Genomic DNA, 221,686 nt, shown 5'->3' with positions numbered 1-221,686 from the left:
GGCCAGGCTGGCTAAAACCATTGCCGATCTGCCTATAAGTGATGCGCCCTTTACGAGGTCGGTTTCGTCAATCAACGCATTCCATCGCTCATCGCTAGGGTCTCCTACTGTGGCCCCCTCCATGGAACCGGTCGTGTCGTAGCTCATGCTTCCTCCTGAAAAATCCGTTTCGCACTTCACCGGGAAAAGGGCAGCCGCAATCGCCATGCTCCCTTGTCAGCAGCCCATGATATGACCGGGATCGTGACAAAGCCCCACCGCCCCAAGTCCTCTGAGCCCCATCGCACCGTGACATCAACTTCCGTCCCAATCTCGGCATCATTCCTGCGAAAACGAAGCTACGCTACACGGTCTACTGGCGGGGCCGGCTGAACGTCCACCCATTGAAATGGACAACGCACTCATTGCCCCCAGGAAAATGATGAAACGGCCCTCATGGCTTGTCGCTCTGCGGGTTGAGGGGAAGTACATCGGGCTAGACGCTGGCAAGGACATAACAAAGCGGCGCCATCCACAGCGCCAGGTTGATCGTCCATTGCAGCGCTCTTTCGCGAGCGCTTCCCAGCTTTCGCTGCTGGAGCACGAATGTCAACGCAGTGGAATGCAGCAACAGGGCGCAGGCAGGAAAGACCAGCAGGTAGGCGATCAGCCCAGGCGCATTCATATTGGGATAGCTATGGCTGTCGAGCGATCGCCAGTACGCCACCAGGAAAGCGCTCGCGACCGCGAGGCTGAGTCCCAGGCTGATGCGGCTATACCACTTCATCGAGACCCTCCCGACGCGCCTTCCGGACCTACGCCGATCGCTCCGGAAAACGGCCCGATCCGCCTCGCCTCACCCTGCTTCAGTCAGAGCGGCTCAGGGCTTCCGGGGTTCGTTGCCGAGCAGACGATCGAGTTCGCCCATGACGCGATCGCTCTTGGCCTCTTCGAGCTTGCGCCGGGCCTCGGCGAGATTGGCCTGGGCGCGCTCCATCTCGACCATGCCGACGGCGGTGATCACCGCCTGCAATGGCACGCCCCTGCCGGTGGAGCGCATGCCATTGCGTTCGCGCTCCTGCGGCGCGCAGATGAACTGGAGGACAGCCTCATGGCTTTCGTTGGGCAGCGGGGTCCAGCCCTTGGCGAAGGTGAACTGGAGGTTCGTGGGTTGCCCGTTGTTGGAGAAGGTCTTGGCGTTGACCACCTTCACCTCTCGCGTATCGCAGCGGTACTGGTGCGCGCTGAGCAGATGGAAGGAGTCGAACAGCATGGCGATCTGCACCTGCCAGGCGTTTTCGATACCCGGCACGGGTGCCAGCGAATCGGCATCGGCCAGGAACACGTCAAGCTCGGCAGGGTCGTCGCCCTTGTGTACCACCCACCAGTCTTCGGCCCAGGCATGGCCGGATGCGGCCAGCAGCGCGGCGCACAGCCAAGTCGCGGCACTGCGGGAAACCTTGCGATATACGTTCATGTCACCTTCCTTGTGGGGAAATGCTTCCCTGCCGATCGTGGATAGGGGCGGCACCCGGCGCCCCCCTGAGCGAACACCCGCTATTTCAATGACAGCGGCACGCCCCAGACCGGGTCTTCCATGCCCTGCTTGCGCAGCGGCGTGATCTGCAGGGGCTGGAGCCTGGACAGCAGTTGCCGGTGCTTGTCGCTCAGGGCCCGCTGGGCGATCAGGGACTGGCTGAAGTCCATCGGCGCCGGCCAGGTGTAGACGGTCAGGTTTTCCAATGGGCATTCGATCTTCTTCGGATCGATCGCCCGGCACTTCGACTGCTGGTACTTGTAGCCGGGGGTCTTCAGGTGCATGCGCGGGGCCAGCAGCAATTGCCCGCCCTGCACGGTGAAGCTGGCCAGCGCCTTGTCGACCGGCAGGCGCGCCTGGACCTTGATCGAGGGCACTTCGCGGGAATCGGTCTGCTGGTAATAGCCGGCCTGGGAGCCCTGGGTCGTCTGCGTGTATTGCTGCTCGCCCCAGCTCACGCAGGCGCCCGAGGCCACATGCACGGCGGTGCAGACCTTCTCGGTCTTGATCTCGCTGCCATAGGTGGCATCTTTCCAGACTTCTTCCCGGTAGTACTCGCGATACAGCTCGGGGGACAGGTACGCGGTGCCGTTGGCGCCATGGCCCGAACCGGGCGGACCGCTGCGGGCGCCGACCTGGTCGAGCAAGCCATGGATCTGGTAGTCGTCGCCGCCGGTCAGCAGGTACTTGCCGGGCGGCAGGATATGCACCTCGAAGGCCTTGAACAGATAGGTCTCGTCGGGCTTCCGCTGCAGCGCGTTGGTCTGGAACTTGCGGCCGAAGGTCACCTTCGGGTCCTTCTCGTACTCCCAGATCGCCGTTGGCGTCCACTGGGTCATGGTCAGGGCATCGCTCAGGGACTTGTGCGGCATCACGTCGGCCACCAGTACCACGGCCATGTTCCCCTTCAGCGCCTGGTCCACCAGGTCCAGCATCTGCGCGTTGCGCGGATCGTCCATGCTGCCATAGGCGCCCGAATCGAGTTCCGACACGCAACCGGAAAGGCAAAGCAGCAAGGCGGCGGAAAGGGCAAAACGCGGGCGGGGCAGTCTCATGCATCGATCCTTGATAGAGGCTGGTGCGGGTCGTCGGACGGCCCATCTTACTGGCCCCAGCCTGGATCGCAATATTTCAAATGGACTAGAACCCGCAAAGACGCGCCAACAGGGCCAGGAGCTGCCACAGCCCGCCGGCCCTCGTTGGTTCTACGCCTACGCAGACCTCCAGGCGTTGGGATCGGCGTTGTCTGGCAGGCCAGGCTCGGGAAACGTGCACATCCGGAAGAGTGGTAATCCCGCGCGCATTGAGGCCACGCCAGTCTCTTCGGAGAGTATCCAGATGTACCAGGTGTAAGCACTATATTACGGAGGTTTTGTCAGTGACTGAAAAACGGTCGCAGCCTACCCTTACCGCTGCAGTTTTTAATGGGCCGAGCAAGCTAGACCTCCTGCCCGTCCGGTAGATGCGATTCAGCAATCGCTCCGCTTGATTTCTAGTCAGTGGGCAGCTAAATCCATGCTCTGACCCGATAATACCCGGTAGCGAATCGAGTCGTGGCACTATTGTCGATTCCTCCGAAATATCCCGTGCCCCATACTGCCGCTCCAGTTCCAAGCCGAATATTCAAGCTACCCACTTCAACCTGAGCCCCACTGCCTTTATGCCCTCCATCATTGAAATAACTGGGCATGACAATGTTCCATGTTGATGGACTCGATGACCTTGCAAACTCAACGACCACCCGACGCGGCGACCTCTGGAGTCCATGACTCAGGGTATACAAACTATTTGAAGAAACAGAAAACCAGTCTGACTCAAAATCCGGGACTCCTCCCAGATACACTTCAAACTGATAAGCTCCCGACGTCGTAGAAGACGTCTCCCTGAATAGATTACCCAGTATTCTTCGACCTCCCAAAACGACTTGACTAGTATAACCGGAGGCGGCTGGCGCACTATACACAGGAACACGCTCCGTCCAGCCGGAGGAGCCTGCTACGGCTTTCGCCAGCAGGATTGTTCTGTAATAACAAAAATGAGTCGTTCTGTTCGTGTACAAAAGAACTACATGTGGTGTACCTCCCTCAGAGTAAATATAGGAGAGAGAAGGGGCTACGAGAATATCGGTAGAGTCACCATTTTGTGCAGTCACATTACCCTGATCAGTCCATGTGCCGCCGTCGTCCAGACTTATAAACTGACGTAACGCTCCTCCGGCACCAGATCCTACTCTGGCTACAGCCAGAATTACGCCATCTCCCACAGGAAGGTAAGAAGTCTCATTGTATGGTGTGTTCCCGCTGTAGACCGTGCTTCCTTCGCCCCAAGTTTCTCCGCCATCAGAAGACTCTAGCCATTTCAGCTCATAATTGACTCCCGTCGCCGCGTAAAGAGGAATCACATAGCGTGCCCCTACTTGAAAACTTTTTCCATGAGCAAAATTATAATCCGCCCCACCTCTAGCCAATGTGAATTTATGTACCCATGCCACACCTGAATCATCAGATACATAGACCTTCACCTCTCCTGTTTCATAAACCGTCGAGGCCGCGACGATCCTTCCGCTAGGCATCGTCCCACCAGCTACATCTCGAAAATCCTGTCCTCCCGCCTGGGCAACTATGGTAGGCGCACTCCAAATACCACCCTCCAGTTTACTGAAAACAACACGCCCATCACTACCACCTACATGCTCTGTTGCCCGCCTATATATTAGGTACAAACTTCCATCTGACAATATATCCATTTGACCAAAATGATCATAATATGATTCATACAGAGCCTTTCCCACCAGCCGATGCGGAATATCAAAATAAGTATTCATCCTTCACTCCTTCGGTCAAATTAGGCCAACACACTCGCCCCACTCAACAGCTCTACCCTACAAACCTTGACTACCCGGCCAGCTATAAAATTCTTCAAAAATAAATATTGAAAAAAATTTCTGATGAAAAACTCATGAATGAATACAGGTGCCGGACCGACGGCAGACTTATAATCATCTCGGCATCCCACCAGCCCCGGCTCTTGCACGCATTCACACTAGCACGCTCATCCCGCCCCTCCTCCACCTCCATCCCTGATAAAATCCCTCGCCCTGCTCCGCTCTCCCTAACGAAGTCCCGATGCGCCCAGAACCGACCACCACACCCGCCACCCTCTCCCGCCGCTTCTCCGTTGCGCCGATGATGGACTGGACCGATCGCCACTGCCGCTTCTTCCTGCGCCAGTTGTCCCGTCACACCTTGCTCTACACCGAGATGGTCACCACCGGCGCGTTGCTGCACGGCGATCGCCAGCGCTTCCTCCGCTACGACGAATGCGAGCACCCACTGGCGCTGCAACTGGGCGGCAGTGTGCCGGCGGAACTGGCGGCCTGCGCGCGGCTGGCGGAAGAGGCCGGCTACGACGAGGTCAACCTCAACGTCGGCTGCCCCAGCGACCGGGTCCAGCACAACATGATCGGCGCCTGCCTGATGGGGCATCCGGCGCTGGTGGCGGACTGCGTGAAGGCAATGCTGGATGCGGTGGAGATAGCGGTGACGGTGAAGCACCGCATCGGTATCAACGGGCGCGACAGCTATGCCGAGCTCTGCGATTTCGTCGGCCAGGTACGCGAGGCCGGCTGCCGGAGCTTCACCGTGCATGCGCGGATCGCCATCCTCGAAGGGCTCTCGCCCAAGGAGAACCGCGAGGTGCCGCCGCTGCGCTACGAGGTCGCGGCGCAATTGAAGAAGGACTTCCCGGACCTGGAGATCGTCCTCAACGGCGGCATCAAGACCCTCGAGGCCTGCCGCGAGCACCTGCAGACCTTCGACGGCGTGATGCTCGGTCGCGAGGCCTACCACAACCCCTACCTGCTGGCCGCGGTGGACAGCCAGTTGTTCGGCAGCGAAGCGCCGCCGCTCAGTCGCAGCGAGGCCTTGCTCCGTCTGCGTCCGTACATCGAGCGACACCAGGCCGAAGGCGGCGCGATGCATCACGTGACCCGCCATATCCTCGGCCTGGCCCAGGGCTTCCCCGGCTCCCGGCGATTCCGCCAGTTGCTCTCGGTGGACGTGCACAAGGCCGCCGATCCGCTGCGGGTTTTCGACCAGGCGCTGGAACTTCTGGCGGGGCGATAGCTCCCATTGAGCCGCGCCTGCGGCTCGGGTAAGGTCGGGGGATTCTTCTTCCCAAGAACCCACCTGACAAGACCTCGCCATGACTTCGAAGCTGGAACAACTCAAGCAATACACCACGGTGGTCGCCGACACCGGCGACTTCGATGCCATTGCCCGCCTGAAGCCGGTGGACGCCACCACCAACCCGTCGCTGCTGCTCAAGGCTGCTGCCCTGCCGCGCTACGCCGAGCACCTTCGACAGGCTACCGCGGGTAGCGGCGGCGACGCCGGACTGGCTTGCGACCGCTTCGCCGTGGCAGTCGGCAAGGACATCCTCGGAGTCATTCCCGGACGTATTTCCACCGAAGTCGACGCGCGCCTGTCGTTCGACAGCGAGGCCACCCTCGCCCGCGCCCACCGCCTGATCGAGCTGTACGACGAACAGGGCATCGACCGCGAGCGGGTGCTGATCAAGATCGCCTCCACCTGGGAAGGAATCCGCGCCGCCGAGATTCTGGAACGCGAGGGCATCCAGACCAACCTGACCCTGCTGTTCTCCTTCGCCCAGGCGGTGGCCTGCGCCGACGCCGGGGTGTTCCTCATCTCGCCGTTCGTCGGGCGCATCTACGACTGGTACAAGAAGAGCGAGAATCGCGACTACGCCGGCGCCGAGGATCCCGGCGTGCAGTCGGTCTCGCGCATCTATCGCTACTACAAGGCCAACGGCTACAAGACGGTGGTGATGGGCGCCAGCTTCCGCAATCTCGGCCAGATCGAGCAACTGGCCGGCTGCGACCGCCTGACCATCAGTCCCGACCTGCTGCAACAACTGGCTGACGCCCAGGGCGAGCTGCCGCGCCTGCTGCTGCCGGGCGAAGGCGAGCCGCGCCAGGTGCTCGACGAGAGCGCTTTCCGTTGGCAGATGAACGAGGACGCCATGGCCACCGAAAAGCTGGCCGAAGGCATCCGCCTGTTCGCACGCGACCAGGAAAAGCTCGAATACCAGTTGGCGACCCGCCACTGATCGCCGCTGCCGGCGGGACGCGCATGCAGGGCGTCCCGTTCCGGCGCAGCGGAGGATTCAGCAGGAATTCGGGAAGGGATCGACCGGTTAATGGCGCTCCAGGGCGCTGACCAGGTCGTGGAAGGCTTCGCGGTTGGATTCGTTGAGGCCCATCAGGATGCGGTGCGCCTCCAGGACCTTGTCGCGCACCACATCTTCCGACTGGTCCTGCGGCGGCAGGTCGGACAGGCATTCCGGGCACGGAATCGGACGATCGACGATATTGAACACCTGATCGAAGCCCATCGACTGCAACAGACGGGTAATGTCCGGATTGGTGGTCACCAGCGTGGGCAACAGGCCGATTTTCTGCCGCGACAGGATGGACAGCTTGGCCAGCAGGCCGAGCGTGGTGCTATCGATGCTCTGGGTTTCCGTAAGATCGATGATGATCGCCGAAAAATTCAGCGCAGCGAAGATCTTTTCGATGGTGGAATCCAGGGCCGAGCACAGGGTGAGGCGGACCTCACCGACGAATTTCAGAACGAAGGAGCCGTTCTGTTCGGCAAACTGGATTTTACCGGTACTCATGCAAGGTTCCTGCTCAACACCAGCAAGGCGATATCATCCGGCATCTCCGCCAGGTTGGCCAGCCCGAAGACCTGGCGCAGCCCGTCGAGGGTGCCTCCGGCGGCTGCCACCTGTTCCGGTAGCGAAGCCTCTTTCTCCTTCAGCGTAGCTCCTGGCAGCACATCGAGGATGCCATCGGAAAACAGCGACAGGCTGAAGGAAGGCGGCAACTCCATGACCCGGTCGTCATAGGTCGCATCGTCGAACAGGCCCACCGGCAGGCCACGGCCCTCCAGGTAGCTCGCCTGCCCTTCGACGAACAACACAGGAAGCGGCAGGTGGCCGCCGATGCTGTAGGTCAGGCTGTTCTTCTCCAGGTCGATGACCCCGCCGAGCATGGTCACGTGCTTGCCCAACTTGGTGTTGATCAGGCCGCGGTTGATGTGCGCCAGCACCTCGGACGGCTTGAACTCCGGGAGCGTGCCGTTGCGCCTCGACTCATAGAGCAGGCGCGTGGTCATGAACTTCAGCAGCACCGTGACGAAGGCCGAGGAAGCGCCATGGCCGGAAACGTCGGCCAGGTAGAACGCCACGCGTCGCTCGTCGACCCGGAAGTAGTCGACGAAGTCGCCGGAGAGATACAGCGACGGAATGATCCGGTGGGAAAACTCCAGCCCCTCGATGCTCCACGGCGTCACCGGAAGCATGTTCATCTGCACCTGGCGGCCGGCGTTCTGGTCTTCCTGGAGCAGGTTCAGGCTGGCCTGCAATTCGCGGTTGGCGGCTTCCAGCTTGTCGCGGTAGCGCTGGTTCTCGACCCGCAGGTAGGCGCGATCCAGGGCCCGGCGCACCGAATGCTCGAGCACCGCGAGGTCTTCCAGGGGCTTGATCAGGTAGTCGGCGGCGCCCAGGCGCAAGGCTTCCACCGCATCGCTCATCACGCCGGCTCCGGAAAGTACGATGATCGGCGTTTCCGAAGCGGTCTGGCGGATGCGGCGGATCAGTTCGAGGCCGTCGATCTGCGGCATGCGCAAATCGCAAATGACCAGGTCCGGCTGTTCGCTTTCGAAGATCTGCAGGCCCTGCAGACCGTTGAGGGCCTGCAACACCTTGAAGTTGCTGTCTTCCAAGTAGGCGGCGAGGCTTTCGCGCACCACCTCGTCGTCATCGATGATCAGCAGCGTGGCACTGACTTTATGCATGGGTCATCCAGGCAAACGGCGCCGGAAACAGTGGGTCCTAGGCGCTTATTGTAAGTGACAACAGCGCGGCTACGGGGTTCGACAAGGCGCAGACGGTACTCCCATCCGTTGAGCAGTTCAAGCCGTTGACCTTTGCCGGAAAATCCGCCTTTGTCCGTCCGATCCCGTCCGCACGGTATAAACTTTGACGATAATCGCCAGGATTGCCAGTCGCCCTCCCATCGCCCCGACCATGAGGATCAGCCCATGCAGCCCATCGAGCACAACTACAGCGAGAAGCGCGACTTCATCCGCATGAAGCTCGACACCCCGGTCACCATCCGCTGCGAAGGCCGCGAGTCGGTGGCCCTGTGCCGGGACCTGTCCGCCAGCGGGCTGCTGCTGGAAGCGCAAAGCGAACTGGCTCCGGGCGACCACCTGCGGGTGAGCATCCCGTCCACCCACGAGACGCTCACCGGCCTGGAACTGGAAGCCCGCGTGGTGCGCTGCGAACGCCTCGGCCCGGGTCGGCATAGCCTGGGGCTGAGCATCGTCGCGATCCACTGAAACGACGAAAGGCGACCCAAGGGCCGCCTTTCCAGGTGTCGCACGAAGCGGGTCGACTTAGAAGTCGTCCTCCACCTCGCCGTCCTTGACCTTGAACTCGCGGTTCTGCAGGTAGGCGTTGCGGATGAAGATGTACTTGTCGCCGCTGATCAGTTTTTCCGACTTCAGCAGGTTGGCACGGGTGTCGACGGTATTGATGCCGAACATCACGTTGCGCGCGCGTACGTCGTCCATGTAGTGGTAGGGACTGACATAGATGTCCGGGATCTTCGCCGGGGCATCGCGCAGCGTGCTCGGGCCGAGGAACGGCAGCATCACGTACGGGCCGCTGCCGACGCCCCAATAACCCAGGGTCTGGCCGAAGTCCTCATCGTTGCGCTGCAGGCCCATCGGGGTCGCCACGTCGATCAAGCCGGCCAGGCCGAAGGTGCTGTTGAACAGCAGGCGGCTGGTGTCCACGCCGGCATTGTGGAACTTGGCCTGCAACAGGTTGTTGGCCAGGTTCTTCACGTCGCCGAGGTTGTTGAAGAAGTTGTGCACGCCGTCCTGAACGAAGTTCGGGGTGACCTTCTGGTAACCCTGGGCCAGCGGTTTCAGCGCATAGGTGTCCAGGGTGTCGTTGAAGGTGAAGATGGGACGGTTGATGCTTTCCCAAGGGTCTTCTTCACTGGCCGCCAGGGACAGCGTGGGTGCCAATGCGAGGCTGGCGCAAGCCAGGATTCGGGCACTACGTTCGATCCAGTTCACGCCGCGGGCGCGCATTGCTGTATCTCCTTTGCATGACTAGTCTTGGCCGCCAGCGCGGCTTCAGCGTGCGCGCAGTATATAGGCTCGCATCGATTTTGAGACTAGAAGAGTTACGAGATGGCTGACAGACAATTGCTACACACGGCCCATATCCCGGTGCGCTGGGGCGACATGGACAGCTACGGGCACGTCAACAACACCCTTTATTTCCAGTACCTGGAAGAGGCCCGGGTGGCCTGGTTCGAAACCCTCGGCATCGACCTGGAAGGCGCTGCCGAGGGGCCGGTCGTGCTGCAAAGCCTGCACACCTACCTGAAGCCGGTGGTGCATCCGGCCACCGTGGTGGTGGAACTGTACGCCGGCAAGCTGGGCACCAGCAGCCTGGTACTGGAACATCGCCTGCGCACCCTGGAAGATCCGCAAGGCACCTATGGCGAAGGCCACTGCAAGCTGGTCTGGGTGCGCCACGCGGAAAACCGTTCGACGCCCGTGCCGGACAGCATACGCGCCGCGATCGCCTGACTCAGGCGCCCGGATAGGCCGCGTCGAGCACGATCTCCAGAGCGTCCGGGCGCCAGAACTCCTGGTCGAACTCGACCACCCTCTGCCCCTCCGCGTAACTCAGTCGCTCCAGGTACAGCGCCGGCGAACCCGGCGCCAGTTGCAGCGGCTCGGCCTGGGCCGCGTTCAGCGCGGTCGGGTGCATCGCCAGTTGGCAGCGCGTCGGCTGCAGGCCGAAACGCTCGCGCAGCAGGCTCATCAGCGAAGTATCGAGGTCGTGGTCCAGCAGGCCTGGGCACCACCCGGCATCCAGGGCGATCAGTTCGATCAGCACCGGACGCTCGTCCACCCAGCGGCGCCGTTGCAGGAAATACACCGGCGCGCTGTCCTCCAGCCCCATCCGCTTGGCCAGCCAGGCGCCGGCTGCTCGCCGCTCGGCGTGCAACGTCTCGGTACGCGGCTGGCGTCCCTGGGCGCTGACGTATTCCATGAAGCCGGTGGTACGGGTCGGGTTGTAGCGGATCCGCGGCGGCGCGACGAACCAGCCGCGGCGGTTCTCGCGATAGACCAGGCCTTCGGTTTCCAGTTGCTGCAGGGCTTCGCGAAGGGTGATGCGGGTACACAGGAAGCGCTCGGCCAACTCCCGCTCGGAGGGAAGTTTCACCTGCAGCACGCCCTGGGCGATATCCGCGGCGAGCTGGTCGCGGATGCGCAGGTACTGACGAGATTGATCGACCGGCATGACGGCCTCGCTGATTCAGACCGGCCGATTATAACGGCAGCCCGTCGGCCTATCGCCACTGCCACGAAAACGTCACGGCGGCGTCACAAAACCCCTCTAGGCTGGCCTAGACCATTCGCCAGACGCCTTTCGCATGCCCAGCTCCGACCAACTCCCGCGCTTCACCGCCCTGCTCTTCGGACTCTCCGGCGGCCTGGTGGATTTCGGCGCCCGGACCCTGTCCCTGGCGCTGCTGAGCAGCCATCCGCATAGCCCTGCCGAACACCTCCGCGACGCCAGTCTGCTGCCCTTCGCCGAGGCACAAAGCTTCCTGTTGCGGCGCAAGCCGAACAAGAGCGAGCGCCAGCGCCTGGAGCAGGCCCTCGACGAAGCCGCCGGGGAACAGGCCGAAGCCATCGCCGGTGCCGTGGCCCTGTTGGAGAGCCTGGACGAACAACGGATTCCCTACGCCTGGCAGGACGAGCTACCGGAATCGGTCTGCCAGCGCCTTGCCGCGCCGCTCGGCCGAGCGAACGCCCTGATCCCCCTCGCCGGCGCGCGCCCCTGGCCGGCCCCCGATGGCTGCTGGCAGGCCCTCGCCCGGCTGGGCATCGAGCGCCTCGACGGCTGCGTGCTGGTCAGCGCCCAACCGCGTCAACTCCAGGCCGGACTCAATGCCGGGCTATGGACCATCGGCCTGGCCGCCAGCGGGCCGTCGTGCGGCCTCTCGCCGGCCGACTGGGACGCTCTCGGACACACCGAGCGCGACCGCTTGCGCGCCGACGCCACCCTGGAACTGTACCGCCTGGGCGTGCATTCCGTGATCGATCACCTGGGCGAGCTGCAACCCTGCCTGCACGACCTCGCCGTCCGCCGCCTGAAAGGAGAAAAACCATGAGCCGCGCCCGTCACCGCTTTCTCGACGAACTGGCCGAACGCTTCGCCAGCCATGGCGCCGAGCCCTATGGCGAGGCAGTCAGCCAGGCCGAGCACGCGCTGCAGTGTGCGACCCTGGCCGAGCGCGCCGGCTGCTCGGACAGCCTTGTAGTCGCCGCCCTGCTGCACGATATCGGCCACCTCTACGAAGACCCGGCGCAGATCGACGAGGAGGACCTGCGCCACGAGGAATTCGGCGCACGCCTGCTGCGCGAGCTGTTCCCAGAGTCGGTCTGGCAGCCGGTGCGCCTGCACGTATCGGCCAAGCGCTTCCTCTGCGCGGTGGACCCGAGCTACCACGCCAGCCTGTCGCCGGCCTCCCGGCACAGCCTGGTGCTGCAAGGCGGGCCGTTCGACGAGCGTGCCGCCGCGGCCTACATCAAGGCGCCCTATGCCCAGGACGGCCTGACCCTGCGCCGCCTCGACGACCTGGCCAAGGACCCGGCCATGCGCACCCCCGAACTGACGCACTTCTTCCCGCTGCTGGAACGCCTGCTGCGGATTGATCCGGATCGCGCACATCTGCGCCCGACAGGTTAATCTGTTCGGCATGGACGGACCTTTCGGCGCCCGCCGGAGGTCCACCGAAGACTTGTACGTCGAGGGAAATACCATGCCGAAAGAGAGTCTGCTGCGCGAACTGTCCGCCCTGCGCGAGCAACTGGAGCAACAACCGCCGCTGAACGAAGAGCAGCGCGCCGAACTGGAACTCCTGATCAGGGACATCGAACTGAAACTGGCCAACGAGGACGCCCTCAACGAAGGCAGCCTGGTCGATGGGGTCAACCTCGCCGTCGAGCGCTTCGAGGTCAGCCACCCGACCCTCGCCGGCACGCTCCGCTCCATCGTGCAGAGCCTGGCCAACATGGGTATCTGAACGACTTGCCAAAATGAAAAGCCCCGGCATGGCCGGGGCTTTTTCGTATCCGCGTGTTGCGAGGCGTTACTGGCGCACCAGGCGTCGGTTGTCCGGTGCGACCTCCGCCAGGCTGCGGTAGGGATTGATATCCAGGCCGCCACGGCGTACGTAGCGCGCGTAGACGCTGAGCGCCTGCGGCTGCAACAGGCGCTGCAGGTCGAGGAAGATGCGTTCGACGCACTGTTCGTGGAAGTCCTGGTGCTGGCGGAAGGAAACCAGGTAGGCCAGCAGGCTGGCCGGGTCCAGCGCCGGGCCCCGGTAGTCGACCACCAGGGTGCCCCAGTCGGGCTGGCCGGTGACCGGGCAGTTGGACTTGAGCAGGTGGCTGTAGAGCTGCTCCTCGACGATCCGCCCGGCGTCGCAGCGCAGCAGTTCCGGGCGCGGCTGCTCGTAGCCGTCGACGGCGATGTCCAGCTCGTCGATGCAGCGCCCCGGCAGACGCCCGATGCCCTCCTCGGCAACTTCGTCGAGGCTGCGCAGGCGCACGCCCACGGGCGCCCCGACAGCGGCCGAGAGGTCTTTCTCCAATACCGCGCGAAGCGCCTCGCGACTATCGAAGGCGGACTGGTTGAGGGAATTGAGGTAAAGCTTGAACGACTTCGACTCGATGATGTTCGGCGAGTCCGCCGGGATCGAGAACTCGCCGATCGCCACCACCGGCTTGCCGGCCGGGGTCAGCCAGGACAGCTCGTAGCAGTTCCAGATATCCACGCCGCGATAAGGCAGGGTCTCGGCGCTCAGGCCAAGCTCGGCCCATTTCGCCGTGCGTGAAATGGGAAACAGCAGCGACGGCGTGTAGCTGGAGACGTATTCGCTGGTCTTGCCCAGCGGCGAATGTTCGGCGGGATGCTGCATGAGGGAAACCTGCTGGATGAATCGCGCAGGGCCCTTCCCCGCGCGCCGCGCCGCACTGGCGGGCGGCGGCAAGTGTATACGGATCGGCCGGCATCTTCACGCCGGCCGTCCGCCGGCTCAGGGCTGCACGGTCAGTTGACCGACCATCCCGGCCTGGTAGTGGCCGGGGATGTTGCAGGCGAACTCCAGCCGGGTGGCTTTGGCGAAGGTCCAGGTCAGCTCGGCGCTCTTGCCCGGCTCGACCAGCACGCTGTTGGGGTCGTCGTGCTTCATCATCCGGCCATGGTCCATGTCGGCCATGCCGTGGCCCATCTGACTATGGTCCATCGACGCCATGCCGGTCGGGGTGAGCATCCCGGACTGCTGCATCTCCAGCATCTCCTTCTGGTGCTCGGCATGCATCGCCGCGTCTCCCAGGTTGAACTCGTGCAACAGCTTGCCTTCGTTCTTCAGCACGAAGCGGACCGTCTCGCCGGCCTTGACCTCGATCGCCCGCGGCTTGAAGTACATATCGCCGAGCACCACCTCGATGCTGCGGCTGGCCTGCGCGGCCTGGGCCGGCTTGCCGAAGGTCTGGCCGTGGGCCGGCGAAGCCTGGGCGCTGGCACCGAAAAGCACGCCGAGGACGATCAGGGAAGCGGGAAGCAGGCGGCGCGGAAACATACGGGGAATCTCCATCGGGTTGATGTCGCCTATCCTGTGTCGCTGCGCCTGCCGGCTGGCTGTCGGGAGCATTACATCTTTGTCAGCTTGCCGCCGTTGCGGACCGCGAAGGCTAAGATCGCCCAGCGCCACCGACGGGCATAAAAAACCCGCCGACCGGAAACCAGGGAACCGGTGGCGGGTGAAGACGGGATCGGAGCCCTCCGTCATCCCGTGTGGAGCCGGGGGTGGAAGAACTGGCGATCAGCAGTTTTCCTTGTCCTTCTTCGTCGCTTCGGCCTGCTTCGCCAGTTTCTCCTGGTGCGCGGCACGAGCCTTGGCGGCCTGGGCCTGCATGCGCTCGAAGACGATGTCGCCGCCGCTGTCGGCCATGGCCGGAACGGTCGGGGCGAGGACCAGCAGGAAAGCGAGGGTGGAGGCAGTGAAGGTACGCATGGGAAGTCTCCTCGAATGAGTTCCCCTGTAGTCTGCGCGGGGGCCACTGTCGCCCCCGTTACCCACTGATTACGATGCTGTCAGAAACAGGTCGGCATGGCCGGCAAATGTAACGAGGGATGAACATGAAACTGCTGATCGTCGAAGACGAACCGCGCATCGGCCAGTACCTGCGCCAGGGGCTCGCCGAGGCAGGCTTCGCCGTCGACCTGAGCGACGATGGCAACGAGGGCGAGCAACTGGCCCTGGGCGGCGACTACGACCTGCTGATCCTCGACGTCATGCTGCCCGGCCGTGACGGCTGGCAGATCCTGCGCAGCGTGCGCGACGCCGGGATGACCATACCGGTGCTGTTCCTGACCGCCCGCGATGCCGTAGAGGACCGCGTGCGCGGCCTCGAACAAGGCGCCGACGATTACCTGGTGAAGCCGTTCGCCTTCGTGGAACTGCTCGCCCGGGTGCGCACCCTGCTGCGCCGGGGCAGCCAGCAGTTGCAGGAGACCACCCTGCAACTGGCCGACCTCGAACTCGATTTGCTGCGCCGCCGGGTGCAACGCCAGGGCAAGCGGATCGACCTCACCGCCAAGGAGTTCGCCCTGCTCGAACTGCTGCTGCGGCGCAGCGGCGAGGTGCTGCCCAAGTCGCTGATCGCCTCGCAGGTCTGGGACATGAACTTCGACAGCGATACCAACGTCATCGAGGTGGCCATCCGCCGCCTGCGCGCCAAGGTCGACGACGACTACCCGCAGCGCCTGATCCATACCGTGCGCGGCATGGGCTACGTTCTCGAAGAGCGCGACGAATGAGCGCCGGGTTCGGCTCGCGGATGTCCCTCGGCGTCCGCCTGAGCCTGCTGTTCGCCGCCTGCACGGCGGCGGTCTCGCTGATCGCCGGATTGATCTTCAGCAGGGCCATCGACGAGCATTTCGTCGAGCTCGACCATATGGCGATGTCCGCCAAGCTCGCGGTGTTTCGCGATGAGCTGCGCGGCCTCGGCTCGGAACAACAGATGCGCCGCCGCGAAGCGGAACTGCTGCGCGAACTGGCACGCCATCCCGACCTCGGCCTGCGTCTGAACGGCCCGGATGGCAACCTCTGGTTCGAGCGCCTGCCGCAGCCTGCGCATCCCGGTCTGCCCGCCAACCGCGAACTCGGCGCCCCGCTGGAGCCCGGCAACGACGCTTCGCCGCGACTTACCGTGATCCTCGACATCAGTCATCACCAGCACTTCCTGCAACGCATGCGCCAGTTGATCTGGCTGACCATGAGCCTGTCGGCGCTGGCCACGGCGCTGCTCGGCGCCTGGGCCACCGGCGCCAGCCTGGCGCCGCTGCGACGGATGCGCGAAGTCGCCGCGCGGGTTTCCGCCAACTCCCTCACCACCCGCCTCGACGCCAGCCGGATGCCAGAGGAGCTGCGCGGACTGGCCGGCGAGCTGAACGCCATGCTGGCGCGCCTGGAAGAAGCCTTCCAGCGCCTCTCGGCGTTCTCCGCCGACATCGCCCACGAGTTGCGCACCCCGCTCACCAGTCTGCTGACCCAGACCCAGGTGGTATTGTCCCGCCCACGCTCGCTGGAGGATTATCGCGAGGCCCTGCACGGCAACCTCGAGGAGCTGGAACGGCTCACCGCGATGGTCAACGACATGCTGTTGCTGGCCAAGGCCGACCACGGCCTGCTGGCGCCCAGCCGCCAGGCCCTGGACCTGGGCGCGGAAGTCGACTCGCTGCTGGAGTTCTACCAGCCGCTGGCGGAAGACCGCGACATCCGCCTGCTGCGCGAAGGCAGCCTGAGCCTGCCCGGCGACCGCGGCATGCTGCGGCGGGTGCTGGCCAACCTGCTGGACAACGCCCTGCGCTTCACCGCCGATGGCGGCGAGATACGTATCCGTCTCGGCGACCGACGCCTGAGCGTGGAGAACCAGGGTCCGGCGATTCCTCCCGAGCGCTTGCCGCGCCTGTTCGACCGGTTCTATCGTGCCGATCCGGCGCGCCGCGAAGGCCAGGGTGAACACGCCGGGCTCGGCCTGGCGATCTGCCGCTCCATCGTCCAGGCCCACGGCGGCGAGATCCGCTGCGAGTCTGCCGACGGCTGGACCCGTTTCGTCATCGATTTCGCTCGCCCGCGCCGATGAAACGCGAAGCCCCCATGACGGGGGCTTCTGTTTCATGCCTTCGAGCGTTTCATTGGCGCATGCCACGCCCGCTCACCAGCAGCCTTACGCAGCCGAGATAGAGCACCGCGGTGGCCAGCAGCATGAAGCCGATGGCCACGCCGATGCGAATGTCGGAGACGCCGAGGATGCCGTAGCGGAAGGCGTTGACCATGTGCAGGATCGGGTTGGCCAGCGACACGGTCTGCCAGAACGGCGGCAGCAGGTTGATCGAGTAGAACACCCCGCCCAGGTAGGTCAGCGGCGTCAGCACGAAGGTCGGGATGATCGAGATGTCGTCGAAGTTGCGCGCGAACACCGCGTTGATGAAACCGCCCAGGGAGAAGATGGTCGCGGTCAGTACCACTACCAGTACCGTGATGCCCAGGTGGTGCACCTGCAGCTTGGTGAAGAACAGCGACAGCATGGTCACGATCACCCCCACCGCCAGGCCGCGCAGTACGCCGCCGATGGTGTAGCCGAGGAGGATGGTGTGCGGCGATACCGGCGACACCAGCAGCTCCTCCACCGAGCGCTGGAACTTGCTGCCGAAGAAGCTCGACACCACGTTGCCGTAGGCGTTGGTGATCACCGACATCATGATCAGGCCGGGCACGATGTATTCCATGTAGGTGAAGCCGCCCATATCGCCGATCTGCCGGCCGATCAAATTGCCGAAGATCACGAAGTACAGGACCATGGTGATCGCCGGCGGCAGCAGGGTCTGCGGCCAGATCCGGGTGAAGCGGCGCACCTCGCGGTAGACGATGGTGTTCAGGGCGACCAGGTTGGCGCTCAGCTCGCTGCTCATCGGGCGATCCTCGTCAGGTTCTTCTCCACCAGCGACACGAACAGCTCCTCCAGGCGATTGGTCTTGTTGCGCAGGCTCAGTACCTCGATGCCTTGTGCGCCCAACTGGGCGAACAGATCGTTGATGCCCTGGCTTTTCTCCACCTGCACTTCGAGGGTGTGATCGTCCACCAGCCGCGTCGGGTAGCCGTCGAGAGTCGGCGGCAGGGCCTGGACGTTCTTCAGGTCGAGCAGGAAGGTTTCCGAATGCAGGGTCATCAGCAGGTCACGCATGCTGGTGTTCTGCACGATCTCGCCGTGGTCGATGATGGCGATGTTGCGGCAGAGCTGCTCCGCCTCTTCCAGGTAGTGGGTGGTGAGGATGATGCTGATGCCTTCCTGGTTGAGTTCGGTGAGGAAGCTCCACATCGAACGACGCAGCTCGATGTCGACCCCGGCGGTGGGCTCGTCGAGGATCAGCAGGCGCGGCTGGTGGACCAGTGCGCGGGCGATCATCAGGCGCCGCTTCATGCCGCCGGAGAGCATCCGCGAGGCTTCGTTGCGCTTGTCCCACAGCCCCAGCTGGGTCAGGTAGCGCTCGGCGCGCTCCTTGGCGATCTTCGCCGGGATGCCGTAGTAGCCGGCCTGGGTCACGACGATGTCGAAGACCTTCTCGAACTGGTTGAAGTTGAACTCCTGCGGCACCACGCCAAGGCAACGCTTGAGGCCGGCCGGGTCCTTGTCGAGGTCGTGGCCGAACACCGAGACCGAACCGCTGGTCTTGTTCACCAGGGTCGAGAGAATCCCGATGGTGGTGGACTTGCCCGCGCCGTTGGGGCCGAGCAAGGCGAAGAAATCACCTTCGGCGACGTCCAGGTCGATGCCCTTGAGGGCCTGGAAACCGTTGCCGTAGGTTTTCGTCAATTGACGGATGGACAGGGCGGAACTCATTAGGCTTCCCGTGTCGGAAGGTGAAGAGGAAGAGCTAGATAAGGCTACGGGTAACAAAATGCAACAGTAGCCGGCTCAGGTCAGTTCGGTCATTACCGCGGTGCGGAACGCCGGGCGCTCGCGCAAGCGCAGGTACCAGGCCTCGAGGTGGGGCAGCGGCGGGCGCTCGATGGGCATCTCGAACCAGGCGTAGATGAAACAGCCCAGGGGAATGTCACCCATGCCGAAGCGTTCGCCGGACAGCCAGGGTTGGCCGGCCAGGGTCTGGTCCGGCACCCGCAGCAACTCGCCGCAGGTCTGCAACGCCTTTGCGATCAGGGCCTCGTCGCGTTGCTCCGGCGACGTACGCAGCGTTCCCCAGAACAGGTCGCGGAACGGCCCGGCGAGAGTCGAGGTGGTCCAGTCCATCCACTTGTCGGCGTCGGCGCGGCGCACCGGGTCCTGCGGATAGAGGTCGCCCGGCGCATAGCGGGCGGCCAGGTAGCGGACGATGGCGTTGGACTCCCAGAGGACGAAGCCGTCGTCCTCGATCACCGGCACCCGACCGTTCGGATTCATCGCACGGAACGCCGGCTCATCCACCAGGCCGAACGCCCCGCCGGCATCCACCGTCCGGTACTCCAGGCCAGCCTCCTCGGCGCACCACAGCGCCTTGCGCACATTGCTCGAGTTCTTCCGGCCCCAGATGGTCAACATACTCTGCGTTCCCTCTTCGGTTGATGCGGCGGATGGGTCGCCGGAGCGCCCGGACGACATGCCGCACCCTACCGAGGATGGACCGAAGAAGGAAGACGCGCCGGCTGATGGTGACTATCGACGCCCTTCATCTTGCCCGGCCTCGGCCTGGAAATCGCCGTCCAGGGCCAGCGGGCGGCCGGAGAACAGGTGCGGATAGTGCTGCTGCAAGTGGGAGAAGAACAGTTCCTCCGGCAGGTCGGCGAACTGGCCGTGATCGGCCAGGTACTCCATGTAGCGCTCGCCCTGGCGGTTGAATGGATGGAAGACGCTGTCGGCGACGCCGTCGAACTCCAGCGGAGCGACGTCGAAGGCGCGGCACAAGGCACGGTTGAACGCCGGGGTGGCCTTCACCCAGCGGCCCTCGAGGTACAGTTCGGTATAGCCGTGCATGGCGAACACCTCGCTGCGCAGCGCCTCCAGCAGGCGCGGCGTGGCCAGGTGGTTGCGCACGTCGGCCAGGCCGATCCGCGCCGGAATCCGGCAATGCCGAGCGCAGGCGGCGAGCAGGATGGCCTTGGGCACGCAATAGGACTCGCCCTGCTGCAGCGCGTGGCTGGCCTTCAGGGTCTGCGGATCGCGGCTGAACACGTAGGGGTTGTAGCGCACCCCGTCGCGTACCGCGTAGTACAGCGCGACCGCCTGGTCACGCGGTTTCGCCGAATTCCCCCGGGATTTTTCCGCGAACTCCACCACCACCGGGTGGTCACTATCCACGAAGCGGCCGGATTGTAGGTAGGACTGCATGGCGGGCTCCCGGCGGGCAATTTGTCCCAGTCTAAACGGGAAGTTTTCGCCTATAACGTGACAAACCGGCCAAGCTGACCGGCCCTGCCGCCAAACGGCGGCAAACGGGCTAAGCTCGAGACGCCGCCTGGCGTCTTCATGGAGGATTCCGCATGTTGTTGCTCTGGTTAGTCGTACTGGTACTCGGTGTCGCTTACCTCGCCCATCGGCGTACCCCACCCGCTCCCGCGCTCGGCATCAGCGCCGCCTACCTGATCCTGATGGGCGTGTTCAGCCACGCGCCCGGCTGGCTGCTGCTGGTCTTCTGGCTGCTCTGGCTGGCGGTGGCGCTTCCCCTCGCCCTGCCTGACCTGCGCCGGCGCGTGCTCAGCGGTCCGCTGTTCGCCTGGTTCCAGAAAGTCCTGCCGCCGATGTCCGACACCGAGCGCGAGGCCATCGAGGCGGGCACCGTGTGGTGGGATGGCGAATTGTTCAGCGGCCGCCCGGACTGGCAGAAACTGCTCGACTACCCCAAGGCGCAACTCACCGAAGAAGAGCAGGCCTTCGTCGACGGCCCGACCGAAGAACTCTGCGCCATGGTCAGCGACTGGGACATCGGCCAGCGCATGGACCTGCCGGAAGAAGCCTGGGCCTTCATCAAGCAGCACGGCTTCTTCGGCCTGATCATTCCCAAGGAGTACGGCGGCAAGGGCTTCTCCGCCTTCGCCCACTCGCAGGTAGTGATGAAGCTCGCCACCCGTAGCGGCGACCTGGCCTCGACGGTGATGGTGCCGAACTCCCTCGGCCCGGCCGAGCTGCTGCTCCACTACGGCACCGACGAGCAGCGCCAGCGCTACCTGCCGAGCCTGGCCAAGGGCGACGACATCCCCTGCTTCGCCCTCACCGGCCCCTACGCGGGCTCCGATGCCGGCGGCATGACCGACGTCGGCATCGTCTGCAAGGGCGAATGGGAAGGTCGCGAGGTGCTCGGCCTGCGCCTGACCTGGGAAAAGCGCTACATCACCCTCGGCCCGGTGGCCACCCTCCTCGGCCTGGCCTTCAAGTGCCACGACCCGGACCATCTGCTGGGCGACGAGGAGGACCTGGGCATCACCCTGGCGCTGATTCCCACCGACACCCCCGGGGTCGAGATCGGCCGCCGCCACGTGCCGCTGGGCGCCGCCTTCATGAACGGTCCGAACTCCGGCAAGGACGTGTTCGTGCCGCTGGAGTACATCATCGGCGGGCAGGAAATGATCGGCAAAGGCTGGATGATGCTAATGAACTGCCTGTCGGTCGGACGCTCCATCTCGCTGCCGGCGGTGGGCACCAGCGCTGGCAAGGCCAGCAGCTACGTCAGCGGTCGCTACGCTCAGGTCCGCGAGCAGTTCAACGTGCCGATCGCCGCCTTCGAAGGCATCCAGGAGGCGCTCGCCCGCATCGGCGGCAACGCCTGGCTAATGGACAGCGCGCGAATCCTCACCGCCAACGCGGTGGACCTCGGCGAGAAGCCCTCGGTGCTTTCGGCGATCCTCAAGTACCACCTCACCGAGCGCGGCCGCGAGTGCATCGCCCATGCCATGGACATCCATGGCGGCAAGGGCATCATCATGGGCCCGAACAACTACCTGGGTCGTTCCTGGCAGGGCGCGCCGATCTTCATCACGGTGGAAGGCGCGAACATCCTCTCGCGCAACCTGATGATCTTCGGCCAGGGCGCGATCCGTTGCCATCCGTACGTGCTCAAGGAAATGGAACTGGCCCAGCGCGAGGACAAGGACCAGGCCGCCCGCGAGTTCGACGCGCTGCTGGTGAAGCACATCGGCTTCGCCGTCGGCAACGCCGCCAGCAGCTTCCTCCTCAGTCTCAGCTGCGGCCACCTCGGCAACGCGCCCGGCGACCGCATCAGCCGTCCCTACTTCCGCGCGCTGAACCGCCTGGCGGCGTCCTTCGCCCTGCTCGCCGACTTCAGCATGATGCTGCTGGGCGGCGAACTGAAGCGCAAGGAACGCCTCTCCGCGCGTCTCGGCGATGTCCTCAGCTATCTCTACCTGGGCTCGGCGGCGCTCAAGCGCTACCACGACCTGGGTAACCCGGACTACCTGCATCCGCTGCTGCGCTGGGCCATGGAGGAAAACCTCGGCAAGGCCGAGGCGGCGCTGGAGGACCTGCTGAACAACTTCCCCAGCCGCTTCTTCGGCTGCGCGCTGAAGGTCCTGGTACTGCCGTTCGGCCGCCGGCACAAAGGGCCGGGCGACGAACTGGACGCCGAGATCGCGGAAATCCTCGGCCGTCCGGACGACGACCCGGCGTTGCAGGCGATCCTCGCCGGCGCGTTCCTGCCGAAGGACCCGCAGGACCCGGTCGGTGCCCTCGCCCACGCCTTCGACGCGGTACGCGAAAGCGCCGCGCTGGAGAAAACCCTGCACAAGGCGATCAAGGAAGGCAGGGTCCAGCCGCAAGCGGGGCAGAACCCGATCGATGCCGGCGCCGCCGCCGGCGTGCTGAGCGCCGAGCAGGCGCAGGCCCTGCACCAGGCCGAAGCGGCACGGCGCAAGGTGATCGACGTCGACGACTTCGCCAAGGAGGAACTGCAACTGGCCGACGGCAGGATCCGCTGACACTCCGCGGCAAAGCGACGGTCGCAACCGACAAAGGCGCCTTCCGGCGCCTTTGTCGTCTTCACCCACCCAAACCCGGGCGATTGGCTAGAATCGACGGGCACATCCCTGACGTACGGGAGGCCATCATGCTCAAGCTACTTGCCACCGGCCTGGCAGCCTCGTTTCTCCTCCTGCCCCCGGCGCAGGCCGCACCGCCTGCGCCCTATGGCGTGCAGCCGCACCAGCAGGCGGTGCAGCGCGCTGGCGAACAGCGCCAACGCCAGCTCCAGGAACAGCGCCAGCGCTTCGACGAACAACGCCTGCAATTGCAGCAGGATCAACTGCAACGCCAGCAGCAGAACCTGCAGCGGCAACGGCAGCAGCGACAGATGCAGGACAACCTGATCCGCCAGCAGCAACTGGACCAGCAGCGCTGGCGCCTGGAGCAGGACCAGCGGCGCCTCGACAGCGAACGCCGGCAACTGGAAAACCGCCGGCGCCAGAGCCAGTCCCCGGCGATCCGCTGAAACTGGCCGGCGCCGCGAAACCCTTTATACTGCCCAGCTTTTTTCCAGAGGACCCGTCATGGCCAACTCCTACCTCGAGCACCACCTCGCCCTGCTCCAGCACCTGCGCAACATCCTCGGCGCCCTGGGCGAGGCCGAGCAGGTGCCGGAAGAAAACCACGGGCTGTTCCTCGAGCGTTTCGACGAGCTGATGGACGAACTGCCGCGCGACCCGGAAGGCGCCCAATACCTCGGCCAGGACCTGATTTCCCAGGTCTTCCACCGCTATCCGCAGATCGCCCACCTGGTACCTCGCGACCTGCTGTGGTTCTTCGGCGGCGATTGCCTGCACTTCATGCCGGACGAAGAGATCGACCTGTTCCAGCGCCTCGACGAGCGCCGCTACGAAGCCGAAGAGCGCGGCGAAACGTTCGACTGGAACCGCGAAAAGCAGTTGCTCGCGCTGCCCGAGGACAGCCCGCGGCACTGAGCCCGCCACGGCCACCGGCCGTCCCGCCCCGACCGCCATCCGTGCGCTCGGGGCCGCCTCCCGCCAGCCCAAACCTCGCTACCCTTTCCGAATAAAAAACGGACCGCCCGCCCGATTGCCGGAGCGCGCCGAGTCCGTACCTAGCAGTTCTGCCGGGTAGCCGGAGCTTCACACCCCTTCGCCGCACACGTCCCCACTGATTGCTCTGCAGCGAGCATGTCGTACCTCGCCGGAGCTGCCGATCAATCTGGCGAAGGCGCAGGCATGCACTCGAACGAGTCAACGGAAGACCGCTGTTCACGCCACTACACCCTGCTGCAACGGTGCCCGCTGCTGCACGGGCTGCCCGATCTGCTGCGGCACGTGGCGACCCATGCGTCGGAGCGCCGGTTGCGCGACAAGGACGTCCTGTTCCTCAAGCACGACCCTGAAGACTTCATCGGCCTGGTCCTCGGCGGACACCTCTATACCGTGCTCTACGGGCCGGACGGGCGGGAGCTGATCGTCAATGATATCCGTCCTGGCGAAGTGATCGGGGAAACCGCGCTGATCCAGCCGAACCGCCGCGAGACCTCTGCCTACGCCTCCGGCGCGGCGTCGGTGCTGATCCTCCACCGACGTCACTTCGCCCCGTTGATCGCCGACACGGAATTCCTCAACCGCGCGCTGGCCCTCCTCTGTTCGCGCCTGCGCGAAGCCTCCGGTTTCGTCGAGAGGGTCTGCCTGCATCGCCTGGAGTCGCGCCTGGCGCGCCATCTCCTGGCCAGCCTGGCGAGCGAACAACCCGAGGGAGCCTGCGCGACGCTACCGACCAACCAGAGCATCCTAGCAGCGATGCTCAACGCCAGCCGGCCGAAGCTCAACGCGCAACTGCAAATATGGAAACGCGAAGGGCTGATCAGCTGCCGCAACGACCGGATCCTGATCAACGACCTCGGTCGCCTGCGACGCAAGGCCGAACTACCAGCCGCGCCCCTGTCACCCAGGTAACAGCCTCGCCCACCGCCCGCCTCACAGACTGCTCGCCGACACGAGCAACCAGGGAGGTAGCGGTTATGGATCGTCCGAATCAGCCAGGCGGCAACGAAACCGGTTCCGATCGCCTGTTCGAGGAAAGCTGGCGTGCCGCGCAGGCTGGCCTGCGCAAACGCGCACAACGCCTTGCGCGCGGCAACAGCCATCGGGCCGAAGAATGGCTGTCGAGCACCGCGGTCAAGGCGCTGCTGTTCCTGCGCCAGTCACCGGAGCGGGTACGCGACCCCCAGGGCTTCCTGTTCCTGGTCCTGGAACACGTCTACCTGGACAGCGCGCGCCACCAGATCCGCGAGGACCGCCTCATCGACCGCGGCATCGACCTGCACGATGGCCAGTTGGAGCGCTTCGCCGCCGTCGGCTCGCCGCTGGAACGCCTGGAGCAGCTGGAACGTCTCGACCAGGTGGACAAGGCCCTGGCCTCGCTGTCGCGCCAACAGCAGCAGCTCTTCGAACTGCGCTTCATCGAGGAACTGCCCTATGCCGACATCGCCAGCCAGCTCGGCATAGCCCCGCCGCTGGTGCGCAAGCGCGTGCAGTTGCTGCGCTCGCGGCTGAGCGCCGACTTTTTCGCCGGCGACGTTTCACAAGACAGACGCAGCCGCGTTCATTCCTGACAAACGAGTCGAGGCCCGTGCGACCGGCCCCCTGCCCGACAAGCACCTGCCCATTCAAGGAGAGTCCCATGGCTGACCCCACGGCTGTGAATGCCCAGATCACCGATGCCGTCACCCAGACCAACGTCAAGGTGGTCGCCGAAGCCCCGGCCCAGGCCATCGCCGCGCTCTACCAGATCGCCAGCCATTCCGCCGGCCTGTCCCTGCAGAACGCAGTCTACAGCCAGCAGGCCCTGAACCAGATCTCCACCGCGGTGGTTTCCAAGGCGGTGTCGATGATCATGGCGATAGAAGACAAGAAAGGTATCTGACCCGCCCCTTGATCCCAGGAGTGCCCAGACATGTTCGGCTTCGGCAAGAAATCCGCGCCCGCGCCCGCGCCATCCGGCGACAGCGAGCAAGCCGCCGCCCCCGGCGAGGCCGGCCGGCAGACGCCAGCCAGCGGCGGCAGGGCGTCCGCCAACGGCGACGTGAAGCTGCCGTCGCGCCCTTCGCCGCTGGCCGGCATGAGCGAGCGCCTGCTCAAGCAGACCGAGGCGCCGCCGCCGGACACCAGCGCCCTGAACAGTCAAGTCGTGCAGGCGGTGCAGATGAGCAACAGCGAAACCGCCGGCTATGCGCCGTCGCAGATCGCCATCGCGCCGAACATGATGATCAGCCAGGCCTCCGGGCTGGTGGCGCAATCCGCCGCCAGCTACTTCGACGGAGTCAGCAAGATCGCCCTGGCCAGCCAGGCGATCCTGCTCCGGCAGATGACCCAGAACATCGCCGAAAACAAGCTGGCCCAGGCTGCCGAGGACGCGCTCGGCGCCCTTGCCACCGACCTGCTGATGGGCGCTGCCGCCGCGGTAGCCGCGGCGGCCGGGGCGATCGAGGCGGAATCGGCCAGCTTCGCCATCGACAAGATCGACCAGAGCATCGCCAAGTACAGCGAGACCCTCGCCAGTCGCGGCGGCAAGGACACCCAATCGTAGCCACCACCGGCGGGGCCGGCGGCGTCCGGCCCTGGCACAGGAGAGCCGTCATGGCCTATTTCAAGCTGGAAGAACCGGTCAGGTTCCATCGCTATCCCTTCGACTTCCATAGTCACTTCGCCGGCATCCTGCCGGTGGAAAGCAACAGCCGCTGGACGCGCGACCGCCGGGTCTTCCGCGTCGGCGAGCGGCAGGTGAGCCTGGAGAAAGGCCAGGAGCTTTCCCTGATCGGGCTGCTGATGAGTGCCCGCGGCGTCGCTCCGGAGGTCGACGGCAAGGCGCTGGAGGAGGCTCGCCAGGCCGCGCACTATGAACTGTTCGAACTGGCTCTGCAGCGGATGGTCAGGCGCAATCCGTTCGCCGCGACCGACCGTCAGGGCTACCTGCGCGGCGAATGCGCGGCGGAGAACATCTATCTCGCCTGCCTCATCCTGGCACAACGTTTTGGCCGGACCTCGCCGCCAGCGGCCATCGACCAGCCGGCGATCTACCTCGGCACCCTGGAACTGCTCGGTGCGAGCGCGGTTCGCGACAGCGAGACGGACCAGTTCGTCCGCTACTTCAACCGCAAGATCTGGAGCGGCAACAAGTACACGCCGTTCGACGACGCCTACTGGGCCCGCGGCGCCATCCGCGATCGCCATCCGGGCGAATTCGCCTGCCTGACGCTGGGGTTCCTCCTCCACGAAGGAATCAGCCATACCCAGACGGCGACGGGGGAAGACGAGGTGGCCGTCCTCGATTCCCTGTTCGAACAATTCAACGCCTCCGAGAAGACCGCCTACCGCCTGCTCGCCCACACCGCGCATGGCTATGCCAGCGAAGCCGCCTTCGATGCCGAGCTGCACAGGATCCTCCGTCATTTCGAAATACAGCAGGGGCAGCCACCGCAGGCCCGGCTGGTCGGCATCGACCTGCTCGGCATGGAGACCGCTACCGGCCTGTACCGACAGTTCTTCGACTTCCTCCTCGGACAGGCCGCGGTGTTTCGCCGCTACCTGGACGGCAAGCCGGAAACCCGCAAGGTGGTCCTGCACATCCATTGTGGAGAGGGGACCGGGGTGTCCGACGACAACCGGTCGCTGTGCGGTTACTTCCTGCGCAACGCCAACGCGCTGGACGATTTCTACGCAGCGCTCTCCGCCTATGCCTGGAAGTGCTATGGCAACACCATCGGCCAGGGCAAGGCGCGGCTACGCGAACGGGAGAACCTGCAGGACCGTGACAAGGCGCCCAGCGCCCTCGCCGGCCTTTTCGACGAACTGTTTTTCGGCAACAGCCTGACCTCCTCCGGCCTGCGGCTACGCCGCTTCGACATCACCAGCGGGACTACCCAGGCCCTGGTCGCCTACTACGCCCGCACCAACGTCGTGAACCTCTGCCAGGCGCTGGCCAGCCGCGACGCCGACGGCAACAGCTACTACCGCCGCCTGCTGGAGAGCGATCTGTTCAGCCTGCGCATCGGCCATGCCTACTACTACCGCAACTATCTGGCCAGCAAGTTCCCCGAGCTGTGCTTCGACACCAACCTGGGAAGCAATTTCATTACCGGCGCCTCCGGCCTCTTCGACTCGCTGCAGGAATACCGCCTGAACCGTGGCCTGCGCCATCTCGACGGATACGTCGGCACCGACCAGCTCAAGGAACTCAGCCTGGCCATCGCCTACCAGGGCGAACAGCGCCTGGACCCACAACAGATGCAGTACGTCCATGCCCTGGCGGAAAGCCAGAGCGGCTTCGACGAACTGGGCGGACATCTCCCGGGTACACCCGGCTGGGCGAAACCTGCGCTGGAACAGTTCTTCGCAAGTCAGTGCGCGCTCTACCGCTCCGAGGAGGATCGCTACTTCCAGTTCGAAGCCTACCGGCGCCTCTTCGCCCAGGTCCTCAACTGGCGCTCCTATCTGCTGGGCGCCGACGGCCAGGGTGTCGAGCACTCCAACGTACAGGACGAAGCGATCCGCATGGCGCTCCTGCTCAACTATGCCGCCGCGGACCGCCACGGCCGGGTACCGGTCGCTTCGCTGGAGAATGCCCAACGCCTGCTGGTGCAACTGGGCAGCGCCTACTGGGAGGAAACCATCGGCGCCGTCGACCTGGCCGGCGCGCCCCATCGGGACCGAGAGCTGCAGCGCTTCGAAGGGTTCGCCGCCCCCGCCTCGGTCGTGCGCATCTCCACCCGCAGCAGTTGAGGAGCGACCGATGAGCGCCTACGCACGCTACATCAGACGCCGCGCGCTCGCCGCCGCGGACCGCCCGGCGCAGCGTTCGCCGGACGCCAGCGAGGAGACACGGGACCAACCGCCCCCCAGCAGGCCGGCGAGCGGAAAGCGCCTGCTGGAAATATCGGACAGCGATGCGGCCAAGCTCTTGGCCGTGCTGAAACTGCTCGGATGAGCACCCACCCCAGGAGAAGCGTCATGAAGGAAGAACTCGAAACCCTCGTCACCCAGGTCAAGGCACTCCTCACCGAATGCCTGCAAGGCTGGCTCCAGGCCCTGTCCCAGGGAGACAGCGTGGACGACCCGGCCAGCCTTGGACAGTTGGCGGTGCAGTTGAGCACCGCCTACAGCACCCTGCAGGCCGCTGCCGCCGCCTACCCCGGCGATACCGGCGGCAGCGCGCAGGCCCCCTCGGCGGACGGCACGCAGCAGTACTGAAGCCTCGCCACGACACCCCGCGCACCGCGCGTCTATCGCAGAGGAGTCCGCGCATGTCGATCTCGGAAGAATTGGGAAGGAATCTGGTCCAGTTGGCGCAACGCTGGCTGAAACGCCCCCTCACCAGCGAAGAACACGAGCAGTTGAGACAGTTCCAGCTCGGCCTCGGCAACGACGCCAGCAGCGATCCGGCCGTGCACGCGCGACAGCAGGCCGAACAGGTGATCGAGAACGGCCGGCAGCGTTCCGAAGGCTCCATCCGCCAGATCCTGCAGAACGTCCAGCAGGCCTCGACCCAGGCCCTCCGCGCCCAGGACAGCGGCGAGCAGGCGATTCTTGAGGCGGTCAATGCCGCCGGCAGCCTGGCCGAACTGCGTCCCAGCCACCTGCAGAGCGGCCAGGCAAGCGCCAACCAGTTGGTGATGTCGCAGATTGCCGACCGCCTGGCCAACCTAGTGAAGAGCGAGGTACGCCTGTGCTTCGAGCAGAACTTCGGCTCGCTCAAGCAGCAACTGGAGAACGCTATCGCCATCTTCAACCAGAGCAACCACAACACGTCCGCACCGCCGCCGGACAAGCCCGACCCGCCCGCCGCATGAGACCGCACCGACAAGCGCCCCGCCTCGCGGGGCGCTTGCATTTTCGCCGCCCGCCAGGCCTGGCGCCGACGGATTCACAACTCCCTGGCTGGAGCGTTCATCAAGACAGCACGACATGAGCCGTGCCGTTCACTCACAGGGAGTCACATCATGAGTTTTCCGACCGCAGTCAACGACCAGATTACCGATGCCGTCACCCAGTCCAACGTCAAGGTCGTCGGTGAGGCGCCAGCCATGGCGCTGGGCACCATCTACCAGACCATGGCCCACTCCACCGGGATTCTCTTCGAGAACGCGGTGAGCGCCCAGCAACAGCAGAACGCCCTGGCCCTGGCCGCCTCCAACATGGGCGTGATGCAGATCTACAGCCTCGACACCGCCGCCGATGCCGGAGCCACCGAGAAAGTCGGCCAGTTGGGCGTGGCCGACAACCTCACCAGCCTGCTGACCGTACTGAAATCCTTCACCTGAGCCTGACCCGCCGGGTCCAAGCAGTCGCCGTACATCCTTCGCAATGATTCAGGAGAATCACCATGAGCTTCCCAACCGCAGTAAACAACCAGATCACCGATGCCGTCACCCAGTCCAACGTCAAGGTGATCGGTGAAGCCCCGGCCATGGCGCTGGGCTCGATCTTCCAGACCATGGCCCACTCCACCGGCATCCTGTTCGAGAATTCGGTAGCTGCCCAGCAACAGCAGAACGCCCTTGCCCTGGCCGCTTCCAACATGGGCGTGATGCAGATCTACAGTCTGGATACCAGCGCCGCCGGCGGCGCCACCGAGAAGATCGGCCAGCTGGGCGTGGCCGACAACCTCACCAGCCTGCTGACGGTGCTCAAAGCGCTGCCCTGATCGCCGCCGTCGCTCCACCAGAGAAGGCCACTCCACGAGTGGCCTTTTTCGTCTCGACGATCGAGCGAGCAGATGCGGCGGGACAGCGGCCTGCCGAGGGGAACATGGGGGGAATCGGGAAAAGCACCAGGGCGGTGCGGATCGCAGAAACGAAAAAAGGGCCCGAAGGCCCTTTTCTCTTCGACCCAGGCCGAAACCTGGATCATGTTTGGAGCGGGAAACGAGTCATGCACTAGAGCGCTAAGTCTCTGTTTCCCAATCACTTTCTCCACTGTGGTGATCAGCGAAGAACTCAATTATAGCCTTGTTTTTCGCCCTCGGCAACAAAGTTCATCCAACCACTTCCACCAGCGTCCAAGGATGATCCATCCACCCGTCGTTACGCCTGATGCGTCCAGCTGCTGAGCGGGTTCGCTATCGAACTCCAACTTGCGACGATCATGACTTGCGCTCGCTCCGCAGGCAGCGCGGGGTGGTGTCGCGTGGACTACCTGGCACCTGGACGGCTGTAGGACACAACCGCCGGCATCGGAACACCGCAAGTACTCATCTTTACATCGCTGCGGCTAACTTCGCCGGAGCGCAACGCGGCGCCAGTGTAGTGGCAGCCAGCCTCAACGAAGGCGTGCAGCAATCCGGTTCATCTGCTCGATCTCCGCGCGCTGGCCATCGGAAATCGCTTGGCATAGGTTGACGAGTTCCGGATCTGAGAGCTGCGCCTCGCGGCACATGAGGATCGCTCCCGAATGGTGCGGGACCATAGACGCGATGAACTGTCGATCGCCGATTCCGGTTTGAGCACGGGTAGCGGCAAAAGAACCGAGTGTGAGAACGGCAAACAAGCCGTACAGCACGAGATTGAGCCGCCGGTTTGGAAACATGCCGGGCATTGTCGCTAGCATGAAGATGCCCATTGGCGCCCACATAGTGACCGCCATGTAGAGCATGTTGAGATTGTTTCTGAAGTCCCTGGCGCCGTCGATCATGCTGAACATTACGAAGTACATGACGACGAGGCCCAACACCATGTTCACCCAGAACTTGGCGTATGGTCGGCCGTGCTTACCCATCTGACCGGATGTGTGATGTTGATGTTCATGGGAATGTTCAGCCATCTCCGTCTCCTATGTGCTGGGGCAACCTGGCAGGGTCACTGGTACTGCGGCAGATACTTTGTCGATATATCAGCATGTGGAGCGATGCATCACTAACCGCTGATTTCCAGTCCCCAACTGGACGTAGGGGCGTCGAACGCTTCAACTCGCTGGTCTTGAACCGTCTGGATATCAGACCATACCAAATCGGTCTTGATGGGCTTTGCGCCACCTATGACGCTGGTACCGTGAGCGCCAATATCGAGCTTGCGTCCTCATCGCTCGATGGGCCGGCAACTGATCGATTCTTGCATATCAAGCAAGACAAGGCCACCTGCGGCGGACGCCAATGGCCTCCTCCGCCTTCGCTTAGGGCATCGCCTCAAGCGTCCGTCGCAGGCCATAACGACACAACAGCCCTTGGGCAAGAAAGGAGCCGGTGATGTAGCGCACCCGAAAGGAGACGAAGACATGCACAAGGACATTTCAACATCAAAGGTGTTCTATCGTCCCATCGAGGCGGCCATCCGATGGGCTGGGTTGCTGCGGTATCTCCCGATGATCCTGGCCACGATCGCGTCACCGCGTGTCCTGCCTCGGTCGCTGAACTGCCCTCGATGGAATGAGTGCCGGCTGCACTCGGAACGTATCTATGACGGCATCCTCAACGGAGAGCTGCCCTACGGCAAGAACGGGATCACGCTCAATGATCCGAACCTGCTCAATTCTCTGGATCTGACTGTTCGCCATGTCGATCTAAAACGCTGGATGCGCACCCACTATCCCGAGCACCGGCCAGGATTTCTGTTCAGCCGTGGCGAACGCATGGCGCATCCTTTCATCACCATGGAAACAGGACAGGCGATCCTCGTGGAGCGGCTGGCCCTTCAGGCCGCGCTTGAACAAGCCCGACGTGAGATGCGAGAACTGCAGGAGCAGCACGACACGCTACTCAAGCAATCCTCGGTGCTGTTGGCATCCAAGCAATGCGAGATCAGCGAACGGGCGGAAACGACCTATCTCAACATCATTGGAGGGATGTTGACGCTGATGCTGAGCCAGTCGCCTTCAGGCGTGCCCTATTCCAGCTTCAAAACGCAGGAGGCCCTTGTCTCTGCATTGGTCGCCCACTACGGCGGCACCATGGGCATCACTGAGCGCACCTTAAACGGAAAGTTCGCCAACGCTAAGAGGTACGTTCGTAGCGCAAGCGCATGAGGTTATCCAGCTTGTATGTGCAATCGCGGAGATTGCATTTGCAATGTCTTTCCGCAGCCAGGTCTATTGAATAGAGGTCACGCCAACAAACGCCACCGAGCGTTCAGGAGTGACCGCCATGTCGCAGACCCCTGTACTCCCGCCGAACGAGCGCCGCATCCTGCGGCTCGATGAAGTCGAAGCGAAGTCCGGCTTCAAACGCGCCCACATCTACAACCTGATGAAGAAGCGCCAGTTCCCTCAGGCGCTGCGCCTGGGCGTGCGCGCTGTCGGCTGGGATTCGATCGAAATCGACCAGTGGATCGCCGAGCGCCTCAACCACCGGACCTGACCCGCTCTCCCGCGGACTTCCCATTCCCAGCCGGAGAGCGCCATGCAGGTCGTGTCCATCATTTCAACGAAGGGCGGCGTCGGCAAGACCACGACGGCCGCCAACCTGGGCGGGCTCGCCGCGGACGCGGGCCTGCGCGTGCTGCTGCTCGATCTCGACGTGCAGCCCACCTTGTCCTCCTACTACGAACTGACCCAGCGCGCGCCGGGCGGCATCTATGAGCTGTTGGCCTTCAACGAGCGCGACCTTGGCCAGCTCGTGTCCCGCACGATCATCGCGGGCCTGGACCTGGTGCTGTCCGACGACCACCGGGGCGAGCTGAACACGTTGTTGCTGCATGCGCCGGATGGCCGCCTGCGGTTGCGGCATCTGCTGCCAGCACTTGCTCCCCTCTACGACCTGGTGCTGATCGACACCCAGGGCGCGCGTTCCGTGCTGCTGGAGATGGCGGTGCTCGCCTCCGATCTCGCGCTGTCGCCCGTCACGCCGGAGATCCTCGCGGCACGCGAGCTGCGGCGCGGCACCATGCAGTTGCTCGAAGACATTGCGCCGTACCGGCACCTGGGCATCGAACCGCCGCCGCTGCACTTGCTCATCAACCGCGTCCACCCGGTGTCCGCCAACGCACGGCTGATCCAGCAGGCCTTGCGCGACCTGTTCCAGGACAGCGCCGGCATCCGCGTGCTCGCCACCGACGTGCCGGCCATAGAAGCGTATCCACGTGCCGCAACGCGCGGCCTGCCGGTGCATCGGGTCGAGCACCGCCAGCCGCCCGGCAGAGTCGCCCCTGCCGCGCTCGACACGATGCGCGCGCTCGCCAGCGAGTTGTTCCCGCAATGGCAGGACCGACTGGCTCAAGTATCCGGCCGCCCGCAGCGACCTCTTGATCCTGGGAGGCCCCATGGCGAACGCACATGAGCTGGCCCGCGGCCACAAGCGGCTGCGCGCCCTGATCGAGTTCGCGGTCGGTGAGGGCTGGCACGTCAAGCGCACGCCGGGCGGGCACCTCAAGTTCACCAAGGCCGGCTGCGCGGCGATCTACACGAGTTCGACAGCGAGTGACCACCGGGCCGAATTGAACGCCCGTGCGCAGATCCGCCGCGCCGAGCGAGAGGCCCGCATGGCGCCGGCCGGCGGTCGTGGGGACTGCGAGGGGTGCGGCCATGGCTGACATGACCTCGCAGGACATGGCAGGCAAGCTGCTCGCGGCCGGCTTCGAGCGCAGCGGCCCAGCGGCTACGGCCTTGAGCGACCCGATCGCGGACACGCCCATGGTCGTGACGCTGGACCAGTTGCGGCCCTACGACCATGACCCGCGCATGAAGCGCAACCCGGCTTACGAGGAAATCAAGGCATCCATCCGCGAGCGCGGCCTGGACGCGGCGCCGGCCATCACGCGCAGGCCCGGCGAGGACCACTACATCATCCGCAACGGCGGCAACACGCGACTGGCGATCCTGCGCGAACTCTGGTCGGAGACCAAGGAAGAACGCTTCTTCCGCATATCGTGCCTGTTCCGACCATGGCCGGAGCGCGGTGAAATCGTCGCGCTGACCGGGCATCTTGCCGAGAACGAACTGCGCGGCGGCCTCACGTTCATCGAGCGCGCGCTCGGCGTCGAGAAAGCACGGGAGTTCTACGAGCAGGAGAGCGGCGCCGCCCTGAGCCAGTCGGAACTGGCCCGCCGCCTGGCGGCCGATGGCTTCCCCGTCCAGCGGTCGCACATCACCCGCATGGCCGACGCGGTGCGCTACCTGCTGCCCGCCATTCCCACTGTGCTCTATGGCGGCCTGGGGCGCCACCAGGTCGAGCGGCTGTCGGTCATGCGCACGGCCTGCAAACGCACCTGGGAGCACTACGCCAAGGACCGTTCGCTGCCGCTGGACTTCGACAGTTTCTTTCAGGAGGTGCTGGCGCAGTTCGACACGCAGGGCGACGAGTTCGCGCCGCAGCGCGTGCAAGACGAGCTGATCGGCCAGATGTCCGAGCTGCTGGGCATCGGCTACGACGTGCTGGCGCTGGACCTGACCGAATCGGAAAGCCGCCACCGGGCGCTGGTCAGTGACCCGACGCCACCTGCGGCGCAGCCGGCGTTGCCTTCGCCCACCGCCGGCACGCCGACTCCGCCGGGCGCAGCATCGTCCATCGCCACGCCTGCAGCGGCGGCCGGTCCTCCACCCGCCAGCCCTCCGGCGTCCGAGCCCACCTTGCGCCACGACGACACGGCGGTTGGCGAAGCGGCCACGGGAAGCCAGCCGGCCGCACCGGGCGATCTGCTTCGCGAGCACATCGTCTCGCCAGCACCGACGACAGAACGGCTCCAATCGATCCAGCGCATGGTCGCCGACCAGTTGGGCGATGCGCTGCCGCCCGACTTCTCGGCGAGCGTGCTGCAGTCCATCCCGGTGCAAGCCGGCGGACTCTATCCGATCTCCGACGTCTGGTACATCGACGCCGGCCTGGACACGCCCGATCGGCTGCGCATCCACATCGCGCAGTTCGCGCGCGAGATCGCCGGGGAGGCAGGCCTGGACGAGTGCATCGAGGATCGCGCCGATGGCATCGGGTTTGCGTGCCGCGCCCGCGGCCAAGCCCCGTCGCCGCTCGGCCGCGCGGTGCTGACGCTGCTCACTTCCCTGACGGGTCAGCCCGTCGCCGAAGCGGGCCTGGACGGCGCGCAGCTCGCCGCCGACCTGCCGACCCTGTTGCACGGCCAGAGCCAAGGCCATGGCAGCGGCGCAAGGCGCTTGAGCGACACGGCGTTGGTCAAGCTCTTTCGGCTGCTGCGCCTCGCCCGGCGTCTGCTGGACCTGGAAGCCGGCACCACGGCGCCCGGGACGTGAGCGAGGGAGGCCGCATGTCCACATCGCATCCGCTCAACCAGGCCGTGATTGCCCAGGCGCTGTATGACCTTCGCAACGGCCAACTGCGCCGCTGCAAGGCCATGGGCTTCGGCGAGGCCGAGCTGGATGCGCTCAAGCACCCCGCGCTGATCAGCGTGCTGGCCAACGCCAGCGTCTCGTGGTGCTCGGTCACGGTCAACCGCGAAGTGCTGCAGCGCCTGCTCAACCAGGCACAGGACGTGGAGAAGGAAATCGCCACGGTCGATCGCATGCTGCGGCTGGGGGCCAGCACGGAGATGGTCAGCCGCTTCTATGGCCTGACCCATCAGGAAGTCGCCCTGCGGCGGGAGATCCTCGGCCTGCCCAAGCGCAAGGGGCGCCACCCCGTCCTGGACGAGACCCAGGACACCGAACTGTGGCGGCAATGGAAAGCCGTGACCAGCAGCAGGAACGTCGATCTGGAGGACGAGACCTCGATTCTCGATGCGGCCATGGACCTGGCCGAGGGCATGTCGCTGCCGCTCTCGGTGGTCTGGGCCGCGATCAGGAACTGGGTCGATCAGGGATTGGGCTAGGCCATGGCCGTGGACGACACCGCCCCACGAGCCCAGCGCCCTGGCCCCATCGCACTCGCCGACCTGTTCGACGCTGCGCTGAAGGACCTCGCGCCCAAGTCCAGCTCTGGCGCTCCCGCGTCCCTGCCTGCTCCAACGCCCACGCCTCCTACGTCCGGCGACGCCTTCCTGTTCAGTGGCAATCGGCACGAGAGCGTGCCGCGGCGGCTGTTCCTCGACCGCCGCCTGACACCGCTGGAGCGCAACGCCTGGCAGGTGTTCCGATTGATGCTCAACGACGATGGCGTCACGGCATTTCCCACCTATGAGCAGTTGCGCCCCTGGCTGGCGTCGATGCCCTGCGCAGGCCAGGCCTCCCATGAGACCGTGGCGCGGGCGCTGACGCTGCTGCGCCTGACGCGCTGGCTGAGCCTCGTGCGACGACGGCGCGACCCCAAGACCGGTCGCATCCTCGGCAACCTCTACGTCCTGCACGACGAACCGCTGACGCCGTTCGAGGCGATGCAACTCGACGCCGACTACCTGGCCCTGGTCAGCCAGTCGCTGGGGCATTCGGCCAAGGCCGTCCAGGTGGTGGGACTCAACACCCTCCAGGAGATCGCGGACGACCCGATGCTGTCCGGACGCACCTTGCCGTCGCGGCTGCAAGTGCTCGCCGAGCGCCTGGCCGACCAGGGCATCACCGCCTCCGAAAGTTATCCACAGGAGGATGCGGTCCACGATTCCGAAGAAGGGCCCGCGAGCCTTCTTCGGAATGGCGATCGCCCATCTTCGGAATCCGAAGCAGGGCCGAAACCCGCGCCAGACGGCGCTCTTCGGAATTCGAAGCAGGACCGTACAGTACGTAGTAGTCGTATTGATGAAGTACGTACTACCGCGCAGGCGCGTGCGCTGGGCGACCTGCAATGGCCCAAGCGCTTCGCGGAACTGAAGGCGGAACAGCAGGCCGGAGCCAAGATGGCGTTGCAGCAGGTGGACGCTGCCCTGCGGCAGGCCGTGCTGGACGAATGGGCCGCACGGTGCGGCAAGCATGGCATCCGCAACCCCGCCGGTTATCTGTTCGGCATCATCCAGCGCGCCATGCGCGGCGAGTTCAATGCCTGGGCCAAGCAGACCGGCCCGGCACCGCCAACACCATCGGCGGCGCGAGCGCCACCAACCGAGCCGCCGCGCAACGTCGTGCCGCCCGAGGTGGCCCGGCAGCACATCGAGCGCCTGCGCGATCTGCTGCGCAAATCCTGAGCACAGGGCTTGTCAAAGCCGTGAAGTAGATCTCCATGGCGGTCGGCAGAAACGGTCCCCTGGGGACGGCTGTGCGGTGAAGCGCCGGGCGACGGCGCGACATGCTGCGCAAAACCTGAGTAGAGCGCATGCAAGACCATGAAGCAGACCTCCATGGCGCTCAACGGAACGGTCCCCTGGGGACGGCTGCGCGGCGAAGGATCGTGTCGAACGGCAGCGCGACGTGCGGTGCAGCACGCATACCGTCAACAACCGAGGACGGGAACGCCGATGTGAGTGCCCATCTGCGGAGCGGTCCCCAGGGGACCGTTGCGCGCTGCGCCGCCAGCGCGCACAGAACCGGGGGTCGGCTCATTTCGGTTTGTTGACTGACTGCCTTCCGCTGCATGCGGATGCTGGCGGCTCCCTGTCCACCAGCGAGCGATCACCATGGCAACCAGCAACGAACCATTGCAACTCAACCTCGGCTCCCTGCGCAGCGCGATGTCGCTGACGCTGCACACCCACCACGCCTCGCGCATCTGGCATGGCCGCGCCGCCGCCGAGGGGCGACCCGGCATCGTCGGCCTGAACGGCTACATCGCCGTGATGAACAAGATGAAGCGCGGCTCGGAGCAGGACGACCCGTACAGCGACTGGTGGATGTTGCGCATCGAGGAAAAGCTCGACCAGACCAGGACCACGTTGCAATCGCTGCGCGAGCAGGTTGACCAGGCACTGGCCGGCGTGCCTGCGGCGTTGAGCCTGGGTGAGAACCTCAACGTGCAGCCGGTGAAGCTCCCCTTGTTCGTGAACGCGCAGCTCGGCTTTGCCGCCGTCTATCTGCTGGCCGACTACGACGACATCGCCCGCAAGCTGATCCTCGCCCACCACACCGCGCTGATCGATCGCTCGACGTTGGAGCGCTGGCTCAACGAAGGTGCCCACGCGCTGCGCAGCCTGTTCAGCCTGGCCCAGCAATACCGCTACTCGGGCTGCACCCGCGACGACTTCGCGGCCAAGAACGCCGCAGCTCGGGCAGCATTGGAGAAGTTCGGCGAACTGCCGCAGGACGTGCTCGAAGGCATGCGCCGCTCGAAGTTTGCGCCGCCCGTCGTGCGCCGTGGTCTGCAACAGCGTGGTGATAGCGCTGCCGCAGCCGCATCTCCCACCGACGAAGGCGCTGCCGCCGATTCGGCCGAGGCCAAGTCCACAGCCGCCGGCGAGGACGAACCGGCATGAGCGACCCGAACCGCGAACCGCGCTACTTCCGTCGTCTGGAACAGCCAGCCTTCATGCGGCTGGAACACGCGGCCTCTCTAAAAGGCCTTTTAAAGCCTTTTAAAGGTAAAGGGGACTTCGAGGCCTGGGCCAGCCAGTGCTTCGCCATGCGCGACGAGTTGATTGCCCTGGCGCAGCGACAGGTGCTGCCACAGGCGTGCGGGCATCCCTTCCACCTGCTTCCCGTCGAGCTGGCCCAGCAGACCACTGGCGCAGGCACGACCTTTCTTCGCTGGCGCAAGCACGATCGATCGGCCATGGGCGTGGCGTTGTGGCAGGAGCTGATGGCGAGCCCCAGCACGCCGGTCAACCTGCTGCACGACCTGCACGAGATCGAACTGCAGCGCGTCATGCTGAACATGCAGATCAGCCTGCTGCACACCCTGGGCAGGCAAGCACAGGAATGCGCCAGCAAGGCCGCGCAGGCGGACAACACCTACCTGCGCCGGCTCGCGTCCGTTCCTGCCGCAGTGCGCGATCGGTGATTGCGCCTGCCATCCGAGCACGCGCCCGAGCCCAACGAGGCACGGGTATTTCAACCACCACGGAGATTCCAACATGAGCACACAATTCATCGGCGAGGGCAACATCGGATCGCCTCCCGAGTACCGCGAATTCCCCAATGGCAACGACGATCCTCGCCGGTTGCTCCGGCTGAACGTGTACTTCGACAACCCCGTCCCCACCAAGGGCGGCGAGTTCGAGGACCGCGGCGGCTTCTGGGCGCCGGTGGAACTCTGGCACCACGACGCCGACCGCTGGCAGCAGCTCTACCAGAAGGGCATGCGGGTGCTGGTCGTCGGCCGCATGGAGCGCGACCCCTGGACGGACAACGAAGATCAGCCGCGTGAGACTTGGCAGGTCAACGCGCGCAGTGTCGGCATCCTGCCGTACCGCATCGAGTCTGTGGCCCTCAGCCCGAAGCCACAGGAGGCAGAGCCGAAGCCCCAGGCCACCCAGGAATCGACGGCGCCGAAAGAGACCAAGCGCAGGAAGTGATCGGGCATGGAGGGCGGCTGCCGCAGTGCTTCGCCGCCCTCCATGCGCTGCGAATTATCCCCAGGGGATAGCTCCACCAACGTCCACCGAGTTCCACGCGCGCTCCCGGAAATCGCGGCTCTCGGCCCGCACACTTCCGGCCACGCACCTTCCCCGCACTCGCCATTTCATCGGCGTGAAAGCGGTCGCTGCCGCATGCGGCTTGTTTGCTGCTGCCAGGGGCTGCGCTCGGCATCCTCGATCCCAGCAACTCCATGAACAACAGGAATCGGGATGGACGGATATGCGGCTGTTCTTGTGCGAGAAGCCCTCCCAGGGCAAAGACATTGGCCGGATTCTCGGCGCCACGCAGCGCGGTGAAGGCTGCCTCAACGGTTCCGGCGTCACGGTCACCTGGTGCATCGGCCATCTCGTGGAGGCGGCGCCGCCCGAGGCCTACGACGAGCAGCTCAAACGATGGTCCGTTGAGCAGTTGCCCATCATTCCCCAGCACTGGCGGGTCGAGGTCAAACCGAAGACCGCCACGCAATTCAAGGTCGTCAAGGCGCTCTTGGCGAAGGCGACTCACCTGGTTATCGCCACCGATGCCGACCGCGAGGGCGAATTGATCGCCCGCGAGATCGTGGAGCTTTGCGGCTACCGCGGCCCCATCGAACGCCTGTGGCTGTCGGCGCTCAACGATGCGTCCATTCGGGCGGCACTGGGCAAGCTGCGGCCTTCGGCCGAGACGCTTTCGATGTACCACTCGGCGCTGGCGCGCTCCCGTGCGGATTGGCTCGTGGGCATGAACCTGAGCCGGCTGTTCACGGTGCTGGGGCGACAGGCGGGTTACGACGGCGTGCTGTCGGTCGGCCGCGTACAGACCCCGACGCTCAAGCTCGTTGTGGACCGCGACCGCGAGATCGCGCGCTTCGTGTCCGTACCATACTGGGCCATCGCCGTGTCCCTGTTCGCAGGCGGTTCGACTTTCGCCGCGCAATGGGTTCCACCCGATGCGTGCACCGACGACGCAGGCCGCTGCCTGCGGCAGCCGGTCGCACAGCAGACCATGCAGCAGATCCGCGCTGCGGGCAGTGCCCACGTCGTGTCGGTGGAGACTGAGCGTGTCCGCGAAGGCCCGCCGCTGCCGTTCGACCTGGGCACCTTGCAGGAAGTGTGTTCCAAGCAGCTTGGGCTGGACGTGCAGGAAACCTTGGAGATTGCCCAAGCCCTGTACGAGACGCACAAGGCCACGACGTACCCCCGCTCGGACTCCGGCTACCTGCCCGAGAGCATGTTTGCCGAAGTGCCCACCGTTCTCGACAGCCTGCTCAAGACCGATCCCTCGCTGCGCTCGATCATGGGCCAGCTCGACCGCTCGCAGCGCTCGCGCGCCTGGAACGATGGCAAGGTCACGGCGCACCACGGCATCATCCCGACGCTCGAACCGGCGAAGCTCTCCGCCATGAGCGAGAAGGAACTGGCCGTGTACAGGCTCATCCGGTCGCATTACCTGGCGCAGTTCCTCCCTCACCACGAGTTCGACCGCACTGTGGCCAAGTTTTCGTGCGGGGGGCAGAACCTGGCGGCCACGGGCAAGCAGGTTGTCATCCCGGGTTGGCGCCAGGTGCTCGCCGAGCCGCAGGCCGAAGACGGTGATGGCGAGGGCGATACTGCGGTCCGCGCCCAGGTGCTGCCCGCGCTGCCGAAACTGTATGAGGGCCTGGCATGCCAGGTGGCCGACGTCGATCTCAAGGCACTCAAGACGCTGCCGCCCAAACCGTACACGCAAGGCGAGTTGGTCAAGTCCATGAAAGGCGTCGCCAAGCTGGTGTCCGATCCCCGCCTGAAGCAGAAGCTCAAGGATACGGTTGGCATCGGCACCGAAGCGACGCGGGCCAACATCATCGGCGGCCTGATCGCTCGCGGCTACCTCGTGAAGAAGGGGCGCGCCATCCGCGCCTCGGATGCGGCTTTCACTTTGATCGATGCCGTGCCTGCGGCGATTGCCGACCCTGGCACCACCGCCGTCTGGGAACAGGCGCTCGACATGATCGAGGCCGGACAGCTCACCCTGGACGTGTTCATCGGCAAGCAGGCCGCGTGGATTTCGCAGTTGATTGCGCAGTACGGCAGCGCCTCCCTGTCCATCAAGGTTCCCCAAGGGCCGGCATGCCCGCAGTGCGGCGCACCCACGCGCCAGCGCAGCGGCAAGAGCGGCCCGTTCTGGTCGTGCAGCCGCTACCCGGACTGCAAAGGCACGCTGCCAGTCGAATCCGGCAGCTCCAAGCGCGGCGCCTCGCGCCCGCGCCGTAGCGGCCGCAAAGGCTCCTGACCGCCCCCGTTCCCCGTGAGCCGTGCCCGCCTTCGGCGGCGTGGCCCCTGTCCCGCACTCCGCCGCATGCCCTGCGGGACGCCCAGCGCGCAACGCCTTCTTGATCCGTGTGCGCGTCCCGCCCAGCCGTCCCCGGCCGCGGGACCTGAAGGTAGCTTCTCTGCGAGCCGCACCACGCGCGTTCTGTTGATCTGCGTTTCTTCCGCCCTCTGCGAAGGGTCTCCCGGTGGCTTGCCAGGCTGCACGAGCCACCGGGAGACCCTTCGTGGTCAGCGGTAATCGGTGCCGGTGCCCGCCGGTGCAAAAACGGGCTCCCTTTGTGCGCGGATGTGCGCCAGACGATGCCGGCCCCAGCCACGACATGGGCCGGGTGTGATTGCTTGATGAGCAGACGGTTCTAGCGACGACCGGGCCTGCCAATCAGCCCACGGGTGGTTCCTCTTTTCTCCCGAGCCGAAGGCCGTTGGGCCTTCGGCGCCATTCTCCTGCCCATCAACGTCCCGGCCCGGCCATTGGCCTGGGCCACACGAACAGGAGAGACGACATGCACCCTCAACCTTGCGCACCGCTGCTGTACGGCAGACGGAGGTCGAGAACGGCATGCCCGCCTATCGCGCGGCCATCGCCAATGGTACGCTCGGCTGCAGCCGAGGCCGTAGCCCAAAGGCTGGACTACCTCTTTTGCAGAGGTAAACCTCGGGATGAACTGGGCGAAAACATGCCTTATGTGCCCGCCTTACGGCGAGCTGTTTCCGATGCTTCGCGCAGGATTTCCCGCCCCCCATTCGCTGCGATTGCGGCCACGATGACGCCCAGCACCAGATCCGGGATGTTCGACCCGAACCCCATCACCAGCACCCCGGACAGCACAATCGCACCATTGACGATGGAGTCGTTGCTGGTAAAGATCGCTGACGCCTTGAAGTTCACATCTTCCCCGCGATGGCGGCGCAGTAGTCTGAGGCACACTAGGTTCAAAGCCGCGTTCAGCGCGGCCATGGCCATCATGGCTGGGCCGACAGGCTCTTCCCCTCCAGCGAAGCGGCGTAGGACTTCCAACAGCAGCAGCGCGGCCAGGCCGATTAGCAAGAAACCCGACAAGCGGGCCGCGCCCACCTTGACCGTTGCCGCACGACCGACGGCATACAGGCTAACCGCATAGACCGACGCATCGGCGAGGTTGTCCAACCCGGCGCCCATCAGCGCCGTAGAGCCAGCCCAGATGCCAAGGGCAATGCCGGCGGCGGACTGCGTCAGGTTGATCAGCAACACAGTCAGAAGAATCTTTCGGTCCTTCGCATCGCTCGCATCTAGGCGGCCCAACTCGTCGTTTTCGTGATTTCTGTGGTTTTCAGCCATGCATTGTTCCTTCCAAATCGATGGATGCTGAAGCCTGTAGCGGCTGGAGAGTCAAGGCGCAGATGCAACGAACTTGCCACAGGGTCTTCCCGGACGCCCTTGACTCTACCGTAGCTAGAAGGTTTTCCAATCCAGTCAGAGCTTTAGGACAGAACAGATGAGCACCAATGCGCCCCCTTCATTGCGACTGTCATCCGGTATGGCTGCTATCCACTGATCCGTGGCGCCACTGCGGTTGTGCTCTTCGGCGAGCTCGCGACCGGCCGGCCGTCTTTTCCGACGGAGCTACTCACAGTGATCGTCGCGCTCGCTTGTGCCGCCTTGCTAGAGGGCGGGCGGCCTTTCCACTCCCCGTTGAGCCAGTAGCGGCGTTCCAAGCTGTGGTTGGCCGTCGGCGCATGGCTCGGCTTCTTGGTCGTGCATCTGGCCTTCCAGCACTCCAATCTGGGATACCGGGTCGGGCCGTTGGGATTGTTGATCGGGGTGGCTGAAGCCCATCGCTGGCATCACAAGCGTGAGCACGAAGACGCCCAAGTCAACTACGGCGATTTCTGGATGCCCGGGGGCCACTTGTTCAGCGCTTTCCGGTCGCAAAAGCACACGCTGGGCGCCAAAGAGTGACACTCAAGAAAGATGGACTTTCCAATGGACTACGGCCCGCAGCTTGTCTATCCCTTCCGGAGCCGGCCAGCAGCGGCAAACGCTTGCGCTGCTGGCTATACGATCTTGCCCACGTCGCATTCTTGCGCGAGTCGGGCCTTGCGGCTTCTTGCGAAGCGATCGCGAGTTGCGTGGCGTGCCCATGAGTCGGGCCGCGTCGTGGCGCACTGCTACCTTGGCCTGCACCTGCACCTGCGCAGCCACGCCGCGATGCTCGGTCTGGCCTGGAGAACCCGTAAGGTGGCGGAGATTGCGGCGCGCAGGTCGTCCGGCTCGCGCTGGCTCCTGTGGGCCACGCCCTCGGTCGCACGCCGTCTCAAAACGTCAGAATCGCGCGCTTTCGCATGATGGAGCGCGGCACGTGGCTCTCAGAACTGGACCCGATCACTTCCAGCACCGATGACACGCTCGAGCTTCAGGCGGGCTCGGCCAAGCTGTTGAGAATGCCGCACTCGCGCGAGGTTCGGGCGCTATCGCAGGAGCGTCGCAGATCCATTAACTCGCGCTCCAAGGCGCGCAATTCCTTCATCTTGGTCCGCACTTGCGCGATATGAGCGTCGACCAGCGCGTTCACCTCGCCGCAGCCCAACTCTGGCCGATCCCGTAAGTTCAGCAGTTGACGGATCTCATCCAGCGTCATGTCCTTCGCCCGGCAGCGGCGGATGAACAGCAAGCGCTGCAAATGGACTTCGTCATAGAGCCTGAAGTTGCCCTCGCTACGTGCAGGCTCGGGCAGCAAGCCTTCTGACTCGTAAAAGCGCACGGTCTGCACCAAGCAATCTGCCTTCTTGCCCAGTTCACCGATCCGCATCATGGTTGCTTCCTATAAAAAACTTGACTCTATATCTACTAGAGGTTTTCTAATGATGGCATCCGGGGAAAACCTTGTCAATGAAGAGCGATCTATGAACAAAGAACCTTCCAGCCCATGCGCCTGCTCCGGCGGCAATGGCCAACAGACGGCGTGCGCCAGTGAGCAGGCCAGCACTGAAACCACCGTTTTCCACGTGAGCAACATGGATTGCCGCAATGAGGAAGCACTGGTGCGGCGAACGCTGGAGGGCATGCCCGGTGTCGAGCGGCTCCTGTTCGATCTTCCGCAGCGTTTGTTGACCATTTCGCACCGCGAAGTCTCGGCCGATGCCTTGGAGCAAGCGCTGAATTCGGTGGGCATGAAGGCTCAGGCTGTCCGAGACGCCGCCGTGTCGACCACCTACCGCATCGAGAACATGGACTGCCCGAGCGAGGAGAAACTCATCCGCTCGCACCTCGGGGCAGTCGAGGGAATTCAGGACCTCGACTTCGACCTCGCTGAGCGCACCCTGTCGGTGAAACACCTCGCTCAGGCACGCGCGCAGATGGAGCAGGTCCTGGCCTCGATCGGCATGCGCGCCAAGGAGCAGACCTTCGGCCACACGGGGCCGATCGAAGCCGCGGCTGTGATCCCATCCTCGGCCCTGCAGCAGCAACCAACCGCTGCCGTTTCCGCGCCGCCGATCGGCGAGCGGGTGACGTACCGGATCGAGAACATGGATTGCCCGACGGAAGAAGCGCTGATCCGCGACCGGCTGGGCAAGCTGCCGGGTGTGACCGCGCTCGACTTCAATCTGATGCAGCGTGTGCTGGGAGTCCAGCACACGCTGGCGACCTCAGCGCCGATCGAGAAGGCGCTTGCTTCCATTGGAATGCAGGCTGCGCGGCAGGACATGCAGACAGCCACCACGGTACTTCGCATCGCGAAGATGGACTGTCCGACCGAGGAAAGTCTGATCCGCGGCAAGCTGCAAGGCATGCCGGGCGTGCAGGGAATGGATTTCAACCTGATGCAGCGCACGCTCACGGTTCGGCACACACCCGACGCGATCAAGCCGGCAGTCGAAGCCATCGAATCGCTGGGCATGGAAGCCGAGGTCCAGAGGACTGATGAGCCGCGCGATGCCCCGGTGGCCGCGCACAAGACCAATTGGTGGCCGATGGCGGTTTCGGGCGTTGCGGCGGTGGCCGCCGAAGGCGTGTACTGGGTCAACGACGGCAATCATTGGGCCGTGATCGTGCTGGCACTGGTTTCGATCTTCACCGGCGGCCTCAGCACCTACAAGAAGGGCTGGATCGCGCTGAAGAACCTCAACCTGAACATGAACGCCCTGATGGCCATCGCGGTCACCGGCGGCATGGCGATCGGCCACTGGCCGGAGGCCGCCATGGTCATGTTCCTGTTCGCGTTGGCGGAAGTGATCGAGGCGAAGTCGCTGGACCGCGCCCGCAACGCCATTCGGGGGCTGATGGACTTGGCGCCCGAGACCGCGACCGTGCGGCAGGCCGATGGCTCATGGACAGAGCTGCCGGCCAAGGAGGTCGCAAAGGGCGCGGTGGTCCGCGTGCGTCCTGGCGAGCGCATCGCACTGGACGGCCTGATCACCTCGGGTCGATCGGCCATCAACCAGGCGCCCATCACCGGCGAGAGCCTGCCCGTCGAGAAGGCCGAAGGTGACCAGGTCTTCGCCGGAACCATCAATGAGACCGGCTCTTTCGAATACAAGGTGACCGCAGGCGCCAGCGACTCGACGCTCGCGCGCATCATCCATGCCGTGGAGTCCGCGCAGGGCAGCCGTGCGCCCACGCAGCGCTTCGTCGACCAGTTCGCCCGCGTCTACACGCCGGCGGTGTTCGCGGTGTCCGTGCTGGTTGCCGTCGTGCCGCCGCTCGCCTTCGGCGGCGCATGGTTTGACTGGGTCTACAAGGCCCTGGTACTGCTGGTGATCGCCTGCCCCTGCGCTCTGGTCATCTCCACGCCGGTCACCATCGTCAGCGGCTTGGCCGCTGCCGCCCGACGCGGCATCCTGATCAAGGGTGGCGTCTACCTGGAGGGCGGGCGCAAGCTCAAGGCGTTGGCCCTGGACAAGACCGGCACACTCACACATGGCAAGCCCGAGCAGACCGACTTCGTGCCGCTGATCGGCGAGGCGCAGGAAGTTGCCGCCTGGGCCGCAAGCCTCGCGGCACGCTCGGACCATCCTGTGTCTCAGGCCATCGCCCGCAAGGCGAACCGTGACGGCATCGCGCTGCACGAGGTCGACGACTTCGCGGCGCTGCCTGGCCGCGGCGTGCGCGGCCGCGTCGCCGGGCGCATGTTGCACATGGGCAACCACAGGCTCGCCCAGGAGCTGGGCCTGAGCGAAGCGACGCTCCAGGCTCGGCTGGAGACCCTGGAGCGCCAAGGCAAGACAGCGATCCTGCTGATGGACGATGCGACCGTGCTCGGCATTTTTGCAGTGGCCGACACCGTGAAGGAAACCAGCCGTGAGGCGGTGGCCGACCTGCAGGCGCTGGGTGTGCGCACGCTGATGCTGACGGGGGACAACCAGCACACGGCCGCGGCCATCGCTGCCCAGGTCGGAATCTCTGAAGCCCGTGGTGACCAACTGCCCGAAGACAAGCTCAAGACCATCGAAAGCCTGGTCGGCGGCGAGGGCCAGGTGGGCATGGTGGGCGACGGCATCAACGATTCGCCCGCGCTCGCCCGTGCCGACATCGGCTTCGCCATGGGCGCGGCCGGCACCGACACCGCGATCGAAACAGCCGACGTCGCCCTGATGGACGACGACCTGCGCAAGATCCCCGCCTTCATCCGGCTGTCGCGTAGCACTGCGGCGATCCTCACGCAGAACATCGTTCTGGCCCTTGGCATCAAGGCGGTGTTCCTTGCGTTGACGTTCACAGGGCATGCCACCATGTGGATGGCTGTGTTCGCTGACATGGGGGCAAGTCTTTTGGTTGTCGTCAATGGGCTGCGCCTCCTGAAGTTCAAGGCGGCATGAACAATGGATGAACCATCTCTTCGCAAGACGCAGTGGTACTCACTCGCGATCGTTATATTCGCCGGCGATCAGGCAGCTAAGAGCTACATTGACGCGACAACTCCCTTGGGTTGGTCGCACGAGGTGGCGTCATTCTTCAACCTAGTTCACGCTCTCAATCCCGGCGCGGCGTTCAGCTTCCTTGCTGGCGCGGGCGGCTGGCAGCGGTGGTTTTTTCTGGCGATCGCGTTCGCAATATCGGCATGGCTCGCATGGCTGCTCTCCCGGCCGCTGCGCAAAACGGAAGGCCTTTCGTACAGCCTCATTCTGGGCGGCGCATTGGGCAACGCGTTCGACCGCGCCACGCGCGGGCACGTTATCGACTACATCGACTTTCACCTGCACGGCTGGCACTGGCCCGCCTTCAACATCGCTGACATGGCCATCGTGGGCGGGGCGATCGCGCTGGTGGCCCAGTCGTTCATGAGCGTGGAGAACCCGGCCGCCACAAAGGAGTCCCAGTGACATTGGGACGATCCGGAAATTCGCAATGCACACGGTGCAGGACACCAATCTGAAGAGAACGGCCCCCAGCATGAGCGGCCGCGGCTTGGCCCTCATGCTAGCGCCCACCGCCGCTTTTGCTGCAACGCCCTGTTGCGATGGCGGCGATTGCTGCAACGACGTCGCAATGCCTTGCTGTGAATAAACAGCACGCAAGCCAGTTGACCTGGCAATTATGAAAGTCCATCACGGCGATGCTGGCCTTTTTCGTTCCAATGAGCCGTCACGGAGAGGTGATGATGAAGCTATGCCGGGATCCTGCAAGCTTTAGGACGGTCTTCTTTACCGCATAGCGATATGCTGATGTCACCCGTTCGCCTCGCCTGGCAAGTACAAGTAGTTCGTCGCGGTTTTCTGGCCGTGTCCGCCCGCTTCGCTGGCCCTTTTGCCCCAAACAAGCGCAATCATGCCTGCGTTACCACCAAAGTTCGCCCCCGCCAGTTGCTGTTCCTAAAGGGCATCAAGCTCAACGCCATCGCCGACCGGCCAGCGTATTTCGCATCGCTGCGTGCCCGTCGGGGCCAGCCCATCGTCATCCTCGCAGAGCTGGGACCGGACGAGGCATTCGCCCTGTGGAAGCAGCATGTACTGGGCGACAGGCCTCGCTGACCCAGTTTCGCCTCATCCTCCTGACAGCCCCGCACTTATTGCGGGGCTTTCTTTTTTCCGCGTTCGCCAATCGGGGCTGTTGCAAATGCCGATTTCCGGCTGACGCGGCTCGCCTCGCGCATGAAGCTGCCCGCATGTGTCGCTGATTCGTCAGCACCATGCCAGCAGCCAGAGTTTCCAGGCTGCCGCGGATTCTTTCCGCGCTACCCGCCAGTCCGCCATCGCATCGAGTCTGCGGACGCGCGTCACCCGTGACGCCGATGCTTTTTTCTCAACCGCGTGCGGGAGCTGCCATCCCGTGAGGGACGAGGCCCCGCTTTTTCCAAGGAGCCCGTCCATGTCCCAGCAAGCCTCTTTCGGCCAGTTGGCCTTGATCCATTGCGGCAAGTTCCTGCCGCTCGAAATCCTGCATAGCGCCGCCGGCCACTACATCGGCACGCGCGATACAGAAGGTCCCGTTTCGCGGGAATCCTGCCAGTACTTCCGCAGCTATGCCGCGGCTCAACGTGCCCTCGAAAGAGGCGGCTGGTCCCAGCTCGCCACACCCTGATCCAACTGGAGGAACCACGTCATGAACCAGCTTTTGCCCCAGGAAGTCGTCGATCAGATCATGCGGGAAGAGCAGCATTTCGCCGCCGCGCCCCAAGCCTTCTTCGAGGTCTGGAAGCGCGGCGTCGAGATCGCAGGCCCGCAATGGTTTGGCGACGGCACGCGCGAAGGCCTGAACCAGGCAAAGAGCAAGTGGGATCTGCGTCCCGACATGCTGCGTGCCAACGACGCACTCGGCGTCCTGAGCAGCGGGGAACGCATGTTCCTGTCCGCCATGTTCAGCTTCTACAACGCGCGCGAGGGCGGTGCCATGCTCAAGCGCTGCCACTTCCAAGGACTGTCGGACTTCGATGGTCTCGATCTGCAACGTCGCCAGGTGATCGCCGACCTGCTGCTGAACTACAGCGGTTGGTGAGCCGGTCCCTGGCACACCTTCATCACTGCGTTCACGGGACCCCATGAGGGACATGCGCCTCGTTCGAGGCCATGTCCCTCGCGTTTTCTCCCCGCCCAGCGCCATCCGGCATCAGGCGGTTTCCCCTGCGGATGCCATCGTCCGCAAGGGCTGGCTCCGTTCATTCATCGAAAGGAGCCTTCATGGCCAACAACTACTACGAAGCCACCGGCGTTCTCGTGCTCGACCGTGTGACGCCCGTCATCCAGGCGCTGTTCGGCGCCTTCGCGCTGGACGAGAGCCACCCCGGCAACGGGCAGGCCTACATCGCCCAGATCGCCGAGACCACCAATCCGCAATGGCCGGACGTGCTCGATGGCCTGGAAGACCTGGCCACGCAACTCGGTATTCCGATGCCGGACGACGAAGGGCTGTCGATCCCGCCGCTGCTCGAACTGCTCGCCGTGCACTTCCGTGCCGATGAGGACGAAGAGCTGGGGAACTTGATCGACCGTCATTCGTTCGAGGACACCGCCGATCTCGACGCATTGTTTCTGATCGCCACCCGGTTCGATGACGGGCACCACCTGACCGCCATCCAGTTCGAGGGCTGCTGGTACTGCAGCAAGCCGCGGCTGTTCGAGTTCGGCGGCAACGGCTGCTACCTGAGCCGCGAGGTCCGCTTCATCAGCTCCTCCTCCCAGGCCCTCCAGCTCGGCGACCAATTGCGCAAGACCATTGTGGCCGCCGACATCGAAGAGGCTTCGGCCCTGATCGCGCTGGAGACCATCAATCTGCTGGCGGGCGTCAGCGACGAGCCATTCCGCATGAATTTGCGCCGGCGCGTCGCCGAGCGATTGGCCCAAACGCCAACGATCAGCGTCACCTGACGCTGTTTCCTTTCTTTCCACCCACCGGGGTCAATTCCCGGTGGCGGGGATTTGCTCCATCATTATTCTGTTGGAGAAATCCCATGTCCCAGAATCCCAATCCCTTTCTACGCGGCTACTGGAATCTGAAAATCGTCCGCACGCTGTCCATCAGCTACGAGGACGGAAGCCCGCATGTTTGGCGAAACATCCACCCGAGCCAGCAGCACCTCTGCGACGCGGCGCTGGTTTCTTCTCCTTGCATCATCACCAGCGACTTCGCGGTGGTCAGGACTGGCACCGAACCTGTCGGCGCCGCACTGATCGCCGAATGCGACGCGGCTGAAGGGGGCAGCGGCGAAGGCATGGTGGGTGCCGTGGTGTACGCGATCCACGGCGACGACTTCGACGGCCGCCCCGTCCACATTGGCGACACCTATTCGGCCGAGGCCGCACGGGAAGTCGTGCAGCGGTTGAGCTTCGAGACCGGCTACTACAGCCGGTGCTGGGAAATCAGCAGCGCGCACATCAGCCGCGAAACCGGCCAGTACCTGGCCAACCTGGCTGACCTCGCGACGCCGGAGGCCTTTTTGTTCATCGCGTTCCGGATTCCCTACAGCCCGGCGATCGGCGTCAAGCTGATCTCCACGCCCTGGACGGACCAGCACCTGCAGGACGTCGAGGGGATCGCCGCCGAGCAGCTTCGGCAGGAGCACCGCAGCAAGGGCATGCCGGACGAGCTGGCACAGATCCTTGAACTGGCCGGCCAGGCCGACGTGCGCATCCTCATCCTCGATGCCGACGCACCCGTGTTGCCGGGCCTATCGCTGGCCGGCGAATAGCTGCCACACACATCCCCGGCCTTCCTTGTCCTCACCGCATGCCGGCCCGGTCTCCCGCCAGAGAGCCGGGCCGGCGCACTTTCACAGGAGCGATCCCATGTTCCCCGACCTCATCACACCCGCATCCGACTTCGAGCACCAACTCGGAGCCTGCGTCAACGCCATGAGCCAGGAAGATGCCATCGGCCAGATCCTGGTATTCGAGCGCATGAGCGGCACGCTGCACATGCGCCATATCGCCAGCGCCGACCTGGTGGACACCGACGTGGACGACTACGAAATGGTCGTCTTCGACGGTGGCAACACAAGCGGCGACACGTGGAAACACGTGTTCTTTCCGCGTCAGCGCGAGCACTACTTCGTGTACCAAGCCTGATTCCTCCAGCCCCTTTCGAGGGGCTTTTTCTTGCCCGCAGCACAGGAAAACGGTTGTGGTGCGGTGCCGTTTCCTGCGGGCAGGCAGACCGCCCCAGGGCCATGCTTGCCCCATGTTCGTCGGCGTTGCCGGCACATGCCCAGGCAGTCGAGACCTTCGAGGCTGCAAGCGCGGGAAACCGTGCTGGTCGTTTCTTCCTACGGACCTACCGCGTCCATCCACGCCACCCACAAGGGACCTCTCCCTTGCGGGCGGGGAATCCCTTGTTTTTCCTCAAGGAGTTTCCCCATGGATCGTTCCCTCATCAAATCCATGATGCCTTCGCTGGTCGCAGGCCATGTGCCCCGCAACGTGCGGTCGTTCAAGTACCGCGTGTTCGATGATCAGCCGCTGTCCTCAACGCTGGGCTTCGCCATCGACCCCCAACCCTTCGACGGCAAGGTGGTCGCCGCGACCGACGATGCCATCGTCGTCAAGCTCAAGCCTTCCGAGTTCGCGGTGCTCGATCCCAGCCTGGTGACCACGGTTCCTGCCGAAGGCGCCAAGGTGCATGTCCAACCCTATGCCCGTCGTCGCTTCGACGGACTGCGCGCGGACACGCCGGAGGTCATCACCGAGGAGACTTCGGACGGCACGCCGTACACCATCACGAGGCACATCCTCGGCTCGGCGCCGGCCAAGCTGCCCATTCCCACGCCGCAGTGCATGGAGTTGGGCCAGCTCATCGAGCAGTTGGAGGAGATGCCGGCCCCCGATCGCTTCCGGCGCATCACCCACATGCTGGTGGATGCCGGTGCCCGCGACTTCACCTGGGTCGATCCCACGCCCTCCAAGATCATCGAGACCCCGCCGGCGATCAGCTTCACGGTCTCGACCGCGAAGTTCGAGGGCCGGGTGACGATCCTCTACGACCGCGGCGGAGACACCTACGTGGTGGAACTGCACCGTCAGAACGGTGAATCGGTCGAACTGGTCGATCGGCACGACGAGGTGTATTTCGACATGCTCGGCGAAGTGCTGGAGAGGCTCATCGACGACGGGCGCTGGCGCCAGATCGACGTGAGCATCCTCGACGCGAAAGCGGCCCGCAAGCGCCAGGCCGTCCCGGCATGACGCCCCGCAGCGAAACCGGGCGGTCCTGCGGCTGACCCGAGGCATCCGCCACGGCGTTCCAGCCGTTCCGGCCGCGTGCACTACAGGCCCTTCATCCCATCGGATGGAGGCCTTTCTCATTCTTCCACACAGGAGATTTCATCCATGTCACTGCGATTCAAAGGCGCTGACCTGCGCCCCGTGCTGACCGAAGCCATCGCCAATCAGGGGTCGTCTCAGAAAACGGAAAAAAATCGTACGCTAAGAGCCGAAGTGGGCCCTTTAGCAGCAATGCAAAGCTGCGATCAACGGGCAGGAAACATTGCCATGGTGCGCGTTGCACTCTCTCACTAGCGTCGACAGGGCCTCTTCCATCCGCGTGAGGTCCGCCATGCGTGCGCGCACATCGGCCAGCCGGTGAGCAGCCAGTTAGGCCGCCTCGCTGCAATGGGTGCCGTCCTCCAGTTTCAGGAGCTGGCCGACTTCATCCAGGCTGAATCCCAGGCGCTGGGCTGACTTCACGAACTTCACCCGCGCCACGTCCGCCTGCCCGTAGCGGCGGATGCGACCGTAGGGCCGCTCCGGCTGGGGTAGCAAGCCCTTGAGCTGATAGAAGCGGATCGTCTCCACGTTGACCCGGGCTGCCTTGGCGAAGGCCCCGATGGTCAGATTCTCTTGAGCGTTCTCCATGGCGCTTGACTCCGTAGTTGACTACGGAAGTAACGTTACAGCATCAAGCGAAGTCCCGGAAGGAGAACCTTATGTCGGAACCCAAGAACGGCTGCGGCGCACTGGCGACCGGCGGCGTCGCGGCCGTCCTCGCCTCGGCCTGCTGCCTCGGCCCCCTTGTCCTGGTCGCGCTCGGCTTCTCTGGCGCGTGGATCGGCAACCTGACCGTGCTGGAGCCGTATCGGCCGATCTTCATCGGCGCAGCGCTCATCGCGCTGTTCTTCGCCTGGCGCAGCATCTTCCGACCAGCCCATGCCTGCAAGCCCGGCGACGTTTGCGCCGTGCCCCAAGTGCGGACTGCCTACAAGGTGATCTTCTGGATCGTGGCCGCCCTGGTTCTGGTTGCCCTCGCGTTTCCCTACGTCCTGCCGCTGTTCTACTGAAAGGAGATCACCATGAAGAAACTCACCACCCTCACCACCCTCATCGCCCTGGCCGCCGCTCTAAGCGCGCCCGCCTGGGCTGCCACCAAGACCGTCACCCTGTCGGTGCCCGGCATGACCTGCGCCGCGTGCCCGATCACGGTCAAGACGGCTCTGTCCAAGGTCGCCGGCGTCGAGAAGGCCGAAGTCAGCTTCGAGAAGCGGGAGGCCGTCGTCACCTTCGACGAGGCCAAGACCAATGCCGACGCCTTGACCAAGGCCACCGCAAACGCGGGTTACCCGTCCAGCGTCAAGCAGTGAGGGCGTAATCATGGCCGAGGCGATCACCCTCCACATCGAAGGCATGACCTGCACGTCGTGCGCCGAGCACGTCCAGCAGGCTTTGACGAACGTGCCCGGCGTGCGCGCGGCCTCGGTGTCCTATCCGCAGCGGCAGGCCGAAATCGAGGCGGATGCAGGCGTGAGCGTGGCCCCGCTGGTTGCCGCAGTGGCCACGCTCGGCTATCGCGCACGGCTTACCGACACGCCGAACAAGCCTGCCGGCCTGCTAGACAAGGCGCTGGGCTGGCTCGGTGGCGAAACGAAGCATGTTGGCGGTGAACAAGCGCTGCACGTGGCTGTGATAGGCAGCGGCGGCGCGGCGATGGCGGCTGCCTTGAAGGCCGTGGAGCAAGGCGCCCGCGTCACGCTGATCGAGCGCGGCACCATCGGCGGCACCTGCGTCAATGTCGGCTGCGTGCCGTCCAAGATCATGATCCGCGCCGCGCACATCGTCCACCTGCGCCGCGAAAGCCCGTTCGATGCTGGCCTGCCGGCCGCAGCGCCCGCTGTACTGCGCGAGCGGCTGCTGGCCCAGCAACAAGGCCGCGTCGAGGAGCTGCGCCATGCCAAGTACGAAGGCATCCTGGCAAGCACTCCGGCCATCACCGTGCTGCGCGGCGAGGCCCGGTTCAGGGACACGCGCACGCTGACCGTGGCGACCGCTGACGGCGGCACGCACGAGGTGAACTTCGACCGCTGCCTGATTGCCACCGGCGCGAGCCCGGCGCTTCCGCCAATCCCGGGCCTTGCGGACACACCCCACTGGACCTCCACCGAGGCGCTGGAAAGCAGCTCGCTCCCCGAGCGGCTGGCCGTGATTGGTTCCTCCGTGGTGGCGGTCGAGTTGGCGCAAGCCTTCGCCCGGCTGGGCAGCCAGGTCACGATCCTGGCGCGCAGCACGCTGTTCTTCCGAGAAGACCCGGCCATCGGGGAAGCCGTAACAGACGCCTTCCGCGCCGAGGGCATCGAGGTGCTGGACCACACCCAGGCGAGCCACGTTGCCTATGCGGGCGGGGAATTCGTGCTCACCACCGGGCAGGGGGAAGTGCGCGCCGACAAGCTGCTGGTCGCCACCGGTCGCGCGCCGAACACGCGCAGCCTGAACCTTGAAGCGGCAGGCGTCGAAGTCAATGCGCAGGGAGCCATCGTCATCGACCGCGCCATGCGCACGAGCGCACCGCACATCTTTGCTGCCGGCGACTGCACCGACCAGCCGCAGTTCGTCTATGTGGCGGCGGCGGCCGGCACGCGCGCCGCGATCAACATGACCGGCGGCGACGCGGCGCTGGACCTGACGGCGATGCCGGCGGTGGTGTTCACCGATCCGCAGGTGGCGACCGTGGGCTACAGCGAGGCGGAAGCGCACCACGACGGCATCGAGACCGACAGCCGGCTGCTGACGCTCGACAACGTGCCGAGGGCGCTCGCCAACTTCGACACGCGCGGCTTCATCAAGCTGGTGGCGGAAGCTGGCTCAGGGCGGCTGATCGGCGTACAGGCGGTCGCGCCGGAAGCGGGCGAACTGATCCAGACGGCCGCGCTGGCGATCCGCCACCGGATGACCGTGCAGGAGCTGGCCGACCAGTTGTTCCCCTACCTGACCATGGTCGAGGGACTGAAGCTCGCGGCGCAGACCTTCAACAAGGACGTGAAGCAACTGTCCTGTTGCGCCGGATGAGGAAAAGGGAGGTGTTCGATGAACGCCTACAGCCGCGCCAACCGCCGCATCTACGCGGCCTTGTCCGATCCCCTGTCGGCCACCCACCGGCACCGCCTCGACGATCTGCTCAAGCGCCACGACAACGGCAAGACGACCTGGCTGGCCTGGCTGCGCCAGTCGCCCGTCAAGCCGAACTCCCGCCACATACTCGAACACATCGAGCGCCTCAAAGCCTGGCAGGCGCTCGACCTGCCTTCCGGCATCGAGCGGTCGGTGCACCAGAACCGCCTGCTCAAGATCGCCCGCGAAGGCGGCCAGATGACGCCCGCCGATCTGGCCAAGTTCGAGGCACAGCGCCGCTACGCGACCCTGGTGCGCTCGCCATCGAGGGCATGGCCACCGTCACCGACGAAATCATCGACCTGCACGACCGCATCCTGGGCAAGCTGTTCAACGCTGCCAAGCACAAGCATCAGCAGCAGTTCCAGGCGTCCGGCAAGGCGATCAACGCCAAGGTGCGGCTGGCCACCTCGATCAAGCAGGGCACGGTGACGGCCTCGCTGATGCTCAGGAAACTCGGCAGCTACCCGCGCCAGAACGGCCTGGCCGTGGCGCTGCGCGAGCTGGGCCGCATCGAGCGAACGCTGTTCATCCTGGACTGGCTGCAAAGCGTCGAGCTGCGCCGCCGCGTGCATGCCGGACTGAACAAGGGCGAAGCCCGCAACGCGCTAGCCCGCGCCGTGTTCTTCAACCGGCTGGGCGAAATCCGCGACCGCAGTTTCGAGCAGCAGCGCTACCGGGCCAGCGGCCTCAACCTGGTGACGGCGGCCATAGTGTTGTGGAACACGGTCTATCTGGAACGGGCCTCAAACGCCTTACGCGGTCACGGCCAGACTGTCGATGACGCCCTGTTGCAGTACCTGTCGCCGCTGGGCTGGGAGCACATCAACCTGACCGGCGATTACCTCTGGCGCAGCAGCGCCAAGATCGGCGCGGGCAAGTTCAGGCCGCTACGACCGCTGCAACCGGCTTAGCGTACGATTTTTTCCGTTTTCTGAGACGTCCCCAATCAGTGCCGCATTGTCCTGGTCAAGGATCAGGGCGTGTACTTCCTCGCCGAGCGTGGGGAGCGTCGCCCGGATGGGCGCCAGGCACTGCTCGCCTACGCCGTCGGATGCAACCCGGACACCGACCCGTTCGATGACTGGTGGCACCTCGCCGGCCGCGAGCTGGGCGGCGATGACTTCGCGGAGTATTTCGACCCGAAGGACGGCCTGTTCACGCGCCTCCAGCACTCGGCGGACGATCTCGTGCTTTCCGCCACCGCCACGCACCTGTCCTTAGCAGTGGTGCCTCCCGCCTGACGCGGCAACCGCCTCGCAGCCCCCGCATCGGGGGCCTTCTTTTGTTCGCACCGCCGCCATCGCCGCGCGTGCGCGTTTGTCTCCAGCCGCCGAGGCACGCCCCGCCGGCCACAACGCCGGCATGCCACCGGAGACAACCGCATGAACACGCCATCGACCTCGCCGAGGCTGCACCTCCTACCGGTGTCGCTGCGCACGGCCAATGCATTCGTTCTGTCGCACCATCGCCACCACCGCCCGGTCCAGGGCGCGAAGTTCGCCCTGGCCGTCACGCTGAGCGACAGCGACCTGATCCACGGCGTGGCCATTGTCGGCCGCCCGGTCGCGCGGCACCTGGACGCTGGAAGTCACGCGGCTGTGCACCGACGGCACACCCAGCGCCTGCAGCAAGCTCTACGGCGCGGCCTGGCAGGCGGCAAGGGCGCTGGGCTACATACGCCTGCTCACCTACACCATGCCCGACGAAGGTGGCGCCAGCCTGCGCGCCGCCGGCTGGCGGCTGATCGGCGCGCGCGGTGGCGGCGCCTGGAGCCGTCCCGGCCGTCCGCGCGCCGATACCCCCGAGCACCTGCGCGGCGCCAAGTGCCTGTGACAGGCGCCGGGTGGCGCGGACAAAGGGAAGCGCCCGGGTGCCGATTGATTGCTGCCGCGCGCGCGAGGCCCCGCCATGCTGGCCCCATGCCTGCTGACGTCGTCAGCGACATGCCAGGCAACCATCGGTCTTCGAGGTTGCGGCGCAGTTCCCACTGCGTGACCGAGCCAGCTCGCACCGCATCCTTCCGCGAGCGGCCACCAGCCTCTGGTGGCGGATGCTTTCGCCTTATCAACCCACCGCGGGGTCACGCACCTTCCCCGCATGCGTGGGCCGGTGTGTCTCCGCTTTTCCCAATGGAGATTCACCATGAACACCACGTCCAACGAGAAATCGTATTTCGACCTCCACACATCGGGCATCGGCTACATCCAGCGTGTCCGTGAAGTGCCCGTCAGGGGCGGCCGCCGTGCGCAGCCCTTCCTGGCATGCACCATCGCCGCATTGGTCGGCCCCGCCAGGGACCCCAGCTACCGCTACTTCGATGTCAAGGTCTCGGGTGCCGAGGCCAAGAAGCTCGTTCAGCGCTACATCGGCGTTGACGATTCCAAGCAGCGCCCGCTGGTGCGCTTTCGCCTCGGTGACCTGTGGGGCGATGCGTACATCCGCGACAAGGGCGAAAACCAGGGCAAGGCCGCCGCGTCCCTCAAGGCGCGACTGCTCAAGGCCGAGCCGATCGAGCGGGCCGAACTGGCTTCAATCGAGCAGCACGAGCTGATTACCCGTGGCATCGGCTACCTCAACCGTCCGAAGGACGTCACCCCCAAGGATGGCGATCCGTTCCTGTCATGCTCCATCGCCGCATTGGCCGGACCTGTCGATGAACCGGAATATCGGTACTTCGACACGATCGTCGCCACCCTCGGGGCCGAGCATCTGGTTCGCCGATGCGTGCAGGCCATCGAAGGGGATCGCAAGGTGCTGATCGCCTTCCGTCTCAACGACATGAAGATCGATCCGTACATCCGTACCAAGGGCGAGCACGCTGGGGCACCGGCCGCAAGCCTGGAGTCGACGCTGATCCACATCGGTCTGATCAAGATCGATGGCACCCAGGTCTATCCGATGAGCCAGGCGCAAGCCGAGGCGCCAACGGTGGAGGACGCACCCGCGCCCGAAGCCGACAACGCCATCGACACTGCCGCCGACGCCGTTTCCGACCTACCCGTCGAGTCCGCCGAGCGCGAGCCCGAGGGTGAAGTCGAGGAGCAGGAGCCGGCCTTGGTCGCTTCGTTTTGATCCGGCATGGCCCCTCATGGGGCCTTGTCGCTTCTCCTCCCTAGCATCCGCCGCGTCCCCAAGACGCCAAAGGTGCTTGCGTCTTTTCATCCCCCGAGTCCCGCGTGGTCACACGACCGCGCGGTTACCGCATTTCTCAAAGGAGATCAGCCATGTCTCTGGCATCCCGTTTTGCTCCGCAATCCCCGATCCTGCGCTCTGATCGCCCACTCTCGGACGACCGCATTCGTGCCGTCGTTCCGTCGATCTTCGCCGACGCTCCACATGGGAGCCGGTCCGATCGGTATGCCTACATACCGACCTCGACCGTGCTGACCAAGCTGCGCCAGGAGGGCTTCGAGCCCTTCATGGTGTGTCAGACGCGCGTGCGCAACGAGGATCGGCGCGAGTACACGAAGCACCTCATCCGACTTCGCCATGCAAGCCAGATCAACGGCGACGAGGCGAACGAGATCATCCTGCTCAACAGCCATGACGGCACGAGCAGCTATCAGATGCTCGCCGGCATGTTCCGGTTCGTCTGCCACAACGGCCTGGTTTGCGGTGACACCACCGCAGACATCCGCGTTCCTCACAAGGGCGACGTGGCAAGCCAGGTGATCGAAGGTGCCTACGAGGTTCTCGAAGGCTTCGAGCGCGTGCAGGACGCGCGCGATGCGATGCGCACCATCACCCTCGATGAGGGCGAAGCGGAAATCTTTGCGAATTCCGCGCTCGCACTCAAGTACGACGACCCGGCCAAGTCCACCCCTGTCACGGAGAGCCAACTTCTGGCGCCCAGGCGCTGGGACGACCGCAAGAACGACCTGTGGGCCGTCTTCAACCGCGTCCAGGAGAACCTAGTCAAAGGGGGCCTGAACGGACGCTCGGCCAATGGCCGCAATCAACGCACCCGTCCGGTGCAAGGAATCGACCAGAACCTGCGCCTGAACCGGGCGTTGTGGCTGCTGGCCGAAGGCATGCGCCAGCTCAAGGCGTGATGCCAAGCGGACCTCGCCCAGCTCGGGTGAGGTCCATTTCCTCTCATCCACCGGGCGCCGTCGGCGGCCCGCTATTCGTCATCAGGAGAACCAACATGGCAACCACATCGGCGCCCGAGCAATCGGTATCGCCCATCATTGTTCCGGGCCAGCTCACGCTGCGCACCATACGCGGCAAGAACGGCCCGTTCACCGTCGGCCGCCTTGTCACCCCCATCGGCAAGTTCGCGGTCAAGGATGCGGAGCTGGAGCAGTACCCCGAAGGAAAATACGACGGGGAATTCATCATCCGCTACATCTTCCCGAAGTCCTATCCGGTCGGCGACGGCATGCGGTTCGAGATCCGCGCCAACCTGGACGGAATGACGCTCAACGGAATCGACAAACTGAGCCGCGACGAAGCCCGAAGCTTCGCCACCCAGGACGTCGATCCACTCGATGAAGAGCTGGGGACGCAGCCTGCAGCAACGCCGGCCAAGTCTGCCAAGGCCTCCACGCCCGCCAAGCACGCACCCGTGCAGGCGTCGGCGGATCCTCTGGTCGATACCACGCCCTTCGGTGTGGATGCGCCGACGCCCGCTGCGGCGGCTGCCCCCGGCAGCACCGAAGATGGCGACGCCGCTCTGTTCGGTCTGCTGTGGCCGCTGGGCGAGTCCGTGAAATTGGATTCGACCATCGACCGCCGCGCCCTGCGCGCGCAGATCGCCCGCCTGGGCGAACTGGGTTTTGCGTTGGACTTCAAGACGCAGGAGTGGAGCCGTCAGGCCGAACTGCAACCTGCGTGATCGCAGACGCCGCATCCGCGGTGTTCTTCATCCACCCGCCGGGGTTCCTTCCCCCTGCGGGGGAGGCCTCGGCCATTTTCTGGAGGTCTCCATCATGTCCACCATCGCTTTCGATGTACCCCGTTCCGCGCTGGATGAATCCGCATGGCGAGCTGTTTGCAAGACAGCCGCCGAGCACGCCCAGCGTGGTTGCGGCCTGTCCTGGGATCATTGGGTCACGCTTTTCAGTTCGGAGATCGACGCGCAAGCTAGTCGGTTGCCGGAAAGCCAGCGAGCTCAGGCCCTGGAAATCGCAGCCCACGAATGGGACTACGCAACACCCGCCGAGCGGCAGGAAGCCCAGGACTGGAATGCGGAGCATGGCTATTGCTCGCATGGGATCGAGTTCGGCTACTGCCCGGCCGGTTGTGATCGCGACGATGACGACTGGGACTAAGGGCAAAGCATAGGTTCCTTCGCCGCACCTGCGGCTTTTCATCACCCGCCGGGAGGCCCTCCCCGTGGGGAGGCCTCCGGCTCTACTTTTCCAGGAGGCCTCTCATGGGCTGGTATTTCTCACCCCAATCGCGGTCTGAACTGATCGCGGAACTGATCGCACCGCAAGAGACCGAGCGCGCCAGCGTCAAGGTCATCGCCCACGCGCTGCGCGGCAACGTCCTCTGGTCTGTCGCGGAAGTGACGGCCAAGGTCGAAGGCGTACATCGTGATCTCGCGCCGGGCCAATCCCTGCGCTACATCCGCTGCGATCTGCTTGAACGCAGCGGCGGCCAGTGGGGTTACAAGCCGCTGGACGAGTCCATGCACCCGTACTACTACTCGTGCCCGCTGTCCTATCTGGACCTTGCACCGGAGCAGTCTGCCGAATGGCGTGCAGGCGTTCGCGCCTACCACGCTCGGCGACGCACACCCACGGCTGTCACGGCACCCGCCGCAACGCTGATGGTCTGAGCCAGGAGGAACCGACATGGACCTGATCCTCGCTGCGCTCTCCCCCTCGCTGCTGGCGCTCGTTGAAGGGAGTTTGTCCAACGACGAAGTGTCCTCCGACGAGGAGATGCTGGCGTACTTCATCGACAACGGCCTCACCGAGAAACAGGCGCGGCAGGCACTGACCTACCGCGACCAGTACCTCAACAACATCTACCTGGACGGCTTCACGCCGATCACCGCGGTGGACGAGGTGCTTCACTTCAACCCGCACACCCGGCAGTTCGAGCCGGACTGAGCGGTTTTCTTCCACCCCCAGGGGCAGCACTTGCCCCAGCGGGCGGTGCTGTTCCCGTTCATCCGAGGACACCACCATGCCCGCACACACTTCTTCCACCACGCTGTACCGCATCGACGAATGCCCGGATGTGATGGCCGACGCCTGCGTCGGCGACGACCAGGGCAACCTGATCTTCCTGTCGATCTGGGCGCGGGACACCGCCGTCCAGCAGTTCCTCGCTCGCCTGACCCTTGGGCGCGACGAGCAGGGACTGGACCAGTTTCACGTCATCACCGACCAGGGCGGCAGCGTCCCGGTGTTCATCGGCAACGTCGATCGCCTGGAAAAGCGCATCACGCGCGCCTACCGGCGAACGCTGTTCGGTTCGCTGTCCAACGTGTGGCTGTTCGACCGGCGCTGCGTCAAGCCCGACAAGGCCAACGCCAGCGCGCTGGCATTGCTGCCACGCGACAGCGCCCACAGGCTTGACCGCCTGTGGACGCTGGTGCGGGACACGTGCCCGTTGCCGCTGCTCGACCACTGGCGCGAGACCGTGCTGGAACTGCTGCAAAGCCGCGAGATGCTGGGCCGCCTTCCGTTCGCCCTCGGGCCGCTGGAAGGCCATCGGCTCGCCATCGACGTGCCGACGCTGACCCTGGCGCTGGGCTCCCTGATCCGCAGTGACGTGCTCACCGCCTATCCATACCCGGCCAAGATCTGGACGCCGGAAGTGGTAGCGGCCTGACCCACCCTCGGAGGCACGCCTTGGTGTGCTTCCGTCTTTCATCCCCGCCAACCAGGAGACTTCCATGGCCCTCATGTTCCCGCGGCTTGCCCGCAATTTCGTGAAGAACGGGTATTTCCCGACTGATGAACCCACGCTCGAAAGAGCCCTCAACGCACTGATGCCCAGCGACGGGCCGATGTGCATCCTCGATCCCTGCGCCGGCGAAGGCGTAGCGATCGCCGAAGCCGCCCACGCCCTCGGGCGCGAGCAGGCCAAGGCGTTCGCCGTTGAGTTCGACGCGGAGCGGGCACGCCATGCCCGCGGCCTGGTCGATCACTGCCTGCACGCGGACCTGATGGACACGATGGTCTCCAAGCAGTCGTTCGGACTGCTCTGGCTCAACCCGCCGTATGGCGACCTGTCCAAGGACGTCAACGGCAACATCGGCTATCAGGGCCAGGGTCGTGCCCGCCTCGAAAAACTGTTCTACCAGCGCAGTTTGTCGTTGCTGCAATACGGCGGCGTGCTGGTCTTCATCGTCCCCGGCTACGTGCTCGACGCGGAGCTGGTCGGCTGGCTGACGCGCCACTACACCGACCTGCGCATCTACCGAGCGGTGGAGACGCAGTTCAAGCAAGTTGTGATCTTCGGCCGGCGGGTGCGCCAGCGCGAGCAGGCCTCGGATGGCGTCAAGGCCGTGCGCAATCTGCTGCTGCAGGTTGGGCAAGGCGAGATCGAAGCTGACGAACTGCCGAGCGAATGGCCGTTCCTGCCGTACATCGTCCCCGCCAGTCCGGCCGAGCCGGAGCATTTCTTCCGCGTGACGATGGAGCCCGAGCAGTTCGCCGACGAGGTTGGCAGGCTGCAAGGCCTCTGGCCGTCGCAGGACACGCACCTGGGGGCCGCGCAGCAGTCGCTGCGTCCACCGGCGCGGGCCTTGTCCCACTGGCATCTCGCCCTGGCTCTGGCCGCAGGCGCGATCTCGGGGGTTGTGCGCTCCAAGACGGGGCGCGTGCTCGTCGTCAAAGGTGACACCCACAAGGACAAGACGCTCCAGCGGGAATTCACCGAACGCGAAGACGGCTCCATCGCCGAGACCCGCATCCTCACCGACAAGTTCGTACCTGTCATCCGCGCGTGGGACATGACGCCTGGCTCCCCGACACGGGGCGACGTCTTGACCATTCGTTAATCCACCGGACGCGCTGCTGTCCTGCTGTACCACATCGAAGGAGAAACACCATGTTCCCAAATCCGTTCAAGCGGCCCGCGCCGCAGAAGCAACCGTTGTTCGCACCGGGCTCGCTGAAGTTGAGCGAGAAGGTGCATTGGTTGGCCCGCAAAGGCCTGATCGACCCCTTGACCTATGTCCAGCGCCATGTGCGCGGTGACTGGGGCGAGATCGACAAGGCCACCCGCAAGGCCAACGACGTCGCACTCCAACAGGACAACCTGATGATCTCCTACTACCGGATCACGCCGGAGCTGGTTCTGATCGTCAAGACCAGCGAAGACCACCAGACCACGGTTGTCCAGCTTCCCGAAGAGCGCGACATGATCTGAAGTCACCCATCGTCATCCCAGTCACCTGACGGAGCCACTTCACTCCGCCAGGGGTGTCGTGGCTCAATGAATCCATCAAGGAGGAATCCATGGCATCCCGACACATCGAAACCTACTGCCAGGACCTGCTGTTTCCGGTAGGTGCACTCATCCTCAGCGAAGGTATCGACCGCCTGGTCCGCGCCGGTCGTCTTGACCCGATTCCGTACTTCCGTCGCCATGTCCGTGGCGACTGGGGGGACGTCAGCGACGGGCAATGGCAAGCCAACGGCATCGCACTTCAATCGGGTGCTTTGCTGGAATCGCACTACGTGATTCATCGTGCGCTGCGCATTCGCATCGTCACCGATGCGAAACGCCATCTCACATCCATCGTGCTGCCGTCCGAAGACTAAGCACATTTCACCAGCAGGCCGCCAGCGCCTGCGTTTTCCATCCACCGTCGGCCGTGTGCCGATTGATCTTCCCACCCTGGGGCAGGCCATTGCCCCTTTGGGGGTGGTGCATGCCCCATTTTCTTTGGAGCATCACCATGTCCCTCGATCTCGAAAACACTACCGCCGAAGCCACGCCCGTACAGGGCGAACTGCTCGACGCGGAATCCAACCCTCTGACCCTGAGCCTTCAGGATTTTGTCGGCGAGTTCGGCGACGAACTGCTCGACGCCCTCAACAGCGCCAATCCGCCGGTCTATACCGGCCAGCCGCAGGCGCATCGTCAACTCGTCGTCGCCAGCCTCAAACGCAAGCTATTCCAAGCCCAAGCCGAAGTCGTCCATGCCGCCGCCGAGCTGCTGATCGACCGTGGCGAACACGCCGCGATCGTCAACGGCGAGATGGGTTGCGGCAAAACGACCGTTGGTATCGCCACAGCCGCCGTGCTCAACGCCGAAGGCTATCGCCGTACCCTGGTTCTTTCTCCACCGCACCTGGTCTACAAGTGGCGGCGCGAGATCCAGGAGACGGTGGCAGGCGCCAAGGTCTGGGTGCTCAACGGCCCGGACACGCTGGTCAAGCTCATCAAGCTGCGCGAGCAGTTGGGTGTGCAGCCCACGGGCCAGGAGTTCTTTGTCCTGGGGCGCGTCAGGATGCGGATGGGATTCCACTGGAAGCCTGTCTTCACCACGCGGCGCACCCGCCATGGCGACGTGGCAGCGTGCCCTGACTGCGGCACGGTCATCACCGACCTCGACGGCGAGCCGGTCAACCCGGTCGCGCTCGAAGCCGAGGAGTACCGCAGGAAGTGCAGCCATTGCGCCGCGCCCCTGTGGACATTGATCCGCCCGCGCAGCCTGTCCGGCAGCGACCAGTCCTCGGCCGTGCTGAAAGCGTTGAAGCGCATCCCGACGATCGGGGAAGTCACCGCGCAGAAGCTGATGCAGAAGTTCGGCGACGGGTTCCTGGCGTCGATGCTGGGCGACAACATCCATGAGTTCATCAACCTCATGGACGGCAACGGCGAGCTGGTGTTTTCCGACCGTCAAGCCACGCGCATGGAACGTGCGATGGCCAACATGGAGTTCGGTTTTGGCGAGGGCGGCTATCAACCGTCCGAGTTCATCAAGCGCGTGCGACGTGAAGTCGTCTGAGTAATTGTTCCAACGGGGGCAATCCCGGCGAGGAACCTGGTGTTCCGTCATCAGTAGCCTACCGGCACATGCAGGACTGATAACGGTCTTGTGTGAAGCTGCCGGGACAATGTAGCTGGGCCTTCGGGCCGCGCCAACGCCGTGAGGCAAGGCGTTATCTGCGAGCATCAATGCGGGTACGGCGCTAGGCTGGGTGGTATGACCAACGAAAGTGAACTGCTGTTAAACACCGTTATGAATGACAAGCCAAAGATGCTGACAGGCTTGAACCAAAAGGTATGCGGTCGGTTGCCCTTTATCCGTTTTGGGGGCACACGGACATCATGACCGCCGGTGGAAAGGCAGGGTCTAACCCATCTCGTTACTCAGGTAAAACACGGTAAGCCCGTATCGCTGCCCCTCGGGGCAGGCAGACCGTAAGGAATGCTGTTGGTGGTGCGGGTAAAGGAATGTGGAGAAAGCGAATGCCGCCCTGTAATGGGGCGGATAGGGGTTGAGCCGCAAGGCAACATCATCCCACGCGAAAGCGGGCAGACTTCCACTTGGTCTTTCTCTACGAGAGAGTTTGTCTAACCTTCTTCAAGAGGGAATTGCAGATGACTACGCAAGAAATTGCTTGCGCGGGTGCGCCCTCACACGAATCGGTCAACTGGCACAGCATCGACTGGGCCAGGTGTCACCGTGAAGTGCGAAGGCTCCAAGCGCGTATCGTAAAGGCGACTCGGGAAGGGAAACACGGCAAGGTGAAAGCCTTGCAATGGATTCTGACCCACTCGTTCAGCGGCAAAGCATTGGCCGTCAGACGAGTCACCGAGAACCAAGGCAAGAAGACGCCGGGCGTGGATGGCATCACGTGGTCCACCCCGGAAGCCAAGTCTCAAGCCATGTTGTCAATCAAGCGGCGCGGGTATCGTCCCCAACCGCTGAAGCGTGTCTATATTCCCAAAACCAATGGGAAGATGCGGCCGCTGGGTATCCCGACCATGAAAGACAGGGCGATGCAGGCGCTATACCTGCTGGCTCTCGAACCCGTGGCCGAGACCACAGCGGACGGACGCTCGTTTGGGTTCCGACCCGAAAGGTCTACGGCGGACGCCATCGAACAGTGCTTCACGACGCTGTCCAAGAAGGTGGCTCCGCAATGGATTCTCGAAGGCGACATCAAAGGCTGCTTCGACAACATCAGCCATGACTGGCTTATGGGTCATGTACCGACGGATCGCGAGATTCTGAGGAAGTGGCTCAAGGCTGGATACATGGAAGATCGGCAACTTTTTCCAACCGAAGCCGGTACCCCGCAAGGGGCATCATCTCGCCAACCCTGGCGAATCTCGTCCTCGACGGACTGGAAGCCAAACTGGATGCCGCGTTCGGAAGAAAGCGGTACGCCAACGGTGTACAGACCCGTTTGATGGTCAACTATGTGCGGTATGCGGACGACTTCATTGTGACGGGACGCTCGAAAGAGCTACTGGAGCAGGAGGTCATGCCGATCATCAAGGACTTCATGCAGGAACGGGGGCTCACGCTCTCACCCGAGAAGACCAAGATCACGCACATCGACGACGGCTTCGACTTCCTCGGACAAAACGTGCGCAAGTACAACGGCAAGCTGTTGATCAAGCCGTCGAAAGCGAACGTGGCGACCTTCTTGGAGAAAGTGCGCTCGGCGGTCAAAGGCAACAAGGCGCTGGATCAGCCTCGGCTGATTCGGATGCTCAACCCAATGATCCGCGGCTGGGCGAATTATCACCAGCACGTCGTATCCAAAGCGACGTTCGCGCGTGTCGATCACGAGATTTGGCGTGTGTTGTGGCAGTGGGCCGTTCGTCGGCATCCGCAGAAGAGCAGCGTCTGGATCAAACAGCGCTACTTCCATTCCGTCGGCACCCGTAACTGGGTGTTTGCGGCGGCGACAGGCGAAAGGTTCCCTGACGGGAATCCGATCCTGACGTCACTGCGGAAAGCAACGGATACGCCCATTCGGCGACACCGGCCAATCAAGTTGGAGGCCAACCCTTCGACCCGATGTGGGAAACGTACTTTGAGGAGCGTATGAGCCTCAAGATGCAGAACTCGCTGAGGGGCAGGAAGAAGCTCATCAACCTCTGGTTGGATCAGGATCGTCGTTGTCCAATCTGCGGCGAATTGATCACGCAGGAGTCGGGGTGGCATGTCCATCACATCATCCGGCGGGTCGATGGCGGAAAGGACGGGAGTACCAACCTCGTGATGGTGCATCCGAACTGTCATAACCAGATCCACGTCAATGGTCTCAAGGTGGTGAAGCCGGCTCGCGAAAGCGGGCTTTGAAAGGCTTGAGCCGTATGAGGGGAAACTCTCACGTACGGTTCTTAGGGGGGGATGGGCCAGCAATGGCTTGTCCCTACCCGACTACCTGCCGCAAGGCACGTTCGACCTGCTCATCGCCGACGAGGCCCACGAGTACAAGAACGGCGGCAGCGCCCAGGGCCAGGCCATGGGCGTGCTGGCGGCGAAGGCTCGCAAGACCTTACTGCTGACCGGCACGTTGATGGGCGGCTACGGCGACGATCTGTTCCACCTGCTGTTCCGAGCCCTTCCCGGGCGGATGATCGAAGACGGCTATCGCCCGACCACGAGCGGCAGCATGACCTCGGCCGCGATGGCGTTCATGCGCGATCACGGTGTCCTGAAGGACATTTATTCCGAGAGCACCGGGACGGCGCACAAGACCGCGAAAGGCACGAAAGTCAGTGTCAGAACGGTCAAAGCTCCGGGCTTCGGCCCCAAGGGCGTGCTGCGCTGCATCCTGCCGTTCACGATCTTCCTCAAACTCAGAGACATCGGCGGCAACGTCCTGCCACCGTATGACGAGGAGTTCCGTGAAGTCGCGATGGACACGGCGCAAGCCGCGGCCTACCGCGATCTGGCGGGTCGGCTGACCGCGGAGCTGAAACAGGCTCTGGCGCGACGCGATACAACCTTGCTGGGTGTGGTCCTCAACGTGCTGCTGGCCTGGCCGGACTGCTGCTTCCGGTCGGAGACCGTGGTGCATCCGCGCACACGCAATACCTTGGCGTTCGTCCCGGCTCAGTTCAACGAGTTCGAGATCAGCCCCAAGGAGCGTGAGCTGATCGACATCTGCAGGGAAGAGAAAGCACAGGGCCGCAAGGTTCTGGCCTACACGGTCTATACCGGCACGCGCGACACGACTAGCCGGTTGAAGGTATTGCTGGAGCAGGAAGGCTTCAAAGTGGCGGTACTGCGCGCAAGCGTGGATGCCAGCCGCCGCGAGGACTGGATCGCCGAGCAGTTGGACCGTGGCATCGACGTGCTCATCACCAATCCCGAGCTTGTCAAGACGGGATTGGACCTGTTGGAGTTTCCGACGATCGTGTTCATGCAGTCGGGCTACAACGTGTATTCGCTCCAGCAGGCGGCACGCCGCTCTTGGCGTATCGGGCAGAAGCTGTCCGTGCGCGTGATCTACCTGGGCTACGCCGGCTCCTCGCAGATGACCTGCCTGGAGCTGATGGCCAAGAAGATCATGGTCTCGCAGTCCACTTCGGGCGATGTACCCGAATCGGGGCTCGATGTCCTGAACCAGGATGGTGATTCCGTCGAGGTCGCATTGGCCCGGCAATTGGTAACTGCGTGATCTGCTGTCTGCCGGCATCCTTTCGGGGGTGCCGGCATTTTTCTAGGAAATTGCTGCTCGGAGGATTCGATCACCGCCCCGGTCCCAGCGCGGGGAAGGCTAAACTGATCAGACAATACCGAGATTCAAGGAGGCACTATGGCTATGGTGATCGAAGCAGCATATGCAGATGGTACTGGTGCAGCCAACGCACTGCATATGTCTCAGGCGCAGTGGGAAGAGTTGCAACGGGCGTACTGCGTCGGTGATCTGCTGATGCCTTGCTGCAACGCTCCAGCGATTCCCAAGGTTAGTGCTAATGGGTACCCCTTCTTCGCGCATCTAGGAGGTGCGTGCAGTACTTCCGAAGAAAGCCAATGGCACCTGGCGGCCAAGATACTTGTGCGCAGCGTGCTTGAAGATCTTGGATTCCGTGCCTCGGTTGAAATGCCGGGTTCGGGTGATGCAGGTCGCTGGCAGGCTGATGTCTGGGGTGAGCGCAATGGGGTTAGGTTGGCTGTCGAGATCCAAAGATCGTATCAGTCGCTCCGTGACTACCGTAAACGCCAAGAGCGGTACCGCGAGGCGGGCATCAAGTCTCTTTGGTTGCTGCGGCAGGAGCGATATAGCACTCTCACCAAGAGCATGGGAAAGGAGCGTCTGCGCACCGAGTTTGGGGGCAAGTTCCCTTCGGCCGGCCACTTCGGCCCGTGCCTTTCTGACCTGCCGGTCGCGATGCTTGAGCTAGATCCGGCCCCAACGGTCAAGGGTGCCGGATTCTTCAACGCAACCCTTCCAAACATACTTGAAGCAGTGCTTAGTGAGCGCTTTCTTTGCATCAACGGTCTATGGTGTATCGATAACCTAGACTCGATGAATAACGCCGCCAGACTCGCGCGCGAGCGTTTCGCAGCCAATCGCTTGGCTGCAAAGATGTAGCTCGACTGTGGTGTTGCTCGACATGCGCCGACGCAGCACCGACACTCCAGATTCCCGGGTTCACACTCAAATGCCAGCGGCACGCATTCGCGCCTCCAGCTCATCAAGGAATGGCGAGCGCCCAAAGCGCATAGGGCCATAGCGGCCATCAACGAAGCCCGAATACAGCATGTGGACCTCGTCGCGAGCACGTGTGAGTCCCACATAGAAGAGCCGGCGACTTTCGCGCAACTTCTCTGGAGTTTCATTGCGCCACGGCAGATTTCCGAGGTCGAGTCCAACCATGATGACGACGTCGTACTCACAGCCCTTTGCGGAATGCAGTGTCAGCAGATTCAGGTGATCGGGCGAACCGTCCCGACCGCCCAAACTCGTGATGTCTAGCGAAGCCAGTGCACCGCCTTCAGCGAGCGCTGCCGTCATGCGATCCAGTTGCTCCTTCTGATCAGCGAGCGCCAATTCAGCCGCCAGCAGATGATCCACTACACCGTTGCGCAGCGAAGCAACAAATTCTCGCGCAGGTTGCTGGTCAGCACGCAGCTCCCATAGCAAGGCGGTTAGCTCTTGCTCTTCGCGCTTGGCCTGTGAATCGTCCAAGCTCGCCCGATGAAATGCGCGATAGCGGTCGAGTAGTCCACGCAATTGTGGGCGTCCAACACGCCAGCCACCCGCGCACCACGCCGCACAATCTTCTACCCAACTTGTTAGGGCAACCTTGCGGTAAGGTGCTGCGGTATCCACACGGATGTGATCGAGACCACCGGTTGCCACAGCTTCAGCCACGATATCGCCTGCGCGATAGTCTTTGTATAGGATCGCGATATCGCCCAGTGTTCGTCCCGGCTTGGAGGCTAAGGCCGCCGGAATGATCTGCGCGACGGCGTGCGCAGCCTGGTCCGCCATACCACCCGGGCGCAGGACAAATTCGATGGTCGTTTGTCGCGCAGGATCGCTCGCTTGATAGCCTCGGGCTTCTCCAAGCGCCATCTCTGACGCAGTCACGATCCCTGCACCAGAACGGTAATTTAATTGAAGCTGGACAGGCTCAATGTCTCTGCGAGCCGCCAATTCCATGAGCAACGCGCCATCAGCTCCCGTAAATCCATATATCGACTGATCCGCATCCCCGACAGCGAAAAGTCGGACACCCCCGTCGAAGGCAAGGCGTTTGACGATGCGATGCAGTGCCACGCCTAAATCCTGGTACTCATCCACCGCGAGCACGGGGAATTTTGCCTGAACCAGAGGTAGTACCCAGTCGTGCTCGGCGATCAAACGCTGGCCGAAGACAACCATGTCATCGTAGTCAATCAGCCCCTCGTCGCGCAGAGCGGCCTCGTAGGCCTCGGCCCAGGCAGCGAGTTCCTCCTCGCTACGCCAAGCGACGCTATTTCGATTGAGCACGGAACGGCGATGCCGCCCGAGGTCAATAACTTTGTACGGATGGTTCTGGCCGAAAAGCGCATCTCCAGTTTGCTTCAACAACCGATCACTGACTCGTTGAGTGGCTACCGAAAGTGGGAAAGATATGGGCAGGCCGGCCAGGCGTCCATACGGCATCAAGAGATGACGCAGACAGAACCCATGGACCGTACCAATGAAAAGATTAGGTGCCTGCTGAAGTCCCAAGTTTTCAATTCGGCGAGCGAGTTCGCGAGCGCACTCCTGGCTATAAGTGATGCACGCAACGCCACGAGGGGCCTCGACGTCTTCGGCCAGGATGCGGGCGAGCTTTAGGACGAGTGTCTTGGTCTTACCGCTCCCGGGACCAGCGAGTACCACACAATGTCCTTGAGAGTTGTAAGCTGCCAACTGCCCTGGATTTCCAGCCAACTCGGCAGCCTGCGCCAGGTAGGCTGTACCGACGTTACGCGACGGCATCGCGGATATGCTCCAGCGCAGAGCGAATGTAGGCCGGGCAAACGTCCTCAGACACCGACGGCGCAAGTGCCTGTGCAAATCTCCCCTTGCCAATCCGTTCAATCAACTTCAGCAGCCGGTCTTCATCGACCTGATCCGGATCATCCACCCACTCTTGCAATGCGTCCCGGGTGACTTGCCTCAGCGGCAACTCCTGCTCGATTACCGACTTCATCGCCTCGGTCATTCCGGCGGCAAATAGGTCGGATTCCAGCGTGCTCTCGTTGACGAAGTATCCAAACTCTGCGGCGTATTTGAGCACCTCATCTATATCCAGGTCATCGTAACCATATTCGTCATCGACCTCGTTTAAGAGATTAATTAATCGCCTGTGGGCTAGTGGAGGTTTGCCATTGACCGGGTCGCGATCTGTCAAAATTACATGTGGAATATTTAGCCCTTTAGGGCCCAAAAGCTTCACATAAGGAGTGAAGTTCGTCCCCCCGACCGAGCACACAGTGATTCCAAGTATGTCGAAAGGAATCCCGAGGGCGTCGGCGAACGCGGGAATGATGAAGCGCTCGGCGTCCCCTTCAACCAGAATCACTCCCCGGGAAAATAATATTTCTCCGCGAGTGACGTCGATGTAGCGCTGGAGGTCGTCTTCATCCCTCTGTGTGAAAGGTGTGTTCGCGGTCGAAACCGCGACGGTTTTCCCGTCCGTTGCGTTATGACGCAGGAGAACGATGGACCTAATCGGTGTAACGCTTGCGATATGCGGCGAGTGAGTAGTGAGAATTGTCGTCAGTGGAGGGGCTTCGTCCTCATCTTCCGCTCTTGTGCCGAGAAAGTAGCGATAGACAAGACGCTGGACATGCGGATGCAGGTGCGCTTCGGGCTCCTCGACGACGAAGAATGTGTGGTCGCGCTCCCCCTCGGAGACGAGACGGTCGAGTTCGAGGCTCTTCAAGGCCAGGAAGATCAGATTCGCCGTTCCTAGGCTGGCATCGCCGACACCGCGAACACCGTTGTCGATAAGCAGCCGAAGGCTACGCAGCAATGCATCCACTCGTGTAGGTGCAAGTCCGAGCGATACCGGGACAGCATGTTGCCCCCCGGCGATTGCGATCAGCCGTTCGCTGATCCGTTCTGCTGTCGCTACCACTTCCTCGTGTCCAGCCAGCTCTCGCTGTGCTTGGTCGACCTGATTCTGAATCTCCTCACGGGCGTCATCATCCAACGACGCGGCAAGATCCTCAATGAGTGGCCTCAATGGCGAATTGCGCCAGCTCGCAAGGTCCTTCTCAGCGTCACGCAGGGCTACCTGAACATCTATTGGCAACATCCGGCGAAGTGCGCCGCCGATACGCATTTCGGGATCGTTGCCACCGAAGATCACATACTCATAGTCCTTCAACGATTCCGGGGCGCGCCCCAGGCCCGCCTTAGGCTGGAAGCGGTAGGTGAGTCGGGCCACCATGGGTGGGCCAGGATCAATCACGCAATCGTTGAGGTGAGCCATCAGCCGGGGATCGTTTGTGAAGTCCGTTAGATCCACAGAGACCTCAATGGTCGCACCAACCTTGTCTTCGCCAAGTCCGTCCCAGAAATGTTCAAGCCCCAGTTGTCGATCGCGTTCAGACAAGCCCGGATCAAGGATCAACTGCAGGCCGCGAATGAAATTGCTCTTGCCAACCTTGTTCTCTCCCACGATGACGATACTTTCCCCCGTCTCGACATCAACATCCGAGAAATTGGCGAAATTGATCAACCTGACCCGAGAAACCCTCATTTACGCCCCCGTCCACTGGTGTTTTAACAAATAGTAGCAGTCAAGCGGCCGGCCTCCATCCGCCGACCGCGACTGAGCTTTTCCGTTTCGGCGCCCTCAAGGCCGCTTTTGTTCGACTAGACCGCTGCCGGCAAATCGGACGCAGCGTGGTTCGCATTGTTTGCTGCTGCCCCGGGCCTTAGCGGCGATGGTGAGGGCTCGTTGTTTCAGGACGCCGAGCTTATGTGCCCCTCTCCACCTTGGTTTCACCATCCCGAACGCCGCCTGCTGGCAGGAGTCCTCGGCCTGCTCTGGTCGGTGCTGGCTGGCGGCTGCGCTACGACGACTGCGCCGCCCGCACCTGATGCCATCGAGGAAGTGTTGGCCACGCCCGAACCCGAGGCGCCCGAGTACATCCCCGTCGTGCGCTACGGTCGCTACACGCTGGTCGAGCTGGCACCCAGAGCGGCGCAACGCGACCTGCTGTTGCAGACCATCGACGTGTCCATGCCCGAAGATGCCCGCGCCACCGTCGGCGATGGGCTGCGGCATGTGCTCAAGCGCAGCGGTTACAGCCTGTGCCAGACGGCGCACGCGGTAATCGAGCTGTACGCGCTGCCGCTGCCGGCGGCGCACCTGCACCTCGGCCCCATGACCTTGCGCGATGCGCTGCTCACACTGGCTGGCCCGGCCTGGGAACTGCACGCGGATGATCGCGCACGGCAGATTTGCTTCGAACGGCCCGCCGACAGCGCGGTCATCGAACCCGCATCCGAGCCACCCGCCGCCGAGGCGGTGCAGACGTTCCCGCTGGAGCCTTCGGTTTCGGGAGGCCAGCCATGAGCGCCCCACAGTCTGCCCGGCGCCCGGCCGCCGTCGTGATGGTGCAGAGCCTTCTGTGGCTCTGGCTGATCGGCCTCAGCGTCTTCGTAGCCTTGGGCTACCAGACCATGAACGACCAGGCCGACCAGGAACGGCTGGATTCCCGCCTGCAACGCCTGGAAGCCCGGGCGGCGGGCCTGGTCGAGTCGATCGAGGCCATCCAGCAGCGTTCGGCCGTCGCAACGGCGGCAGACCTCAAAGACACCCGCCAAGTCTTGGAAGCACGCGCTGCCCAGGTTGAGAAAACGCTGAGCGGCTATGCCGCTGCCGACGACCTTCAGGCGCTGCGCGCGGAGGTCGAGCAGATCAAGGCGCGCCAGACCGCTGCGCCCGTTCCGCGCGCCGCAGCACCCGCCCAGCCGCGCGCATCGGGCAAGGCCGCCGCCAAGCCCGAACCGCCGCCGCTGCCGTTCCGCGTCGTCGGCGCCGAATTGCGCGCTGGCCAGCGCAGCGTGTCCGTTGCGCCGAGCAGTGCGGACTTCACGCCTGACCAGCTTCAGGTGCTGCTGCCAGGTGATGCGCTCGGCCCGTGGCACTTACAGGCGATTGAGGGCAACACCGCCGTGTTCCAGGCCGGCAACCAGACCCGTCGCGTGGCGATTCCCTGACCGGAGCACACCACATGAATCCGTCGATCATCCTTTCCGCGCTCCTGCTGGCATCCGCCCAATTGCCCGCCTGGGCGCAGCAGCCGGTCACCGCCCCGGCCCGCAATGCGCAGAACCAGGAGCGTCCGCTGGTCGCCCGAACCCCGGACGACCAGGTAGCAGGCGACTGGGGCCTCCAACCGCAGGAATGGGCGCTATACCGCGAGCTGATGGACGGGCCGCTGGGCATCTATTCGCCTAACCTGGACCCTCTGTCCGCCCTGGGCATCGAGGCCCGCACCGACGAGGAACGGCGGCGCTACGCAGAACTGCAGGTGCAAATCGAAGCGCGCCGCGTCGAGAAGCTGCTTGCCTATCAACGTGCCTACGACGAAGCCTGGCAGCGCCTGAACCCCGGCATGCAACGGGTGAACCTGCCTGACGACAAACCCAGCGGCGGCGCAGTGCGCGGCGGCGGCCGCACGGCGGTGTTCGTCAAGGACGGCTGCGCGGCCTGCGGACAGCTCGTGCAACGCCTGCAATCCTCAGGTACCGAGTTCGACCTGTACATGGTCGGCAGCCGCCAGGACGACGCGCGCATCCGCGACTGGGCCAAGCGCGCACAGATCGACCCGACACGGGTGCGCAGCGGCACCATCACGCTCAACCACGACGGCGGCCGCTGGCTGTCGCTGGGTCTGCCCGGCGATCTGCCCGCGGTCGTGCGCGAGGTGAACGGCCAATGGCAGCGCCAGCCCTGACGGCGCGGTTTCGCGTACTGGTGATCGCTGCTGGCCTGTACGCCTGCGCCGTCCATGCCCAGGAGGTTCCGCCTCCGGCCTATCAGCTTGCCGCCCAACGTGCGGGCATTCCCTCCACGGTGCTCTACGCCGTGGCCTTGCAGGAGAGCGGCATCCGGCGGAACGGACGCATCGTCCCGTGGCCGTGGTCCCTCAACGTCGCCGGCCAATCGCGCCGCTATGCGACCCGCGCCGACGCCTGCGCCGGTTTGCAGCAGGCGATGCGCTCCACGCCGCACACGCGCATCGACGCGGGCCTGGGTCAGATCAACCTCGGCTACCACAAGCACCGCTTCACCAGCCCGTGCGACTTGCTCGATCCGTACCGCAACCTCGCCATCGCCTCCGAGATCCTGAAGGAGCAGCACATCCCGGGGGAGAACTGGCTGCTGGCGATCGGCCGCTACCACCGCCCCGCGGGGGGCGAGCCCGCAGCCCGCTACCGGCGGAGCGTTTCCCGCCACCTCGCCCGCGTGCAGGGCACGCGCCCAACCGCCGCGGTCCTCGCCGCGCGCCAGGAGACCACCCCATGACGAAATCCCATCTGGCCCATCTCGCGGCGAAAGGCCTGCTCGTGCTGCTGGCGGGTCTGCCGCTGGCCTCGCGTGCCGGCGAGCCGCTGATCTTGGTCGAAGACCGTGGCGGCACGTCGGCGCTGCCGTACTACGAAGCCCTGAGCCTCCAGCCGCGCGCCAACACTCCGGCCCGATCGCCCATCCCTGCGACTCAGATCCCGGCCACGCCGGCGGATGAGGCCGCGATGTTGCCGGTGCGCAGCGCCAAGCTCACGCCCGGCACCGTCGCGCGGCGGGTGATCGAGGCCCCGGGCCTGCGTCCCTTCGTGGTCGTGGGCGACGACGAGGCTTCCCAGGCCTGGTTGCGCCGCCATGCAGCCTCATTGCGCGAGCGCGGCGCGGTCGGTCTGGTGGTCAACGTCGAGACCGTGCAAGGCCTGGCGCGGCTGCGCGCACTGGCGTCCGGCGTGCCGCTTGCGCCCGTGTCCGGCGACGACTTGGCCGAGCGCTTGGGCCTGCGGCACTACCCGGCGCTAGTCACGGCCACCGGCATCGAGCAATGAAGCCATGTCGGGGAAACAGCCGGTCGAGGTTCTGCTTCGCCCAGCGGTGGAGCTATATACCGTCGCGGCGTGTGCAGGCGCCGCGTTTCTGTCCCTGGTGGCCCCGTGGTCGCTCGCGCTGAGCCCCGCCATGGGTGTCGGCAGCGCGCTGGCGTTCGGAGCCTATGGCGCGATCCGCTACCGCGATGCCCGCGTCATCCTGTGCTACCGGCGCAACATCCGTCGCCTGCCGCGCTACGTGATGACCAGCAAGGACGTGCCGGTCAGCCAGCAACGTCTGTTTGTGGGACGCGGCTTTCTGTGGGAGCAGAAACACACCCATAGGCTCATGCAGACGTACCGGCCAGAGTTTCGGCGCTACGTCGAGCCGACGCCGGCCTATCGGCTGGCCCGGCGCCTGGAGGAACGGCTGGAGTTCGCGCCGTTCCCGCTGTCCCGGCTATCGAAACTCACCGGCTGGGACGTGCCTTTCAATCCGGTGCGGCCGCTGCCGCCAGTGGGCGGCCTGCCGCGCCTGCACGGCATCGAACCCGACGAGGTGGACGTCAGCCTGCCGCTGGGTGAGCGCGTGGGCCACTCCTTGGTTTTGGGAACGACAAGGGTGGGCAAAACACGTTTGGCCGAACTCTTCGTCACTCAAGACATCCGCCGGAGGAACGCCGCGGGCGAACACGAGGTCGTGATCGTCATCGACCCCAAAGGAGATGCCGATCTCCTGAAGCGGATGTATGTCGAGGCCAAGCGCGCGGGCCGCGAAGGCGAGTTCTATGTCTTCCATTTGGGGTGGCCGGACATTTCGGCACGCTACAACGCCGTAGGCCGATTCGGTCGCATCTCGGAAGTCGCCACCCGCATCGCGGGGCAGCTCTCCGGCGAAGGCAACAGCGCAGCCTTCAGGGAATTCGCGTGGCGCTTCGTCAACATCATTGCCCGCGCCTTGGTGGAACTGGGGCAGCGCCCGGACTACATGCTGATCCAGCGGCACGTCATCAACATCGACGCGCTGTTCATCGAGTACGCCCAGCACTACTTCGCCAAGACCGAGCCCAAAGCCTGGGAGGTGATCGTCCAGATCGAGGCCAAGCTCAACGAGAAGAACATCCCGCGCAACATGATTGGGCGCGAGAAGCGCGTGGTGGCGCTGGAGCAGTACCTATCCCAGGCCCGTAACTACGACCCGGTGCTCGACGGCCTGCGCTCGGCGGTTCGCTACGACAAGACGTATTTCGACAAGATCGTCGCGTCTTTGCTGCCGCTGCTGGAGAAGCTCACCAGCGGGAAGATTTCCCAGCTTCTGGCGCCGAACTATTCCGACCTGGCCGACCCCCGCCCGATCTTCGATTGGATGCAGGTCATCCGAAAGCGCGCAGTCGTCTATGTGGGCCTGGACGCGCTATCCGATGCCGAGGTCGCCGCAGCGGTCGGCAACTCGATGTTCAGCGATCTCGTTTCGGTGGCAGGCCATATCTACAAGCACGGGATCGATGACGGCCTGCCGGGCGCATCGGCTGGCACGCGCGTGCCGATCAACGTCCACGCGGATGAATTCAATGAACTGATGGGTGACGAGTTCGTGCCGCTGATCAACAAAGGCGGCGGCGCCGGTCTGCAGGTCACCGCGTACACGCAGACGCTTTCGGACATCGAGGCCCGTATCGGGAACCGCGCCAAAGCGGGTCAAGTGATTGGCAATTTCAACAATCTGTTCATGCTGAGGGTCAGGGAGACGGCCACCGCCGAACTGCTGACCCGGCAATTGCCGAAGGTCGAGGTCTATACGACCACCATCGTCTCCGGCGCGACCGACAGCTCGGACATCCGCGGCGCGACGGACTTCACCAGCAACACGCAGGACCGCATCAGCATGTCCAGCGTGCCGATGATCGAGCCGTCGCACGTCGTCGCCTTACCCAAGGGCCAATGTTTCGCATTGTTGCAGGGCGGCCAGCTTTGGAAGGTTCGCATGCCGCTGCCGGCACCGGACCCCGATGAGGTCATGCCGCAGGATCTGCAACAACTGGCGGGCTACATGCGCCAGAGCTACAGCGAGGCCACGCAGTGGTGGGAGTTCACCAGTTCCCCGGCGTTGCAGGACGGGGCCTTGCCCGACGACCTGTTGGATGATGCCGCTGCGGCCGAACCTGGCCCGGTGGCCACCGACGACAGCGCCGGCAATGAGGCCTCGCCATGAAGGATGCCGCCTCGACCGCGCAGCGGGAGCAGAACCAGCGCCAAGGCCTGATCGTCGGCACCATCACCTTGCCGTTCCGGCTGCTGGGGGTGCTGATCGGCTCGCTGCTGTTCTCCATTGTCGTGGAGTGCGTCGGAATGCACCTGTTCTGGAAGGACGAGGGCTGGCGACACTCCCAGCAGATGTTGCAGTACGAGTTGGGGCACCTGTCCAACCACTTCACGCGCAGCGTGGTCGTGCAGGAACCGGGGCGCACGGCGCACGAGCTGGTGGATACCGGATACGAATGGGTGTTCGTGCGCTCGGGCTTGCTGGAGCGCATGAGCCAGACCGCCGAGCGCGCCCGTGCACCCAGCCACGGGCAGACACGCAACTTTCGCTACTACATCAGCCAGGCCTATGTCTGGACCGAGAGCTACCTGATCGCCGCAGCCTTCACGACGCTGACCTTCCTTGTGCGCCTGCTGGTCCTGGTGCTCACGTTGCCGCTGATCCTCACCGCGGCATTCGTCGGCCTGATCGACGGCCTAGTGCGGAGGGACGTGCGCCGGTTCGGCGCGGGCCGCGAATCGGGCTTCATCTACCACCGCGCGAAAGCAAGCCTGATGCCGCTGGCCGTTCTGCCCTGGGTCACGTACCTGGCCTTGCCGATCTCGGTGCATCCACTGCTGATTCTGCTGCCGAGCGCCGCCTTGCTGGGGCTGGCCGTGAGCCTGACCGCGGGCAGCTTCAAGAAATACCTTTAGGCGAATGCTGTCCCGCGTGGCTGTAGTGCTCATCGGTTCTGCAGAACATCTAACGCAGCGTCCAACGCCGTAATCGATTCGACAATGACTCTCACTAAGGAGCGGTCGAACTCGTGGTCTCGCTGGGAATCGTGGACACCGCTGTTGAGACACCCCCATTCAATGCTTCCTGCACCAACACCAAGCAGCCGGGTCAAAGCGACAACGACGTCTGGCGCGCCAGCATGCTGCGCGGAGATGCGATCGACGGCTGATCTCAACTTTGCGCATTTGTTGTTCAATTCCCAGGGGGAGCGTGGCCCGCCTAGCTTGAGTTCGATGCGCCCATCTGCTCGCCGGCCCAGCCAAGTCCAGAGACGGTCAGTCAGACTCTCCAGCGCGGGCCGCGCCTGGCGCAGCGCCTCACGCTTCTCATCGGCTGCCAACGCCTGCTGGGCCAACAGGACGTAGTTCTTCGTCGGTGGATCGCTGTCAACGCGCAGCTCATGCTCGCCCTGGTGCGGGAGGAACTTGTAGCGCTTGATGGACCCGGCCCGCCGGGCGCCCAATTCCTGCTGGATCCGGTGCAGAAACTCCTCGGCGTGTGAGGTGAGGATGACCTGCTTGCCGACGAGCAAGCCATCCTCGAAGAAGGTACGCCAGATTCCGTCACGATGGTCATCGTCGATCGCGTTGACGACGTCATCGAAAATGACCACGGGGCACCCCTGCGCGATGTTCTTCGCCAGCAGAATCGCCAGACCCAGGCACTTGATATGCCCTTCGCTGAAGACCACCAGCGCGTCATAGCGCACGCCAGGCTCACCGGTGAACTCTACTTCGATCTTGCCGTTTTCGGCGACAGGCAGCCACAACGCGTGCAAGAGGTCGCCAGGCGGATCAGCACGATTGAATGCGTTGTACAGATTGCGTGCCTGTTCTCCGAGGCCCTGGAGCAGCACGCCCGGCAATGCGGCCAAGTAGGCTTGGATTTCGGGCAAGAAGCCGTCGTAGGCGGCCTTGACCCGCAGGTGGTGCGCGACTACCGGCACTTCGGTTGCGACCGACTCGATCAACTCACGGTTCGCCTCGTCAAATTGGGCCACGGTCTGGCGGGCAGCGGCCATTTCTTGGTCGGCTGTCATGCGTATGGTCCGCAGCCGTTCGATCTCCAGCCGGTGCTGGTCCAGTGCGTCCCGCTCCCGGGCCAGCGCCCCGCGCAGGGCATGCGCTTCGCGGGCTTGCGCGTCGGCGCGCTCGATGATTTCCGTGACCTGCAGCAGAGCGTTCCAGGCACGCCGGTCGCCATCGACCCATGCGCCAAGCCAGGCGCCTGTCGAGGTAGGCGGCAATGGAGGCAGGCCTGCTGCCTGCAACTGTGCAGGACAAGCGTTTGCGCCAACCGCGACTACCCGACGCATCTCGTCCCACAGCGCCCGCACCGCCTCGCTCAACTGCGTCCGTAGGCCGGCTTCCTGCTGCTGGAGGGTGGCCAACTGCGCGAGCTGCTCCAGGCCCGTGCGGGCCTTGGCGAAAGGATCCTGTGCGACAGCAGCCAATCCGGTTCCGCATGCGGGACAGGTGGTCGCCCCGTCAGTCAAGGCCAGCACAGCCTCGTAGAGCTTAGCGTACGACACTTCCCCAGCACGCGCCGAAAGCTGTCCGGTGGCCGCCTGCCACAGGCCTTGAAGGTGATAAGCCTCATCCAGCAGCGTCTGCAGCCGCGCTTGGCTCACCTCATGAACGGCAGGTGGGACGGCAACCAGTTGCGCCTGGACGTACGGCAGCCGCCCTTGCTGCTCCGGTGTGCCGAGCAGCCAGTCAACGCAAGCCTGGTACGTCGCGCCGGGCGACATTCGTTGCGCCAGCGCTTGCTCGGAGTTCTCCACCGCCGCGATCTTTTGCGGATAAGCAGCGATCGTCTGTTCAGAGTTCGCCAACTGCAAGCGCCGCTGCGCGAGTTGAGTAGCCTGGGCGCCGACGAGCATCAGGTCTTGGTCGAGCGCGGGATTGAAGCCGCGCACGAAGTCGCTGAACTGATCCACGCCAAACAAGGTAGCGATGAGCTGCCGCTGATCGCCCGGAGTACGCGCCGCGATGCGGGCGAAGTCATCGAGGCGGTTCTTTTCGATGAAGCAGAAGCGGTACTCCGCTTCGTTGGGCTGCACAGCCTGGGCCTGGTCTGGTGCTCCGGAAGACAGGACGGGCGCGACATGGCGACGCAACCGGGCATTGTTGCAGTATGTCCGTTGGTCGACCCGCTTGACTTGGGCCTCGCTGATGGAGCCGAGCATCGCCACTTCCAGCGCCTCGCAGAAGCTGCTCTTGCCGGTACCGTTGGCGCCATAGACCAAAGTGATGTCGTGGCTGAGGTCGAATGTCTCTTGCCGCATGAATCCGCGAAACGGTCCCACCTCAAGCTGGCGCAGGCGCCCCAGCGCCGGCCCGACTTCGGGTCCGTGGCCATCTCCCTGGTACGCGACCGGCATCTGCGCCAAATGGGCGACGGCCAGTGGCGCCATGCGGGTGGAGCGTCCACGGCGCGCTGCACCAACTTCAGCCAGAGGTTGCAGGTGATCAAGCACCAGATGCGCGAGCCGGCACACGTCGTCATGCACCTGGCGTTGCGCCAAGTGCGCCAAGAAGCGGTGGTACTCCGAATGAATGCTTGCCATGCAGCCCCCTCTACACAGGAAGACGCTTCGATGGCGTCCTTGATGATGTTGATCGGTCGCCAGCGCAGTAGGCACAGGCGGGTCATGCTTCCATTCGCTATTACGGTTTGTGGAAGTTCTCAGCAAAATAGTCGATGACCTGCCCCGCTTGGGATCCCTGACGGAAACGCTTTTGCTCCTCGAAGTCGATCGAGGGCAGCATATGGATCAGTTGATGATCGGCGTACAGCGCCATGACCTTCTCGGCATCCAGTACCCCGGCGCGTTGTCCGGTAAGCGTATTCGCCGCTTCGATGGCCGCGCCGATCATCACGTCCGCCACTTGCACTGCAGGACTGTGCTTTGAATCGATCTGAGTCACGGACTGAAGCTTGAGCGGAAAGGTGATGCTGGCGATCTCCGATTGACGAAACGTGATCGGTTTCTCATGGCGGATGTACCGCTGCAGCAGGTCGTGATAAGTGAGCAGGTTCTTGGACTGATCGTGCTCGACCCGATACGGGCCGTCAGCCATGATTTCCATCCGACTGACCAGGGACTGCAGCACCACGAAAGCAGCATCGGTGTTGACGCCCGGCGTGACGATCGCCTTCAGGCATTCAGGGGCAGCGAACTGCGCAAGCGGGCCAAGCGCTTCCGGCAGTTCCCACCAGCGCGATGCGCACGCCGCATCGATCAGGTTCCCAAGCGCCTCCGAGCTCTTTTCCTTCACCGCGCGCTGGAAGCTGACCAACAGCCGGTCGAGCGCGCCTTTGCCGAGGAGCGTCGGTCCAACCGTATACAGCAGCGACGCAAGCGAGTAGTTCTGCCCGTCTTCGTAGAAGTCCATGCCGCGCTCGTAGTAGAACGGCTCGACCGCGTAGTCCAGGAACATCAGCAGCAACAGGTAGCGCTTGTCGCAGACGTAGGTCACGCACTTGTGGTCGGTTAGCAAGTCGCGCTGCAGCGCCATCAGACGGGGGTGATTGGCTGGGCGCCGAGCCAACGCCCGGTACTTGAGTTCGTCCGCCTGAAGCTTGGGAAAGTGCTCCCGGATCAGGCGCCCGGCCTCGTCATCCTCAATGGCGATGGCCGTCGCTCCTTGGAACCGCTGCTCAGGGTTCATCAGGTCAAAGCCGGTATAACCACTTTCATCGATCCGGAAGCATTCCATTCAACTCTTCCCCTGGACAATGGACACTCCGATCCTGTCGGCCAATTCGAGCACGGCATCGTAGGCACCGACGTCGTTGTGCGAAGGCTCAGACGCGGCCGAGGATGGTTCACTAGGTGGCTCGCCATCGGCGGGCAGATTGGCGCATCGCTTAGTCATGGGTCATTTCAAGAATTTCATCCACAGCGGCCGCAATGACACGGTCCGGTGCCGAAGCGAGTAGATCCTGGGGACGATTTCCACCCAGGAAGCTGTTTTCGGAGCGGAACCAATAAGCCATGCCCCAGCCGTCTTTGTGTCCTTCGAAGGTTTCAATCACTTTGGCCAGCGATTTCAGTGGACGGAAACCAGCGTCACGATCCAGCCCGTAGTCCGGAAAGTAATCGATGCCACCGTGGTTGATAGCGAAGATTTGGCGTTGCTTCTTCCACTTATTGGGCTGAGCGCTCGGGTTCCGGGTGCTCAGTTCCGCGAGTTGTGCGATGTTCGCGGCGGTCAACCAGTCTCCACTTTCCAACACCGCCTTACGCGCCTGCACCAGCAGGCTCGCTTCCTTGAGCAGCCGGGGCGACAGCGGATTGCGCGGCACGAGCATTTCTGCCAGCCGTTCGAGCGATTCGCGGTCCTGACGTTCAAGCAGCACCTCGAACATGGATGAAGCGACGTTGGTGAAGTTTTCCGCCAATGCCGCGAAAACACTGGGCTTGATGTGGTCGAACGCCACCACCAGCACGTGGTCAGCCTGCGACCGAGCGAGTTGAGCCTGAATCTCTTTGGGCGTACCCACAAGGGTCGACACGCCGAGACGGTCTGCAACGACGCTCATGACTGACTCCTCAAATGGGTTATTTACGCTATTTGATATTACTATATCGACCATAACCTTCAATGCCCAGACACTTCGGATTCTTGGGACCTAAGGAGCACACCGTGCACCCCACCACGCTTTATGTAGTCGGCAATGGATTCGACCTGTGGCACGGCATTCCATCGGGCCTCGGACAGTTCAAGGAGTATGTCCTGGCCACAGACCGGGACATTCATCGCGAGGTCGAGGACTACCTTCCAGCCGGAGACGACTGGTGCGACTTGGAATTAGCCCTGGCTGAACTGGATGCCGATATGCTGGTCGACAACTTGGGGCACTTCATGGGGGCCTATGGTGCCGAGGACTGGAGTGATTCAGGGCACCACGACTTTCAGTACGAGGTGGGGAACGTCGTCGAGCGACTGTCCAAGGGGCTTCGGACGCGCTTTGCCGAATGGATCCGAGACTTGCCCATCCCGACACACGACACCGCCCCGCGACGGCTTGCGACGCTGGATCCACAGGCGCTGTTCCTGACCTTCAACTACACGAGCACGTTGGACACTCTCTATGGCATCGATCTGGCACGTGTTCTGCACATCCACGGCCGATCCGATGCGGCAGACGATGAGTTGGTCTTGGGCCACGCCTGGAATCCCCAATCCCGCCCCTCGCTCAACGACCGTCCGGATATCGAGGAGATCGATACCCGGGTGGCTGAAGCCAACGACATCATCGACGACTACTTCTCAGCCACCTTCAAGCGTTCCGAGGAACTGATCGCCCAGCATAGGACGTTTTTTCAGGCGTTGGGAGCCATCCAGAAGGTCGTCGTGCTTGGCCACTCTCTGTCCCCCGTGGATGCGATCTACTTCCAGGCGCTCCTTCAGCAGCCCAGCGTTGCCGCGGCGCGATGGACAGTCGCATGCCGCAGCAAACAAGAGTGGCCTGATAAGGAACAACGGCTCGTCGCCCTGGGTTTGTGGCCGGGTGCTGGACAGCCATCTTCTTGGGACGCACTGTAGAACAAAGCGTCGTTCGCTCCTGTATTTGCGGATCGCTGCGCACCTAATCCGGTCGGCCCCAGTTCCTATTGTTTGTGGCCTAAAGCAGCCCTGATCTCCACGATCAAGCCATTGCTGATTTCACAGGAATGGCGCGATGTTGGCTCCGATCTGGCTGCGCGCCGCGCATCGCGGCGTGCCCACTTTTCTCGTGACGGCCCTCCTGCTGGGCCAGTCCCCGATGGCGTTGGCCGAGCCCCCCACGCAGCGCCAGGAACTGGTCGCGGCGCTGCGCCAGCTCGACGCGCTGGAGCGCACCGTCGCCGACAGCGCCGCGCATGCCCCCATCCAGCCGGGAGAGCGCTACCACTTCGATTACCCGCGGCTGCTGGCTGACCTAGCGCGCGTGCGCGCCGGTATCCAGGCCCACCTCTCACCTTCGCGTGCCCAGCCGCGCGACCCCTCCGAACTGGCCGGCGACTACCGCACTGAGCGGGCCGTCGAGCCATCGCCGACGACCGCGGAGGTCAAGCCATGAACGGCGCCCAGGTCTCGGCATTTCAAGCCAACAGCGGCATCGCGCCTTCCGCGATGGCGACCGTCTTGGTCGGCGTCGTGTTCGCGGTCCTGCTCGTCTGGGGCGTCTGGGCCATCCGAACGGCCTACGTGGGGTGGTCCGAGAGCCACCTCAACCAGCGCCAGTTCCTCGGCGTCTGCATCCGCTTCGTCGCGATGTACCTCGTCCTGAGTTTCTTCCTCCTCTCCTGACCTGAAAGGCCTGACCATGCAAAACCGCATCCTCACTTCCCGTTTTGTCCAGCGCGCCACCGTGGCTCTGGGCGCCGCCGCGCTGCCCGCGCTGTCGTTCGCGCAGGGGTTGCCGCAACTGGAGAACCCGACCCGCGGCACGGGCAACGGCATCATGGAAACGATCAGGAACTACGGCTACGACATCATCATGCTCGTGGCCCTGCTGGTTGTGGCGTCGATGTTCATTGGCGTGTGCTACCACGCCTACGGCACCTACGCGGAAATCCACACTGGTCGCAAAACCTGGGGCCAATTCGGCCTCACGGTCGCCATCGGCGCGGTGCTGCTCGTGATCGGCATCTGGCTGCTCACCGAAGCCACCGGCATCCTGTAAGGCGAGGCCGGTATGTCCGAGCAGCAGCACGTCCGTGCTGACGGGACGGTCACGTTCCTTCCGCACCGGCTCAACCGCCATCCCGTTGTCGTGCGCGGCCTCACCGCCGACGAGCTGTGGATCTGCTGCGGCCTGTCCGGCGCCGCCGGCCTGCTGGTCGGTGCGCCGCTGTCCTGGGTGTTCCGCACGATCGCGCTCGCGCCCACGTTCGTCGTGCTGGGCGTGGCCTTCGGCGTGTTCATCGGGGGCGGCATCCTGCGTCGCCTCAAGCGTGGGCGTCCCGACACCTGGCTGTATCGGCAACTCCAGTGGCGCATCGCCACGCGCTATCCGCTGGTGGCGGGCTGGGTGGGCGGCCATGTGCTGATCTCACGCTCCGGCTTCTGGACCACCCGAAGGTCTGCTGCAAGGGGGGCACGATGAGCCGCTTCAAGAACGAGATCACCCATCTGCAGGCGCACATCAAGACGCTTCGCCTGGGTGCTGGCGCGCTGGTCATCGTCGCCCTGGTCATGGGCGGCGGCTGGTGGAGCGCTCCGCGCGACCTGACCATCCACGTCCCGCCTGATCTGCGCTCCGGCAGTACCCGCAAGTGGTGGGAAGTGCCGCCCGAATCGGTCTATGCGTTCACGTTCTACGTGTTTCAGACCCTCAACCGCTGGCCGACGAATGGCGAAGAGGACTATGCGCGTAATCTCCACACGCTCTCGCCGTACCTCACCCCATCCTGCCAGGCCTTCCTGCGGGCGGACTACGACTATCGCCGCTCCACGGGCGAGCTGCGTCAGCGCGTGCGCGGCATCTACGAAATCCCCGGTCGCGGCTACGGTGACGACCCCACGGCGCGCGTGCGCGTGGTGTCCGACCGCGACTGGGTGGTGACGCTGGACATCACCGCAGACGAGTACTACGGGGCGGAACAAGTCAAGCGGGCTTTGGTGCGCTACCCCGTGAAAGTCACGCGGGTGGACATCGATCCCGCTCGCAATCCGTTTGGCCTGGCGCTCGACTGCTACGAGGGTGCGCCCCAGCGCATCAGCACACCGGAGCCGTCGCGCCCGGCACCTGGCGGCCTGTCTCCGCAAGCGCCTCAAGGAGAAACCCCATGAAGCACCTTGTACTCGCACTGCTGGGGCTGCTGGCCGTCGCCTCGGCTCCTTTTGCCCAGGCCGTGGAGATCCTTCGCTGGGAACGCATGCCCCTGGCCGTGCCCCTGCGTGTCGGGCAGGAGCGCGTCGTGTTTATCAACCGGAACGTCCGCGTGGGCGTGCCCGCGGGCGTCGGCGAGCGCTTGCGGGTGCAGAGTGCGGGCGGCGCGGTGTACCTGCGCGCGAGCGAGCCGATCGAGCCCACACGGCTGCAATTGCAGGATGCCGACACGGGCGCGCTGATTCTGCTCGATATCGCGGCCGAGCCGGCCAAGGACGGCGAAGCCGAGTTGGAGCCGGTGCGCATCGTCGAGGGCGACAGCGCCCCGACGCGCTATGGCGATCAAGCCGACGGAGCAGACGACGCCCCGGCGCGCGCCCAGGACCAGGCAGGCGCGCGGGCAGCGCGGCGTGAAACCCCGGTTCCGGTCGTGCTGACGCGCTTCGCCGCGCAGAACCTCTACGCACCGCTGCGCACCGTGGAGCCGCTGCCGGGCGTCATGCGGGTGAACCTGCGCCGCGATCTCGACCTCGGCACGCTGGTGCCGACGCTGCCGGTGCGCGCAGTTGCGCTCGCCTCGTGGCGTCTGGAAGACCAGTGGGTCACAGCCGTGCGCCTCACCAATAGCAGCGGCGGCTGGATCACCCTGGACCCGCGCGTGTTGCAGGGCGATTTCCTCACCGCCACCTTCCAGCACGAAGCACTCGGCCCGCGCGGGACGCCAGAGGACACGACCGTCCTGTACTTGGTGACGCGGGGGCACGGCCTCGCGCAATCGCTGCTGCCGGCGATCAACCGCTTCGACCCAGCCGTGCATCTGCCGCAGCCCGAAGCCGAGGCCACCGACGACAAGGAGGCCCGCCATGCGCAGTAACGGACTCCTGAAGTGGTTAATGATCCCCGTGGCCCTGCTGGTGCTGTTCGTCGCCATCCGGCTGTTTTCGGGTGGAGGCTCGTCGGCGCCGCCCGCTGCGGATGCCGGCGCCAAGCTCACGCCGGAGGAGATGAAGGCGCTGGGCATCGAGGGCGATACCCCCCGCGATACCGTGGCGACGCTCGTGGCGCAAGTGAAGCAGTTGCGCACCGAACTGCAGACGGCGCTGTCCGACAACAAGTCCCAGCGCGAAGAGAACCAGCGCCTGCGCCAACGCGAGAACTCGATCGACCAGCGCATCAATTCGGCGCTGGAGACCGAGCGCTCCAACCTGCGCCGCGACCAGCAGCAGGCAGCCAGCGAACGCCAGCAGACCGAGGGACTGCTCGCCGACCTGCAGCGGCGCCTGGAAGGCATCGGCGGGCGCGGCGGCGGCCACGCCGATCTACCCGTGGGCCTGGGGCTGCGTAACGGCGACGAGGCAGGCATGGAAGGCGGCGTGCGCTGGGTCGAGCCGGACGACGCGAAGCCCGCTGATGGGCGTAACGGCAGTCGCGGCACGGGTGGCGGCATGAGCTTTCCGACGAGCTTCGGCCCCGCGCAGAGCACGCTGGAAACCACGGCACAAACCGTGGCGAACGCGGGCGCCCGCGCCGCAGGCGTCAAGAGCGCCAAGCCGGTCTATACGGTGCCGACCAACTCGACGCTGATGGGATCGGTGGCAATGACGGCGCTGATCGGCCGCGTGCCGATCGACGGTACGGTCAACGATCCGTATCCGTTCAAAGTCCTGGTCGGTCCCGACAATCTCACGGCAAACGGTATCGACATTCCCGACGTGGCGGGCGCCGTGTTTTCCGGCACGGCCTCGGGCGACTGGACGCTCTCTTGCGTGCGCGGCCAGGTGCGCAGCATCACCTTTGTGTTCCATGACGGGACCATTCGGACGATTCCCGAAGACCGCGACGGCAACCAGCAGAACAACCAGCAGCAGAACTCTCAAAGTGGGGGCCTGGGCTGGATCAGCGATCCCTATGGCATTCCCTGCGTCAGCGGAGAGCGGCGCAGCAACGCCCAGCAGTACCTCGGTTCGCAGGCGCTGATCACCGCGGCGGGTGCTGGCGTGGCCTCGCTCATCGACAGCGACAGCGGTCAGATGTCCTACGTGGGCGCAGACGGTTCCATCGGCAGCGTCGGCATTTCCAGCAACGAGGCCGTAGGTCGCATCCTGGCCGGTGGCGTGCGCGACATGGCCGATTGGGTGAACAAGTTGTACGGCCAGGCCTTCGCCGCCGTCTATGTCCAACCCGGCGCAAAGGTCGCCGTCCACCTCGAAAAGCCGCTCGCCATCGATTTCGATCCCGAAGGTCGCAAGGTCGATCACCGTGCAGGAGAAAGCCATGCTCTCGAACTTGAATAAGGGCCTGGCGCTGGCCCTTGCCGTCGCGGTGCTCGGCGGCTGCGCCACCAGCAAGGAAAAGCTGCTGCCCCACGGCGACAGCACGATGATGGACATCTGGCAGCAGAACGCCGGTGACGGCGGCGGTGGCGCCGGCCAGGTGGCACGCAGGCAATTGCTCGACGCGCGCCAGAGCCTGCGCCGGCCGCTGACCGAGATGGATGTACAGGCCGCGCCCGCCGAGCAGATGCGCTACACGCGCACAGCGCGCAACGAGGTCTATCGCCAGTTCCAGCGCCTGCCGAATCCCGACCTGGTGATGTACGTGTACCCGCACCTGGCAGGCACGGACCCGGTGCCCGTGCCGGGCTATACGACGGTTTTTCCCTTGTACCAGCGCGTGCAGTACGCCATGCCGGGCGAGCGCGTGGAGGACTACTGATGCGCTGGAAACTCCCCTGGCACAAGTCGGCCGCGCCGAAGCTGGCCGCATCCGGCGCAGGCGATGACGAGCGGCCGGAGGGCTGGCAACGCCACGTCGAGGCCTTGCGCCAGGCCGGCATCCCAGAACCCGGCACGGCGGTCCATGGCCGCAGGCCGGCGACCGTGGCCGACGAGCAGGCGCTGTACGACGTCGCGCCGTCGTTCGCGGAATTCCTGCCCTGGGTGGAGTTCCTGCCCGATTCGAAGTCCATGCTGCTGGAAGACGGGCAATCGGTCGCGGCATTCTACGAGCTGGTGCCGCTGGGCACCGAGGGCCGGGAACCCGGCTGGCTCGCGCATGCCCGCGACGCCTTGGAGAACGCGCTCCAGGACTCGTTCGATGAACTGGACGAGAACCCCTGGGTACTCCAGCTCTACGCCCAGGACGAACCCAGCTTCGACCAGTACATGCAGACCCTGCGCGACTACGTGCAGCCGCGCGCCCGCAATACGGCTTTCACCGAGTTCTACCTTCGCTTCTTCGGACACCACCTGCGCGCGGTAGCGAAGCCGGGCGGGCTGTTCGAGGACACGGTGGTCACGCGGCTGCGTTGGCGCGGCCAGACGCGGCGCGTGCGCATGGTCGTCTATCGCCGGGCCACCGGGCAGGCGAGCCGCCGCGGCCAGACGCCCGAGCAGATGCTGAACATCGTCTGTGATCGCCTGTGTGGCGGGCTGGCGAACGCCGGCATCCAGGCCCGGCGCATGGTCGCGGCCGACGTCCATGACTGGCTACTGCGGTGGTTTAACCCGCGTCCCACGCTGCTCGGCCCTGGGGTCGAGGACCGCGAACGCTTCTATGCGCTGGCACGCTACCCCGACGAGACAGAAGACGGTGAGATCGAGCTGGCGAGCGGACGGGATTTCAGCCAGCGGCTTTTCTTCAGCCAGCCACGTTCGGACGCGGAGCACGGCACCTGGCACTTCGACGGCATGCCGCATCGTGTGCTGGTCACTGACCGGCTGCGCATGCCGCCCGGCACGGGGCATTTGACTGGCGAAACTCGCAAAGGCGATGCGATCAATACGCTGTTCGATCAGATGCCCGAGGACACGACGATGTGTCTGACCATGGTGGCGACCCCCCAGGACATCCTCGAATCGCACCTGAACCACCTGGCGAAGAAGGCAGTCGGCGAAACACTGGCATCGGAACAGACGCTCAAGGATGTGCAGGAGGCCCGCTCGCTGATCGGCAGCGCGCACAAGCTGTACCGGGGAACACTGGCGTTCTATTTGCGCGGCCGGGATGAAGCCGAACTGGACCGGCGCGGCCTTGATCTGGCGAACGTGATGCTTAACGCCGGTTTGCAGCCCGTGCGCGAGGACGATGAAGTCGCGCCTTTGAACAGTTATCTGCGCTGGCTGCCGTGCTGCTACAACCCGAGCCAGGATCGACGGAACTGGTTCACCCAACTGATGTTCGCCCAGCACGTGGCGAACCTCTCACCGGCCTGGGGCCGCAGCCAGGGCACGGGCCATCCGGGTAATACGTTCTTCAATCGAGGCGGCGGGCCGATCACCTTTGACCCGCTCAACCGCCTGGATCGGCAGATGAACGCGCACCTGTTCCTGTTCGGCCCCACCGGCTCCGGCAAAAGCGCAACGCTCAACAACCTCTTGAACCAGGTCACGGCCATCTACCGGCCGCGCCTCTTCATCGTGGAAGCCGGCAACAGCTTCGGCTTGTTCAGCGATTTCGCCAAGCGCCTGGGCCTGACTGTGAACCGGGTCAAGCTGGCCCCTGGCTCGGGCATCAGCCTGGCGCCGTTCGCCGACGCGCGTCGGCTGATCGAAACGCCGAGCGACGTGCAGACGCTGGATGCCGATGTGCTGGACGAGGACATGCCACCCGATGCATCGGCCATGGAAGCGGACGAGCAGCGCGACGTACTCGGCGAGTTGGAAATCACCGCACGGCTGATGATCACCGGCGGCGAGGATAAAGAAGAGGCCCGGATGACGCGGGCCGATCGCTCGCTCATCCGCCAGTGCATCCTCGACGCCGCCGAGCATTGCGTGGCCGAGAAGCGCACGGTGCTCACGCGCGACGTGCGCAACGCGCTGCGCGAGCGCGGCCAGGACCCAACGCTGCCAGAGATGCGGCGCGTGCGGCTGCTGGAGATGGCAGATGCCATGGACATGTTCTGTCAAGGCACCGATGGCGAAATGTTCGACCGCGACGGCACGCCGTGGCCCGAGGCCGACATCACCCTGGTCGATCTGGCGACCTATGCCCGCGAAGGCTACAACGCGCAGCTTTCCATCGCCTACATCAGCCTGATCAGCACGGTGAACAACATCGCCGAGCGCGACCAGTACCTGGGCCGCCCGATCATCAACGTGACCGATGAAGGGCACATCATCACCAAGAACCCGCTGCTCGCGCCCTACGTCGTGAAGATCACGAAGATGTGGCGCAAGTTGGGTGCCTGGTTTTGGCTCGCGACGCAGAATATCGACGATCTGCCGCGCGCCGCGGAACCCATGCTCAACATGATCGAGTGGTGGATCTGCCTGTCGATGCCGCCGGACGAGGTAGAGAAGATCGCCCGGTTCCGCGAACTCTCGCCCGCGCAGAAAGCGCTGATGCTTTCGGCGCGCAAAGAGGCGGGGAAATTCACCGAGGGCGTCATCCTCTCCAAGAGCATGGAAGTGCTGTTCCGCGCCGTGCCGCCGAGCCTGTACCTCGCGCTCGCGCAAACCGAACCCGAAGAGAAGGCAGAGCGCTACCAGCTCATGCAGCAATACGGCTGCACCGAGCTGGAAGCAGCTTTCAAGGTCGCCGAGAAGATCGACCAGGCACGCGGCATCGAGTCGCCGGCCTTGGAACTGTCGTAAGCCGGAGAACACCATGGAGCAGAAGCGTCCTTCCATTCCGATACAAGTCCAGGCGTTCCGCCGTCGCCACAGGCGGCCCCGCTGGCCTTGGGCCTTGACTGCTGCGCTGGTCGCGCTGCTGCTGATCTGGCTCGTGTCCCGGTCGCCCGGCGAATCCTCATCGCAGTCGCCCACGCCGGCTAGCACGGCGCAGATGGCCGGGCCGCCCTGGAAAATGGGCAACCCCGAGGGCCGTTTCACACTGACGCTCTATGCCGATCTGGAATGTCCGTTCTGCCGGGAGTACTTCCCGCAGCTCAAGCGCTGGGTCGGCAGCAACGCCGACGTGACCCTGCAATGGCATCACCAGCCGCTGGCTGCGCACGAGCCGGCCGCGTTGGCCGAGGCGCGTCTGGTCGAGTGCGTCGCCGAAGCCGGCGGGCATGCTGCCTTCTGGCGAGCCGTCGAGTGGGTCTATGCCCACACGCGCAGCGACGGCCTGGGACTGCCCGATGGCCTGCGCTACCCCGAATCGACGCCGGCCGTCGAGCAGTGCATGGCAAGCGAGCGGGTCGACGCGGCCATCCGCGCCCAGGCCGCGGAAGCCACGAAAAGCGGCGTGACGGCCACGCCGTCGCTGCGCCTGCTCGATCGCCAGACGGGTCAGTCCATCCTGCTGCAGGGACCGATCGAAGGCGATGCCTTGCTGTCGGCCATGGACATGCTGTCCGCTGATGAACCACCCGCCACACCCGCCACCGAAATGCCTGCCGACGTTGTCGGCGACATGCCCAGGTAGCCCGCGGTCCTTGAGGCTACGGCGCAGTCTTCTGCGCTGACCGCTCCCCGTTCGCTCCGCATCCTGGCCGCGAACAATCACCTCTGCGTGGTGGTGGATGCACCTTGTTCCGTTGTTCTCATCCCCAGGAGGGCTTGCCCTCCCAGGGCGTGCGCCCTCTGATCTCATCATCCGGAGGTTCGCCATGTCTCTCGTCGTCAATGACTCCTGCGTGGAGTCGCTTTCCGCTGTCGCAGCCCAGCGTGAGGACTGGATCATCCAGCAGGCTATCGCGCTGCTGGAGAGACGGATCTTCAAAGTCGGACCGTGCCTCAGCCGACCGGCCGCCGTGCGGGACTACCTGCGTCTAAAACTGGTCGCTGAGCCCAACGAGGTATTCGCAATCGTTTTCCTGGACAGCATGCACCAAGTGTTGGCCTACGAGCCGATGTTCAGGGGCACGATCAATTCGACTGCGGTCTATCCCCGTGTCGTCGTGCAGCGTGTATTGGAGCTGAAAGCCGCCGCAGTGGTCTTCGCGCACCAGCACCCCTCGGGTGTCACTGAGCCGTCGAGCGCCGATCGTGCGCTGACCCAGCAACTGCAGGCAGCGCTGGCGCTGATCGATGTTCGGGTACTGGATCACATCATCGTTGGCCAGGGGATTCCGTACTCCTTCGCGGAGCACAGCTTGCTGTAGCGCATCGTTCATTGATCACAACGGGGGCTTCGGCCTCCGTTTCTTCCTTGCCCCGAAGCAAGCAGGTATGCGGGGTGTCCGCGATGCGCATTGTTTGTGGGGGCTGCACCGGATTCGGCGTTTGACTATGGCCCTGATCAACTTCCGGGGCACGTGTCATGCCAGCATCTTTTCCCAGGTTCGCGCCAAGCTGGCGAGCCCTTGGCCTGGCCGTTGCACTGCCGGTGTCCTTGGGTGTCTTTAGTCCGGCCACATTCGCTGCCGATGTGCTGGTCATCACCGACAGCCGCCATCCGGTCAAGACCATGGGCGGCGAGCGGCTGATCGAGCTGGACGAAGCGCACCGGATCGAAGCGGAGCTTTCTGCGGAACTGCCCGCCGAACCCGAGCAGGCGACCGCCATCGTCAAGCGCCGACTGAACAGCGGCGGCACCGATCTCCAACGCCGCATCGCTTCCGCCTACCAGGGCGTCACCGACGCGTGGAGCCTGGGCATCACCAGCATCCCGGCCGTCGTGGTGGATCAACGCTACGTCGTCTATGGCGAACCGGATGTGGCCCGCGCAGTCGCTCGCATCGAGCAGCACTGGAGGGCCCAGCCGTGACCCGCCCATTCGACCTGATGCGCCGCCTGCGTGCTGGCGTGGCGTCCGTTCTGCTGCTCAGCGCCACGGGCAGCTACGCGCTCAACACCGCAACCATCGTCGGCTCGGTGGCATCGCCAGACTGCCTCGAATACCGCGTCGTCGGGATCTGCTACTGGCTCTACTGCACCTGGACGGGCTGTACGGTACGCACGTCCATCAAGGTCCGCCACTACATCCCCGATGCGATCGTCTCCAGCTACAGCAACACCGGCGAAAACCCCTGGATCGAAGTCCGGCCGATGAGCACGCCCAACCCATCCGCCCAAACCGGCGGGGACGGAACGACGAACGAGGACCACGAAAACAACCTCGCCAAGTTCAAGAACGCGGACGTCATCGGGCACCCGGGCGTCGAGGTGTTCAACCAGTTCGTGTCGTCCTCGGGCTACTTCTGCGAGGGTGCGGGCACGGCGTTCATGCCGTACTTGCTCGGCACCCTGGACACGCTGGCCTGGCGCTACAACGTGCCCGAGATGGCCTACCCGGAGGCGCTAATTCCCGGCATGCGTGAGGTCGGTGCACGCACCACGATGAACCTCTGGGGCAACGTGTATCCCCGCGGGGGTTTCCTGCACCAGACCGACGACCACAAGGCCAGTGCAGTGGTGGCCCAGCGCGCAGGCGATGTCGTCACGCGCCGGGGACAGATCCACGTTTATCAGCCGCTGCTCGCCAACTCCCGCGATGGCTACTGGCCGGCTGGCGCGCTCATGGAGAGCGATGCCTCGACGGGCAAGTGGCAGGAACTCACGCCAGTCCTGTCCTCGTCCTGCTCGGTCTTCCGCGCAGCGGCGCCCTGACACAGGCCCGGCAAGGCGATTACGCCTGGGCGCTGTGGCGGCCCTATGCGTGCTGCGAACGCCGGGGCCAGGTGTTTCTCGGCAGCGTCGATTTCCTCTGAGGTGGTGCCATGAAGTTCCGTCCTGCATTCAATCCGTTCTCCCGCCGGGTACGTCGCACGAGGATCGTCATGGCGGTGGCCGGTGCGCTCGCGCTGACGAGCGGTGTGGCCTGGAGCCAACTGGGCTACCAGACCGGCGGCAGTGTCATCGGCGATGACGTCATGTACTCGATCGGCGGCGGAAACGCCGTGTCGATGGGACGTGCGGCTGGCATGCGCTCTCTCGGGGTCGGCGTGGGCTGGAACAGCAACTTGATCTGCGGTGACATGAGCATCCAGACCACGTTGAAGAATCAGCTCAACGGCGTCACCAACGGCTTCCAGCAAATCATGTCATCGGTGATCCAAAGCGCCACCAGCGCGGTGGCGTCGTTGCCGGCACTGATCATTCAGCGGGCCGATCCCGGCCTCTACAACCTGCTCACCAATGGCGTGTTGCAGGCACGGCTCGATTTCGACCGCTCCAAGCTGACGTGCCGTGCCATGGCGGAGAGGATGGCCGAGACGGCGGGCGGGCAGCTCGGCTGGAGCCAGATGGCAGAAGGCTTGGCGCTGCGCGATGCGGTGTCGAGCACGGATGCGGTCTCGGCCGTCGAGCAGGCCGAGACGCGCCGCGGCAATGACGGTGTGCCGTGGGTCGGGGGCAGCAACGCGGGAGGCTCCGGCCAGCCCGCGATCAAGGTCGTCGGCGATGTCACCCGCGCCGGCTACAACCTGGTCAACGGCCGCGGCGTGACCGATACATCGTCCATCGCACCGACCAGTTGCAGCAGTCTCTCGTGCCAGACCTGGACCTCGCCGCAGGCCGCCGTCGAGTGGGCCACGCGCGTACTCGGCGAGAAGGAACAGCGCACTTGCGATGCCTGCACCAAGACCGAGACGACGCCCGGCGTAGGGCTGACGCCGTTGATCCAAGAAGAATACGACGCCAAGCTGCAGGCGCTCCAGGATCTGGTGTCCAAGGCGAAGAACACGACGCCCGAGAACCTGCGCGAGGCTGGCAGTGCATCGCTGCCCATCACCCGCGGCGTGATCGAGGCGCTGCGTGACGAGCCGGACCAGCACCTGCTGTCGCAGCGCCTGGCGTCCGAGGTCGCGCTGTCCTCCGTGCTGGAGAAGGCGCTGTTGCTACAGCGCACGCTGCTCACGGGCAAGAAAGAGCCCAACGTCGCGGCCAACGAGCTTGCGGTGGAGGCCGTGAACAAGGAGAGCGATACGCTCGACCGCGAGATCCAGAACCTCAAAACGGAACTGGAACTGCGCCGCGAGCTGGCCAACAACTCGCCGATGGCCATCATTCAGCGCCATAGCACGCGCGCTTCGGGTTCGCGCGGCATCTACGAGGGCGATCCGGTGCCCGACCGTCTCGACCAACTCCAGAAGGGCAATCCGGGAGGTCGGCCATGAGCGAGGCTCGCATGACTTGGCGTCCACTACGCTGGCTGTTCAGCCGGCACGCGGCGAAAACCCTGCTATGGCTTGTGCTGGTCGTGGCCGCCGCCGTAGGGGCCAACGTCGCGGGCATCTACCTGGTCGGCAGTGTCGCGGCCTGGGAGCGGTGGCTGGCGGCGTCCGCAGGGTATTTCTTCATCTGGCGACTGTGCCTGTACGGCGGTACGGCCTATGGATGGGTCTGGATGCGCCGTCGGCTGCTGGCCCGCGAAGACAGCACGCAGGCGCGACGTCGGCTGATCCGCGCAGAGGTCGCCGGCGTCCTTGCCATTGTGGCGCTCGAAGCCAGCCTGTTGATGCAGGCCGCTTGAGGGGAGATCGAGGCAATGACGCTTTTCACGACCGACTACCTGGAGTACTACCTCACCCTCGTGTCCTGGATCGTCAACAACGGCATCTGGGCCGTGCTGGTGTCCAGCGGGGTGTTTGCGCTGCCCTTTGTGGCGATCGTCATCCAGGAATGGCTCAAGGCCAGAGCGGAGGGCGCCGACGAAGGCAACAAGGGCGTGCTCTCGGCGGCGCGCATCGAGAACCGAGTATTTGTGGCCATCGTGGTCGTGATGTTCGCCGGCATTCCGTTCATCGACGTCGACCTCAGCACTATCCAGTACGACAGCTCGCGCTCGGCGCAGTGCCAGGTCAGCGTGCCGCAGCCCGCGCAAACTGGCTGGTCGCAGTCCTTCAGCACCATCAACAACCAGTCGGCGAAGGTTCCGGTCTGGTGGGCTTTCATGCACGCGCTTTCGCGCGCCGTCACGAGCGCCTCGGTGGCTGCGATCCCGTGCGGCACGGATCTGCGGCAGATGCGGATGGAGATCGATGCCACACGCATCGACGACCCGGTGCTGGCCCAAGAAGTGGCGGATTTCACGCACGATTGCTATGGACCGGCTCGCGCCAAATTGTTCATGGCGCGGCCGGAGCTGGACGAAACGCAGATGAACGATGTGACCTGGATCGGTTCGAGGTTTTTCACGGACACGGGCGGTTACTACGACAGCTACCGCTCTAGCACGGCGCGCGAGGCATGGCCCTATGACGACACCCGCGACGCTGGGCTTGCGCAGGTTGCCAATGGTGGCGGCTACCCGACCTGCAGGCAGTGGTGGTCCGACGGCAGTAACGGACTGCGCGCGCGGCTGCTGGGGCAAGTGGACCCAAGCCTGCTGAATCGCCTGGCGGGCTGGGCTGGATTCCTGAGCCGGGCCGAGGTGGACGACTCCGTGATCCGCGCCATCGCGTCACCGCGGCAGCAGAAATTGAACCAAGGCAGCGTCTATACGGACTACGGCGGTCAGATCGACAAGACATTGCCCAATGTCGTCAACCGTGCCACCAGCGATGTTGGCTTGGCGGTTGGGGCTCTCGCCGCCTTCCCGGCAATGGACGTAGTGCGCCAAGCACTGCCCATGGTGCTCGCGCTGCTCAAGATGGCGCTCGTGATCTGCATTCCGCTAGTGCTGGTCGTGGGCACCTATGACCTGAAGATGGTCGTCACCGTCAGCACCGTCCAGTTCGCGCTGTTCTTCACGGACTTCTGGTTTCAGCTCGCACGCTGGATCGACAGCACCATCCTCGATGCGCTCTACGGGTGGGGCTTTGGCTGGAACCGGCCGCATACCAACTTCGACCCGCTGGTGGGGCTGAACAATGCCTTCGGCGACATGCTTTTGATGTTCGTCACCGGCACGATGTTCTTGGTCCTGCCGACTTTCTGGGTGGCAGCGCTTGGGTGGGTCGGAGTAAAAGCCGGGGTAATCGCTCAGAACCTGGCTGTCGGTTCCAAGGAAGCACGCGACAGCGCGGGATCAGGCGTAAACAAGGTTACCGGCAAGGTGCTTTGATCGGTCGCCCATTTCAGTCGTTGAACGGATCGTTCGGGTCGTGCGGGTCGATCCGCTGACCGCTGGACGAATACAGGCCAAAGCCTGCCTCGCCGTTTCGCAGTTCGTCCGGTTGCGTCCAGCGATCATCATTGACCGTCGAATTGCTGGCCGTCCATGCTGCGGCAACCCCAACCAGAAGCACCAACGCCAGCCAGAACGCGGCGTAGAACAGCAATCCCAGCGCGACCAGCTTCACTACCCATACGAGCACGGTGGCCCCGGCAAGCGGCATCCCCTTGGAGGCGAGCCAACACGACAACCTTCGCTCGCCGCGCGCATAGGCGCGCCATCCACGGCCAACGCTGCGGCCGAGGCGTTCTGCGGTGCTGATGCGGGTTGTCGTGTTCATGGTCGTCTCCTGCTACATGAGGAATGCCTATTCCAGTTTGCTCCAATCCTGCTTGCTTGCCTGCACCAATACGTTCCAATCGTCTGGTGGATTTCCACGTCCGAGCATTTTCTCGAACACGGCATAGGGATCTGACTTGCTCCCCGAAGACCGCAAGGTCTGCTCATCATTGACCCAGGCGTACACGATGACCTTGGCCTTCGAGTCGTACCGGAAGAACAACCGGAACCGCCTTCCGATCTTGGCCCTTCGCCAGTGCCGGTGGGCCAGCCCCAGGGTGTTGCCCTGGCGGTACTCGTCGCGTGCCGGATCACCGGGCACCACATCTAATATCAACTGGTTCAAGGCCCGGAAGAGCTTGACGTTGGCGTTGGACTCGAAGCCCTCCGGGTCGTTCTCCTGCGCGCGCCGTGCGGCTGCGTGCAGCTTCTGCAACTGCTCGATCACACAGTCGTGGAACAGCAATGCCCAGCCATGCCGTTGCATCAGAGTTCCACTTCGCCGTCGATTTCCTCGTCCAGCTTCACGCCGTGACCCGCTTGCTCCAGCATGGCGCGAGTTAGATCCTCGGGCAGACCATGGACGTTCCGGCCCGCCTCGATGTCGCGGGCCAGCAGACTCAGGAACGCACCGATGGCGGGGTCCTCGTGCTCGGCGTCGGCACGGGTCACGACGACTTCTCCGTCACGCAGGTCGAACGCAACCTTGCCGCCGGCATCGACACCGAGCGCCTGCCGGATGGGCTTGGGCAGCGTGATCTGGCCTTTGGAGGTCAGCGTGGCAACTTCATGAATGGCAGGCATGGCCGTTCTCCTAATAGCGATGCCCTGATGGTAAGGAATATTCCTTACCATGTCAATATGGGGTCTCATGGCGTCCTCCCGAGTCCAAGAATCGGCCCATCGTAGGGCGGGAACACCAAGCCTTCACGCATCAATCCGGCCCGCCGAACCTCGCATTGGCCGTGGACGGTCAATGCCCCACGCCCTATACCCAAATGGTTAAAGGCTAAAGGGCCGAAAGGGCAAGGGAATGGGGTGCAAGGGGAAAGGCCCTACCTCGAAAAGGCGAAAAGGCCCCCCGCTCGGCCCACCACCAGGACACCCGCATGCTCTTTCTGTTCCAGCGGAAACGACCTCCGGTCGCTGCCGCTCCGTCGCCAGCGCCCGCCCTCGATCTCCCGAAAGGGCTGCTGCGGCCCGAGTCGGCCGCATCGCTGCTGGCCACGCCGCGCCGGCAGAAGCTGCTGGAATACATCTGGCAGCGCACCTCCCTCTCGCGCAAGCAGTTCGTCACCCTGTACCGCACGCCGCTGGAACGATATGCCGAGCTGGTCCAGCAATTTCCCGCTTCCGAAAGCCACCATCACGCTTACCCGGGCGGCATGCTCGACCACGGCCTGGAAATCGTCGCCTACAGCCTGAAGCTGCGCCAGTCCCATCTGCTGCCCATCGGTGCCAGCCCCGAGGACCAGGCGGCGCAGTCCGAGGCCTGGACCGCCGCCGTCGCCTACGCGGCACTACTGCACGACATCGGCAAGATCGCTGTCGATCTGCACGTCGAACTCGCCGACGGCAACACCTGGCATCCCTGGCACGGGCCGCTGCTCCAGCCGTACCGCTTCCGCTATCGTGAGGATCGTGAATACCGCTTGCATAGTGCTGCAACAGGTCTGCTCTACCGCCAACTGCTCGATCGGCACGTCTTGGACTGGCTCAGTGGCTACCCGGCGCTATGGGCCCCGCTGCTCTACGTCTTGGCCGGACAGTACGAGCATGCCGGGGTCCTGGGCGAGCTTGTCGTGCAGGCTGATCGCGCTTCTGTGGCTCAGGAGCTGGGTGGTGATCCGGCCCGCGTCATGGCAGCACCCAAGCACGCACTGCAACGCAAGCTGCTCGACGGGCTGCGTTATCTGCTCAAGGAAGAGTTGAAGCTGAACCAGCCGGAAGCCTCCGATGGCTGGCTCACCGAGGATGGTTTGTGGCTGGTGAGCAAGACGGTTTCGGACAAACTGCGCGCACACCTCCTGTCTCAGGGGATCGATGGCATTCCTGCGAACAACACCGCCGTGTTCAACGTGCTGCAAGACCACGGCATGCTCCAGCCCACCTCGGACGGCAAAGCGGTCTGGCGCGCGACCGTGACCAGCACGACCGGCTGGTCCCATTCGTTCACCCTGTTGCGTCTCGCTCCCGCGCTGATCTGGGAGTCTGGCGAGCGACCAGCACCTTTCGCGGGCACGGTAGAGATCGACGCGACGCCCGCGGAAAACGACGCCTGCATGTCGGCTCCCGCGCCTACCGTCTCGGTGAACCCAGCGCAGGGAGGTCAAGAGCCTCCGATTTGGGAGGGCGACAGCACCACCATCGTTTCACCGCCCGCAGCCCAGCCCGTGCCCGACGTCATGGAGGATTTGCTCGCGATGGTGGGCTTGGGTGAGTCGGCCGGCGTTGGCCAGGATGCCGAGGAGTTCCTCCACACCCCCGCGCCAGCAACAGCCGCGACGTCCATTCCATCGCCTGCACCTGCACCCGCGCCTACGCCTGGGTCATCGGCAACGAAGCCATCCGGGGAACAGTTCATGGTTTGGCTGAAGCAGGGAATCGCCTCACGACGGCTCATCATCAACGACGCGAAGGCACTCGTGCATACGGTGAATGAGACGGCCTACCTGGTCAGCCCGGGTGTGTTCCAACGCTATGCGCAGGAGCATCCCGAAGTGGCCGCACTCGCCAAGCAGGAGAATCAACAGGATTGGCAGTGGGTGCAGAAGCGCTTCGAGAAGCTGCAGCTACATCGAAAGCAGCCCAATGGCCTGAACATTTGGACCTGTGAAGTCACGGGCCCGAGGAAGTCCCGCCGACTGCATGGCTACCTCCTCGAAGATGGGTCCTTGGCACTCGCCGAAATACCGCCCAACAATCCCTATCTTGCTCTGACTCAGGAAGGATGACGCGATTCGGGCATTGATCGCCACCGTCGTGTGGCGACGATCAATGCCCCGCGAAAATTGGCAACATTTGGCGAACTGAGCTACTCGGCCCGCGCCAACTCCTGTGCAAGGAACGGAGCGGTTCTGCTGCCAGACGTTCGGGCCACCTGCTGAGGGGAGCCCGCCACCACGATGCTGCCGCCGGCAGCGCCTGCACCAGGCCCCACGTCGATCACCCAATCGGCCTGGGCCACCGCGCGCATATCGTGTTCGATCATCACTACGGTATTGCCGGCATCGACCAGGCGCTGCAACTGCACCAGCAGCCGGTCGGCGTCCGACGCATGCAGCCCGGTAGTCGGCTCGTCGAGCACGTACAGGCTTCGGCCGCGCTGGCTGCGCTGAAGCTCGGTCGCCAGCTTGATGCGCTGCGCCTCGCCACCGGAAAGCTCAGTGGCTGGTTGTCCCAGGCGCAGATAGCCCAGTCCGATGTCGCGCAGCAGTTGCAGGGGCCTTGCCACCGCGTCTTCACCCGCGAAGAATTCGCTGGCCTCGTCCACGGTCATCTGCAGCACCTCGGCGATGTTGCGCCCGTTCCACTGCACCTTCAGCGTGGCCTCGTTGTAGCGCGCGCCATGGCAGGTCGGGCACGGCGCGTACACGCTGGGCATGAACAGCAGTTCCACGCTAACGAAACCCTCGCCCTCGCAAGTCTCGCAGCGCCCCTTGGCGACGTTGAACGAGAACCGTCCGGCATCATAGCGGCGGCGTCGAGCATCGGGCGTGGCAGCGAACAGCTTGCGCACATGGTCGAACAGGCCCGTGTAGGTGGCCAGGTTCGACCGCGGCGTGCGCCCGATCGGTTTCTGGTCCACCTGCACCAGACGCTGTACGGCGTCCACGTCGCCCGCCAGATGGCCGCCGGTCGCTTCGATCACTGCCGGCCCTTCGCTGGTGGCGCTTTCGGCTACATCGTCTTCCGGCTCGTGGCCCAGGTGCAGCAGCACCAGCTCCGGCAGGGCCTGCGCGACGAGGCTGGACTTGCCCGAGCCGGAGATGCCGGTGACGGCCGTCAGCACGCCCAGCGGAATGCGCGCATTCACGCCATGCAGGTTGTGGCGGTGAATGTCCTGCAGCTCCAGCCAGCCGGTCGCTTCGCGTGCCCGGCTTCCCGGCGCGGGGATCTCATCGAACAGGTAGCGTGCAGTACGCGATTCGGCAATCTTGCGCAGGCCATCCGGCTCGCCGCTGTAGAGCACGCGGCCGCCACGCTCCCCAGCATCCGGCCCGACATCCACCAGCCATTGCGCGCGGCGCATCAGGTCCAAGTCGTGCTCCACCACGAACACCGAGTTGCCGGCGTCGCGCAGCCGGTCGAGCGCGTCGTACAGGGCCTGGCTATCGGAGGGGTGCAGGCCCGCGGAGGGCTCGTCGAGCACGTACACGACACCGAACAGCAGGGAACTCAATTGCGTGGCCAGCCGCAGGCGCTGCAACTCGCCGGCCGAAAGCGTCGGCGTGGCCCGGTCCAGCGTCAGGTAGCCCAGGCCCAGCCCACGCAGTTGGCGCAGGCGTGCCATCACGCCACCGGCCAGGCGCTGCGCGGCGAGGCGCTTTTCTTCCGATAGCGCCGAGGTGCGGCGCACGTCGGGCGATACCGCATGGACGGCGCGGCCGGAGGCCGCGCGTTCGGCACGGTCGCGTCGGGTCGCTTCCTTGTCCGTAGCCGCCCCCGCTGCATGGGCGCGGAAATCGCCCTGGGCGATGGGTTCGAGCAAGGCCGCCAACTGGTCCAGCGGCATCTGCATGAACGCGCCGATGTCCACGCCGGCGAAGGTGACCGACAGCGCCTCGGGCTTGAGCCGCTTGCCGTGGCAGGTGGGGCACGGTTTGCCCTCCATGAACCGGGACACGCGCTTTCTCATCAACGCGCTCTGGGTGTTGGCAAAGGTGTGCAGCACGTAGCGCCTGGCGCCGGTGAAGGTGCCCATGTAGCTCGGCTCCATCTTGCGCTTGAGCGCGGCGCGGGTTTCGGCGGGCGTGAAGCCGGCGTACACCGGCACCGTCGGTGTTTCCTCGGTGAACAGAATCCAGTCGCGATCCTTCTTCGGCAGGTCCTTCCACGGTCGGTCAACGTCGTAGCCCATGCTGACCAGGATGTCGCGCAGGTTCTGGCCTTGCCAGGCGGGGGGCCAGGAGGCGATCGCCCGCTCGCGGATGCTCAGGGAGGGATCGGGCACCATGATGGCCTCGGTCACCTCGTACACATGGCCCAGGCCGTAGCAGGTCGGGCACGCTCCCTGCGGCGTGTTGGGCGAAAAATCCTCGGCGTACAGCATCGGCTGGTTGGCCGGATAGGCGCCGGCGCGCGAATACATCATCCGCACCAGGCTGGACAAGGTGGTCACACTGCCCACGGAGGAACGCGCGTTGCTGGAGCCCCGCTGCTGCTGCAGCGCCACCGCCGGCGGCAGGCCGTCGATCGCATCGACGTCCGGCACGCCGGCCTGCTCGATCAGTCGCCGCGCATAGGGGGCCACCGACTCGAAGTAGCGTCGCTGGGCCTCGGCATAGATGGTGCCGAAGGCCAGCGAGGACTTGCCGGAGCCGGAGACACCCGAGAACACCACCAGCGCGTTACGCGGGATGGAGACGTCCACCTCCTTGAGGTTGTTCTCGCGCGCACCGCGCACTTCCACCATGCCGCTGGCCGCAGCGGTACAAGAGGATTCACCGAAAGAATTGTTTGGCAAGTTTTTATCCTGTAGTTCGTCCCGCTCAGGACGGGACTTCCTGAGTTCGGGTGCCGCGGCGGCTGGCTTCGAGCACTGCGGTGACAGTGCGGGCGTCGTAGCTGCCGCGCAGACGACGACCCTCGACGAAGAACGTCGGCGTGGCGTGCGCACCGCTGGCGACCGCACTGGCGAGGTCGCGCTCGACACGCTCGATCACCGCAGGGCTGTCGAGATCCGCGATGAACCGTTCGACGTCGAGCCCAAGCTCGGCGGCGTAGCCGATCAGATGCTCGCGCTCCAGCGCATGCTGACGGGTGAACACGAAGTCCAGCCACGGCCAGAACATCCCCTGGTTCGCCGCTGCCTCGGACGCCCGCGCGGCAATCGGCCCGTGCGGGTGGTGCGGCAGATGGCGCACCACATACCGCAGGTCGTCACCGAAGTGGGCGCGAAGATCGTCCCACGAACCGGTGGCGTGCGCACAGTACGCGCACTCGAAGTCCACGTACTCGACGAGTGTGAGCTGGGCGTCCTCCGGCCCGCGGATGTGATCGATCTCCGGATCGACCGGCGGCTCAAGCACCATCGGCAGGTCAGCGGTCTTCTCACCCCACCGCTGGGCGGCGACCTTGAAGATCAGCCACCCGAGCAACGTGGCGAACACCATCGACACGAGCACGCCGACCGTCGCCTGGCGGCCCAGGTCGGAGGTCGTGCCGAACGCGAGCCCGATGATCAGCAGCGACACGGTGAAGCCGATCCCGGACAGCGCCGCCCCACCGAACACGCTCCCCACCCCGACGCCCTCGGGCAGCCGGCCCAGGCCGAGACGGACGGCGACGAGCGTGGTGAGCCCGATGCCCAAGAGCTTGCCGAGCACGAGCCCTGCGATGACGCCCCACGTGACTGGCGAGCCAAAGGCCTCGGCGAGCAGCCCGCCACGCACGTCCACCCCGGCGTTCGCCAAGGCGAAGATCGGCACGATCAGCAGCGCCGTCGGCAGCCGCAGGAACTCGTGCAATCGCTCGTTCACCGAGATACCCCGGGACAGCCCGCAGTCCACCGCGCGGGCCGATGCGGCACTCGGCGACTGCCAGAAGTCACGGAACAACTGTCTTGCCGCAACGACCCCGTGACGTTGCGTCGCATAGGCGGGGATCAGCAGCCCCGCGGCCATCCCGGCGAGGGAGGCATGGATGCCGGAATACACGGTTGCGAACCACAGCACGATCACGATCAACACATACGGCGTCGCCCGCCACTGGCGGGTGCGCCCCAACAACCACAATCCAACGAGGCTGGCGAGGGCGATAAGCAACGGGACGATCCGGATCTCCTCGCTATAGACGATGCCGATGATGGACACTGCGAGGAAGTCATCGACCACGGTCAGGGTGAGCAGGAACACGCGCAACTGACCCGATAGCCGCGGGCCGACGATCGCCAAGGTGCCCAGCATGAACGCCGTATCGGTGCCGACCACCGCACCCCACCCGTGCAGGCCCTCACTTCCGGCTAGTTTCACGATCAGGACATACACCAGCGCGGGAAGCACGACTCCCGTGACCCCCGCGATCAGGGCGAGGCGGGCACGGCTGCGGTCACGGAGCGATCCGTGGGCGAACTCCTGACGCACCTCCAGTCCGATCAGGAAGAAGAAGACGACCATCAGGCCGTCGTTGACCCAGTGATGCAGATCCATGTGTAGGCGCAGTGGCCCGAAGTTGAACCCGACGTCTAGGTGCCACAACTCGAAATAGGCGTTAGATAGCGGCGAGTTCGCCCACACGAGCGCCACAACCGTGACGATCACCAGCAGCACCGCAGCGCCAGACTCCGTGCGTAGATAGTGGGCAACGCGTCTCCGTCTGATATGCGCCGAGGACTCACCAAAAGAAGAGGCTGGCATGTGCTTATCCTGTAGTTTGTGAGATCACGATGGGCAGGTTTCGGAGGCGACCGGTCAGGCGTCCGCCTCTGGCAGCGTCCCATCATCCAGCGAGCGCAGCCAAGTAAGCCATTCTCCCAGCCTGCGCTCAACACCTCTGTCCGTTGGCTGATACCAGCCCGGCCGCGCCACGCCCTCGGGAAAGTAGCTTTGCCCAGCGGCGTAGCCGTTGGGCTCGTCAGGAGCGTAGCGGTAGCCTTCGTGATACCCCATCTGCTGCATCAGCTTCGTCGGCGCATTGCGAAGATGGAGAGGCACAGGCAGGGAGCCGCTGTTCTTGACGAAGGTCTTCGCCTTGTTCCAGGCGGCATAGGCAGCGTTCGACTTGGGGGCGGCAGCAAGGTAGGTCGCCGCGTGGGCAATCGGTATTTCGCCTTCGGGGGAACCCAGCCTCTCATAAGCCAGCGCGGCATTGAGCGCCAGTTGCAGCGCCTGCGGGTCGGCATTGCCGATGTCTTCGCTGGCCACTACCACCATGCGGCGGGTCACCTGGCTGACGTCGCCGCTACCGTCAAGGATGCGGGCCAGCCAATACAGGGCCGCATCAGGGTCGGAGCCCCGTAGCGACTTGTGGAAGGCTGAGAGCTGCCAGTAGAACTCGTCACCGCCCTTGTCGAACCTGCGCAGCGATGGACTGGTGGACAGCTTGGCGGACTGGCCATCGACCACGGTCTTGCCAGCGCCCGACGCCGCATTCGTCACCTGCTCAAGCAGATTGAGGAAGCGCCTGCCATCGCCATCGGCAAAGCCCTTGAGCAGATCCAGCGCGTCCGCGTCCAACGTGACGCCCTGGAGATGCGGCAGTGCGCGTTCGTAGAGTTGGTTCAGTTCGTCGCTGGACAGCGGTTCGAGGGTATAGACCTGCGCGCGCGAGAGCAGTGCGGAATTGACCGCCAACCCCGGATGCTCGGTCGTCCCCCCCACCAGGGTCAGGAGCCCCGACTCGACATGGGGCAGCAGGGCATCCTGCTGCGCCTTGTTGAAGCGATGGATCTCATCGACGAAAAGCACCGTCGATCGACCATGGTTGTCCAGTTCGGCCTGGGCCTCGTCGATGGCTTGCCGGATGTCCTTCACCCCGGCCAGCACGGCCGAGATGGCGATGAATCGGCTGTCGGTCGCACTGGCGGCCAGGCGCCCTAGGGTGGTCTTGCCCACGCCTGGCGGCCCCCAGAGGATGAACGAGTGCAACTTGCCCGCCTCGAACGCGAGACGCAGCGGCTTGCCGGGGCCGAGCAAGTGCCGTTGCCCGACGAATTCGTCCAGCGTCTTGGGCCGCAGGAGTTCGGCCAAGGGAGGCTTGGGCTTTGTCGTGAATAGATCGGTCAAGTTCCTCTCCCTGGTATTTCTGATAGTTGACGTTCCGATAAGGTGGGCACCTCAATCCAGAGAGCCGGATTTATCCAACGCCGTGGGCTCTTTGTCGGCAATCGCATGCATGATGATGCGAGAGCCGCGGTAGCCGATGCTGTGGTTCCATACCCAGCTCAAAGCGACACTGAGACGATTTCGCGTGCCGATCAGAAAGTAGATGTGCGCCAGCTTCCAGATCCACCACGCAAAGGCACCACGCAGCTTCACCCGCCCCATGTCAATCACCGCCAGGCTGCGGCCGATGGTGGCCAGGTTCCCCTGATGCCGGTATTTGAAAGGCCCGTCAGCGGGCTTGCCCTTCAAACGCCGTCCAATCAGGTTAGCGACGTACTTCCCTTGCTGTTTGGCGGCCGGGGCGATGCCCGGCACGGGCTTCCCATCGGCCATGGTGCACGAGGCTGTATCGCCGATGGCGAAGACCTCCGGGCGACCGGCCACCGTCAGGTCAGGGCCAACGACCACTCGACCAGCACGATCAGACGCAGCGCCCAACCAGCGAGCCGCGGGAGACGCCTGGACTCCGGCGGCCCAGACGATGGTCTTGGCCGAAAGGGGCTTGCCGCCATACACCACGCCGTCGGCCGAGCATTCGGTGACCGGAGTACCCAGCACGACCTCGACCCCGAGTTTTTCGAGTGCCTGGCGCGTATAGGCCGAAAGATCCTCTGGAAAGACCGACAACAGACGCGGGCCAGCCTCGATCAGTACAACCCGCGATGTGCTCGGGTCGATCGAGCGGAAGTCACGCGCCAGCGTGTCTCGTGCCAGCTCGGCGATGGTTCCGGCCAATTCAACCCCGGTGGGACCACCACCGATGATGACGAACGTCTGCAGCGCGGCACGCTGCTGAGGATCGCTCGTGCGCTCAGCTTCCTCGAAAGCCGCGAGGATTCGGCCCCGAATGGTCGTGGCATCTTCCAGCGTCTTCAACCCCGGCGCGAAAGCCCCCCATTCGTCGTGTCCGAAGTAGGCATGGGTAGCACCTGTCGCGAGCACGAGCGTGTCGTAGGTTTGCCGCATTCCATTGTTGAGAATGACCTGACGCGCGTCCTGGTCGATACCTTCCACTTCCGCCATCAAGGTGTTCACTTCCGGGCGATTTCGGAAGAGATAGCGAATAGGCCAGGCGATCTCGGATGTCGAAAGTGACGCACCTGCGACCTGGTAAAGCAAGGGTTGGAACAGGTGATGATTGCGCCGATCGATGATCGTCACATCGACCTCGACACCAGCAAGCTGGTTGGCAACCTCGATCCCGCCGAAGCCCGCTCCGATAATGACGACGTGATGTCGGTTTTTGGAGGTCTTTGTCATGACCTGATCTCCTCTCTCAGCGTTTCAGCGCCGATGCGTGGTGTGCCATATGCTCGCCAATGAAGCTGGCAATGAAGTAGTAGCTGTGGTCGTAGCCTGGGCGCAGATTCAACGTGAGCGGGTGCCCCGTCTCGTCGCAGGCTTTGCGCAGCAGGTCGGGCTGAAGCTGGCTCTCCAGGAACTCGTCGCCCAAGCCCTGATCAACCAGCAACGGCAAACGCTCCTGCACGGTGCGAATCAGCTCCACGGTGTCGTACTGCTTCCACACTTCCCGATCGCTGCCCAGGTACGCCTCGAAGGCCTTGTGCCCCCAGGGAACCTGGGTGGGGGCGACGATGGGCGAGAAGGCCGAGACGCTTCGATAACGGCCCGGGTTGCGCAGGGCGATGACCAGAGCGCCGTGTCCTCCCATGGAATGGCCGCTGATGCTCCGCTCCGCTGTCACGGGAAAGTGGGCCTCGATCAGCGCCGGCAATTCCTGCACGACGTAGTCGTACATCCGATGATTCGCAGCCCAGGGTTCCTGTGTGGCGTTGACGTAGAAACCCGCCCCCTGTCCGAGGTCATAGGCAGGATCGTCGGCAACGCCTTCGCCGCGAGCACTGCTATCGGGCGCGACGACGGCAATGCCATGTTCGGCCGCGTAGCGCTGGACGGCGGCCTTGGTGATGAAGTTCTGCTCGGTGCAGGTGAGGCCTGAAAGCCAGTACAGCACCGGCACCTTGCCGTGCTGTGCCTGCGGAGGCAGATAGACGCCGACCTTCATCGTGCAACCGAGCGTCGTGGATTCATGCTGATAAACGTCCTGCCAACCATCAAAGCTGGCGTGATGTTCGATGCGTTCCATGTAGTTCTCCTATGTTCAAAGGAACGGCGCAGCTCTCGCGCGCCAGGACGGCAGCTCGTCAGGAAGATTTCTCTTCCGCTGCCGTGTCGCCGTGGGCGTGTCTGATCCTGCGCACGATCCACCAGATCGTCAGCATCACCGCAGGCACCAGAACCGCCATCACCGGCGCCACGCTGTCGTGAACCATCGGAATGCCCTTGAGCAAATAGCCGAGAAGACTCACGACGTAATAAGAAATTGCCGCGACCGACAGGCCTTCGACGGTTTGCTGAAGGCGCAATTGCATCTTGGCCCGGTTGTTCATCGACGCAAGCAGATCGCGGTTCTGGCGTTCAAGCTCGACGTCGATCCAGGAACGCAGCAACGCGATGGCCCGGGTCAGCTTGTCGGAGAGCTTGGTCTGGCGCTCCTTTACGGATTGGCATGTCCGCATGGCGGGAGCGATGCGACGCTGCAGGAAATCCGCCCAGGTGCAGTACCCGGATACGGCCTCTTCCGAAAGCGCTGCCAGCCTTTCCTCGACGATCTCGTAGTAGGCACGACTGGCGCCGAAGCGATAGAGATTCGCCGCAACGCCAGCTTCCAGTTCGGCAGCCAGGCCGGTCAATTCGGACAGCAGCACGTCGCTGTCGCGCCGTTCCACCAAGCTCGTACACATCTCGTCGGTGATCGCCGCAAGGCGCGACTCCATGCGCCGCAGCTCCGACGTCATCGACCGCGTCAACGGCAAGGACAGCAACGCCAAGGTACGGTAGGTCTCGATCTCCAGCAGACGTTGAGCCAGCGCACCCGCCCGCGCCGGGGTCAAATCGCGGGCAAGGACGAGGATCTGCGTCAGGCCATCCTCATCCTGTCGGAAGTCGGTGAGGATGGCGGCAGAGCCGTTCTCCACCAGCGAGTAGCACAGGCTGGCAGGATCGAAGCGATCGGCCTCCTTCTCCGTTTCCGGCGTCCATGGAAGAAGTCTCAAACGGATGCCGGATACGACCGGGCCGGGAGGAACAAATCCATGCTTGAACGGATTTTCGCCGCACGGCTCTCCCGTCTCGGAATCCAGCGAAGCGCACCAGAGATACGTTGAGAACTCGGTGTGCTTTTCACAGTGCAGGTCTCCCTCATCCCATGTCATGCCGTGAAGCGGCGTAGCGTGGTCGGGCTCGGCAACGCCGAAGCGATGAGACAACTCACTCATCGCCATCTGATCCCTGGCCTGATCGCCTTCGGTCATGAAAGCGAGCTGCAATATGCCGCGGGGGGCCTGAATCAACAGATGCGGGCGCGCATGCACTTCACCCACGGCCGCAGCACGATCGGCATAGGCCGGCATGCCGTACACGGTGGCGGTCGGGGCGGGTTGTACGGTCGTCGCATTGATGTTGGCCGGCTCTTGCATAACGACCTCATTTCTCATTGGTTGAAAAACACGCTTCAAAGCAAATGCCCGCAGCCATGCGTTTCGCACATGGCTGCGGGCCGATCTTCATGAGCAGGCACCGCTCTACACGGTCCGTCTAATAGGCTCGCCGTATAGAGGCTTGTGCTGGCCCTTTCAGAACGCCCTCAGCTTCCTTGCTTTCAGACGAAGGTGTACGAGCAGACCTTGTTGCCCGCCGGATCACGCAGGTAGGCCGCATAGGCACCCGGCAGGTGACCACGTGCGCCAGGCTGGCCCTCGTCGGTGCCGCCTGCGGCAAGGCCGGCAGCATGGAAGGCATCCACTTCGGCGGGAGTGGCGGCCGCAAAGCCGATCGTCACGCCGTTGCTGGAGGGCGCTTCACCATTGCCCGGACGGGCGATGATGAAAGCCGGCTTTTCGCGACCGAAAAGTACCCATCCGTTGTTGAAAGGACCGAGGTTCTTGATGCCAAGAGCACCCAGAGCGGCGTCGTAGAACGCGACCGACTTCTGAAGGTCGGCAGCGCCGATAAAAATGTGCGAAAAGATGCCATCGCCAGAAATGACAGGAGTGGACATGATTAATTTCCTTGGTGGTTGGTGTTGAATTGGTAGTGGGCGGTCAGTAGTGGATCACCGTGCGAATCGACTTGCCTTCATGCATCAGGTCGAAGGCCTTGTTGATGTCGTCGAGGCCCATGGTGTGGGTGACGAACGGGGCGAGATCGATCTCGCCTTTCATTGCGTCCTCCACCATGCCGGGAAGTTGAGTGCGGCCCTTGACCCCGCCGAAAGCCGAGCCCTTCCAGGTGCGACCGGTGATCAACTGGAACGGGCGCGTCGAAATTTCCTTGCCTGCACCAGCCACGCCGATGACGATCGACTGGCCCCAGCCACGATGTGCTGCTTCTAGTGCCGAGCGCATCACGTTGACGTTGCCGATGCACTCGAAGGTGTGATCGACACCCCAACCGGTCATCTCGATGAGAACCTCGTGAATCGGCTTGTCGAAGTCCTTCGGGTTGAGGCATTCGGTCGCGCCGAAGGTACGAGCCAGCTCGAACTTCGCTGGATTGGTGTCGATGGCGATGATGCGACCTGCCTTGGCCTGGCGTGCCCCCTGAATCGCAGCGAGCCCGATGCCGCCGAGGCCGAAGATGGCCACAGAGTCACCCGGCTGAACCTTGGCCGTGTTGTGAACAGCGCCGATGCCGGTGGTCACACCGCAACCCAGCAGGCAGACATGCTCGGGATTGGCGTCCGGGTTGATCTTGGCCAGCGAGACTTCGGCCACCACCGTGTATTCGCTGAAGGTCGAGCAGCCCATGTAGTGGTAGATCGGCTGGCCGTTGTAGCTGAAGCGGGTGGTGCCATCGGGCATCACGCCCTTGCCCTGGGTGGCGCGCACCGCGACACACAGGTTGGTCTTGCCGGACTTGCAGAACAGGCACTCGCCGCACTCGGCGGTATAGAGGGGAATGACGTGATCGCCAGGCTTCACGCTGGTCACACCTTCACCCACCTCCACGACGATACCCGCACCTTCATGACCCAGCACGACCGGGAAGAGACCTTCGGGGTCGTCGCCCGACAGGGTGAAGGCGTCGGTATGGCAAACGCCGGTGTTCGTGATCTTGATGAGCACCTCGCCCTTGCGCGGCGGCTCGACGTCGATCTCGACGATTTCCAGCGGCTTTCCTGGCCCGAAGGCAACTGCTGCACGTGATTTCATGATGTCGCTTCCTTTACTAGCTAACTAAATTTGCCCTCACCGAGGGCACCCTGGTGCCTCTACCGCAGATAGGAGCGGACGATAGAGATGGTCTCGTCAATGGACTTGTTCTGCGAATCGCTCCTGATTTCGCTACTGGGAAACTCTTCCCGCAGATAGCTCTCCAGAACGGTTGCCATCAATCCGTTGACTGCCCCACGAACGGCCGCAAGCTGCTGAAGAATTGCAGGGCATTCCGCACCTGCATCGAGCGCTTGCTCAAGAGTCGCTACCTGACCTTTGATGCGCCGGATGCGCGTCAGGGCTTGCTTCTTTTCTTCCGGGCTGTGTGGCATCGAACACCTCTCTACTTGGGTACACCGCCGCATTATACAATACTCCACCATAGTATATGCGGCCGAACTTCGCCACAAATTCTGTGCTCTTCGAGCACTATTACAGGCTAGTACAGATTTGTTCCCAAGAAGCGCAAAACATTCAAATCAATGAATATTTCTTGCATGTATCGACAGCATCGGGGCAAGTTCAAAACCGGTCAAACTGGAAAAATCTATGCGCAGATAGATATGGCCTATCTAAGCCAACTCATCGAGCTGAAGCTATCAAGATGAGACCGGCTAGGCGACCTGACGACCCGAGTACCGAGCCTTCCTCAGTGCAGGCAACATCTGGCCGTCCCAGTCACGATCGACCGCAACCTGGGCCTGTTCCTGGTTTCGTTCGAGGGCTTCAACGTCCAGATCAGCAATCGCCCATGTCTGCGTGCCGCAAGTCGTCGCGAGAATGCCATCCTCCGGGAATCCGCGATCCATGGGTGCATAGATCGTGGCCTCGCCAGTATTCGTGTCCAGCGCCGGGCTCCAGTCAGCAGCTCCGGTCGTCACGGCCTGCGCGATGAACATTCGGTTCTCCAGTGCCCGCGCCATGCAGCCCACACGGACCCGGGTTGCACCTGCTTGGGTGTCGGTACAGCTCGGGACCAGCAGCAGGCGCACTCCCGCCTCTCGCTGGGCTCGCACGGGCAATGGAAACTCACTGTCATAGCAAACAGCGATGCCGGCACGCACGCCTTTCAAATCGAACACCTTCAGTTCGTCGCCACCCTCGATGACGCCGGCGTCTTTCTCGAACCCCGTCAACTGCAATTTGTCTTGGTAGTCGCGTGTGCCGTCAGGCGCAAACCACCAAGCCCGGTTGCGGTAGCGGTCCAATCCAACCTGGGTCAAAAACGTACCGGCCTGAATGGTCATGCACAACTCGCGCGACAGGTCGGCATACAGTGCCAGCCACGCAGGCTGCAAGGCCTGCAGCGCGGCCAGAGAGGCGTTGAAATCATGGCGGATGCCAGGCTCGAACGTTGCAGCCAGTTCGAGGGATAGATACTCGGGCAACACGGCCAGTTCCGCCCCGCCACGGCGCGCCTCCTCCAGAACCAGCCGCTGCCGCGCAGCAAATGCCTCGAAGCCCGCGGGCTGACCCACTGAGTATTTCGCAACTGCTACTTTCATTTCGCGTTCTCCAGGGAGTGCAGCCACATCGTGAGCGTCTGCTCGGTTTCGCTCGGCTCACCCACCTGCTTCCAGGGCAGCGTAACCTTCATGTCCGACTGCCGCACGTAGCCGCGACGGGTCCAGAAGGGGTCATTACTGCGGTAGTTGGAAGGACGCCGGAGATCGTCGTCTGCACGATCCACCGACGCGAACGATGCCCACTGCATGCCGCCCAACGAACGGGCATGCGCTTCGCGCTCGTCAAAGAAGCGATGGCCCAGGCCAAGGCCCCGGAAGGCCGGGAGCAGGACTGATTCGCCACAGTAAAACACTGCCTCCACCGGGATTCCTCGATCGGCGAACGGCACATGGAAGGCCGGCTCCGCATCGCCGAGCGGCAACCCCGTGGACGCACCCACGACCACATCATCAGCGAGCGCGAGTACCAGCAGGCTGTCTGCCGAACGGGCGTACATGGCGAGGTAGTGCTTCTCGTATTCGGTGTCGCCCTCGTACAGGTAAGGAAAGCTGCGGAAGACGCTCGCCCGCAGGCCTGCCACGGCATCGAACCATTCGGCAATGTCCGGGCCACGACGAACCAGCACCTGCACGTCGCTGGTCATTTCAGGCGTCCCCTCCAACCTGTGCGATCCAGTCGCCGAGGTTGTAGTAGTTGGTGACACGAGCGATCTTGCCATCGCGGATCTCGAAGAACGCGCCGCCCGGCAGCACGTAGCGCTGGCCCTGGGCTTCCGGCAGCCCGTCGTCCGTCACCTTGTATTCGCCATGCACCACGTACTCCGCGCCTGCACGCAGGCCGTCGGCGCTGACCATCACCACGATCCCGCGCAGTTGCTCGCCATAGCAGCGGTCCATGCGCTGCAGGAAGGCGCGGAAGGCTTCGCGACCGACCTCACGAGCGCCCTGGTTCAAGTCGTGCGCGACGTCATCGGTCAACATTGACAGCATGGCCTCGCGGTCGCCGCGGTTGAAGGCGTCGTAGTAGGCAGTGATGAGAGTCGCAGCGTTCATTCGCGTTCCTTGTTGGGTTGTTCGGAGCGGAGCATTCCGGGGTGTTGTCAGTCTGGGCAACCGCGCTCTCCTTGTATATGGAATTGTTGCGATTTTATAATTCCACAATCTGGAACAATTAACGAGCAGCGAAACCGGCCATGAGGCGTGCGTCATGAACAAAGAAATGGAACTACTGCGCATCTTTCGGGTGGCGGCCGAAAGCAGCAGTTTTCGCGATGCGGCCGTCCGGCTGGGGACTTCTCCGCAAGGTGTAACCCGTGCCATCCAGCAACTGGAGCAACACTACGGCGAGGTGTTGTTTCATCGAAGCACGCGCCAGGTGCGCATCACCGCCTTCGGCGAAGGGCTGCTAGACCAAGTGCGCCCCGCATTGGAGCGGTTCGAGGATCTGTGGCGAACGCCTAGCTCCGACCAGCAGGCCTCTCTGTCCGGTACGGTTCGCATCACCGCACCGCACAGCTTGGGCACCAGAGCGGTGCTACCGGCACTGGAGCGCGTGGCCGCGCGTCATCCCGGCATCACGCTGGATGTGCGCCTGTCCGATCGCATCAGCAATACGGTTGACGAAGGGATTGACGTCGGGATCAGGGTCGGATTCATGCGCGATAGCCGCTTCGTCGCACGCAAGGCCGCCGACATGAGACTCCCCATCGTTGCCGCTCCGCGCCTGATCAAGAAAGTGGGCGTACCTGCAAACATCGATGCGCTAAGCAGCCTGCCAGTTACCGTGGCCTTGGATATCAATACCGGCCGTCCCTGGCCTTGGCACTTCAAGGCGGGACGCCAGTGGACACCTACCGCACCCACTCTCGTCGCCGACAATGCCGACATGGAAATGGGAGCGGCGCTGGCCGGGATCGCGTTCGCGCAACTGGCGGACTACATGGCCGCCCCCTACATTGCCAGCGGGAAGCTCGTGCGAGTGCTGGAGAACGAAGAACCTCCGGCATGGGGGTTGTACGTCTATCGGCCTCAGCGTGGCCCCATTCCGGGAAGGGTTCGAGCGGTATTTGATGAAATGCTGGTCGCCGTTGGATCGTTGCCAGCTTTGCGCTGACACGTCGCAAGACGCTGTAGGGCACACATCTTGGAAAGCGGGGCACTGAGCCTCGGCGGCTCACCCCTCCGGTTGAATGATGAACCGACCGTCTGCCCGCTTGCCCCAGATGCAGATCGGTCGGCCATGCAACCCAATGCCGGCGAACGATTAGATGTAAATGAATTGCCGGTACAACCCATCCAACTGACGACGAATGTCTTCGACGCGCTGCTCGTCACCGGTATCGGTAAATTCGAGTAGCTGCTGTTCCTTGGCAGTGATCTGATCGCAAAGGTCGGACAAGTTCTCGCAGAAAGCCTCGGAATGAACGGTGGGCTCCTCCGTATTCGTCTCTTCCCCTGCTAGTTTTCGCACAGACGAGGCTGGAGAAATCCCATTTTCCTCGTTAAAGGCAATTTGAAGCTGCCTGCGCCTATTGGTCTCATCGATCGCCTGCTTCATCGCCGGCGTCACCGCGTCGGCGTACAAGATCGCCTTGCCGTTTTCATTCCGAGCGACTCGACCGATCATCTGAATGAGCGCATGGGCCGAACGCAAGAACCCTGCACGGTCTGCATCGAGAATGGCAACCAATGATGCCTCTGGAATATCCAGCCCTTCGCGCAAAAGACTAATCCCAATCAAAACATCGAACTCTCCTGCGCGCAGGCCATTGATGATCTCAACACGATCCTCCGCTTTTATGTCCGAATGCATGTAGCGCGCTCGAATCCCGTTGTCCGTCAAGAAATCCGTTAGCTCTTCTGCACTGACCTTCGTCAGCGTAGTCACAAGCACTCGATTCTTTCTCTTCACGCACTTCGATATTTCGGCAAGCAGGTCATCTATGTATCCATCCGCTTTCCGCACTTCAACCTTGGGGTCAAGCAGTCCCGTTGGCCTGATAACCTGTTCGACAACCCTGCCTTTCGACACCCTCAGCTCGTAGTCGCCCGGAGTAGCGGAAACAAAGATGGTCTGAGGCTTGACCTTCTCGAACTCGTCAAAGTTCAATGGCCGGTTGTTCTTCGATGAAGGCAAACGGAACCCGTAATCGATCAGCGTGTCCTTGCGCGCCTGATCCCCCCGGTACATTGCGGATATCTGTGGCACCATGACATGAGATTCATCGACGAACAGCAGCCCGTCTTTCGGCAAATAATCCAGCAACGTGATCGGAGGAGAAGCTGCGTCTCGGTCGCTGAAGTAGCAGGAATAATTCTCCATCCCCGAGCAATAGCCGACCTCGCGCATCATTTCCACGTCATGCGTGATCCGCTCGTACAGCCTGATTGCCTCGACCAAGCGATTATTCCTGTTCAGCTCGGCAACCCGCTCTTCCATATCAGCGAGTATCTTTTTGGATGCAGAATCTATTTTGTTCGTGGGCGGCGCGAAAAGCGTTTTTGGCGAAACCAAATAATGGTCTATCTCTCCCAACGTCTTGCCGGTAACAGGGTCCATCCATTGGACAGACGCAACAGTGTCATCCAACAGTTCCACCCGAACCGCCCTGTACTCGGAATCAGCGGGGAAAATGTCAATCACATCACCTTGGACGCGGAACGTTGCACGCTTGAGAGTGCGCTCCGTGCGATCATATTGCAGCAAAGCCAAGCGACGAATTAGCTCTCTCTGGTTTAGTTTGACCCCAGGGGACAGAGCGATCTGTAGCGCTCGGTATGCATCTGGATCACCCAGGCCGTAGATTGAAGACACCGAAGCGACGACGATCACGTCACGACGCTCAATCAAGGATTTGGTCGTGGACAGGCGCAGGCGCTCAAGGTGGTCATTGATGGCCGAGTCCTTTGGAATGAAACGATCGGTGCCCGGCATATAGATTTCGGGCTGAAAATAATCGTAGTAGGAAACGAAGTACTCGACCGCGTTCTCAGGAAAGAAGTGCTTCATTTCACCATAAAGCTGCGCGGTCAACGTCTTGTTAGGAGCCAAGATCAACGTAGGCCGCTTCAGACGATGAATCACATTGGCCATGGTGAAGGTCTTACCTGAGCCGGTGATACCTTTCAGCGTCTGGTGCGTCGCACCTTCTTCTATGTCCGACAGCAGGCGCGCTATCGCCTCTGGCTGGTCCCCCGCCGGCGTATAGTTGGAGTGCAGAATAAACATACCGGTTGACATTAGATATCTCCTAATTGAGCTACTTCAATTTGTCCTGATGTATCGGCTATTCCAGAAGACCTATAGCAGTACCAAACTGGGGTGTAAATGACGGCGATCCTGCCGCGCCCCACCTGGGCGTAGGCGTCGCCAACATGATAGCCCAGCACATGGGCGGGCTTCCCAGTGCATATCCGCCGATCGCCACGACGTCAGCCAGCGGCCCGTCTGCCAATGCACCTGGAGCCACTCGCCTCGTTGAGCGCTGACATCGAGCCGTGGCGGGCGAGGTTGCTCTGTACGCCCAATGTGTGGCGCCGGCTCCCGCCGATACGCGCCTTTGTCTCTCTCAGCCCTCCAGACGAGGCGTTGGAAACGTGGAGCTACGTCAATGTCATCAACTTAAGGAATTTTTCCTATAAATATCATATAATTAGCGCTAAATTCAGCGCATAGGAGAAACCCTTTTGGCCCCTCATTCCACACCGTTTGACACCGCCCAGCAAACCCTGGCTTGAAAATTGTACAAAAAATAACCAGTCAGCTCGATTGTCCCGACTTCATCGATACCCACCGCCAGCGCCCTCACGACTTTACCCGCCGACGCCAACTGACCTTCAAGAACCTCGTCCTGTTTTTGCTCAATCAGCCACGCACCGCCCTGCAAACCGAGCTCGATCAGTTCTATCGCGTGCTCAACCAGGCCTCGGCCGAGACCCAGGTGGTCACCGCGCAGGCCTTCAGCAAGGCGCGCGGCAAGCTCAAGCCCGAGGTCTTCGAGAGCCTCAACCAAACCCTTCAGCAACAGCTCGACAGCCTCGGGCTGCGCCAGACGTGGCGCGGGTTACGGGTACTCGCCGTGGACGGCTCGACCGTCCATTTACCGCTGGAGTCGGTCATGACGCGCTTTTTCGGCTGCCATAGCGAGTTTCCCGTTGCCCGTCTGTCCATGCTCTACGACGTCGCCGACGGCCAGACGCTACACAGCCTGATCGTGCCATCCGCAGTCGGCGAGCGCGATTGCGCCCATCTGCACCTCGAGCATCTGCCCGCTGACAGCCTGACGTTGTTTGATCGCGGCTACCCCGGACACTGGCTGTTTGCGCTGTTCGAGCAGCACCGGCGACATTTCCTGATGCGCCTGCCGTGTGGCTACAACGCGCAGGTCAAACAGTTTCTCCGCTCGGGGCAGACAGAAGACACGCAGTTCTTCTCTGCCAGTCATCCCGAGGCGCGCCTGTTCTGTACCGAGGCCGGCGTCGATCCCGCGGGCCGGGTCGAATTGCGCCTGATCCGGGTCGAGCTAGCCAGCGGTGAAAGCGAAGTGCTGCTGACCTCCCTGCTGGATCGACAGGCCTTCCCGGCCGAGGTGTTCGCGGATCTTTACCACCGCCGCTGGGGCATCGAAACGGACTACCGCCGCCTCAAGCAGACCCTCTGCCTCGACAACTTTAGCGGCCGTAGCGTGACGGCCGTGAAGCAGGACTTTCATGCCGGGCAACTGCTGAAAAACCTAGCGCTGCTGATGCAACATCTGCTGCAACCGGTCATCGAGCAGCGCCACAAAGGCCGCAAGCTGCGCTGGAAGGTCAACTTCACCCAAGGGGTGTCACGCCTCAAGAACACCCTGGTCGACCTGCTGGTACGCCCCGGTGTGCAGGGGCTGGCCAACGTGATGGAGTTGATGGCCAACAGCCTCAGCGCTGTGCGCCCGGGCCGCAGCTTCCCGCGCCAGCGTATGCGCCTGGCCAGTCGCGGCTGCGAGGGCTACAAACCGACGCGCTAAGAACAAGCAGCACCCGAACTGCACCGCAAAAAAGCTGGCCAGACAGCGGCCGGCACGCGCTCGCCCGGAAAACGAGAAATCCCGCCCGCCGAGGCGAACCGGCATCCATTAAGCTGGCGTCTGGGTCGCACATGCGCTGAACTGGGGAGCAAAACCAGTGAAGGCACTGCTGCAACCGCGCGTCCAAGCCCCGGGATTTCTTGCCCCGGCCAGGGCTGGGGGCTTAAGTTGATGACATTGGGAGCTACGTCGCCCCTCTAAAGATGCACGATCTCAACATTCGGCCATTTGCCTGCAAGGTACTCGGCCACTAGCCTCCGATGGCAGTGATGGGGCTTGTCTTCGCTGCAAAGCAGGCAACTGTTATCAATCTTTTCTTTATCGATTGACTCAATCTTTCGGGACGACATTAAATCCAGAAATTTACTGGCGTAGATATCCCAATCTCCCCTTTTATTTTATATTCCTCGAACATGTCTTTGGTTGGAGCAAGTGCTGGTAGATGTTCATATTCCATCCCACACAACGCCTCGGAAAAATATCGAAGATCCTCGCGTTTAGCGAATCCGGCCAATTGCGAAACATTATTCAGGCGAACATCGACAAGGCGCTTGGCACCAGAAGCACTTAACTTGGTGAAGAAGGACCGCGCGGAGGTCTTAGTGAATCCAATCGTGAATATCTTCATCTGCCTTATTCCCCTCGTTCCTTCATCCATAAATGGCTGTTATTGAGCTACCGCCAGGCATGCCCGTCAATCGCAGCTAAGGAAACGCTGGGGGCATGGTGTACTAGCTGCGCCACAACGGCCATGGCAGGCTCCATTCTCTCGCCGCTTCAACGGCCACGACCCGAACAGCTCAAGAGCTTAGCACCGCCTTTTGCGGTTGCGTGCCTCACCACTCACGCTTACTCCCTTCCAGAACGCGCCAACTGCTAAGCTACATGAGGACGACTCGCCCACAGCGCAAAGCACCTGTGTTCGCGCTATTGGCTGTCCCGTGCGTTGTGGTGCTGACCGTCGATGACGAGTCGAACCTACTGTATGGACACTGCGCGCGGCAGCCTTTCATGCGTGCCAGCTACGTGCCCAAGGTTGGACGCGGATCGAAGCGTGCGCAGGGTTTTTCGTGAAAGTATAAAATCCAATCAACTTTATCAGAAGAAAATATATGATCGTAAGAAACTTTGAATACTTGCTTGCTTTGCACCGTGAAGGCCATTTTGGCAACGCGGCCAAAAGCTGCAATGTTTCTCAGCCGACACTCTCCGCGGGCATTAAGCAATTGGAGGAAGACATGGGTGTCGAGATCGTGCGTCATGGCCGACGCTATGACGGCCTCACTTCTGAAGGGATGCGCGTACTGTCTTGGGCTCAGCAGATGTATGACGACTGCAAAGGGCTGGAGCGAGAACTCTCCGCACTACGGCGAGGTATAGAGGGGCAATTCCGGCTAGGGATACTCCCAGGAACTGCCGGTGTAGCGCCCACATTAAGCATCGCCCTTGCTGAAAAAACACCCTTACTTCAACAATCAGTTCTGGTTTCCGGCGCTTCTTCCCTGCTACAGGCGATTCGAGAAAACAATTTGGATATCGCACTCATGCATTTGGAGGATATCCCAGGGGAAGACTTCGATACTCACCTTCTGTACCGTGAACGCATTTTCCTTTTTCACGCCGCGAGAACACAGCAACCCCGAAGCACAACGTGGGACCATGTTCTCAATAGACAACTCTGCGTGCTGAACTCGGCAGTACCTGAACCCATTCAAGATAGGCTGATGCAATGTACCGCGCAGACTATTCGCACTGATTCAATTGACGTGCTATCGGCACACGTGGCGACAGGAAAATATTCGGCAGTTCTTCCGCAATCTCTCGCCGGCCAACTCGCGCACATTCCAAATCTCCACGCAATCGCAATCAATGGACCAATGTCGCACTCAAATGTCGGATTCGTTGCTGGGAAAAATGCGTTCGAGGCACCGTCATCGCGTGCATTGCTCGAAATGGTGCACACCCCCGAACTCGCCGCCACTCTTCAATCCGTTATATCGATCCATCGTCGGTTCCAGCCCAAAGCAGACTCATCTCAAAGCCCCCTGAAATAGCGAGTCTTGAAGAGCAACTCTGTATTGCTTCAACCAGGCGAAGATTGCAGGCATGCCGTGTGCGCCGCTAACAGGCGCCACGTGCTGAGCAACCCATCGAAGGCCACTAGGTCCAGGGGCAACTCGGGGGGCAGGAGTACCTGCTGCATGCGGCCTCCTCATGTCTCGCTGGGTCGAGCTGACTGTTCCTAGATCAAGCTAGGAGGCGCGATGTAGCGATGATCGTTGCCCTCTCCCGGCTAGGAGACGAGCACGGCTCGACGATCCCGCGTAGATAGATCGTGCCTATCTGCACATAGATTATTCCAGTTTGACCACTTCTGAGCTTGATCCGATGCTGTCAAGACCGCAGAAGGAGACGCGACCAACGGCTAGGCAATACCACGATCGTTCTTCTTGACAGCGGTAAATTTCGTTTCCCACTTCGATTTAGAAGATGGAAACATTAACGCACAGAGGTGACGAAATGACTCCGACCGGTAACCGAATCGTGACTTTCGAGAAGCCCTTGGAAATGAAGGTCAACACCTTCAAATTTCCAGAGCTGATAACCCCTCAAGGGAAAAGCGCACCCCATGGCGCTATCCTCAAAATAGTTACCACAAATATCTGTGGCAGCGACCTTCACATTTATCGCGGTTCGTTTGCTGTTCCCAAGGGAATGACCATGGGCCATGAAATGACCGGCGAAGTGATCGAAGTGGGATCAGACGTCGAAGTCGTGAAGAAGGGCGACATCGTTTCCGTTCCCTTCAATGTGGGGTGTGGGCGTTGCTACAACTGCAAGCATATGCGCTCCGATGTATGCGAGAACACCAACCCCGAAATCGACTGCGGAGCCTACGGGTTCAACCTCGGTGGCTGGACGGGGGGGCAAGGTGATTATCTCTTCGTACCGTATGCGGATTTCAATCTCCTTCGCTTCCCTGACAAGGATGCCGCCATGGAAAAAATCCGCGACCTGACCCTTCTCTCTGACGTATTACCCACAGCTTTCCATGGGTTCGCTGGCCCAGACTGGCCAGCCGCGCCGGCCTACGTCGTCGGCGAAAACATCCTGATCTTCGGTGCCGGGCCGGTCGGCAGAGCGGGTGCCGCCTGCGCCAGACTTCTGGGTGCAGGCGCCATCATCGTTGCCGATTACATTCAAGAGCGGCTGGACCTTCTCAAGCCACACGGCGTGGAAACCATCAACCTTTCCGACGGCGTGCCGATCGAGGAGCATCTCGAACGCATTACCGGGCACAGGGAGGTGGATCGCGTCATCGACTATGTTGGTGTGGACTGCCGCGGGTTTGGCGCGGAGGCTGACAAGATCGTGGAGAGCGCTGTTACCAACGCAATGCTCAAATATGTCCGCTTCGGCGGAATGACCAGTACGGTCGGTGTGTACTGCGCAAACCCGATCTCGAAAGACCCGAAAGCCAAGAAAGGCCATATGGATCTGGAATGGTCCAACGCCTGGATCAAGTCGCCGCGAATGTCGGCTGGTCAATCTCCGACGGCCAACTACAACCACGCGTTAATGCGGGCGATACTGAACGATCGCATGCCTTACCTTTCGCCGATGATGAACACTAAGTTCATCAAGCTCGAAGACGCGCCCGCCGCGTACAAAGAGTTCGACGCGGGTTCTGCATACAAGTACGTCATCGACCCGCATGGTTCAGTGCGGCATTAAGCATCCGGCGCGGGCTAAGCATCAGGATGTCTCACACTTTCTGGTGAGAGGCATTCTGGTCCCGCCAGTCTCCGGGCAGCAACTGGAGCCGGCGAATATTTTCGCCGGCATTTGCCGTCTGCCCCAGGGTACTTGCCTTGGCTCGGACCAGGAGCAGAGCCTCAGCAATCCGCAGGTGATGATCAACCGCAAGCGTGTTCAAGCGCTTGGTTCGCAATCGGCCAAGGGTCAGACGGGGACGATGCACGGCATCCATTGACGTGCGTGGCTGGAGATAGCCTTCGTCTGATCCTTATCACCCCACGGACTTGACAGGCTCGCCTGGTGTTGTGCCTGCCTCGGGCCATCGCACGGTCAACCCAGCCCTGGCTCATTCAGCCAGAAGTTTCCAATGATGTGGCCGAACTCGCCGCCGCCAGAATGGCAGTCACTTCTATAGGGAGATAGCACAGTGTTGGATAAGTCGGAACGGGAGGGTGGCCTATGGAGCTGCGCCATCTTCGCTGCTTCGTAGTTCTTGCTGAGGAGCTACATTTCACGCGGGCGGCTGAGCGCCTGCATATCGAACAACCACCGCTATCACGAGCCATCAAGGAACTTGAGGACGAGTTGGGCGTAGTGCTCTTCGACCGAAACCGACGAGGAACAGTTCTAACGGCGGCGGGCGCGGTCTTCTTGCAAGATGTTCGCCGTCTATTCACAGTGCTGGAACAGGCTCGTGAAAATGCCAAGGCTGTGGCATCGGGCTTGCGCGGTAGCCTGCGCATCGCTGTATCAGATGGGGCTATCGATCCACGGCTGTCGGCATTTCTGGCTCGTTGCCGCGCCGAGGAGCCGGAGATCGAAATACGCTTGTCAGAAGTGCCTCTGGCAGAGCAAGTGCGTGGCTTGCGTTCGGGCGACTTCATGATCGGGTTCGCGCACACGGGCGATGTCGGCGACGGTATCGCTGCCGAACCAATCTGGCACGACCCGCTGGTGATTGCGGTGCCAGCTCGTCACTCATTGCTCACCTACAAGGAGGTGCCACTTCAAGAACTTCAAGGCCATCCACTTGTCCTGTGCGACCCGCAGGTATGCGAGGGCTATTGCCGCGAACTCAAGCGGCTGCTCAACACGTTGGAGCACAAGCTGAATGTTGTCGAGGAAGTGTCCTCGCTGGACATGATGCTCACGTTGGTCGGCGCCGGCTACGGCATCGGCTTCATGACGGCGACCAAGATTCCCATCTCCCAACGGCCGGATGTGGTGATCCGCCCCTTGGCGATGGATTCTGCCGTGATCACCACCTACCTGCTTCGGCCCGACGGCGGCAATTTATCGGCTTCGGTGGAGCGATTTATCGTTCGCCTTCGCGACTCTTCGGACGGTTGACGGAGCCTGGCAGGCTAGACACTCAGGGATCAGTGTCGGCACGCAGATTGCGTTCGGTCGCCGTCATCAGGTCAGCCGCGCTTATTCCAAGTGCCGTAGAAATTTTCAGTATGAGCGGAAGCGTGGGCACGTGCTCACCACGCTCGATCTTACCCATGTGAGAACGCGAAATGCTTGCCCGAGATGCGAACTCGTCTTGCGCGACTCCTTGAGCGACGCGCGCAGCGCGCACGGCCTGTCCGAAGGCTAACGCCGACTCGGATTCATACGTCGATGTGCCAGAAGGACGGCCTGGCTGAATTGTTGATTTCTGCATTAGCAGAAGCGTCAAACAATCTGCCACAATTAACCACGTTAAAGATAACGACGTTAAACTTCACTCTTTCCTGCAACGCTGGTTTGCCTTTCTGGACAGATCGCTTATTGGGGGCCCTCATGCATGACGCCACCAGCCAGTTTTCCCATTTCAGGCTTGCTATCGCGCCCGGAGTGCCATCCTCTTGCCTCACAACGCTTCTTGCCCTACAGCGCGCGGAGGAACCAGAAGTCACCATCACGTTCTTTGAGACCTCAGCCGATGATCTGTTGACGGGCCTTGAGGAAGGCCGCTACGACGCTGGAATGACGCTTCGGAACGCTGGTGCTCCGGCCGTGAAAAGCCAACCGCTCTGGGTGGAGAACGTGGCTGTTGCAGTGCCGCTGGGGTCCCCCTTAGTTGCCCAGGCGAAGATCACGCTTGCCGAGCTTCTGGACTATCCGGTGTTTCGCTGGCCGGCGGAGGCTTGCCTACTGCTGGATCAGCGACTGTCCTTTCTTCCGTTGAGCCAGCAGAGCATTCAGCACGTGACTTCGTTCGAGATGATGGCGCTTTGGGTGACCGCTGGCTACGGAGTGGGGCTCTCCGCGCAATCGCGCATTGAGCGTGCCCATGCGTGGGGGATCACTATGCGACCGCTTTCAGACGGCCCCTACGAGATCGTGACATATCTGCAGCGGCCCCACGGACGAGCCAATGTTGTTTCTGAGCGGTTCGAGCACAGGGCAATGTTGGTTGCCAGGGACAGGGCGGCTTGCTCGAATACCCCATAGCCCGCTCTCGCCGAGGCTGCGTGCGGGTAATTGCAGCGGCACGCGCCTGTTAGCGCGCCAGTGATAGCGCTTCCATCTCTGGCAATATGATGAATTAACATGGTCTTTGGAGGCACGAATGGTTGGAAGTGGTTGGGATCGAGTACCAATTGACTCGCAAAGCATCGATGCGCCGCTGTCGCGCGCGGCGGTGTTTCTCACGTTGACAGTCGCCGAGGGCCACGAGGCCCTTCAGGCGGTCGCCGGCGTCTTGGACGGGCTGGACGACCTGATCAAAACGGTGGGCTTCCGCGATCTCAACGGCCGGCTGTCGTGCATCACTGCACTGGGATCGGCGCTATGGGACCGTTTCCAGACCGGGAAGCGCCCGAAGGAACTACGGCCCTTCGTGCCCATCGAGGGTGCCAAGCACACCGCGCCTGCCACGCCCGGCGACCTGTTCTTTCACATCCGTGCCGAACGCGAGGACCTCTGTTTTGAATTCGAGCGCCTGCTGCTGGACCAACTGGGCAGCAGCGTGACGGTGGCCGACGAGGTGGTCGGTTTTCGCTACTTCGACTCCCGCGACCTGCTTGGCTTTGTCGATGGCACGGCCAACCCGACCGGGCACGACATCGGCGCCTCGACGCTGGTCGGCAGTGAAGATCAGGCGTTCGCCGGCGGCAGCTACTTGGTGGTGCAGAAGTATCTGCACCAAATGCAGCCGTGGGCTCGGCTCGCCAAGGACGAGCAAGAGCGGATCATCGGCCGGGAGATCGTCAGCAATGTCGAATTGCCCGACGCGACGAGCGGCCAGAAATCGCACAAGACCCTCGCCACGATCGTGGACGACGACGGCACCGAGCACGACATCCTGCGCGACAACATGCCCTTCGGCCGCCCCGGCCAGGGCGAATATGGCACCTACTTCATCGGCTACTCCAGGCATCTGTGGGTGACGCAGAAGATGCTGGAGCGCATGTTCCTCGGCGATCCGCCAGGCATGCACGACCGCCTGCTCGATTTCTCGACGGCGCACACCGGCGCCGTGTTCTTCGCTCCCGCACCGCGCACGCTGAGCGAACTCGTGGAGGCGGTGCAAGCGTAATGCAGGGGCCGCAAGGCCCCTGCAAGGTTTGAGAGCCCTATGCTCCGTCTAGAACTACTGCGCTATCCACCAGCCGACGAACGCTTTGCCGCACATCCTCGGGGATGGGGTACGGGGCAATGGCCTCGGGCATATCCGCATAGTGCTGGTAGTCGCCCATGATGACCTGGATGATCGCCGGCACGTTGGTCGGCGTGACCGCATCAATGGCCGCGCGGTCCCCCAGGTCAGGGTGCGGCTGGGTCAGCATGCGGTACAGATCCCACGAATCCGCGTGCGGGCACTGGTTCATGAGCACCTGGGCCAGCTTGTGCTTGAGCGGCACCAGTTGCCAATCGGGAACACGCTGCCCCCGATTGCCCAAACTGATGGACAGCAACTTGCCCGCTTTCAGTTCGCGGTTGATCTGGTCCTTGGACTTTCCGGCCAGCTTGCCGAACAGCGGGACCGGCAAGCTGCTTGGAGACTCGTAGATGGTCAGCATTTCCTCGCGCTCGCGCTGGATCGCGGACACTTCCGGCTCTGGGGCATGCGTCGGAGGCGGCGGTACCTGAGACAGCCGCTGGAACGTGATGCCGCCGTTGCTCGGGGTTACGACAATAGGCGTGGCCACGACGGGCGGGACGCCGGGAGGAGTGGGCTCGGCCATCGCGAGGGTCGCATCCACCGCTTCCTCCACTTCTGCCATCGCCGGCACCCCGTCGATACGGATGGTCAGATGCGCGCTCGCGGCTTCCACTTCGCCCTGTTCGAGCAGGTCGAGCCGATCGGCCCAGTCCTGCATCATCCGACGGCGCGGCTCAACGTACTTGGCGTGGTTGTAGGACGAACTCACCTTGTTGGGGTCGGAATGGGAAAGCTGCGCGTCCACCCAAATCTTCGGGTAGCCAATCTCGTTGAGCGCCGTCGAGATAGTGCCGCGGATGCCGTGGCCGGTCAGGCGCCCCCCATAGCCCATGAGCTGCACGGCCTTGTTGAGGGTGTTCTCGCTGATGCGCTTCTTGAGTTCGCTGCGGTGTGACAGCAAGTACTTCTGCGCCGGCCGCATCACCCCCAGGAGATAGCGCACGATCTCGATGGCCTGCAGGGATAGCGGCACGATATAGGGGGGCACATCCTGCGGCCGCTTCCCTGCCTTGCGCATTTCATCCTGGAGCTGCTTGACGATCTGCGGTGGGATGATCCACAAGCCCCTGTCGAGGTCGAACTGTTCGGGTTCGGCCAATCGCAGTTCGCCGGTGCGCACCCCGGTCAGGAACAGCAGCCGGACGCCAAGCTGGGTCTGCCAGCCACGGGGGTTGTAGAGCCGGAGCTTCTGGAGGAACTCGGGCATCTCGGGCAGGTGCAGGTAGGGATTGTGGGCTACGGGGGGCTTGGGCTCTGCCACCACGTCCAGGTCGGCGGCCGGGTTGACTTCCAACCCCTCGGCAATGACCAGGGCATAGCGGAACAACTGGTTGAACCAGGTGCGGACCTTCTCGGCGGTGGTGAACGCCTTGCGTTTCTCGATCGCCGCCAAGACGCCCAGGAGTTGGGGGCGGCGAATGTCGTAGATCGACATTCTTCCCAGGGTGGGCAACACGTCCTTGTTGAAGATGCGCAGGATCTGCGACAGCGTGCTTTGACGGCCTTCCTTGAGTTCCTTGCGGCGATGCTCGACCCAGGCATCGAAGACGGTCTTGAAGGTGTATTCGCCCGCCAGCTTGGCCGCGTGCCGTTTCTGGTCGCGCTCGACCTGAGGATCGATCCCCCTGGCGAGCAGGGCCTGGGCCTTGTCTCGCTCGATCCGGGCCTCGCGCAGGCTGAGAGCAGGATAGCCGCCCAGGCACAGGCGCTTTTGCTTGCCCAGCCAGTAGTAGCGGAATTGCCATGACTTGCCGCCTGCGGCTGAGACCATCAGGCCCAGGCAGTCGTTGTCGGAGAGGGTGTAGCGTTTTCCGGTGGTCTTCGCCTGCCGGACGGTCAGATCAGAGAGCGCCATTTCGAGACTCCTAAGTAATGACTTAGGCCCTATGCTCGTCATGGTCCCCGCTCAGCCCCAGCAACTATCCGGTAGCCGACCCACCCGTATTCTTGTGCCTTATTTGGTCACTCAAAAACGGTAGCTGTGGGTGGATTTCCGTGGCACTCGCTGGAATGAAAAAAGGAGCCGAAGCTCCTTTTTTCAATGACCTACAGACCCCAGTAGAAGTCTGTGGATCAAAATTTGGAGCGGGAAACGAGACTCGAACTCGCGACCCCGACCTTGGCAAGGTCGTGCTCTACCAACTGAGCTATTCCCGCGTTACAACTTGTTGCCCGTTCGGCCGAAACCGAACCTTTGACGCCTAACTTTCACCAACCCCGCCGAAGCCAGGTTGTAGAATTTGGAGCGGGAAACGAGACTCGAACTCGCGACCCCGACCTTGGCAAGGTCGTGCTCTACCAACTGAGCTATTCCCGCAATGGCGTCCCCTAGGGGACTCGAACCCCTGTTACCGCCGTGAAAGGGCGGTGTCCTAGGCCACTAGACGAAGGGGACGCGGCCCGGAACTTACAACAGATCTTTCCGGCTTCCAGTGTTTCGCGTTTGGCTTCACGCTGGAAGTGGCGCGCATTTTATGGAGCGTCCGGGGAGGCGTCAACCCTTCTGAGAAAATTTTTTTAAATCAAAGACTTCTGTGCAAATAATGAGCTGCTGCTATCGGTGGTAGCACCAAGACATTAGACTGAGAAAATTCTTACAGCGGAGTCCCAAGGTGTCGCCACTCCTCATTACCGCCCTCATCATCGGCGGGATCGCCCTCCTCATCGCCATTGGCTATATCAACCACGTGGTGGAAAACAGCAAGCTGGAGAAAGCGCGCCTGAAGGCCGAACTCAACGACCGGGTCCGGCGCTGCGCGCAGATTTCCGAGAGCCTTCCCGGCCAGTTCGTCAGCCCGTCGCTGAAGCTGTTGATGAGCCAGATCGAGCTCAGCCTCAGCGAGCAGCAACTGGCGCTGCAGAAGAAAGCCGATGCCGGGCTCAAGACTCGTATAGAAGAGTTGCGCGCGCTGGTCGCCAAGGGCGAGTCGATCCCGGTGCGCAATCCGCCCCAGGCGATCCTGACCGAGGACAAGGCCAAGGAAGTCCGCTTCCTCTTCGAAGCCCTGCATGCCCAGCTCACCCGTTTCACCCAGGACGGCCACCTGCCGCGCAGCGAGGCGCAGATCTGGGTCAAGGAGATTCGCCACCTCCTGGTGCGCCTGCATATCGAGTTCTTCGGCAATCTCGGCCAGCAGGCCCTGCAGCAGAACGAACCGCGCCAGGCGCGCCTGGCCTTCGAACGCGGCGCCCAGTACCTGCGCAAGCAGCCCGAGCTGGCGCGCTACCAGGCGGAGCTGCAGCAGATGGAAACGCAGCTGGCCCGCGCCAACGCGATGGTGCTGAACAACAGCCAGCCGGCGAGCGAGGAGCCCAGCGAACTCAACGAGGGATTGAAGGCCCTCGATGCAGACGACCTGTGGAAGAAGAAGAACGTCTACGACTGATTCCGGCCTGCCTACGGCAGCCGTGCTATAACCCAGGCTCATATCGACCGAGGAAATCGTTATGAGCCTGACACTCTACGGAGCCCCGCTGTCTCCGTTCGTCCGCAAGGTCCGCCTGCTCCTGGCCGAAAAGGGCCTCGACTACCAGTTGGAAGCGATCGCCCCTTTCGGCCAGCCGGCCTGGTATCGCGAGATCAGTCCGCTGGGCCGCATCCCGGCGTTGCGCGACGGCGACCTGGCCCTCGCCGACTCCAGCGTGATCTGCCAGTACCTGGAAGAACGCTATCCCGAACCGCCGAATCTCCAGGGCGACGCCCCCGCCAGCCGCGCAGCGGTGCGCTGGCTGGAAAAATACGCCGACTACGAGATCGCTCCCCTGGCCACGCTGACGATCTTCCGCAACCGGATACTCAAGCCGGCGATGGGCCAGGCCTGCGAGGAGAACGACGTGCGTCGCGCGCTGGAGGAAAAGCTGCCAGCGCACTTCGATTACCTGGAAAACCATCTCGACGGCCGGGCCTTCTTCGTCGGCGAGCGACTGACCCTCGCCGACCTGGCGATCGCCAGCCAGTTGGTCAACCTGCGTCACGCCGGCGAAAACCTGGACGAGCAACGCTGGCCGGCCCTCGCCGCGCATTTCGCGCGGATGCTCGAACGCCCGGCGATGCAAGCGCTGCTGCCGGGGGAACGACGGACCCTCGACAAGCTCGCAGCGAAAGCCTGAACGCGTCGCTCAGCAGTCCGTCAGGCGCAGGAATATCTCCACCAGGCCTTCGATCCCGGCCTGGTCCTCGGCGCTGAAGCGTCCCACGCTCGGGCTGTCCAGATCGAGCACAGCGACCAGGCGGCCGTCCTTGAGCAGAGGCACCACCAGTTCGCTGCTGGAAGCGCTGTCGCAGGCGATGTGGCCGGGAAACGCGTGGACGTCGTCGACCCGCTGGGTCAGCCGGGTACGCGCCGCGGCGCCGCAGACGCCCTTGGAGAAGGGGATGCGGACGCAGGCGACCTTGCCCTGGAACGGTCCCAGGACCAGTTCCTCGTTGCGGTTCAGATAGAAGCCGGCCCAGTTCAGGTCGCCCAGCTCATGGAAGAGAAAGGCGGAGAACTGCGCGGCGTTGGCGATGAAATCGCGCTCGTCGGCGAACAGCGCCTCGGCCTGCGCCGCCAGCAGGGCGTAGCCGGCCAGCCCGGCGCCAGATTGCTGCAGATCGATCATGCCTGGCGCTCCAGCAGTTGCTTGCCCACCCAGTAGCGGGAGAACTGATAGGCGCAACGGCCGTTGCGGTTGCCGCGGCCAAGCGCCCAGCGGATCGCTTCCTTCTCCAGTTCCTCGCTCCAGCTCCAGGCCAGCCCGGCCTTCTCCGCGAGCACGTCCACCCAGTGGCGAACCACGCTGAGGAAATGCTCCTGGGTGAAGGGATAGAACGACAGCCACAGGCCGAAACGGTCGGACAAGGCGATCTTGTCCTCCACCGCTTCGTTGGGATGCAGCTCGCCGTCCACCATCTTCCAGTTCTCGTTGTCGCTCTGCTTCTCCGAAACCAGGTGCCGGCGGTTGGAGGTGGCGTAGAGCAGCACATTCTCCGGCGCCTGTTCCAGCGAGCCGTCGAGCACGCTCTTGAGTACCCGGTAGTCGCCTTCCCCGGCATCGAACGAGAGGTCGTCGCAGAACAGCACGAAGCGCTGTGGCAGGCCTTGCAGTTGCTCCACCACGCGCGGCAGGTCGGCCAGGTGGTCGCGCTCGATCTCGATCAGGCGCAGCCCGGCGCCGGCCAGCTCGGCCAGCAGCGCACGAACCAGAGAGGACTTGCCGGTCCCGCGGGCCCCCCAGAGCAAGGCGTGGTTGGCCGGCTGGCCGGCGACGAACTGGCGGGTGTTGCGTTCCAGTTGCTCGCGCTGCCGCTCTACGCCCAGCAGGTCGGCCAGGCGCAGGTCGAGGCTGACCTCCAGCGGCTGCAGGTAGCCGCTACGGCCGTCGCGGTGCCAGCGCGCCGCCAGGCTGCGCTCCCAGTCGACGGCTTCGCGTACGGCCGGCAGCAGCGGCTCCAGGCGCGCGAGCACGCTTTCGGCGCGGGCAAGAAAATCGCTCAATCGGGAATCCACTCTGTTCTCCTCGGATCGGACTGACGTCACGGATCGATCATCGGTTGCGCCCAGGAACCCCGACAGACGGTCGGGATGGGCTATGCTAGGCGGCAGAACCTCGCCAAGGCTGATCCCCGCCCCCATGGATATAGCGCTGACCCATCGCCTGTCGTTCAAACAGGCCAGCCTCACCGTGCTGGTGGCCTTTATCCTGGGAACCCTGCTCAGCCTGATTCAGGTTGGCGTCGATTATGCCAGCCAGGACGCATCCATCAATCGCGAAGTGCGCGCGCTGCTGGACGTCAGCCACAACCCCGCCGCGCGAATCGCCTACAACATCGATGCGGAGCTGGCCCAGGAGCTGGTCCTCGGCCTGCTGCGCTCGCCCGCCGTGGTCCGCGCGGAAATCATCGACACCTCCGGCCTGCCGCTGGCCAGCGCCTCGCGCGAACCCGCCGAAAGCCGCCTGCGGCCGCTCAGCGACTTCCTCTTCGGCCACAAGCGGGTCTACGAGGACCCGTTGCATGTCGACCATGCGCCGGGCGAGGCCCTCGGCGTACTGCACCTGGAAATCGACACCTTCGTGTTCGGCAACGACTTCCTCCGTCGCGCCGGCATCACCCTGCTCTCCGGCTTCGTGCGCAGCCTGCTGCTGTCGCTGATCCTGCTGGTGCTCTTCTATACCCTGCTGACCAAGCCCCTGGTCAGCCTGATCCAGGCCCTCAGCGGACACGATCCACGCTCGCCGGCACGCATGCGCCTGCCCTGCCCCAAGGGCCACGAACGCGACGAGATCGGCGTGCTGGTGGAAGTCATCAACCGCCAGCTCGGGCGCATCTCGGTAGAGATCGAACAGCGCCGGGAGGCGGAGAACCGCCTGACCCAGTACCTGGAGGAGCTGGAAAGCATCGTCGCCGCCCGTACCGCCGAGCTGAAGGCCGCCAACGCGCGCCTGACGCTATCCAACCAGGAACTCGAAGAAGCCCGCCAGACCGCTCTCGATATGGCCCAGGCCCGCGCCAGCTTCCTGGCCAACATGAGCCACGAGATCCGCACGCCGCTGAACGGCCTGCTCGGCATGCTCTCGCTGAGCCTCGACGGCCCGCTCACCCCGGAACAGCGCCAGCAACTGTCGATCGCCCACGACTCCGGCAAGGTGCTGGTGGAATTGCTCAACGACGTGCTCGACCTCTCCAAGTTCGAGGCCGGGCAACTGGTCCTGGAACAGATCCCGTTCGACCTGGGCGTCCTGGTGGAAGACACCGCCAGCCTCCTCTCGCAGAACGCCGCGGCCGGCGTGGAGTTGACCTGCCTGGTCGACCCCGCCCTGCCCGCCCAGGTTTCCGGCGACCCGACGCGGATTCGCCAGGTCGTCAGCAACCTGCTGTCCAACGCGCTGAAGTTCACCCGCCTGGGGCGGGTCGACGTTCGCGTGGAAGCCACCGCCGAGGGTGTGCGCATCAGTGTGCGCGACACCGGCATCGGCATCGCCCAGGAGGCGCTGGATCGCATCTTCCAACCGTTCACCCAGGCCGACGCGGGTATCACCCGCCAATACGGCGGCACAGGCCTCGGCCTGGCCCTCACGCGCAAGCTGTGCGAGGCCATGCAGGGCGAGCTGACGGTGGAGTCGACGGTCGGCCTGGGCAGCCTGTTCAGCGTCCGCCTGCCGCTGGCGCCGGTCAGCCCTCCGCTGCAGGCGCTGCCGCTGCGCGGCCGGGTGATCGCGCAATGCTCGGCCAACAGCGGGCTGGCGCAGCTGCTGCAAACCTGGCTGCCGCGCTGGGGCCTGGAGTACAAGCGTCTGGAGACCGACGACAGCCTGCTCGGCCACTCGCTCGACGTACTGATATCGGATTGCCCGGACTGTCTGATGGGACTGCGTCCGAGCATCGGTACGCCGATCCTGCTGGTCACCGCCTACGGCAGTTTCCTCGAACCGGAGCTGGCCCGCCGCCTGTCGCCGCTGCGCCAACTGGCCAGGCCGCTGAGTCGCAACCAGTTGTACCAGGCCCTGAAACACGTGCTCGAACACACTGCCATAGCCCCGTCGAGCGCCTCGGACACCACGGGAGAACAGCGCAACACCCGGGTCCTGCTGGTGGAGGACAACCCGGTCAACCAGTTGGTCGCCAAGGGCCTGCTGCACAAGCTCGGCTGCCAGGTATGGATCGCCGAACACGGGCTGAATGCCCTGAAGATGCTGGAGGAGCATCCCATCGACCTGGTCCTGATGGACTGCAACATGCCAGTGATGGACGGCTACGAAGCGACCCGGCAGATCCGCGACAGCGGACGCTGGGGCGGCCTGCCGATCATCGCGCTGACCGCCAACGCCCTGCCGGACGAGCGCGAACGTTGTCGTGCCGCCGGCATGGACGACTACCTGGCCAAGCCTTTCCACCGCGACGAACTGAAAGCCATCCTCGACCGTTGGTGCCCGCTCACCGCGAGCGACTAGCCGGCCTCGCGACGACGGCTAGCCTCCTACCACCAGACGGAAGCGCGACAGCAATCCGCCCAGGCGCTGGTGCAGGTCGAACATCTCGTTGAGGTCGAAACCGGTGCTGCAGATCAGCTGCTGGCGCAGCGGAATGACCCGTTCGCGCAAGGTGATCCCCGGCACCGTCAGCGTCAGGTGCACTTCCCGCTCATCGTGACTGGCGCGACGGCGATCCACCAGGCCGAGCTGTTCGAGACGCTTGAGCAAGGGCGTCAGGGTTCCGGAGTCGAGCAGCAGGCGGTCGCCCAGGGCCTTCACCGTCGGCTGCTCCGGCGGGCTCGCATGCCACTCCCAGAGCACCAGCATGACCAGGTACTGCGGGTAGGTCAGGCCGATCTGTTCGAGCAGCGGCCGATAGCCGCGGATCACCGCGCGCGAGGCGGCGTACAGCTTGAAACACAGCTGGTTGTCGAGCAGCAGCGATTCTTCGACGCCATCCGGCCTGGCGACTTTTCCCCGGGTGCTCATTCAAGCAACGCCTCGATCGCCGAGCTCAGCTCCTCCGGCTTGGTGGTCGGCGCATAGCGCTTCACCACCTGGCCATCGCGGCCGATCAGGAACTTGGTGAAGTTCCACTTGATGCCCTGGCTGCCGAGCAGGCCCGGCGCGCGCTTCTTCAGGCTGACGAACAACGGGTGGGCGCCGGCGCCGTTGACCTCGATCTTCCTGAACAGCGGGAAGCTCACCCCGTAGTTCAGTTCGCAGAACTGCGAAATCTCGCCCTCGTCGCCCGGTTCCTGCTTGCCGAACTGGTTGCAGGGGAACCCGAGCACCACCAGTCCGCGCTCACGGTATTTTTCCCACAAGGCCTCCAGCCCCTGGTACTGCGGGGTGAAGCCGCACTTGCTGGCGGTGTTCACCACCAGCAGCGCCTTGCCGCCGAAGTCGGCCAGGGTCTTCTGTTCGCCCTTGATGGTGGTGCAGGGAATGCTCAGCAGCGAATCGCTCATGGCTTGTCTTCCTTGTTGAGGGTGGGTCTCGAAACAAAGTAGCTCGCAATTCAATTGCACACAAATTGATTGAATGAAAAACGACCCGAACCAAAGACGGGTCGTCGCTCTCTAGCTCTCCCGCGGCACCAGCCTCAGCGAGGCCGAGTTGATGCAGTAACGCAACCCGGTGGGCCGGGGGCCATCCGGGAAGACGTGCCCCAGGTGGGCATCGCAGCGACCGCAGCGGACTTCGATGCGATGCATGCCGTGGCTGAAGTCGTCCAGTTCGCGGACCGCCTCGGCGTCCACCGGCTGGAAATAGCTCGGCCAACCGCTGCCGGAGTCGTACTTGGCGTCGGAGTCGAACAACGCCGTGCCGCAGCAGGTGCAATGATAGATCCCGGGGGTCTTGGTGGCGTGGTATTCGCCACTGAAGGCGCGTTCGGTACCGCCCAGGCGACAGATGTGGAACTGCTCTTCGGTCAACTCCTCGCGCCAGGAGTCCAGGGGTTTGTCGATCTTGCTCATCGGCTCTACCTCGCGATCTGAAAAATGCCCGGCGCTCCCTTTTCCGGGGGACGGGCCGCACGTATCATGCGTGCTCCTTATAGACGCCAGTCTGTCATCCGCGTTACAGCCTGCCAAGCCGCGATCCAGCGGGCTTTTCGCAGCCTGTTCCACGGTGTTCGCTCACTTCGGGACTCGACACATCATGCAGGTCAGCAAATCGAACAAGCTCGCCAACGTCTGCTATGACATTCGCGGGCCGGTGCTCAAGCACGCCAAACGCCTAGAGGAAGAGGGTCACCGCATCCTCAAGCTGAATATCGGCAACCCGGCGCCGTTCGGTTTCGAAGCTCCCGAGGAAATTCTCCAGGACGTCATCCGCAACCTGCCGACCGCCCAGGGCTACAGCGACTCCAAGGGCCTGTTCAGCGCGCGCAAGGCAGTGATGCAGTATTACCAGCAGAAGCAGGTGGAAGGCGTCGGCATCGAGGACATCTACCTCGGCAACGGCGTGTCGGAACTGATCGTGATGTCCATGCAGGCGCTGCTGAACAACGGCGACGAGGTGCTGATCCCCGCTCCCGACTACCCGCTGTGGACCGCCGCCGTCAGCCTCGCCGGCGGCAAGCCGGTGCACTACCTGTGCGACGAGCAGGCCAACTGGTGGCCGGACCTGGAAGACATCAAGGCGAAGATCACGCCGAATACCAGGGCGATGGTGATCATCAACCCGAACAACCCCACCGGCGCGGTGTATTCCAGGGAAGTGCTGGAAGGCATGGTCGAACTGGCCCGCCAGCACAACCTGGTGCTGTTCTCCGACGAGATCTACGACAAGATCCTCTACGACGGCGCCGTCCACGTCTCCACCGCCTCGCTGGCGCCGGACGTGCTCTGCCTGACCTTCAACGGCCTGTCCAAATCCTACCGGGTGGCCGGCTTCCGCTCCGGCTGGGTGGCGATCTCCGGGCCCAAGCAGCGGGCACAGAGCTATATCGAAGGTCTCGACATCCTCGCCAACATGCGCCTGTGCGCCAACGTCCCGGCGCAGCACGCGATCCAGACCGCCCTGGGCGGCTACCAGAGCATCAACGATCTGGTCCTGCCGCCGGGGCGCCTGCTGGAGCAGCGCAACCGCGCCTGGGAACTGCTCAACGACATCCCCGGCGTCAGCTGCGTGAAGCCGATGGGCGCGCTGTACGCCTTCCCGCGGATCGATCCGAAGGTCTGCCCGATCCACAACGACGAAAAGTTCGTCCTCGACCTGCTGCTCTCGGAAAAACTGCTGATCGTCCAGGGCACCGCCTTCAACTGGCCGTGGCCCGACCACTTCCGGGTGGTCACCCTGCCCCGCGTCGACGACCTGGAGCAGGCGATCCTGCGCATCGGCAGCTTCCTCAAGGGCTACCAGCAGTAACCCCCCCGCTCCCGCGGCGCCGCTGGCGCCGCCCTGCCCGGCGACCCATCCATGGACCTGCAGATCGACGACTTCCACAAGGACGCCGCTGGCGGCCTCCTGCTTCTCTACCAGGCGTTTCCGCGCAAGACCGCGCTCTACGTCGAAGACCTGATCGGCCGCGAGGCGCCGGACGAGTTCGGCCTGCCGAGCAAACGTCACCAAAGTTGTCTGGGCGCGTTGCTCTGGCTCGCCGAGGAAGGCTACCTGCGCTTCGCCAACACCATTCATTACGAGGCTCTCGACCAGGCGGTGCTCAGCGAAAAGGCCTTCCTAAGACTTACCCGTATCGTCCCCCGGGCCGCGGCGGCGCTGGCCGAGGCGCCGGCCAGCGTGCGCCGCGAACAGGCCAGCCTGGCCAACCAGTTGCGCCAGGCGCTGGCGCAGGGCGACGGCGAACGCCTGGCCGGGCTGACCCGCCTGCTGTTCGAGGGCAATCTGGGCGCGCAAGGCGACACAGTTTGAAATAGTCCCTCGATTGAATCGCCATGGACCGCCCCTTATATAACCCCGCATGATTATCAGGAGCCCGTTCGCCGGCCCCGGCGGCCTGCGAACCGCGCTCCGTGCCTTCAGCCGTGAGGAGAAGCTTTACACCATGATGCGCATCCTGTTGTTCCTGGCCACCAACCTGGCAGTCCTGGTGATTGCCAGCATCACCCTGAAACTGCTCGGGGTGGACCGCTTCACCGGCCAGAATTACGGCAGCCTGCTGGTCTTCTGCGCCGTGTTCGGTTTCGCCGGTTCGCTGGTCTCGCTGTTCATCTCCAAGTGGATGGCGAAGATGAGCACCGGTACCGAAGTCATCAGCCAGCCGCGCACCCGTCACGAACAGTGGCTGCTGCAAACCGTCGAAGAGCTGTCCCGCGAAGCCGGCATCAAGATGCCGGAGGTCGGCATCTTCCCCGCCTACGAGGCCAACGCCTTCGCCACCGGCTGGAACAAGAACGACGCGCTGGTCGCGGTCAGCCAGGGCCTGCTCGAACGTTTCTCGCCCGATGAGGTGAAAGCCGTCCTCGCCCACGAGATCGGTCACGTCGCCAACGGCGACATGGTCACCCTGGCATTGATCCAGGGCGTGGTGAACACCTTCGTGATGTTCTTCGCGCGGATCTTCGGCAACTTCGTCGACAAGGCCATCCTGAAGAACGAGGACGGCCCGGGCATCGGCTACTTCGTCGCGACCATCTTCGCCGAACTGGTGCTCGGCATCCTCGCCAGCATCATCGTCATGTGGTTCTCGCGCCGCCGCGAGTTCCGCGCCGACGCCGCCGGCGCCCACCTGGCCGGCACCGGCGCGATGATCGCCGCGCTGCAACGCCTGCGTTCGGAACAGGGCGTGCCGGTGCAGATGCCCGACACCCTGAACGCCTTCGGCATCAATGGCGGCCTCAAGCACGGCCTGGCCGGCCTGCTGATGAGCCACCCGCCGCTGGAAGATCGTATCGAAGCGCTGCGCGCCAGCGCACGCTGATCCGCTTTCACACTTGGGACAGGGCGACCATCGGTCGCCCTTTTTTTATGCCCGGGAAAGCCACCTATCCATGGTCGCTTTGACAGCCGCGAGCCAGCCCCGGAACATGCGGGTCCGTGATTTCGCCCGATGAGGTTCCCATGCAGATCCGCGCCGATTTCGACAGCGGCAACATCCAGGTCATCGATGCCAGCGATCCCCGCCGGATCCGCCTGGCGATCCGTCCCGACCTGGCCAGCCAGCATTTCCAGTGGTTCCACTTCAAGGTCGAGGGCATGGCTCCCGCCACCGAGCACCGCTTCACCCTGGTCAACGCCGGCCAGTCGGCCTACAGCCATGCCTGGAGCGGCTACCAGGCAGTCGCCTCGTACGATGGCGAACGCTGGTTCCGCGTACCGTCGCAATACGACGCCGACGGCCTGCATTTCCAGCTGGAACCGGAGGAAAGCGAAGTCCGCTTCGCCTACTTCGAGCCCTACAGCCGCGAACGGCATGCCCGCCTGGTCGAACGTGCGCTCGGCATCGAGGGCGTCGAACGGCTCGCCGTCGGCACCAGTGTGCAAGGCCGCGACATCGAATTGCTGCGGGTCAGGCGCCATCCCGGCAGCCACCTGAAGCTGTGGGTCATCGCCCAGCAGCATCCCGGCGAACACATGGCCGAATGGTTCATGGAAGGCCTGATCGAGCGCCTGCAGCGGCCGGATGATACGGAAATGCAGCGCCTGCTGGAAAAGGCCGACCTGTACCTGGTGCCGAACATGAACCCGGACGGCGCGTTCCACGGCAACCTGCGCACCAACGCCGCCGGCCAGGATCTCAACCGGGCCTGGCTGGAGCCGAGCGCCGAGCGCAGCCCGGAAGTCTGGTTCGTCCAGCAGGAGATGAAGCGCCATGGCGTCGACCTGTTCCTCGACATCCACGGCGACGAGGAAATCCCCCACGTATTCGCCGCCGGCTGCGAGGGCAACCCGGGCTATACGCCCCGCCTGGAACGGCTCGAGCAACGCTTCCGCGAGGAACTGATGGCGCGCGGCGAATTCCAGATCCGCCATGGCTACCCACGCAGTGCGCCGGGCCAGGCCAACCTGGCGCTGGCCTGCAACTTCGTCGGGCAGACCTACGACTGCCTGGCGTTCACCATCGAGATGCCGTTCAAGGACCACGACGACAACCCGGAGCCCGGGACCGGCTGGTCCGGCGCCCGCTCCAAGCGGCTCGGCCAGGACGTCCTGAGCACCCTTGCGGTGCTGGTCGACGAACTCCGCTGAAAATGGACGGGGCGCCGCGCGGCGCCCCGTTTCAGCCTCTCTCCAGCAGGTAGACGGCCTCGTTCAGCCAGGACACCCCGCGCTCAAGGAATTTCCAGTTGACGCCGAGCACGTCGCCGCGCTCCAGTTCCTCGATCCGCCAACCGCCAGCGTAGTAGCCACGCACCTCCTCGTCGGGCACGGCGAACGGCGGACCGGCCATCTCCGCCTGCGGGTAGTCGATGGTGACCAGCAAGCCGAGGCTGCGCGTCGGCAGGACCGCCTGGAGATGCCCGGCATAGCGCTCGCGCATCTCCGGCGGCAGGGCGATCAGCGCGGCGCGGTCGTAGAACGCCCTGCACTGCGCCAGGTGCTCTGCCTGCAAGGCGAAGAAATCACCCTGCAGCAGGGTGATGCCGGCGACTCGGTAGCGGCGGAAACCACCCAGTTGATCGATCTCGGGGCGCAGGTCGTGCTCCTCGAAGAAGCCGCTCACGGCCTTTTCCGAAAGCTCCACCCCCAGCACCTCCAGTCCCTGGGCGGCCAGCCAGGCCAGGTCCAGGGTCTTGCCGCACAACGGCACCAGGATCCGTTCGCCCGCTTGCAGTCGCAGCCGCGACAGGTGGCGCATCAGGTAGGGATTGATCTCGTCCAGGTGGAAGCCGATCTGGTTGTTCGCCCAGCGGGCGTGCCAAAAATCCGCCTGCATCCTGTCCTCCGCATTCGTGGGAAAAACCGCAAGGTGGCGACAATCGGCCGGCAGGTCAACTCCCCTGCGCATCTCCCTCGCGCACTTCCACCAGCACCGGACACGGCGCCTCGCGGATCACCCGGTCGCCGACCGAAGGATCGAGCAGGCGCTCCAGCCGCCCCAGGTGCCGATGACCGATGACGATCAGCTCGCAGCCCAGGCGTCGCGCCTCGCCCAGGATCACCTGCACCGGGTCGCCGGCGCGCAGCTCGGCCCGTACCTCCAGCTCGCACCCGGCTAGCAGCGCACGGGCCTCGTCGAGCACCTGCCGGGCCTCTTCGCACTCGTGCGCGGCGGGCGGATAGTCGAGCAGCGTCGGCCGGCCCGGCAACGCATAGCCGGCGTCCACCGCGCACAGCAGGTGGACCCGCGCGCCCGGCGCGGCGGCCTGCCGCGCCAGCTCGGCAATGCGACGGGTCTGCGGGCCGCCGTCGATGGCGACCAGGAGCGTATGGAACATCGGCAAATCCTCGGATAGAGCGTGCACCGGCATTCTTCGGCAGCCACCGGTGCGCGTAAAGGCACCGCGAACGCAATCCAGCAATGCAGCGAACGCACGCCTGGGAGAACGAAAGACTGCACCCTGCGCATGCCAGCGTGCTTATACTTCCACTCCATGCATCTTCCCGATCTGAATCTCCTGGTCGCCCTCAACGTTCTTCTCGAAGAGGGCAGCGTGGTCGGAGCCGCGCGCCGCATGCACCTCAGCCCACCGGCGATGAGCCGTACCCTGTCACGGATCCGCGAGGCGGTAGGCGACCCGATCATGGTCCGCGCCGGCCGCAAGCTGGTGCCCACGCCCCGTGCCCTGGAACTGCAGGAGCAGGTCCGGCAACTGGTGGACCAGGCCCGCGACCTGTTCAACACTCGCGAGACCATCCAACTGGACAAGCTGGAGCGCTGCTTCACCCTGCGTTCCAACAACACCCTGGTCGGCGGTCTGTCGATACGCCTGCTGGAGATCTTCGCCGAGGAGGCGCCGCGCTGCACCCTGCGCTTCGTGCAGGAGTCGGACATCGACGACGAGGCACTGCGGCAGAACCGCATCGACCTCTACATCGGCGCCTCGTCCTGGATGGAACCCGAGGTCAAGACCCAGCAGTTGCTCACCACCCGCTTCGTCGGCCTGGCCCGCCAGGGGCACCCGATCTTCGACGGCGAGATCACTCCGCAGCGCTTCGTCGCTTTTCCGCATATCGCCGTCTCGCGTCGTGGCCTCAACCATGGACCGCTGGACCAGGCCCTGGGAGAACTCGACCTGAAGCGCGACGTCAAGCTGATCAGCCCGACCTTCCACTCGGCGATCTTCGCCCTGCCCGGCTCCGACCTGCTGCTGCCGATCGCCGAGCATTCCCTGTGGCGGGCCAACCGACTGGGCCTGGGCCTGCGCCAGTTCGACATCCCGGTGCCGTTGAAGACCGTGATGGTGGTCCAGGCCTGGCATCCACGCTTCGACAACGATCCCGCGCACCGCTGGTTCCGGCAAACGATCAAGCGGATTTGCGAGGAAGTGCAGAGCGATCCCCATCCGCTGCTTGGCTCCAACTGAAACAGATGCACAAAATGCACTGATTCATTTCGATCATTTCAATTTTCACACTACCGGGACGCTCCTAGACTGCGGCGGAAATCAGAAGAGTTTCCGCCCATGCCTTGTTTCCCCACCCTCGCCGTAGCGAGGTCGCGATGACTTCGCTCGCCACCCCGCTCGGCCAGCCGACGCCAACCGCAGCCCCCGCCGCCCAGCCTTTCGGCGCGCGCATCGTGGTCGGCCTGCTCGGCGTGCTGCTCGCCTCGCTCACCGCCGGTCTCAATGGTCATGTCACCGAGATCGCCATGACCGATGTGCGCGGCGCACTCGCCATTGGCCATGACGAAGGCACCTGGCTGACCGTGCTCTACGAAGCCACCCAGGTCGCCGCCATGGCATTCGCGCCCTGGTGTTCGGTGACCTTTTCCCTGCGCCGCTTCACGCTCTTCGCCATCGGCGGCTTCGCCCTGCTGGCCCTGCTCTGTCCGTTCGCGCCGAACCTCGAGAGCCTGCTGGTCCTGCGCACCCTGCAAGGGCTGATGGCCGGCTGCCTGCCGCCAATGCTGATGACCGTGGCGCTACGCTTCCTGCCACCCGGGATAAAGCTCTATGGCCTGGGCGCCTATGCCCTCACCGCGACCTTCGGGCCTAACCTGGGCCTGCCACTGGCGGCGTTCTGGTTCGAATACGTCGGCTGGCAGTGGGTGTTCTGGCAGGTCATTCCACTGTGCCTGGTGGCGATGGCCGCGGTGTCCCATGGCATCCCCCAGGATCCGGTGCGCCTGGAACGCTTCCGCCAGTTCGACGGCATCGGCCTGCTCACCGGCTTCCCGGCGATCTGCGCCCTGGTGATCGGTCTGCTGCAAGGCGAACGCCTGGACTGGTTCGAGTCGCCGCTGATCTGCCTGCTGCTGGGCAGCGGCAGCCTCCTGCTGGGGCTGTTCCTGGTCAACGAATGGAGCCACCCGCTGCCGTTCTTCCGCCTGCAGTTGCTGAAGCGCCGCAACCTGACCTTCGCCCTGATCACCCTGGCCGGCGTGCTGGTGGTGCTCGGCGCGAGCATGGGCGTGCCGACCGAATTCCTCGCCGAGATCCGCGGCTACCGCCCCCTGCAGAGCGTACCCATGGTGTTGCTGGTGGCCCTTCCGCAGCTCGTCGCGCTGCCGCTGGTGGCGGCCCTCTGCAACATCCCGCGGGTCGACTGCCGCTGGGTGCTGGCCTGCGGCCTGTGCCTGTGCGCCGGCGCCTGCCTGAGCTTCAGCCAACTGACGGCGGACTGGGTGCGCGAGGACTTCTACCTGCCGATGCTGTTACTGGTGGTCGGCCAGCCGATGGCGGTGATTCCGCTGCTGATGCTCTCCACCAGCGTCATCGCGCCCATCGAGGGCCCCTTCGCCTCGGCCTGGTTCAACACCGTCCGCGGCTTCTCCGGGGTAGTCGCCACCGCGGTGATCGGCGCCCTCGGCACCGCCCGCGAGCACTACCACTCCAACCGCCTGGTGGATCACCTGGGCAATGCGCCCCAGGCCGTCGAACTGCGCCTGCAACAGATCGCCGGCCTGCAACCGGGCGCCGACTCCGGCGCGCACTGGCAGCACCTGGCCGAACAGGCCCGCCAACAGGCCCAGGTGCTGGGCAACGCCGACGTGCTGCTGGCGATGGCCGGCCTGGCCTGCGCCCTGCTGATCCTGATTCCGATCCTGCCGCAACGGGCCTACCCGCCCCGCCCGGTCGCTCCCACACACTGAAAGGTCGCTGTATGTCGTTCATCACTTCGCGCAAGGGCAGCCTGCTGCTCGCCGCCCTGCTGGTCCTGACCCTACTGGTCTACCTGCTGTTCCACCTGCTCGCCCCACGGGTCGTGCAGAGCACCGACGACGCCTATGTGCACGCCGATTTCACCCTGGTCGCGCCGAAAGTCGCCGGCTTCGTCCAGGACGTTCTGGTCGAGGACAACCAGCCGGTCAAGGCCGGCCAGTTGCTCGCCCGCCTCGACGACCGCGACTTCCGCACCGCCCTGGCCGCCGCCGAAGCCGACGTGCTCGGTGCCGAGGCCAACCTGGCCAATGCCGAGGCCAACCTGCAACGCCAGCAGGCGCTGATCGAACAGGCGCGGGCCAAGGTCCGCGCCGAGCAGGCCGAGCTGGTCTTCGCCCGTCACGAGCAAAGCCGCTACCAGACCCTCGCCAGCAAGGGCGCCGGCAGCCTGCAGAACGCCCAGCAGGCGCAATCGCGGATCGATACCGCCAGCGCCCGGCTGGCCGAGGGCCAGGCCGCAGTGGATGCCACGCGCAAGCAGGTGAGCGTCCTCGAAGCCCGCGTCGGCCAGGCCCGTGGCGACCTGCAACGCATGCAGGCGCGACGCGACCAGGCCCGACTGGACCTCTCCTACTGCGAACTCCGCGCGCCCTTCGACGGCCAGGTCGGCCGCCGCCAACTGCGCGTCGGCGCCTATGTCACGCCGGGCAGCGCGCTGCTGGCGGTGGTGCCACTGCAGCAGGCCTACGTGGTCGGCAATTTCCAGGAAACCCAACTGACCCACGTCTCTCCCGGACAGGCCGTGGAGATCCGCGTCGATACCTTCCCCGGCGAGGTTCTGCGCGGCCATGTCGACAGCATCGCACCGGCCACCGGCCTGAGCTTCGCGCCGATCGCCCCGGACAACGCCACCGGCAACTTCACCAAGGTGGTCCAGCGGATCCCGGTGAAGATCGTTCTCGAGCCGCGCCAGGCCATGGCGGGCAAGTTGCGTGTGGGCATGTCGGTGGAAGCACGGATCGACACCGCGACCGGCACCCGCTCCGCCGAGGTCGCCCAGCAATGAAAGGCACTCCGCTCCTGCTTATTGCCAGCCTGGCGCTCGGCGCCTGCAGCCTCGGCCCCGACTTCACCCGCCCGGACCGCCCTGCGCCCGGCGAATGGTCGCTCCAGGCCGCTGCCGGCAACCCCAGCCACCTCGCCGCCGCGCCGCTCGCAGCCCAATGGTGGACGCTGTTCGACGACGCGCAATTGAACGCCCTGCTGCAACGGGTCCAGCGTGCCAACCTCGACCTGCGCAGCGCCGCGGCGCGCCTGCAGCAGAGCCGCGCGATCCGTCGCAGCCTCGGCGGTGACGCCCTGCCCTCGGTGGACGCCAGCGGCACCTACCAGCGCCAGCGGACCACCAGCGCCGGCCTGTTCGATCCCTCCGGCAAGGCCGGCAAAGGCAACTACAACCACGCCCTGGCCGGCTTCGACGCCTCCTGGGAGCTGGACTTCTGGGGCCGCGTGCGACGCGAGCTGGAAGCCGCCGACGCGACGGTGGAAGCCAGCGAGAACGAACTGCGCGACGTGCAGGTCTCGGTGCTGGCGGAAGCCGCGCGCGACTATATCCAGTTGCGTGGCGAACAGAACCGTGCGGCGATCATCCGCGACAACCTCGAGACTGCACGGCGCAGCCTGGAACTCACCCGCACGCGCCTGGCCAACGGCGTCGCTACCGACCTCGAGGTAGCCCAGGCGCTGGCCCAGGTGGCCAGCATGGAGGCACGCCTGCCCGAGGTGGAAAAGAACCAGGCGCACCTGGTCAACGCCCTCGGCTACCTGGTCGGCGCCAGCCCCGGCAGCCTGCTCGCCGAACTCGGCCCGGCGCGGGCGATTCCGCGTCCGCCGGGCAGCGTGCCGGTCGGCCTGCCGTCCGAACTGGCCCAGCGCCGCCCCGACATCCGCCGTGCCGAAGCGCGCCTGCACGCGGCTACCGCCAGCATCGGCGTGGCCAAGGCGGACTTCTATCCGCGCATCACGCTCAACGGCAACTTCGGTTTCGAATCCCTGCAACTGTCCAGCCTGGGCGACTGGGACCATCGCCAGTTCGCCATCGGCCCGGCGTTCAGCCTGCCGATCTTCGAAGGCGGACGCCTGCGCGGACGCCTGGAGCTACGTGAGGCACAGCAGCAGGAAGCCGCCATCGACTACCAGCGCACCGTGCTGCGTGCCTGGCAGGAAGTCGACGACGCGATGCACGACTACGCCGCCAACCAGCGCCGCCAGGAGCGCCTCGGCGAAGCCGTGGCGCAGAACCGCCGCGCCCTGCAGAGCGCCCGCGAGCAATACCGCGCCGGCGCGGTGGACTTCCTCAGCGTGCTCGACAGCCAGCGGCAACTGCTGGACAACCAGGAACAGCAGGTCGCCAGCGACGAAGCGGTGTCGCTGACCCTGGTCAACCTCTACAAGGCGCTGGGCGGCGGCTGGAGCCCAACGTCCGACCCGGCGTCGGGCTGAGACGGCGCCGGGCGCGGACCGGCGAAGGAGTTGGAAATGGACCTGCTGCAAGGTATCCGGACCTTCGTCCGCGTGGTGGAGCACGGCAGCTTCACCCAGGCCGCCCAGGCGCTGGGGACCTCTCCGGCGACCGTTTCGCGCCAGGTCGCCGGGCTCGAACAGGCGCTCTCGGCGCGCCTGCTGCAACGCAATACGCGCAGCGTCGTGGTGACGGAAAGCGGTCTGCGCTACTACGAGCATTGCAAGCAGATCCTGCGTACGGTCGCCGCCGCCGCGGCGGACGTCGAAGACAGCCAGTCCCACGCCAGCGGTCGCCTGCGCCTCCACGCGGTGACCGAACTGGGCCTCGAGCACCTGTTGCCGCTACTGGTGGACTACCTGGACGGCCATCCGGACGTCTCCGTCGACCTCACGCTGGCCCAGGGCACCCCGGCCCTGCTCGAGGAAGGCCTGGACGTGCTGATCACCCTCGGCCGAACCTTGCCGGACTCGACCCTGGTCGCCCGCGATCTCGGCCAGGTGTTCAGCGTGGTCTGTGCCGCGCCGGAATACCTGGCACGGCATGGCGTGCCACGCACGCCGGAGGACCTGCTGCGGCATCGCTGCCTGAACGTGGCCGCGCCGTCCTGCCCGCAGGGCTGGGCCTTCGTCGGCGAACGCGGCGAAACGCTGCTCGATCTCGACGAGGCGCTCAAGGTCAACCTTCCCGAGGCCGCCTGCGCCGCCGCCGCGGCCGGGCTCGGCGTCTGCCTGCTGCCCGGCTTCGTCGCCGCCCGCGCGCTGCAGGAGGGCAGCCTGTTGCGACTACTGCCGGGCCATCGACTGCACGTCCGCGAGGTGTTCGTGCTGTACTCCTCGCGGCGCTACCTGGACGCCAAGATCCGCACCTGGGTGGACTTCCTCAGGGAACGCCTGCCCCTGGCGTTCGAGCGTGACCGGGCGATCCTCGACGATCGACGCTACTGGGCGGAAAGCCCAACCGGCGTAGCGCGCGAGACCGCGACCTAACGCCTGGGTCGATAGGTATCCTCAAAAACATATACTGGTTTTCGATTGATCGAGGGAGGAACATGGCTCATCCGAGTCACGAGGTGAATCATGCTACCGACTCTCTATATTTCCCACGGCTCACCGATGCTCGCCCTCGAACCGGGCGCCAGCGGCGTACAACTGCGCCGCCTGGCTACAGAGCTGCCGCGGCCGAAGGCGATCCTGGTGGTTTCCGCGCACTGGGAAAGCGACGACCTGCGGGTAACCGGCGCCGCGGTGCCGGATATCTGGCACGACTTCTACGGCTTTCCGCCGCCCCTCTACGCCGTGCGCTACCCGGCCAAAGGCGAGCCGGCGCTGGCACAGCGGACGATCGAACTGCTCCAGGCCGCCGGCCTGCCGGCCCAGGCCGACCCACAGCGACCATTCGACCACGGCACCTGGGTGCCGCTGAGCCTGATGTACCCGCAGGCGGACATCCCCGTGCTCCAGCTATCCCTGCCGAGCCGCCTCGGTCCGGCCCTGCAGAGCCGCGTCGGCCAGGCCCTGCGCCAACTGCGCGGGGAAGGCGTGCTGCTGATCGGTTCCGGCAGCATCACCCACAACCTGGGCGAACTGGACTGGCGCGCCGGGCCGGAAGCCATCGTGCCCTGGGCGCGGGAGTTCCGTGACTGGATGGTGGAAAAGCTCCAGGCCGACGACGAGGCCGCGCTTCACGACTACCGCCGGCAGGCGCCCTGGGCGGCGCGCAACCACCCCAGCGACGAGCACCTGCTGCCACTGTTCTTCGCCCGCGGCGCGGGCGGCGGCGGGATGCGCGTCGAGCACAGCGGCTTTACCCTGGGCTCGTTGGGGATGGATATCTATCGCTTCGATTGACAGGGTTTCTCGTGGGACTGGCGGAGAGCATCGGCTTCCCGCCGCAAGCTGGGTGGACTCGGCTGGCAGCCAGGAAATCGCGAGCGACATAGTCCTGTAGCGCGAATAACGCCATAGGCGTTATCCGCGATGTCATGGATAGGCGGCGGATCAGGGCCTCGGTATGTGCAGGTCTGGCATGCACGACGTGGTGCCTGCCCTGGCGGCTGGGCGAGTCCTTTGTTTCCTTTAGACGCTTGCCAGAGGGGCTCGCCCGGGGTGACGAAACGAGAAGCCGGGGCAGGCGCGAAAAACAGTCTGGCCAGCAAACATCAAGCCCATGAAAAAGCCCCGCCGAAGCGGGGCTTTTGTTCATCGCGCTGGACCTCAGTCCTCGCGATAGCGGCGCAGGCGCAGGGCCTTGCCGGCGACGCGGGTGTCCTTGAGCTTGGTCAGCAGGCGCTCGAGATTGGCCTCGGGCAGCTCGATCAGGCTGAAGGTATCGCGAATCTGGATGCGACCGATGTCCTCGCGGGACAGGCCGCCCTCGTTGAGGATCGCGCCCAGCAGGTTCTTCGCCGCAACCCCGTCGCGCGCGCCGAGGGCAGTGCGGCAGCGGGCACGGCCTTCGCTCGGCGGCGCCATCGGACGACGCTCGCCGCTGCGCTCCGGACGCTCGCCGCGCTCGCCGCGTTCGCCACGGTCGGCACGCTCGCGCGGTGCCGATGGGGTCAGCGGCTGTTCGCGGCGCACCGACTCCAGGTCCAGCGCCTTGCCGACGGTCAGGCGTGCCAGCAATGCGGCGGCCAGGGTCTCGGCATCGCAGCCGAGGCGACGGCACAGCTCGTCGCGCACCGCGCCGCGCTGCTCGACGGCGCTGTCGAGCAAGGGCGTCAGGCTCGCGGCCAGGCGCGCCAGGCGGGCCTCCAGCACGGTCTCGGCATCCGGCAGGCGGACTTCGCCGACCTTCTGCCCGGTGACCCGCTCGATCACCTGCAGCATGCGCCGCTCGCGCGGAGTCACCAGCAACAGCGCGCGCCCTTCCCGGCCGGCACGGCCGGTACGGCCGATGCGGTGCACGTAGGACTCGGGGTCGTAGGGCATGTCGATGTTCAGCACGTGGGTGATGCGCGGTACGTCCAGGCCCCGGGCGGCAACGTCGGTGGCGATGACGATGTCCAGCGAACCGTCCTTCAGCGACTCGATGACCCGCTCGCGCTGGGCCTGCGGCATGTCGCCGTTGAGCGCGGCGGCGCGGTAGCCCTGGCGCTCGAGCAATTCGGCGTAGTCGAGGGTGGCCTGCTTGGTGCGGACGAAGGCGATCAGCGCGTCGAACTGCTCGACTTCCAGCAGACGCTGGATCGAACCGGCCTTCTGGTCGGCATGGACCATCAGGTGGACCTGCTCGATGCGCGCCACGGTCTGGGTCTTGGCGGCGATCTTAACGTGCTTGGGCTGCTTCAGGTGGCGCTCGGCGATGCCACGGATGGACGCCGGCAGGGTCGCCGAGAAGAGCACGGTCTGGCGCGATTCGGGAAGCGCCTCGAAGATCACTTCCAGGTCGTCCATGAAGCCGAGCTTGAGCATCTCGTCGGCTTCGTCGAGCACCAGGCGCTGGACGGTGGCCAGCAGCTTCTCGTCGCGGCGCAGGTGGTCGCACAGGCGGCCGGGGGTAGCGACGAGGATCTGTGCGCCCTGGCGCAGGGCCTTCAGCTGCGGCCCCATGGGCGCGCCGCCGTAGACGGCGACCACGCCGACGCCCGGCAATTGCTTGGAATAGGTTTCGCAGGCGGTGGCGACCTGCAGGGCCAGCTCGCGGGTCGGCACCAGCACCAGCATCTGCGGCTCGCGGCGGCTCGGGTCGATGCGCGACAGCAGCGGCAGGGCGAACGCGGCGGTCTTGCCGGTACCGGTCTGCGCCTGGCCGATCATGTCGTGGCCTTCGAGGATCAGCGGAATCGATTGAGCCTGGATAGGCGAAGGCTCTTCGTAGCCTACGGCGACGATTGCCGCGAGCACATTGGGGTGAATACCGAGCGCGGCGAAGCCGACGGTTTCCTGAGTCATGGGTTTGCCTCGTATACATCCGCAAAGACCCATGACCCATGGCTGCTCATGCCCTGTACGGCCGAAACGGCCACCCAGGCAGCTGGGGCGGGGATTTGCGAGATTGCTTTTGAATTAGAAGATTACGTAAAGGAAATCCGCAGAGCGGATACACAGCCAGAGCACAGCGCTCCGAAAAATGCAGGTCCTGAACGGGGTCAGTTTTGACCGGCGCGCATCATACCGGAATTTTGACGTTTGTGTGCGTTTTTTCCGACATGCGTCATCGGAGAGACTGACAATGGACATCCCGATTCCAGACGTCTATACCGACGTTGCCCGCCCCCCGCCAGGAAACCGCCGCATGAACGACACCCTCCCAGGACGCATCAGCCGCGAACGGCGCGGCCACCTGCTGCTGCTCGGCCTCGACCGCGTGGCCAAGCGCAACGCCTTCGACCTGCCGATGCTCGACGACCTGGTCGCCGCGCTCGGCGAATACGAGGCCGACGACCAGTTGCGCTGTGCCCTGCTCTTCGCCCACGGCGAGCATTTCACCGCCGGGCTGGACCTGGCCAATGTCGGCGAGACCTTCCGCCAGGGCTGGAAACTCCCCGAAGGCGCCGTCGATCCCTGGGGCACCTTCGGCGGCCGGCGTCCAAGCAAGCCGCTGGTGGTGGCCGTGCAAGGCTACTGCTACACCATCGGCATCGAACTGATGCTGGCGGCCGACATCAACCTCTGCGCCAGCAACGCGCGCTTCGCCCAGCTCGAAGTGCAGCGCGGAATCCTCCCGTTCGGTGGCGCGACACTGCGCATGCATCAGGTCGCCGGCTGGGGCAACGCCATGCGCTGGCTGCTCACCGGCGACGAATTCGACGCCCACGAAGCCTATCGTCTCGGCCTGGTGCAGGAAGTCACCGCCCCGGAGGACCTCCTCGACCACGCCATCGCCCTCGCCGAACGGGTCGCGGCCCAGGCGCCGCTGGGCGTGCGCGCCACCCTCGGCTCGGCGCGCCAGGCCCTGCTGGAAGGCGAAGCGGTCGCCGCCGCTGCGTTGCCGGAAGCCGCCAGGCGCCTGCTCGACAGCGAGGACGCCAAGGAAGGCCTGCGCGCGCTCCAGGAACGCCGCCCGGGACGCTTCGAAGGACGCTAGCCGGGCCCTTGTCCGCGCGCCCTGGCTACTGGGCCGGGCGCAGGCTGTCGATATAGCCCTGCAACGAATAGCCGAGTTGCGGCTCCAGCGCCGCGGCACGCGTCCGCAGGGCTTCCTGGTCGAGTTCGAGGGCCAGGTTCGCCGGCACCAGCATCACCACGTTGCCCTCGGCCACCGGACACTCCCAGTAATGATGGTGATAGCGCCCGCGCAGCAGCGGCGCGCCCAGCGGCTTGCCATCGGTGCCGCTCCACTGGTTGATCACCAGCCAGCCATCCTCGGCGAGGCGCTCCTGGCAGGCACCGAGGAAATTCCAGGCCAGGTGCGCGGCCGACGGGCCGGTATCGGTATAGAGGTCGAGGAAGATCAGGTCGGCCTCCGCGCATTCGCCCAGGCTCTCCAGTGCGTCGCCGATGCGCAATCGCAGGCGCGGGTCGTCGCGCAGCCCCAGATGCTCGCGGGCCAGGCGCGGAATCACCGGGCGCAGCTCGATGGCCTCGGCCTCCTCCAGCGGCAGGTGGCGCAGGCAGGCCTGGGTCAGGCTGCCGGCGCCGAAACCGAGGAACAACGCGCGACGCGGTTGCGAATGGCAGAGCCCGCCGAGCAGCATGGCGCGGGTGTAGTCGTATTCCAGCCAGGCTGGATCGGGCATGAACACGCAGCTCTGCTCGACACCGTCGCCGAACTCGAGGAAGCGATAGTCGCCGGACTCGATGACCCGGATGACCCCGTATTCGTCGCGCTCCTCGACCAGCAGACGTTCTTCGCTCACCACTCACCTCCCCCCGCCGCTTCGCCGGCTATCGCCAGGCGCTCCGGCAAAAGCACCGCAGCATAGCAAAGCCGGCCCGACGATGGATTTCCGCTATTGCAACGATCGCTGGCGGCGCTGCGGCGAGCTGCTCTACCATGCCGCAATCCGCTTTCCCGAGCATTGCCAAGAGTCGTAGATGAGCCAGTCCTGGAGCCCCGAGAGCTGGAGGGCCAAGCCGATCCAGCAACAACCCGAGTACCCCGATGCCGCGCACCTGGCCAGGGTCGAGCAGACCCTCGCCGGATACCCGCCGCTGGTCTTCGCCGGCGAGGCTCGCGAGCTGCGCCGGCAGTTCGCCGAAGTCACCGCCGGACGCGCCTTCTTGCTCCAGGGCGGGGATTGCGCGGAAAGCTTCGCCGAATTTTCCGCGGCGAAGATCCGCGATACCTTCAAGGTACTGTTGCAGATGGCGGTGGTAATGACCTTCGCCGCCGGCTGCCCGGTAGTGAAGGTCGGGCGCATGGCCGGCCAGTTCGCCAAGCCGCGCTCCTCCGGCGACGAAACGCAGAACGGCGTGACCCTGCCCGCCTATCGCGGCGACATCGTCAACGGCATCGGCTTCGACGAGAAGAGCCGCGTGCCGGACCCGGAGCGCCTGTTGCAGGCCTACCACCAGTCCACCGCCAGCCTCAACCTGTTGCGCGCCTTCGCCCAGGGCGGCTTCGCCGACCTGCACCAGGTGCACCGCTGGAACCTCGATTTCATCGCCAACTCGGCGCTGGCCGAGCGCTACCAGCAACTCGCCGACCGCATCGACGAGACCCTCGCCTTCATGCGCGCCTGCGGCCTGGACAGTGCGCCGCAGCTCCGCGAAACCAGCTTCTTCACCGCCCACGAAGCGCTCCTGCTGAACTACGAGGAAGCCCTGACCCGCCGCGACAGCCTGACCGGCGAGTGGTACGACTGCTCGGCGCACATGCTCTGGATCGGCGACCGCACCCGCCAGATCGACGGCGCTCATGTCGAGATGCTGCGCGGCGTGGGCAATCCGATCGGGGTCAAGGTCGGGCCGAGCATGGACAGCGAGGAGCTGATCCGCCTGATCGATATTCTCAACCCGGACAACGATCCGGGCCGCCTCAACCTGATCGTGCGGATGGGTGCCGACAAGGTCGGCGACCACCTGCCGCGCCTGATCCAGGCCATCCAGCGCGAGGGCCGCCAGGTGCTGTGGAGTTCCGATCCTATGCACGGCAATACCATCAAGGCCTCCAGCGGCTACAAGACCCGCGACTTCGCCCGCGTGCTCGCCGAAGTCCGCCAGTTCTTCGAGGTGCACCAGGCCGAAGGCAGCTACGCCGGCGGCATCCACATCGAGATGACCGGGCAGAACGTCACCGAGTGCATCGGCGGTTCGCGACCGATCACCGAAGACGGCCTCAGCGACCGCTACCACACCCACTGCGACCCGCGGCTGAACGCCGACCAGTCGCTGGAGCTGGCCTTCCTGATCGCCGAAACCCTGAAGCAGGTGCGCCGCTGAGCGCGCCGCGGCCGCTCCCGCCGCCCGGCGGGAGCGCTCGCTAGAGCAGCACCCCGCGCAAGCGTACCGCCAACTCCCCGCGCCCCTCGATCGCCACCGTCGCCAGGCCCAGCCAGGCGGCCATGCTGCGCAGTTGCTCGGCCAGCTCGTGCAGGGCGGCATCGTCCATGCCGTTCGCCTCGGCATGCAACGCATGCACCGCCAGGCGCTCGCGCGCCCGCTCGGCGCGGAGGTCGACGCGGCCGACCAGACGGCCGTTGTACAGGAATGGCAGCACGTAGTAGCCGTACACGCGTTTTTCCTTCGGCGTGTAGATCTCCAGGCGATAGCGGAAATCGAACAGGCGCTCGGCCCGCGCCCGCTCCCAGACCAACGAGTCGAAGGGCGAGAGCAAGGCACTGGCGCCTAGCCGCCGCGGCACCTGCGGTTCGCCGGGGCAGTAGGCCGGCTGGCTCCAGCCCTCGACCCGGACCGGCAGCAGCTCGCCAGCCTCCACCAGTTCGGCGAGGCGCGCGCGGCTCTGCGCCGGGCTCAGCCGATAGTAGTCGCGCAGGTCCTTTTCGGTGGCCACGCCCAGGGCGCTCGCCGCCATCCGCAACAGCTCGCGCTGGGCCTGTGCCTCCGAAAGCTCGGGGCGCGCCAGCAATTCCGCGGGAAACACCCGCTCCGGCAGGTCATAGAGCCGCTCGAAGCCGCGCCGTCCGGCCACCGTCAGCTCGCCGGCGGCGAACAGCCATTCCAGCGCATGCTTTTCCGCGCTCCAGTCCCACCAGGGACCGGCCCGCTCCTGCCGCGTGCTCAGGCTGCCGGCACCTAGCGCACCTTGCTCGCGCACCGCCTGCAACACCTGGCGGATCAGTGGCTGCTGTTCCCGGCCGAAACGTGCCAGTTGCTGGTAGATGCCCTGGCCGTCGGCGGCCTGGCGCATCCGCCAGCGCATCAACGGGTAGTGTTCCAGCGGCAGCAGCGAGGCCTCGTGCCCCCAGTATTCGAACAACTGGCGGTGACGGCCGACACTCCAGGCCGCCTCGTCGAGCAGCGTCATGGAGTAGGGACCGAGACGGGAAAACAGCGGCAGGTAGTGCGAGCGCACCAGCGCATTCACCGAATCGATCTGCAACAGGCCAAGGCGCGCGAGCATTTCGCGCAGATGCCGCCGCTGCACGCTGCGGCGCGTCCGCCGGCCGTCGAAGCCCTGCGCGGCCAGGGCCAGGCGGCGGGCTTCGGCGAGGGAAAGCGAAAGACTCATGGAGCGCCCCAGTCGATGAAGGAGACTGCGAGTCTATCGCGCCTCCGCCGCCGTGCCAGCCTGGCGCGCCGCTGCGGTTCGCTCAATGCCGACGCAGCGGGTCGTCCCAGAAATGCCGCTCGCCCTCCTGGAAGATATCCGCCCGACTCAGGCCGAGGTCCTTCAGCGCTTCGTCGCTCATCCTCAGCAGTTCCCGGCGCTCGCGGGCCAACTGCAACCAGCGCCGCCAGCGACGCCACAACGACGGCGCAGCGGTCGAGGCGGGATGGGATGCAGCGTGGAAGTGACTGCCGAAATAATCCTGTTGACCTTTCATCGTCTTGCCCTCCGTTCGGGATAGGCACAGTGTCCCGCCAAGCATAGGATCAATCCAACGAATCATTCTTATGCAATGCATCTTGGAGATTGATGAATGAGCTACCAGCCCGGCATTGATACGGAATTGCTCCGCACCTTCGTCGCCATCGCCGAGCACGGTGGTTTCACCCGCGCCGCGGAGGCGGTGAATCGCACCCAGTCGGCGGTCAGCATGCAGATGAAGCGGCTCGAGGAGGACGTCCTGCAGCGCTCGCTGTTCGAGCGCGACGGAAGGCAGACCCGCCTCACCGCCGAAGGCCAGGTGCTGCTCGGCTATGCCCGGCGGATCCTCAAGCTGCACGGCGAGGTGTTCAACACCCTGCGCCGCCCGCACATGGTCGGTTCGGTGCGCATCGGCACCCCGGACGACTACGTGATGCGCTTCCTCCCGGCGATCCTGTCGCGCTTCGCCGAAGCCTATCCGCTGGTGCAGGTCGAGGTGCATTGCGACACCTCGCTCAACCTGCTGGCGCGCAACGACCTCGACCTGTCCATCGTCACCCGCGAGCCGGGCACCGAGATCGGCCAGTTGCTGCGCCAGGAGCCCTTCGTCTGGATGGCCGCCGAGGGCTTCTGCCCCCACGACCAGCGGCCGATCCCGCTGGCCATGTTCAACACCACCTGCTTTTGCCGGGCCTGGGCCTGCAACGCCCTGGAGGCGGCGGAACTGGACTACCGCATCGCCTACAGCAGCCCCAGCCTGTCGGCGCTGTTCGCGGTGGTCAGCGCCGGCCTCGCCGTGACCGTGCAACTGCGCAGCCTGCTCACCGGCAACCTGCGCATCCTCGACGAGAGCGAGGGCCTGCCCGCCCTGCCCTCGGCCAGCATCATGCTGATGCGCAACCCGCACAGCCAGTCACCGGTCACCGAGAAGCTCGCCGAATACATCGGCGAGGGCTTCCGTCTCTGACTCAACCGCGCACCAGCAGGAGCACCGCGCACAATGCGAGGAAGGCGCAGAAGGCCATGCGCAGGCTGCGCTCGGGCAAGGCGTGGGCCAGCCTCACGCCCCAGGAAATGCTCAGCAGGCCGCCCAGCGCCAGGGGGATCCCCATCCGCCAGTCGACATGGCCGTGCATGGCGTAGGTCCCCAGCGCCACCGCCGTGCTCGGCGCGGCCAGGGCCAGCGCGAGGCCCTGGGCGACGACCTGGGCGAGGCCGAACACCGAAGTCAGCACCGGTGTCGCCAGCACCCCGCCACCGACCCCGAAAAGCCCGCCGAGCGAGCCCGCGCCAAGGCCCAGCACGCCCATCCAGGGCAAACCGTAGCGCGGCGTCGCGCCGCCCTGCGGCGGGCGCCGGAACAGGCGCCAGAACATGTAGCCGGCCAGCGCCAGGAGGAAGATCACGAACGCTTCGCGCATCCGCGCCGCATCGATCCGCGCGGCCACGCTGGACGCCAGGAACGCGCAAAGCAGGCCGGTCAGGGCAAGGACTCCGGCCTGGCGCGGATCGATGCGGTTGCGCTGGTGGTAGCGCCACAACGCCAGCACCACGTTCGGTACCACCATCACCAGCGCGGTACCCTGCGCCAGTTGCTGGTCGAGACCGAAGATCACCCCCAGCGCCGGGATCGCCAGCAAGCCGCCGCCTATCCCGAACAGACCGCCCAGGCAACCGAGCACCATCCCCAGCAGGAAATCGAGAAATACATCCAGCATGTCAGCCCCTCTTTCGTCGCCTCCATGCTAGGCAAGCGTGGCTGGATGGGAAACGCACAAGAAAGCACAATGGCTATGCCAATTACGCAAAGGCATGAGCATGTTGCCCGATACCCTCAGCGAACAGTTCGTTCTCTACCTCGATGTCCTCGATGGCGGCAGCTTCTCCGCCGCTGCGCGCAAGCACCCGCTCACCCCGTCCGCCGTGGCGCGCCGGATGGACGCCCTGGAACGCGCCGTCGGCAGCACTCTGCTGGTGCGCACCACCCATGCGGTGCGCGCTACTCCGGCCGGCCTGGCCTTCGCCGACCGCGCCCGGCGGATCGTCACCGAACTGCGCCTGGCCCGTGCCGAAGCGGTGTCCCTGAGCACCGCGCCGCAGGGCCTGATCCGTATCGATGCGCCGGTGCCCTTCGGCCGCCGCCACCTGGCCCCGGCGGTCGCCGACTTCCTCAAGGCCAACCCCGGCCTCGACGTGCAATTGCGCCTGATCGGCAGCTTCATCGACCTGCAGGGCGAACATCTCGGCGAGGTCGACCTGGTGTTGCGCGCCGGCCCGCTACCCGACAGCCGCCTGGTGGCCACCTCGCTGGCGCCGATGGTGCGGGTGGTCTGCGCGAGCCCGGAATACCTGCGCGAACACGGCGTTCCCGCATCCCCAGGCGAACTGCCGGAGCATGCCGGCATCGATTGGGACAACCTGTCGCCACCCTATGCCTGGCGCTTCCAGCACGACGGCAAGCTCCAGCACCTGCGGCCGAAACGGGCGCGGCTGGCCACCAATAACGCCGAAGCGATGGTCGACGCGGCGCTGGCCGGCCTCGGCATAGCCCACCTGCCGACCTGGTTGTGCAGCGAGTACCTGCTGCGCGGCGAACTGCAGGCGCTGTTCTGCGACGACGGCTTGCCCGCCGCCGAGCCCACCTGTATCTATGCCCTGCGCCTGGAACGCGAAGCCAGTTCGCGAACCCGTCTGCTGCTGGCTTTCCTCCGCGAGCGCTTCGGCTTTCCGCCGCCCTGGGACCAGGCCCTGCAGCAGCGTCTCGGCGAGCGCTGAGGACACCACCCGGCGGGAAACCTGGAAAGCCAATAGCCACTACGCTAAATTCATGCACAGTGCCCTACTTACTTGGAAGACAGCCATGTCCCGACTGCCCACCACCCCTTGCGAGCAGCTCAAGCTGGACAACCAGCTGTGCTTCGCCCTGTATTCCACCTCGCTGCAGATGACCAAGGTCTACAAGCCCCTGCTGCAAGCGCTCGGCCTCACCTATCCGCAGTACATCGCCATGCTGGTGCTGTGGGAACGCGACGGCCTGACCGTGGGCGAAATCAGCGCACGCATGCTTACCGACCCGGGATCGCTCACGCCTCTGCTCAAGCGCCTGGAGGGCGAAGGTCTGATTACCCGCACTCGCAGCAGCGAAGACGAGCGGGTAGTCCTGCTGCGCCTGACCGACAAGGGCCGCGCCCTGCAGCGACAGGCCGAGAGCATTCCCGCCTGCATCCTGGAGAGTACCGGCCTCGACTTGCCACAACTGGTCGCCCTAAAGGATGAGCTGCTGGCCCTGCGCGGCAACCTGCAAGCACCGGATTGAGGGGCTTATACCTACCTGACTGGTTTTTATCGCCAAATCTTCCAACGATTTATCTTGCGCACAAAATAACATGACGATAAATTTCACTTCACGCACTTACTTAGCGCGCAAGAACTTAACGTACAAATCAGACAGGTGACCCTCATGCAAACCATCAAGGCTCTCTACACCGCAACCGCAACCGCCACCGGAGGCCGTGACGGCCGTGCGGTATCGTCGGACGGCGTGCTCGACGTGAAACTCAGCACTCCGCGCGAACTGGGCGGCCAGGGCGGCGCGGCCACCAACCCGGAACAACTGTTCGCCGCCGGCTACTCCGCCTGCTTCATCGGAGCCCTGAAGTTCGTTGCCGGCCAGCGCAAGCAGACCCTTCCCGCCGACGCCTCGATAACCGGCAAGGTCGGCATCGGCCAGATTCCCGGCGGCTTCGGCCTGGAGGTCGAACTGCACATCAACCTGCCGGGCCTGGAGCGCGAAGCCGCCGAAGCGCTGGTAGCCGCCGCCCACCAGGTCTGCCCCTACTCCAACGCTACCCGCGGCAATATCGACGTACGCCTGAACGTGTCGGTCTGAAGCTTCCGACTCTCCGCGCCGCGGCGGCGGACAGCGGAAACGAAAAAGCCCGGCGAATGCCGGGCTTTTTCTCGTCGCACGAAAGGATCAGGCCTTGACGCGGGACTTGTACTCGCCGGTGCGGGTATCGATCTCGATCGAGTCGCCGATTTCGCAGAACGCGGAAACCTGCAGCTCGGCGCCGTTGTTCAGGCGCGCGGTCTTCATCACCTTGCCCGAGGTGTCGCCGCGGACGGCCGGCTCGGTGTAGGCGATCTGGCGAACGATGGTGGTCGGCAGCTCTACCGAGATCACCTTGTCGTTGTAGAACACGGCTTCGCAGATGTCGGTCATGCCGTCTTCGATGAAGGTCAGCACGCCTTCCAGATCGTCTTTCTCGATCTCGTACTGGTTGAACTCGCTGTCCATGAAGACGTACAGCGGGTCGGCGAAGTAGGAGTAGGTCACTTCCTTGCGATCGAGGATGATCGGCTCCAGCTTGTCGTCGGCCTTGAACACGGTCTCGGTACCGGCGCCGGTCAGCAGGTTCTTCAGCTTCATCTTGACGACGGCAGCGTTACGGCCGGACTTGTTGAACTCGGCCTTCTGGATGACCCAGGGAGCGCCATTGATGTTGGCAACCTGGCCGGCGCGGAACTCTTGAGCGGTTTTCATACGAATATCCGATGGATGAAAGACAAAAAATCAGGCCGCGTATCATAGCCAATCTGCGTAAAATTGCACCAGCCTTGCCGCAAGATCCGGACGCATGCCCTGTTCGTCGGCCCAGCGCTGCGCTTCCCGACGCCACTCGGGCAGTTGCCTCTCCAGCCCCTCCCAGGCCCCGGCAAGTCCACCGCCGGCGTTCCACGCCAGCCAGAAGGTGCGCAGGTTTTCCGCCAGGTCGGCGGGCAGGCCGGCGCAATAGAGTTCGAGGAATGCCTCGAGCTTCGCCAGGTGCGCCTCCTCTTCCTGTCTATAGATGTGCCAGAGCAGCGGCCGTCCCGCCCACTGCGCGCGAACGAAGGAATCCTCGCCGCGCACCGCGTTCAGGTCGCAGCACCACAACAGGCGATCGTAGTCGTCCTGCGCCATGAACGGCAGCACCTGGACCCGCAACGCGTCGCGCACGTGGACGTCCCCGACGGCCAGGGTAGCCACCCGCAGCCAATCGGCGACATCCGCCAGCACCCGCCCCTCCGGCACCAGCAGCAGGCTCGGCTGGCGGGCGTCGCGCAGTTGTTCCAGCCAACCAGGCAGCGCCGGGTTTTCGTAGGCAAACAGCGAAATCAGTCGCTCGCCAACCTTCCGCCGCACGCCGAGGGAGGCGAGAAACTCATCCTGCGCCGAGACGGAGGCCTGGAAACGGCGCCGACGTTCCAGCAGGCCGGCCTCGCGCAACAGGCCGCCACTGGGCTCGCGGAACCCGGGAAAGAAGAAGTACTTGGAAAGCCCGCACGCCTGCAGCGACGGCAATGCGTGGCAACTGCCGATCCATTCCTCGGCACTCAGGTACTCCAGGTTCAGCCACAGGGACGGCCGCTTGCGCTCGCGCATGGCCTGCCGGTGCGCCTCCGGCAGTTCGCAGGCGAAGGCCTCTATCACCACATCGGCGGCCGCCACCGGTGCCCACGGCCGGCCCCAGGCACGCACTTCGACCCCATCCAGGCACTGCACGTGCGCCACCGGGTCCGCCCGCGGACAGATCCGGGCGAAGGCCTGCGGCTCGTCCACCCACAGGCGCACGGCCTGACCGTGCTCGGCGGCCAGTTGGCGAGCCAGGCGCCAGGTGACGCCGATGTCGCCATAGTTGTCGACCACGCTACAGAAAATGTCCCAGCTCGCCATCCGCCTCTCCTCTTCGTGCCCGGCAGTCTACCAAGGCACCCCGCGGACTTTCCTCCGACGACCTAAGCCGATGAAAAAGTTAAAAAAATATTTGCCAAGCGGGAAATGTTCGAGTAAATTGCGCGCCTCGACAGACACGGCGCTGTCGAGAACCTGGTGAGGTGTCCGAGTGGTTGAAGGAGCACGCCTGGAAAGTGTGTATACGGGAAACCGTATCGAGGGTTCGAATCCCTCCCTCACCGCCAGATCGCAAGAAGGCCCGGCTAATCAAGTTAGCCGGGCCTTTTTCATTTCCGCACCAATACTTACGGCATTTCCGGCAACATGCTGGCAACTTAGTTGTTACTTGCCACTCCCCGCCAAGTCGATAAGCGCCAGCCACTCCGGCGGAACATTCTCGACAACCCGGCAGCCCTCATCCCCCGCCTCTTGCAGCAACTCTACCCAAGGTCCGGGAAATTGCTTACTTGCGCCGCACGCTGGATATTTTTTGAACAAACGACACTCCAACTACTGCTAAAGTCGGGGGGACTAAAAAAAAAGTTGCTCGGCTTGCGCTTGGTCAGTTTACTTACTACAAGTAATGGGTAGTATGTAGCCGGCTAATTTCCCCGGCTGGGGAGATTGCTGTTATGGAAATGTCCACCTTAAGGGGAACACGATGAACAACGTTCTGAAATTCTCTGCTCTGGCTCTGGCTGCTGTTCTGGCCACCGGTTGCAGCAGCCACTCCAAAGAAACCGAAGCTCGTCTGACCGCTACCGAAGACGCAGCTGCTCGTGCTCAGGCTCGCGCTGACGAAGCCTATCGCAAGGCTGACGAAGCTCTGGGCGCTGCTCAGAAAGCTCAGCAGACTGCTGACGAGGCTAACGAGCGTGCCCTGCGCATGCTGGAAAAAGCCAGCCGCAAGTAATAGGTCTCACGACCTGTTGAAAACCGGTCCCTCGGGGCCGGTTTTTTTATGCCTGCGTTTCGCCGGGCATGAAAAAACCCGCGTCCCTTGCGGGTACGCGGGCCTCTGCCTCGACGCTCTCCGTCAGGGCGTAAGCTGGGTAGGATCGCTATCCACCGTCGCGGTCATCGCCGGCGCCGATTCCTGGGCGATTTCCACCGGCACGCCATCCTCCGAGGCCACCACTTCGCGGACCACGTCCCAGTTCAACTGGATACGCTTGGCCAGGTCGTCGCGCTTGAGCAGGGTGTTGATCACCGCGGTGTGCTTGTCCACCACCGACGGGTCGCCATGGTCGTTCAGCGGCGTATGCGCCTCCAGGTAGACCTTGCCGTTGCTCACGCCGAACTTGTAGGGCTCGTTGATGATACGCACGCTGGTGCCGACGCTGATCATAGAGAACAGGTGGGTCACGTCGGCGTTGTACATGCGGAAGCAGCCATGGCTGGTGCGGGTGCCGATGCCGAACTTCTTGTTCGAACCATGGATCAGGTAGCCCGGCACGCCCAGGGTCAGCTTGTACGGCCCCAGCGGATTGTCCGGGCCCGGCGGCACCACGGTCGGCAGCGGATCGCCATCGGCGGCGTGCTCGGCGCGGATCGAGGCCGGCGGATACCAGGCCGGGTCCTTGGTCTTGGCGGTGATGCGGGTGTTCGCGATCGGCGAACCCCAGCCCTCGCGGCCGATGCCCAGCGGATAGGTGTGCACCACGTTCTGCCCTTTCGGGTAGTAGTACAGGCGGTATTCGGCCAGGTTGATCACCACGCCTTCGCGCGGGCCAGGCGGCAGCACGAAGCGGGTAGGGATGATCACCTCGGTGCCGACGCCCGGCAGCCAGGGATCGACACCGGGGTTGGCGGCGACCATTTCGCTGTAGCCCAGGTTGTACTGCTCGCCGAGGTCGGCGAAAGTGTCCTCGTACTTGGCCTTGATCACCTGGACCTGGCCGACGACGTCCTCGCCCGGAGGCGGGAGCTGCAGTTCCAGGGCCGATGCGGAGCCGGCCGAAAGCAGCGCGGCGAAAGACAGTGAGACAACGGGTACGCGCGACAACATTCCGGAGAATCCTTGGCGAGTGCGATGAAGGAGTAGGAAAGACAGTGTAACACCCCGCCAGGTTTCACCGGGAGGGCTCAGACCAACCAGGACAGGCGCTCCCCACGCTTTTCCGCCTCCAGTTGTTTCCGGCAATCGGGACACAGCAGCCGGTCGCGCAGACGCGCCCGTTCCAGCGGCTGCCAGCGCGGCTGGGCCGGCAGCAGCTTGCCGCAAAGCGTGCGGTCCGCCGGGGTATCCAGCTCCAGCTGACGCGCCACCACATGCACCCGGACCTCGCGACAGGCGAACAGGTCCAGCTGATCGTCGGGCTCGATCAGTTGATAGGCGTAGAGGGTCCAGGCGGGACGCGGCATGGGGGGCTCCTGAGGGGTGCGCAACCTTAGCCGAAAGCGGTTTCCCGGGGAAGTCTCAAAGCAGCGGTTTCAGCGTCGGCCAGACATTTTCCAGGAGCCTCGGCTGGGCGGCGAGCGCCGGATGGATGCCATCCGCCTGCATCATCCCCTGGACCCCGCCGACCCCTTCGAGGAAAAACGGCACCAGGGCGGTCTTTTCCTGCGCCGCGACCGCGCCGTAGACCCTGGAAAAGGCCTCGATGTAGCGCGGGCCGTAGTTCGGTGGCAACTGGATACCCAGCAGCAGCACCTTCGCTCCTTCCGCCCGGGCCTTTTGCGCCATGCTGGCAAGATTCTGTTGCAATTGCGCCGGTGCCATTCCGCGCAGCCCGTCGTTGCCTCCCAGCTCGATCACCACCAGCGCCGGCTTCTCCTCGGCAAGCAGCGCCGGCAGGCGCGCCAGGCCACCCGCGGAGGTGTCGCCGCTGATCGAGGCGTTCACCACCCGGTAGTCGTAACCTTCGTCGGCGAGGCGCTTCTGCAGCAGGGCGACCCAGCCTTGGCTGGTATCCAGTCCCAAAGCGGCGCTGATACTATCGCCCACGACCAACAGCGTCTGCGCCGCGGCCTGCTGGGTCAGCAGGACCAGGGCCAGGCAGCCGCTCAACAGCAATGCACGCATCGGAACCTCCATGAGCGCCAGCATTCTCAACGCGCAGAACCTTAGCAAGGTTGTCGGTAGCGCGGAAGGCAAGTTGACCATCCTCCACGACCTCTCCCTCGACCTCGCCCGCGGCGACAGCCTGGCGATCGTCGGCAGCTCCGGCTCCGGCAAGTCGACCCTGCTCGGCCTGCTCGCCGGGCTCGACCAGCCCAGCGGCGGCGAGGTCCGTCTCGCCGGGCACGCCCTCGGCGACCTCGACGAGGACCAGCGGGCGCGCGTCCGCGCGGCCCATGTAGGCTTCGTGTTCCAGTCGTTCCAGTTGCTCGACAGCCTCGATGCGCTGGAGAACGTGATGCTGCCCCTGGAACTGGAAGGCCGCGCCGACGCTCGCCAGCGCGCCAGAGAACTGCTTGAGCGAGTCGGCCTCGGCCAACGCCTGGGCCACTATCCGCGCCAGCTCTCCGGCGGCGAGCAGCAGCGGGTCGCCATTGCCCGTGCCTTCGCGGCGGAGCCGGACGTGCTGTTCGCCGACGAACCCACCGGCAACCTCGACAGCGCCACCGGCGAGCGGATCAGCGACCTGCTCTTCGAACTCAACCGCGAACGCGGTACCACCCTGGTCCTGGTTACCCACGACGAGCGTCTGGCGCATCGCTGCCGGCGCCTGATCCGTCTGGAAAGCGGACGCCTGATCGACCGGGTTGAACCCTGATGAAGCCGGTGCCCCTCTCCCGCCTGCTGAGCCTCGCCGGTCGCCAATTGTTCCGCGAGTCGCGCAGCGGCGAGCTGCGCGTGCTGTTCTTCGCCCTGCTGATCGCGGTCGCCTCGAGCACCGCCATCGGCTATTTCAGCGCCCGCCTGAACGGCGCCATGCTCGCCCGCGCCGCCGAGTTCCTCGGCGCCGACCTGGTGCTCAACGGTACCCAGCCGGCAAGCGCCGAACAGATCGAACGCGGCACCCGTCTGGGCCTGCGCCACGCCGACAGCGTCGAGTTTTCCAGCGTGATCGCCACCGACCAGGGCATCCAGCTCAGCAGCATCAAGGCGGTCGGCGACCGCTACCCCCTGCGCGGCCAGCTCAAGAGCGCTGCCGCGCCGTTCGCCGCCGAGCAGGCCGGCGGTCGTCCGCAGGCGGGCGAGGTATGGGTCGAATCGCGCCTGCTGGTCAGCCTCGACCTGAAGGTCGGCGACAGCATCGAGATCGGCCGCAAGCCGCTGCGCATCGCGCGCATCCTTACCTACGAGCCGGACCGCGCCGGCGACTTCTACAGCCTGACGCCCCGCGCCATGATGAGCCTGGCCGACCTCGATGCCACCGGGGTGGTCCAGCCGGGCAGCCGGGTGCGCTACCGCGATCTGTGGGAAGGCCCGCCGGAAGCCCTCCAGGCCTATCGCCAGCAGGTCAAGGGCAGCCTCGCCGCCAACCAGCGCCTGCAGGATGCCCGCGACGGCAACCGCCAGGTGGGCGATGCCCTCGGCCGTGCCGAGCGCTACCTGAACCTGGCCAGCCTGGCCGCGGTGCTGCTCGCCGGCGTCGCCGCGGCGCTGTCCGCCGCCCGTTTCGCTGCACGGCGCTACGACGCCAGCGCGCTGCTGCGCTGCCTCGGTCTGTCGCGCAGCGAAACCCTGCTCCTCTACGCGCTGCAACTGTTGCTGCTGGGCCTGCTCGCCAGCGCCATCGGCGCCCTGCTCGGCTGGTTGGCACAGCTCGGCCTGTTCCGCCTGCTCGCCACACTGCTGCCGCCGGACGTACCAGCCGGCGGCCTGTTCCCCGCCTTCGCCGGGATCGCCACCGGCCTGGTAGCGCTGGCCGGCTTCGCCCTGCCGCCGCTGGCAGCCCTGGGCCGGGTACCGCCGTTGCGGGTCCTGCGCAGCGACCTGCTGCCGGTGCCGATGCGCACCTGGATGGCCTACGCCTGCGCCCTGCTCGCCCTGGGCCTGATCATGTGGCGGTTGAGTCTCGACCTGAAGCTGACCCTCGCCCTGCTCGGCGGCGGCCTGGTCGCCACGCTGGTGCTCGGCGCCCTCCTGCTGCTCGGCCTGAACGGCCTGCGCCGGGCACTGGCGCGTGCCAGCCTGCCATGGCGGCTGGGACTCGGCCAGTTGTTGCGGCACCCGCTGGCCGCCGCCGGACAGAGCCTGGCCTTCGGCCTGATCCTGCTGGCCATGGCCCTGATCGCCCTGCTTCGCGGCGAACTGCTGGATACCTGGCAGGCCCAGTTGCCGCCGGACGCCCCCAACCATTTCGCCCTGAACATCCTGCCGACGGAAAAGGAAGCCTTCGAACGTCGCGTGCAAAAGCTCTCCCCCGGCGCCGAGCCGCTGTTCCCCATGGTTCCCGGGCGCCTGGTAGCGGTGAACGGCAAGCCGGTCCAGGCGCTCGACGAAGACGTGCGCAGCGAGCGTGCCCTGCAGCGCGACCTCGGCCTGACCTGGTCGGAGCGACTGCCCTCCGGCAACCAGCTCACCGCCGGACGCTGGTGGAGCGCGCCGCAGCCGGGGGCCCTGCCGGGCGTGTCGGTGGAAGAGAAGCTGGCCGCCAACCTGCGTATCCAGGTCGGCGACCGGCTCACCTTCAGCGTCGCCGGGCAGAATCGCGAGGTCCAGGTCCAGAGCCTGCGCAAGGTGAAGTGGGACAATTTCCAGCCGAACTTCTTCATGGTCTTCCAGCCCGGCACCCTGACCGACCTGCCGGTGACCTACCTGACCAGCTTCTACCTGCCGGCCAGCCAGGAACGCGACCTGATCGAACTGGCCCGCGCCTTCCCCACCGTCACCCTGCTGCCGGTAGACGCCCTGCTGAGCCAGCTGCGGAGCATCCTCGACCAGGTCACCCTGGCCGTGGAGTACGTGCTGGTGTTCGTTCTCGCGGCGGGCTTCGTGGTGCTCTTCGCCGGTCTCCAGGCGACTCTCGACGAGCGCGTGCGCCAGGGTGCCCTGCTGCGCGCGCTGGGTGCCGAGCGCGAGTTGCTGCAACGTACCCGGCGGGTCGAGTTCGCCCTGCTCGGCGCAGTCAGCGGCCTGCTCGCGGCGCTCGGCTGCGAGGCGGTCAGCCTGCTGCTCTACCGACTGGTCTTCGACCTGCCGTGGCAAGCGCATCCCTGGTTGCTCGCGCTGCCTCTGGTGGGCGCCGTGCTGGTAGGCGGCGCCGGCCTGCTGGGCACCCGTCGCGCCCTCAACAGCAGCCCGCTGCGGGTCCTGCGCGAGGGCTGATCGGATACACTGGCAGGCTTTCATCCGTTCATTTGTGGAACCACCCGAACCATGAGTCGCTATCGTCCACCGCGCACCACCGGCACCCCGCTGATCACTCCGGAGGGCGCCGCGCGGTTACGCGCAGAGCTGCATGAACTCTGGCACGTGCGCCGTCCCCAGGTGACCCAGGCGGTCAGCGAAGCCGCCGCCCTCGGCGATCGCTCGGAAAACGCCGAATACATCTACGGCAAGAAGATGCTGCGCGAGATCGACAGTCGCGTGCGCTTCCTGCGCAAGCGCCTGGAGAACCTGAAAGTGGTCGGCGAGCGGCCGGCGGATCCGAACCGGGTGTACTTCGGCGCCTGGGTGACCCTGGAAGACGAAGACGGCGAGCAGGCCCGCTATCGCATCGTCGGCCCCGACGAACTGGACCTGCGCAACAACCAGATCAGCATCGACTCGCCGCTCGCCCGCGCACTGGTCGGCAAGGAGCTGGACGCCGAGGTGCTGGTGCGCACCCCGGCCGGGGAAAAGCTCTGGTTCGTCGTCGAGATCGAGTATCCGCCGGCGCCCTGAGAGGCTACGCGCTCAGCGCAGGATGCGGCGGGTGATCAGGCCCTGGCGGGCGACCCGGATCAGTTGCCGGACCACCAGGTCCAGGTCTTCCGCCTCGGGGGCCTGGACCACGGCGAAGTCGAACGCGTCGCTGGGGAAGCGCGCCAGGTCCTTGCCGTCCTGGGCGAACTGGATAAGGAAGGTACGCGAACCGTTCCAGCGCTTCGGCCAGCCTTCGAGGTAACGGACGAGGGTCGGCTGGTGCGGGCCGCTGAGGAGAATCCTCGGGTTCCGCCGGACCAGGCCGGTGGTGATGGGTGCCAGGCGCAATTGCGTGCTGGGACAGGTCATGACGTCATGTCTCCGCCTCTTCGGTCCCGCTGGACAGCGGTGAGAGGCAACACCGAGCCAGCGCTTTAGCGGTATTTCGGCTGCTGCCGGGCGCCCCGCAAGTTGCTGTTTAAATCGGCGCACGCGCATCCTAGAAAAGCCGCATGGAGACTGTCAAGAAACACGCGGAGGCGCCCATGCCCGATCGCTTTCTTCGCCTGTTCTTCGCCCTGCCCTGCCCACCTCCCCTCGCCGAGCGGATCGGCCGGTGGCGCGATGACCGGCCACTGCCCGGACGCCAGGTGGCGACGGCGAACCTGCACCTGACCCTGGCCTTCCTCGGGCAGGTCCCGTCCGCTCGGCTCGAGGCCCTGCTGGACATGGCCGCGGCCATCGAGGCCGCGCCCTTCGACCTGTATCTCGACCGCCTGCTGCGCTGGAGAAACGGCATCCTGCTGCTGGCCCCCAGCCAACCGCCCGGCGCCCTCCTGCGCCTGCGCCGCGCCCTGCGCTCCGGCCTTGCCGAACTGGAGCTGCCCGTGGAAACCCGCCCATTCAGCGCCCATCTGACCCTGGCTCGCGATGCCGCGCCGCTGGAGGACGTCCCGCCACCCCCAACCTTCGTATGGCAGGTCGACCATTTCAGCCTGTTTTGCTCGCAAAACGACGCCGCGGGCGTGCACTACCGCACACTCGGTCGCTGGGCGTTGTGCGGGGAAGATTCAAACGAGCGTTTCGCGCCGTAACAACCCGCCTCTTCCGCTCTGCCACGCAGGTTATGACCGGCCGCCAGGAAGCCGCGGATTTCCTGGCCTGGAGGAAAAAAGCCGAAGCTGGCACGGTTCCTGCGCAAGGGACAGCGAAGCGGTTCTCCCGGAAGGATTCGGGCGATGGCTGGCAGGACGCGCCCCTCGGCCCCATCAACCTGAGATGAGAACAACATGAAGAAGAAGTCTCTGCTCCCCCTCGGCCTGGCCATCGGTCTCGCCTCTCTCGCTGCCAGCCCTCTGATCCAGGCCAGCACCTACACCCAGACCAAATACCCCATCGTGCTGGCCCACGGCATGCTCGGCTTCGACAACATCCTCGGGGTCGACTACTGGTTCGGCATTCCCAGCGCCTTGCGCCGTGACGGTGCCCAGGTCTACGTCACCGAAGTCAGCCAGTTGGACACCTCGGAAGTCCGCGGCGAGCAGTTGCTGCAACAGGTGGAGGAAATCGTCGCCCTCAGCGGCCAGCCCAAGGTCAACCTGATCGGCCACAGCCACGGCGGGCCGACCATCCGCTACGTCGCCGCCGTACGTCCCGACCTGATCGCTTCCGCCACCAGCGTCGGCGCCCCGCACAAGGGTTCGGACACCGCCGACTTCCTGCGCCAGATCCCACCGGGTTCGGCCGGCGAGGCAATCCTCTCCGGGCTGGTCAACAGCCTCGGCGCGCTGATCAGCTTCCTTTCCAGCGGCAGCACCGGTACGCAGAATTCACTGGGCTCGCTGGAGTCGCTGAACAGCGAGGGGGCCGCGCGCTTCAACGCCAAGTACCCGCAGGGCGTCCCCACCTCGGCCTGCGGCGAAGGCGCCTACAAGGTCAACGGCGTGAGCTATTACTCCTGGAGCGGTTCCTCGCCGCTGACCAACTTCCTCGATCCGAGCGACGCCTTCCTCGGCGCCTCGTCGCTGACCTTCAAGAACGGCACCGCCAACGACGGCCTGGTCGGCACCTGCAGTTCGCACCTGGGCATGGTGATCCGCGACAACTACCGGATGAACCACTTGGACGAGGTGAACCAGGTCTTCGGCCTCACCAGCCTGTTCGAGACCAGCCCGGTCAGCGTCTACCGCCAGCACGCCAACCGCCTGAAGAACGCCAGCCTGTAGGACCCCGGCCGGGGCCTCGGCCCCGGCCCTTTCCCGGAAGCCCCCTCGCGTGAAGAAAATCCTCCTGCTGATTCCACTGGCGTTCGCCGCCAGCCTGGCCTGGTTCGTCTGGCTGGAACCTTCCCCCGTCCCCGAGACGGCGCCCCCGGCCAGCCCGCAGGCGGGCGCAGACCGCGCCCCGCCAGCAGCCTCCGCGGGAGAAGCGGTGCCGGCCCCTCAGGTCATGCCGGCCAAGGTCGCGCCGCTGCCAACCTCCTTCAGGGGCACCAGCGTCGATGGCAGTTTCAGTGTCGACGCCAGCGGCAACCTGCTGATCACCCGCGACATCCGCAACCTGTTCGACTACTTCCTCAGCGCCGTCGGCGAAGAGCCCCTGCAGCAAAGCCTGGACCGCCTGCGCGCCTACATCGCCGCCGAACTCCAGGAGCCGGCGCGCGGCCAGGCGTTGGCGCTGATGCAGCAATACATCGACTACAAGAAGGAACTGGTGCTGCTCGAACGCGACCTGCCGCGCCTGGCCGACCTCGACGCCCTGCGCCAGCGGGAAGCCGCGGTGAAAGCCCTGCGCGCGCGGATCTTTAGCAACGAAGCGCACGTGGCGTTCTTCGCCGACGAGGAAACCTACAACCAGTTCACCCTGGAGCGCCTGGCGATCCGCCAGGATGGCAAGCTCAGCACCGAGGAAAAGGCCGCCGCCATCGACCGCCTGCGCGCCAGCCTGCCGGAAGACCAGCAGGAAAGCGTGCTGCCGCAACTGCAAAGCGAACTGCAGCAGCAGACCGCCGCCCTCCAGGCCGCTGGCGCCGGCCCGGAAGCCATCCGCCAGATGCGTCAGCAACTGGTGGGCGCCGAAGCCACCACCCGCCTGGAGCAACTCGATCGGCAACGCTCGGCCTGGAAGGGCCGGCTGGACGACTATTTCGCCGAGAAGAGCCGGATCGAAGGCAATGCCGGGCTGAGCGAAGCCGACCGCCGCGCGGCGGTCGAACGCCTGGCCGAGGAGCGCTTCAGCGAACAGGAACGCTTGCGCCTGGGCGCGCTGGAACAGATGCGCCAGGCCGAGCAGCGCTGACCGGCACGGAAACGCCGAGAACGCGGCGAAGGGCGCTTCGGCGGATAACGCTACCCTCAGGGGTGCAGCCCTGGCGTGGCCGGCGAGGCGGAAACCTGTGCTGCGCGCCGCAACGAAAAAGGGCGGCCACCCGAAGGTGTCCGCCCTTTTTCGTCGCCAGCCCGGTTCAGCGGGACAGCTTGCCGTCCAGCGAGAACTTGCCGGCGCCATCGATCAGCAGCGCCACGCTGATCATCAGCAGGGTCAGGGCATATTCATAGCCGTTGTCGGTGATGAAGAAGCCATTGCCGATGTGCACGCTGAAGATCGCCACGATCATGGTGAAGCCCACCACCACCGACGCCGGACGCACCAGCAGGCCGATCACCAGCGCCAGGCCGCCGAAGAACTCGGCGCTGCCGGCCAGGGTCGCCAGCAGGTAGCCAGGGGTCAGGCCGATGGATTCGAACCACTGCGCCATGCCGTTCAGGCCGGCGCCGCCGAACATGCCGAAGAGCTTTTGCGAACCGTGGGACATCAGGGTAAGACCGGTGACGATACGCAGGATGGCCAGGCCGGCACCGGCGTTGGTCGACAGGATGGTCTTGATCAGTGGATTCATGGTGCGTCCTCAGGTGTGGGATAAGATGGGCACACTATAGGCAAGATAATTCGATATTAAAACCGTAAAAAACGCGTTATCAATATCGAATTTATAGATTATTTTTGAGCCGTCGCCGTCTTCGCACGCACCCCGGGCTCCAGGCGAACCCGTTCGCGCTCATATGCAAGGTAGTACTTGTTGACGCTGCTGACATAACTCACCACACCCATGCCTATCTCTTCCGCAGCCACCCGCTCGACCTGGAAGAACCAGCGATTCGGATCGAGCCCCCGGCGACGCGCCTGGGTGCGCAGGTTCTGTACCCGCTCCGGGCCCATGTTGTAGGCCGCCAGGGTGAACGCCAGGCGCTCGCGTTCGTCGAGGTGCTTGCTGGAGAAGAACTGCTTGCGGATCTTGGTCAGGTAGCGACTGGCGGCCAGCACGTTGCTGTCCTTGTCGTGCACATTGCCGACCCCGACGCTGCGCGCCGCCGCCGGGGTGATCTGCATCAGCCCGCTGGCGCCGCCGGAACCGCGCGCCTTCGGGTTCAGATGCGACTCCTTGTAGGCCACCGCCGCCAGCGCCAGCCAGTCCATGCTGCTCTGCCGCGCGTAGCGCTGCAGCAGTGGACGGACCGCTTCCAGGCGCTTGCGGTCCGCCGCGCCGAGGGGGTTGCGGACCTTGTAGGCGCGCCGGTAGACGCGCTGGAAAGCCACGTCCTGGTCGGCCGGCGCGCGGTAGTCGGCGAGGAAGCGGTCGATGGTCGCGCGCAGGGTGCTGGCATCGCGGCGCACGTACCAGGCCATGTCGGCGCGATTGTCCAGCACCAGGTGGCGGTCGACGCGCAGCTTCGGCAGCACCTTGGCCCAGCGTTCGGCGATGGGCTGCTCGACCACGGTGAAGCCGAGGATGCCTGCCTGGACCATTTCCATCACATCCTCGACGGCCAGGGAAGCGTCCAGCTTTTCGATCCGGATCGGTGCCATGCGGCGTTGCGCCAGGCGCTGGTTGACCAGTTCGATGGCGCCCTCGGCGGCGCTGCCGGCCGGCAGCGGGATGGTCCGCCCGGACAACTGCTCCAGGCGCGTGTAGCGCCGGTTGCCCTTGCGCGCCACCAGCACCAGCGGCACATCGGCGCGCACCGGCGCGCTCGGGCTGACCTGCAGGCCGTCGTGCGCCGGCAGCAGTTCGCCGGGGCGACCAGGTCGCCTTCGCCACGCTGCAGGGCGGCAAGCAACTGGTCCTTGGGCTTGGGTATGAGCTTGAGGGTGAGGTTCCGCGCGGACGGCGAACGGCTGTTGAGGTATTGCTCGAAGGCGCGCAGGCGACGGTACTCGACGCCGATCGGCTCGCCCTTCACCTCGCCCGAGCTGTTGCGGCTCTGGTTGACCAGCACCTTGAGCACGCCAGCGCGGCGGATGCTCGCCAGGTCGCGGGTCTCCGGCTGTTCCCTGTGCCAGTTGTCCGGCTGGCCGGTGATGCGCGCAGCCGCCGGCAAGGGTGCGAGCACCAGCAGGCAAAGCGAAAGCAGCAACAGACGCGTCATCCAGGTCTCCAGAGGCCAGGCTCGATGTCCCTCTCCGGGGGACCGGATCAATCAGAGCATGGCAGTCTTGGCAAGTTCCTCTCCGACAGCGGCTGCAAACGGAGGCATTGGGTAGATAATCCGGGCGCCGAAGAACCCGATCTGCGATTATAACGGATTGTTCTACAAGCGGTTTGCCACCCATCCCCCGGCGGGTCCGGCGCGATCGAGGGGGCGCCGCCTCGCTGCGAATTCCAGGAAGGCACCATGCAACTCATCGATATCGGCGTCAATCTGACCCACGCCAGCTTCGCCCCGGAACGTGAAGCACTGCTCGCCCGCGCGCGCGCCGCCGGGGTGGTGCAGATGGTCATCACCGGCACCAGCCTGGCCGACAGCGAACAGGCGCTGCAGCTCTGCGGAGAACTCGACGAGGGCGGCCGGCTGTTTACCACCGCCGGCGTCCACCCCCACGAGGCCAGCCACTGGAACGCCGACACCGCTCGCGGCCTGCGCGCCCTGTTCGACGACCCGCGGGTACGCGCGGTGGGCGAATGCGGCCTCGACTTCAATCGCGACTTCTCTCCCCGTCCGGCCCAGGAAAAGGCCCTCGAGGAACAACTGGCACTGGCCGTCGAGCTACAGCGTCCGGTGTTCCTCCACGAACGCGACGCCAGCGAGCGCCTGCTGGCGATCCTGCGCGACTTCCGCGATCGCCTGCCGGCCGCCGTCGTACATTGTTTCACCGGCGAGCGCCGGGCGCTGTATGGCTACCTCGACCTCGACCTGCACATCGGCATCACCGGCTGGATCAACGACGAGCGCCGCGGCACCCACCTGCATGATCTGGTAGGCGAGATCCCGGTCGGCCGTCTCATGCTGGAAAGCGACGCGCCCTACCTGCTGCCGCGCAGCCTGCGGCCGAAGCCGAAGAACGGGCGCAACGAGCCGGCCTACCTGGTCGAGGTGCTCGACTGCGTGGCCCGCCATCGCGGCGAGAGCGCGGAGCGCCTGGCCGCTCACACCAGCGCCGCGGCGCGGGAGTTCTTCGGCCTGCCGACGATCGACTGAGATCGCCCTCAAGCTCCCGGCGGATCGGCCGCTAAGCTGACGAACGGTCTCGTTGACCCGCATCAACGATTGCCCCTTACTCAGCTTTCAAGATAATGGCGCCTTGCCATTAGCTTGCCGATAAGAAGAAATCCCCCTATGGGCACCTGGATCAGCGACATTCCACTGAAATACAAGTTCTGGGCCGTCAACGCGGTGGCCTTCTTCACCACCCTGCTGCTGGTGTTGTTCGCCATGCAGCAGGAAGCCGCCGGGCGCAACGCTTCCGCCCAGCGCGCCGCCGCCGCCGAGGGCGAGCTGGTTCAGAGCTGGCCAGCCGGCAGCGCCCTGCCCGCCCGCAGCAACCTGCTGCCGCTGGAACAGGCCGCGAGCCTGGGCGGCACCGCTGCCCAGGCGCTGGGCAAGGGGCAGGGTTGGATCGAGTTGTCCGGCGCGCGCCAGGGCGATACCCCGCTGCTCGGCGCCTGGGTCGGCCAGACCGGCTCCGGCCAGCGCTTCGCCGTGCTCGCCCCGGCCAGCGACCTGTGGCAGGTCTTCGCCGACCGGGCCGGCGCCTACGCCGTCGCCGTGCTGGTGCTGATGCTGGCGCTGCTGGCGGCCTCGCAACTGCTGATCCGCTTCATCCTCACCCACCTGCATACCCTCAAGGACGTGATGCTGCACGTCGAGAAGAGCGGCGACCTGTCCGCTCGCGTACCGCTGCAGGGACGCGACGAAGTCGGCCAGATGGCCAGTGCCTTCAACGCCATGCAGGCCGGCTACCAGCGCATCGTCGGCACCGTCGCCGCGGCCGCTACCAAGCTCGACGAAGGCGCCCAGGCGCTGGCCCGCAGCATGGGCCAGGTACGCCAGGGCATGCTCGGCCAGCAGAGCGAGACCGACCAGACCGCCACCGCGATCAACGAGATGTCCACCACGGTCTTCCATATCGCCCAGCACGCCGCCGACACCCGTGACCAGTCGCAGGAAGCCGACCGCCTGGCCGGCGCCGGCCAGCAGGCGGTGAGCCGGGTCAGCGCGTCGATCGCCGGGTTGTCCCAGGGCGTCCAGGACACCGCCGAGATGATCCAGAAGCTGGCCGAGGACAGCCAGAAGATCAGCGGCGTGGTCAACGTGATCCACGGCATCGCCGAACAGACCAACCTGCTTGCCCTCAACGCCGCCATCGAGGCCGCGCGGGCCGGGGAAATGGGCCGCGGCTTCGCGGTGGTGGCCGATGAGGTGCGCAACCTCGCCCGTCGCGTGCAGGACTCCACCGACGAGATCACCCAGATGATCCTCGCCCTGCAGTCGGGTACCCGCGACGCCGTGGAGTTCATGCAGGAAAGCTCGCTCAAGGCCGACGGTTGCGTCAGCCAGGCCGGCGACGCCGGCGAGGCGCTGGCGGCGATCGCCAACGCGGTGGCGCAGATGCGTGAAAGCAACACGCAGATCGCCGTCGCCGCGGAACAGCAGAGCCAGGTCGCGGAAGAGATGACCCGTTCGGTGGTGGGCATCCGCGACGTCACCGAACTCACCGTGCAGCAGACCGTCGAGTCGGCGGCCACCAGTCAGCAACTGGTCGACCTGGCGGGCGATCTGACCCGCGCCATCGGCCAGCTACGCCTCTGATCCGCAGGCGCACCTGCCTATCGCCCGGATAGGCAGGAATCATTCGCCGCGCTGCCGCACCCCGCCTAGACTCGACGACATGCAAGGATCCGCCCCGCGGGTCGCCGTCACGGAGTACCGAGAACATGGGCAAACGTCATCCCAACCTGCTCGCCTGGCAATGGCGCGGCTATGCCGCCAACCACCGCAACCCGACCAACCTGGTCCTGCACCTGATCGCCGTGCCGCTGTTCATCGTCGCTGCGATCCTGCTGCTCGGCGGCCTGTTCGGCCTGGACCTGCTGCAGGTGGTGCTCGGTGTCATCGGCATCGGCGCCGGCCTGGCGATCCAGGCCAAGGGACACGCGCTGGAGAAACAGGCACCCGAGCCATTCAGCGATCGGCGCGACGCTGTCAGTCGCCTGCTCGTCGAGCAGTTCGTCACCTTCCCCCGTTTCGTCCTCAGCGGCGCCTGGTGGCGGGCCTGGCGCGAACGGCATAAGTGACAGTTCGTCCGGGATTTTGCACAGCCCTTCAGTTTTAGCGCGACGCTGCCGATATGATCGACGGAATCCTGTCGTGGACCGACAACATGCCGTCAATGCGTCAATTAATCGTCTTTTTCTGTTGCCTGGGGCTGCCTCTTGCCCAGGCCGCGGAACCCGTGCCGCTGGGCGGACGTCCGATCGTCACCCTGCAGCGGTCCGGCGGCGCTCCCGTACGGCTGACCCTGTCCGACCTCGAAGCCCTGCCCAGCGAGACCCTGGAAGCCCAGCTCCCCGGCGAGGCCAACGCCCGCTGGCAAGGCGTGCGCCTCAGCCTGTTGCTGCGCCACCTGGACCTGGCGCCGCCCAAGCGCCTGCGCGTGCTGGCGCTGAACGACTACTCGGCGATCATCCCGTACAGCGACCTCGACAGCTACCAGCCCATCCTCGCCTATCGCCGCAACGGCGCCTACATGGCGATCCGCGAACGCGGACCGCTTTTCATCATCTACCCGATGGCCCGCTATCCTGAGTTGAGAAACCAGGTCTACTACAACCGTACCGTCTGGCAGGTCAGCTCCATCACTCTTGAGTAAGTAACGGACATGACTGTGCCGCTGCTCGATCCGACAAAGCTGCGCCGGCAACGCCAGATCATGGGGCTGTTGCTCGGCCTGGTGCTGCTCATGGCGCTGATCGCCGGGGCTGCGCTGTGGCTGGCGGTGCGCCAGGCCCAGCAACTGGCCCAGCCGAACCTGCACAACGAGCTGTGGCAGACCTACTCGCTGCGCGCCGAACTGGATCGCACGCTGGACGCCGCGCGGCACACCGAGAGCGGCGAAGGCCAAGCCGACGACCTGGCGATCCGTCTCGAAGTCCTCGCCAGCCTGATCGCGCCGCTGCGCCGCCAGTCGTTGTTCAGGCATCTCGCCGAACCGCGTCCGGAGGTACAGGCCACCCTGCAACGCCTGATCGAGCTCAGCGATCGCTGGTCGAACCAGGCCCCCTGGGGCGATCCCGTCGCCGCGCGCCGCCTGGCCGCGGAGATCGTCCAGCAGGTTCCGCCCTTGCTCGAACCGACCCACCAGATCGTCGTCGCCAGCAACATCGCCCTGACCAACCAGTTGGACGTCGACCGCAAGCGCCTGCACCGGGCGTTCTACGCGTTGTTCTGGGCCCTGCTCGGGATCGGTGCCGGCGGTGCCCTGCTGGTGCTGCGCCTGGTCACCGACTTCAAACGCGCACAGCAACTGGCCGGGCATCTGATCGAGCTTAACGCCACCCTGGAGAAACGCGTCGGCGAGCGCACCCGCCAGCTCAGCGAAGGCAAGGCGCTGCTGCATTTCATCCTCGAGGCCAGCCCGAGCGACGTGGTCCTGCTCAGCGCCTGCGGCGCCAGCATCCATTACGTCAGCCCACGCCTGCTCAAGCGCCTGGGTTGCCAGGCCCAGGACGACTTCAACCTGCCCCGGCTGTTCGCCAGCACCAGCGAATACAGCCGCCTGCAGAACGCCCTGGAGGCGCGCGGCCAGGTGGATGGCTGGGAAGCCCAGCTATGCGGGGAAACGCCTTGCTGGGCGGTGATCTGCGCGCGCCACCTGGAAATCGACGGCGAGCCGGCGACCCTGATCTGGTGCTACGACATCAGCCGGCGCAAGGCCATGGAGCAGGAACTGCGCCTGCTGGCCAGCACCGATACCCTGACCGGCCTGCACAACCGCCACTCGTTCCTGCACCAGGCGGAACTCATGCTCAAGGCCGCCGAACGCTTCCGCCACCCCTGCGTGGCGCTGATGCTGGACATCGACCACTTCAAGAACATCAACGACAGCCACGGCCACCTGACCGGCGACCGCGCCCTGCAACGTGTCGCCGAGACCCTGCGCCAGGGCCTGCGCGAGGTGGACCTGCTCGGTCGCCTGGGCGGCGAGGAATTCGCCGCGCTGCTTCCAGAGGTCAGCCTGGACCAGGCGCTGGACGTCGCCGAACGGCTGCGCGCCGGCGTCGAGGCGCTACGGGTGAGCAATCCCGACGGCGAACCGCTGCGGATGACCGTGAGCATCGGCGTCGCCCTGCGCAGGGACGCCGGGGACGACCTGGAAAGCCTGCTGGTGCGCGCCGACAGCGCGCTCTACCAGGCCAAGAGCGGCGGGCGCAACCGCACCGAGTACGCGCCCGCCTGACATGCGCCTCAGCCGAACACCGTGACCATCTGCCGGCTGATCGCCAGCAACTGGCCGTCGGCGCTCCACATCCGCGCCGCCACGTGGCCGTAGCCGTCGCGCGCCTCCTCGATCTCCGCCAGGTAACGGCACCAGTCGCCGCTGCCCTGCTGCGGCAGCGGCTGGAGGAACTCGGCGGTCCAGGTCAGCGAGCTGGCCATCGCCGGGGTGCCCAGGTGCGGCAACAGCGCCGGCGGCCAGGAGTCGAGCAGCGCCAGCAGGTGGGAAACCTCCATGGGCTCTCCCTCGGGTTCGTCGCGGAAACGCATCCAGCCGCCCATCTGGCGCGACTTGTTCGAAGAGAACGGCAGGCCGCCCACTGCCCAGCGCATGGCGATGTAGCGAGTGAACTCCGGGGTCACGTTACGGATATAGGGCAGCTCCTGGCTCTCTTCGGGGCCCTTCATCCCGGCCGCCGGCAACGCTTCCACCGCCACCGCCGACGCGCGGGCGACGCCGAAACTGGCCTGGACCAGCGTCACCACCTGCTCGCCCTGACGGACCTCGACCTGTACCTGGCTCACCGCCTTGCCCTCGCGCAACAACCGGGCGCTGAAGCTCGCCGGCTGCTCGGGGGCCAGCGGTCCGACGAAGCTGACGCCAATGGAGCGCAACGGACGCCCCGCCTCGACCACCGCAAGCATGGCCTCGTAGGCCAACGCCACCACCAGGCCACCGAAGGTGGCGCGGCCCTGGCCCCAACTGGCCGGTACTACCACCGAGGAAGGGTCGCGGCGGACCGCCTGGATCAATTCGGAAAAATTCATGTGTGCCTCGCGAGGGGATTCGAGGGCCCATCTTAGGCGAGGCGATCCTTGGGAAAAAGCCGATCGGAATACCGGCGGCCTCAGTGCCCGGCAAGCGCCTGCTGCAATGTCGACAGGGCCCGTCCGGCACGCTCCCGGGCCAGTTCGAAGCGTGCCGTCCAGACCTCGCGCACGGGCGCCAGGTCCGGCTCGCGCTGGCATCGCAACAGCCACTGTTCGAGGTCGTGCCAATCGCCCAGCGCCGACTGGGCCGCCTTGAGCGGCGCCAGCAGCGAGCCGGGAATGCTGCAATCGTGCGGATAGGCCTCCAGCCCGTAGCGCACGCGCTTGATCCGCAGCCGTAGCGGGTGCCAGTGCTCGTAGGTGGTGTCCGCCAGCTCGGCGCGCAGGGTCTTCCATTGCCGGCGCAGGCGCTTGCGCACCCGGCCGTGCAGGCCATCCAGCACGGCATGCCGCTGGGCCGTACGCAACAGGGCCGGCCAGACGTCCAGGCAAAGCTGCAGGCGGTGCAGCGGCTGGCTGGCGAGAACCGCCACGTAGCCGGACTCCAGCACCGGCCGGCGCACCGCCAGCGCATCCCGCAGCCCTTCGGCGGCGAGCGCCGGCAGCAGCACCTCCAGGTCGCGGATCGGCCCGCTGAGCCGCCCGACCTCGGCGGCGGCATGCTCCAGCTCCTCGACGCCGGGGACTCCGCGGATCGGCCGCAGCAGGCTGCGCAGACGGCGCAGGGCGATGCGCAGGTCGTGCAGTGCCTCGCCATCCGTGCGCGCCTCCAGGCGGGCGACCGCCGACATCAACGCCACCTGCTGGCCGATCACCTCGGCCAGCAGTTCATCGATGAACCCCGTCATGCCTGCTCCTCTCCCCGGCCATCCCGCGTGGGCGTGCGCACCAGGCGCCAGGGCAGCGCCCGGCGCAATGCGCGCAGACGCAACCCTGGATCATCGGCACCGCCGTGTCCATAGCGTTGCGCTTCGAACGCGCCGACGAAGGCCGCGATGGCTGGCGCCTGCGCCGGCAGGACGCGGGCGGCGCGCTCGCCGTAGGAGCGTAGCCCTTCGCCGGGGGAACGGCGCAGGCCATGCATCTCCAGCAGGCGTTCGAAGCGGCGCAGTTGGCGGCTGCGCAGATCGTCACGGCCTTGCCAGGGCTTGAGCAGGAACAGCGCGAGCAGACCGACCGACAATATCGCCGCGGCACCGAGCAACAGGCCCAGTCGGGTCGGATCGAGCCCGCCGAACCAGCGCTGCAGGAAGGCGCCCTGCTGCTCACCCTGGTAGGCCAGGACCCAGCGTTGCCAGCCGTAGTTCAGGCTGTCCCAGGCCAGACGCATGTCGTTGAGCCAGGGCAGGCCACGGTAGCGCAACGGCGACAGCGGCGCGTCGGCGAGGTACTCGCTGTCCCCGGCCAGGGCCTGCTCCAGCCCCTGTTCGATCCGTTCGGGCGCCACCTGGTAGGTCGGGTCGACGCTCAGCCAGCCCTGCTCCGGCTGCCAATACTCGACCCAGGCGTGGGCGTCAAACTGATGCACCAGCAGGTAGTTGCCCGCCGGATTCAGCTCGCCGCCCTGGTAACCGGCCACCACTCGCGCAGGAATGCCCGCGGCGCGCAGGACGAAAGCCATCGCCCCGGCGTAATGCGCGCAGAAGCCGCTGCGCGTGTCGAACAGGAAATCGTCCACCCCGTCGGCGCCGGTCGCTGGCGGTTTCAGGGTGTAGGCGAAGGGCTCGTGGTTGAAGCGCTGCAACAGGGCCGCGACCAGCGCCTGCGGTTGCGCATGGGCCTGGCGCAACTCGTCGGCCAGCGCTCGCGCGCGCGGATTGCCGTGCATCGGCAACTGCAGGTTGCGCCAGCGCGTGCGCGGATCGATGCTGGACTCGCGCAGCGCCTGTGGCCAGGAACTGACTCGGTAGAACAGACGTTGCTCGACCGGCTGCCGCCGCTGCAGGTGGAAATCGCTCATCAGGCGCGTGTCGGTCTGGTCGGTCTGCGCCACGTCGAGGGCGAACAGCCAGGGCTGCGAACTGGGCTGCATGATCACGTCGTAGCGCAGCTCGGGGCCACGCTTCTGCCAGTGCAGAGCATCCTCGCCCGGCCATTGCGGCGCCTGAGCCCAACGTCGTCCGTCGAAACGCTCCATGGTCAAGGCGCGCCAGTAGAGCTGCTCGCGCGGCGGCGGTGCGCCCTCGAAGCGGACCCGGAACGCCAGTTCGGCGGAGCGCCCAAGCTCGGCGATATCCCCTGGCGCCATGCTCTCCGAGAGTCCGGTGACCCCCTTGTTGCCGGGCATCGGCAACGACCACAGCGGCCCCAGGCGGGGGAAGAACAGGAACAGCAGGAGCATCAGCGGCAGCGCCTGCAGCAACAGCCCGCCGGCCAGCCGCAGGGTCGGCCAGGGCCGGCTGGCGAAAGCGCTCTGCTGCAAGCCGATCAGCGCCGCCAGCAACGCGGTCACCGGCAGCAGGCTGTACAGCGCGGCGAGGAAACCGTCGTCGAACAGGTAGCCCACCACCACTGCGAAGAAACCGAGGAACACCAGTACCAGCGCATCGCGGCGGGTCTTCATTTCCACCAGCTTGAGGATGAACGCGGCGATCAGCAGCACCGCCCCCGCGTCCAGGCCCACCAGGCTGCCGCGCGACAACCAGACCCCGGCCCCGGCGAGCAACGCCAGGGCCAGCTTGACCCAGGCGCGCGGATAGCCGGCACGCATGCGGAAGACCTGCACCCGCCAGGCCGCGCAACCGAGCCACATGGCCGCGATCCACAGCGGCATGTAGGCCAGGTGCGGCAGGATCACCAGTACCTGCGCCACCAGCAGCCAGACCAGCGCGACCCGCGGAATCGCGTTCATCGTGCCGCTCCGAACAGCGCCAGCGCGCGCAGACATGCCTCGCGCTGGGCCTCGCCGCTGGCCGGTTGCAGGCGCGTGCCGGGCAGCGCCAGGCCATAGGGCTGCTGCCGCTCGGAGAGTTCCAGGACTGCATGGCACAAGCGGCCCAGGCGACTTTCGAGGTCCCCGCCGAGGCGCTCGAATTCCAGCCACAGGTCTTCCCCGCCGAGCGCGGCGAAGTCCTTCACCAGCAGCCCCTGGCCACGGGAAAACGCCTTCCAGTGCAGGCGCCGCCGCGAGTCGCCAGGCTGGTAGGCGCGCAGTCCCTGGTAGTCGTCGACGCCCGCGCTCGCCAGCGCGCGCCCCTGGTCCTCGGCATCCTCCGCGCCCGGCCCGAGGAACGGCTCGCCGGCCAGCGGCCGAGGGTAGACCAGCGCCTGCTGGCGCAGGTCGACCCAGCTCCAGGCCACCAGCAGGCCGAGGGGAAAGCGACTCTCCACCCGCAGGCGCCCCGGCCGCAGCCAGCCGCGTCGCTCGGTCGGGTGGAACAGCAGCACCTCGGCAGCCGCGTCGCCTGCCAGGTCGGCGTATTCCAGCGGCCGCTCCGGCCAGCCGACGGCGATGGCCTGGCGCGCCCGCCGCGGGCTTTCCAGGCGCACCCGGAAACCGGCGCGCTCGCCGGCGAACACCGGGTCCGCTCCCAACGCGGTGAGGCGCAGGCCGGCAAGGTTGCGATAGGTATGGAGGATGGTCACCACGCCCAGGGACAGCAGCAGGAAGGTCAACCCGTAGGCCAGGCTGTTCTGGTAGTTGATCGCCGCCAGCAGCATCACCAGCAGCGCCAGGCCGAAAGCGCCGCCCTGGCGGGTCGGCAGGATGAATACGCGACGCTGGTTCAGCTCGACGCTGCTCGCCGGCGGTATCCGCCGGTTCAGCCAGCGCTGCCAGCGCGGCCAGTTGCGCAGGCGCATCAGAGCGCCGGGACTTCGCGCAACAGCCATTGCACCAGCGCGCCGCCACCGTGCCCGGTGGGGTCCGCCTGGTCGCGCAGGCGATGCCCGGCGACCGCCGGCAACACCGCCTGGACGTCTTCCGGAATCACATAGTCGCGTCCCGCCAGCAGCGCCCAGGCACGCGCCGCGGCGAGCAACGCCAGGCTACCGCGCGGCGACAGGCCGAGGGCGAAGGCCGGCTGCGTGCGGGTCGCTTCGACCAGGCGCAGCACGTAGTCCACCAGCGCATCGCTGGCGCGGACCTTCGGCACTTCGGCCTGGAAAGCGGCCAGCGCCGCGTGGTCGAGCAAGGGTTCCAGGCGCGGCAGCAGATCGCGCCGGGCTTCGCCGAGCAACAGCGAGCGCTCCGCCGCGCGTCCGGGGTAGCCCAGCGACAGGCGCATCAGGAAGCGATCCAGCTGCGATTCCGGCAGGGAGAAGGTGCCGCCCTGGCTGGCCGGGTTCTGCGTGGCGATGACGAAGAACGGTTCCGGCAAGGGCCGGGTGGCGCCCTCGATGGTCACCTGGCCTTCTTCCATCGCCTCGAGCAAGGCGCTCTGGCTTTTCGGCGTGGCGCGGTTGATCTCGTCGGCAAGCACCAGTTCGGCGAAGATCGGCCCGGGATGGAAGACGAATTGCCCGCTGTCCTTGTCGAACACCGAGGTACCGAGGATATCGCCCGGCAGCAGGTCCGAGGTGAACTGGATGCGCTGGAAACTGAGCCCGAGCACCCGCGCCAGGGCATGGCTGAGGGTGGTCTTGCCCATCCCCGGCAGGTCTTCGATCAACAGGTGCCCACGGGCCAGCAGGCAGGCCAGGGCCAGGCGCACCTGGCGGTCCTTGCCCAGGAGAATCTCATCGACCGCCTTCAGGCAGGCTTCCAGGGTGTTCAGCATCCCGACCTCGCGTTTCCGGGGAAAACAGCGATCCTACTGGCCTGGGGCCAGCCGGCAAGGCACTTGCAATTTTTCCTCACGAAACTGTGAAACCGTTGCCACCGGTACTTGCCGGAGTGCCCGCTACAAGCCTAGACGCTGGGGAGGGACAGGCGCGGATGATGCCTGCGCCAGTCCGGCTCGACACGGCGCGCGACGGTCGCCGACGGCAGGCGTGGGGGAAGCCGCCTCAGCCCAGTTCGGCGACGATCGCCGCCAGCGCCTTGGCCGGGTCGGCGGCCTGGCTGATCGGCCGGCCGATCACCAGGTAATCGGAGCCGGCGTCCAGGGCCTGGCGCGGGGTGAGGATGCGCCGCTGGTCGTCCTGGGCGCTGCCGGCCGGGCGGATGCCCGGCGTGACCAGTTGCAGGCCCGGATGGGCGGCCTTCAGCGCCGGCGCTTCCTGGGCCGAGCAGACCAGGCCGTCCATGCCGGCCTTCTGCGCCAGGGCGGCGAGGCGCAACACCTGCTCCTGGGGCTCGATGTCGAGGCCGATGCCCGCCAGGTCCTCGCGCTCCATGCTGGTCAGCACGGTCACGCCGATGAGCAACGGCCTGGGCCCGCTGAAGGCCTCCAGCGTCTCGCGGCAGGCGGCCATCATGCGCAGGCCGCCGGAGCAGTGCACGTTGACCATCCACACGCCCATCTCGGCGGCGGCCTTCACCGCCATCGCCGTGGTGTTCGGGATGTCGTGGAATTTCAGGTCGAGGAACACCTCGAAGCCCTTGCCACGCAAGGTCTCGACTATACCCGCGGCACAACTGGTGAAGAGTTCCTTGCCGACCTTCACCCGGCACAGTTTCGGGTCCAGCTGATCGGCCAGCGCCAGGGCGGCCTCACGGGTGGGGAAATCCAGGGCGACGATGATGGGGGACTGGCAGGCGGACATGGGCTCTCTCGCGGCGAATCGAAAACGGCGCGCATTGTCGCAGAATCCGGCCGTTTGCCGTAGCCCGGAACGCGCCGGGGAGATGAACGTCGTGGACTAGAGGCGGGCGCGGAGCAGTTGCTCCAGCCAGTCGACGAATGCCCTGACCCGCCGCGACAGATGCCGCCGGTGCGGATACAGGGCGTACGCCGGCATCGCTTCGGCCCGCCACTGCGGCAGCACCTCGCGCAGCTCGCCGCGTTGGAGGTGCTCGCGCACGTCGTAGGCAGGGATCTGGATCAGGCCCAGTCCGGACAGGCAGCAGGCGATGTAGCTTTCCGCGTTGTTCACCGTGACCCGGCTGCGCAACGCGCGGGTCAGGGTGCGCCCATCCTCGCGATACTCCCAGGGCAACACCCGGCCGCTGCTGGGCGAGGCATAGTTGACCGCCCAGTGCCGGTCGAGGTCGGCTGGCGTCCGTGGCTCGCCATGCTCTTCCAGGTAGGCGGGACTGGCGCAATTGATCAGTTGCATCTCGCCGAGGCGTCGCGCCACCAGGCTGCTGTTGCCCAACTGGCCGACCCGCAGGACGCAGTCGACGCCCTCCTGCACCAGGTCCACCGAACGGTCGCTGGAACCCAGTTCCAGTTCGATGTCCGGATGCTGGCGGAAGAATTCCGGCAGCGCCGGGGCGATCAGCAGTCGCGCCACCCGGCTCGGCACGTCGACCTTGAGCCGGCCGCTGGCGCGGCTGCCGTCGTGGAACAGGCTCTCCAGCTCCTCCATGTCTTCCAGCAGGTGGCGGCAACGCTCCAGCACCACGCTGCCGTCGTGGGTCAGCTGGACCTGCCGGGTGGTGCGATGCAGCAGCCGGCTGCCGAGTTGCGCTTCGAGCTGCTGGACCGCCGCCGAGACCGTCGCCCGCGGCATGTCCAGCAGGTCCGCGGCCTTGGTGAAGCTGCCGGTTTCGGCAACGCGCAGGAACACGCGCATGCTGTCCAGACGATCCATGGGCAGGCCCCTTCTCTCTATTCGGGATGGCTGGACAGTCTATCCATGCCACCTACGTTTATCCAAAGAACCCGGACCAATAGCCTGGAGTCCCTACTCTACTTCCTGGATCCGCAGATGCCCCATGCAGCGCTTTTGCTTCCTCCCAGCGCGTCCCCGCTGCCGGAAGTGGTCGGTTTCTGGCGCGATGCCGGCCCTACCCTCTGGTTCGCCAGGAACGCCGATTTCGACCGGCGCTTCCGCGAGCGCTTCGCCCACCTCTACGAGCTTGCCTGCGCCGACGCGCTGCGCCCGGCTGCCGATGAAGCCGAGGACCATCTCGGCCTGCTGTTGCTGCTCGACCAGTACCCGCGCAACGCCTTCCGTGGAACCCCGCGCATGTACGCCAGCGACGCCCAAGCGCGGCGCTGGGCGGAGCGGGCTCTGGGACAAGGCCTCGACCGCCAGGTCGGGGACGCGCTGCGGCTGTTCTTCTACCTGCCGTTCGCCCATGCCGAGAACCTTGCCGACCAGGATCGCTCGGTAGCGCTGAACCACGGACTCGGCCAGCCCTTCCTCGCCCACGCTCGTGAGCATCGCGAGATCATCCGCCGCTTCGGGCGCTTTCCCCATCGCAATCCGATCCTCGGTCGCCCGTCCAGCGCCGAGGAACTCGCCTTCCTCGCCGCCGGCGGCTTCGCCGGCTGAACCGGGGCTCAGCCGGCCCTCCCTAGATAGGCAGGTCGCGATCCAGCAAGCGGTCCAGCAACCAGTTGGCCGCCGGTCCCAACGGCCGCTGCCGCGACCAGACCACGTCCACCGCCTGGCTGCGCGGCCAGCCGGACACCGGCAACTCCTTCAGCCGTCCGTTGGCGTAGCCGCTGACCAGCCAGCGCGGCAGCTCGGCCCAACCGAAGCCGTGGGTGGCCATTTCCAGCAGCAACAGGTAGTTGGGCGCCGACCAGCAGCGCCCGCCGCTGGACGGCAGGCCGTCGTTGATCGCCGCGCCGGTCTCGCTATAGGTGTTCAGGCGCAGCAGACGCCATTCGGAAAGGTCACGCTCGCTGACCCGCTCCAGGCCCGCCAGCGGATGGTCGACGGCGGCGAACAGGCCGAACTCGGCACGCTCGGCGACCGCCGCCACGCCCAGCTCCGGCGGGTAGTGCGGCTGCGCGGCGAGCAGGCCGAGGGTGGCGCGGCCGCGGCTGACCTGGGCGATCACGTCCTGGTCCTCGGCGATCAGGCATTCGAACTCCAGCTCAGGGTAACGCTCGTCCAGTTCGGCCAGGCGCGCCTCGTAGCGCGCCGAATGGTAGGTGTCGGATAGCGCCAGGGTCACCCGTGGTTCCGAGCCGCCGGCGAGCAGCGCGGCGACCCGGCGCAGGCGGTCGGATGCGCCGAGGACCTCCTCGACCCGTCCCAGCAGGGTGCGCCCGGCCTCGGTCAGTTGCGGCTGGCGGCCACTGCGATCGAAGAGTTCCAGGCCGAGGTCGATCTCCAGCCGGGCAATGGCCTCGCTGACGGTCGACTGGCTCTTGCCCAGCTTGCGCGCGGCGGCGCTGAAGGAGCCGAGGGAAACGGCCTGGACGAAGGCCTCGAGGGATTCGGGCGACAAATGCATATCGGTTTTTCCGATGGTATCCAACTTAACCCTATCCCAAAGACCGATGACAATACAGCCCGACTTCAACGACGAACCGGGAGCGTTCGCCATGACCCACACCCACACCGCCCTCGACAAGACTCTCAAGGAGCGGATCTTCCACGCCCTGGCCTTCGAGGGCCTGGCCGTCCTCCTCACCGCGCCGGTGCTGTCGCTGGTGATGAACAAGCCCCTGGCGCACATGGGTGCGCTGACGCTGATGTTCTCCACCGTGGCGATGCTCTGGAACATGCTCTTCAACAGCCTCTTCGACCGCGCCCAGCGGCGCATGGGCTTCCAGCGCACCCTGCAGGTCCGGGTGCTGCATGCGATGCTTTTCGAGCTGGGTCTGATCGTGGTGCTGGTACCGCTGGCCGCCTGGTGGCTGTCGATCGGACTGGTCGAGGCGTTCCTCCTCGACATGGGCCTGATCCTGTTCTTCCTGCCCTACACCATGGCCTTCAACTGGAGCTACGACGTCCTCCGCGCACGCCTGGTGGAAAGCCGCCAGGCCAAGGCCGCCGGTTGCGACGCCGGCTAGGCCGGCGTTCAGGCCGTCAGCCGCTCGCGCAGGCGGCCGAGCATGCCGAGCAGGCTGCCGACCCGTTCCTTCTCGCGCTCGTCGCGCGGCACCTCGGCCAGCCGGTCGACCTCCGGCAGGCTTCGCCCGCGCCACAGCAAGGCCTGCTCGGCGGCCGCCTTCAGGCCTTTCTCGAACAATCCCCTGCGGATCGGCTTGGGCAGGTAGCGGAATATCTGCGCCTGGTTGATCAGTTCGAGCAGGGCCTGGGTGTCGCGGAACGGCGTAACCACCAGGCTGAGCAGGCGCGGATGGGCCTGGGCCAGGGATTTCAGCAGCGGCGCGGTATGCTCCCCGGCCAGCTTCAGGTCGCTGACCAGCACCTCCACCGGTTCGGTGTTCAGCCACACCAGCGCCTCGGCCAGGTTGCGCGCGCGCAGCAGGCGATGCCCGCCGGCATGGCAGAAGGCCCCGACGCAGTCCAGGGTTTCCGGGTCGTCGTCGAGCAGCAGCACGCTCAGCGGCGCCGCCAGCGTGGCCGCGGGCGGCGCCGGCAGGCCCTGGCGGCTGGCGATCTCCGCCGCCTGGCGCAGGGTGAAGGCCATTTCCTGGGGATTCCAGGGCTTGGTCAGGTAGCGGAAGATGCCACCGTCGTTGAGCGCGTCGACGGCGGCATCGAGGTCGGAATAGCCGGTGAGGAGAATCCGCAGGGTCTCCGGATAGCGCTCGCGAGCCTGCGCCAGCAGTTCGGCGCCGCTCATCTGCGGCATGCGCTGGTCGCTGACCAGCACCTGTATCCGTTCCGTCTTCAGGCGCTCCAGGGCGCGCCGCGGGTCGCTCTCGGTGAGCACCTCGTAATGGCGGCGGAACTGCATGGCCAGGCTGCGCAGGATGCGCTCCTCGTCATCGACGAAGAGAATGCGGACGGGAGATGGGCTCATGTCAGGCGCTCCGTTTCAGTTCGCGGGCCTGCTCTCGCGGCAGGCTGATGAGGAAGCGGGTTCCGCGGCCCGGTTCGGAGGCCACGCGGATGGTCCCGCCATGTTGCTGGATGATCTTGTAGCTGATCGACAGGCCGAGCCCGGTGCCCTGCCCCACCGGCTTGGTGGTGAAGAACGGGTCGAAGATCCGGCCGAGGACCTCGGCGGGCATGCCCTTGCCGTTGTCCTGCACGGAGAGGAACACCTGGCGCTCGTCGGCCCAGCTCTTCAGCAGGATGCGGCCGAAACGCTCCATGGCCTGCGCGGCGTTGGTCAGCAGGTTCAGCAGCACCTGGTTGATCTGCGACGGCGCGCAGGCGATAAGCGGCAGCTCGCCGAGCTGGCTGCTGATCTCGGCCTTGTCCTTGATGGCGGTGCGGGCGATCAGCACGGCGTTGCGCACGCAGTCGTTGAGGTCGACCTCCTCGCTGAAGGCGCGGTCCAGGCGGGCGAAGTCCTTGAGCCCGGAAACCAGCTCGCCGATCTGGCCGAGGCCGTAGCGGGTATCGACGAACAATTGCCGCAGGTCCTCGCGCAACTGTTCGACGGCGGCTTCGCGGCGCACCGCGTCGGCCGCCTGCAGCGCCTGCGCCAGGCGCGCTTCGTCGCACTGCGGGTCGCCCAGGCAGTCGACCAGCGCCGCCTGGGCATCGGCCAGGCGCAACAAGGGATCGCTCAGCTCCTCCAGCAGCGCCAGGTTGTTGCCGACGTAGCCGAGCGGCGTGTTCAGCTCGTGTGCGACCCCGGCCACCATCTGCCCGAGCGAAGCCATCTTTTCCGACTGCACCAGTTGCGCCTGGGACTCCTTGAGGTCCACCAGCGCTTTGCGCAGCACCCGGTTGCGCTGGGCGATGCGCGCCTCCATGGCCTTCAGCAGGTCGAGTACGGTGCCCAGGCCACGGTAGCGGCCCTCTTCGTCGACCAGGGCGAAGTCCTCGGTGATCGGATACTGCAGGCGACCGGTGACCTGCTGCGCCGCCTCCTCCAGGCTGGCGCCGAGGGAGACGCTGAGGGGCGCCCGGTTCATGACGTCGCGCACCGGATGGCGGCCCCAGAGGTCGCGGCCGAAACGCTGCATGAAGATGTCCTGGAGGGTGTAGCGGCTGACTAGGCCGAGGACCCGGCGCTCGTCGTCGACCACCGGCAGCGAGAGGAAGGCACGGTGCTCCGGCATCAGCAGGCGGTCGGCGACGTCGCTGATGCTCATCGCCGGAGTCAGGGGTTCCACCGGGCGCAACAGACGGGACAACGCGCTCGGAGACATCGGCAACCTCTCGCTGGCAGGCCCGGACGGGGCAATGAAGGGATACCCGCCAGTTAAGCAATCTCAGATTGCCAACATGTGACAGGCATCACGCCGGCCAGGCTCAGCGTTTTCTCCGCCCGCAACTTCCGAGCGCCGCCGGGAGTCTCAACCACAGGGCCTCGCGCCGGAGCGTTGTCTGACAGAAAGGCAAACCCGGCGTATGGTGAACATTCATATCGATGAGGGAGAACAACATGCCCTGGTACGCCTGGTTGATCATCGTCCTCGCCCTGGGCTCCATCGTCGGCGGACTCCTGCTGCTACGCGACTCGGCGAAGAAGCTGCCGTTGAGCGAGGAACAGCTCAAACGCATCCATGAACGCAACGCCGAGCTGGACGCGCAGGAGGCGAAGGACCGCTGAACCTATTGGCCTGCCGGCGGGTCACTAGGTCTCGTAGGAAAACCCCGGCGGGCGAAAAACCGGCGAGGCGAAGGCTCGCGGGGCGGAGTCATGCGGGCCGCGCGTGGTTTTTCCTGCGCAACCTGGGGTTCGTTCCCCGTGTGTTTCCCTCTGGCAGAAGGTTCGTTCCTTGCGCTTTTCCCATCCGCGGGTCGAAATGCCTTTAGAATCCCTCCTTTAAACGGGAGGCTGCATGCTCGGGCGTCTGATACCGCTTCTACCCATTCTGTTCCTGCTCGGGGGCTTCTTCACCGGGCACATCGCGCTGCTGACGGCGGTCATCGTCCTGCTCTACATCATCTGGGTGACCTACGCCGAGCGCTGGCTGCCGACCCTGCTCTGGTGGCCGGTGAGCCTCGCCGCCAGCGCCCTGATCGCCATCCACTACCTGCCCGGCTTCATTCCCCTGCGCCTGTTCCCCTGGGACCTTGCCAGCGCCAGCCCGCCGATCCAGATGATCTGGCTGCCCTGGGACAAGGCCCTGGTCGCCCTTACCCTGCTCGCCTGGTGGCTACGCCGGCCGAAGCAGCCGCTGGTGTCGCTGGATATCACCGCGCTGGCCTTCTGCCTGACCTTCTTCGTGGTGCCGCTGCTGTCGATCATGACCAATGCCGCGAGCTGGCAGCCGAAGTGGCCGGATGCCTTCTGGTGGTGGCTGGTACTGAACGTCGGGGTGGTCTCGCTGGCCGAGGAGGCGTTCTTCCGCGGCCTGCTGCAAAGCCAGTTGATCCGCTGGTTCGGCGCCTGGCCGGGAATCATCGTCGCGACCCTCGCCTACGCCGCGCTGCACCTGCTGGTGAACCCGGTGTACGCGCTGCTGGCCGGGATCGCCGGGCTGGGCTACGGCATGGTCCTGCACTTCAGCGGGCGGCTGTCCCTGGCGGTGCTGCTGCACGCCTCGATCAACACCCTGCACTTCCTCCTGCTGAGCTACCCGTTCCGCCTGATCTCCGAGTGATCAGGCGTCCTTGATCACCAGCGCCAGGGCCTCCTCGGCGAGCTGATCGAGACTCATCGGTCCTTCCGGACGGAACCAGGTGGTGGTCCAGGACAGCGCGCCGGTGAGGAAGCGCCGCAGGATGAACGGATCGCCCTGGCAGTAGCCGGCCAGCCGCGCCTCCCCCAGCACGTCCAGCCACATCTGCTCGTAGATGTCGCGCAGGCCGAGGATGTACGCCTGGCCTTCGGCGGACAGCGAGCGCCACTCGTAGACCAGCACCGCCATCGCCTCGCCGGTACCGCCCATGATCGATTGCAGCTCGCAGCGGATCAGTCCCAGCACCCGCTCGCGCAGGTCCTCGGCGTCGGCCAGGGCGGCGCGCATCAGGGCGGTGTTGTAGAGGATGGTCTCTTCCATCACCGAGCGCAGGATCTCGTCCTTGCTCTTGAAGTGATGGAAGATGCTGCCCGACTGGATGCCCACCGCGCTGGCCAGGTCGCGCACCGTGGTGCGTTCGTAGCCTTTGCTGCGGAACAGGTGGGCGGCGGTCTGCAGCAGCTTGCCGCGGGCGCTTTCCGGATCGGTGAGCTGTCCGGTAGCCACCAGCTCCAGCATCACTTCCCGGGCTTTCTGATCGTCCAACGCTGAGTACCCCTTTTCCGGATCGTCGGCGGCTCGGTGCCGCTCATCCGCGCGCCCGGCCGCTCCGTATTTGCCGACCGGCCTCGGGATTGCCCCGCAAGTGCTTGTCGGCATTCATGAAATGTATGCCTGCGAAGACGACCGAGCAAGCGCTTGGGTAACAGCCGAGAACGGATTTGTTTCTGCCCCCTTCTCAACCAAGCGCTTGCTTGGTAATGTCGCCCCACACTTCCGCCGTCACGGGTCAAGAACAATGCAAAAGACCGTACGCATCGGCTGCGCCTCGGCCTTCTGGGGCGACACCTGCACCGCGGCCGCCCAGTTGGTGCGCGGCGCGCCGCTGGACTACCTGGTGTTCGACTACCTGGCCGAGATCACCATGTCGATCATGGCCGGCGCCCGCCTGAAACAGCCGGACGCCGGCTACGCCACCGACTTCGTCGAGGTCCTCGCACCACTGCTGGGCGAGATCGCCGAGAAGAAGATCCGCGTCATCAGCAACGCTGGCGGGATCAATCCGCAGGCCTGTGCCGCCGCCCTCGCCGCGGCCTGCGAGAAGGCCGGGGTGCAGCTGAAGATCGCCGTGCTCCATGGCGACAACCTGCAAGCGCGCCAGGCCGAACTGGCCAAGGCCGGCATCCGCGAGATGTTCAGCGACGCGCCTTTCCCACCGATGTGCGTCTCGCTCAACGCCTACCTCGGCGCGCCGGGCATCGTCGAGGCCCTGCGCCTGGGCGCGGATATCGTGATCACCGGCCGGGTGGTCGACAGCGCGGTGGTCAGCGCCGCCCTGGTGCACGAGTTCGGCTGGGCCTGGGACGACTACGACCGACTGGCCCAGGCAGCCCTCGCCGGGCACATCGTCGAATGCGGCGCGCAATGCACCGGCGGCAATTTCACCGACTGGGAGCAGGTGCCGGACTATGAGCACATCGGTTTCCCCATCGTCGAGGTCGAGGCCGACGGGCGCTTCGTGGTGACCAAGGCGCCCGGCACCGGTGGCCTGGTCAGCGAACTGAGCGTCGGCGAACAGATGCTCTACGAGATCGGCGACCCACGCGCCTACCTGCTGCCCGACGTGGTCTGCGACTTCACCGAGGTGCGCCTGCGCCAGGTCGGACCCGACCGGGTCGCGGTGGAAGGCGCGCGCGGCCTGCCGCCCACCGACCGGTACAAGGTCAGCGCCACCTATCCGGACGGTTTCCGCTGCACCGCCAGTTGCCTGATCGCCGGCATCGATGCGCTGAAGAAGGCCGAGCGGGTCAGCCAGGCGATCATCGCCAGGACCGAGGAAATCTTCGCCGAGCGCGGCTGGGAGCCCTACCGCGAGGTCAATGTCGAACTGCTCGGCAGCGAAGCCACCTATGGTCCCCATGGGCGACGGCAGGACAGCCGCGAAGTGGTGGTCAAGCTGGCCGTCCGGCATCCGCGCAAGGAAGCCCTGGTGCTGTTCTCCCGCGAGATCGCCCAGGCCGCCACCGGGATGGCGCCCGGCCTGACCGGCATCGTCGGCGGCCGGCCGACGGTGTATCCGGTGATCCGCCTGTTCTCTTTCCTGATCGACAAGGCGCAATGCGCGTTGAGCGTAGAGATCGACGGCCAGCGCCATCCGCTGGAACTGCCGGTCCTCGAAGCCTTCGACCCGGCACGATTGGCCGAGGCGCGCCAGCCGCCACGCCCGGAGCAGCCCGCCAGCGCCAGCGTGCCGCTGGTGAAGCTAGCGGTGGCGCGCTCCGGCGACAAAGGCAACCACAGCAACATCGGGGTCATGGCGCGGCGCCCGGAGTACCTGCCGTGGATCGCCGAGGCGCTGGAGGAAGGCGCGGTGGTGGACTGGATGCAGCATGTGCTCGACCCGCAGACCGGCCGGGTCGGCCGCTGGTACCTGCCGGGCAGCCACAGCCTGAACTTCCTGCTGGAGAACGCCCTCGGCGGCGGCGGCGTCGCCAGCCTGCGCATCGACCCGCAGGGCAAGGCCTTTGCCCAGCAGTTGCTGGAGTTCCCGGTGGCGGTGCCGCAGGCGCTCGCCGACGCGCTGGAAACGCAAGGCAGATAACCACAACCAGGAACGGCGAATGCGGCGTTCCGCTGCCCCTCTACGGGATTCATCGGAGTCACCAGAACAATGAGCTACGACTCGATCTTCCGACCTGGCCTGTTCGACGGCCAGACCATCATCGTCACCGGCGGCGGCAGCGGCATCGGCCGCTGCACCGCCCACGAGCTGGCGGCCCTCGGCGCCCACGTGGTGCTGGTCGGACGCAAGGCGGAAAAGCTGGAGAAGACCGCCGGCGAGATCGTCGAGGACGGCGGCAGCGTCAGTTGGCACGCCTGCGACATCCGCGAGGAGGAAGCGGTGAAGACGCTGGTGGCGAATATCCTGGCCGAACGCGGGACCATCCATCACCTCGTCAACAACGCCGGCGGCCAGTATCCCTCGCCCCTCGCCTCGATCAGCCAGAAGGGCTTCGAGACCGTGCTCCGCACCAACCTGGTCGGCGGCTTCCTGGTCGCCCGCGAAGTGTTCAACCAGTCGATGAGCAAGACCGGCGGCAGCATCGTCAACATGCTCGCCGACATGTGGGGCGGCATGCCCGGCATGGGTCACTCCGGCGCCGCACGCTCGGGCATGGAGAATTTCACCAGGACCGCCGCCGTCGAGTGGGGCCATGCCGGCGTGCGGGTCAACGCGGTGGCGCCGGGCTGGATCGCGTCCAGCGGCATGGATACCTACGAAGGCGCGTTCAAGGCGGTGATCCCGACCCTGCGCGAGCACGTGCCGCTCAAGCGCATCGGCAGCGAGTCGGAAGTCGCCGCCGCCATCGTCTTCCTGCTCTCCCCCGGCGCCGCCTTCGTCAGCGGCAACACGATCCGCATCGACGGCGCCGCCAGCCAGGGCAGCCGCGCCTTCCCGCTATTCAAGGGCAAGCCGGGACAGAGCCGCGCGTATAACGGCTTCCACCGCGCCTACCTGCCCGACGTACTGAAGGACCAGGAGGACTGACATGCCCGCGATCCAGTCGGAACTCGACGTCAACGGCGAGGACTTCGCCCGCAACCGCGAGGCCATGCTCGCCGCCGTGGCCGGCTTCCGCGAGTTGGAGCAGAAGGTCCTGGACAAGGCCGCCGAGGCCAGGCCGAAGTTCGAGAAACGCGGCCAGCTGCTGCCGCGCGAACGCCTGGCGCTGCTGCTCGACCCGGGCGCGCCGTTCCTCGAACTGTCCTCGCTGGCCGGCTACAAGCTGCACGACGACAAGGACGGCACCCAGGCCGGCGGCGGGATCATCGCCGGGATCGGCTACATCGCCGGGGTGCGCTGCCTGGTCAGTGCCAGCAACAGCGCGATCAAGGGCGGCACCATCTCCCCGACCGGGCTGAAGAAGACCCTGCGCCTGCAGCAGATCGCCATGGAGAACAAGCTGCCGGTGGTGACCCTCACCGAAAGCGGTGGCGCCAACCTCAACTACGCGGCGGAGATCTTCGTCGAAGGTGCGCGCGGCTTCGCCAACCAGGCGCGGATCTCCGCCATGGGCATTCCCCAGGTCACCGTGGTGCATGGTTCCAGCACCGCCGGCGGTGCCTACCAGCCGGGGCTGTCGGACTACGTGGTGGTGGTGCGCGGCAAGGCCAAGATGTTCCTCGCCGGGCCGCCGTTGCTCAAGGCCGCCACCGGCGAGATCGCCAGCGACGAGGAGCTCGGCGGAGCCGAACTGCACGCGCAGGTCGCCGGCACCGCGGAATACCTGGCGGAAAACGACGCCGACGGCGTGCGCCTGGCCCGCGAGATCGTCGGCATGTTGCCGTGGAACGCACAACTGCCGGCGCGCCCGGCGCGTTCCTGGCGTGAACCGCTGTACCCGGTGGAGGAGCTGCTCGGGGTGGTTCCGGCCGACCCGAAGAAGCCCTACGACGTCCGCGAGATCGTCGCGCGCATCGCCGACGGCTCCGAGTTCCTCGACTTCAAGAACGAGTTCGACGGCCAGACCGTCTGCGGCCACCTGCGCATCGAGGGCCACGCCTGCGGCCTGATCGGCAACAACGGACCGATCACCCCGCAGGGCGCGGCCAAGGCGGCGCAGTTCATCCAGCTCTGCGAACAGAGCAACACGCCGCTGCTGTTCCTGCACAACACCACCGGCTTCATGGTCGGCACCGAGTCGGAGCGCCAGGGCGTGATCAAGCACGGCTCGAAGATGATCCAGGCGGTGGCCAACGCCCGCGTGCCCAAGCTGACCCTGGTGGTCGGCGGCTCCTACGGCGCCGGCAACTACGCGATGTGCGGACGCGGCCTCGACCCGCGCTTCATCTTCGCCTGGCCGAACAGTCGCACCGCGGTGATGGGCGGTGCCCAGGCCGGCAAGGTGCTGCGCATCGTCACCGAGGAGAAACACGCCAAGGAAGGCAAGGAAGCCGATCCGAAGATGCTCGAGATGCTGGAAACCGTCACCGCGCAGAAGCTCGACAGCCAGTCCACCGCGCTCTACGGCACCGCCAGCCTGTGGGACGACGGCCTGGTCGACCCGCGCGACAGCCGCAGGCTGCTCGGCTACCTGCTGGATATCTGCGCGGAAGCCGAGGCGCGGCCGCTGAAGGGCAACAGCTTCGGGGTCGCGAGGTTCTGACTGAAACAGGCGAGCCGGCGACAGCCCCTCTCCCCGCTCTCCCTGAAGGAAGAGGGTTGGGAGAGAGCAAGCGGATCCTGCCGGAAAACAATGATGCCCAGGAGGAAAGACAACCCATGATCTTCACCCAGGAACACGAGGAACTCCGCCGCACCGTTCGCAGCTTCGTCGAGCGGGAAATCAACCCCAACGTCGACCAGTGGGAAAAGGACGGCCGCTTCCCGATCCATGAGATCTTCCGCAAGGCCGGCGAACTCGGCCTGCTGGGCATCTCCAAGCCGGAGAAGTTCGGCGGCATGGGCCTGGACTACAGCTACTCGATCGTCGCCGCCGAGGAATTCGGCAGCATCACCTGCGGCGGCATCCCGATGGCCATCGGCGTGCAGACCGACATGTGCACCCCGGCCCTGGCCCGCTTCGGTTCCGACGAGTTGCGCGAGGAGTTCCTCCGCCCGGCCATCGCCGGCGAGATGGTCGGCTGCATCGGCGTCTCCGAGGTCGGCGCCGGCTCCGACGTCGCCGGCCTGAAGACCACCGCGCGCAAGGACGGCGACGACTATGTGATCAACGGCAGCAAGATGTGGATCACCAACTCGCCGTCGGCCGACTTCATGTGCCTGCTCGCCAATACCTCCGACGACAAGCCGCACGTCAACAAGTCGCTGATCGTGGTCCCGATGAAGACCCCGGGCATTACCCTCAGCCCGCACCTGGACAAGCTCGGCATGCGCAGTTCGGAGACCGCCCAGGTGTTCTTCGATAACGTCCGCGTACCGCAGCGCAACCGCATCGGCGCGGAAGGCGCCGGCTTCATGATGCAGATGCTGCAGTTCCAGGAAGAACGGCTGTTCGGCGCGGCCAACATGATCAAGGGCCTGGAGCACTGCATCGACGTCACCATCGAGTATTGCAAGGAGCGCAGGACCTTCGGCCAGCCGCTGATCGACAACCAGGTCATCCACTTCCGCATGGCCGAGATGATGACCGAGGTCGAGGCGCTGCGCGCCCTGGTCTACCAGGCCACCGAGCTGTACGTGAAAGGCAGGGACGTGACGCGCCTGGCTTCCATGGCCAAGCTCAAGGCCGGCCGCCTCGGCCGCGAGGTCAGCGACGCCTGCCTGCAGTACTGGGGCGGCATGGGCTTCATGTGGGACAACCCGGTCTCCCGCGCCTACCGCGACACCCGCCTGGTATCCATCGGCGGCGGTGCCGACGAGATCATGCTCGGCATCATCTGCAAGCTGATGGGCATCCTGCCGGGCAAGAAGAAAGGCTGACGTTCCAGGAGGAAACCGGCATGAGCCTGCCGCATTGCGAGACCCTGCTGCTGGAACCCGTCGAGGGCGTCCTGCGGATCACCCTGAACCGCCCGCAAAGCCGCAACGCCATGAGCCTGGCGATGGTCGGCGAACTGCGCGCGGTGCTCGCCGCCGTGCGCGACGACCGTAGCGTGCGGGCGCTGGTGCTGCGCGGCGCCGACGGGCACTTCTGCGCCGGCGGCGACATCAAGGACATGGCCGGTGCCCGCGCCGCCGGGGCGGAAGCCTACCGCACGCTGAACCGCGCCTTCGGCAGCCTGCTGGAGGAAGCCCAGGCCGCCCCGCAACTGCTGGTGGCGCTGGTGGAAGGCGCGGTGCTCGGCGGCGGTTTCGGCCTGGCCTGCGTGTCGGACGTAGCGATCGCCGCCGCCGATGCGCAGTTCGGCCTGCCGGAAACCAGCCTCGGCATTCTCCCGGCGCAGATCGCGCCTTTCGTGGTCCGCCGCATCGGCCTGACCCAGGCCCGCCGCCTGGCCCTCACCGCCGCCCGCTTCGACGGCCGCGAGGCGCTGCGCCTGGGCCTGGTGCATTTCTGCGAGGCCGACGCCGATGCCCTCGAACAGCGCCTGGAGGAAACCCTCGAGCAACTGCGCCGCTGCGCGCCGAACGCCAACGCCGCCACCAAGGCCCTGCTGCTGGCCAGCGAAAGCGGCGAACTCGGCGCCCTGCTGGACGATGCGGCGCGCCAGTTCGCCGAAGCGGTGGGCGGCGCCGAAGGCAGCGAAGGCACCCTGGCCTTCGTACAGAAACGCAAGCCGGTCTGGGCCCAGTGAGCCACGACCGCGAAACAGGGCAACAGCCTCCAGGAGCCGAACGACATGCCCAGCTTCAACAAGATCCTCGTCGCCAACCGCGGTGAAATCGCCTGCCGGGTGCTGCGCACCGCCCATGAACTGGGCTACCGCAGCGTCGCCGTGTACAGCGAGGCGGACGCCGACGCCCGCCATGTGCAACTGGCCGACGAGGCCGTGTGCATCGGCCCGGCAGCGGTGGCGCAGTCCTACCTGAACCTCGAGGCGATCCTCGACGCCGCCCGTCGCAGCGGCGCCGAGGCGATCCACCCCGGCTACGGCTTCCTCTCCGAGAACGCCGAGTTCGCCCGTGCCTGCGAAGCCGCCGGGATCGTCTTCATCGGCCCGGATGCGGAAGCCATCCACCTGATGGGCAGCAAGCGCCTGTCGAAGATCGCCATGCTCGCCGCCGGGGTGCCGTGCATCCCCGGCTACGAAGGCGCCGAACAGGACGACGCGACCCTGCGGCGCGAGGCCGAACGCATCGGCTACCCACTGATGATCAAGGCCAGCGCCGGCGGCGGCGGCCGCGGCATGCGCCTGGTGGAGGAACCCGACCAACTGCTGGAGCAGTTGCGCACCGCACGCTCGGAAGCGCTGGGCGCCTTCGGCAGCGCCGAACTGATCCTGGAGAAGGCCGTGCTGCGCCCGCGCCATGTGGAGATCCAGGTGTTCGGCGACCGCCACGGCAACCTGCTCTACCTCGGCGAACGCGACTGCTCGGTGCAGCGCCGCCACCAGAAGGTCATCGAGGAAGCCCCCTGCCCGGTGCTCGATGCCGACCTGCGTCGCGCCATGGGCGAGGCGGCGGTGAAGGCCGCGGCTTCGGTCAACTACGTGGGCGCCGGCACCGTCGAGTTTCTTCTCGGCGAGGATGGCCGCTTCTACTTCCTGGAGATGAATACCCGCCTGCAGGTCGAACACCCGGTCACCGAACTGGTCACCGGCCAGGACCTGGTGGCCTGGCAGATCCGCGTCGCCGAGGGCCATCCGCTGCCGCTGCGGCAGGAACAGGTGGAACTGCGCGGGCATGCCATCGAGGTCCGCCTCTACGCCGAGGACGCCGGTCGCGGCTTCCTGCCGCAGACCGGCACGGTGCTGCGCTGGGACCCGGAACTGCTGCCCGGCGTACGCATCGACCATGGCCTGGTCGAGGGGCAGGCGGTGACGCCCTTCTACGACCCGATGCTGGCCAAGCTGATCGCCTACGGGGCGACCCGCGACGAAGCCCGGCGCAAGCTGATCCGCGCGCTGGAGCGCTGCGTGCTGCTGGGGGTCGACGGCAACCAGCGGTTCCTCGCCAACCTCCTGGCGCATCCGGACTTCGCCGCCGGCGAGGCGACCACCGCCTTCATCGGCGAACGCTTCGCCGAAGACCCCAGCCTGCAACCGCGCCAGCCGGGCGCCGAGGAACTGGCCCTGGCCGCCGCCCTGCTCTACCAGGCCGGCGCCGAGGCCAGTGCGCACCAGCCCGGCCTGGCCGGCTGGCGCAGCGCCGCCGGGGCACCGTGGAAGATCGTCCTGAAGCACGCCGAACAGCGCCTGGAGATCGGCCTGGACGTCCTCGAAAGCGGTCGCCGGCCGCGACTGCTGGCGCGCCTGGAGCGACGCGAGATCGCCGTGCGCCTGCTCGACTGCGACGGACGCTGGGCCAGCGCCGAACTCGACGGCATTCGCCGCCGCCACGCCTACCACCTGGACGGCGGGCGCCTCTGGCTATACGGCCACGGCGGCAACCTCGAACTGCTCGACGTCACCCACGCCGGCGCCAGCGCCCAGGTCGGCGCCAGTTCCGGCACGCTCAAGGCGCCGATGGACGGCGCCATCGTCGAGGTGCTGGTCGGCGAGGGCGAACGGGTCGGCAAGGGCCAACTGCTGCTGGTGCTGGAGGCAATGAAGATGGAACACCCGCTGAAGGCCGGAGTCGACGGCGTGGTCCGCCGCGTCCAGGTCGGCCGTGGCGAGCAGGTGCGCAACCGGCAGGTGCTGGTCGAGGTGGAAGCCGACGCCTGAGACAACCCGCCGCTCATCCGCAACGACAACGACAAGAAAACGGAGACGCCCATGTCACTGCACGGCAAGACCCTGTTCATCACCGGCGCCAGCCGCGGCATCGGCCGGGAGATAGCCCTGCGCGCCGCGCGCGATGGCGCCAACCTGGTGATCGCGGCGAAGAGCGCCGAGCCGCATCCGAAGCTGGAAGGCACCATCTTCAGCGTCGCCGCCGAGGTCGAGGCCGCCGGCGGCCAGGCCCTGCCGCTGCAACTCGACGTGCGCGACGAGCAGGCCGTGGCGGCGGCCATGGCCCGCGCCGCCGAACGCTTCGGCGGGATCGACGCGCTGGTCAACAACGCCGGGGCGATCCGCCTGGTCGGGGTGGAGAAGCTGGAGCCCAAGCGCTTCGACCTGATGTACCAGATCAACACCCGCGCAGTGCTGGTCTGCAGCCAGGCCGCCCTGCCCTACCTGCGCAGGAGTGCCAACGGCCACATCCTCAGCCTGTCGCCACCGATCAACCTGGCCGGCAGGTGGTTCGCCCAGCACGGCCCCTACACGGTCACCAAGTACGGCATGAGCATGCTTACCCTGGGGATGCACGAGGAGTTCGGGAAATACGCCATCAGCGTCAACGCGCTGTGGCCGAAGACCATGATCGCCACCGCCGCCATCGAGTTCGAGCTGGGCAGCCGTGACGCCTTCCGCCGTGCGCGCACCCCGGCGATCATGGCCGACGCCGCGCACGCCATTCTCACCAGCGAGGGGCGCAGCCTCAGCGGGCGCCTGCTGGTCGACGAGGAATTGCTGCGCGAGCGCGGCCAGAGCGATTTCGAACAGTACCGCTACGACCCGGAGGGTGGCGCGCTGGTGCCCGACCTGTTCCTCGACTGAGGTCTCCGACGAAAGGCGCGCGGCGCTCTGCGGCGGGCTTCCGGGCTATTTGCCGAAGTGCCCCGGGGCGACCGCGCAACGGTCATAGCCGAGGCGGCGGCTGCGGTCTAGAGTCGCGGGAGCGTCCTACGCCCCGCACAACAACGACAAGCGCGAGAGCCATGACCCACGCCGACCTGATCACTTTCAACCGTTTCGTTGCCCGCCTGCCTGCCACCTTCGGCCGCGTGCCGCGCATGCTGCGCGGCCTGTACTACACCGCGATCCGTAACCGCGAGAAGAGCCTGTCCCTGGGCTGGGCGCTGGAGCGCGCGGCACGCCTGTACCCGGACAACCCGGCGGTGCTCGACGGCCAGCGGCGGATCAGCTACGCCCTGTTCAACGGCTGGGCCAATCGCCTGGCGCGCGCCTTCAAGGCCGAGGGCGTAGGCCACGGCAGCGTGGTCGCGGTGATGCTGGAGAACCGCGTCGAGCTGCTGGCGATCCTCGCCGCCCTGGCCAAGCTCGGCGCCATCGGCGCACTGGTCAACACCACCCAGCGCGGCAAGGTCCTGGTGCACAGCCTGAACCTGGTGAAGCCCGGCCACTTCGTGGTCGGCGAAGAGTTGCGGGAGGTGTTCGAGGAAGTCCGTCAGGAGGTGCTCGGCAACGCCGGCCATTGCTACTGGGTCGATGACGGCGACACCCTCGGCGATCCCGGCTCGCCGCCGATGGGCTGGCGCAACCTGATGCGCCTGGCCCAGGGGCAGACCTCGGAGAACCTCGAGGATACCGGCAGGGTGCGGCTCAAGGACTCCTGCTTCTACATCTACACCTCCGGCACCACCGGCCTGCCGAAAGCCTCGATCATGAGCCACGGCAAGTGGATCAAGGCCTACGGCGGCTTCGGCCATTCCGGCCTGGGCCTGGGCCGCGACGACGTGCTCTACCTGACCCTGCCCTGCTACCACAACAACGCCGTGACCGTCTGCTGGAGCGCGGCGCTCGCCGGCGGCGCGGCCATGGCCCTGCGCCGCAAGTTCTCCGCCAGCGGTTTCTGGAAGGACGTACAACACTACCGGGCGACCTGCTTCGGCTACATCGGCGAGCTCTGCCGCTACCTGCTGAACCAGCCGCCGTGCGCCGAGGAACGCGGCAATAGCCTGACCTGCATGATCGGCAACGGCCTGCGCCCGTCGATCTGGGCCGAGTTCAAGCAACGCTTCGAGATCCAGCGGATCACCGAGTTCTACGCTTCCAGCGAAGGCAACATCGGCTTCACCAACGTATTCAATTTCGACAATACGGTGGGCTTCTCCCCAGCCACCTACGCCATCGTCCGCTACGACCTGGAGAACGACCGCCCGGTGCGCGACGCCAAGGGCTTCATGGAGAAGGTCGGCAAGGGCGAGGTCGGCCTGCTGATCAGCGAGATCAGTGCGAAGTGGCCGTTCGACGGCTACACCGATCCGGCCAAGAGCGAAGCGGTGATCCTCCGCGACGTGTTCAAGAAGGGCGACGCCTGGTTCAACACCGGCGACCTGATGCGCGATATCGGTTTCAAGCACACCCAGTTCGTCGACCGTCTCGGCGACACCTTCCGCTGGAAGGGCGAGAACGTTTCCACCACCGAGGTGGAAAACGCCCTCGGCGCCTTCGACGGGGTCGAGGATGCGGTGGTCTACGGCGTGGAGATTCCCGGCACCAACGGCCGCTGCGGGATGGCCGCGCTGCGCCTGGCCGATGGCGTCGAACTGGACCGCGACGCCCTCGCCGCGCACCTCGACCGCGAGTTGCCGGCCTATGCCACGCCGGTGTTCCTGCGCCTGCTGCGCGAAGTCGAGACCACCGGTACCTTCAAGTACAAGAAGACCGACCTCAAGCGCGACGCCTACGATCCCGCGCGGGTCAGCGACAAACTCTTCGTCAGGTTGCCCGGCAGCGCCGGCTACCAGCCGCTGGACGCGGAGCTGTACCAGGCGTTGCAGGAGCAGCGCTACCGCTTCTGAGCACCGGGGCGGCCTACTGGCGGAACTCGAACTGCAACTCGGCCCCTTCCAGGGGCCGCGACACGCCCAGTTCGCGGTCGCGATAGAGCAACTGGCCGTTGAGGCGGAAGTCGCTGTCGTCTTTTTCCTCGAACATCGGCGGCAACAGCGGCTTGGGCTTGTGAGTCTCTTCCGTGCCGGGCGGGGCCATCTCCTGTACCAGTTCCTTCGGCAGGCGCAGGTCCAGCTTCGCGCTCGGCAGCGGCTTGCGCACCTCGGGATCGAGACGGGCGGTGGAAGCGCGCCTCGCCGGCGCCGGCTTGTCCTTGGCGACCGGCCTGCTGGCCGGCTTCGGCGGCGTAGCCGCAGACTTCGGCTTGGCCGGCGGCTTGGGTTCGGCAACCTGCTCCGCGGCTGGCGCGACCTTCTTCGCAGCGGCTTTCGGCGCGGCAGGCACGGCAGGCGCTGGCTCCGCTCGTGCAGGCTTCACTGGCCTGGCAGGGGCGCGCTGCTCCTGCGGCGGTGCTTCCGGGGCTTTCTTTTCCGGTGCCTTGGAACCGTCATCACAGGCCGCCAGGAAGCAACCGAAAAGAACAACGACGCAAATTCGGCAAAGACGTTTCATAGTCACGCAGGTATGGCCAATTGCGGCAATGCTGACGGCAGACTGCAACCAAGGCAAGGGGTCACTATCGTCATCCTGGCACTCTCTCGGTTGTTCGCACCATGTCTAACCTGTCATGCACGGATAACCGCTTGATGTCAGCCCGCGACGCCATCGCGGCGTCGCGGGCCATGGTCGTCACGGCTGTTTCCGGGCGCTCGCGGCTATCGTCGCGAGGCGTTCCAGTCGTTCCAGCAGGTTCTCTCCGGGGAAGCGTTTCTGCAGCTCGGCCAATTGGGTCGCGGCCTGCTCCGTCTTGCCCTGCTCACGCAGGGCAAGGACCGCCCCGAGCGCCTCGTCGAGCACCTCCGGCTTCACCGCAACCGCCTTGCCCCTGGCCTGGGCGACGAAGTCGCCGGCCAGCTCCGCCTGGACCTTCGCCTGCTGCGCAGCCTGGGCCGGCGGTCGGTCGGCCAGGGCAGCCGGAGCCGGCGGCGCGGCCTCGGCCATCAGTTGCGGCGCCTCCCCGGACGATGCGTAGCTGGCCAGCAAGGCCGGGGGCTCCGACATCTCGCTGGACAGCGGAGCCGGCGCCGCCGGCGCGCGCATGGCCCGCTTCGCCGTGGCGGCCCCGGTGACTCCGTCGCGCAGGGGCACATCGCTGAACGCCACTTCGGGAGGAGCCGGGCGCTCGGCGTCGTCCAGCACATTGTGGCTGACCAGCCCCAGCACCAGCGCCACGCCCAGCAGGCTGGCGAAGGCCGCCTGCCAACGCGGCCTGCGGGAGGCTTCCAGCCAGCGCCGCCACCAGGAGCGGGCGGGTTCGACATGCGCCGCCTGGCGACGCGCAGCGGCGAGTATCGCCTGGTCCAGCGCCGGCACCGGCTGCTGCGGCGTATGGGCGCGGAAATGCGCCAGCATCTGCTCTTCGGCGACGCTCGCGGAATGCTTCTGTGGGTTCATACCGCCACCTCCTCGGCCAGCAGCCGGCGCAGCTTCTGCACCGCGTAGCGGAAACGGCTCTTCACCGTCTCCAGCGGCGACTGGGTGAGCGTGGCGATCTCGGCCAGTTCCAGTTCGCCGTGGGCGCGCATCAGGAATACCTCGCGCTGCTCCTCGGGCAGGGTCTCCAGCGCGCTCTGCAAGCGCTCGCCGTCGCGGCTCAGGCTGAGCTGCTGCTCGGGGCCGGCGCCCTGGTCGGGTTGCGCGTGCAACTGTTCGTCGTAGCTGTCCTGCAACGGCTGGCGCTGGCCATGCTTGCGCCAATGATCGATCAGGCGGTTGCGGGCGATCTGGTAGAGCCAGGTGCGGAAGCTCGCCCGGCCCTGCGGCTGGCTCTCGCTGCGGATCAGGCTGAGCCAGGTTTCCTGGTAGATCTCGTCGGCCAGTTCGGTCTGTCCGGCCAGGCCGCAGAGAAAACGATAGAGACCTTGCCGGTGGCGCTGGTAGAGCACCTCGAAGGCCGCACTGTCGCCCTTGCGGTAACGCGCCAGCAGCGTTTCGTCGCTGCCGGCGGCCGTCGTGGCGCTGGTGGAGGCATGCATGCCGCTGGTCGACTCCTGTCCTGTGTCAAAGGCGACCGAGAGCAGGCTCATCGGCCACATCCTTCGCGGCGCGCATCGGCGTCGCCACGAAACGCCCGGGCCGTCGCCAGAAGCGCGGCCGGAGCGGCTATCGGTAGACATTTTCCAGCGTCGGACAGTTCGGCGAAAGTGCCGGTCCGGATGGAAGCCGGGAAAAACATCGAGACGACCTCATCGTGCAGCGGAGATACCCGCTGAGACGAAGCTGTCGGTGGATTCGGGTTAAACCCCGGGAAAATTCTTCGCGGACTGTCGCGAGGCGCCCCTCAGCCAAGGGAGCGCCTCGCGCTCAGGCGGCGATCAGGCCTTCCTGGCACAGCTGCCCGGCAAGCATGCCGAGGGTCATGATCGCCCGCTCCGCCTCGCGGTTCCAGGGAATCCCGCAGGTCAGCCGCAGGCAGTTGTTGAACTGCTCGGTGTTGCTGAAGATCAGCCCCGGGGCGATGCTGATGCCCTGCTCCAGGGCTCGCACATGGAGTTCCTTGGTGTTGACCTTGGCCGGCAGGCTGACCCAGAGAATGAAGCCGCCCTTGGGCCGGGTCATCTGCGTACCTTCCGGGAAATACTGCTGCACCGCCAGCTGGTAGGCGGTCATGTTCTTCCGGTACTCCTGGCGGATGTAGCGCAGGTGACGGTCGTAGCCGCCGTTCTCCAGGTAGGCGGCGACGCCCATCTGGGTCACGGTGCAGGCCGAATGGGTGGTGAAGGTCTGCAGGCGACGGATCTCCTCCTGGTATCGCTCGGCGATGATCCAGCCGATGCGTACGCCGGGGGAAATGGTCTTGGAGAAACTCGAGCAGTAGATCACCCGGCCATCGCGATCATGGGACTTGAGCGAGCGCGCCTGGCCCTGGTCGAACATCAGTTCGCCGTAGATGTCGTCCTCGACCACCCCGATGTTGTGCTCGGCGGTCAGTTTCAGCAGTTGCTTCTGGCGATCCTCGGGAATCGTCCCGCCGAAGGGATTGCTCAGCCGCGCGGTCAGCACCAAGGCCTTGATCGACCACTGGTTGGCCGCCAGTTGCAGCGCTTCAAGGCTGATCCCGGTGCGCGGGTCGCTGGGGATCTCGATGACCTTCAGGCCCAGCACGTCGGCCAGTTGCAACAGGCCGTAGTAGCTCGGCGACTCGGTGGCGATCAGGTCGCCGGGACGGGTCAGCACCCGCAGGGCCATATGGATCGCATCCACGCAGCCGTGGGTGATGGTCACCTGCGACGGGTCGACCACCACGCCGGCGTCGCGCATGCGGATCGCCACCTGCCGCCGCAGCGGCTCGAAACCGGGGCTGAACATGTAGCTGAACGCCCGTGGGCTCTGGAAGCGGGTGACCTTGGCCAGTTGCTGGTGCAAGGCGCGCACCGGCAGGTAGTCCACGTGCGGCACCGCCGCGCCGAGCGGGAATACCCCTTCGCGGCGGGACTCGGCGAGCACCTGGTTGATGATGCTGCTGCGGGTGACCAGGCCGGGACGCTCGACCCGCGCGATATCCGGGGTCGGCGCGGTCAGCGCCGGGGTGCGGTGGACGTAGAAGCCGGATTGCGGACGGGCGCGGATCAGTCCCTGGTCCTCGAGGGTGGCGTAGGCCTGCAGCACGGTGGCGTGGCTGACGTTCAACTGGGTACTGAGCTTGCGCACCGACGGTACCCGCTCGCCCGGCTGGTAGACGCCACGGCGAATGTCCTCGGCCAACTGCTGGGCGATGCGTTGGTAAAGCAGCAGATTGGTCATGGCGGGTTTTCCTCGGCGATTGAACCGAAACAGTAGCTCAATTCGTGAAACTGCTCCAGAACAGTTCGGCCGACAACCAGGCATACAGTCGCAAAACTGTACGGGTCGGTCGCAGAGACGGCGCGTTCGCGAGAAAAAGAAAACCCGGTCGGTCGCCACCGGCCGGGTACGGGCGGGAAACAGTCCGCCAAGAGCCGCCTGGGGAGCGGCCATAGGGAAAGTCAGAAACGCAATGCGTCCGCCGCCGCGCTCTCGCCGGTCGACGCTTGCCAGGCGAAGGGGCTTGGCGCCAGGCCGAGATCGCCGAACAGGCGGTAGTCCGGGACGGCGGCGGGCTGGCGGGCGGCCGGGGAAAAATCATCGCGGCCGAGGCGGGTGACCAGAACCCGGGCCTGCACCTGCAACGCCACCAGGCTGAGGCTTTCCCGCGCCGTGCAGCCCGCCTCGCCGCACGCCACCGGCGAGTCCTCCAGCAGGAGCTCCTGGCGACGGGCTTCGGCAATCGCGCGGAGTTCGGCGGCGAAGGACGGCTGGCACAGGCTCAGCAACAACGGCAGGACGAAACGGGCAAAGCGGGGCTGGCGGATCATGCGGATTCCTCGGCTGCGGCGGGATGGCTCCCGGGGGGCTGGCGAGGATTGTTCCGCAACTGGCGGTCGAGATGTTTCGAACCCGGTCAGGCGAGTTCGTGGAGCCAGTTCATCACGCCCAGGGCGATCAGTTCGGCGTCGCTGTTGAGGCCTATCTTGACCATCGCGTTCTTCTTGTGGGTGCTGATGGTCGACACGCTGCGCATGGTCCGCTGGGCGATCTCGCTGACCGTGTCGCCACGCGCCAGGCGCCGGAGGATGTCCACCTCGGTGGGGCTCAGCGGCTTGCCGGTATGCCGCTGCGGGTGCAGGCCGGGGTCGAGGAAGGTCTGTCCGAGCGCCATGCACTCCAGCGCCGCCTTCAGCGTCTCCAGCGGGCTGCGCTTGCTGATGTAGGCCGAGGCGCCGCTGCGCAGGACCGCCTTGGCCAGCAACGGCGCGCTGAACACCGAGTAGACCATCACCTTCATTTGCGGGCAGTGCCGGGTCAGCCATTCCACCAGGTGGATACCGTCGCGGCTGCGCTGGCCCGGCAAGCCCAGCTCGGTGATCAGGATGCTTTCCGGCGGCAGGTCGGCCAGGCGCTCCACCAGGCTGTCGCTATCGCCGACCACCGCCAGCACCTGGCGTCCGCACTCCTCGCTGAGGTAGCGCTGCAGCGCCCACTGCATGACCGGGAAGGAATCGGCGATCACCAACCCCGGCAGGGTTTCGTTCGAACTCATTGCGCCTCTCTACTCGTTATAACGAAATACAAGGTGCTTATGCTGCACGGATTGCCGCTCGAACTAGTTCGATCCCGATGATAGCCCGCTCTTGCGCAAGTTCTGACAGAGAAATCCGGCGCCGCCCGGTTCGCCAGGCGAAAAAAGCCCCGGACCCTTTGGGGTACCGGGGCTTCCTGCGGCGGCGCGGTTCTCAGCGCGGCGCGCTGAGCTGGCCCTTGTCGTTGGAGAAGACGATCTCCACCCGGCGGTTCTGCGCCCGCCCCCGGTTGGAGGCGTTGTCGGTGACCGGGAAGGCTTCGCCGTAGCCGACCACCTGCATGCGCGCGGGATCCACGCCGAGATCGGCGAGCACGTCGGCCACCGCCTGGGCGCGCTCGCGCGACAGGTCGAGGTTGGCCTGCCTGTCGCCGACGCTGTCGGTATAGCCTTCGATGCGGATCACCCGCCGCGGATTGAGCTGGAGGAACTGCACCAGCTTCAGCGCGGTGCGGTTGGCCGCCGGCTTGAGTTCGGCGCGGTTGAAGTCGAACAGCACGTCGCCAAGGGTGAGCACCAGGCCGCGCTCGGTTTCCTCGGTGCTGAGACTGGCGATCTCCTCGCTCAGGCGCTGGCCCTGCTCCTGCACGCTGAGCAGCTTGGCTTCGCGCAGGGCCAGTTGCAGGCGCTCGCGCTCCAGTTGCAGGCGGGTCAGGCGCTCCTGGTTGAGGTTGAGCAAGGCGTGCTGGCGAGCGATCTCGCTGTAGCGCTGGCTCAGGTAGGCATACTGGATCACGTCGCTGCTGCTGCCCCAGTAGCTGGACAGGCGTTCGGCGCGGGCCAGCGATTCGCCGGCACGGATCACATCCTTGGGCGCCGCGCGGAGCACGTCGGAATCTTCCTTGACCTGGTCGAACTCGCTCTGCGCCTTGGCCAGCGACTGTTCGCTGAGCTTGTGGTCGGCGCAGCCAGCCAGCGCGGCACAGGCCAGCAGGGTGGCGAAGAGAGTCGCTTTGCCCGGCATCAGTCGGTCTCCCCCAGTTGCTTGCGCAGACGTTTCAGGCTCTTGTCCAGCTCGCCGAGCTGGTCCTTGCTCTTCTGCGTCAGCACCTTGGACTCGGCGAGGCGTGCGTCCAGTTCGGCCTGCTCGGCCAACAGGCGAGCCTTCTTGTAGGACTCCGCGGTCATTGCGATTTGCGCCGCAGCGTACTTGTCCTGGGCCAGTTTCAGCTCGGCCACGTCGTCGGTGGCACCCACCGCCTTGGCCTGCTCCAGCGCCTGTTCGGTCAGGCGCATCTGCTCCAGCGGAGCCGGGTCGTTGCTCGCACAACCGCTCAGGGTCAGCGCGGCGAGGCCTGCGGCCATCATCCATCGAATGCTCACAAGTCACTTTCCTGCGTAGTCGAGCTGGCGCCGGAAGCCGGCAATTGCTGGGCTTTCCAGCGTTCGAGATTGTCCTGCAAGAGCGTTACGGGAACGCCGGCAGCCGACAATTCTGTCATCTTTTTCGCCAGTTGTCCGCGCAGCCACGGATCGTTGCAGGCGGAGTTGTGCGACAGCGTCAGGTACAGCCCCTCGCTGCTCAGCACCGGTTCCAGCGCTTCCAGGTCGTCGGCCATGCCCAGCGCCTCGACCTGGGCCTGCCCGGGCAACGCCTGGTAGAGGAGGAACTCGCTGCGCTTGAGCATCAGGTCCTGCAAGCCCTGGGTCAGGCTCGGCACCGGCTTCAGGTCGAGACTGGCCTTGGCGAAGCGGTCGAACTCCTCGCCCAGGCTGCTGCCGGCCAGCACGCTGCCCTTGTGCCCGATCAGGTCGTCGCGGCCGATGAACGGGAACGCGGCGTCCTTGTTCACCCAGACCACCCCGCTGGTCATCAGGAACGGCGGATGCACATAGTCCATGCTGCCGAGCCGTGCCAGGGTCAGGTAGGCCCCGGCGAGCAGGTCGGCGCGACCGCTGGTCACCTCTTCCTGGGCCTTCTCCCAGGAGCCGCTGTAGAGCACGTCGATGCGCACGCCGAGCTCCTTGCCCAGGCGCTGCAACAGGTCGGCATTGGCTCCGATCAGGCGCTTCGGATCCTGCGGGTCGCGCCACAGGTAGGGTGGGTATTCCGGGTTGCCGGTGGCCACCAGGCGCTCGCAGGAGCCGGCCGCCGCGGCCAGCCCCGGAACGAACAGCGCCGCCAGCAGGATGCCGGCCAGGCGGCACGGGGAACAGCGAAAGGACATGGATTCAGGCTCCGCGGTACAGGGATGCGCGCAGCAGTCTGCCACATTTCCGCGCGCGCTCCCGCCCCGCTATTCCGATGGGTACCAGCGCGGCGTGTAGACCCAGGCTTCGCCGTCGGCGCGCGGGAAGCTGCAGGTGGTGGACGAGCCGATGATCACCAGGGTGCGCATGTCCACCTGCTCCGCACGCAGCTCGCCCAGGGTGGTGCGCAGCAGGCGCTCGCCGGGCCGCCCGATGTCGCGGCCGAGCACCACCAGGGTCTGCGGCGAACGATGGCGGGCGACGATCTCCAGCGCCCGTCCCAGTTGCCAGGGCCGCGCCCGCGAGATCGGATTGTAGAAAGCCATCGCCAGGTCGGCGGCGCCGGCCAGGTCGAGGCGCCGCTCGATCACCTCCCAGGGCTTGAGGTTGTCGGACAGCGACAGCAGGCAGAAATCGTGGCCCAGTGGCGCCCCCGCCCTGGCCGCGGTGGCCAGGGCCGCCGAGACGCCAGGGAAGATCCGCAGTTCGACCGCGTCCCAGGCCGGCTCGCCAGCGCCATGCAGGGCTTCCAGCACCGCGGCGGCCATGGCGAACACGCCGGGGTCGCCGGACGATACCACCACCACCGCCCTGCCCGTCGCCGCCAGTTCGAAGGCATGCCGGGCGCGCTGCAATTCCTCGCGGTTGTCGCTGCCATGCAGCACCTGTCCGGCGCGGAAGGGTCCTGCCATGTCGACGTAGGTCTGGTAGCCGAGGATGTCCTCGGCCTCGTCCAGTGCCCGCCGCGCCGCAGGCACCATCAGCTCGGCGCAGCCGGGCCCCAGGCCGATCACCGTGAGTCGGCCACGACGCTGGCCGATGCGGTCCATCGCCAAGGGCGCGGCGGCCACCGCCAGCCGGTCGCCGACCTGCTCGGCGGCGGGCAAGGCCTGGCGCAGGCGCGCAGCGGGATCGGCCTGCGCCAGGAAGCGCAGCGGTACGCCGAGCGCATCGGCGGCGGCCTGCAGGCGCGGATCGGCCATCCGCGCGCTGTCGGCCAGCAACCCGCCGAGCGCCGCCGCGGCCAGGCCGGCATCGGCCAGCGCCTGGCGCACCGCGTCGGCCGCCGCGTCGGCAGGTTCGAGCGCCGCCAGCACGCAGCGCGGATGGATCAGCAGTTCCTCGGCCCGCGGCGCACGCGCCGAGGGCGTCACGTGAATCGCCAGCGCTGCCTCCGGGTCGCGCGGCAAACGGGCCGCGTCGAGCCAACCGGCGGCACCCTCGACGCGCACCGGCTGGCCACCGAGCAAATCGGCAACGAAGCGCTTGCCCTGCTCCAGGTCGGCCAGGACATAGCCGGCGGGCGGGTTGAGCACGCAGGTGCCGAAGCGCAGCTCGCCGCTGGTGGTGATCGCCGGCGCCACGGCCAGCACCTCGCCGATTTCCCGCGCCAGCCGGTTGACCCCGGCCAGCCCGCCGAGCAGCGGCACCACCGCGCTGCCGTCCTCGGCCAGGGCCAGCACCGGCGGCTCCGCTCCCTTGCGTTGCAACAACGGCGCCAGGCTGCGAATGACGATGCCGGCGGCGCACAGGGCGACGATCGGGCGGCCGGCGCAATACAGTTCGCGCAGGGTGTCGCCGAAGTCCGTATAGGAACGGTCGGCCTCGACCCGCCCGGCGAGCCCGTGGACCAGCGCTCCGGGATAGCGCGCCTGGACCCGCCGCGCGGTATCCAGCGCGCCCTGGCCGAGGATGACGATGGCCGGAACCAGTTGGGCGTCACTCACCGCCGGCCCCTCCCTGCCACTTGTCGCCGGGGACGACGATCAGCGAGAAGTACGGCGACGCCATCGGCTCCACCCGTTCCAACGGCACGATCCGCTGGTTGGCCATGGTCGCCCGCTCGACGTACAGCGCGCGGCGCTCGAGGCCAAGCTCGACCAGCACGCGGCGGACCTTGTCGAAATTGCGTCCGAGCTTCATCACCACCGCCGCGTCGGCATCCGCCAGGCGCCGGCGCAACTCCTCCTCGGGCAGCACTCCGGAGAGCACCGAGAGGCTCTGGTTGCGGTACACCAGCGGCGCACCGAGCACCGCCGCGCCGCCGAGCATCGAGCAGACGCCAGGCACAACCTCGCTTTCGTAGCGCGTCGCCAGGCGGTCGTGCAGGTACATGTAGGAACCGTAGAAGAACGGGTCGCCCTCGCAGATCACCGCCACGTCGCGGCCGGCATCCAGGTGCGCGGCCAGTTGCTCGGCGGCGGTGTCGTAGAAATCGCTGATGATGGTCTCGTAGCACAGCGGCGGCTCCAGCTTCTCGGTGGTCACCGGATAGACCAGCGGCAGGCGCAGTTGGGCCTCGTCCAGGTGCGCCTCGATGATGCCGAAGGCGTTGCCTTTCTTGCCCTTGGCCACGAAATAGCCGACCACCGGCGCCGCACGCAGCAGGCGCAGGGCCTTGAGGGTGATCAGTTCGGGATCGCCGGGCCCGACGCCCAGGCCCAGCAGGCGGCCCTTCGCGACACTCATCATTCGCGCTCCGTGGCCAGGGCGTTCACCGCCGCGGCGGCCATGGCGCTGCCGCCACGGCGACCGCGGACGATCACGTAGGGCACCCCGCGGCTATCGGCGGCGAGCATCTCCTTGGATTCCGCGGCACCGACGAAGCCGACCGGGAAGCCCAGGATCAGCGCCGGTTTCGGCGCGCCGGCGTCGAGCATTTCCAGCAGGTAGAACAGTGCGGTCGGCGCGTTGCCGATCACCACCACGCTGCCCTCCAGGTGCTCGCGCCAGTGCTCCAGGGCCACCGCCGAGCGGGTATTGCCGAGTTCCGTGGCGAGCGCCGGCACGTCCGCTTCGTTGAGGGTGCAGATCACCCGGTTGGCGGCGGGCAGCCGCGAGCGGGTCACGCCTTCGGCGACCATCCGCGCGTCGCAGAGGATCGCCGCGCCGGCGGCCAGCGCGGCGCGGCCGGCGGCACCGGCGCCCGGCGAGAAGCGCAGGTCGTCGACCACGTCGATCATGCCGCAGGCGTGGATCACCCTGACCGCGAGCTTTTCCAGGTCGGCCGGGATGCCGGCGAGGTTCGCTTCGGCGCGGATGGTGGCGAACGACTGGCGATAGATCGCCTGGCCATCGCGGATGTAGTCAATCATGCGGGTTTTCCGGAAGTGGGCTGGGAAGGCAGGGCCGCCAGGTAGTCGGCGGCAGTGGCGAAAGTCAGGCGGCTGGCCAGCAACTGGCCGAATCCGGGGTGACATGGGTCGTGCCGGTACAGGTCGTAGAACCCGCCGCTGCGCGCCAGCAGGGTGAGCGGCGCGCGGTGAGCAGCGGCGCAGGACCGTTCGCAGCCGCACAGGTGCAGTTGCGGCAGGTCGCTGCGCGGGCCGAGGCGTTCGGCCAGGCGCAAGGCGTCGCCCTTGGTGTCGGCCAGGCCCTTGGCGCAGGCGCTGGAACCGCTGCAGGCGATCAGCCGCGCCAACGGCGCGTCGGGCTCGGTCAGCAGGCCGAGCCCGCGCAGGCCGAGCAGCGCCTGGTGGGCCTCGACGTGCGCCAGGTTCGGCAGGAGCACGCCTTGCCAGGGGGTCAGGCGCAGGCTGCCGTCGCCATGGCGTTCGACCAGCTCGGCCAGGCCTTCCAGGCAAGCGCTGTCGAGCCGGCCAAGCGGCGCCGCCGCGCCGACCATCGCCAGGCCTGGCTGGCGTTGCGGCTGGACGCCGAGATGACTCCACGGACGCCCCGGCGAACGCCGCCAGGCCGCCACCCGCTCGTCACGCCGCAGAGGGAAATCCAGGCGCGCCTGCAAGGCCTCCAGCAAGGGTTCTCCGGCCAGCTCCTGCAACAGGTGGCGCATCCGCGTCTGTTGCGGCTGGGCGCGTTCGAGGAACAGGTCGAGCAGCGCCAGCACCAGGGACTCGCCCCGTTCCGCCGGCAACGCCGCCAGGGGGCGGTCGCGGGCCGGGCAGCCGGCGAGTCCGAAGACCAGCGTCGCGGTCGGCGCCGCGGGCATCGGCGACAGCCAGATGTCATGGGGATGCTCGAGCATCGCCAGGTCTTCGCCACCGTCCAGCTGGATGGCGAACTTGGCCGACAGCGCGTGGTAGCGGCTGTCCGCCTGGAGCCGCAGCAACAGCCGAGCAGCCAGCGGGCGTACGTCCAGCGACAGGTGCGGATCGAGCCCGGCGGCCGGGCTGAGCATCAGGTTGCGCACGTCGTCGGCGCCGGCCAGGGGCCCATGCCGGGGACCGAGGCCGGCGTCCAGCAGGCGGCGGACAAGCCGCTCTTCCTCGCCGCGACGGACGCCGCGCAATTGCAGGTTGGAACGGTTGGTCGCCTCGATCACGCCGCTGGCGCAATCCCGCGCCGCGGCCGCCACGGCGCGTGCCTGGGCGGCGTCCAGGCGGCCGGCGTCGAGCTTGACGCGGCAGATGCCGCCGTCCAGCGCCTGGACGATACGCAGCAGGCCGGGACAGGGCGACGGACGTGGTACGGGCAGGGGCGCCGGGGTCTGGTCGTCGTTCAAAAACGCTACTCGAATCGGCGTCGCGGCGACCGCACCGCTGTCCCCCAGGGACAGACCACGGCATCGGTACACCCCGCCCGATGTTGGCACTCGCGACTGGTTTCGGCGGCAGGTCTCCTGGCTCGCAGCCCGGCGTTCCACCCGGGGGAGGAACCTCCGCTTCGCGCCGCCTTCCCGGTAATCCAGTGGCGAATGGCGCGAATACAGGCTGCATACAGTTGCGGGGGCAGCCACGGCTAGGCCCGGGCTTCGAAAAGACCGGGGCTCCGTGTTCCCTCTTCGGCCCTCGTTGGCCCCGCGCTAACGCGAAAGGGCCGGGCACCGACGAACGCGCTATTATGCCGCCCAGCCCGGGGCCGGGAAAACCCATTCCGTCCGGAAGCCGTCGCGGGCCCTTCACAGACGCATTTCAGGAGTATCGGAACCGTGTCATCGGCAGACTCGACGCCTCCCTGGCTGACCCTGGTGGGCATCGGCGAGGACGGTTATCCCGGCCTCGGCAAGCAGGCCCGGCGTGCCCTGCTGCAAGCCAGCCGGATCGTCGGCGCGGCGCGCCAGCTGGAACTGCTGCCACCGTGCATCGGCGGCGCCCGCGAAACCTGGCCGACGCCGTTCTCCCTGGAACCACTGCTGGCCCGGCGCGGCCAGCCGACCTGCGTGCTGGCCAGCGGCGACCCGATGCTGTTCGGCGTCGGCGCCAGTCTCGCCCGGCAACTGCCGGCGACCGAACTGCGGGTCCTGCCGGCGCCCTCCTCCCTGTCGCTGGCCGCCGCCCGCCTCGGCTGGGCCCTGCAGGAGGTCACCTGCCTGTCGCTGGTGGCGCGTCCGCTGGCGGCGCTGCAGGCACAGGTCCACGACGGCCGGCGCCTGCTGGTCCTCAGCAACGACGGCGACAGCCCGGCCGCCATCGCCCGCCTGTTGAACGCCCGTGGCTTCGGCGCCAGTCGCCTGAGCGTGCTGGAACACCTCGGCGGGCCGCTCGAGCGCCGTCTCGACGGCCTCGCCGGCGACTGGTCGCTGCCCCGCGCCGCCGATCTCAACCTGGTGGCGGTGGAATGCCGCGCCGGCGCCGGTGCCGTGCGCCTGCCGCTGACCCCGGGCCTGGCCGACGAGGCCTATCGCCACGACGGCCAGTTGACCAAGCGCGACGTCCGCGCCGTGACCCTGGCGCGCCTGGCGCCCTGCCCCGGCGAGCTGCTCTGGGACGTCGGCGCCGGCTGCGGCTCCATCGGCATCGAATGGATGCGCGCGCACCCCAGTTGCCGGGCGATCGCCATCGAAGCCAACGACGAGCGCCAGGAACATATCCGCCACAACCGCGACGCCCTCGGCGTACCGACCCTGCACCTGGTCGCCGGCAGCGCCCCGGAGGCGCTGCTGGAACTGCCCGAGCCGGACGCCATCTTCATCGGCGGCGGGGTCACCGCCGAGGGCATGCTGGAGACCTGCTGGGAGCGCCTGCGGCCCGGCGGTCGCCTGCTCGCCAACGCGGTCACCCTGCAGAGCGAACGGGTGCTGCTCGACTGGCAGCAACGCCTGGGTGGCGACCTCACCCGCCTCGGCGTCGCCCACGCGCGGCCGCTGGGCGGTTTCGACACCTGGCGCCAGGCCTTGCCGATCACCCTGCTGGAATTGCGCAAACCCGCCGCCAGGAAGCCTCCCCGCGATGCGTGAGGAA

224 protein-coding genes, 4 tRNA genes, 8 pseudogenes and 1 riboswitch (2 of these 237 only partly in view) are annotated in these 221,686 nt (G+C 65.2%); of the genes and pseudogenes, 144 read left to right on the top strand and 92 right to left on the bottom strand.

Annotated features, from left to right (window positions below; translation table 11 throughout):
- From LE197_RS05240 to LE197_RS05220, 5 genes are all read right to left on the bottom strand, one after another.
- Nucleotides 1–147: the start of a right-handed parallel beta-helix repeat-containing protein gene (locus LE197_RS05240; protein WP_003143753.1), read on the bottom strand. It extends 1,785 nt beyond the left edge of the window; only the first 147 of its 1,932 coding nucleotides appear in the window; the start codon lies at nt 145–147; its stop codon lies off the left edge, out of view.
- A gap of 328 nt (nt 148–475) precedes the next feature.
- Nucleotides 476–766, bottom strand: coding sequence for a hypothetical protein (locus LE197_RS05235; protein ID WP_023132638.1), 291 nt, complete (start codon nt 764–766; stop codon nt 476–478).
- A 93-nt stretch (nt 767–859) separates the two neighbouring features.
- Nucleotides 860–1,456 (bottom strand): hypothetical protein, encoded by a 597-nt coding sequence (locus tag LE197_RS05230; RefSeq protein WP_003114780.1) that lies wholly within the window; start codon nt 1,454–1,456, stop codon nt 860–862.
- 80 nt (nt 1,457–1,536) lie between these two features.
- On the bottom strand, nt 1,537–2,571 hold the full coding sequence (locus LE197_RS05225; protein ID WP_196752262.1) for a hypothetical protein: 1,035 nt from the start codon (nt 2,569–2,571) through the stop codon (nt 1,537–1,539).
- Nucleotides 2,572–3,023: 452 nt separating this feature from the next.
- Entirely contained in the window at nt 3,024–4,340 is a 1,317-nt protein-coding gene (locus LE197_RS05220) for a sialidase family protein (protein ID WP_003143750.1), read from the bottom strand.
- A gap of 301 nt (nt 4,341–4,641) precedes the next feature.
- Between LE197_RS05220 and dusA the strand changes: the two genes are divergently transcribed.
- Complete coding sequence (dusA, locus tag LE197_RS05215) at nt 4,642–5,640, top strand: tRNA dihydrouridine(20/20a) synthase DusA (protein WP_003138780.1); 999 nt, start codon at nt 4,642–4,644, stop codon at nt 5,638–5,640.
- Nucleotides 5,641–5,719: 79 nt separating this feature from the next.
- Complete coding sequence (gene tal, locus LE197_RS05210) at nt 5,720–6,643, top strand: transaldolase (RefSeq protein ID WP_003090868.1); 924 nt, start codon at nt 5,720–5,722, stop codon at nt 6,641–6,643.
- Nucleotides 6,644–6,730: 87 nt separating this feature from the next.
- On the opposite strand, the gene rssC is transcribed toward tal, so the two are convergent.
- Together rssC and rssB are read right to left on the bottom strand one after the other, a co-directional pair.
- Nucleotides 6,731–7,213: an anti-sigma factor antagonist RssC gene (gene rssC / locus LE197_RS05205; RefSeq protein ID WP_003104052.1), complete on the bottom strand. Its 483-nt coding sequence runs from the start codon at nt 7,211–7,213 to the stop codon at nt 6,731–6,733.
- Nucleotides 7,210–8,394: a two-component system response regulator RssB gene (gene rssB, locus LE197_RS05200; RefSeq protein ID WP_003119890.1), complete on the bottom strand. Its 1,185-nt coding sequence runs from the start codon at nt 8,392–8,394 to the stop codon at nt 7,210–7,212. Before rssB ends, rssC begins: the two co-directional genes overlap by 4 nt.
- 246 nt (nt 8,395–8,640) lie before the next feature.
- Between rssB and pilZ the strand changes: the two genes are divergently transcribed.
- Nucleotides 8,641–8,940, top strand: coding sequence for a cyclic di-GMP-binding protein PilZ (gene pilZ / locus LE197_RS05195; RefSeq protein ID WP_003104055.1), 300 nt, complete (start codon nt 8,641–8,643; stop codon nt 8,938–8,940).
- Between the two features lie 57 nt (nt 8,941–8,997).
- On the opposite strand, the gene LE197_RS05190 is transcribed toward pilZ, so the two are convergent.
- Nucleotides 8,998–9,702, bottom strand: coding sequence for a VacJ family lipoprotein (locus LE197_RS05190; RefSeq protein ID WP_003114777.1), 705 nt, complete (start codon nt 9,700–9,702; stop codon nt 8,998–9,000).
- Between the two features lie 102 nt (nt 9,703–9,804).
- Between LE197_RS05190 and LE197_RS05185 the strand changes: the two genes are divergently transcribed.
- Complete coding sequence (locus tag LE197_RS05185; RefSeq protein WP_003119889.1) at nt 9,805–10,209, top strand: acyl-CoA thioesterase; 405 nt, start codon at nt 9,805–9,807, stop codon at nt 10,207–10,209.
- A 1-nt stretch (nt 10,210) separates the two neighbouring features.
- Here LE197_RS05185 and LE197_RS05180 read toward each other — a convergent pair whose 3' ends face one another.
- Entirely contained in the window at nt 10,211–10,930 is a 720-nt protein-coding gene (locus tag LE197_RS05180; protein ID WP_003104061.1) for a UTRA domain-containing protein, read from the bottom strand.
- A 133-nt stretch (nt 10,931–11,063) separates the two neighbouring features.
- On the opposite strand from LE197_RS05180, the gene LE197_RS05175 reads away from it, so the two are divergent.
- From LE197_RS05175 to LE197_RS05165, 3 genes are all read left to right on the top strand, one after another.
- Complete coding sequence (locus LE197_RS05175) at nt 11,064–11,807, top strand: phosphatase (RefSeq protein ID WP_073666709.1); 744 nt, start codon at nt 11,064–11,066, stop codon at nt 11,805–11,807.
- The gene (locus LE197_RS05170; protein WP_003090877.1) at nt 11,804–12,385 is read left to right on the top strand and encodes a phosphonate degradation HD-domain oxygenase; all 582 of its coding nucleotides are present in this window, start codon (nt 11,804–11,806) and stop codon (nt 12,383–12,385) included. The genes LE197_RS05175 and LE197_RS05170 overlap by 4 nt, the downstream gene beginning before the upstream one ends.
- Before the next feature lie 73 nt (nt 12,386–12,458).
- Nucleotides 12,459–12,722, top strand: a complete 264-nt coding sequence (locus LE197_RS05165) for a DUF4404 family protein (RefSeq protein ID WP_003090878.1) — start codon at nt 12,459–12,461, stop codon at nt 12,720–12,722.
- Between the two features lie 66 nt (nt 12,723–12,788).
- Here LE197_RS05165 and queF read toward each other — a convergent pair whose 3' ends face one another.
- The 3 genes from queF to ptrA all read right to left on the bottom strand — a co-directional run bounded on the left by queF (nt 12,789) and on the right by ptrA (nt 14,717).
- A complete protein-coding gene (queF, locus tag LE197_RS05160; protein WP_017149139.1) occupies nt 12,789–13,619 on the bottom strand; it encodes an NADPH-dependent 7-cyano-7-deazaguanine reductase QueF in 831 nt (276 codons plus the stop codon).
- A 117-nt stretch (nt 13,620–13,736) separates the two neighbouring features.
- Entirely contained in the window at nt 13,737–14,354 is a 618-nt protein-coding gene (locus tag LE197_RS05155) for a plastocyanin/azurin family copper-binding protein (RefSeq protein ID WP_124136008.1), read from the bottom strand.
- A 171-nt stretch (nt 14,355–14,525) separates the two neighbouring features.
- The gene (gene ptrA / locus LE197_RS05150) at nt 14,526–14,717 is read right to left on the bottom strand and encodes a T3SS anti-activator PtrA (protein ID WP_003090881.1); all 192 of its coding nucleotides are present in this window, start codon (nt 14,715–14,717) and stop codon (nt 14,526–14,528) included.
- 125 nt (nt 14,718–14,842) lie between these two features.
- On the opposite strand from ptrA, the gene LE197_RS05145 reads away from it, so the two are divergent.
- Both LE197_RS05145 and LE197_RS05140 read left to right on the top strand, forming a co-directional pair.
- Nucleotides 14,843–15,523, top strand: a complete 681-nt coding sequence (locus tag LE197_RS05145; protein WP_003108949.1) for a heavy metal response regulator transcription factor — start codon at nt 14,843–14,845, stop codon at nt 15,521–15,523.
- Nucleotides 15,520–16,851 (top strand): sensor histidine kinase, encoded by a 1,332-nt coding sequence (locus LE197_RS05140; protein ID WP_003090883.1) that lies wholly within the window; start codon nt 15,520–15,522, stop codon nt 16,849–16,851. The genes LE197_RS05145 and LE197_RS05140 overlap by 4 nt, the downstream gene beginning before the upstream one ends.
- 49 nt (nt 16,852–16,900) lie before the next feature.
- Here LE197_RS05140 and LE197_RS05135 read toward each other — a convergent pair whose 3' ends face one another.
- From LE197_RS05135 to LE197_RS05120, 4 genes are all read right to left on the bottom strand, one after another.
- Entirely contained in the window at nt 16,901–17,680 is a 780-nt protein-coding gene (locus LE197_RS05135) for an ABC transporter permease (protein WP_003090884.1), read from the bottom strand.
- A complete protein-coding gene (locus LE197_RS05130; protein ID WP_003090885.1) occupies nt 17,677–18,609 on the bottom strand; it encodes an ABC transporter ATP-binding protein in 933 nt (310 codons plus the stop codon). The genes LE197_RS05135 and LE197_RS05130 overlap by 4 nt, the downstream gene beginning before the upstream one ends.
- A 75-nt stretch (nt 18,610–18,684) precedes the next feature.
- Nucleotides 18,685–19,305: a glutathione S-transferase family protein gene (locus tag LE197_RS05125; RefSeq protein WP_003162387.1), complete on the bottom strand. Its 621-nt coding sequence runs from the start codon at nt 19,303–19,305 to the stop codon at nt 18,685–18,687.
- Nucleotides 19,306–19,419: 114 nt separating this feature from the next.
- The gene (locus tag LE197_RS05120; RefSeq protein WP_003098789.1) at nt 19,420–20,091 is read right to left on the bottom strand and encodes a transglutaminase-like domain-containing protein; all 672 of its coding nucleotides are present in this window, start codon (nt 20,089–20,091) and stop codon (nt 19,420–19,422) included.
- A gap of 152 nt (nt 20,092–20,243) precedes the next feature.
- Here LE197_RS05120 and LE197_RS05115 point away from each other — a divergent pair, with 152 nt between their 5' ends.
- The 13 genes from LE197_RS05115 to LE197_RS05055 all read left to right on the top strand — a co-directional run bounded on the left by LE197_RS05115 (nt 20,244) and on the right by LE197_RS05055 (nt 30,405).
- Nucleotides 20,244–22,691 (top strand): acyl-CoA dehydrogenase, encoded by a 2,448-nt coding sequence (locus LE197_RS05115; RefSeq protein WP_003108955.1) that lies wholly within the window; start codon nt 20,244–20,246, stop codon nt 22,689–22,691.
- Between the two features lie 128 nt (nt 22,692–22,819).
- Nucleotides 22,820–23,200 (top strand): PA2816 family glutamine-rich protein, encoded by a 381-nt coding sequence (locus tag LE197_RS05110; RefSeq protein WP_003119883.1) that lies wholly within the window; start codon nt 22,820–22,822, stop codon nt 23,198–23,200.
- Between the two features lie 58 nt (nt 23,201–23,258).
- Entirely contained in the window at nt 23,259–23,669 is a 411-nt protein-coding gene (locus LE197_RS05105) for a PA2817 family protein (protein ID WP_003090890.1), read from the top strand.
- Between the two features lie 264 nt (nt 23,670–23,933).
- The gene (locus tag LE197_RS05100) at nt 23,934–24,659 is read left to right on the top strand and encodes a Crp/Fnr family transcriptional regulator (protein ID WP_003108957.1); all 726 of its coding nucleotides are present in this window, start codon (nt 23,934–23,936) and stop codon (nt 24,657–24,659) included.
- Nucleotides 24,660–24,724: 65 nt separating this feature from the next.
- Nucleotides 24,725–25,318, top strand: a complete 594-nt coding sequence (locus LE197_RS05095) for an RNA polymerase sigma factor (protein ID WP_003090892.1) — start codon at nt 24,725–24,727, stop codon at nt 25,316–25,318.
- A 68-nt stretch (nt 25,319–25,386) separates the two neighbouring features.
- Complete coding sequence (locus tag LE197_RS05090) at nt 25,387–25,629, top strand: RebB family R body protein (RefSeq protein ID WP_003090893.1); 243 nt, start codon at nt 25,387–25,389, stop codon at nt 25,627–25,629.
- A 30-nt stretch (nt 25,630–25,659) separates the two neighbouring features.
- A complete protein-coding gene (locus LE197_RS05085; RefSeq protein WP_003108962.1) occupies nt 25,660–26,292 on the top strand; it encodes a hypothetical protein in 633 nt (210 codons plus the stop codon).
- 50 nt (nt 26,293–26,342) lie between these two features.
- Nucleotides 26,343–28,484: a hypothetical protein gene (locus tag LE197_RS05080; protein ID WP_004350281.1), complete on the top strand. Its 2,142-nt coding sequence runs from the start codon at nt 26,343–26,345 to the stop codon at nt 28,482–28,484.
- Between the two features lie 10 nt (nt 28,485–28,494).
- The gene (locus LE197_RS05075; protein WP_003116569.1) at nt 28,495–28,689 is read left to right on the top strand and encodes a hypothetical protein; all 195 of its coding nucleotides are present in this window, start codon (nt 28,495–28,497) and stop codon (nt 28,687–28,689) included.
- Nucleotides 28,690–28,712: 23 nt separating this feature from the next.
- Nucleotides 28,713–28,952 carry a hypothetical protein gene (locus tag LE197_RS05070; RefSeq protein ID WP_003116567.1) on the top strand — a complete coding sequence of 80 codons (240 nt, stop codon included), beginning with the start codon at nt 28,713–28,715 and terminating at the stop codon, nt 28,950–28,952.
- Between the two features lie 53 nt (nt 28,953–29,005).
- Nucleotides 29,006–29,551 carry a hypothetical protein gene (locus tag LE197_RS05065; protein WP_003116566.1) on the top strand — a complete coding sequence of 182 codons (546 nt, stop codon included), beginning with the start codon at nt 29,006–29,008 and terminating at the stop codon, nt 29,549–29,551.
- Nucleotides 29,552–29,701: 150 nt separating this feature from the next.
- The gene (locus tag LE197_RS05060; RefSeq protein WP_003108980.1) at nt 29,702–30,022 is read left to right on the top strand and encodes a RebB family R body protein; all 321 of its coding nucleotides are present in this window, start codon (nt 29,702–29,704) and stop codon (nt 30,020–30,022) included.
- A gap of 62 nt (nt 30,023–30,084) precedes the next feature.
- Complete coding sequence (locus tag LE197_RS05055; protein WP_003108983.1) at nt 30,085–30,405, top strand: RebB family R body protein; 321 nt, start codon at nt 30,085–30,087, stop codon at nt 30,403–30,405.
- 614 nt (nt 30,406–31,019) lie between these two features.
- On the opposite strand, the gene LE197_RS05050 is transcribed toward LE197_RS05055, so the two are convergent.
- Nucleotides 31,020–31,520 (bottom strand): DUF305 domain-containing protein, encoded by a 501-nt coding sequence (locus LE197_RS05050; RefSeq protein WP_003098996.1) that lies wholly within the window; start codon nt 31,518–31,520, stop codon nt 31,020–31,022.
- A 450-nt stretch (nt 31,521–31,970) separates the two neighbouring features.
- On the opposite strand from LE197_RS05050, the gene LE197_RS05045 reads away from it, so the two are divergent.
- The 11 genes from LE197_RS05045 to LE197_RS04995 all read left to right on the top strand — a co-directional run bounded on the left by LE197_RS05045 (nt 31,971) and on the right by LE197_RS04995 (nt 42,281).
- A complete protein-coding gene (locus tag LE197_RS05045; RefSeq protein ID WP_003098991.1) occupies nt 31,971–32,717 on the top strand; it encodes a hypothetical protein in 747 nt (248 codons plus the stop codon).
- Nucleotides 32,718–32,835: 118 nt separating this feature from the next.
- On the top strand, nt 32,836–33,048 hold the full coding sequence (locus LE197_RS05040; protein ID WP_003090093.1) for an AlpA family transcriptional regulator: 213 nt from the start codon (nt 32,836–32,838) through the stop codon (nt 33,046–33,048).
- 42 nt (nt 33,049–33,090) lie between these two features.
- Nucleotides 33,091–33,966 (top strand): ParA family protein, encoded by an 876-nt coding sequence (locus tag LE197_RS05035; RefSeq protein ID WP_003098988.1) that lies wholly within the window; start codon nt 33,091–33,093, stop codon nt 33,964–33,966.
- Nucleotides 33,950–34,219, top strand: a complete 270-nt coding sequence (locus LE197_RS05030) for a hypothetical protein (protein ID WP_003050422.1) — start codon at nt 33,950–33,952, stop codon at nt 34,217–34,219. The genes LE197_RS05035 and LE197_RS05030 overlap by 17 nt, the downstream gene beginning before the upstream one ends.
- Nucleotides 34,212–35,891: a ParB family protein gene (locus LE197_RS05025; protein WP_004350508.1), complete on the top strand. Its 1,680-nt coding sequence runs from the start codon at nt 34,212–34,214 to the stop codon at nt 35,889–35,891. The genes LE197_RS05030 and LE197_RS05025 overlap by 8 nt, the downstream gene beginning before the upstream one ends.
- A 14-nt stretch (nt 35,892–35,905) precedes the next feature.
- Complete coding sequence (locus tag LE197_RS05020) at nt 35,906–36,466, top strand: DUF2857 domain-containing protein (protein WP_003090097.1); 561 nt, start codon at nt 35,906–35,908, stop codon at nt 36,464–36,466.
- Between the two features lie 3 nt (nt 36,467–36,469).
- Nucleotides 36,470–37,708, top strand: coding sequence for an STY4528 family pathogenicity island replication protein (locus LE197_RS05015; protein ID WP_003116837.1), 1,239 nt, complete (start codon nt 36,470–36,472; stop codon nt 37,706–37,708).
- 429 nt (nt 37,709–38,137) lie between these two features.
- Nucleotides 38,138–38,929: a PFL_4669 family integrating conjugative element protein gene (locus LE197_RS05010; protein ID WP_003116836.1), complete on the top strand. Its 792-nt coding sequence runs from the start codon at nt 38,138–38,140 to the stop codon at nt 38,927–38,929.
- The gene (locus LE197_RS05005) at nt 38,926–39,453 is read left to right on the top strand and encodes a DUF3158 family protein (protein WP_003098978.1); all 528 of its coding nucleotides are present in this window, start codon (nt 38,926–38,928) and stop codon (nt 39,451–39,453) included. The genes LE197_RS05010 and LE197_RS05005 overlap by 4 nt, the downstream gene beginning before the upstream one ends.
- A 73-nt stretch (nt 39,454–39,526) precedes the next feature.
- Nucleotides 39,527–39,967, top strand: coding sequence for a single-stranded DNA-binding protein (locus LE197_RS05000; RefSeq protein ID WP_003098976.1), 441 nt, complete (start codon nt 39,527–39,529; stop codon nt 39,965–39,967).
- 283 nt (nt 39,968–40,250) lie between these two features.
- The gene (locus LE197_RS04995; RefSeq protein WP_003116834.1) at nt 40,251–42,281 is read left to right on the top strand and encodes a DNA topoisomerase III; all 2,031 of its coding nucleotides are present in this window, start codon (nt 40,251–40,253) and stop codon (nt 42,279–42,281) included.
- A gap of 723 nt (nt 42,282–43,004) precedes the next feature.
- On the opposite strand, the gene LE197_RS04990 is transcribed toward LE197_RS04995, so the two are convergent.
- On the bottom strand, nt 43,005–43,640 hold the full coding sequence (locus LE197_RS04990) for a cation transporter (RefSeq protein ID WP_003098972.1): 636 nt from the start codon (nt 43,638–43,640) through the stop codon (nt 43,005–43,007).
- Between the two features lie 417 nt (nt 43,641–44,057).
- Here LE197_RS04990 and LE197_RS04985 point away from each other — a divergent pair, with 417 nt between their 5' ends.
- Nucleotides 44,058–44,261: a hypothetical protein gene (locus tag LE197_RS04985; RefSeq protein WP_023657334.1), complete on the top strand. Its 204-nt coding sequence runs from the start codon at nt 44,058–44,060 to the stop codon at nt 44,259–44,261.
- Nucleotides 44,262–44,273: 12 nt separating this feature from the next.
- A complete protein-coding gene (locus tag LE197_RS37250; RefSeq protein WP_011516992.1) occupies nt 44,274–44,648 on the top strand; it encodes a DUF3703 domain-containing protein in 375 nt (124 codons plus the stop codon).
- Between the two features lie 67 nt (nt 44,649–44,715).
- Here the strand turns inward: LE197_RS37250 and cadR are convergent, their stop codons facing one another.
- Nucleotides 44,716–45,114 (bottom strand): Cd(II)/Pb(II)-responsive transcriptional regulator, encoded by a 399-nt coding sequence (gene cadR, locus LE197_RS04975; RefSeq protein ID WP_003098965.1) that lies wholly within the window; start codon nt 45,112–45,114, stop codon nt 44,716–44,718.
- Between the two features lie 91 nt (nt 45,115–45,205).
- Here cadR and LE197_RS04970 point away from each other — a divergent pair, with 91 nt between their 5' ends.
- The 10 genes from LE197_RS04970 (at nt 45,206) to LE197_RS04925 (ending at nt 53,746) form a co-directional block, all read left to right on the top strand.
- Complete coding sequence (locus tag LE197_RS04970) at nt 45,206–48,118, top strand: heavy metal translocating P-type ATPase (RefSeq protein WP_003098961.1); 2,913 nt, start codon at nt 45,206–45,208, stop codon at nt 48,116–48,118.
- Between the two features lie 3 nt (nt 48,119–48,121).
- Complete coding sequence (gene lspA / locus LE197_RS04965) at nt 48,122–48,622, top strand: signal peptidase II (protein WP_003098955.1); 501 nt, start codon at nt 48,122–48,124, stop codon at nt 48,620–48,622.
- 336 nt (nt 48,623–48,958) lie between these two features.
- Nucleotides 48,959–49,270, top strand: coding sequence for a hypothetical protein (locus LE197_RS04960; RefSeq protein WP_003108988.1), 312 nt, complete (start codon nt 48,959–48,961; stop codon nt 49,268–49,270).
- A gap of 337 nt (nt 49,271–49,607) precedes the next feature.
- On the top strand, nt 49,608–49,820 hold the full coding sequence (locus tag LE197_RS04955) for a hypothetical protein (protein WP_003116833.1): 213 nt from the start codon (nt 49,608–49,610) through the stop codon (nt 49,818–49,820).
- Nucleotides 49,821–49,841: 21 nt separating this feature from the next.
- Nucleotides 49,842–50,234: a hypothetical protein gene (locus LE197_RS04950; protein ID WP_003116832.1), complete on the top strand. Its 393-nt coding sequence runs from the start codon at nt 49,842–49,844 to the stop codon at nt 50,232–50,234.
- 182 nt (nt 50,235–50,416) lie between these two features.
- Nucleotides 50,417–51,103, top strand: coding sequence for a hypothetical protein (locus LE197_RS04945; protein WP_003116830.1), 687 nt, complete (start codon nt 50,417–50,419; stop codon nt 51,101–51,103).
- An 83-nt stretch (nt 51,104–51,186) separates the two neighbouring features.
- Nucleotides 51,187–51,924 (top strand): hypothetical protein, encoded by a 738-nt coding sequence (locus LE197_RS04940; RefSeq protein WP_003116829.1) that lies wholly within the window; start codon nt 51,187–51,189, stop codon nt 51,922–51,924.
- 97 nt (nt 51,925–52,021) lie between these two features.
- Entirely contained in the window at nt 52,022–52,300 is a 279-nt protein-coding gene (locus tag LE197_RS04935; RefSeq protein WP_003116828.1) for a hypothetical protein, read from the top strand.
- A gap of 288 nt (nt 52,301–52,588) precedes the next feature.
- Nucleotides 52,589–53,413 (top strand): hypothetical protein, encoded by an 825-nt coding sequence (locus LE197_RS04930; RefSeq protein ID WP_003098941.1) that lies wholly within the window; start codon nt 52,589–52,591, stop codon nt 53,411–53,413.
- A gap of 144 nt (nt 53,414–53,557) precedes the next feature.
- Nucleotides 53,558–53,746, top strand: coding sequence for a hypothetical protein (locus LE197_RS04925; protein ID WP_005408893.1), 189 nt, complete (start codon nt 53,558–53,560; stop codon nt 53,744–53,746).
- Here LE197_RS04925 and merR read toward each other — a convergent pair.
- Nucleotides 53,675–54,082, bottom strand: a pseudogene (merR, locus tag LE197_RS04920) (Hg(II)-responsive transcriptional regulator). The gene LE197_RS04925 and the pseudogene merR sit on opposite strands and share 72 nt — an antisense overlap.
- Nucleotides 54,083–54,153: 71 nt before the next feature.
- Here merR and merT point away from each other — a divergent pair.
- The 21 genes and pseudogenes from merT to LE197_RS04820 all read left to right on the top strand — a co-directional run bounded on the left by merT (nt 54,154) and on the right by LE197_RS04820 (nt 71,088).
- Nucleotides 54,154–54,504, top strand: coding sequence for a mercuric ion transporter MerT (gene merT, locus LE197_RS04915; protein ID WP_003116827.1), 351 nt, complete (start codon nt 54,154–54,156; stop codon nt 54,502–54,504).
- Between the two features lie 12 nt (nt 54,505–54,516).
- Complete coding sequence (merP, locus tag LE197_RS04910) at nt 54,517–54,804, top strand: mercury resistance system periplasmic binding protein MerP (RefSeq protein WP_003116826.1); 288 nt, start codon at nt 54,517–54,519, stop codon at nt 54,802–54,804.
- Between the two features lie 10 nt (nt 54,805–54,814).
- Nucleotides 54,815–56,503 carry a mercury(II) reductase gene (gene merA, locus LE197_RS04905; RefSeq protein ID WP_003098932.1) on the top strand — a complete coding sequence of 563 codons (1,689 nt, stop codon included), beginning with the start codon at nt 54,815–54,817 and terminating at the stop codon, nt 56,501–56,503.
- A gap of 18 nt (nt 56,504–56,521) precedes the next feature.
- Entirely contained in the window at nt 56,522–57,037 is a 516-nt protein-coding gene (locus tag LE197_RS37245) for a Tn3 family transposase (RefSeq protein WP_003098931.1), read from the top strand.
- Nucleotides 57,001–57,519 (top strand): annotated as a pseudogene (locus LE197_RS37240) (Tn3 family transposase); the annotation flags it as partial. The gene LE197_RS37245 and the pseudogene LE197_RS37240, both read left to right, overlap by 37 nt.
- 45 nt (nt 57,520–57,564) lie before the next feature.
- A complete protein-coding gene (locus LE197_RS04895; protein ID WP_031629745.1) occupies nt 57,565–57,849 on the top strand; it encodes a DUF3085 domain-containing protein in 285 nt (94 codons plus the stop codon).
- Nucleotides 57,850–57,990: 141 nt separating this feature from the next.
- Nucleotides 57,991–58,441, top strand: a pseudogene (locus LE197_RS37235) (XF1762 family protein).
- Nucleotides 58,442–58,750: 309 nt separating this feature from the next.
- Nucleotides 58,751–59,680: a DUF3577 domain-containing protein gene (locus LE197_RS04885; RefSeq protein ID WP_009876582.1), complete on the top strand. Its 930-nt coding sequence runs from the start codon at nt 58,751–58,753 to the stop codon at nt 59,678–59,680.
- 152 nt (nt 59,681–59,832) lie between these two features.
- Nucleotides 59,833–60,660, top strand: a complete 828-nt coding sequence (locus tag LE197_RS04880; protein WP_034200824.1) for a DUF932 domain-containing protein — start codon at nt 59,833–59,835, stop codon at nt 60,658–60,660.
- 95 nt (nt 60,661–60,755) lie between these two features.
- On the top strand, nt 60,756–61,445 hold the full coding sequence (locus tag LE197_RS04875; RefSeq protein WP_009876584.1) for a DUF3275 family protein: 690 nt from the start codon (nt 60,756–60,758) through the stop codon (nt 61,443–61,445).
- A gap of 94 nt (nt 61,446–61,539) precedes the next feature.
- Nucleotides 61,540–61,881 (top strand): hypothetical protein, encoded by a 342-nt coding sequence (locus LE197_RS04870; protein ID WP_011871442.1) that lies wholly within the window; start codon nt 61,540–61,542, stop codon nt 61,879–61,881.
- Nucleotides 61,882–61,985: 104 nt separating this feature from the next.
- A complete protein-coding gene (locus LE197_RS04865) occupies nt 61,986–62,393 on the top strand; it encodes a hypothetical protein (RefSeq protein WP_009876585.1) in 408 nt (135 codons plus the stop codon).
- 16 nt (nt 62,394–62,409) lie between these two features.
- Nucleotides 62,410–62,670 (top strand): hypothetical protein, encoded by a 261-nt coding sequence (locus LE197_RS04860; protein WP_034200825.1) that lies wholly within the window; start codon nt 62,410–62,412, stop codon nt 62,668–62,670.
- Nucleotides 62,671–62,746: 76 nt separating this feature from the next.
- Nucleotides 62,747–63,397, top strand: coding sequence for a hypothetical protein (locus tag LE197_RS04855; RefSeq protein ID WP_009876587.1), 651 nt, complete (start codon nt 62,747–62,749; stop codon nt 63,395–63,397).
- Between the two features lie 64 nt (nt 63,398–63,461).
- On the top strand, nt 63,462–64,571 hold the full coding sequence (locus LE197_RS04850) for a DUF6094 domain-containing protein (RefSeq protein ID WP_011871443.1): 1,110 nt from the start codon (nt 63,462–63,464) through the stop codon (nt 64,569–64,571).
- Nucleotides 64,572–64,621: 50 nt separating this feature from the next.
- A complete protein-coding gene (locus LE197_RS04845) occupies nt 64,622–64,942 on the top strand; it encodes a hypothetical protein (protein WP_034200826.1) in 321 nt (106 codons plus the stop codon).
- An 89-nt stretch (nt 64,943–65,031) separates the two neighbouring features.
- A complete protein-coding gene (locus LE197_RS04840; RefSeq protein ID WP_009876590.1) occupies nt 65,032–65,337 on the top strand; it encodes a hypothetical protein in 306 nt (101 codons plus the stop codon).
- A 137-nt stretch (nt 65,338–65,474) separates the two neighbouring features.
- Nucleotides 65,475–66,509 (top strand): annotated as a pseudogene (locus tag LE197_RS04835) (DEAD/DEAH box helicase); the annotation flags it as partial.
- 617 nt (nt 66,510–67,126) lie between these two features.
- A pseudogene (gene ltrA / locus LE197_RS04830) lies at nt 67,127–68,843 on the top strand (group II intron reverse transcriptase/maturase).
- An 82-nt stretch (nt 68,844–68,925) separates the two neighbouring features.
- A pseudogene (locus LE197_RS04825) lies at nt 68,926–70,170 on the top strand (helicase-related protein); the annotation flags it as partial.
- Between the two features lie 138 nt (nt 70,171–70,308).
- Nucleotides 70,309–71,088 carry a competence protein CoiA gene (locus tag LE197_RS04820; protein WP_017514159.1) on the top strand — a complete coding sequence of 260 codons (780 nt, stop codon included), beginning with the start codon at nt 70,309–70,311 and terminating at the stop codon, nt 71,086–71,088.
- A 66-nt stretch (nt 71,089–71,154) separates the two neighbouring features.
- Here LE197_RS04820 and LE197_RS04815 read toward each other — a convergent pair whose 3' ends face one another.
- Nucleotides 71,155–72,969, bottom strand: a complete 1,815-nt coding sequence (locus LE197_RS04815; protein ID WP_020924957.1) for an ATP-dependent helicase — start codon at nt 72,967–72,969, stop codon at nt 71,155–71,157.
- A complete protein-coding gene (locus tag LE197_RS04810; RefSeq protein WP_134315833.1) occupies nt 72,956–74,719 on the bottom strand; it encodes an ATP-dependent nuclease in 1,764 nt (587 codons plus the stop codon). Before LE197_RS04810 ends, LE197_RS04815 begins: the two co-directional genes overlap by 14 nt.
- Nucleotides 74,720–74,962: 243 nt before the next feature.
- Here LE197_RS04810 and LE197_RS04805 point away from each other — a divergent pair, with 243 nt between their 5' ends.
- From LE197_RS04805 to LE197_RS04775, 7 genes are read left to right on the top strand one after another with little or no spacing between them, the layout of a single operon-like run.
- Nucleotides 74,963–75,562, top strand: coding sequence for a PilL N-terminal domain-containing protein (locus tag LE197_RS04805; RefSeq protein ID WP_020924956.1), 600 nt, complete (start codon nt 74,963–74,965; stop codon nt 75,560–75,562).
- Nucleotides 75,559–76,209, top strand: a complete 651-nt coding sequence (locus LE197_RS04800) for a hypothetical protein (protein WP_009876593.1) — start codon at nt 75,559–75,561, stop codon at nt 76,207–76,209. The genes LE197_RS04805 and LE197_RS04800 overlap by 4 nt, the downstream gene beginning before the upstream one ends.
- 14 nt (nt 76,210–76,223) lie before the next feature.
- Nucleotides 76,224–76,949, top strand: coding sequence for a TIGR03759 family integrating conjugative element protein (locus tag LE197_RS04795; protein ID WP_009876594.1), 726 nt, complete (start codon nt 76,224–76,226; stop codon nt 76,947–76,949).
- Nucleotides 76,931–77,521, top strand: a complete 591-nt coding sequence (locus LE197_RS04790) for a transglycosylase SLT domain-containing protein (RefSeq protein WP_009876595.1) — start codon at nt 76,931–76,933, stop codon at nt 77,519–77,521. Before LE197_RS04795 ends, LE197_RS04790 begins: the two co-directional genes overlap by 19 nt.
- A complete protein-coding gene (locus LE197_RS04785) occupies nt 77,518–78,066 on the top strand; it encodes an integrating conjugative element protein (RefSeq protein ID WP_009876596.1) in 549 nt (182 codons plus the stop codon). Before LE197_RS04790 ends, LE197_RS04785 begins: the two co-directional genes overlap by 4 nt.
- A gap of 4 nt (nt 78,067–78,070) precedes the next feature.
- Complete coding sequence (gene traD, locus LE197_RS04780) at nt 78,071–80,257, top strand: type IV conjugative transfer system coupling protein TraD (RefSeq protein WP_011871448.1); 2,187 nt, start codon at nt 78,071–78,073, stop codon at nt 80,255–80,257.
- Nucleotides 80,254–81,003, top strand: a complete 750-nt coding sequence (locus tag LE197_RS04775) for a TIGR03747 family integrating conjugative element membrane protein (protein WP_009876598.1) — start codon at nt 80,254–80,256, stop codon at nt 81,001–81,003. The genes traD and LE197_RS04775 overlap by 4 nt, the downstream gene beginning before the upstream one ends.
- Before the next feature lie 29 nt (nt 81,004–81,032).
- Here LE197_RS04775 and LE197_RS04770 read toward each other — a convergent pair whose 3' ends face one another.
- From LE197_RS04770 to LE197_RS04760, 3 genes are all read right to left on the bottom strand, one after another.
- The gene (locus LE197_RS04770; protein ID WP_011871449.1) at nt 81,033–83,657 is read right to left on the bottom strand and encodes an ATP-binding protein; all 2,625 of its coding nucleotides are present in this window, start codon (nt 83,655–83,657) and stop codon (nt 81,033–81,035) included.
- 100 nt (nt 83,658–83,757) lie between these two features.
- Nucleotides 83,758–84,810 carry a DUF3800 domain-containing protein gene (locus tag LE197_RS04765; RefSeq protein WP_011871450.1) on the bottom strand — a complete coding sequence of 351 codons (1,053 nt, stop codon included), beginning with the start codon at nt 84,808–84,810 and terminating at the stop codon, nt 83,758–83,760.
- A gap of 151 nt (nt 84,811–84,961) precedes the next feature.
- Nucleotides 84,962–85,636, bottom strand: a complete 675-nt coding sequence (locus LE197_RS04760) for a hypothetical protein (protein ID WP_011871451.1) — start codon at nt 85,634–85,636, stop codon at nt 84,962–84,964.
- Between the two features lie 104 nt (nt 85,637–85,740).
- Here LE197_RS04760 and LE197_RS04755 point away from each other — a divergent pair, with 104 nt between their 5' ends.
- The 17 genes and pseudogenes from LE197_RS04755 to LE197_RS04675 all read left to right on the top strand — a co-directional run bounded on the left by LE197_RS04755 (nt 85,741) and on the right by LE197_RS04675 (nt 100,813).
- Nucleotides 85,741–86,643: a bacteriophage abortive infection AbiH family protein gene (locus LE197_RS04755; protein ID WP_017514686.1), complete on the top strand. Its 903-nt coding sequence runs from the start codon at nt 85,741–85,743 to the stop codon at nt 86,641–86,643.
- Nucleotides 86,644–86,779: 136 nt separating this feature from the next.
- Nucleotides 86,780–87,160, top strand: coding sequence for an RAQPRD family integrative conjugative element protein (locus tag LE197_RS04750; protein ID WP_009876602.1), 381 nt, complete (start codon nt 86,780–86,782; stop codon nt 87,158–87,160).
- Complete coding sequence (locus LE197_RS04745; RefSeq protein WP_009876603.1) at nt 87,157–87,390, top strand: TIGR03758 family integrating conjugative element protein; 234 nt, start codon at nt 87,157–87,159, stop codon at nt 87,388–87,390. Before LE197_RS04750 ends, LE197_RS04745 begins: the two co-directional genes overlap by 4 nt.
- 16 nt (nt 87,391–87,406) lie before the next feature.
- Nucleotides 87,407–87,766, top strand: a complete 360-nt coding sequence (locus tag LE197_RS04740) for a TIGR03745 family integrating conjugative element membrane protein (protein ID WP_009876604.1) — start codon at nt 87,407–87,409, stop codon at nt 87,764–87,766.
- 12 nt (nt 87,767–87,778) lie between these two features.
- Nucleotides 87,779–88,189 carry a TIGR03750 family conjugal transfer protein gene (locus LE197_RS04735; RefSeq protein WP_003158639.1) on the top strand — a complete coding sequence of 137 codons (411 nt, stop codon included), beginning with the start codon at nt 87,779–87,781 and terminating at the stop codon, nt 88,187–88,189.
- Nucleotides 88,186–88,875: a PFL_4703 family integrating conjugative element protein gene (locus LE197_RS04730; RefSeq protein WP_009876605.1), complete on the top strand. Its 690-nt coding sequence runs from the start codon at nt 88,186–88,188 to the stop codon at nt 88,873–88,875. Before LE197_RS04735 ends, LE197_RS04730 begins: the two co-directional genes overlap by 4 nt.
- On the top strand, nt 88,872–89,789 hold the full coding sequence (locus LE197_RS04725) for a TIGR03749 family integrating conjugative element protein (protein ID WP_009876606.1): 918 nt from the start codon (nt 88,872–88,874) through the stop codon (nt 89,787–89,789). The genes LE197_RS04730 and LE197_RS04725 overlap by 4 nt, the downstream gene beginning before the upstream one ends.
- A complete protein-coding gene (locus LE197_RS04720) occupies nt 89,779–91,209 on the top strand; it encodes a TIGR03752 family integrating conjugative element protein (protein WP_011871453.1) in 1,431 nt (476 codons plus the stop codon). Before LE197_RS04725 ends, LE197_RS04720 begins: the two co-directional genes overlap by 11 nt.
- Complete coding sequence (locus LE197_RS04715) at nt 91,190–91,630, top strand: TIGR03751 family conjugal transfer lipoprotein (protein ID WP_003158644.1); 441 nt, start codon at nt 91,190–91,192, stop codon at nt 91,628–91,630. Before LE197_RS04720 ends, LE197_RS04715 begins: the two co-directional genes overlap by 20 nt.
- Entirely contained in the window at nt 91,630–94,512 is a 2,883-nt protein-coding gene (locus tag LE197_RS04710) for a conjugative transfer ATPase (RefSeq protein ID WP_009876609.1), read from the top strand. The genes LE197_RS04715 and LE197_RS04710 overlap by 1 nt, the downstream gene beginning before the upstream one ends.
- Before the next feature lie 13 nt (nt 94,513–94,525).
- Nucleotides 94,526–95,290 carry a DsbA family protein gene (locus tag LE197_RS04705; protein ID WP_011871455.1) on the top strand — a complete coding sequence of 255 codons (765 nt, stop codon included), beginning with the start codon at nt 94,526–94,528 and terminating at the stop codon, nt 95,288–95,290.
- 184 nt (nt 95,291–95,474) lie between these two features.
- Nucleotides 95,475–95,969 (top strand): JAB domain-containing protein, encoded by a 495-nt coding sequence (locus LE197_RS04700; protein WP_009876611.1) that lies wholly within the window; start codon nt 95,475–95,477, stop codon nt 95,967–95,969.
- 158 nt (nt 95,970–96,127) lie between these two features.
- Complete coding sequence (locus LE197_RS04695; RefSeq protein WP_011871456.1) at nt 96,128–96,574, top strand: TIGR03757 family integrating conjugative element protein; 447 nt, start codon at nt 96,128–96,130, stop codon at nt 96,572–96,574.
- Nucleotides 96,571–97,517: pseudogene (locus tag LE197_RS04690) on the top strand (TIGR03756 family integrating conjugative element protein). Before LE197_RS04695 ends, LE197_RS04690 begins: the two are co-directional and overlap by 4 nt.
- A gap of 69 nt (nt 97,518–97,586) precedes the next feature.
- Nucleotides 97,587–98,924 carry an integrating conjugative element protein gene (locus tag LE197_RS04685; protein WP_009876614.1) on the top strand — a complete coding sequence of 446 codons (1,338 nt, stop codon included), beginning with the start codon at nt 97,587–97,589 and terminating at the stop codon, nt 98,922–98,924.
- Entirely contained in the window at nt 98,921–99,280 is a 360-nt protein-coding gene (locus LE197_RS04680; protein ID WP_009876615.1) for a hypothetical protein, read from the top strand. The genes LE197_RS04685 and LE197_RS04680 overlap by 4 nt, the downstream gene beginning before the upstream one ends.
- A 15-nt stretch (nt 99,281–99,295) precedes the next feature.
- Nucleotides 99,296–100,813, top strand: a complete 1,518-nt coding sequence (locus LE197_RS04675; RefSeq protein ID WP_009876616.1) for a conjugal transfer protein TraG N-terminal domain-containing protein — start codon at nt 99,296–99,298, stop codon at nt 100,811–100,813.
- 13 nt (nt 100,814–100,826) lie between these two features.
- On the opposite strand, the gene LE197_RS04670 is transcribed toward LE197_RS04675, so the two are convergent.
- From LE197_RS04670 to LE197_RS04660, 3 genes are read right to left on the bottom strand one after another with little or no spacing between them, the layout of a single operon-like run.
- Nucleotides 100,827–101,204: a DUF3742 family protein gene (locus LE197_RS04670; protein WP_011871459.1), complete on the bottom strand. Its 378-nt coding sequence runs from the start codon at nt 101,202–101,204 to the stop codon at nt 100,827–100,829.
- 27 nt (nt 101,205–101,231) lie between these two features.
- Nucleotides 101,232–101,690: a type II toxin-antitoxin system YhaV family toxin gene (locus tag LE197_RS04665; protein WP_009876618.1), complete on the bottom strand. Its 459-nt coding sequence runs from the start codon at nt 101,688–101,690 to the stop codon at nt 101,232–101,234.
- Nucleotides 101,690–102,007: a type II toxin-antitoxin system PrlF family antitoxin gene (locus tag LE197_RS04660; RefSeq protein WP_009876619.1), complete on the bottom strand. Its 318-nt coding sequence runs from the start codon at nt 102,005–102,007 to the stop codon at nt 101,690–101,692. The genes LE197_RS04665 and LE197_RS04660 overlap by 1 nt, the downstream gene beginning before the upstream one ends.
- Nucleotides 102,008–102,312: 305 nt before the next feature.
- Here LE197_RS04660 and mobH point away from each other — a divergent pair, with 305 nt between their 5' ends.
- Entirely contained in the window at nt 102,313–104,157 is a 1,845-nt protein-coding gene (gene mobH, locus LE197_RS04655; RefSeq protein WP_009876620.1) for a MobH family relaxase, read from the top strand.
- 80 nt (nt 104,158–104,237) lie between these two features.
- On the opposite strand, the gene LE197_RS04650 is transcribed toward mobH, so the two are convergent.
- The 12 genes from LE197_RS04650 to LE197_RS04595 form a co-directional block, all read right to left on the bottom strand.
- Nucleotides 104,238–106,889: an excinuclease ABC subunit UvrA gene (locus tag LE197_RS04650; protein WP_020924950.1), complete on the bottom strand. Its 2,652-nt coding sequence runs from the start codon at nt 106,887–106,889 to the stop codon at nt 104,238–104,240.
- Between the two features lie 25 nt (nt 106,890–106,914).
- Nucleotides 106,915–108,693, bottom strand: a complete 1,779-nt coding sequence (nhaA, locus tag LE197_RS04645) for a Na+/H+ antiporter NhaA (protein ID WP_009876622.1) — start codon at nt 108,691–108,693, stop codon at nt 106,915–106,917.
- Between the two features lie 141 nt (nt 108,694–108,834).
- The gene (locus tag LE197_RS04640; protein ID WP_023106336.1) at nt 108,835–110,148 is read right to left on the bottom strand and encodes a replication-associated recombination protein A; all 1,314 of its coding nucleotides are present in this window, start codon (nt 110,146–110,148) and stop codon (nt 108,835–108,837) included.
- A gap of 51 nt (nt 110,149–110,199) precedes the next feature.
- Nucleotides 110,200–111,507, bottom strand: a complete 1,308-nt coding sequence (locus tag LE197_RS04635) for an NAD(P)/FAD-dependent oxidoreductase (protein WP_011871464.1) — start codon at nt 111,505–111,507, stop codon at nt 110,200–110,202.
- A gap of 16 nt (nt 111,508–111,523) precedes the next feature.
- Entirely contained in the window at nt 111,524–112,354 is an 831-nt protein-coding gene (gene fghA / locus LE197_RS04630; RefSeq protein WP_011871465.1) for an S-formylglutathione hydrolase, read from the bottom strand.
- A 58-nt stretch (nt 112,355–112,412) separates the two neighbouring features.
- Complete coding sequence (locus LE197_RS04625) at nt 112,413–113,747, bottom strand: DUF3422 family protein (protein ID WP_023106334.1); 1,335 nt, start codon at nt 113,745–113,747, stop codon at nt 112,413–112,415.
- A 182-nt stretch (nt 113,748–113,929) separates the two neighbouring features.
- Nucleotides 113,930–114,328 carry a VOC family protein gene (locus tag LE197_RS04620; protein ID WP_017514589.1) on the bottom strand — a complete coding sequence of 133 codons (399 nt, stop codon included), beginning with the start codon at nt 114,326–114,328 and terminating at the stop codon, nt 113,930–113,932.
- A 43-nt stretch (nt 114,329–114,371) separates the two neighbouring features.
- Complete coding sequence (locus tag LE197_RS04615) at nt 114,372–115,481, bottom strand: S-(hydroxymethyl)glutathione dehydrogenase/class III alcohol dehydrogenase (RefSeq protein WP_007182549.1); 1,110 nt, start codon at nt 115,479–115,481, stop codon at nt 114,372–114,374.
- Between the two features lie 59 nt (nt 115,482–115,540).
- The gene (gene frmR / locus LE197_RS04610; protein ID WP_007182548.1) at nt 115,541–115,816 is read right to left on the bottom strand and encodes a formaldehyde-responsive transcriptional repressor FrmR; all 276 of its coding nucleotides are present in this window, start codon (nt 115,814–115,816) and stop codon (nt 115,541–115,543) included.
- Nucleotides 115,817–116,098: 282 nt separating this feature from the next.
- Nucleotides 116,099–116,989: a carbon-nitrogen hydrolase family protein gene (locus LE197_RS04605; RefSeq protein ID WP_007182547.1), complete on the bottom strand. Its 891-nt coding sequence runs from the start codon at nt 116,987–116,989 to the stop codon at nt 116,099–116,101.
- On the bottom strand, nt 116,986–117,594 hold the full coding sequence (locus tag LE197_RS04600) for a GNAT family N-acetyltransferase (protein WP_007182546.1): 609 nt from the start codon (nt 117,592–117,594) through the stop codon (nt 116,986–116,988). Before LE197_RS04600 ends, LE197_RS04605 begins: the two co-directional genes overlap by 4 nt.
- 1 nt (nt 117,595) lies before the next feature.
- Entirely contained in the window at nt 117,596–118,003 is a 408-nt protein-coding gene (locus tag LE197_RS04595; RefSeq protein WP_017514126.1) for a ketosteroid isomerase-related protein, read from the bottom strand.
- Between the two features lie 154 nt (nt 118,004–118,157).
- On the opposite strand from LE197_RS04595, the gene LE197_RS04590 reads away from it, so the two are divergent.
- Nucleotides 118,158–119,063, top strand: coding sequence for a LysR family transcriptional regulator (locus LE197_RS04590; RefSeq protein ID WP_020924945.1), 906 nt, complete (start codon nt 118,158–118,160; stop codon nt 119,061–119,063).
- Nucleotides 119,064–119,213: 150 nt separating this feature from the next.
- Here the strand turns inward: LE197_RS04590 and uvrB are convergent, their stop codons facing one another.
- Nucleotides 119,214–121,190 carry an excinuclease ABC subunit UvrB gene (gene uvrB, locus LE197_RS04585; protein WP_020924944.1) on the bottom strand — a complete coding sequence of 659 codons (1,977 nt, stop codon included), beginning with the start codon at nt 121,188–121,190 and terminating at the stop codon, nt 119,214–119,216.
- A gap of 493 nt (nt 121,191–121,683) precedes the next feature.
- Between uvrB and LE197_RS04580 the strand changes: the two genes are divergently transcribed.
- On the top strand, nt 121,684–122,955 hold the full coding sequence (locus LE197_RS04580) for an IS4-like element ISPa45 family transposase (RefSeq protein WP_020924943.1): 1,272 nt from the start codon (nt 121,684–121,686) through the stop codon (nt 122,953–122,955).
- A gap of 257 nt (nt 122,956–123,212) precedes the next feature.
- Here LE197_RS04580 and LE197_RS36765 read toward each other — a convergent pair whose 3' ends face one another.
- Nucleotides 123,213–123,365, bottom strand: coding sequence for a DUF488 family protein (locus tag LE197_RS36765; protein WP_230205692.1), 153 nt, complete (start codon nt 123,363–123,365; stop codon nt 123,213–123,215).
- Nucleotides 123,365–123,643 carry a DUF488 domain-containing protein gene (locus LE197_RS36760; protein WP_264086463.1) on the bottom strand — a complete coding sequence of 93 codons (279 nt, stop codon included), beginning with the start codon at nt 123,641–123,643 and terminating at the stop codon, nt 123,365–123,367. Before LE197_RS36760 ends, LE197_RS36765 begins: the two co-directional genes overlap by 1 nt.
- Nucleotides 123,644–124,127: 484 nt before the next feature.
- Here LE197_RS36760 and LE197_RS04570 point away from each other — a divergent pair, with 484 nt between their 5' ends.
- From LE197_RS04570 to LE197_RS04560, 3 genes are all read left to right on the top strand, one after another.
- Nucleotides 124,128–125,069 (top strand): LysR family transcriptional regulator, encoded by a 942-nt coding sequence (locus LE197_RS04570; RefSeq protein ID WP_028698648.1) that lies wholly within the window; start codon nt 124,128–124,130, stop codon nt 125,067–125,069.
- A gap of 466 nt (nt 125,070–125,535) precedes the next feature.
- Entirely contained in the window at nt 125,536–126,750 is a 1,215-nt protein-coding gene (locus LE197_RS04565) for a glutathione-independent formaldehyde dehydrogenase (RefSeq protein WP_023093406.1), read from the top strand.
- 483 nt (nt 126,751–127,233) lie between these two features.
- On the top strand, nt 127,234–128,124 hold the full coding sequence (locus LE197_RS04560; protein WP_023103878.1) for a LysR family transcriptional regulator: 891 nt from the start codon (nt 127,234–127,236) through the stop codon (nt 128,122–128,124).
- A gap of 22 nt (nt 128,125–128,146) precedes the next feature.
- Here LE197_RS04560 and LE197_RS04555 read toward each other — a convergent pair whose 3' ends face one another.
- Complete coding sequence (locus LE197_RS04555; RefSeq protein ID WP_009459591.1) at nt 128,147–128,440, bottom strand: helix-turn-helix domain-containing protein; 294 nt, start codon at nt 128,438–128,440, stop codon at nt 128,147–128,149.
- A 119-nt stretch (nt 128,441–128,559) separates the two neighbouring features.
- On the opposite strand from LE197_RS04555, the gene LE197_RS04550 reads away from it, so the two are divergent.
- Together LE197_RS04550 and LE197_RS04545 are read left to right on the top strand one after the other, a co-directional pair.
- On the top strand, nt 128,560–129,213 hold the full coding sequence (locus LE197_RS04550) for a substrate-binding domain-containing protein (protein WP_023106332.1): 654 nt from the start codon (nt 128,560–128,562) through the stop codon (nt 129,211–129,213).
- Nucleotides 129,214–129,415: 202 nt separating this feature from the next.
- Nucleotides 129,416–130,300, top strand: a complete 885-nt coding sequence (locus tag LE197_RS04545) for a Dyp-type peroxidase (protein ID WP_009876630.1) — start codon at nt 129,416–129,418, stop codon at nt 130,298–130,300.
- A gap of 37 nt (nt 130,301–130,337) precedes the next feature.
- Here the strand turns inward: LE197_RS04545 and LE197_RS04540 are convergent, their stop codons facing one another.
- The 4 genes from LE197_RS04540 to LE197_RS04525 all read right to left on the bottom strand — a co-directional run bounded on the left by LE197_RS04540 (nt 130,338) and on the right by LE197_RS04525 (nt 132,821).
- Nucleotides 130,338–132,281: a tyrosine-type recombinase/integrase gene (locus LE197_RS04540; protein ID WP_226033862.1), complete on the bottom strand. Its 1,944-nt coding sequence runs from the start codon at nt 132,279–132,281 to the stop codon at nt 130,338–130,340.
- Between the two features lie 226 nt (nt 132,282–132,507).
- Nucleotides 132,508–132,583, bottom strand: a tRNA-Gly gene (locus tag LE197_RS04535).
- Between the two features lie 84 nt (nt 132,584–132,667).
- Nucleotides 132,668–132,743 (bottom strand) — tRNA-Gly (locus tag LE197_RS04530).
- A 2-nt stretch (nt 132,744–132,745) separates the two neighbouring features.
- Nucleotides 132,746–132,821: transfer RNA gene (locus LE197_RS04525), tRNA-Glu, on the bottom strand.
- Nucleotides 132,822–133,038: 217 nt separating this feature from the next.
- Here LE197_RS04525 and LE197_RS04520 point away from each other — a divergent pair.
- Both LE197_RS04520 and LE197_RS04515 read left to right on the top strand, forming a co-directional pair.
- Complete coding sequence (locus LE197_RS04520; RefSeq protein WP_031640569.1) at nt 133,039–133,812, top strand: hypothetical protein; 774 nt, start codon at nt 133,039–133,041, stop codon at nt 133,810–133,812.
- A 61-nt stretch (nt 133,813–133,873) separates the two neighbouring features.
- Nucleotides 133,874–134,536 (top strand): glutathione S-transferase family protein, encoded by a 663-nt coding sequence (locus LE197_RS04515; protein WP_003114770.1) that lies wholly within the window; start codon nt 133,874–133,876, stop codon nt 134,534–134,536.
- A gap of 9 nt (nt 134,537–134,545) precedes the next feature.
- Here LE197_RS04515 and LE197_RS04510 read toward each other — a convergent pair whose 3' ends face one another.
- Together LE197_RS04510 and LE197_RS04505 are read right to left on the bottom strand one after the other, a co-directional pair.
- The gene (locus LE197_RS04510) at nt 134,546–135,028 is read right to left on the bottom strand and encodes a GAF domain-containing protein (RefSeq protein WP_003090905.1); all 483 of its coding nucleotides are present in this window, start codon (nt 135,026–135,028) and stop codon (nt 134,546–134,548) included.
- Nucleotides 135,025–135,915 (bottom strand): ATP-binding protein, encoded by an 891-nt coding sequence (locus tag LE197_RS04505; RefSeq protein ID WP_003143737.1) that lies wholly within the window; start codon nt 135,913–135,915, stop codon nt 135,025–135,027. The genes LE197_RS04510 and LE197_RS04505 overlap by 4 nt, the downstream gene beginning before the upstream one ends.
- Before the next feature lie 82 nt (nt 135,916–135,997).
- Here LE197_RS04505 and sagS point away from each other — a divergent pair, with 82 nt between their 5' ends.
- Nucleotides 135,998–138,358, top strand: a complete 2,361-nt coding sequence (sagS, locus tag LE197_RS04500) for a two-component system sensor histidine kinase/response regulator SagS (RefSeq protein WP_073666711.1) — start codon at nt 135,998–136,000, stop codon at nt 138,356–138,358.
- 18 nt (nt 138,359–138,376) lie between these two features.
- On the opposite strand, the gene ospR is transcribed toward sagS, so the two are convergent.
- From ospR to msrB, 3 genes are all read right to left on the bottom strand, one after another.
- Nucleotides 138,377–138,868, bottom strand: a complete 492-nt coding sequence (gene ospR / locus LE197_RS04495; RefSeq protein ID WP_003114767.1) for a hydroperoxide stress response transcriptional regulator OspR — start codon at nt 138,866–138,868, stop codon at nt 138,377–138,379.
- Complete coding sequence (locus LE197_RS04490; RefSeq protein WP_003090910.1) at nt 138,865–139,350, bottom strand: glutathione peroxidase; 486 nt, start codon at nt 139,348–139,350, stop codon at nt 138,865–138,867. Before LE197_RS04490 ends, ospR begins: the two co-directional genes overlap by 4 nt.
- Before the next feature lie 111 nt (nt 139,351–139,461).
- Nucleotides 139,462–139,860, bottom strand: a complete 399-nt coding sequence (msrB, locus tag LE197_RS04485) for a peptide-methionine (R)-S-oxide reductase MsrB (RefSeq protein WP_073666712.1) — start codon at nt 139,858–139,860, stop codon at nt 139,462–139,464.
- A gap of 184 nt (nt 139,861–140,044) precedes the next feature.
- Between msrB and LE197_RS04480 the strand changes: the two genes are divergently transcribed.
- From LE197_RS04480 to LE197_RS04465, 4 genes are all read left to right on the top strand, one after another.
- On the top strand, nt 140,045–141,256 hold the full coding sequence (locus LE197_RS04480) for a pyridoxal phosphate-dependent aminotransferase (protein ID WP_003090913.1): 1,212 nt from the start codon (nt 140,045–140,047) through the stop codon (nt 141,254–141,256).
- Nucleotides 141,257–141,307: 51 nt separating this feature from the next.
- Nucleotides 141,308–141,760 carry a hypothetical protein gene (locus LE197_RS04475; RefSeq protein ID WP_003115276.1) on the top strand — a complete coding sequence of 151 codons (453 nt, stop codon included), beginning with the start codon at nt 141,308–141,310 and terminating at the stop codon, nt 141,758–141,760.
- A gap of 133 nt (nt 141,761–141,893) precedes the next feature.
- On the top strand, nt 141,894–142,769 hold the full coding sequence (gene htpX, locus LE197_RS04470; protein WP_003090915.1) for a protease HtpX: 876 nt from the start codon (nt 141,894–141,896) through the stop codon (nt 142,767–142,769).
- 140 nt (nt 142,770–142,909) lie between these two features.
- Nucleotides 142,910–144,037 (top strand): M14-type cytosolic carboxypeptidase, encoded by a 1,128-nt coding sequence (locus LE197_RS04465; RefSeq protein WP_023085368.1) that lies wholly within the window; start codon nt 142,910–142,912, stop codon nt 144,035–144,037.
- 31 nt (nt 144,038–144,068) lie between these two features.
- On the opposite strand, the gene LE197_RS04460 is transcribed toward LE197_RS04465, so the two are convergent.
- Nucleotides 144,069–144,725 (bottom strand): thiopurine S-methyltransferase, encoded by a 657-nt coding sequence (locus LE197_RS04460; RefSeq protein ID WP_031652591.1) that lies wholly within the window; start codon nt 144,723–144,725, stop codon nt 144,069–144,071.
- A gap of 55 nt (nt 144,726–144,780) precedes the next feature.
- Nucleotides 144,781–145,227 carry a universal stress protein gene (locus LE197_RS04455; RefSeq protein ID WP_003114763.1) on the bottom strand — a complete coding sequence of 149 codons (447 nt, stop codon included), beginning with the start codon at nt 145,225–145,227 and terminating at the stop codon, nt 144,781–144,783.
- Nucleotides 145,228–145,356: 129 nt separating this feature from the next.
- Here LE197_RS04455 and LE197_RS04450 point away from each other — a divergent pair, with 129 nt between their 5' ends.
- From LE197_RS04450 to LE197_RS04425, 6 genes are all read left to right on the top strand, one after another.
- On the top strand, nt 145,357–146,316 hold the full coding sequence (locus tag LE197_RS04450; protein WP_020989271.1) for a LysR family transcriptional regulator: 960 nt from the start codon (nt 145,357–145,359) through the stop codon (nt 146,314–146,316).
- A gap of 137 nt (nt 146,317–146,453) precedes the next feature.
- The gene (locus LE197_RS04445) at nt 146,454–148,046 is read left to right on the top strand and encodes an MFS transporter (protein ID WP_003106090.1); all 1,593 of its coding nucleotides are present in this window, start codon (nt 146,454–146,456) and stop codon (nt 148,044–148,046) included.
- Nucleotides 148,047–148,057: 11 nt separating this feature from the next.
- Nucleotides 148,058–149,122, top strand: coding sequence for an HlyD family secretion protein (locus LE197_RS04440; protein WP_003114760.1), 1,065 nt, complete (start codon nt 148,058–148,060; stop codon nt 149,120–149,122).
- The gene (locus LE197_RS04435; protein ID WP_003106094.1) at nt 149,119–150,558 is read left to right on the top strand and encodes an efflux transporter outer membrane subunit; all 1,440 of its coding nucleotides are present in this window, start codon (nt 149,119–149,121) and stop codon (nt 150,556–150,558) included. The genes LE197_RS04440 and LE197_RS04435 overlap by 4 nt, the downstream gene beginning before the upstream one ends.
- Before the next feature lie 36 nt (nt 150,559–150,594).
- Nucleotides 150,595–151,566: a LysR family transcriptional regulator gene (locus LE197_RS04430; protein ID WP_034011704.1), complete on the top strand. Its 972-nt coding sequence runs from the start codon at nt 150,595–150,597 to the stop codon at nt 151,564–151,566.
- A gap of 90 nt (nt 151,567–151,656) precedes the next feature.
- Nucleotides 151,657–152,427: a DODA-type extradiol aromatic ring-opening family dioxygenase gene (locus LE197_RS04425; protein WP_073666714.1), complete on the top strand. Its 771-nt coding sequence runs from the start codon at nt 151,657–151,659 to the stop codon at nt 152,425–152,427.
- A gap of 366 nt (nt 152,428–152,793) precedes the next feature.
- On the opposite strand, the gene LE197_RS04420 is transcribed toward LE197_RS04425, so the two are convergent.
- Nucleotides 152,794–154,506 carry a DEAD/DEAH box helicase gene (locus LE197_RS04420; RefSeq protein WP_073624894.1) on the bottom strand — a complete coding sequence of 571 codons (1,713 nt, stop codon included), beginning with the start codon at nt 154,504–154,506 and terminating at the stop codon, nt 152,794–152,796.
- A 310-nt stretch (nt 154,507–154,816) separates the two neighbouring features.
- Here LE197_RS04420 and LE197_RS04415 point away from each other — a divergent pair, with 310 nt between their 5' ends.
- Nucleotides 154,817–155,608 (top strand): crotonase/enoyl-CoA hydratase family protein, encoded by a 792-nt coding sequence (locus LE197_RS04415; RefSeq protein ID WP_003104155.1) that lies wholly within the window; start codon nt 154,817–154,819, stop codon nt 155,606–155,608.
- 25 nt (nt 155,609–155,633) lie between these two features.
- On the opposite strand, the gene LE197_RS04410 is transcribed toward LE197_RS04415, so the two are convergent.
- Nucleotides 155,634–156,383: a spermidine synthase gene (locus tag LE197_RS04410; protein WP_031637671.1), complete on the bottom strand. Its 750-nt coding sequence runs from the start codon at nt 156,381–156,383 to the stop codon at nt 155,634–155,636.
- Between the two features lie 175 nt (nt 156,384–156,558).
- On the opposite strand from LE197_RS04410, the gene LE197_RS04405 reads away from it, so the two are divergent.
- A complete protein-coding gene (locus LE197_RS04405; protein WP_003104160.1) occupies nt 156,559–157,905 on the top strand; it encodes a class II 3-deoxy-7-phosphoheptulonate synthase in 1,347 nt (448 codons plus the stop codon).
- 40 nt (nt 157,906–157,945) lie between these two features.
- On the opposite strand, the gene LE197_RS04400 is transcribed toward LE197_RS04405, so the two are convergent.
- Entirely contained in the window at nt 157,946–159,154 is a 1,209-nt protein-coding gene (locus tag LE197_RS04400; RefSeq protein WP_003110986.1) for a winged helix-turn-helix domain-containing protein, read from the bottom strand.
- 82 nt (nt 159,155–159,236) lie between these two features.
- Nucleotides 159,237–159,470 carry a DUF1127 domain-containing protein gene (locus LE197_RS04395; protein ID WP_003104163.1) on the bottom strand — a complete coding sequence of 78 codons (234 nt, stop codon included), beginning with the start codon at nt 159,468–159,470 and terminating at the stop codon, nt 159,237–159,239.
- Nucleotides 159,471–159,566: 96 nt separating this feature from the next.
- Here LE197_RS04395 and LE197_RS04390 point away from each other — a divergent pair, with 96 nt between their 5' ends.
- A complete protein-coding gene (locus LE197_RS04390; RefSeq protein ID WP_003090936.1) occupies nt 159,567–160,421 on the top strand; it encodes a LysR substrate-binding domain-containing protein in 855 nt (284 codons plus the stop codon).
- A gap of 1 nt (nt 160,422) precedes the next feature.
- On the opposite strand, the gene LE197_RS04385 is transcribed toward LE197_RS04390, so the two are convergent.
- A complete protein-coding gene (locus tag LE197_RS04385) occupies nt 160,423–161,172 on the bottom strand; it encodes a sulfite exporter TauE/SafE family protein (RefSeq protein WP_003114755.1) in 750 nt (249 codons plus the stop codon).
- Between the two features lie 100 nt (nt 161,173–161,272).
- On the opposite strand from LE197_RS04385, the gene LE197_RS04380 reads away from it, so the two are divergent.
- From LE197_RS04380 to ohrR (LE197_RS04370), 3 genes are all read left to right on the top strand, one after another.
- The gene (locus LE197_RS04380) at nt 161,273–162,229 is read left to right on the top strand and encodes a LysR family transcriptional regulator (RefSeq protein ID WP_003104167.1); all 957 of its coding nucleotides are present in this window, start codon (nt 161,273–161,275) and stop codon (nt 162,227–162,229) included.
- Nucleotides 162,230–162,314: 85 nt separating this feature from the next.
- On the top strand, nt 162,315–162,770 hold the full coding sequence (ohrR, locus tag LE197_RS04375; protein ID WP_003090940.1) for a hydroperoxide stress response transcriptional regulator OhrR: 456 nt from the start codon (nt 162,315–162,317) through the stop codon (nt 162,768–162,770).
- Nucleotides 162,771–162,914: 144 nt separating this feature from the next.
- The gene (gene ohrR, locus LE197_RS04370) at nt 162,915–163,343 is read left to right on the top strand and encodes an organic hydroperoxide resistance protein OhrR (protein ID WP_003104171.1); all 429 of its coding nucleotides are present in this window, start codon (nt 162,915–162,917) and stop codon (nt 163,341–163,343) included.
- Between the two features lie 87 nt (nt 163,344–163,430).
- Here the strand turns inward: ohrR (LE197_RS04370) and efp are convergent, their stop codons facing one another.
- A complete protein-coding gene (gene efp, locus LE197_RS04365) occupies nt 163,431–163,997 on the bottom strand; it encodes an elongation factor P (protein WP_003090942.1) in 567 nt (188 codons plus the stop codon).
- A gap of 42 nt (nt 163,998–164,039) precedes the next feature.
- Nucleotides 164,040–165,170 carry an elongation factor P maturation arginine rhamnosyltransferase EarP gene (gene earP / locus LE197_RS04360; RefSeq protein ID WP_003119868.1) on the bottom strand — a complete coding sequence of 377 codons (1,131 nt, stop codon included), beginning with the start codon at nt 165,168–165,170 and terminating at the stop codon, nt 164,040–164,042.
- A 155-nt stretch (nt 165,171–165,325) separates the two neighbouring features.
- Here earP and LE197_RS04355 point away from each other — a divergent pair.
- Nucleotides 165,326–165,415: transfer RNA gene (locus LE197_RS04355), tRNA-Ser, on the top strand.
- Nucleotides 165,416–165,831: 416 nt separating this feature from the next.
- A complete protein-coding gene (gene oprI, locus LE197_RS04350) occupies nt 165,832–166,083 on the top strand; it encodes an outer membrane lipoprotei OprI (RefSeq protein ID WP_003090944.1) in 252 nt (83 codons plus the stop codon).
- 123 nt (nt 166,084–166,206) lie between these two features.
- Here oprI and LE197_RS04345 read toward each other — a convergent pair whose 3' ends face one another.
- From LE197_RS04345 to tesA, 3 genes are all read right to left on the bottom strand, one after another.
- On the bottom strand, nt 166,207–167,178 hold the full coding sequence (locus LE197_RS04345) for a L,D-transpeptidase family protein (RefSeq protein ID WP_003090946.1): 972 nt from the start codon (nt 167,176–167,178) through the stop codon (nt 166,207–166,209).
- A 77-nt stretch (nt 167,179–167,255) separates the two neighbouring features.
- Nucleotides 167,256–167,534, bottom strand: coding sequence for a hypothetical protein (locus tag LE197_RS04340; protein ID WP_003090947.1), 279 nt, complete (start codon nt 167,532–167,534; stop codon nt 167,256–167,258).
- 55 nt (nt 167,535–167,589) lie between these two features.
- Nucleotides 167,590–168,195 carry an esterase TesA gene (gene tesA, locus LE197_RS04335; protein ID WP_003114753.1) on the bottom strand — a complete coding sequence of 202 codons (606 nt, stop codon included), beginning with the start codon at nt 168,193–168,195 and terminating at the stop codon, nt 167,590–167,592.
- Between the two features lie 10 nt (nt 168,196–168,205).
- Here tesA and LE197_RS04330 point away from each other — a divergent pair, with 10 nt between their 5' ends.
- Genes LE197_RS04330 through greB form a run of 3 tightly spaced genes read left to right on the top strand, consistent with a single transcriptional unit; the run spans nt 168,206 to nt 171,948 of the window.
- Nucleotides 168,206–168,889, top strand: coding sequence for an ABC transporter ATP-binding protein (locus LE197_RS04330; protein WP_003090949.1), 684 nt, complete (start codon nt 168,206–168,208; stop codon nt 168,887–168,889).
- Between the two features lie 8 nt (nt 168,890–168,897).
- Nucleotides 168,898–171,390, top strand: a complete 2,493-nt coding sequence (locus LE197_RS04325; protein WP_196752273.1) for an ABC transporter permease — start codon at nt 168,898–168,900, stop codon at nt 171,388–171,390.
- 51 nt (nt 171,391–171,441) lie between these two features.
- Nucleotides 171,442–171,948: a transcription elongation factor GreB gene (greB, locus tag LE197_RS04320; protein ID WP_003104185.1), complete on the top strand. Its 507-nt coding sequence runs from the start codon at nt 171,442–171,444 to the stop codon at nt 171,946–171,948.
- Nucleotides 171,949–171,960: 12 nt separating this feature from the next.
- Here the strand turns inward: greB and LE197_RS04315 are convergent, their stop codons facing one another.
- Entirely contained in the window at nt 171,961–172,278 is a 318-nt protein-coding gene (locus LE197_RS04315; RefSeq protein WP_003104187.1) for a hypothetical protein, read from the bottom strand.
- A gap of 176 nt (nt 172,279–172,454) precedes the next feature.
- Here LE197_RS04315 and thpR point away from each other — a divergent pair, with 176 nt between their 5' ends.
- From thpR to LE197_RS04300, 3 genes are all read left to right on the top strand, one after another.
- Nucleotides 172,455–173,003, top strand: coding sequence for an RNA 2',3'-cyclic phosphodiesterase (thpR, locus tag LE197_RS04310; protein WP_073666715.1), 549 nt, complete (start codon nt 172,455–172,457; stop codon nt 173,001–173,003).
- Nucleotides 173,004–173,198: 195 nt separating this feature from the next.
- A complete protein-coding gene (gene lipA / locus LE197_RS04305; RefSeq protein WP_003143713.1) occupies nt 173,199–174,134 on the top strand; it encodes a triacylglycerol lipase in 936 nt (311 codons plus the stop codon).
- A 49-nt stretch (nt 174,135–174,183) separates the two neighbouring features.
- Nucleotides 174,184–175,206 carry a lipase secretion chaperone gene (locus LE197_RS04300; protein WP_023089273.1) on the top strand — a complete coding sequence of 341 codons (1,023 nt, stop codon included), beginning with the start codon at nt 174,184–174,186 and terminating at the stop codon, nt 175,204–175,206.
- 166 nt (nt 175,207–175,372) lie between these two features.
- Here the strand turns inward: LE197_RS04300 and LE197_RS04295 are convergent, their stop codons facing one another.
- Together LE197_RS04295 and LE197_RS04290 are read right to left on the bottom strand one after the other, a co-directional pair.
- The gene (locus tag LE197_RS04295; RefSeq protein ID WP_003090958.1) at nt 175,373–175,807 is read right to left on the bottom strand and encodes a DoxX family protein; all 435 of its coding nucleotides are present in this window, start codon (nt 175,805–175,807) and stop codon (nt 175,373–175,375) included.
- 98 nt (nt 175,808–175,905) lie between these two features.
- Nucleotides 175,906–177,335 (bottom strand): annotated as a pseudogene (locus LE197_RS04290) (transglycosylase SLT domain-containing protein).
- Between the two features lie 246 nt (nt 177,336–177,581).
- On the opposite strand from LE197_RS04290, the gene LE197_RS04285 reads away from it, so the two are divergent.
- The 5 genes from LE197_RS04285 (at nt 177,582) to LE197_RS04265 (ending at nt 182,643) form a co-directional block, all read left to right on the top strand.
- Nucleotides 177,582–178,385 (top strand): TatD family hydrolase, encoded by an 804-nt coding sequence (locus tag LE197_RS04285; RefSeq protein ID WP_003160580.1) that lies wholly within the window; start codon nt 177,582–177,584, stop codon nt 178,383–178,385.
- A gap of 138 nt (nt 178,386–178,523) precedes the next feature.
- On the top strand, nt 178,524–179,996 hold the full coding sequence (locus LE197_RS04280) for a methyl-accepting chemotaxis protein (protein ID WP_003110283.1): 1,473 nt from the start codon (nt 178,524–178,526) through the stop codon (nt 179,994–179,996).
- Nucleotides 179,997–180,121: 125 nt separating this feature from the next.
- Complete coding sequence (locus LE197_RS04275; RefSeq protein ID WP_003110282.1) at nt 180,122–180,481, top strand: Mpo1-like protein; 360 nt, start codon at nt 180,122–180,124, stop codon at nt 180,479–180,481.
- 86 nt (nt 180,482–180,567) lie between these two features.
- Nucleotides 180,568–181,056: a molybdopterin-dependent oxidoreductase gene (locus LE197_RS04270; RefSeq protein WP_023085373.1), complete on the top strand. Its 489-nt coding sequence runs from the start codon at nt 180,568–180,570 to the stop codon at nt 181,054–181,056.
- Between the two features lie 9 nt (nt 181,057–181,065).
- Entirely contained in the window at nt 181,066–182,643 is a 1,578-nt protein-coding gene (locus tag LE197_RS04265; RefSeq protein ID WP_003101679.1) for a sensor domain-containing diguanylate cyclase, read from the top strand.
- An 8-nt stretch (nt 182,644–182,651) separates the two neighbouring features.
- Here LE197_RS04265 and LE197_RS04260 read toward each other — a convergent pair whose 3' ends face one another.
- The 7 genes from LE197_RS04260 to LE197_RS04230 form a co-directional block, all read right to left on the bottom strand.
- Nucleotides 182,652–183,449 carry an acyl-CoA thioesterase gene (locus tag LE197_RS04260; protein WP_003090970.1) on the bottom strand — a complete coding sequence of 266 codons (798 nt, stop codon included), beginning with the start codon at nt 183,447–183,449 and terminating at the stop codon, nt 182,652–182,654.
- Between the two features lie 80 nt (nt 183,450–183,529).
- On the bottom strand, nt 183,530–184,300 hold the full coding sequence (locus LE197_RS04255; RefSeq protein WP_003114744.1) for a CHAD domain-containing protein: 771 nt from the start codon (nt 184,298–184,300) through the stop codon (nt 183,530–183,532).
- On the bottom strand, nt 184,297–186,303 hold the full coding sequence (gene tgpA / locus LE197_RS04250) for a protein-glutamine gamma-glutamyltransferase TgpA (protein ID WP_003122520.1): 2,007 nt from the start codon (nt 186,301–186,303) through the stop codon (nt 184,297–184,299). The genes LE197_RS04255 and tgpA overlap by 4 nt, the downstream gene beginning before the upstream one ends.
- A complete protein-coding gene (locus LE197_RS04245; RefSeq protein ID WP_023464894.1) occupies nt 186,300–187,253 on the bottom strand; it encodes a DUF58 domain-containing protein in 954 nt (317 codons plus the stop codon). The genes tgpA and LE197_RS04245 overlap by 4 nt, the downstream gene beginning before the upstream one ends.
- The gene (locus LE197_RS04240; protein ID WP_003090974.1) at nt 187,253–188,170 is read right to left on the bottom strand and encodes an AAA family ATPase; all 918 of its coding nucleotides are present in this window, start codon (nt 188,168–188,170) and stop codon (nt 187,253–187,255) included. Before LE197_RS04240 ends, LE197_RS04245 begins: the two co-directional genes overlap by 1 nt.
- Before the next feature lie 229 nt (nt 188,171–188,399).
- A complete protein-coding gene (gene pyrF, locus LE197_RS04235; protein WP_003090975.1) occupies nt 188,400–189,098 on the bottom strand; it encodes an orotidine-5'-phosphate decarboxylase in 699 nt (232 codons plus the stop codon).
- Between the two features lie 96 nt (nt 189,099–189,194).
- Complete coding sequence (locus LE197_RS04230) at nt 189,195–190,088, bottom strand: LysR family transcriptional regulator (RefSeq protein ID WP_003101696.1); 894 nt, start codon at nt 190,086–190,088, stop codon at nt 189,195–189,197.
- 45 nt (nt 190,089–190,133) lie between these two features.
- Between LE197_RS04230 and LE197_RS04225 the strand changes: the two genes are divergently transcribed.
- On the top strand, nt 190,134–190,775 hold the full coding sequence (locus LE197_RS04225; RefSeq protein ID WP_003122518.1) for a DUF924 family protein: 642 nt from the start codon (nt 190,134–190,136) through the stop codon (nt 190,773–190,775).
- A 22-nt stretch (nt 190,776–190,797) separates the two neighbouring features.
- Here LE197_RS04225 and LE197_RS04220 read toward each other — a convergent pair whose 3' ends face one another.
- The gene (locus tag LE197_RS04220) at nt 190,798–191,688 is read right to left on the bottom strand and encodes a LysR family transcriptional regulator (protein ID WP_003090978.1); all 891 of its coding nucleotides are present in this window, start codon (nt 191,686–191,688) and stop codon (nt 190,798–190,800) included.
- Between the two features lie 91 nt (nt 191,689–191,779).
- Here LE197_RS04220 and LE197_RS04215 point away from each other — a divergent pair, with 91 nt between their 5' ends.
- Nucleotides 191,780–192,250 carry a multidrug/biocide efflux PACE transporter gene (locus LE197_RS04215; protein ID WP_003101714.1) on the top strand — a complete coding sequence of 157 codons (471 nt, stop codon included), beginning with the start codon at nt 191,780–191,782 and terminating at the stop codon, nt 192,248–192,250.
- A gap of 8 nt (nt 192,251–192,258) precedes the next feature.
- Here LE197_RS04215 and LE197_RS04210 read toward each other — a convergent pair whose 3' ends face one another.
- A complete protein-coding gene (locus LE197_RS04210) occupies nt 192,259–193,170 on the bottom strand; it encodes a response regulator (RefSeq protein ID WP_003090981.1) in 912 nt (303 codons plus the stop codon).
- 1 nt (nt 193,171) lies between these two features.
- On the bottom strand, nt 193,172–194,473 hold the full coding sequence (locus LE197_RS04205) for a sensor histidine kinase (RefSeq protein WP_003160587.1): 1,302 nt from the start codon (nt 194,471–194,473) through the stop codon (nt 193,172–193,174).
- A 236-nt stretch (nt 194,474–194,709) separates the two neighbouring features.
- Between LE197_RS04205 and LE197_RS04200 the strand changes: the two genes are divergently transcribed.
- Both LE197_RS04200 and LE197_RS04195 read left to right on the top strand, forming a co-directional pair.
- A complete protein-coding gene (locus tag LE197_RS04200; protein WP_003090984.1) occupies nt 194,710–194,877 on the top strand; it encodes a DUF2897 family protein in 168 nt (55 codons plus the stop codon).
- A 232-nt stretch (nt 194,878–195,109) separates the two neighbouring features.
- The gene (locus tag LE197_RS04195; protein ID WP_003090986.1) at nt 195,110–195,874 is read left to right on the top strand and encodes a CPBP family intramembrane glutamic endopeptidase; all 765 of its coding nucleotides are present in this window, start codon (nt 195,110–195,112) and stop codon (nt 195,872–195,874) included.
- Here the strand turns inward: LE197_RS04195 and atuR are convergent, their stop codons facing one another.
- A complete protein-coding gene (atuR, locus tag LE197_RS04190; RefSeq protein ID WP_003117641.1) occupies nt 195,875–196,498 on the bottom strand; it encodes an atu genes transcriptional repressor AtuR in 624 nt (207 codons plus the stop codon). It abuts the gene before it with no gap.
- A gap of 253 nt (nt 196,499–196,751) precedes the next feature.
- Between atuR and LE197_RS04185 the strand changes: the two genes are divergently transcribed.
- The 8 genes from LE197_RS04185 to LE197_RS04150 all read left to right on the top strand — a co-directional run bounded on the left by LE197_RS04185 (nt 196,752) and on the right by LE197_RS04150 (nt 208,107).
- Nucleotides 196,752–198,554 carry an acyclic terpene utilization AtuA family protein gene (locus tag LE197_RS04185; protein WP_003130781.1) on the top strand — a complete coding sequence of 601 codons (1,803 nt, stop codon included), beginning with the start codon at nt 196,752–196,754 and terminating at the stop codon, nt 198,552–198,554.
- Nucleotides 198,555–198,623: 69 nt separating this feature from the next.
- Entirely contained in the window at nt 198,624–199,502 is an 879-nt protein-coding gene (locus tag LE197_RS04180) for an SDR family oxidoreductase (protein WP_003090991.1), read from the top strand.
- A 1-nt stretch (nt 199,503) separates the two neighbouring features.
- Entirely contained in the window at nt 199,504–201,120 is a 1,617-nt protein-coding gene (gene atuC, locus LE197_RS04175) for a geranyl-CoA carboxylase subunit beta (protein WP_003114738.1), read from the top strand.
- Nucleotides 201,121–201,236: 116 nt separating this feature from the next.
- Nucleotides 201,237–202,397: a citronellyl-CoA dehydrogenase gene (atuD, locus tag LE197_RS04170; RefSeq protein WP_003101733.1), complete on the top strand. Its 1,161-nt coding sequence runs from the start codon at nt 201,237–201,239 to the stop codon at nt 202,395–202,397.
- A gap of 20 nt (nt 202,398–202,417) precedes the next feature.
- Nucleotides 202,418–203,212, top strand: coding sequence for an isohexenylglutaconyl-CoA hydratase (gene atuE, locus LE197_RS04165; protein WP_003090995.1), 795 nt, complete (start codon nt 202,418–202,420; stop codon nt 203,210–203,212).
- A gap of 45 nt (nt 203,213–203,257) precedes the next feature.
- Nucleotides 203,258–205,243: a geranyl-CoA carboxylase subunit apha gene (gene atuF, locus LE197_RS04160; RefSeq protein WP_003160590.1), complete on the top strand. Its 1,986-nt coding sequence runs from the start codon at nt 203,258–203,260 to the stop codon at nt 205,241–205,243.
- Between the two features lie 51 nt (nt 205,244–205,294).
- Nucleotides 205,295–206,119 carry an SDR family oxidoreductase gene (locus tag LE197_RS04155; protein WP_003101741.1) on the top strand — a complete coding sequence of 275 codons (825 nt, stop codon included), beginning with the start codon at nt 205,295–205,297 and terminating at the stop codon, nt 206,117–206,119.
- 161 nt (nt 206,120–206,280) lie between these two features.
- Nucleotides 206,281–208,107, top strand: coding sequence for a long-chain-acyl-CoA synthetase (locus LE197_RS04150; protein ID WP_003138713.1), 1,827 nt, complete (start codon nt 206,281–206,283; stop codon nt 208,105–208,107).
- 13 nt (nt 208,108–208,120) lie between these two features.
- Here LE197_RS04150 and LE197_RS04145 read toward each other — a convergent pair whose 3' ends face one another.
- From LE197_RS04145 to cobG, 13 genes are all read right to left on the bottom strand, one after another.
- Nucleotides 208,121–208,543, bottom strand: a complete 423-nt coding sequence (locus LE197_RS04145; RefSeq protein ID WP_033970354.1) for a hypothetical protein — start codon at nt 208,541–208,543, stop codon at nt 208,121–208,123.
- Nucleotides 208,544–208,888: 345 nt separating this feature from the next.
- Nucleotides 208,889–209,653, bottom strand: a complete 765-nt coding sequence (gene sbrR, locus LE197_RS04140) for an anti-sigma factor SbrR (protein WP_033970356.1) — start codon at nt 209,651–209,653, stop codon at nt 208,889–208,891.
- The gene (gene sbrI / locus LE197_RS04135) at nt 209,650–210,234 is read right to left on the bottom strand and encodes an ECF family RNA polymerase sigma factor SbrI (protein WP_003119848.1); all 585 of its coding nucleotides are present in this window, start codon (nt 210,232–210,234) and stop codon (nt 209,650–209,652) included. Before sbrI ends, sbrR begins: the two co-directional genes overlap by 4 nt.
- Before the next feature lie 328 nt (nt 210,235–210,562).
- Complete coding sequence (locus LE197_RS04130) at nt 210,563–212,002, bottom strand: PLP-dependent aminotransferase family protein (RefSeq protein WP_003091003.1); 1,440 nt, start codon at nt 212,000–212,002, stop codon at nt 210,563–210,565.
- 221 nt (nt 212,003–212,223) lie between these two features.
- Nucleotides 212,224–212,592 (bottom strand): hypothetical protein, encoded by a 369-nt coding sequence (locus LE197_RS04125; RefSeq protein ID WP_121289860.1) that lies wholly within the window; start codon nt 212,590–212,592, stop codon nt 212,224–212,226.
- Between the two features lie 86 nt (nt 212,593–212,678).
- A complete protein-coding gene (locus LE197_RS04120; protein ID WP_003091005.1) occupies nt 212,679–213,317 on the bottom strand; it encodes a response regulator transcription factor in 639 nt (212 codons plus the stop codon).
- 193 nt (nt 213,318–213,510) lie between these two features.
- Entirely contained in the window at nt 213,511–214,320 is an 810-nt protein-coding gene (locus tag LE197_RS04115) for an OmpA family protein (protein ID WP_003091007.1), read from the bottom strand.
- Entirely contained in the window at nt 214,320–214,679 is a 360-nt protein-coding gene (locus LE197_RS04110; RefSeq protein ID WP_003091008.1) for a DUF4398 domain-containing protein, read from the bottom strand. The genes LE197_RS04115 and LE197_RS04110 overlap by 1 nt, the downstream gene beginning before the upstream one ends.
- Nucleotides 214,676–215,524 (bottom strand): substrate-binding periplasmic protein, encoded by an 849-nt coding sequence (locus LE197_RS04105; protein ID WP_003091009.1) that lies wholly within the window; start codon nt 215,522–215,524, stop codon nt 214,676–214,678. The genes LE197_RS04110 and LE197_RS04105 overlap by 4 nt, the downstream gene beginning before the upstream one ends.
- 69 nt (nt 215,525–215,593) lie before the next feature.
- Complete coding sequence (gene cobJ / locus LE197_RS04100) at nt 215,594–217,273, bottom strand: precorrin-3B C(17)-methyltransferase (RefSeq protein WP_039027668.1); 1,680 nt, start codon at nt 217,271–217,273, stop codon at nt 215,594–215,596.
- Entirely contained in the window at nt 217,266–218,018 is a 753-nt protein-coding gene (locus tag LE197_RS04095) for a precorrin-2 C(20)-methyltransferase (RefSeq protein ID WP_061194903.1), read from the bottom strand. Before LE197_RS04095 ends, cobJ begins: the two co-directional genes overlap by 8 nt.
- Entirely contained in the window at nt 218,015–218,641 is a 627-nt protein-coding gene (locus tag LE197_RS04090; protein ID WP_033976019.1) for a precorrin-8X methylmutase, read from the bottom strand. Before LE197_RS04090 ends, LE197_RS04095 begins: the two co-directional genes overlap by 4 nt.
- Nucleotides 218,638–220,008 (bottom strand): precorrin-3B synthase, encoded by a 1,371-nt coding sequence (gene cobG, locus LE197_RS04085; RefSeq protein ID WP_070747961.1) that lies wholly within the window; start codon nt 220,006–220,008, stop codon nt 218,638–218,640. The genes LE197_RS04090 and cobG overlap by 4 nt, the downstream gene beginning before the upstream one ends.
- Nucleotides 220,009–220,097: 89 nt before the next feature.
- Nucleotides 220,098–220,349: riboswitch (cobalamin riboswitch) on the bottom strand.
- Between the two features lie 85 nt (nt 220,350–220,434).
- Between cobG and LE197_RS04080 the strand changes: the two genes are divergently transcribed.
- Together LE197_RS04080 and LE197_RS04075 are read left to right on the top strand one after the other, a co-directional pair.
- On the top strand, nt 220,435–221,682 hold the full coding sequence (locus LE197_RS04080; protein ID WP_033970365.1) for a bifunctional cobalt-precorrin-7 (C(5))-methyltransferase/cobalt-precorrin-6B (C(15))-methyltransferase: 1,248 nt from the start codon (nt 220,435–220,437) through the stop codon (nt 221,680–221,682).
- Nucleotides 221,675–221,686 carry the 5' end (the start) of a cobalt-precorrin-5B (C(1))-methyltransferase gene (locus LE197_RS04075; RefSeq protein ID WP_057388835.1) on the top strand. It continues 1,089 nt past the right edge of the window, so 12 of the gene's 1,101 nt are visible here — the first part of the coding sequence; its start codon is at nt 221,675–221,677; its stop codon lies beyond the right edge, outside the window. Before LE197_RS04080 ends, LE197_RS04075 begins: the two co-directional genes overlap by 8 nt.

The organism is Pseudomonas sp. PS1(2021) (assembly GCF_020405165.1).
GTDB classification, from domain to species: domain Bacteria; phylum Pseudomonadota; class Gammaproteobacteria; order Pseudomonadales; family Pseudomonadaceae; genus Pseudomonas; species Pseudomonas aeruginosa.
The sequence above is the reverse complement of the archived record's forward strand: the minus strand, read 5'-3'. Positions and strand labels throughout refer to the sequence as shown.

Bases quoted from the DNA above. Each gene is read 5' to 3' on its own strand.
- LE197_RS05235 (WP_023132638.1), bottom strand. From the start codon at position 766: ATGAAGTGGTATAGCCGCATCAGCCTGGGACTCAGCCTCGCGGTCGCG.
- LE197_RS05230 (WP_003114780.1), bottom strand. From the start codon at position 1,456: ATGAACGTATATCGCAAGGTTTCCCGCAGTGCCGCGACTTGGCTGTGC.
- LE197_RS05225 (WP_196752262.1), bottom strand. From the start codon at position 2,571: ATGAGACTGCCCCGCCCGCGTTTTGCCCTTTCCGCCGCCTTGCTGCTT.
- LE197_RS05220 (WP_003143750.1), bottom strand. From the start codon at position 4,340: ATGAATACTTATTTTGATATTCCGCATCGGCTGGTGGGAAAGGCTCTG.
- dusA (WP_003138780.1), top strand. From the start codon at position 4,642: ATGCGCCCAGAACCGACCACCACACCCGCCACCCTCTCCCGCCGCTTC.
- tal (WP_003090868.1), top strand. From the start codon at position 5,720: ATGACTTCGAAGCTGGAACAACTCAAGCAATACACCACGGTGGTCGCC.
- rssC (WP_003104052.1), bottom strand. From the start codon at position 7,213: ATGAGTACCGGTAAAATCCAGTTTGCCGAACAGAACGGCTCCTTCGTT.
- rssB (WP_003119890.1), bottom strand. From the start codon at position 8,394: ATGCATAAAGTCAGTGCCACGCTGCTGATCATCGATGACGACGAGGTG.
- pilZ (WP_003104055.1), top strand. From the start codon at position 8,641: ATGCAGCCCATCGAGCACAACTACAGCGAGAAGCGCGACTTCATCCGC.
- LE197_RS05190 (WP_003114777.1), bottom strand. From the start codon at position 9,702: ATGCGCGCCCGCGGCGTGAACTGGATCGAACGTAGTGCCCGAATCCTG.
- LE197_RS05185 (WP_003119889.1), top strand. From the start codon at position 9,805: ATGGCTGACAGACAATTGCTACACACGGCCCATATCCCGGTGCGCTGG.
- LE197_RS05180 (WP_003104061.1), bottom strand. From the start codon at position 10,930: ATGCCGGTCGATCAATCTCGTCAGTACCTGCGCATCCGCGACCAGCTC.
- LE197_RS05175 (WP_073666709.1), top strand. From the start codon at position 11,064: ATGCCCAGCTCCGACCAACTCCCGCGCTTCACCGCCCTGCTCTTCGGA.
- LE197_RS05170 (WP_003090877.1), top strand. From the start codon at position 11,804: ATGAGCCGCGCCCGTCACCGCTTTCTCGACGAACTGGCCGAACGCTTC.
- LE197_RS05165 (WP_003090878.1), top strand. From the start codon at position 12,459: ATGCCGAAAGAGAGTCTGCTGCGCGAACTGTCCGCCCTGCGCGAGCAA.
- queF (WP_017149139.1), bottom strand. From the start codon at position 13,619: ATGCAGCATCCCGCCGAACATTCGCCGCTGGGCAAGACCAGCGAATAC.
- LE197_RS05155 (WP_124136008.1), bottom strand. From the start codon at position 14,354: ATGCTCCCGACAGCCAGCCGGCAGGCGCAGCGACACAGGATAGGCGAC.
- ptrA (WP_003090881.1), bottom strand. From the start codon at position 14,717: ATGCGTACCTTCACTGCCTCCACCCTCGCTTTCCTGCTGGTCCTCGCC.
- LE197_RS05145 (WP_003108949.1), top strand. From the start codon at position 14,843: ATGAAACTGCTGATCGTCGAAGACGAACCGCGCATCGGCCAGTACCTG.
- LE197_RS05140 (WP_003090883.1), top strand. From the start codon at position 15,520: ATGAGCGCCGGGTTCGGCTCGCGGATGTCCCTCGGCGTCCGCCTGAGC.
- LE197_RS05135 (WP_003090884.1), bottom strand. From the start codon at position 17,680: ATGAGCAGCGAGCTGAGCGCCAACCTGGTCGCCCTGAACACCATCGTC.
- LE197_RS05130 (WP_003090885.1), bottom strand. From the start codon at position 18,609: ATGAGTTCCGCCCTGTCCATCCGTCAATTGACGAAAACCTACGGCAAC.
- LE197_RS05125 (WP_003162387.1), bottom strand. From the start codon at position 19,305: ATGTTGACCATCTGGGGCCGGAAGAACTCGAGCAATGTGCGCAAGGCG.
- LE197_RS05120 (WP_003098789.1), bottom strand. From the start codon at position 20,091: ATGCAGTCCTACCTACAATCCGGCCGCTTCGTGGATAGTGACCACCCG.
- LE197_RS05115 (WP_003108955.1), top strand. From the start codon at position 20,244: ATGTTGTTGCTCTGGTTAGTCGTACTGGTACTCGGTGTCGCTTACCTC.
- LE197_RS05110 (WP_003119883.1), top strand. From the start codon at position 22,820: ATGCTCAAGCTACTTGCCACCGGCCTGGCAGCCTCGTTTCTCCTCCTG.
- LE197_RS05105 (WP_003090890.1), top strand. From the start codon at position 23,259: ATGGCCAACTCCTACCTCGAGCACCACCTCGCCCTGCTCCAGCACCTG.
- LE197_RS05100 (WP_003108957.1), top strand. From the start codon at position 23,934: ATGCACTCGAACGAGTCAACGGAAGACCGCTGTTCACGCCACTACACC.
- LE197_RS05095 (WP_003090892.1), top strand. From the start codon at position 24,725: ATGGATCGTCCGAATCAGCCAGGCGGCAACGAAACCGGTTCCGATCGC.
- LE197_RS05090 (WP_003090893.1), top strand. From the start codon at position 25,387: ATGGCTGACCCCACGGCTGTGAATGCCCAGATCACCGATGCCGTCACC.
- LE197_RS05085 (WP_003108962.1), top strand. From the start codon at position 25,660: ATGTTCGGCTTCGGCAAGAAATCCGCGCCCGCGCCCGCGCCATCCGGC.
- LE197_RS05080 (WP_004350281.1), top strand. From the start codon at position 26,343: ATGGCCTATTTCAAGCTGGAAGAACCGGTCAGGTTCCATCGCTATCCC.
- LE197_RS05075 (WP_003116569.1), top strand. From the start codon at position 28,495: ATGAGCGCCTACGCACGCTACATCAGACGCCGCGCGCTCGCCGCCGCG.
- LE197_RS05070 (WP_003116567.1), top strand. From the start codon at position 28,713: ATGAAGGAAGAACTCGAAACCCTCGTCACCCAGGTCAAGGCACTCCTC.
- LE197_RS05065 (WP_003116566.1), top strand. From the start codon at position 29,006: ATGTCGATCTCGGAAGAATTGGGAAGGAATCTGGTCCAGTTGGCGCAA.
- LE197_RS05060 (WP_003108980.1), top strand. From the start codon at position 29,702: ATGAGTTTTCCGACCGCAGTCAACGACCAGATTACCGATGCCGTCACC.
- LE197_RS05055 (WP_003108983.1), top strand. From the start codon at position 30,085: ATGAGCTTCCCAACCGCAGTAAACAACCAGATCACCGATGCCGTCACC.
- LE197_RS05050 (WP_003098996.1), bottom strand. From the start codon at position 31,520: ATGGCTGAACATTCCCATGAACATCAACATCACACATCCGGTCAGATG.
- LE197_RS05045 (WP_003098991.1), top strand. From the start codon at position 31,971: ATGCACAAGGACATTTCAACATCAAAGGTGTTCTATCGTCCCATCGAG.
- LE197_RS05040 (WP_003090093.1), top strand. From the start codon at position 32,836: ATGTCGCAGACCCCTGTACTCCCGCCGAACGAGCGCCGCATCCTGCGG.
- LE197_RS05035 (WP_003098988.1), top strand. From the start codon at position 33,091: ATGCAGGTCGTGTCCATCATTTCAACGAAGGGCGGCGTCGGCAAGACC.
- LE197_RS05030 (WP_003050422.1), top strand. From the start codon at position 33,950: ATGGCGAACGCACATGAGCTGGCCCGCGGCCACAAGCGGCTGCGCGCC.
- LE197_RS05025 (WP_004350508.1), top strand. From the start codon at position 34,212: ATGGCTGACATGACCTCGCAGGACATGGCAGGCAAGCTGCTCGCGGCC.
- LE197_RS05020 (WP_003090097.1), top strand. From the start codon at position 35,906: ATGTCCACATCGCATCCGCTCAACCAGGCCGTGATTGCCCAGGCGCTG.
- LE197_RS05015 (WP_003116837.1), top strand. From the start codon at position 36,470: ATGGCCGTGGACGACACCGCCCCACGAGCCCAGCGCCCTGGCCCCATC.
- LE197_RS05010 (WP_003116836.1), top strand. From the start codon at position 38,138: ATGGCAACCAGCAACGAACCATTGCAACTCAACCTCGGCTCCCTGCGC.
- LE197_RS05005 (WP_003098978.1), top strand. From the start codon at position 38,926: ATGAGCGACCCGAACCGCGAACCGCGCTACTTCCGTCGTCTGGAACAG.
- LE197_RS05000 (WP_003098976.1), top strand. From the start codon at position 39,527: ATGAGCACACAATTCATCGGCGAGGGCAACATCGGATCGCCTCCCGAG.
- LE197_RS04995 (WP_003116834.1), top strand. From the start codon at position 40,251: ATGCGGCTGTTCTTGTGCGAGAAGCCCTCCCAGGGCAAAGACATTGGC.
- LE197_RS04990 (WP_003098972.1), bottom strand. From the start codon at position 43,640: ATGGCTGAAAACCACAGAAATCACGAAAACGACGAGTTGGGCCGCCTA.
- LE197_RS37250 (WP_011516992.1), top strand. From the start codon at position 44,274: ATGGACTTTCCAATGGACTACGGCCCGCAGCTTGTCTATCCCTTCCGG.
- cadR (WP_003098965.1), bottom strand. From the start codon at position 45,114: ATGATGCGGATCGGTGAACTGGGCAAGAAGGCAGATTGCTTGGTGCAG.
- LE197_RS04970 (WP_003098961.1), top strand. From the start codon at position 45,206: ATGAACAAAGAACCTTCCAGCCCATGCGCCTGCTCCGGCGGCAATGGC.
- lspA (WP_003098955.1), top strand. From the start codon at position 48,122: ATGGATGAACCATCTCTTCGCAAGACGCAGTGGTACTCACTCGCGATC.
- LE197_RS04960 (WP_003108988.1), top strand. From the start codon at position 48,959: ATGCTGATGTCACCCGTTCGCCTCGCCTGGCAAGTACAAGTAGTTCGT.
- LE197_RS04955 (WP_003116833.1), top strand. From the start codon at position 49,608: ATGTCCCAGCAAGCCTCTTTCGGCCAGTTGGCCTTGATCCATTGCGGC.
- LE197_RS04950 (WP_003116832.1), top strand. From the start codon at position 49,842: ATGAACCAGCTTTTGCCCCAGGAAGTCGTCGATCAGATCATGCGGGAA.
- LE197_RS04945 (WP_003116830.1), top strand. From the start codon at position 50,417: ATGGCCAACAACTACTACGAAGCCACCGGCGTTCTCGTGCTCGACCGT.
- LE197_RS04940 (WP_003116829.1), top strand. From the start codon at position 51,187: ATGTCCCAGAATCCCAATCCCTTTCTACGCGGCTACTGGAATCTGAAA.
- LE197_RS04935 (WP_003116828.1), top strand. From the start codon at position 52,022: ATGTTCCCCGACCTCATCACACCCGCATCCGACTTCGAGCACCAACTC.
- LE197_RS04930 (WP_003098941.1), top strand. From the start codon at position 52,589: ATGGATCGTTCCCTCATCAAATCCATGATGCCTTCGCTGGTCGCAGGC.
- LE197_RS04925 (WP_005408893.1), top strand. From the start codon at position 53,558: ATGTCACTGCGATTCAAAGGCGCTGACCTGCGCCCCGTGCTGACCGAA.
- merT (WP_003116827.1), top strand. From the start codon at position 54,154: ATGTCGGAACCCAAGAACGGCTGCGGCGCACTGGCGACCGGCGGCGTC.
- merP (WP_003116826.1), top strand. From the start codon at position 54,517: ATGAAGAAACTCACCACCCTCACCACCCTCATCGCCCTGGCCGCCGCT.
- merA (WP_003098932.1), top strand. From the start codon at position 54,815: ATGGCCGAGGCGATCACCCTCCACATCGAAGGCATGACCTGCACGTCG.
- LE197_RS37245 (WP_003098931.1), top strand. From the start codon at position 56,522: ATGAACGCCTACAGCCGCGCCAACCGCCGCATCTACGCGGCCTTGTCC.
- LE197_RS04885 (WP_009876582.1), top strand. From the start codon at position 58,751: ATGAACACCACGTCCAACGAGAAATCGTATTTCGACCTCCACACATCG.
- LE197_RS04880 (WP_034200824.1), top strand. From the start codon at position 59,833: ATGTCTCTGGCATCCCGTTTTGCTCCGCAATCCCCGATCCTGCGCTCT.
- LE197_RS04875 (WP_009876584.1), top strand. From the start codon at position 60,756: ATGGCAACCACATCGGCGCCCGAGCAATCGGTATCGCCCATCATTGTT.
- LE197_RS04870 (WP_011871442.1), top strand. From the start codon at position 61,540: ATGTCCACCATCGCTTTCGATGTACCCCGTTCCGCGCTGGATGAATCC.
- LE197_RS04865 (WP_009876585.1), top strand. From the start codon at position 61,986: ATGGGCTGGTATTTCTCACCCCAATCGCGGTCTGAACTGATCGCGGAA.
- LE197_RS04860 (WP_034200825.1), top strand. From the start codon at position 62,410: ATGGACCTGATCCTCGCTGCGCTCTCCCCCTCGCTGCTGGCGCTCGTT.
- LE197_RS04855 (WP_009876587.1), top strand. From the start codon at position 62,747: ATGCCCGCACACACTTCTTCCACCACGCTGTACCGCATCGACGAATGC.
- LE197_RS04850 (WP_011871443.1), top strand. From the start codon at position 63,462: ATGGCCCTCATGTTCCCGCGGCTTGCCCGCAATTTCGTGAAGAACGGG.
- LE197_RS04845 (WP_034200826.1), top strand. From the start codon at position 64,622: ATGTTCCCAAATCCGTTCAAGCGGCCCGCGCCGCAGAAGCAACCGTTG.
- LE197_RS04840 (WP_009876590.1), top strand. From the start codon at position 65,032: ATGGCATCCCGACACATCGAAACCTACTGCCAGGACCTGCTGTTTCCG.
- LE197_RS04820 (WP_017514159.1), top strand. From the start codon at position 70,309: ATGGCTATGGTGATCGAAGCAGCATATGCAGATGGTACTGGTGCAGCC.
- LE197_RS04815 (WP_020924957.1), bottom strand. From the start codon at position 72,969: ATGCCGTCGCGTAACGTCGGTACAGCCTACCTGGCGCAGGCTGCCGAG.
- LE197_RS04805 (WP_020924956.1), top strand. From the start codon at position 74,963: ATGTGCCCCTCTCCACCTTGGTTTCACCATCCCGAACGCCGCCTGCTG.
- LE197_RS04800 (WP_009876593.1), top strand. From the start codon at position 75,559: ATGAGCGCCCCACAGTCTGCCCGGCGCCCGGCCGCCGTCGTGATGGTG.
- LE197_RS04795 (WP_009876594.1), top strand. From the start codon at position 76,224: ATGAATCCGTCGATCATCCTTTCCGCGCTCCTGCTGGCATCCGCCCAA.
- LE197_RS04790 (WP_009876595.1), top strand. From the start codon at position 76,931: ATGGCAGCGCCAGCCCTGACGGCGCGGTTTCGCGTACTGGTGATCGCT.
- LE197_RS04785 (WP_009876596.1), top strand. From the start codon at position 77,518: ATGACGAAATCCCATCTGGCCCATCTCGCGGCGAAAGGCCTGCTCGTG.
- traD (WP_011871448.1), top strand. From the start codon at position 78,071: ATGTCGGGGAAACAGCCGGTCGAGGTTCTGCTTCGCCCAGCGGTGGAG.
- LE197_RS04775 (WP_009876598.1), top strand. From the start codon at position 80,254: ATGAAGGATGCCGCCTCGACCGCGCAGCGGGAGCAGAACCAGCGCCAA.
- LE197_RS04770 (WP_011871449.1), bottom strand. From the start codon at position 83,657: ATGGCAAGCATTCATTCGGAGTACCACCGCTTCTTGGCGCACTTGGCG.
- LE197_RS04765 (WP_011871450.1), bottom strand. From the start codon at position 84,810: ATGGAATGCTTCCGGATCGATGAAAGTGGTTATACCGGCTTTGACCTG.
- LE197_RS04760 (WP_011871451.1), bottom strand. From the start codon at position 85,636: ATGAGCGTCGTTGCAGACCGTCTCGGCGTGTCGACCCTTGTGGGTACG.
- LE197_RS04750 (WP_009876602.1), top strand. From the start codon at position 86,780: ATGTTGGCTCCGATCTGGCTGCGCGCCGCGCATCGCGGCGTGCCCACT.
- LE197_RS04745 (WP_009876603.1), top strand. From the start codon at position 87,157: ATGAACGGCGCCCAGGTCTCGGCATTTCAAGCCAACAGCGGCATCGCG.
- LE197_RS04740 (WP_009876604.1), top strand. From the start codon at position 87,407: ATGCAAAACCGCATCCTCACTTCCCGTTTTGTCCAGCGCGCCACCGTG.
- LE197_RS04735 (WP_003158639.1), top strand. From the start codon at position 87,779: ATGTCCGAGCAGCAGCACGTCCGTGCTGACGGGACGGTCACGTTCCTT.
- LE197_RS04730 (WP_009876605.1), top strand. From the start codon at position 88,186: ATGAGCCGCTTCAAGAACGAGATCACCCATCTGCAGGCGCACATCAAG.
- LE197_RS04725 (WP_009876606.1), top strand. From the start codon at position 88,872: ATGAAGCACCTTGTACTCGCACTGCTGGGGCTGCTGGCCGTCGCCTCG.
- LE197_RS04720 (WP_011871453.1), top strand. From the start codon at position 89,779: ATGCGCAGTAACGGACTCCTGAAGTGGTTAATGATCCCCGTGGCCCTG.
- LE197_RS04715 (WP_003158644.1), top strand. From the start codon at position 91,190: ATGCTCTCGAACTTGAATAAGGGCCTGGCGCTGGCCCTTGCCGTCGCG.
- LE197_RS04710 (WP_009876609.1), top strand. From the start codon at position 91,630: ATGCGCTGGAAACTCCCCTGGCACAAGTCGGCCGCGCCGAAGCTGGCC.
- LE197_RS04705 (WP_011871455.1), top strand. From the start codon at position 94,526: ATGGAGCAGAAGCGTCCTTCCATTCCGATACAAGTCCAGGCGTTCCGC.
- LE197_RS04700 (WP_009876611.1), top strand. From the start codon at position 95,475: ATGTCTCTCGTCGTCAATGACTCCTGCGTGGAGTCGCTTTCCGCTGTC.
- LE197_RS04695 (WP_011871456.1), top strand. From the start codon at position 96,128: ATGCCAGCATCTTTTCCCAGGTTCGCGCCAAGCTGGCGAGCCCTTGGC.
- LE197_RS04685 (WP_009876614.1), top strand. From the start codon at position 97,587: ATGGCGGTGGCCGGTGCGCTCGCGCTGACGAGCGGTGTGGCCTGGAGC.
- LE197_RS04680 (WP_009876615.1), top strand. From the start codon at position 98,921: ATGAGCGAGGCTCGCATGACTTGGCGTCCACTACGCTGGCTGTTCAGC.
- LE197_RS04675 (WP_009876616.1), top strand. From the start codon at position 99,296: ATGACGCTTTTCACGACCGACTACCTGGAGTACTACCTCACCCTCGTG.
- LE197_RS04670 (WP_011871459.1), bottom strand. From the start codon at position 101,204: ATGAACACGACAACCCGCATCAGCACCGCAGAACGCCTCGGCCGCAGC.
- LE197_RS04665 (WP_009876618.1), bottom strand. From the start codon at position 101,690: ATGCAACGGCATGGCTGGGCATTGCTGTTCCACGACTGTGTGATCGAG.
- LE197_RS04660 (WP_009876619.1), bottom strand. From the start codon at position 102,007: ATGCCTGCCATTCATGAAGTTGCCACGCTGACCTCCAAAGGCCAGATC.
- mobH (WP_009876620.1), top strand. From the start codon at position 102,313: ATGCTCTTTCTGTTCCAGCGGAAACGACCTCCGGTCGCTGCCGCTCCG.
- LE197_RS04635 (WP_011871464.1), bottom strand. From the start codon at position 111,507: ATGACAAAGACCTCCAAAAACCGACATCACGTCGTCATTATCGGAGCG.
- fghA (WP_011871465.1), bottom strand. From the start codon at position 112,354: ATGGAACGCATCGAACATCACGCCAGCTTTGATGGTTGGCAGGACGTT.
- LE197_RS04625 (WP_023106334.1), bottom strand. From the start codon at position 113,747: ATGCAAGAGCCGGCCAACATCAATGCGACGACCGTACAACCCGCCCCG.
- LE197_RS04620 (WP_017514589.1), bottom strand. From the start codon at position 114,328: ATGTCCACTCCTGTCATTTCTGGCGATGGCATCTTTTCGCACATTTTT.
- LE197_RS04615 (WP_007182549.1), bottom strand. From the start codon at position 115,481: ATGAAATCACGTGCAGCAGTTGCCTTCGGGCCAGGAAAGCCGCTGGAA.
- frmR (WP_007182548.1), bottom strand. From the start codon at position 115,816: ATGCCACACAGCCCGGAAGAAAAGAAGCAAGCCCTGACGCGCATCCGG.
- LE197_RS04605 (WP_007182547.1), bottom strand. From the start codon at position 116,989: ATGAAAGTAGCAGTTGCGAAATACTCAGTGGGTCAGCCCGCGGGCTTC.
- LE197_RS04600 (WP_007182546.1), bottom strand. From the start codon at position 117,594: ATGACCAGCGACGTGCAGGTGCTGGTTCGTCGTGGCCCGGACATTGCC.
- LE197_RS04595 (WP_017514126.1), bottom strand. From the start codon at position 118,003: ATGAACGCTGCGACTCTCATCACTGCCTACTACGACGCCTTCAACCGC.
- LE197_RS04590 (WP_020924945.1), top strand. From the start codon at position 118,158: ATGAACAAAGAAATGGAACTACTGCGCATCTTTCGGGTGGCGGCCGAA.
- uvrB (WP_020924944.1), bottom strand. From the start codon at position 121,190: ATGTCAACCGGTATGTTTATTCTGCACTCCAACTATACGCCGGCGGGG.
- LE197_RS36765 (WP_230205692.1), bottom strand. From the start codon at position 123,365: ATGTCGTCCCGAAAGATTGAGTCAATCGATAAAGAAAAGATTGATAAC.
- LE197_RS36760 (WP_264086463.1), bottom strand. From the start codon at position 123,643: ATGAAGATATTCACGATTGGATTCACTAAGACCTCCGCGCGGTCCTTC.
- LE197_RS04570 (WP_028698648.1), top strand. From the start codon at position 124,128: ATGATCGTAAGAAACTTTGAATACTTGCTTGCTTTGCACCGTGAAGGC.
- LE197_RS04565 (WP_023093406.1), top strand. From the start codon at position 125,536: ATGACTCCGACCGGTAACCGAATCGTGACTTTCGAGAAGCCCTTGGAA.
- LE197_RS04560 (WP_023103878.1), top strand. From the start codon at position 127,234: ATGGAGCTGCGCCATCTTCGCTGCTTCGTAGTTCTTGCTGAGGAGCTA.
- LE197_RS04555 (WP_009459591.1), bottom strand. From the start codon at position 128,440: ATGCAGAAATCAACAATTCAGCCAGGCCGTCCTTCTGGCACATCGACG.
- LE197_RS04550 (WP_023106332.1), top strand. From the start codon at position 128,560: ATGCATGACGCCACCAGCCAGTTTTCCCATTTCAGGCTTGCTATCGCG.
- LE197_RS04540 (WP_226033862.1), bottom strand. From the start codon at position 132,281: ATGGCGCTCTCTGATCTGACCGTCCGGCAGGCGAAGACCACCGGAAAA.
- LE197_RS04515 (WP_003114770.1), top strand. From the start codon at position 133,874: ATGAGCCTGACACTCTACGGAGCCCCGCTGTCTCCGTTCGTCCGCAAG.
- LE197_RS04510 (WP_003090905.1), bottom strand. From the start codon at position 135,028: ATGATCGATCTGCAGCAATCTGGCGCCGGGCTGGCCGGCTACGCCCTG.
- sagS (WP_073666711.1), top strand. From the start codon at position 135,998: ATGCTAGGCGGCAGAACCTCGCCAAGGCTGATCCCCGCCCCCATGGAT.
- ospR (WP_003114767.1), bottom strand. From the start codon at position 138,868: ATGAGCACCCGGGGAAAAGTCGCCAGGCCGGATGGCGTCGAAGAATCG.
- LE197_RS04490 (WP_003090910.1), bottom strand. From the start codon at position 139,350: ATGAGCGATTCGCTGCTGAGCATTCCCTGCACCACCATCAAGGGCGAA.
- msrB (WP_073666712.1), bottom strand. From the start codon at position 139,860: ATGAGCAAGATCGACAAACCCCTGGACTCCTGGCGCGAGGAGTTGACC.
- LE197_RS04480 (WP_003090913.1), top strand. From the start codon at position 140,045: ATGCAGGTCAGCAAATCGAACAAGCTCGCCAACGTCTGCTATGACATT.
- LE197_RS04475 (WP_003115276.1), top strand. From the start codon at position 141,308: ATGGACCTGCAGATCGACGACTTCCACAAGGACGCCGCTGGCGGCCTC.
- htpX (WP_003090915.1), top strand. From the start codon at position 141,894: ATGATGCGCATCCTGTTGTTCCTGGCCACCAACCTGGCAGTCCTGGTG.
- LE197_RS04465 (WP_023085368.1), top strand. From the start codon at position 142,910: ATGCAGATCCGCGCCGATTTCGACAGCGGCAACATCCAGGTCATCGAT.
- LE197_RS04460 (WP_031652591.1), bottom strand. From the start codon at position 144,725: ATGCAGGCGGATTTTTGGCACGCCCGCTGGGCGAACAACCAGATCGGC.
- LE197_RS04455 (WP_003114763.1), bottom strand. From the start codon at position 145,227: ATGTTCCATACGCTCCTGGTCGCCATCGACGGCGGCCCGCAGACCCGT.
- LE197_RS04450 (WP_020989271.1), top strand. From the start codon at position 145,357: ATGCCAGCGTGCTTATACTTCCACTCCATGCATCTTCCCGATCTGAAT.
- LE197_RS04445 (WP_003106090.1), top strand. From the start codon at position 146,454: ATGACTTCGCTCGCCACCCCGCTCGGCCAGCCGACGCCAACCGCAGCC.
- LE197_RS04440 (WP_003114760.1), top strand. From the start codon at position 148,058: ATGTCGTTCATCACTTCGCGCAAGGGCAGCCTGCTGCTCGCCGCCCTG.
- LE197_RS04435 (WP_003106094.1), top strand. From the start codon at position 149,119: ATGAAAGGCACTCCGCTCCTGCTTATTGCCAGCCTGGCGCTCGGCGCC.
- LE197_RS04430 (WP_034011704.1), top strand. From the start codon at position 150,595: ATGGACCTGCTGCAAGGTATCCGGACCTTCGTCCGCGTGGTGGAGCAC.
- LE197_RS04425 (WP_073666714.1), top strand. From the start codon at position 151,657: ATGCTACCGACTCTCTATATTTCCCACGGCTCACCGATGCTCGCCCTC.
- LE197_RS04420 (WP_073624894.1), bottom strand. From the start codon at position 154,506: ATGGGTCTTTGCGGATGTATACGAGGCAAACCCATGACTCAGGAAACC.
- LE197_RS04415 (WP_003104155.1), top strand. From the start codon at position 154,817: ATGAACGACACCCTCCCAGGACGCATCAGCCGCGAACGGCGCGGCCAC.
- LE197_RS04405 (WP_003104160.1), top strand. From the start codon at position 156,559: ATGAGCCAGTCCTGGAGCCCCGAGAGCTGGAGGGCCAAGCCGATCCAG.
- LE197_RS04400 (WP_003110986.1), bottom strand. From the start codon at position 159,154: ATGAGTCTTTCGCTTTCCCTCGCCGAAGCCCGCCGCCTGGCCCTGGCC.
- LE197_RS04395 (WP_003104163.1), bottom strand. From the start codon at position 159,470: ATGAAAGGTCAACAGGATTATTTCGGCAGTCACTTCCACGCTGCATCC.
- LE197_RS04390 (WP_003090936.1), top strand. From the start codon at position 159,567: ATGAGCTACCAGCCCGGCATTGATACGGAATTGCTCCGCACCTTCGTC.
- LE197_RS04385 (WP_003114755.1), bottom strand. From the start codon at position 161,172: ATGCTGGATGTATTTCTCGATTTCCTGCTGGGGATGGTGCTCGGTTGC.
- LE197_RS04380 (WP_003104167.1), top strand. From the start codon at position 161,273: ATGTTGCCCGATACCCTCAGCGAACAGTTCGTTCTCTACCTCGATGTC.
- ohrR (WP_003090940.1), top strand. From the start codon at position 162,315: ATGTCCCGACTGCCCACCACCCCTTGCGAGCAGCTCAAGCTGGACAAC.
- ohrR (WP_003104171.1), top strand. From the start codon at position 162,915: ATGCAAACCATCAAGGCTCTCTACACCGCAACCGCAACCGCCACCGGA.
- efp (WP_003090942.1), bottom strand. From the start codon at position 163,997: ATGAAAACCGCTCAAGAGTTCCGCGCCGGCCAGGTTGCCAACATCAAT.
- earP (WP_003119868.1), bottom strand. From the start codon at position 165,170: ATGGCGAGCTGGGACATTTTCTGTAGCGTGGTCGACAACTATGGCGAC.
- oprI (WP_003090944.1), top strand. From the start codon at position 165,832: ATGAACAACGTTCTGAAATTCTCTGCTCTGGCTCTGGCTGCTGTTCTG.
- LE197_RS04345 (WP_003090946.1), bottom strand. From the start codon at position 167,178: ATGTTGTCGCGCGTACCCGTTGTCTCACTGTCTTTCGCCGCGCTGCTT.
- LE197_RS04340 (WP_003090947.1), bottom strand. From the start codon at position 167,534: ATGCCGCGTCCCGCCTGGACCCTCTACGCCTATCAACTGATCGAGCCC.
- tesA (WP_003114753.1), bottom strand. From the start codon at position 168,195: ATGCGTGCATTGCTGTTGAGCGGCTGCCTGGCCCTGGTCCTGCTGACC.
- LE197_RS04330 (WP_003090949.1), top strand. From the start codon at position 168,206: ATGAGCGCCAGCATTCTCAACGCGCAGAACCTTAGCAAGGTTGTCGGT.
- greB (WP_003104185.1), top strand. From the start codon at position 171,442: ATGAGTCGCTATCGTCCACCGCGCACCACCGGCACCCCGCTGATCACT.
- LE197_RS04315 (WP_003104187.1), bottom strand. From the start codon at position 172,278: ATGACCTGTCCCAGCACGCAATTGCGCCTGGCACCCATCACCACCGGC.
- thpR (WP_073666715.1), top strand. From the start codon at position 172,455: ATGCCCGATCGCTTTCTTCGCCTGTTCTTCGCCCTGCCCTGCCCACCT.
- lipA (WP_003143713.1), top strand. From the start codon at position 173,199: ATGAAGAAGAAGTCTCTGCTCCCCCTCGGCCTGGCCATCGGTCTCGCC.
- LE197_RS04295 (WP_003090958.1), bottom strand. From the start codon at position 175,807: ATGAATCCACTGATCAAGACCATCCTGTCGACCAACGCCGGTGCCGGC.
- LE197_RS04285 (WP_003160580.1), top strand. From the start codon at position 177,582: ATGCAACTCATCGATATCGGCGTCAATCTGACCCACGCCAGCTTCGCC.
- LE197_RS04280 (WP_003110283.1), top strand. From the start codon at position 178,524: ATGGGCACCTGGATCAGCGACATTCCACTGAAATACAAGTTCTGGGCC.
- LE197_RS04275 (WP_003110282.1), top strand. From the start codon at position 180,122: ATGGGCAAACGTCATCCCAACCTGCTCGCCTGGCAATGGCGCGGCTAT.
- LE197_RS04270 (WP_023085373.1), top strand. From the start codon at position 180,568: ATGCCGTCAATGCGTCAATTAATCGTCTTTTTCTGTTGCCTGGGGCTG.
- LE197_RS04265 (WP_003101679.1), top strand. From the start codon at position 181,066: ATGACTGTGCCGCTGCTCGATCCGACAAAGCTGCGCCGGCAACGCCAG.
- LE197_RS04260 (WP_003090970.1), bottom strand. From the start codon at position 183,449: ATGAATTTTTCCGAATTGATCCAGGCGGTCCGCCGCGACCCTTCCTCG.
- LE197_RS04255 (WP_003114744.1), bottom strand. From the start codon at position 184,300: ATGACGGGGTTCATCGATGAACTGCTGGCCGAGGTGATCGGCCAGCAG.
- tgpA (WP_003122520.1), bottom strand. From the start codon at position 186,303: ATGAACGCGATTCCGCGGGTCGCGCTGGTCTGGCTGCTGGTGGCGCAG.
- LE197_RS04245 (WP_023464894.1), bottom strand. From the start codon at position 187,253: ATGCGCCTGCGCAACTGGCCGCGCTGGCAGCGCTGGCTGAACCGGCGG.
- LE197_RS04240 (WP_003090974.1), bottom strand. From the start codon at position 188,170: ATGCTGAACACCCTGGAAGCCTGCCTGAAGGCGGTCGATGAGATTCTC.
- pyrF (WP_003090975.1), bottom strand. From the start codon at position 189,098: ATGTCCGCCTGCCAGTCCCCCATCATCGTCGCCCTGGATTTCCCCACC.
- LE197_RS04230 (WP_003101696.1), bottom strand. From the start codon at position 190,088: ATGGATCGTCTGGACAGCATGCGCGTGTTCCTGCGCGTTGCCGAAACC.
- LE197_RS04225 (WP_003122518.1), top strand. From the start codon at position 190,134: ATGCCACCTACGTTTATCCAAAGAACCCGGACCAATAGCCTGGAGTCC.
- LE197_RS04220 (WP_003090978.1), bottom strand. From the start codon at position 191,688: ATGCATTTGTCGCCCGAATCCCTCGAGGCCTTCGTCCAGGCCGTTTCC.
- LE197_RS04215 (WP_003101714.1), top strand. From the start codon at position 191,780: ATGACCCACACCCACACCGCCCTCGACAAGACTCTCAAGGAGCGGATC.
- LE197_RS04210 (WP_003090981.1), bottom strand. From the start codon at position 193,170: ATGAGCCCATCTCCCGTCCGCATTCTCTTCGTCGATGACGAGGAGCGC.
- LE197_RS04205 (WP_003160587.1), bottom strand. From the start codon at position 194,473: ATGTCTCCGAGCGCGTTGTCCCGTCTGTTGCGCCCGGTGGAACCCCTG.
- LE197_RS04200 (WP_003090984.1), top strand. From the start codon at position 194,710: ATGCCCTGGTACGCCTGGTTGATCATCGTCCTCGCCCTGGGCTCCATC.
- LE197_RS04195 (WP_003090986.1), top strand. From the start codon at position 195,110: ATGCTCGGGCGTCTGATACCGCTTCTACCCATTCTGTTCCTGCTCGGG.
- LE197_RS04185 (WP_003130781.1), top strand. From the start codon at position 196,752: ATGCAAAAGACCGTACGCATCGGCTGCGCCTCGGCCTTCTGGGGCGAC.
- LE197_RS04180 (WP_003090991.1), top strand. From the start codon at position 198,624: ATGAGCTACGACTCGATCTTCCGACCTGGCCTGTTCGACGGCCAGACC.
- atuC (WP_003114738.1), top strand. From the start codon at position 199,504: ATGCCCGCGATCCAGTCGGAACTCGACGTCAACGGCGAGGACTTCGCC.
- atuD (WP_003101733.1), top strand. From the start codon at position 201,237: ATGATCTTCACCCAGGAACACGAGGAACTCCGCCGCACCGTTCGCAGC.
- atuE (WP_003090995.1), top strand. From the start codon at position 202,418: ATGAGCCTGCCGCATTGCGAGACCCTGCTGCTGGAACCCGTCGAGGGC.
- atuF (WP_003160590.1), top strand. From the start codon at position 203,258: ATGCCCAGCTTCAACAAGATCCTCGTCGCCAACCGCGGTGAAATCGCC.
- LE197_RS04155 (WP_003101741.1), top strand. From the start codon at position 205,295: ATGTCACTGCACGGCAAGACCCTGTTCATCACCGGCGCCAGCCGCGGC.
- LE197_RS04150 (WP_003138713.1), top strand. From the start codon at position 206,281: ATGACCCACGCCGACCTGATCACTTTCAACCGTTTCGTTGCCCGCCTG.
- sbrR (WP_033970356.1), bottom strand. From the start codon at position 209,653: ATGAACCCACAGAAGCATTCCGCGAGCGTCGCCGAAGAGCAGATGCTG.
- sbrI (WP_003119848.1), bottom strand. From the start codon at position 210,234: ATGCATGCCTCCACCAGCGCCACGACGGCCGCCGGCAGCGACGAAACG.
- LE197_RS04130 (WP_003091003.1), bottom strand. From the start codon at position 212,002: ATGACCAATCTGCTGCTTTACCAACGCATCGCCCAGCAGTTGGCCGAG.
- LE197_RS04125 (WP_121289860.1), bottom strand. From the start codon at position 212,592: ATGATCCGCCAGCCCCGCTTTGCCCGTTTCGTCCTGCCGTTGTTGCTG.
- LE197_RS04120 (WP_003091005.1), bottom strand. From the start codon at position 213,317: ATGAGTTCGAACGAAACCCTGCCGGGGTTGGTGATCGCCGATTCCTTC.
- LE197_RS04115 (WP_003091007.1), bottom strand. From the start codon at position 214,320: ATGCCGGGCAAAGCGACTCTCTTCGCCACCCTGCTGGCCTGTGCCGCG.
- LE197_RS04105 (WP_003091009.1), bottom strand. From the start codon at position 215,524: ATGTCCTTTCGCTGTTCCCCGTGCCGCCTGGCCGGCATCCTGCTGGCG.
- LE197_RS04095 (WP_061194903.1), bottom strand. From the start codon at position 218,018: ATGATGAGTGTCGCGAAGGGCCGCCTGCTGGGCCTGGGCGTCGGGCCC.
- LE197_RS04090 (WP_033976019.1), bottom strand. From the start codon at position 218,641: ATGATTGACTACATCCGCGATGGCCAGGCGATCTATCGCCAGTCGTTC.